The sequence below is a fragment of the Pseudomonas sp. Cab53 genome, assembly GCF_018325965.1.
GTDB classification, from domain to species: domain Bacteria; phylum Pseudomonadota; class Gammaproteobacteria; order Pseudomonadales; family Pseudomonadaceae; genus Aquipseudomonas; species Aquipseudomonas chlororaphis_E.
This window is the reverse complement of the sequence record NZ_AP021902.1, coordinates 3757835-3988520: the sequence shown is the minus strand read 5'-3', so window position 1 is coordinate 3988520 and position 230686 is coordinate 3757835. Positions and strand designations below refer to the sequence as shown.

The 230686-nt window shown below is 59.5% G+C and carries 203 protein-coding genes, 1 tRNA gene, 7 pseudogenes and 2 riboswitches (2 of these 213 cut by a window edge); of the genes and pseudogenes, 91 read left to right on the top strand and 120 right to left on the bottom strand.

Annotated elements, in window-relative coordinates:
* A protein-coding gene (locus tag KI241_RS17315; RefSeq protein ID WP_042731050.1) for an MFS transporter crosses the window boundary here: on the bottom strand, positions 1-792 show its 5' portion. 555 nt of this gene lie to the left of the window's left edge; the window shows 792 of its 1347 coding nt (coding positions 1-792); it begins with the start codon at positions 790-792; the stop codon falls past the left edge of the window.
* A 338-nt stretch (positions 793-1130) separates the two neighbouring features.
* On the opposite strand from KI241_RS17315, the gene KI241_RS17310 reads away from it, so the two are divergent.
* Positions 1131-1841: a FadR/GntR family transcriptional regulator gene (locus KI241_RS17310; protein ID WP_042731049.1), complete on the top strand. Its 711-nt coding sequence runs from the start codon at positions 1131-1133 to the stop codon at positions 1839-1841.
* Between the two features lie 336 nt (positions 1842-2177).
* Here the strand turns inward: KI241_RS17310 and KI241_RS17305 are convergent, their stop codons facing one another.
* From KI241_RS17305 to KI241_RS17295, 3 genes are read right to left on the bottom strand one after another with little or no spacing between them, the layout of a single operon-like run.
* Positions 2178-3359 (bottom strand): acetyl-CoA C-acetyltransferase, encoded by a 1182-nt coding sequence (locus tag KI241_RS17305; protein ID WP_212802792.1) that lies wholly within the window; start codon positions 3357-3359, stop codon positions 2178-2180.
* Between the two features lie 11 nt (positions 3360-3370).
* A complete protein-coding gene (locus KI241_RS17300) occupies positions 3371-4036 on the bottom strand; it encodes a CoA transferase subunit B (protein ID WP_003180355.1) in 666 nt (221 codons plus the stop codon).
* A gap of 36 nt (positions 4037-4072) precedes the next feature.
* A complete protein-coding gene (locus KI241_RS17295; RefSeq protein ID WP_042731046.1) occupies positions 4073-4771 on the bottom strand; it encodes a CoA transferase subunit A in 699 nt (232 codons plus the stop codon).
* Between the two features lie 168 nt (positions 4772-4939).
* Here KI241_RS17295 and KI241_RS17290 point away from each other — a divergent pair, with 168 nt between their 5' ends.
* Positions 4940-5887: a LysR family transcriptional regulator gene (locus tag KI241_RS17290; protein WP_234407923.1), complete on the top strand. Its 948-nt coding sequence runs from the start codon at positions 4940-4942 to the stop codon at positions 5885-5887.
* A 45-nt stretch (positions 5888-5932) separates the two neighbouring features.
* On the opposite strand, the gene KI241_RS17285 is transcribed toward KI241_RS17290, so the two are convergent.
* Entirely contained in the window at positions 5933-6772 is an 840-nt protein-coding gene (locus KI241_RS17285) for an NAD-dependent protein deacetylase (protein WP_212802791.1), read from the bottom strand.
* Between the two features lie 191 nt (positions 6773-6963).
* Here KI241_RS17285 and KI241_RS17280 point away from each other — a divergent pair, with 191 nt between their 5' ends.
* From KI241_RS17280 to KI241_RS17255, 7 genes and pseudogenes are all read left to right on the top strand, one after another.
* Positions 6964-7473 (top strand): ferritin-like domain-containing protein, encoded by a 510-nt coding sequence (locus KI241_RS17280; RefSeq protein ID WP_042731044.1) that lies wholly within the window; start codon positions 6964-6966, stop codon positions 7471-7473.
* Positions 7474-7531: 58 nt separating this feature from the next.
* The gene (locus KI241_RS17275) at positions 7532-7804 is read left to right on the top strand and encodes a hypothetical protein (RefSeq protein ID WP_042731043.1); all 273 of its coding nucleotides are present in this window, start codon (positions 7532-7534) and stop codon (positions 7802-7804) included.
* A gap of 496 nt (positions 7805-8300) precedes the next feature.
* Positions 8301-8354: pseudogene (locus tag KI241_RS28050) on the top strand (hypothetical protein); the annotation flags it as partial.
* Positions 8338-8577, top strand: a pseudogene (locus KI241_RS17270) (general stress protein); the annotation flags it as partial. The pseudogenes KI241_RS28050 and KI241_RS17270, both read left to right, overlap by 17 nt.
* 253 nt (positions 8578-8830) lie before the next feature.
* On the top strand, positions 8831-9712 hold the full coding sequence (locus KI241_RS17265) for a manganese catalase family protein (RefSeq protein ID WP_042731041.1): 882 nt from the start codon (positions 8831-8833) through the stop codon (positions 9710-9712).
* Between the two features lie 109 nt (positions 9713-9821).
* Positions 9822-10751, top strand: coding sequence for a ZIP family metal transporter (locus KI241_RS17260; protein WP_042731040.1), 930 nt, complete (start codon positions 9822-9824; stop codon positions 10749-10751).
* A 773-nt stretch (positions 10752-11524) separates the two neighbouring features.
* Positions 11525-12544, top strand: coding sequence for a hypothetical protein (locus KI241_RS17255; protein WP_080964374.1), 1020 nt, complete (start codon positions 11525-11527; stop codon positions 12542-12544).
* Between the two features lie 9 nt (positions 12545-12553).
* On the opposite strand, the gene KI241_RS17250 is transcribed toward KI241_RS17255, so the two are convergent.
* A complete protein-coding gene (locus tag KI241_RS17250) occupies positions 12554-12748 on the bottom strand; it encodes a hypothetical protein (RefSeq protein WP_042732093.1) in 195 nt (64 codons plus the stop codon).
* Between the two features lie 141 nt (positions 12749-12889).
* Here KI241_RS17250 and glsB point away from each other — a divergent pair, with 141 nt between their 5' ends.
* Positions 12890-13798, top strand: coding sequence for a glutaminase B (gene glsB / locus KI241_RS17245; protein ID WP_042732094.1), 909 nt, complete (start codon positions 12890-12892; stop codon positions 13796-13798).
* Positions 13799-13856: 58 nt separating this feature from the next.
* Here the strand turns inward: glsB and KI241_RS17240 are convergent, their stop codons facing one another.
* Together KI241_RS17240 and KI241_RS17235 are read right to left on the bottom strand one after the other, a co-directional pair.
* On the bottom strand, positions 13857-14186 hold the full coding sequence (locus KI241_RS17240) for a hypothetical protein (protein WP_042732095.1): 330 nt from the start codon (positions 14184-14186) through the stop codon (positions 13857-13859).
* 573 nt (positions 14187-14759) lie between these two features.
* Positions 14760-16685 (bottom strand): DNA topoisomerase III, encoded by a 1926-nt coding sequence (locus KI241_RS17235; RefSeq protein WP_212802790.1) that lies wholly within the window; start codon positions 16683-16685, stop codon positions 14760-14762.
* A 243-nt stretch (positions 16686-16928) separates the two neighbouring features.
* Here KI241_RS17235 and KI241_RS17230 point away from each other — a divergent pair, with 243 nt between their 5' ends.
* Positions 16929-17336 carry a response regulator gene (locus tag KI241_RS17230; protein WP_042732097.1) on the top strand — a complete coding sequence of 136 codons (408 nt, stop codon included), beginning with the start codon at positions 16929-16931 and terminating at the stop codon, positions 17334-17336.
* Between the two features lie 155 nt (positions 17337-17491).
* Here the strand turns inward: KI241_RS17230 and KI241_RS17225 are convergent, their stop codons facing one another.
* On the bottom strand, positions 17492-19114 hold the full coding sequence (locus tag KI241_RS17225) for an MFS transporter (protein WP_212802789.1): 1623 nt from the start codon (positions 19112-19114) through the stop codon (positions 17492-17494).
* Positions 19115-19303: 189 nt separating this feature from the next.
* Positions 19304-20947: a GMC family oxidoreductase N-terminal domain-containing protein gene (locus KI241_RS17220; protein ID WP_212802788.1), complete on the bottom strand. Its 1644-nt coding sequence runs from the start codon at positions 20945-20947 to the stop codon at positions 19304-19306.
* A gap of 117 nt (positions 20948-21064) precedes the next feature.
* Between KI241_RS17220 and KI241_RS17215 the strand changes: the two genes are divergently transcribed.
* From KI241_RS17215 to KI241_RS17200, 4 genes are all read left to right on the top strand, one after another.
* Positions 21065-21949, top strand: coding sequence for a LysR family transcriptional regulator (locus tag KI241_RS17215; protein WP_042732153.1), 885 nt, complete (start codon positions 21065-21067; stop codon positions 21947-21949).
* A gap of 172 nt (positions 21950-22121) precedes the next feature.
* Positions 22122-22493 carry a c-type cytochrome gene (locus KI241_RS17210; protein ID WP_212802787.1) on the top strand — a complete coding sequence of 124 codons (372 nt, stop codon included), beginning with the start codon at positions 22122-22124 and terminating at the stop codon, positions 22491-22493.
* A 115-nt stretch (positions 22494-22608) separates the two neighbouring features.
* Entirely contained in the window at positions 22609-23907 is a 1299-nt protein-coding gene (locus tag KI241_RS17205; protein ID WP_185057706.1) for a D-arabinono-1,4-lactone oxidase, read from the top strand.
* On the top strand, positions 23907-25190 hold the full coding sequence (locus KI241_RS17200; RefSeq protein ID WP_212802786.1) for a DSD1 family PLP-dependent enzyme: 1284 nt from the start codon (positions 23907-23909) through the stop codon (positions 25188-25190). Before KI241_RS17205 ends, KI241_RS17200 begins: the two co-directional genes overlap by 1 nt.
* 204 nt (positions 25191-25394) lie before the next feature.
* Here KI241_RS17200 and KI241_RS17195 read toward each other — a convergent pair whose 3' ends face one another.
* Positions 25395-26333: a transporter gene (locus KI241_RS17195; RefSeq protein ID WP_053149981.1), complete on the bottom strand. Its 939-nt coding sequence runs from the start codon at positions 26331-26333 to the stop codon at positions 25395-25397.
* Positions 26334-26537: 204 nt separating this feature from the next.
* On the opposite strand from KI241_RS17195, the gene KI241_RS17190 reads away from it, so the two are divergent.
* From KI241_RS17190 to KI241_RS17120, 15 genes are all read left to right on the top strand, one after another.
* The gene (locus KI241_RS17190) at positions 26538-27581 is read left to right on the top strand and encodes an AraC family transcriptional regulator (protein ID WP_042731406.1); all 1044 of its coding nucleotides are present in this window, start codon (positions 26538-26540) and stop codon (positions 27579-27581) included.
* Between the two features lie 84 nt (positions 27582-27665).
* Complete coding sequence (locus KI241_RS17185; RefSeq protein ID WP_042731407.1) at positions 27666-28418, top strand: GntR family transcriptional regulator; 753 nt, start codon at positions 27666-27668, stop codon at positions 28416-28418.
* Positions 28415-30160 (top strand): fumarate reductase/succinate dehydrogenase flavoprotein subunit, encoded by a 1746-nt coding sequence (locus KI241_RS17180; protein ID WP_162489259.1) that lies wholly within the window; start codon positions 28415-28417, stop codon positions 30158-30160. Before KI241_RS17185 ends, KI241_RS17180 begins: the two co-directional genes overlap by 4 nt.
* Before the next feature lie 24 nt (positions 30161-30184).
* The gene (locus KI241_RS17175) at positions 30185-30430 is read left to right on the top strand and encodes a ferredoxin family protein (RefSeq protein WP_003180418.1); all 246 of its coding nucleotides are present in this window, start codon (positions 30185-30187) and stop codon (positions 30428-30430) included.
* Positions 30431-30665: 235 nt separating this feature from the next.
* Positions 30666-32069, top strand: coding sequence for an ABC transporter substrate-binding protein (locus tag KI241_RS17170; RefSeq protein ID WP_212802785.1), 1404 nt, complete (start codon positions 30666-30668; stop codon positions 32067-32069).
* Between the two features lie 136 nt (positions 32070-32205).
* Positions 32206-32988, top strand: a complete 783-nt coding sequence (locus KI241_RS17165) for an ABC transporter permease (protein WP_123579839.1) — start codon at positions 32206-32208, stop codon at positions 32986-32988.
* On the top strand, positions 32988-33836 hold the full coding sequence (locus KI241_RS17160) for an ABC transporter ATP-binding protein (protein ID WP_042731411.1): 849 nt from the start codon (positions 32988-32990) through the stop codon (positions 33834-33836). The genes KI241_RS17165 and KI241_RS17160 overlap by 1 nt, the downstream gene beginning before the upstream one ends.
* Positions 33833-34795: a HEAT repeat domain-containing protein gene (locus KI241_RS17155; RefSeq protein ID WP_042731412.1), complete on the top strand. Its 963-nt coding sequence runs from the start codon at positions 33833-33835 to the stop codon at positions 34793-34795. The genes KI241_RS17160 and KI241_RS17155 overlap by 4 nt, the downstream gene beginning before the upstream one ends.
* Entirely contained in the window at positions 34792-35070 is a 279-nt protein-coding gene (locus tag KI241_RS17150; protein ID WP_042731413.1) for a DUF971 domain-containing protein, read from the top strand. Before KI241_RS17155 ends, KI241_RS17150 begins: the two co-directional genes overlap by 4 nt.
* 153 nt (positions 35071-35223) lie before the next feature.
* Positions 35224-35841 carry a transcriptional repressor LexA gene (lexA, locus tag KI241_RS17145; RefSeq protein ID WP_042731414.1) on the top strand — a complete coding sequence of 206 codons (618 nt, stop codon included), beginning with the start codon at positions 35224-35226 and terminating at the stop codon, positions 35839-35841.
* The gene (gene imuA / locus KI241_RS17140) at positions 35841-36464 is read left to right on the top strand and encodes a translesion DNA synthesis-associated protein ImuA (protein ID WP_042731415.1); all 624 of its coding nucleotides are present in this window, start codon (positions 35841-35843) and stop codon (positions 36462-36464) included. The genes lexA and imuA overlap by 1 nt, the downstream gene beginning before the upstream one ends.
* Positions 36465-36471: 7 nt before the next feature.
* Complete coding sequence (locus KI241_RS17135; protein WP_123579840.1) at positions 36472-37890, top strand: DNA polymerase Y family protein; 1419 nt, start codon at positions 36472-36474, stop codon at positions 37888-37890.
* Positions 37866-40964 (top strand): error-prone DNA polymerase, encoded by a 3099-nt coding sequence (locus KI241_RS17130; RefSeq protein ID WP_212802784.1) that lies wholly within the window; start codon positions 37866-37868, stop codon positions 40962-40964. Before KI241_RS17135 ends, KI241_RS17130 begins: the two co-directional genes overlap by 25 nt.
* 276 nt (positions 40965-41240) lie before the next feature.
* Entirely contained in the window at positions 41241-43352 is a 2112-nt protein-coding gene (locus tag KI241_RS17125) for an ATP-binding protein (protein ID WP_047739121.1), read from the top strand.
* Between the two features lie 93 nt (positions 43353-43445).
* Entirely contained in the window at positions 43446-43712 is a 267-nt protein-coding gene (locus KI241_RS17120) for a hypothetical protein (RefSeq protein WP_212802783.1), read from the top strand.
* Positions 43713-44001: 289 nt separating this feature from the next.
* Here the strand turns inward: KI241_RS17120 and KI241_RS17115 are convergent, their stop codons facing one another.
* Positions 44002-45162, bottom strand: a complete 1161-nt coding sequence (locus tag KI241_RS17115; RefSeq protein ID WP_042728933.1) for a hypothetical protein — start codon at positions 45160-45162, stop codon at positions 44002-44004.
* Between the two features lie 445 nt (positions 45163-45607).
* Between KI241_RS17115 and KI241_RS17110 the strand changes: the two genes are divergently transcribed.
* Positions 45608-46531 carry a hypothetical protein gene (locus KI241_RS17110; RefSeq protein WP_212802782.1) on the top strand — a complete coding sequence of 308 codons (924 nt, stop codon included), beginning with the start codon at positions 45608-45610 and terminating at the stop codon, positions 46529-46531.
* Between the two features lie 198 nt (positions 46532-46729).
* Here the strand turns inward: KI241_RS17110 and KI241_RS17105 are convergent, their stop codons facing one another.
* Complete coding sequence (locus tag KI241_RS17105; RefSeq protein ID WP_042728931.1) at positions 46730-47251, bottom strand: DUF4142 domain-containing protein; 522 nt, start codon at positions 47249-47251, stop codon at positions 46730-46732.
* Positions 47252-47470: 219 nt separating this feature from the next.
* On the opposite strand from KI241_RS17105, the gene KI241_RS17100 reads away from it, so the two are divergent.
* A complete protein-coding gene (locus tag KI241_RS17100) occupies positions 47471-47710 on the top strand; it encodes a DUF465 domain-containing protein (protein ID WP_042728930.1) in 240 nt (79 codons plus the stop codon).
* A 123-nt stretch (positions 47711-47833) separates the two neighbouring features.
* Here the strand turns inward: KI241_RS17100 and KI241_RS17095 are convergent, their stop codons facing one another.
* From KI241_RS17095 to KI241_RS17080, 4 genes are all read right to left on the bottom strand, one after another.
* Positions 47834-48697: a LysR family transcriptional regulator gene (locus KI241_RS17095; protein ID WP_047739116.1), complete on the bottom strand. Its 864-nt coding sequence runs from the start codon at positions 48695-48697 to the stop codon at positions 47834-47836.
* A 63-nt stretch (positions 48698-48760) separates the two neighbouring features.
* Entirely contained in the window at positions 48761-50479 is a 1719-nt protein-coding gene (locus KI241_RS17090; protein WP_042728928.1) for a hydrogenase maturation protein, read from the bottom strand.
* Between the two features lie 217 nt (positions 50480-50696).
* Positions 50697-51011, bottom strand: a complete 315-nt coding sequence (locus KI241_RS17085) for an SCP2 sterol-binding domain-containing protein (RefSeq protein WP_042728927.1) — start codon at positions 51009-51011, stop codon at positions 50697-50699.
* A 51-nt stretch (positions 51012-51062) separates the two neighbouring features.
* Positions 51063-51773, bottom strand: a complete 711-nt coding sequence (locus KI241_RS17080; RefSeq protein ID WP_123579844.1) for a histidine phosphatase family protein — start codon at positions 51771-51773, stop codon at positions 51063-51065.
* A 226-nt stretch (positions 51774-51999) separates the two neighbouring features.
* Here KI241_RS17080 and sohB point away from each other — a divergent pair, with 226 nt between their 5' ends.
* Positions 52000-53031 (top strand): protease SohB, encoded by a 1032-nt coding sequence (sohB, locus tag KI241_RS17075; protein ID WP_042728925.1) that lies wholly within the window; start codon positions 52000-52002, stop codon positions 53029-53031.
* Between the two features lie 207 nt (positions 53032-53238).
* Here the strand turns inward: sohB and KI241_RS17070 are convergent, their stop codons facing one another.
* From KI241_RS17070 to metH, 4 genes are all read right to left on the bottom strand, one after another.
* Positions 53239-53733: a DUF934 domain-containing protein gene (locus KI241_RS17070; protein ID WP_042728924.1), complete on the bottom strand. Its 495-nt coding sequence runs from the start codon at positions 53731-53733 to the stop codon at positions 53239-53241.
* Positions 53717-55375, bottom strand: coding sequence for a nitrite/sulfite reductase (locus KI241_RS17065; RefSeq protein WP_123579845.1), 1659 nt, complete (start codon positions 55373-55375; stop codon positions 53717-53719). Before KI241_RS17065 ends, KI241_RS17070 begins: the two co-directional genes overlap by 17 nt.
* Positions 55376-55922: 547 nt before the next feature.
* The gene (locus KI241_RS17060) at positions 55923-56141 is read right to left on the bottom strand and encodes a DUF2970 domain-containing protein (protein ID WP_024781254.1); all 219 of its coding nucleotides are present in this window, start codon (positions 56139-56141) and stop codon (positions 55923-55925) included.
* A gap of 88 nt (positions 56142-56229) precedes the next feature.
* Positions 56230-59940 (bottom strand): methionine synthase, encoded by a 3711-nt coding sequence (metH, locus tag KI241_RS17055; protein WP_212802781.1) that lies wholly within the window; start codon positions 59938-59940, stop codon positions 56230-56232.
* 154 nt (positions 59941-60094) lie between these two features.
* On the opposite strand from metH, the gene KI241_RS17050 reads away from it, so the two are divergent.
* Together KI241_RS17050 and nfuA are read left to right on the top strand one after the other, a co-directional pair.
* A complete protein-coding gene (locus KI241_RS17050; RefSeq protein WP_123579847.1) occupies positions 60095-62386 on the top strand; it encodes a fatty acid cis/trans isomerase in 2292 nt (763 codons plus the stop codon).
* Positions 62387-62501: 115 nt separating this feature from the next.
* On the top strand, positions 62502-63086 hold the full coding sequence (gene nfuA / locus KI241_RS17045) for a Fe-S biogenesis protein NfuA (RefSeq protein ID WP_024781251.1): 585 nt from the start codon (positions 62502-62504) through the stop codon (positions 63084-63086).
* A 180-nt stretch (positions 63087-63266) separates the two neighbouring features.
* Here nfuA and cobM read toward each other — a convergent pair whose 3' ends face one another.
* The 4 genes from cobM to KI241_RS17025 all read right to left on the bottom strand — a co-directional run bounded on the left by cobM (position 63267) and on the right by KI241_RS17025 (position 65400).
* Complete coding sequence (gene cobM, locus KI241_RS17040; protein WP_212802780.1) at positions 63267-64013, bottom strand: precorrin-4 C(11)-methyltransferase; 747 nt, start codon at positions 64011-64013, stop codon at positions 63267-63269.
* Positions 64014-64088: 75 nt separating this feature from the next.
* On the bottom strand, positions 64089-64508 hold the full coding sequence (locus KI241_RS17035; RefSeq protein WP_042728919.1) for a cobalamin biosynthesis protein: 420 nt from the start codon (positions 64506-64508) through the stop codon (positions 64089-64091).
* A complete protein-coding gene (locus tag KI241_RS17030; protein ID WP_212802779.1) occupies positions 64505-65200 on the bottom strand; it encodes a CbtA family protein in 696 nt (231 codons plus the stop codon). The genes KI241_RS17035 and KI241_RS17030 overlap by 4 nt, the downstream gene beginning before the upstream one ends.
* An 11-nt stretch (positions 65201-65211) precedes the next feature.
* Positions 65212-65400: a CbtB-domain containing protein gene (locus KI241_RS17025; RefSeq protein WP_047739106.1), complete on the bottom strand. Its 189-nt coding sequence runs from the start codon at positions 65398-65400 to the stop codon at positions 65212-65214.
* Between the two features lie 104 nt (positions 65401-65504).
* Positions 65505-65726, bottom strand: a riboswitch (cobalamin riboswitch).
* A 197-nt stretch (positions 65727-65923) separates the two neighbouring features.
* Positions 65924-66139: riboswitch (cobalamin riboswitch) on the top strand.
* 97 nt (positions 66140-66236) lie between these two features.
* On the opposite strand from KI241_RS17025, the gene cobW reads away from it, so the two are divergent.
* From cobW to KI241_RS16955, 14 genes are all read left to right on the top strand, one after another.
* Positions 66237-67301: a cobalamin biosynthesis protein CobW gene (cobW, locus tag KI241_RS17020; protein ID WP_042732902.1), complete on the top strand. Its 1065-nt coding sequence runs from the start codon at positions 66237-66239 to the stop codon at positions 67299-67301.
* A gap of 3 nt (positions 67302-67304) precedes the next feature.
* Entirely contained in the window at positions 67305-71066 is a 3762-nt protein-coding gene (cobN, locus tag KI241_RS17015) for a cobaltochelatase subunit CobN (RefSeq protein WP_212802778.1), read from the top strand.
* 171 nt (positions 71067-71237) lie between these two features.
* Positions 71238-72242, top strand: a complete 1005-nt coding sequence (locus KI241_RS17010) for an AAA family ATPase (RefSeq protein WP_042732887.1) — start codon at positions 71238-71240, stop codon at positions 72240-72242.
* 20 nt (positions 72243-72262) lie between these two features.
* Positions 72263-72898 (top strand): VWA domain-containing protein, encoded by a 636-nt coding sequence (locus KI241_RS17005; protein WP_202595593.1) that lies wholly within the window; start codon positions 72263-72265, stop codon positions 72896-72898.
* A 169-nt stretch (positions 72899-73067) separates the two neighbouring features.
* Complete coding sequence (locus KI241_RS17000) at positions 73068-74714, top strand: phospholipase D-like domain-containing protein (RefSeq protein WP_212802777.1); 1647 nt, start codon at positions 73068-73070, stop codon at positions 74712-74714.
* A 196-nt stretch (positions 74715-74910) separates the two neighbouring features.
* Complete coding sequence (locus KI241_RS16995) at positions 74911-75252, top strand: hypothetical protein (RefSeq protein ID WP_042731862.1); 342 nt, start codon at positions 74911-74913, stop codon at positions 75250-75252.
* A gap of 351 nt (positions 75253-75603) precedes the next feature.
* The gene (locus KI241_RS16990) at positions 75604-76452 is read left to right on the top strand and encodes a transporter substrate-binding domain-containing protein (RefSeq protein WP_042731863.1); all 849 of its coding nucleotides are present in this window, start codon (positions 75604-75606) and stop codon (positions 76450-76452) included.
* A 54-nt stretch (positions 76453-76506) separates the two neighbouring features.
* Positions 76507-77169 (top strand): amino acid ABC transporter permease, encoded by a 663-nt coding sequence (locus KI241_RS16985; protein WP_212802776.1) that lies wholly within the window; start codon positions 76507-76509, stop codon positions 77167-77169.
* 9 nt (positions 77170-77178) lie between these two features.
* The gene (locus KI241_RS16980; RefSeq protein ID WP_212802775.1) at positions 77179-77841 is read left to right on the top strand and encodes an amino acid ABC transporter permease; all 663 of its coding nucleotides are present in this window, start codon (positions 77179-77181) and stop codon (positions 77839-77841) included.
* Entirely contained in the window at positions 77838-78629 is a 792-nt protein-coding gene (locus KI241_RS16975) for an amino acid ABC transporter ATP-binding protein (RefSeq protein ID WP_053150056.1), read from the top strand. Before KI241_RS16980 ends, KI241_RS16975 begins: the two co-directional genes overlap by 4 nt.
* Before the next feature lie 25 nt (positions 78630-78654).
* Entirely contained in the window at positions 78655-79041 is a 387-nt protein-coding gene (locus KI241_RS16970) for a RidA family protein (RefSeq protein WP_042731866.1), read from the top strand.
* Positions 79042-79103: 62 nt separating this feature from the next.
* Positions 79104-79868, top strand: coding sequence for an IclR family transcriptional regulator (locus tag KI241_RS16965; RefSeq protein WP_053150059.1), 765 nt, complete (start codon positions 79104-79106; stop codon positions 79866-79868).
* 39 nt (positions 79869-79907) lie between these two features.
* Complete coding sequence (locus KI241_RS16960; RefSeq protein WP_047739094.1) at positions 79908-81125, top strand: amino acid deaminase; 1218 nt, start codon at positions 79908-79910, stop codon at positions 81123-81125.
* A 152-nt stretch (positions 81126-81277) separates the two neighbouring features.
* On the top strand, positions 81278-82195 hold the full coding sequence (locus KI241_RS16955; protein ID WP_042731869.1) for a sugar kinase: 918 nt from the start codon (positions 81278-81280) through the stop codon (positions 82193-82195).
* Between the two features lie 121 nt (positions 82196-82316).
* On the opposite strand, the gene KI241_RS16950 is transcribed toward KI241_RS16955, so the two are convergent.
* Together KI241_RS16950 and KI241_RS16945 are read right to left on the bottom strand one after the other, a co-directional pair.
* Positions 82317-82592 carry a peptidylprolyl isomerase gene (locus tag KI241_RS16950; protein ID WP_019690952.1) on the bottom strand — a complete coding sequence of 92 codons (276 nt, stop codon included), beginning with the start codon at positions 82590-82592 and terminating at the stop codon, positions 82317-82319.
* Positions 82593-82637: 45 nt separating this feature from the next.
* Positions 82638-85175: a PAS domain-containing protein gene (locus tag KI241_RS16945; protein ID WP_212802774.1), complete on the bottom strand. Its 2538-nt coding sequence runs from the start codon at positions 85173-85175 to the stop codon at positions 82638-82640.
* Positions 85176-85307: 132 nt separating this feature from the next.
* Between KI241_RS16945 and KI241_RS16940 the strand changes: the two genes are divergently transcribed.
* Positions 85308-86423: a PilT/PilU family type 4a pilus ATPase gene (locus tag KI241_RS16940; protein ID WP_042732331.1), complete on the top strand. Its 1116-nt coding sequence runs from the start codon at positions 85308-85310 to the stop codon at positions 86421-86423.
* A 176-nt stretch (positions 86424-86599) separates the two neighbouring features.
* Here the strand turns inward: KI241_RS16940 and KI241_RS16935 are convergent, their stop codons facing one another.
* From KI241_RS16935 to KI241_RS16920, 4 genes are all read right to left on the bottom strand, one after another.
* Positions 86600-88555 carry an acetoacetate--CoA ligase gene (locus tag KI241_RS16935; RefSeq protein ID WP_212802773.1) on the bottom strand — a complete coding sequence of 652 codons (1956 nt, stop codon included), beginning with the start codon at positions 88553-88555 and terminating at the stop codon, positions 86600-86602.
* Between the two features lie 209 nt (positions 88556-88764).
* The gene (locus tag KI241_RS16930; RefSeq protein WP_212802772.1) at positions 88765-89541 is read right to left on the bottom strand and encodes a 3-hydroxybutyrate dehydrogenase; all 777 of its coding nucleotides are present in this window, start codon (positions 89539-89541) and stop codon (positions 88765-88767) included.
* A 7-nt stretch (positions 89542-89548) separates the two neighbouring features.
* Positions 89549-90940, bottom strand: coding sequence for a GntP family permease (locus KI241_RS16925; RefSeq protein ID WP_042732360.1), 1392 nt, complete (start codon positions 90938-90940; stop codon positions 89549-89551).
* Positions 90941-91233: 293 nt separating this feature from the next.
* Positions 91234-92649: a sigma 54-interacting transcriptional regulator gene (locus KI241_RS16920; protein ID WP_053143910.1), complete on the bottom strand. Its 1416-nt coding sequence runs from the start codon at positions 92647-92649 to the stop codon at positions 91234-91236.
* A 151-nt stretch (positions 92650-92800) separates the two neighbouring features.
* Between KI241_RS16920 and KI241_RS16915 the strand changes: the two genes are divergently transcribed.
* Together KI241_RS16915 and KI241_RS28020 are read left to right on the top strand one after the other, a co-directional pair.
* Entirely contained in the window at positions 92801-93016 is a 216-nt protein-coding gene (locus KI241_RS16915; RefSeq protein ID WP_053143908.1) for a TIGR02450 family Trp-rich protein, read from the top strand.
* Between the two features lie 168 nt (positions 93017-93184).
* Positions 93185-94519 (top strand): PAS domain-containing methyl-accepting chemotaxis protein, encoded by a 1335-nt coding sequence (locus KI241_RS28020; protein WP_212802771.1) that lies wholly within the window; start codon positions 93185-93187, stop codon positions 94517-94519.
* Positions 94520-94528: 9 nt separating this feature from the next.
* Here KI241_RS28020 and KI241_RS16905 read toward each other — a convergent pair whose 3' ends face one another.
* The 6 genes from KI241_RS16905 to KI241_RS16880 all read right to left on the bottom strand — a co-directional run bounded on the left by KI241_RS16905 (position 94529) and on the right by KI241_RS16880 (position 101490).
* The gene (locus tag KI241_RS16905) at positions 94529-96103 is read right to left on the bottom strand and encodes an ABC transporter ATP-binding protein (protein ID WP_212802770.1); all 1575 of its coding nucleotides are present in this window, start codon (positions 96101-96103) and stop codon (positions 94529-94531) included.
* Between the two features lie 7 nt (positions 96104-96110).
* On the bottom strand, positions 96111-97133 hold the full coding sequence (locus KI241_RS16900) for an ABC transporter permease (protein WP_042731338.1): 1023 nt from the start codon (positions 97131-97133) through the stop codon (positions 96111-96113).
* Positions 97133-98191 carry a microcin C ABC transporter permease YejB gene (locus tag KI241_RS16895; protein ID WP_042731337.1) on the bottom strand — a complete coding sequence of 353 codons (1059 nt, stop codon included), beginning with the start codon at positions 98189-98191 and terminating at the stop codon, positions 97133-97135. Before KI241_RS16895 ends, KI241_RS16900 begins: the two co-directional genes overlap by 1 nt.
* Complete coding sequence (locus KI241_RS16890) at positions 98191-100059, bottom strand: extracellular solute-binding protein (RefSeq protein WP_212802769.1); 1869 nt, start codon at positions 100057-100059, stop codon at positions 98191-98193. The genes KI241_RS16895 and KI241_RS16890 overlap by 1 nt, the downstream gene beginning before the upstream one ends.
* A gap of 178 nt (positions 100060-100237) precedes the next feature.
* A complete protein-coding gene (locus tag KI241_RS16885; protein ID WP_042731335.1) occupies positions 100238-100519 on the bottom strand; it encodes a peptidylprolyl isomerase in 282 nt (93 codons plus the stop codon).
* Positions 100520-100614: 95 nt separating this feature from the next.
* Positions 100615-101490, bottom strand: coding sequence for a triacylglycerol lipase (locus KI241_RS16880; protein ID WP_042731334.1), 876 nt, complete (start codon positions 101488-101490; stop codon positions 100615-100617).
* Between the two features lie 327 nt (positions 101491-101817).
* Here KI241_RS16880 and KI241_RS16875 point away from each other — a divergent pair, with 327 nt between their 5' ends.
* Positions 101818-102876: a hypothetical protein gene (locus KI241_RS16875; RefSeq protein ID WP_244868230.1), complete on the top strand. Its 1059-nt coding sequence runs from the start codon at positions 101818-101820 to the stop codon at positions 102874-102876.
* 107 nt (positions 102877-102983) lie between these two features.
* Here the strand turns inward: KI241_RS16875 and KI241_RS16870 are convergent, their stop codons facing one another.
* The gene (locus KI241_RS16870; protein WP_212802768.1) at positions 102984-104054 is read right to left on the bottom strand and encodes a 3-deoxy-7-phosphoheptulonate synthase; all 1071 of its coding nucleotides are present in this window, start codon (positions 104052-104054) and stop codon (positions 102984-102986) included.
* 627 nt (positions 104055-104681) lie between these two features.
* On the opposite strand from KI241_RS16870, the gene KI241_RS16865 reads away from it, so the two are divergent.
* The 8 genes from KI241_RS16865 to KI241_RS16830 all read left to right on the top strand — a co-directional run bounded on the left by KI241_RS16865 (position 104682) and on the right by KI241_RS16830 (position 115111).
* Positions 104682-105116, top strand: a complete 435-nt coding sequence (locus KI241_RS16865) for a GNAT family N-acetyltransferase (protein ID WP_042731332.1) — start codon at positions 104682-104684, stop codon at positions 105114-105116.
* A gap of 125 nt (positions 105117-105241) precedes the next feature.
* On the top strand, positions 105242-105883 hold the full coding sequence (gene uvrY, locus KI241_RS16860; RefSeq protein WP_003200277.1) for a UvrY/SirA/GacA family response regulator transcription factor: 642 nt from the start codon (positions 105242-105244) through the stop codon (positions 105881-105883).
* A 2-nt stretch (positions 105884-105885) separates the two neighbouring features.
* Positions 105886-107709 (top strand): excinuclease ABC subunit UvrC, encoded by a 1824-nt coding sequence (gene uvrC / locus KI241_RS16855; RefSeq protein WP_123579857.1) that lies wholly within the window; start codon positions 105886-105888, stop codon positions 107707-107709.
* A gap of 32 nt (positions 107710-107741) precedes the next feature.
* Positions 107742-108302, top strand: a complete 561-nt coding sequence (gene pgsA / locus KI241_RS16850) for a CDP-diacylglycerol--glycerol-3-phosphate 3-phosphatidyltransferase (RefSeq protein ID WP_042727903.1) — start codon at positions 107742-107744, stop codon at positions 108300-108302.
* A gap of 62 nt (positions 108303-108364) precedes the next feature.
* Positions 108365-108440: transfer RNA gene (locus tag KI241_RS16845), tRNA-Gly, on the top strand.
* 222 nt (positions 108441-108662) lie between these two features.
* Positions 108663-110504: an integrase arm-type DNA-binding domain-containing protein gene (locus KI241_RS16840; RefSeq protein WP_212802767.1), complete on the top strand. Its 1842-nt coding sequence runs from the start codon at positions 108663-108665 to the stop codon at positions 110502-110504.
* 1339 nt (positions 110505-111843) lie between these two features.
* Entirely contained in the window at positions 111844-112644 is an 801-nt protein-coding gene (locus tag KI241_RS16835) for a hypothetical protein (RefSeq protein ID WP_048392770.1), read from the top strand.
* 1 nt (position 112645) lies between these two features.
* Complete coding sequence (locus tag KI241_RS16830) at positions 112646-115111, top strand: DEAD/DEAH box helicase (RefSeq protein ID WP_212802766.1); 2466 nt, start codon at positions 112646-112648, stop codon at positions 115109-115111.
* A 145-nt stretch (positions 115112-115256) separates the two neighbouring features.
* Here the strand turns inward: KI241_RS16830 and KI241_RS16825 are convergent, their stop codons facing one another.
* The 3 genes from KI241_RS16825 to KI241_RS16815 form a co-directional block, all read right to left on the bottom strand.
* Entirely contained in the window at positions 115257-116561 is a 1305-nt protein-coding gene (locus tag KI241_RS16825) for an FRG domain-containing protein (protein WP_212802765.1), read from the bottom strand.
* Positions 116562-116672: 111 nt separating this feature from the next.
* Entirely contained in the window at positions 116673-117956 is a 1284-nt protein-coding gene (locus tag KI241_RS16820; RefSeq protein WP_048392776.1) for a nucleotidyltransferase, read from the bottom strand.
* Positions 117949-118575, bottom strand: a complete 627-nt coding sequence (locus KI241_RS16815) for an SLATT domain-containing protein (RefSeq protein ID WP_244868229.1) — start codon at positions 118573-118575, stop codon at positions 117949-117951. The genes KI241_RS16820 and KI241_RS16815 overlap by 8 nt, the downstream gene beginning before the upstream one ends.
* Positions 118576-118786: 211 nt before the next feature.
* On the opposite strand from KI241_RS16815, the gene KI241_RS16810 reads away from it, so the two are divergent.
* Complete coding sequence (locus KI241_RS16810) at positions 118787-119407, top strand: hypothetical protein (protein WP_212802764.1); 621 nt, start codon at positions 118787-118789, stop codon at positions 119405-119407.
* 496 nt (positions 119408-119903) lie between these two features.
* Here the strand turns inward: KI241_RS16810 and mobH are convergent, their stop codons facing one another.
* Positions 119904-121625, bottom strand: coding sequence for a MobH family relaxase (mobH, locus tag KI241_RS16805; RefSeq protein WP_212803884.1), 1722 nt, complete (start codon positions 121623-121625; stop codon positions 119904-119906).
* 234 nt (positions 121626-121859) lie between these two features.
* Between mobH and KI241_RS16800 the strand changes: the two genes are divergently transcribed.
* Positions 121860-122054, top strand: coding sequence for a hypothetical protein (locus KI241_RS16800; RefSeq protein WP_212803883.1), 195 nt, complete (start codon positions 121860-121862; stop codon positions 122052-122054).
* A gap of 134 nt (positions 122055-122188) precedes the next feature.
* Here the strand turns inward: KI241_RS16800 and KI241_RS16795 are convergent.
* Both KI241_RS16795 and KI241_RS16790 read right to left on the bottom strand, forming a co-directional pair.
* Positions 122189-123150, bottom strand: a pseudogene (locus KI241_RS16795) (zincin-like metallopeptidase domain-containing protein).
* A gap of 130 nt (positions 123151-123280) precedes the next feature.
* Entirely contained in the window at positions 123281-123610 is a 330-nt protein-coding gene (locus KI241_RS16790) for a hypothetical protein (protein ID WP_212802763.1), read from the bottom strand.
* A 450-nt stretch (positions 123611-124060) separates the two neighbouring features.
* Here KI241_RS16790 and KI241_RS16785 point away from each other — a divergent pair, with 450 nt between their 5' ends.
* On the top strand, positions 124061-124444 hold the full coding sequence (locus KI241_RS16785) for a DUF3742 family protein (RefSeq protein WP_212802762.1): 384 nt from the start codon (positions 124061-124063) through the stop codon (positions 124442-124444).
* Between the two features lie 16 nt (positions 124445-124460).
* Here KI241_RS16785 and KI241_RS16780 read toward each other — a convergent pair whose 3' ends face one another.
* The 5 genes from KI241_RS16780 to KI241_RS16760 all read right to left on the bottom strand — a co-directional run bounded on the left by KI241_RS16780 (position 124461) and on the right by KI241_RS16760 (position 129028).
* On the bottom strand, positions 124461-125999 hold the full coding sequence (locus tag KI241_RS16780) for a conjugal transfer protein TraG N-terminal domain-containing protein (RefSeq protein ID WP_212802761.1): 1539 nt from the start codon (positions 125997-125999) through the stop codon (positions 124461-124463).
* Positions 126000-126009: 10 nt separating this feature from the next.
* A complete protein-coding gene (locus KI241_RS16775; protein WP_041020966.1) occupies positions 126010-126318 on the bottom strand; it encodes a hypothetical protein in 309 nt (102 codons plus the stop codon).
* 3 nt (positions 126319-126321) lie between these two features.
* A complete protein-coding gene (locus KI241_RS16770) occupies positions 126322-127704 on the bottom strand; it encodes an integrating conjugative element protein (RefSeq protein WP_212802760.1) in 1383 nt (460 codons plus the stop codon).
* Positions 127701-128657 carry a TIGR03756 family integrating conjugative element protein gene (locus tag KI241_RS16765; protein WP_212802759.1) on the bottom strand — a complete coding sequence of 319 codons (957 nt, stop codon included), beginning with the start codon at positions 128655-128657 and terminating at the stop codon, positions 127701-127703. The genes KI241_RS16770 and KI241_RS16765 overlap by 4 nt, the downstream gene beginning before the upstream one ends.
* Before the next feature lie 116 nt (positions 128658-128773).
* Positions 128774-129028, bottom strand: coding sequence for a helix-turn-helix transcriptional regulator (locus KI241_RS16760; RefSeq protein WP_027603217.1), 255 nt, complete (start codon positions 129026-129028; stop codon positions 128774-128776).
* A 158-nt stretch (positions 129029-129186) separates the two neighbouring features.
* Here KI241_RS16760 and KI241_RS16755 point away from each other — a divergent pair, with 158 nt between their 5' ends.
* The 3 genes from KI241_RS16755 (at position 129187) to KI241_RS16745 (ending at position 130621) form a co-directional block, all read left to right on the top strand.
* Positions 129187-129444, top strand: a complete 258-nt coding sequence (locus tag KI241_RS16755) for a LasR-specific antiactivator QslA (protein WP_082339956.1) — start codon at positions 129187-129189, stop codon at positions 129442-129444.
* A 185-nt stretch (positions 129445-129629) separates the two neighbouring features.
* Positions 129630-129878 carry a hypothetical protein gene (locus KI241_RS16750; protein WP_017529804.1) on the top strand — a complete coding sequence of 83 codons (249 nt, stop codon included), beginning with the start codon at positions 129630-129632 and terminating at the stop codon, positions 129876-129878.
* Positions 129875-130621 carry a zeta toxin family protein gene (locus KI241_RS16745; RefSeq protein ID WP_212802758.1) on the top strand — a complete coding sequence of 249 codons (747 nt, stop codon included), beginning with the start codon at positions 129875-129877 and terminating at the stop codon, positions 130619-130621. The genes KI241_RS16750 and KI241_RS16745 overlap by 4 nt, the downstream gene beginning before the upstream one ends.
* Before the next feature lie 24 nt (positions 130622-130645).
* On the opposite strand, the gene KI241_RS16740 is transcribed toward KI241_RS16745, so the two are convergent.
* From KI241_RS16740 to KI241_RS16635, 22 genes are all read right to left on the bottom strand, one after another.
* Positions 130646-133393: a conjugative transfer ATPase gene (locus tag KI241_RS16740; RefSeq protein ID WP_212802757.1), complete on the bottom strand. Its 2748-nt coding sequence runs from the start codon at positions 133391-133393 to the stop codon at positions 130646-130648.
* Positions 133393-133809 carry a TIGR03751 family conjugal transfer lipoprotein gene (locus tag KI241_RS16735; protein ID WP_212802756.1) on the bottom strand — a complete coding sequence of 139 codons (417 nt, stop codon included), beginning with the start codon at positions 133807-133809 and terminating at the stop codon, positions 133393-133395. Before KI241_RS16735 ends, KI241_RS16740 begins: the two co-directional genes overlap by 1 nt.
* Positions 133772-135292 carry a TIGR03752 family integrating conjugative element protein gene (locus KI241_RS16730; protein WP_212802755.1) on the bottom strand — a complete coding sequence of 507 codons (1521 nt, stop codon included), beginning with the start codon at positions 135290-135292 and terminating at the stop codon, positions 133772-133774. Before KI241_RS16730 ends, KI241_RS16735 begins: the two co-directional genes overlap by 38 nt.
* Complete coding sequence (locus KI241_RS16725; protein WP_212802754.1) at positions 135282-136094, bottom strand: TIGR03749 family integrating conjugative element protein; 813 nt, start codon at positions 136092-136094, stop codon at positions 135282-135284. Before KI241_RS16725 ends, KI241_RS16730 begins: the two co-directional genes overlap by 11 nt.
* Positions 136091-136732, bottom strand: coding sequence for a PFL_4703 family integrating conjugative element protein (locus KI241_RS16720; protein ID WP_212802753.1), 642 nt, complete (start codon positions 136730-136732; stop codon positions 136091-136093). The genes KI241_RS16725 and KI241_RS16720 overlap by 4 nt, the downstream gene beginning before the upstream one ends.
* Complete coding sequence (locus KI241_RS16715) at positions 136729-137142, bottom strand: TIGR03750 family conjugal transfer protein (RefSeq protein WP_212802752.1); 414 nt, start codon at positions 137140-137142, stop codon at positions 136729-136731. Before KI241_RS16715 ends, KI241_RS16720 begins: the two co-directional genes overlap by 4 nt.
* Before the next feature lie 7 nt (positions 137143-137149).
* Complete coding sequence (locus KI241_RS16710; RefSeq protein ID WP_095973829.1) at positions 137150-137521, bottom strand: TIGR03745 family integrating conjugative element membrane protein; 372 nt, start codon at positions 137519-137521, stop codon at positions 137150-137152.
* A 17-nt stretch (positions 137522-137538) separates the two neighbouring features.
* On the bottom strand, positions 137539-137778 hold the full coding sequence (locus KI241_RS16705; RefSeq protein WP_212802751.1) for a TIGR03758 family integrating conjugative element protein: 240 nt from the start codon (positions 137776-137778) through the stop codon (positions 137539-137541).
* The gene (locus KI241_RS16700) at positions 137775-138110 is read right to left on the bottom strand and encodes an RAQPRD family integrative conjugative element protein (protein ID WP_212802750.1); all 336 of its coding nucleotides are present in this window, start codon (positions 138108-138110) and stop codon (positions 137775-137777) included. The genes KI241_RS16705 and KI241_RS16700 overlap by 4 nt, the downstream gene beginning before the upstream one ends.
* Positions 138111-138620: 510 nt before the next feature.
* The gene (locus KI241_RS16695; protein ID WP_095973832.1) at positions 138621-139901 is read right to left on the bottom strand and encodes a hypothetical protein; all 1281 of its coding nucleotides are present in this window, start codon (positions 139899-139901) and stop codon (positions 138621-138623) included.
* 109 nt (positions 139902-140010) lie between these two features.
* On the bottom strand, positions 140011-140742 hold the full coding sequence (locus KI241_RS16690; RefSeq protein WP_212802749.1) for a TIGR03747 family integrating conjugative element membrane protein: 732 nt from the start codon (positions 140740-140742) through the stop codon (positions 140011-140013).
* A gap of 87 nt (positions 140743-140829) precedes the next feature.
* Positions 140830-142935: a type IV conjugative transfer system coupling protein TraD gene (traD, locus tag KI241_RS16685; protein ID WP_212802748.1), complete on the bottom strand. Its 2106-nt coding sequence runs from the start codon at positions 142933-142935 to the stop codon at positions 140830-140832.
* Positions 142936-142944: 9 nt separating this feature from the next.
* Positions 142945-143460, bottom strand: coding sequence for an integrating conjugative element protein (locus KI241_RS16680; protein WP_212802747.1), 516 nt, complete (start codon positions 143458-143460; stop codon positions 142945-142947).
* Positions 143457-144005, bottom strand: coding sequence for a lytic transglycosylase (locus tag KI241_RS16675; RefSeq protein WP_212802746.1), 549 nt, complete (start codon positions 144003-144005; stop codon positions 143457-143459). The genes KI241_RS16680 and KI241_RS16675 overlap by 4 nt, the downstream gene beginning before the upstream one ends.
* Positions 143987-144706, bottom strand: a complete 720-nt coding sequence (locus KI241_RS16670; protein WP_212802745.1) for a TIGR03759 family integrating conjugative element protein — start codon at positions 144704-144706, stop codon at positions 143987-143989. The genes KI241_RS16675 and KI241_RS16670 overlap by 19 nt, the downstream gene beginning before the upstream one ends.
* A 9-nt stretch (positions 144707-144715) precedes the next feature.
* Complete coding sequence (locus tag KI241_RS16665) at positions 144716-145387, bottom strand: chemotaxis protein (RefSeq protein ID WP_212802744.1); 672 nt, start codon at positions 145385-145387, stop codon at positions 144716-144718.
* Complete coding sequence (locus KI241_RS16660) at positions 145384-145926, bottom strand: PilL N-terminal domain-containing protein (RefSeq protein ID WP_212802743.1); 543 nt, start codon at positions 145924-145926, stop codon at positions 145384-145386. Before KI241_RS16660 ends, KI241_RS16665 begins: the two co-directional genes overlap by 4 nt.
* A gap of 89 nt (positions 145927-146015) precedes the next feature.
* Positions 146016-146780 (bottom strand): ABC transporter substrate-binding protein, encoded by a 765-nt coding sequence (locus tag KI241_RS16655; RefSeq protein ID WP_212802742.1) that lies wholly within the window; start codon positions 146778-146780, stop codon positions 146016-146018.
* 55 nt (positions 146781-146835) lie between these two features.
* Positions 146836-147330 (bottom strand): DNA repair protein RadC, encoded by a 495-nt coding sequence (radC, locus tag KI241_RS16650; protein WP_212802741.1) that lies wholly within the window; start codon positions 147328-147330, stop codon positions 146836-146838.
* 99 nt (positions 147331-147429) lie between these two features.
* Positions 147430-147687 carry a hypothetical protein gene (locus KI241_RS16645; protein WP_212802740.1) on the bottom strand — a complete coding sequence of 86 codons (258 nt, stop codon included), beginning with the start codon at positions 147685-147687 and terminating at the stop codon, positions 147430-147432.
* A 71-nt stretch (positions 147688-147758) separates the two neighbouring features.
* Positions 147759-148340 carry an STY4534 family ICE replication protein gene (locus tag KI241_RS16640; RefSeq protein ID WP_212802739.1) on the bottom strand — a complete coding sequence of 194 codons (582 nt, stop codon included), beginning with the start codon at positions 148338-148340 and terminating at the stop codon, positions 147759-147761.
* A gap of 906 nt (positions 148341-149246) precedes the next feature.
* Positions 149247-149588, bottom strand: a complete 342-nt coding sequence (locus KI241_RS16635; protein WP_212796463.1) for a helix-turn-helix transcriptional regulator — start codon at positions 149586-149588, stop codon at positions 149247-149249.
* A 208-nt stretch (positions 149589-149796) separates the two neighbouring features.
* On the opposite strand from KI241_RS16635, the gene KI241_RS16630 reads away from it, so the two are divergent.
* Positions 149797-150054, top strand: coding sequence for a hypothetical protein (locus KI241_RS16630; protein ID WP_048392840.1), 258 nt, complete (start codon positions 149797-149799; stop codon positions 150052-150054).
* 43 nt (positions 150055-150097) lie between these two features.
* Here KI241_RS16630 and KI241_RS16625 read toward each other — a convergent pair whose 3' ends face one another.
* The 16 genes and pseudogenes from KI241_RS16625 to KI241_RS16550 all read right to left on the bottom strand — a co-directional run bounded on the left by KI241_RS16625 (position 150098) and on the right by KI241_RS16550 (position 166606).
* Positions 150098-152065, bottom strand: coding sequence for a DNA topoisomerase III (locus KI241_RS16625; RefSeq protein WP_212802738.1), 1968 nt, complete (start codon positions 152063-152065; stop codon positions 150098-150100).
* A 152-nt stretch (positions 152066-152217) separates the two neighbouring features.
* Positions 152218-153228 carry a hypothetical protein gene (locus KI241_RS16620; RefSeq protein WP_212802737.1) on the bottom strand — a complete coding sequence of 337 codons (1011 nt, stop codon included), beginning with the start codon at positions 153226-153228 and terminating at the stop codon, positions 152218-152220.
* A 207-nt stretch (positions 153229-153435) separates the two neighbouring features.
* Positions 153436-153903, bottom strand: a complete 468-nt coding sequence (locus KI241_RS16615) for a single-stranded DNA-binding protein (protein ID WP_212796460.1) — start codon at positions 153901-153903, stop codon at positions 153436-153438.
* Positions 153900-154418 (bottom strand): DUF3158 family protein, encoded by a 519-nt coding sequence (locus tag KI241_RS16610; protein ID WP_212796459.1) that lies wholly within the window; start codon positions 154416-154418, stop codon positions 153900-153902. The genes KI241_RS16615 and KI241_RS16610 overlap by 4 nt, the downstream gene beginning before the upstream one ends.
* Positions 154415-155170 (bottom strand): PFL_4669 family integrating conjugative element protein, encoded by a 756-nt coding sequence (locus tag KI241_RS16605; RefSeq protein WP_212802736.1) that lies wholly within the window; start codon positions 155168-155170, stop codon positions 154415-154417. The genes KI241_RS16610 and KI241_RS16605 overlap by 4 nt, the downstream gene beginning before the upstream one ends.
* Positions 155171-155314: 144 nt before the next feature.
* Positions 155315-156502, bottom strand: a complete 1188-nt coding sequence (locus KI241_RS16600; RefSeq protein ID WP_212802735.1) for an STY4528 family pathogenicity island replication protein — start codon at positions 156500-156502, stop codon at positions 155315-155317.
* Positions 156499-157047: a DUF2857 domain-containing protein gene (locus KI241_RS16595; RefSeq protein ID WP_048392851.1), complete on the bottom strand. Its 549-nt coding sequence runs from the start codon at positions 157045-157047 to the stop codon at positions 156499-156501. The genes KI241_RS16600 and KI241_RS16595 overlap by 4 nt, the downstream gene beginning before the upstream one ends.
* Positions 157044-158614 (bottom strand): annotated as a pseudogene (locus tag KI241_RS16590) (ParB family protein). The gene KI241_RS16595 and the pseudogene KI241_RS16590 overlap by 4 nt, the downstream one beginning before the upstream one ends.
* Positions 158615-158924: 310 nt before the next feature.
* On the bottom strand, positions 158925-159767 hold the full coding sequence (locus KI241_RS16585) for a ParA family protein (RefSeq protein ID WP_212802734.1): 843 nt from the start codon (positions 159765-159767) through the stop codon (positions 158925-158927).
* 4 nt (positions 159768-159771) lie between these two features.
* Positions 159772-160002 carry an AlpA family transcriptional regulator gene (locus KI241_RS16580; protein ID WP_212796455.1) on the bottom strand — a complete coding sequence of 77 codons (231 nt, stop codon included), beginning with the start codon at positions 160000-160002 and terminating at the stop codon, positions 159772-159774.
* A 110-nt stretch (positions 160003-160112) separates the two neighbouring features.
* Positions 160113-160862, bottom strand: coding sequence for a hypothetical protein (locus tag KI241_RS16575; protein WP_212802733.1), 750 nt, complete (start codon positions 160860-160862; stop codon positions 160113-160115).
* A gap of 922 nt (positions 160863-161784) precedes the next feature.
* Positions 161785-162465, bottom strand: coding sequence for a class I SAM-dependent methyltransferase (locus KI241_RS16570; protein ID WP_212802225.1), 681 nt, complete (start codon positions 162463-162465; stop codon positions 161785-161787).
* 713 nt (positions 162466-163178) lie between these two features.
* The gene (locus KI241_RS16565) at positions 163179-163469 is read right to left on the bottom strand and encodes a hypothetical protein (protein ID WP_212796453.1); all 291 of its coding nucleotides are present in this window, start codon (positions 163467-163469) and stop codon (positions 163179-163181) included.
* A gap of 68 nt (positions 163470-163537) precedes the next feature.
* On the bottom strand, positions 163538-164839 hold the full coding sequence (locus KI241_RS16560) for an FAD-dependent oxidoreductase (protein WP_201007364.1): 1302 nt from the start codon (positions 164837-164839) through the stop codon (positions 163538-163540).
* Between the two features lie 11 nt (positions 164840-164850).
* Entirely contained in the window at positions 164851-165594 is a 744-nt protein-coding gene (locus KI241_RS16555; protein WP_201007362.1) for an HAD-IA family hydrolase, read from the bottom strand.
* Between the two features lie 148 nt (positions 165595-165742).
* Positions 165743-166606: a glycine betaine ABC transporter substrate-binding protein gene (locus KI241_RS16550; RefSeq protein ID WP_212802226.1), complete on the bottom strand. Its 864-nt coding sequence runs from the start codon at positions 166604-166606 to the stop codon at positions 165743-165745.
* A gap of 168 nt (positions 166607-166774) precedes the next feature.
* Between KI241_RS16550 and KI241_RS16545 the strand changes: the two genes are divergently transcribed.
* Positions 166775-167692, top strand: a complete 918-nt coding sequence (locus tag KI241_RS16545; protein WP_201007359.1) for a LysR substrate-binding domain-containing protein — start codon at positions 166775-166777, stop codon at positions 167690-167692.
* A 502-nt stretch (positions 167693-168194) separates the two neighbouring features.
* Here KI241_RS16545 and KI241_RS16540 read toward each other — a convergent pair.
* From KI241_RS16540 to KI241_RS16525, 4 genes and pseudogenes are all read right to left on the bottom strand, one after another.
* A pseudogene (locus tag KI241_RS16540) lies at positions 168195-168358 on the bottom strand (sugar ABC transporter permease); the annotation flags it as partial.
* A 33-nt stretch (positions 168359-168391) separates the two neighbouring features.
* A pseudogene (locus KI241_RS16535) lies at positions 168392-168990 on the bottom strand (hypothetical protein); the annotation flags it as partial.
* Positions 168991-169007: 17 nt separating this feature from the next.
* Positions 169008-169757, bottom strand: a complete 750-nt coding sequence (locus KI241_RS16530; RefSeq protein WP_236124391.1) for an outer membrane protein OmpK — start codon at positions 169755-169757, stop codon at positions 169008-169010.
* A 202-nt stretch (positions 169758-169959) separates the two neighbouring features.
* A complete protein-coding gene (locus tag KI241_RS16525) occupies positions 169960-170304 on the bottom strand; it encodes a hypothetical protein (protein ID WP_201007352.1) in 345 nt (114 codons plus the stop codon).
* Positions 170305-171443: 1139 nt separating this feature from the next.
* Here KI241_RS16525 and KI241_RS16520 point away from each other — a divergent pair.
* Genes KI241_RS16520 through KI241_RS16510 form a run of 3 tightly spaced genes read left to right on the top strand, consistent with a single transcriptional unit; the run spans position 171444 to position 174794 of the window.
* A complete protein-coding gene (locus KI241_RS16520; protein WP_201007350.1) occupies positions 171444-172346 on the top strand; it encodes an aromatic ring-hydroxylating dioxygenase subunit alpha in 903 nt (300 codons plus the stop codon).
* A 23-nt stretch (positions 172347-172369) separates the two neighbouring features.
* Positions 172370-174136 (top strand): Rieske 2Fe-2S domain-containing protein, encoded by a 1767-nt coding sequence (locus KI241_RS16515; protein ID WP_201007348.1) that lies wholly within the window; start codon positions 172370-172372, stop codon positions 174134-174136.
* 10 nt (positions 174137-174146) lie between these two features.
* Positions 174147-174794 carry a glutathione S-transferase gene (locus KI241_RS16510; protein WP_201007344.1) on the top strand — a complete coding sequence of 216 codons (648 nt, stop codon included), beginning with the start codon at positions 174147-174149 and terminating at the stop codon, positions 174792-174794.
* 283 nt (positions 174795-175077) lie between these two features.
* Here the strand turns inward: KI241_RS16510 and KI241_RS16505 are convergent, their stop codons facing one another.
* The 7 genes from KI241_RS16505 to KI241_RS16475 all read right to left on the bottom strand — a co-directional run bounded on the left by KI241_RS16505 (position 175078) and on the right by KI241_RS16475 (position 182629).
* Positions 175078-175869 (bottom strand): AraC family transcriptional regulator, encoded by a 792-nt coding sequence (locus tag KI241_RS16505; RefSeq protein ID WP_201007342.1) that lies wholly within the window; start codon positions 175867-175869, stop codon positions 175078-175080.
* Between the two features lie 180 nt (positions 175870-176049).
* On the bottom strand, positions 176050-176979 hold the full coding sequence (locus KI241_RS16500; RefSeq protein ID WP_201007340.1) for an ABC transporter permease: 930 nt from the start codon (positions 176977-176979) through the stop codon (positions 176050-176052).
* Positions 176979-177992 carry an ABC transporter permease gene (locus tag KI241_RS16495; RefSeq protein WP_201007338.1) on the bottom strand — a complete coding sequence of 338 codons (1014 nt, stop codon included), beginning with the start codon at positions 177990-177992 and terminating at the stop codon, positions 176979-176981. Before KI241_RS16495 ends, KI241_RS16500 begins: the two co-directional genes overlap by 1 nt.
* Before the next feature lie 44 nt (positions 177993-178036).
* Positions 178037-179575 (bottom strand): ABC transporter ATP-binding protein, encoded by a 1539-nt coding sequence (locus KI241_RS16490; RefSeq protein WP_201007337.1) that lies wholly within the window; start codon positions 179573-179575, stop codon positions 178037-178039.
* 6 nt (positions 179576-179581) lie between these two features.
* A complete protein-coding gene (locus KI241_RS16485) occupies positions 179582-180607 on the bottom strand; it encodes a BMP family protein (RefSeq protein ID WP_201007336.1) in 1026 nt (341 codons plus the stop codon).
* 18 nt (positions 180608-180625) lie between these two features.
* On the bottom strand, positions 180626-181573 hold the full coding sequence (locus KI241_RS16480; RefSeq protein WP_201007335.1) for a PDR/VanB family oxidoreductase: 948 nt from the start codon (positions 181571-181573) through the stop codon (positions 180626-180628).
* A gap of 3 nt (positions 181574-181576) precedes the next feature.
* A complete protein-coding gene (locus KI241_RS16475; protein WP_201007334.1) occupies positions 181577-182629 on the bottom strand; it encodes an aromatic ring-hydroxylating dioxygenase subunit alpha in 1053 nt (350 codons plus the stop codon).
* 124 nt (positions 182630-182753) lie between these two features.
* Between KI241_RS16475 and KI241_RS16470 the strand changes: the two genes are divergently transcribed.
* Positions 182754-183590: an AraC family transcriptional regulator gene (locus KI241_RS16470; RefSeq protein WP_201007332.1), complete on the top strand. Its 837-nt coding sequence runs from the start codon at positions 182754-182756 to the stop codon at positions 183588-183590.
* A 154-nt stretch (positions 183591-183744) separates the two neighbouring features.
* Here KI241_RS16470 and KI241_RS16465 read toward each other — a convergent pair whose 3' ends face one another.
* Entirely contained in the window at positions 183745-184659 is a 915-nt protein-coding gene (locus tag KI241_RS16465; protein ID WP_212800649.1) for a carbohydrate kinase, read from the bottom strand.
* Between the two features lie 61 nt (positions 184660-184720).
* Entirely contained in the window at positions 184721-185671 is a 951-nt protein-coding gene (locus KI241_RS16460; protein ID WP_212802231.1) for an AraC family transcriptional regulator, read from the bottom strand.
* A gap of 292 nt (positions 185672-185963) precedes the next feature.
* On the opposite strand from KI241_RS16460, the gene KI241_RS16455 reads away from it, so the two are divergent.
* Genes KI241_RS16455 through KI241_RS16435 form a run of 5 tightly spaced genes read left to right on the top strand, consistent with a single transcriptional unit; the run spans position 185964 to position 191090 of the window.
* Entirely contained in the window at positions 185964-187274 is a 1311-nt protein-coding gene (locus tag KI241_RS16455) for a sugar ABC transporter substrate-binding protein (protein WP_212802732.1), read from the top strand.
* Positions 187275-187333: 59 nt separating this feature from the next.
* Complete coding sequence (locus KI241_RS16450) at positions 187334-188260, top strand: sugar ABC transporter permease (protein WP_013692785.1); 927 nt, start codon at positions 187334-187336, stop codon at positions 188258-188260.
* Between the two features lie 10 nt (positions 188261-188270).
* Positions 188271-189104 carry a carbohydrate ABC transporter permease gene (locus KI241_RS16445; protein WP_013692786.1) on the top strand — a complete coding sequence of 278 codons (834 nt, stop codon included), beginning with the start codon at positions 188271-188273 and terminating at the stop codon, positions 189102-189104.
* A 57-nt stretch (positions 189105-189161) separates the two neighbouring features.
* Entirely contained in the window at positions 189162-190259 is a 1098-nt protein-coding gene (ugpC, locus tag KI241_RS16440; protein WP_013692787.1) for a sn-glycerol-3-phosphate ABC transporter ATP-binding protein UgpC, read from the top strand.
* A gap of 57 nt (positions 190260-190316) precedes the next feature.
* Positions 190317-191090 carry an L-iditol 2-dehydrogenase gene (locus KI241_RS16435; protein WP_013692788.1) on the top strand — a complete coding sequence of 258 codons (774 nt, stop codon included), beginning with the start codon at positions 190317-190319 and terminating at the stop codon, positions 191088-191090.
* Positions 191091-191277: 187 nt separating this feature from the next.
* Here KI241_RS16435 and KI241_RS16430 read toward each other — a convergent pair whose 3' ends face one another.
* The 4 genes from KI241_RS16430 to KI241_RS16415 are packed head-to-tail and all read right to left on the bottom strand — an operon-like array spanning position 191278 to position 195387.
* Positions 191278-191994: an NADPH-dependent F420 reductase gene (locus KI241_RS16430; protein ID WP_236124252.1), complete on the bottom strand. Its 717-nt coding sequence runs from the start codon at positions 191992-191994 to the stop codon at positions 191278-191280.
* On the bottom strand, positions 191991-193307 hold the full coding sequence (locus tag KI241_RS16425; protein ID WP_095058133.1) for an MFS transporter: 1317 nt from the start codon (positions 193305-193307) through the stop codon (positions 191991-191993). Before KI241_RS16425 ends, KI241_RS16430 begins: the two co-directional genes overlap by 4 nt.
* Before the next feature lie 3 nt (positions 193308-193310).
* Positions 193311-194474 carry an MBL fold metallo-hydrolase gene (locus tag KI241_RS16420; RefSeq protein ID WP_244868227.1) on the bottom strand — a complete coding sequence of 388 codons (1164 nt, stop codon included), beginning with the start codon at positions 194472-194474 and terminating at the stop codon, positions 193311-193313.
* Positions 194475-194496: 22 nt separating this feature from the next.
* The gene (locus KI241_RS16415; protein ID WP_201005425.1) at positions 194497-195387 is read right to left on the bottom strand and encodes an SDR family NAD(P)-dependent oxidoreductase; all 891 of its coding nucleotides are present in this window, start codon (positions 195385-195387) and stop codon (positions 194497-194499) included.
* Positions 195388-195575: 188 nt separating this feature from the next.
* On the opposite strand from KI241_RS16415, the gene KI241_RS16410 reads away from it, so the two are divergent.
* The 7 genes and pseudogenes from KI241_RS16410 to adeC all read left to right on the top strand — a co-directional run bounded on the left by KI241_RS16410 (position 195576) and on the right by adeC (position 205373).
* On the top strand, positions 195576-196463 hold the full coding sequence (locus tag KI241_RS16410) for a LysR family transcriptional regulator (RefSeq protein WP_212802731.1): 888 nt from the start codon (positions 195576-195578) through the stop codon (positions 196461-196463).
* Between the two features lie 160 nt (positions 196464-196623).
* Positions 196624-196977: a cyclophilin-like fold protein gene (locus KI241_RS16405; RefSeq protein ID WP_079302510.1), complete on the top strand. Its 354-nt coding sequence runs from the start codon at positions 196624-196626 to the stop codon at positions 196975-196977.
* Between the two features lie 102 nt (positions 196978-197079).
* Positions 197080-197985, top strand: a complete 906-nt coding sequence (locus KI241_RS16400; protein ID WP_013692795.1) for a LysR family transcriptional regulator — start codon at positions 197080-197082, stop codon at positions 197983-197985.
* Between the two features lie 51 nt (positions 197986-198036).
* A pseudogene (locus tag KI241_RS16395) lies at positions 198037-199214 on the top strand (XdhC family protein).
* Positions 199215-199644: 430 nt separating this feature from the next.
* On the top strand, positions 199645-200793 hold the full coding sequence (locus KI241_RS16390; protein WP_212800646.1) for an efflux RND transporter periplasmic adaptor subunit: 1149 nt from the start codon (positions 199645-199647) through the stop codon (positions 200791-200793).
* A gap of 3 nt (positions 200794-200796) precedes the next feature.
* On the top strand, positions 200797-203952 hold the full coding sequence (locus KI241_RS16385; protein ID WP_212796449.1) for an efflux RND transporter permease subunit: 3156 nt from the start codon (positions 200797-200799) through the stop codon (positions 203950-203952).
* The gene (gene adeC / locus KI241_RS16380) at positions 203949-205373 is read left to right on the top strand and encodes an AdeC/AdeK/OprM family multidrug efflux complex outer membrane factor (protein ID WP_212796448.1); all 1425 of its coding nucleotides are present in this window, start codon (positions 203949-203951) and stop codon (positions 205371-205373) included. The genes KI241_RS16385 and adeC overlap by 4 nt, the downstream gene beginning before the upstream one ends.
* A gap of 119 nt (positions 205374-205492) precedes the next feature.
* On the opposite strand, the gene KI241_RS16375 is transcribed toward adeC, so the two are convergent.
* From KI241_RS16375 to KI241_RS16320, 12 genes are all read right to left on the bottom strand, one after another.
* Positions 205493-205888, bottom strand: a complete 396-nt coding sequence (locus tag KI241_RS16375) for a hypothetical protein (RefSeq protein ID WP_212796447.1) — start codon at positions 205886-205888, stop codon at positions 205493-205495.
* Between the two features lie 394 nt (positions 205889-206282).
* Positions 206283-207452: a pyrroloquinoline quinone biosynthesis protein PqqE gene (pqqE, locus tag KI241_RS16370; protein ID WP_212802730.1), complete on the bottom strand. Its 1170-nt coding sequence runs from the start codon at positions 207450-207452 to the stop codon at positions 206283-206285.
* Positions 207424-207699 (bottom strand): pyrroloquinoline quinone biosynthesis peptide chaperone PqqD, encoded by a 276-nt coding sequence (gene pqqD / locus KI241_RS16365; protein WP_212796445.1) that lies wholly within the window; start codon positions 207697-207699, stop codon positions 207424-207426. Before pqqD ends, pqqE begins: the two co-directional genes overlap by 29 nt.
* Positions 207696-208448, bottom strand: coding sequence for a pyrroloquinoline-quinone synthase PqqC (gene pqqC, locus KI241_RS16360; protein WP_212796444.1), 753 nt, complete (start codon positions 208446-208448; stop codon positions 207696-207698). The genes pqqD and pqqC overlap by 4 nt, the downstream gene beginning before the upstream one ends.
* 11 nt (positions 208449-208459) lie before the next feature.
* Positions 208460-209371, bottom strand: coding sequence for a pyrroloquinoline quinone biosynthesis protein PqqB (gene pqqB / locus KI241_RS16355; RefSeq protein WP_212796443.1), 912 nt, complete (start codon positions 209369-209371; stop codon positions 208460-208462).
* 72 nt (positions 209372-209443) lie between these two features.
* Positions 209444-209518 (bottom strand): pyrroloquinoline quinone precursor peptide PqqA, encoded by a 75-nt coding sequence (gene pqqA / locus KI241_RS16350; protein ID WP_020295432.1) that lies wholly within the window; start codon positions 209516-209518, stop codon positions 209444-209446.
* Between the two features lie 332 nt (positions 209519-209850).
* Positions 209851-211179 carry a carbohydrate porin gene (locus tag KI241_RS16345; protein ID WP_212796442.1) on the bottom strand — a complete coding sequence of 443 codons (1329 nt, stop codon included), beginning with the start codon at positions 211177-211179 and terminating at the stop codon, positions 209851-209853.
* A 325-nt stretch (positions 211180-211504) separates the two neighbouring features.
* Positions 211505-212662, bottom strand: a complete 1158-nt coding sequence (gene tcuB / locus KI241_RS16340) for a tricarballylate utilization 4Fe-4S protein TcuB (RefSeq protein WP_201005392.1) — start codon at positions 212660-212662, stop codon at positions 211505-211507.
* Positions 212649-214103 (bottom strand): FAD-dependent tricarballylate dehydrogenase TcuA, encoded by a 1455-nt coding sequence (gene tcuA, locus KI241_RS16335; protein ID WP_201005385.1) that lies wholly within the window; start codon positions 214101-214103, stop codon positions 212649-212651. Before tcuA ends, tcuB begins: the two co-directional genes overlap by 14 nt.
* A gap of 322 nt (positions 214104-214425) precedes the next feature.
* Positions 214426-216861: a pyrroloquinoline quinone-dependent dehydrogenase gene (locus KI241_RS16330; protein WP_212802239.1), complete on the bottom strand. Its 2436-nt coding sequence runs from the start codon at positions 216859-216861 to the stop codon at positions 214426-214428.
* Between the two features lie 58 nt (positions 216862-216919).
* Positions 216920-218164 carry an SMP-30/gluconolactonase/LRE family protein gene (locus KI241_RS16325; protein WP_212802729.1) on the bottom strand — a complete coding sequence of 415 codons (1245 nt, stop codon included), beginning with the start codon at positions 218162-218164 and terminating at the stop codon, positions 216920-216922.
* Positions 218165-218308: 144 nt separating this feature from the next.
* Positions 218309-218866 (bottom strand): hypothetical protein, encoded by a 558-nt coding sequence (locus KI241_RS16320; protein ID WP_013692809.1) that lies wholly within the window; start codon positions 218864-218866, stop codon positions 218309-218311.
* Positions 218867-219421: 555 nt separating this feature from the next.
* On the opposite strand from KI241_RS16320, the gene KI241_RS16315 reads away from it, so the two are divergent.
* The 6 genes from KI241_RS16315 to KI241_RS16290 all read left to right on the top strand — a co-directional run bounded on the left by KI241_RS16315 (position 219422) and on the right by KI241_RS16290 (position 226224).
* A complete protein-coding gene (locus tag KI241_RS16315; RefSeq protein ID WP_212803881.1) occupies positions 219422-221536 on the top strand; it encodes an acetate--CoA ligase family protein in 2115 nt (704 codons plus the stop codon).
* A 68-nt stretch (positions 221537-221604) separates the two neighbouring features.
* Positions 221605-222645: a CDP-6-deoxy-delta-3,4-glucoseen reductase gene (locus KI241_RS16310; RefSeq protein ID WP_212796438.1), complete on the top strand. Its 1041-nt coding sequence runs from the start codon at positions 221605-221607 to the stop codon at positions 222643-222645.
* A 55-nt stretch (positions 222646-222700) separates the two neighbouring features.
* Positions 222701-223432, top strand: a complete 732-nt coding sequence (locus KI241_RS16305) for an enoyl-CoA hydratase/isomerase family protein (protein ID WP_201005377.1) — start codon at positions 222701-222703, stop codon at positions 223430-223432.
* 63 nt (positions 223433-223495) lie between these two features.
* A complete protein-coding gene (locus KI241_RS16300) occupies positions 223496-224290 on the top strand; it encodes an enoyl-CoA hydratase-related protein (protein ID WP_201005441.1) in 795 nt (264 codons plus the stop codon).
* 55 nt (positions 224291-224345) lie between these two features.
* Positions 224346-225278, top strand: a complete 933-nt coding sequence (locus tag KI241_RS16295; RefSeq protein ID WP_013692814.1) for a LysR family transcriptional regulator — start codon at positions 224346-224348, stop codon at positions 225276-225278.
* Between the two features lie 202 nt (positions 225279-225480).
* Complete coding sequence (locus KI241_RS16290) at positions 225481-226224, top strand: IclR family transcriptional regulator (protein ID WP_197679439.1); 744 nt, start codon at positions 225481-225483, stop codon at positions 226222-226224.
* Positions 226225-226345: 121 nt separating this feature from the next.
* Here the strand turns inward: KI241_RS16290 and KI241_RS16285 are convergent, their stop codons facing one another.
* The 4 genes from KI241_RS16285 to KI241_RS16270 form a co-directional block, all read right to left on the bottom strand.
* On the bottom strand, positions 226346-228298 hold the full coding sequence (locus KI241_RS16285) for a methyl-accepting chemotaxis protein (RefSeq protein WP_201005375.1): 1953 nt from the start codon (positions 228296-228298) through the stop codon (positions 226346-226348).
* 173 nt (positions 228299-228471) lie between these two features.
* Entirely contained in the window at positions 228472-229842 is a 1371-nt protein-coding gene (locus KI241_RS16280) for an MFS transporter (RefSeq protein WP_013692817.1), read from the bottom strand.
* A 423-nt stretch (positions 229843-230265) separates the two neighbouring features.
* Positions 230266-230406, bottom strand: a complete 141-nt coding sequence (locus KI241_RS16275) for a hypothetical protein (protein ID WP_212802728.1) — start codon at positions 230404-230406, stop codon at positions 230266-230268.
* Positions 230400-230686 carry the 3' end of an NAD(P)-dependent oxidoreductase gene (locus KI241_RS16270; RefSeq protein ID WP_212802727.1) on the bottom strand. It continues 913 nt past the right edge of the window, so only the last 287 of its 1200 coding nucleotides appear in the window; its start codon lies beyond the right edge, outside the window; it ends in the stop codon at positions 230400-230402. Before KI241_RS16270 ends, KI241_RS16275 begins: the two co-directional genes overlap by 7 nt.

Below are 230686 nucleotides of genomic sequence, written 5' to 3'. Positions count from 1 at the left end.
GATGAAGAAGTAGATCAGGCAGAACAGGAGGATCTGGCGGTCCTTGAGCAGTTGGCCGATGGACAGTTTGATCGGCGTGGCGGCCTCGCGGGCCCGTTGCTCATCGTCGATGGCGTTTACCAGTGCGTCCTGCTCTTCGCGCTTGAGCCATTTGGCGTCGTGGGGCTTGGAGTCGAGCCAGAACCAGACGAAGGCGCACAGGCCGACCGAGAACATCCCTTCGATGAAGTACATCCACTGCCAGCCGTGCATGCCCAGGCCGTTGATTTGCAGCAGCAGCCCCGACAGTGGGCCGGAGATCAACGACGCAATGGCCGAGCCGCTGAGGAAGATGGCGATGGCCTTGCCGCGTTCGGCGCCTGGCAGCCAGCGGGTGAAGTAGTAGATCACCCCCGGGAAAAAGCCGGCTTCGGCCACGCCGAGCAGAAAACGCAGGATGTAGAAGTGGGTTTCGTTCTGGATGAACGCCATGCCGGCGGCCACCAGGCCCCAGGTGAGCATGATGCGGGTCAGCCAGATGCGGGCGCCGATGCGTTGCAGCAGGATGTTGGAAGGTACTTCGAACAGTGCATAGCCGATGAAGAACAGGCCGGCACCAAAGCCGTAGGCCGCGGCGCCGATGCCTAGGTCGTGCTCCATGTGGGCGCGCACGAAACCGATGTTCACCCGGTCGATGTAATTGACGATAAACATGATGACGAACAGCGGCAGGATGTGGCGCTTGACCTTGGCGATGGCCGAAAGCAGCACGGGATCCGCACCGGCGTTGGCCTGGGGGATGGATGTGTTCACTGGTTTTTCTCCCACTCGTTATTTTTATGCGGGGCATCGTGCAGGTGCCGATGTTGCTAGACATCATACAACTCGATTTTTTTCGCTGACAAGCGCTTTTTGATGATGATTGGCTCGGGTGGGATGGGTTCTTATGCCGTATTTGTTAGGTTTTTTTGGATGGTTACATTGGCGGAGGCGAGTGGGGGAGCGGCAAGAGCAGCGAATTTTAAAGGCGAGGTTTACAGTATTTCGTAGGTTTTCAGTATGTTGTCATACAAGTTGGGCATTGCATTGCCGATTACTCCCCTTACCACTGGTGGTAGGATCATTCAGCCTGTCTTCGAGGAACCCCGGCGATGCAAGACACCGAAGCGCCCCTGCGCAAGCGTACCCATAACCTGGCCCACGACCTGGTCGCGAAGCTGAGCCAGAGCATTCTGCTGGGGCAGTTGAAGCCAGGAGAGAAGTTGCCGTCCGAAGGGGCGATCGTGCGTGAGCATGGCGTCAGCCGCACGGTGGTGCGCGAGGCGATCTCCAAGTTGCAGGCCTCGGGGCTGGTGGAGACCCGTCACGGCATCGGGACGTTTGTGCTCGAGCCCACCGGCGAGCCAGGGTTGCGGCTCAACGTCGACACGGCGGCGGGGGTGCGTGGCATCCTTGAGTTGCGCCTGGGCCTGGAAACCCAGGCCGCCGCCTTGGCCGCCCAGCGGCGCAGCGAAGACCACCTGCAGCAGATGCGCCAGGCGCTGGATGACTACCAGCGGTTGTCCAGCAACAACGACAGCTGCGTCGAAGCCGACCGGCGCTTTCACCTGCTGATTGCCGAAGCCACGGACAACGCCTGTTTTGTCGAGATCATGCAGCACCTGGGCAGTGCGATGATCCCCAGGACCCGGGTGAACGTGATCGAGCGAGGCCAGGCGGACCTGGGCAAGCTGGCGCAATTGGCGAACCTGGAGCACGAGGCGATCTTCAACGCCATCAAGCGCCAAGACCCGGACGCCGCCCGCGCAGCCATGTGGTTGCACCTGACCAACAGCCGCGACCGGTTTGGCGCCAGGTCCTGAGATCCCCTTGCGGGAGACTGGAGAGGTGTGCCCACCCCAGATCCCCTTGTGGGAGCGGGCTTGCTCGCGAAAGCGATGGTCCATCCAGCACCGGAACAAACTGACCTACCGCCTTCGCGGGCAAGCCCGCTCTCACAGTGTTGTTTTGTGGACTGGAGAGGTGTGTCCGCCACAGATTCCCTTGTGGGAGCGAGCTTGCTCGCGATGGGGCCGGCAAGTATCCCGCTAAACACACGGGCAAAAAAAAACCGGCGCAACCGAGGTTGTGCCGGTGGTGTTGCCGGTCGCGGCGCGGATATTCGTGGGTCCGCGCAGCCACCGTTGAATCGGGTGTGACTAGGCTCGCTCAAGCGCCAGGGCAACGCCCTGGCCGCCGCCGATGCACAGGGTCGCGAGGCCTTTCTTGGCGTCGCGCTTGATCATTTCATGCAGCAGCGACACCAGCACCCGGCACCCGGATGCACCGATAGGGTGGCCCAGGGCAATGGCGCCGCCGTTGACGTTGACCTTGGCCAGGTCCCATTCCAGTTCCCGGGTCACGGCCAGCGACTGGGCGGCGAAGGCCTCATTGGCTTCGATCAGGTCCAGTTGCTCCAGCGACCAGCCGGCCTTGTCCAGGCAGCGGCGGGTGGCCGAGACCGGGCCGATGCCCATGATGGCCGGGTCGACGCCCGCATTGGCATAGGCACTGATTTTCGCCAGCACCGGCAGTCCCAGCGCCTTGGCTTTTTCAGCGCTCATCAACACGACTGCGGCGGCGCCGTCATTGAGCGACGAGGCGTTGCCGGCGGTGACGCTGCCGTCCTTCTTGAAAGCCGGCTTGAGCTTGCCCAGGGATTCGGCGGTCGTGCCGGCACGCGGTTGTTCATCGGTGGCGAAGGCCACCGGGTCGCCTTTGCGCTGGGGAATCAGGATCGGCGTGATCTCATCGGCAAACCGACCGGCCTCGATGGCCGCGACGGCTTTCTGTTGGGACGCGGCGGCAAAGGCGTCCTGCTCCTGGCGACTGATGCCGTATTTGTCCACCAGGTTTTCGGCGGTGATGCCCATGTGGTAGTCGTTGAAGGCATCCCACAAGCCATCGGTGATCATGCTGTCGATCATTTTCGCGTGGCCCATGCGCAGGCCGGTGCGGGCGGCCGGGAGCACGTAGGGCGCCAGGCTCATGTTCTCCATGCCGCCGGCGATGATCACCTCGGCGTCGCCACAGCGTATCGCCTGGGCACCGAGGTGCAGGGCCTTGAGCCCCGAGCCGCAGACTTTATTCAGGGTCAGCGCCGGCACCGCGTGGGGCAGGCCGGCGAGGATCGACGCCTGGCGGGCCGGGTTTTGTCCGGAGCCTGCGGTCAGCACCTGGCCGAGGATGACTTCGTCCACCTGCTCGCCGGACAGGCCGGTCTGCTCCAGCAGGCGCCGGATCACCGCGGCGCCGAGTTCCGGCGCATGAATGGAGGCCAGGGAACCCTGGAAGCTGCCGATGGCGGTACGGGTAGCGGCGACAATCACGACTTCTTGCATCGAATCTCTCCTCACTGGGCAGCGAACTGCATTTCAGGGACGTGGTCCGGCACGATCAGTTTGCCGGCGGTCTTGGCGACGATTTCCTCGACGCTGACGCCCGGGGCGCGTTCTTTCAGGATGAAGGCGCCGTCCTGGATTTCCAGGTAGGCCAGGTCGGTCAGCACGCGCTTGATGCAGCCGGCACCGGTCAGCGGCAGGCTGCAACGGGGCAGCAGTTTAGACTCGCCGTCCTTGGACGCATGGGTCATGGTCACGATGATGTTCTCGGCACCGGCCACCAGGTCCATCGCACCGCCCATGCCCTTGACCAGCTTGCCGGGGATCATCCACGAGGCAATGTTGCCTTCGACGTCCACCTCGAACGCACCGAGCACGGTCAGGTCGATGTGGCCGCCGCGGATCATCGCAAACGATTCGGCCGAAGAGAAGATCGAGGCGCCGATGCGCGCGGTGACGGTCTGCTTGCCGGCGTTGATCATGTCGGCGTCGACTTCGGCTTCGGTGGGAAACGCGCCCATGCCGAGCAAGCCGTTTTCCGATTGCAGCATGACTTCCATGCCTTCGGGGATGTAGTTGGCGACCAGGGTGGGAATGCCGATGCCCAGGTTCACGTAGTAGCCGTCCTGCATTTCGCGGGCGACGCGTTGAGCCATTTGTTCGCGGGAAAGTGCCATGTTGTTATTCCTTCATTCGGGCCGCAGGGCTAGGGATTATTTGCGTACGGTGCGCTGTTCGATGCGCTTTTCGAACGTGCCGCAAATGATCCGGTCGACGTAGATGCCGGGGGTATGGATCTGCGTCGGGTCCAGCTCGCCGGGCTCGACGATTTCCTCGACTTCCACCACGGTGATCTTGCCGGCCGTGGCCGCCAGCGGGTTGAAGTTCTGCGCCGTGTGGCGGTAGACCACGTTACCGAAATGGTCGGCTTTCCAGCCCTTGACGATGGCGAAGTCGCCCGTGATGGACTCTTCCATCAGGTATTGGCGGCCATGGAATTCGCGTACTTCCTTGCCTTCGGCCACTGGCGTGCCGACGCCGGTGGCGGTGAAGAAGGCCGGGATGCCTGCGCCGCCGGCGCGCATTTTTTCCGCGAGGGTACCTTGGGGGGTGAGCTGGACTTCGATTTCGCCACTGAGCAGTTGCTGCTCGAAAAGGGCGTTTTCGCCCACGTAGGAGGCGATCACCTTGCGGATCTGCCGGTCTTCCAACAGCACGCCCAGGCCGAAACCATCGACGCCGCAGTTGTTGGAGACGACGGTGAGGTCGCGGATGCCCTTGCGTTTGATCTCGGCGATCAGGTTTTCCGGGATGCCGCAGAGGCCGAAGCCGCCGGCGATGACGGTCATGCCGTCCTTCAGGCCTTCCAGGGCTTGCTCATAGGAGCTCACGCGTTTGTCGAAACCTGCCATAGACACCTCTTTTATTCTTGATGGGGTCGCAATGAAGTGCAGTGTTGCGCCAAGTCATATATTTGTTAAGTTGATTTTTAGGTTGGATTAATTGATAAATCTCAATAGTCGCCGCCGTCCACTTGCGGCTCGAAACTTACGGCTTGCCGCTGGAGCGAAGCGATCCCCATGACCCTCAAGCAGATCCGCGCCTTCCTCGCCGTGGCCCAGAGCCTGAGCTTTGCCGTGGCGGGCGAGCGTTTGCACCTGTCCCAGTCGGCCTTGAGCCTGACCATCAAGGCCTTGGAAGAAGGCCTGGGCGGGCGCCTGTTCAGCCGCAATACTCGTAACGTCGCGCTGACGCCCGAAGGTGAATCCCTGTTACCACTGGCGCGCCGGCTGGTGGCGGACTGGGACAACGCCGAGGATGAAATGCGCCAGCGCTTCACCTTGCAGCGGGGCCGGGTAACACTGGCGGCGATGCCCTCGTTCGCCGGCAACCTGTTGCCACCGATCCTCAAGACCTTCCGCGCCCGCTATCCGAATGTCAATGTCACGGTCAACGACGTGATCAACGAGCAGGTGCTGGAAATGGTCCGCGATCGGCATGTCGAACTGGGCGTGGCGTTCGAGCCGCTGCAAGGTTCGTCGCTGGCGTTCACGCCGTTGTACCTCGATCGTTTCGTCGCGGTGGTGCCGCAGGATTCAGCGCTCGCCCAGCGCCGTGACGTCGATTGGAAGACCTTGCTCGAACAGCCGTTCATCACCCTGCAACGGCCGTCCACCGTCCGTGTGATGCTGGAAGAGCACTTGCAGGCGCGGGGCATGAAGCTGCCGGTGGAGTTCGAGAGCCATCAACTGGCGACGGTCGGACGGATGGTCGCCAGTGGCCTGGGGGTGAGCGCGGTGCCGGCGCTGTGTGTCGGCCAGATGCACGAGCTGGGTGCCCGTTGCATCATCTTGAGCGATCCGGTGGTGGAGCGGGCCATCGGTGTGCTGACCAAGCCTGGGCATGAACTGTCGGCGGCGGCCCAGGCGCTGTTCGATACCTTCAAGGACCAGGAGTTGGCCACTCAGCCCTGTGGGAGCGGGCTTGCTCGCGAAGACGCTGGCGCATTCAACATCGATGTCGGCTGACAGTCCGCCTTCGCGAGCAAGCTCGCTCCCACAGGGTTTGGGTGATCAGGTGAGCGTGCGGGCCAGCATCGGCAACAGCGCCTCGCACGGCTCCTCCAGTTTCAGATCGAGCAATTCGTCGGCGCGGGTCTTGCCCCGGTTGATCGCCAGCAGGGGCTTGCCCTGATCCTTGATGCTGCGGCACAGACGAAACGCCGAGTAGGCCATCAGTGACGAGCCCACCACCAGCAGGCCGTCCGCGGCCTCCACGGCCTGACTGGCGCGTGCGGCGGTTTGCGGGGCGACGTTCTCGCCAAAGAACACGACGTCGGGTTTCAACCGGTTGCCGTTGCAATGGGGGCAATAGGGCACCTGGAAGCGCGCCTCGAAGGCCGGGTCCAGCAGCGTGTCGCCATCGGGCGCCTGGACCGCATCGACGCCGGCCAGGTAGGGGTTTTGCGCTTCCATCAATTGCTGGATCTGCTGTCGCTCGCTGCGTTGGTTGCAATCCAGGCACAACACCCGGTGCAGGCTGCCGTGGAGTTCGATGACGTCGTGGCTACCGGCCTGGTCATGCAGCGTGTCGACATTCTGCGTGATCAGCCCGGTGATGCGCTGTTGAGCCTGCAATTGGGCCAGGGCCTCGTGGGCTGCGTTCGGCCTGGCCTGGCGCACCCGTGGCCAGCCGAGCATCGCCCGCGCCCAATAGCGCCGACGGGCGTCGGCCTGGGCGAGGAACTCCTGGTACATCATCGGCTGTCGCCCCCGTCGCACACCTTCGCTGTCGCGGTAGTCGGGGATGCCGGACGGCGTGCTGATGCCCGCACCGGTGAGCACCAGGAAACGGCGTCCGCTCATGTGCGCCAGCAATCGATCGAGCGGTTCGAGGTGAAGGTCGTCGGGCATGGGAGGTCTCCGTTGGCCTGGAGCGGTTGAGGTTAGCATTCCAACGCGTGGGAGCGCTTGCGGCGCCTTTCGTCGCCCTGTCTCGCGGTCTTTTCAAACTTTCCCCGACGCCGCGCTATCCATTTTTATGTGCGGTACTTCAGAACCGTCGCGCTGCGCGGCAGTGTCGACCACGGCTAAAGGAGAAAGAAATGGCAACGCCAAAAGAGAACCTGTTGGATTGGCTCAAGGACGCCCATGCCATGGAGCAGCAGGCGGAAAAGATGCTCAAGGCCCAGGCCGAACGTCTCGAACATTATCCGGTGCTGAAGGCGCGAATCGAGGAGCATCTGCAAGAAACCCTGGGTCAGCAGAAGCTGGTGGAGCAATGCATCGAGCGCCTGGGCGGCAGCACATCGACGCTCAAGGATCTGGCTGGCAAGCTCATGGCCTTCGGCCAGGCGGTGGGCGGCATGACCATGAGCGACGAAGTGGTCAAGGGCGCCATGAGCGGTTACGTCTTTGAGAACCTCGAAATCGCTTCCTATACCGTGCTGATCGAGGCCGCGAAAGTGGCCGGCGATGTGGAAACGCAGCGAGCTTGCGAGCAGATCCTGCCGCAGGAAATCGCCATGGCCGAGTGGCTGCGTGACCATTTGCCACAGATCACGCAGGCGTTTCTGGAACGTTCGGACAATCCCCACACCGAAGCCAAGCGCTGAGGTAAGCAGCGACCGGCCGGTGTCGGTCGCTGTTGAAGCTGCCGAGAAGGGCAAACGTATGAAGCAGACCACAGGTGAAGTACGGGCCATCAATCGACAGAGCGCAATGGTCGGTGTGTACGTGGCGCAGGAGGACGGTCACACCGTGCTCGAACTGCGTTCTGCCAGTGATATCGACATTGGCGACATCCTGGAATGGGACAGCGGCACGGCCTTGGGCACCCAGGCCTATCACAACCTGACCAAGGGCTGGACCGCCGACGTGTACGTCGCCAACCACGGTGTGGCGGCAGCGAACCTGGAGGTCCAGTTGTTGGTGGGGTCTTCCTGAGGGCACCGCCGTTCCATTGTTTAACCGTGACTATCTCTAAATCCGGATATCGGCGACAGGGTATCCGGACGCCGCAAGCCGGTCAGTGCGGTGGTGCAGGATAACGCCGGCAGCCCGCGAGTTTTGGCTTCCTGGAACGGCGCGAGGCCAGGGTGACGAGACCGGTGCAGTGGGGTGCCGGCGTCATCCGGCCTTTGGCGGACAGCGTGGAAAGACACGCACTGTTTTTTGTGGACGATCAATAGCGGGTGTACCGCTGCGCAGGCGGCGTTGAAGTTATTTATCATCCGCCGCTTGTTTGATAGTTCGTTGTTATATGAATGACGCTGCGTAATTAAAACAAACGGTCAATTGACCGTTCGTCGCCGCTGGCGGTTTTTGTTCAAACCTTCGAGGCGTCGGATTTTCCGAATAAGACGAGCCATCGAAGGTTCGTTACATCAACTAACGAGGTGAATGAAATGGCTAACACAGGAAATAAAAACCCTGGCAATTTCGCTAACGATCGTGAGAAGGCATCGGAAGCCGGGAAGAAAGGTGGACAGGCCTCCGGCGGCAATTTCGCCAATGATCCGGGCCGTGCGTCTGAGGCCGGGCGCAAGGGCGGACGGGCCTCTGGCGGCAACTTCGCCAATGACCCCAAACGTGCAGCCGAGGCGGGCCGCAAGGGCGGGCAAGCCTCCGGTGGCAACTTTGCCAATGACCGGGAGAAAGCCTCCGAGGCCGGTCGCAAAGGCGGTGAAAACAGCCGCGGTGGTGGACGCACCTCGTAACTTCCATGGTTTCGCCGGCCCTGTGCCGAGGTACGGGGGCTGGGCCGTTCATGTCCAGTGCTTCAGCGTGGCATTCAGTCGGATGTTTCATTGATTTAATCACCTGCCGCCTCTCAGCAGGGGTGATGGGCCATTCGTCTTGTTTGTCGGATAAAAAACAAATTTTATTCATTTAACTTTTTCAGAAACTTGAGGGCATTGCTTTTCTGGCAGTGCTCTCGCGTTTGTGTGCCTTGATCGAGGAGTTTCAATCATGTTTCTACATAATAAGCGGCTGCAATACACCGTACGTGTGGCTGAACCCAATCCAGGACTTGCCAACCTGTTGCTCGAACAATTCGGCGGTGCCCAGGGTGAACTGGCGGCCGCCTCGCGGTATTTCACCCAGGCGTTGTCCGAAGATGATCCGGGCCGCAAGGATCTGCTCATGGACATCGCCACCGAAGAGCTCAGCCACCTGGAGATCATCGGTTCGATCATCGTGATGCTGAACAAGGGCGCCAAAGGCCAGATGGCCGAAGGCGTGGAAAAGGAAGGGCAGTTGTACCGGGATATCAACGGTGCCGGCAACGACTCCCATATCACCAGCCTTTTGTATGGTGCCGGTTCACCCCTGACCAACTCGGCGGGTGTGCCCTGGACCGCAGCCTACATCGACACCATTGGCGAGCCGACCGCGGACATGCGCTCCAACATCGCCGCCGAGGCCCGGGCGAAAATCGTCTATGAACGGCTGATGAACGTCACCGACGATCCAGGCGTAAAAGAGGCGCTGGGTTTCCTGATGACTCGGGAAATCGCTCACCAGATGTCTTTTGAAAAAGCCTTGCATTCCATCCAGCCCAATTTCCCTCAGGGTAAATTGCCGGGCATGCCGGAGTTCACCAACGTGTACTTCAACATGTCCCAGGGCGAGCCGGCTGTACGCGGCCCATGGAACCAGGGCGACGACTGGGAGTTCGTCGAAGACCCCACGCCGGCCGTGGATGGCGGCGATGGCCTGGCCAGCGTACAGCTGAGTAAAAAAGACGAAGCCTTGCTGATGGATATGAAGGCGCGGACGATGTCCAACCCTGAAAGCGATCCCACCACTGGTGCAGACTTGGGTTCGGGGATGCAAGGTGACAAACTGTAAAAACTTGGCGAGGGGGCAGGGCTCCCTCGCCTGGACATCACGCCTGATCGCTCCCACCGTTTGGAGAAGCGATCAGGCATTGCCTGGCCAGAGCCAGTAAGGACATTCGATGGACCAGCCCACCTCCCGGATCCGCTCCCCCTGGCGCACTTGGCTGGACCCGGTGCAAAACAATCTGGTGCTGGGGGTAAGCTTCTGGCTAGGGCTGGCCGTGATCACCGCGCTGTTGCTCTACAGCGGCTACAACGCATTGGTCGGTGCTGACCGACACAACCTGGGCTACGCGGTATTGGGCGGAACGTCCGGCTTTGCCGCCACCGCCCTGGGCGCGGTGATGGCCGTGGTGCTGCGGGACATCTCGTCGCGCACCCAGGACATCATGCTGGGTTTCGCCGCGGGCATGATGCTCGCCGCCAGTTCTTTCTCGTTGATCCTGCCGGGGATCGAAGCCGCCCAGGTCATCTGTGGCAATCGATTGCTGGCGGCGTTTGTCGTGGTGGTCGGCCTCGGGCTGGGGGTGGCGCTGATGATCGGCCTGGACCGCTTCGTGCCCCACGAACACGAATTGAGCGGCCGACGCGGCCCTCAGGCCGAGCGCATCAATCGCGTCTGGTTGTTCGTGCTCGCGATCACGCTGCACAACTTGCCCGAGGGCATGGCCATCGGCGTCAGTTTCGCCGACGGTGATTTCAAGGTCGGCCTGCCGCTGACTACCGCCATCGCCCTCCAGGACATCCCCGAAGGCCTGGCCATTGCCATGGCCTTGCGGGTCACCGGTATCAGCACCCTGCGGGCTGCGCTGATTGCGGTCGGGTCGGGGCTGATGGAGCCGTTGGGCTCGGTGATTGGCCTGGGCATGTCGTCCGGCGTGGCAGTCGCGTATCCCATCAGCCTCGGGCTGGCAGCGGGGGCGATGATTTTCGTGGTGTCCCATGAAGTGATTCCCGAGACCCACCGCAACGGTCACGAAACCCCGGCCACCCTCGGGTTGATGATGGGGTTTGCGGTGATGATGTTCCTCGATACGGCGCTGGGTTGACGGCCTGCCGAACGGTGGGGATGGCTGGATGCTGTGGATGTTCACGATCCCGTGTGGGAGCGGGCTTGCTCGCGAAGGCGTCGGCACTTTCTACATCACCGGTACAGGCAGACCGCTTTCGCGAGCAAGCTCGCTCCCACAGGTTAGGTGGGACGGCTGGATGCTGTGGATGTTCACGATCCCGTGTGGGAGCGAGCTTGCTCGCGAAGGCGTCGGCACTTTCTACATCACCGTTATAGGCAGACCGCTTTCGCGAGCAAGCCCGCTCCCACAGGTTAGGTGGGGTGGCTGGATGCTGTGGGTGTTCACGATCCCGTGTGGGAGCGGGCTTGCTCGCGAAGGCGTCGGCACTTTCTACATCACCGTTATAGGCAGACCGCTTTCGCGAGCAAGCCCGCTCCCACAGGTTAGGTGGGATGGCTGGATGCTGTGGATGTTCACGATCCCGTGTGGGAGCGAGCTTGCTCGCGAAGGCGTCGGCACTTCCAGTATCACTGTTGCAGGCAGACCGCTTTCGCGAGCAAGCCCGCTCCCACAGGTTAGGTGGGACGGCTGGATGCTGTGGATGTTCACGATCCCGTGTGGGAGCGGGCTTGCCCGCGAAGGCGTCGGCACTTTCTATATCACCGGTACAGGCAGACCGCTTTCGCGAGCAAGCCCGCTCCCACAGGGTGTTGGCGGTGCCCGCAGATTCGAAGGCTGGCAGAGATGGCCTTGGGCTGCGAGGCCTATACTCATCTCGTGGGGTGACCTGAAACCGGGGTGGCGCGACTGTGTGGCGTTCGCTGATGGTGGCCGTTTTGCTCGTTCTGGCGGGGTGCGCCACGCCGCAGCGCGGACAACAGGCCGTTACTGTGGCTATTTCCCAGGAAACCTGGCGGCAGGTTGACCGGCAGATCATCGCCGCGTCGAAAAGCGCCATCGAACAGGCTGGCCTCTATGCCCGCGGTTCGATGGAGCATTGGCGGGTGCTGGTGTACGAGCGCACCGAGGCCGAGTTCATCCCCTGGTTCAGCAGCTACTGGACCCAGGAATGGCTGGCGGTGAAGGTCAGCTGGTACTCGGCCAGTGCCCAAGGCGAGGACGATGCCTCTGCCAGGCGCCTGGCGCTTTATCTGCAAGAGCAGTATCGCGAGCGGGTCCTGGCACCGGTGGCGGTGGACATCGATCCCGAGGCGATCAGGGCCAGCGCGACCGACTACTATCTGCGCCTGCTCAATCAGCAGGTCCAGGTGATCGCGCTGCGCAATCAAGTCCCGAATGAGCTGATGAATCGACGCCTGCATGGCATTCCCGCCATCAACCTGGGGCCGCCGGCGGCGCGCAATGCGTCGTTGTACGAGATGGTCCACGCCCAACCGCTGAACACCTTGCCGGCCTATGCCGCGCTGATCGATCACGTCAACAAGGCCGCCGCCACCGGTTCGGGCCCGTCGGACGCCGTCATTGCCACGGTGGCGCAACGCACCAGTGAAAAAATCCAGGCACAATTCGCCACGCGAGGGGCGACCAGCGCGGCGGCGGCCGTGGCCGGGAAGGCGGCGGGGGCGCTGATTTCCGTGGGCGTGGCCGGTATTCGCGCGATCATTCATGAAGGCGAGCGGCCGGGAATGGAAGCACAGATCCGCAAGAGCCTGAGCGCGGCGTTCGACGAGGCCTGGTTCAAGTCGCTCAAGCATCCCCTCAGCGGGGTGATGGCGCCGGTGTACTACCTGGACGAGGAAATCGAAGGCAATCTGGTGGAAACGGACCTGGCCAACCGGGCGGTGGTCCTGCCGCCGCTCACGCCATGAGCGGGCGGCTCATTGCACGTCGAGGGTGACGCGACACCCCTTGCGATGGCGGATCTCTTCGTCCGAGGGCCGCTCCTTGACGAATTCGAAGCGCGGCTCGCCTTCGCTGTAGATCACCAGCCATCCCCATTCCAGCTCGCTTTCATCCTGCCCCGGTTGGGGCGGCGAGGCCCACCAGGGTTCTTTGTGCATGATCTGGCGCATCGGTCACCTCCGTTCGGTTGAGCCTTTGAACTATAGACCGCTCGATTTGCGGCCCGCACATCGATGTGCTTCGGTCCCGTCGATCAGCGTCTAGCGTCTGTATCCCCGCACTCGAACGGGGAATGACTGGACCCCGCGTTTATGCAAGCACTGTTGAACGAGATCCTCGATGCGGTTCGCCCCCTGATCGGTCAGGGCAAGGTTGCCGACTACATTCCGGCCCTGGGGACCGTGGCGCCCAATCAGTTGGGTATTGCCGTGTATAGCAATGACGGCGAGATGTACTGCGCAGGCGACGCCGAAACGCCGTTTTCGGTGCAGAGTATTTCCAAGGTCTTCAGCCTGGTGCAGGCCATCGAGCATTCTGGCGAGGCGATCTGGGAACGGCTCGGCCATGAGCCGTCCGGCCAGCCCTTCAATTCGCTGGTGCAACTGGAGTTCGAACGGGGCCGGCCGCGCAACCCGTTCATCAACGCCGGTGCCCTGGTGATCTGCGACATCAATCAGTCGCGCTTCGCCGCTCCGGCGCTGTCGATGCGCGATTTCGTCCGGCGCCTGTCGGGCAACCCGCTGGTGATGGTGGATGGCAAGGTCGCCGATTCGGAATACCAGCACCGCGCACGCAACGCAGCGATGGCCTATCTGATGCAGTCTTTCGGCAACTTCCACAACGACGTGGAAGCGGTGCTGCGCAGTTACTTCAGCCACTGCGCCTTGCGCATGAACTGCATCGACCTGGCCCGGGCCTTTTGCTTTTTGGCCAACGACGGGTTCTGCAAGCACAGCGGCGAACAGATCCTGAGCGCGCGGCAGACCCAGCAGGTCAACTCGATCATGGCCACCAGCGGGCTCTACGACGAGGCCGGCAACTTTGCCTATCGCGTGGGCCTGCCGGGCAAGAGCGGCGTGGGAGGCGGGATCGTCGCCGTGGTGCCGGGGCAGTTTTCGGTGTGCGTGTGGTCACCTGAACTCAACACCGCCGGCAACTCCCTGGCCGGCATGGCGGCGCTGGAATTGCTCAGCCAGCGGATCGGCTGGTCGGTGTTCTAGGGTCGACGAAAAAGGGCCCGTTCCGGGTGACGGAACGGGCCCTTTCATTCAGGCGCAATCAGCAGAGGCGATCGATGACCTGTACCTGCGAGGTGTTGTGCATCGACTGCCAGGCCTGGGTCAGCGTCTGCAGCACGCGACCGATGAAGTCTTTGTCGGCGGCAGCCTTCTTGCCAACGTAGCCCTGGCCACGGCGGTACATCTTCAAGCGGGCACACAGCTCCTGCTTGTTCCTCTCGAACTCGCCTTCCTCGGTGAAGGGCGACAGGCAGTCCATGTGCACCTGGCCTGTCTTGCTGATCCACAGGATATGGCTGTCCAGGGTGTCTTTGTGTGCTGCGAACATGCGAGCCAGTTCATCAATAGTTGGTTGATCATTCAGATTCATGTGTAAGCCCCTTGACCATTTGGTTGATCTGTCTGGTGGTTCGCAAAACTTCGCTATCGGTAAGTGCCTGCCTGGTACCGAAACCAGGTCGTCAGCATTCGTCCGTCAGACGTCGACGGGGTCATGCAGTGGTTATGTAGTGTTATCGAAGGGCTGCTACGCAAATGCGCTACAACGAAGAGAAACAGCGAAGAATCTTCAGTCAGTGTCAACCTTGCAGGGTCGACCACGTGCGTCATGAGGATCTTCACCGACGTTTCTCGTCCTTGTTACCGGACGGTCAGGCCAGGTCAGCACCTTCAATCTGCCTTGTGGGCAGTCCCTTATCCAAAAAACAGCTCGGCGGTCAGACGAGCTTGCTCCAACGGTTGCCTGTACTCCCGATCGGGGAGACGTCTGCATCATGCAAGGGCAAATCGTAGGCGTCAACGGTTTTGTAGTGATTATTTTTGGTCACTACATATTGTCGGACAAAATGGTTTGGGTATGAAAAATCTTGAGGAGTGCACTGGGGCAGGGCAGGTTTTGGACTTACCTGTGGCGAGGGGATGAATCCCCTCGCCACAGGTACTGTCAGGTCGCCTTGGCTTTGGCGGCCTTGCGCTTGCCCGGCTTGCGTTTGTTCTTCCACGGGGTGGCGCCACGGCCGGCCGGGCTGGCGGGGCCGCTGATGGTCAGGTTCATGCCCTGGCAGCGGGCGACGTGCTTGCTCATCCAGGCGGCCTGGCGGGTGACGAATTCTTCCAGGCTCATCTCACCGCTTTGCACCATGTCCAGGGCCTGTTCCCAGATGGCGGTGGTGCCTGGGTCGGCGATGGCCCGAGGCACGGCATCGATCAGGCTGAAGGCCGCCGGGGTGGCGGACAGGGCCTTGCCGTTCTTCACCAGGTAACCGCGATCAAGCAGGCCCTGGATGATCGACGCCCGGGTCGCTTCGGTGCCGATGCCGGTGGTGTCCTTGAGTTTTTGCTTGAGCAGCGGATCCTCCACCAGTTTGGCGACGTTCTTCATGGCCTTGATCAGGTCGCCTTCGGTGAATGGCTTCGGGGGCTGGGTCCACAGGTCCTTGAGCCGGACCTCGTCCACCGCGCAGTCAAGCCCTTCGACCAGTGCGGGAAGCGTTTGCGGCGCGGGCGCTTCGCGGCCCTTGGCCGGCGCCAGGGCCTCGGGCAGGGCGCGCTTCCAGCCAGGCTCGATGATTTGCTTGCCCACGGCACGCAGGGCCTGGCCGGCACAGTCGAAGTCGGCCTGGGTCCGGTCGTATTCGTGGTTGGGCAGGAACTGTGCCAGGTAACGTGCGCGAATCAGCGTATAGACGGCCCGCTGCTTGCTGGCGAGTTTGTCGAGGTTTTTTGCCGCCGCGGTGGGGATGATGCCGTGGTGGGCGCTGACCTTGGCGTCGTTCCAGGCCCGGGATTTGCGCTGCGGTTGCAGGTGTTCGCGCAAGGGCGCAAGGCTCGGGTCGGCCTGGGCGAGAGCGGCCAGGATGGCCGGCGCCTCGCTGTGTTGGCTCAGGGGCAGGAAACCGCAGTCGCTGCGCGGGTAGGTGATGAGTTTGTAGGTTTCGTAAAGCGATTGGGCAATGTCCAGGGTTTCCTGGGCACCCAGGCCGAGCTTCTTCGAACAGACTTCCTGCAACGTGCCGAGGTCGAACGGCAGCGGTGGCGCTTCGCGCAGACGCTCGGTACGCACCTTCAGGGTCCGGGCGGTGGCGGCGTCGCCCATGGCCTGGACGGCATCCCGGGCCAGGCTCGGGTTCAGGCAACGTTCCTGGTCGTCGCAGGCCTGCGGGTCGGCGCGCCACTGGGCGGTGAAGGCGATGCCTTGGTGGCTGAGCTGCACGTCGATGGCCCAATAGGCAACCGGCACGAAGTCGGCAATGCTGCGGTCGCGGTCCACCACCAGGCGCAGCGTCGGTGTCTGCACGCGGCCCACCGGCAACACACCCTGATAACCGGACTGGCGCCCCAGCAGCGTGAACAGGCGGCTCATGTTCATGCCGATCAACCAGTCGGCGCGGGAACGACCGAGGGCCGAGTGATACAGGTTGAAGGTATCGGCCCCCGGTCGCAGGGCGGCGAGGGCCTTGCGGATCGACGCTTCGTCCAGGGCCGACAGCCACAGGCGGCGGATCGGCCCGCGGTAGCGGCAATGCTCCACCAGCTCCCGGGCGATCATTTCGCCTTCGCGGTCGGCGTCGGTGGCAATCACCAGTTCCCGGGCTTCCCCCAGCAAGCGCTTGACCGCCTTGTACTGGCTGGCGGTTTTCGGCTTGACGGTCATTTTCCACTGCGCGGGCACGATCGGCAGGTCGGCCAGTACCCAGCGCTTGTAGCGCGCGTCGTAGGCATCGGGCGCAGCGGTTTCGAGCAGATGGCCGATGCACCAGGTGACCGTGACGCCCGCGCCCAACCAGCAACCGTCGCCACGGCGCTTGGCACCGAGCACGGCCGCGATGTCCTTGGCTTGGGAGGGCTTCTCACACAGGTACAACTGCATAGCGACCGTTTCCTCTGGCGGGTCTGATGGGTGCTAAGCATGGTCATGGATGAGCGTCGCGGCAAGTTTTATCTGTATGGATATACAGATAAAACGTTGCGTTGCGTTGCCCCAGGGCCTCTGGCGTGACGTTCGGCGGGATCTGGGCAGGCAAAAATGAATTTCTCGAAGAGGCATCGCTCATAACCTTCAGAGCGGGTGCAACCGCAAAGAAAGCTATGAAGTCTAGGAGAGTCACTGATCATGAATTCGATGCCGAAGGGCGACGGGCAGACGACCACACGTTTGATTCTCGTCGTTGAGGATGACCCGACGATCCTGGAGTTCCTGTGTGAAATCCTTGAGGAAGAAGGGTTCGTCGTGGAGCCCCGGGAAAGCGCTGACGAAGCGCTGACGTTTCTCGAAGAAAACTCCGACTATGTCGACCTGTTGCTCACCGACATCACCATGCCGGGGACACTGGACGGTGCGGACCTGGCCAACCTCACCGGGGAGCGCTGGCCGCAGATACCGCTGCTGATCATGTCGGGCTTCGAGACGCCGGAAAGCGCGGGGATCAAGCACCATGCCTCGTTCATCGCCAAGCCCTGGGCACTGGGGCAGATGTTGGACCTGGTGGAGAGCACAGTGAAGAATCATTCGGTGCATTGACAAGCAATGATGGATCTGTGGCGAGGGGATTTATCCCCGTTGGGGCGCGAAGCGCCCCTTTGTGTAATGCGTGAGCATTTATCGATTGAACCGTTTGGGGCTGCTGCGCAACCCAGCGGGAGCAAGCTCCCTCGCCACGGGATGAGCGCAGGTCCTCAGTTTTTGTCGAGATCCACATTCCGCATTTCCCGCAGGCAGATCATGCCCACCACCAGGCTCACGCCAGTGATTACCACCGGGTACCACAGCCCGTAGAAGATATCCCCGGTATAGACCACCAGCGCGAACGAGACAGTGGGCAGGAAGCCACCGAACCAGCCGTTGCCGATGTGGTAGGGCAGGGACATGGAGGTGTAGCGGATCCGGGTCGGGAACAGTTCCACCATCAACGCCGCCAGTGGGCCGTAGCACATCGCTGAAATGATGATCAGCGCCACGATCAGGGCGACGATCATCGGCCGGTTGATCTGCTGGGCGTCAGCCTGTTGCGGGTAGCCGGCCAAGGTCACCGCGCCGCGCAGGGCGGCTTCGTCGTAACCGTCGATCTTCACGTCGCCGATGTTGACCTGCACCGGGCTGCCGGCCGGCGCGGCGACGCTGGTGTAGGGCAGGCCTTGCTTGACCAGGAAGGTCTTGACCTTGTCGCAGGGGCTGTCGAAGCGCGCCTTGCCCACCGGGTCGAACTGGAAGGTGCAGGTGGCCGGGTCGGCGATCACGCTGATCGGCGCCTGGCGACTCGCCTGGTCGATGGCCGGGTTGGCGTAGTGGGCCAGGGTCTTGAAGATCGGGAAGTACAGCGCTGTCGCCAGCAGCAGACCGATCATCAGCACCGGTTTGCGCCCGACCTTGTCCGAGAGCCAGCCAAAGAAAATGAAGAACGGCGCGCCGATGACCACGCTGACGATCAGCAGGCTGTTGGCCAGGGCCGGGTCCATTTTCAGGAACTGGGTGAGGAAGAACAGCACGTAGAATTGCGCGGCGTAGAAAGTCACCGCTTGCCCGGCGTTGATGCTGAACAGCGCGATCAGCACCACCTTGAGGTTTTCCCACTGGCCGAACGATTCGCGGATCGGCGCCTTGCAGCATTTGCCTTCCTCTTTCATTTTCAGGAAGGCTGGCGACTCGTGCAGGCTCAGGCGAATCCAGGTGGAGATGCCCAGCAGCAGGATCGACAGCAAAAACGGAATGCGCCAGCCCCAGACTTCGAACTGGTCGCCCGTGAAGTAGCGGCAGCCCAGCACCACCAGCAGCGAGAGCAACAACCCGAGGGTGGCCGTGGACTGGATCCAGCTGGTGTGGAAGCCGCGCTTGCCGATGGGCGCGTGCTCGGCGACATAGGTCGCGGCCCCGCCATATTCGCCGCCCAGGGCCAGGCCCTGGAGCATGCGCAGCACCACCAGGATGATCGGCGCGGCGATGCCGATGCTGGCGTAGGTGGGCAGCAGGCCGACGCAGAAGGTCGCCAGGCCCATGAGCACGATGGTTGCCAGGAACGTGTATTTACGCCCGATCATGTCACCCAGCCGGCCGAACACCAGCGCGCCGAAGGGGCGCACGATGAAGCCGGCGGCGAAGGCCATCAGGGCGAAGATGAACGCCGTGGTGTCGTTGACCCCGGCGAAGAACTGCTTGCTGATCACCGCCGCCAGGGCGCCATAGAGGAAAAAGTCGTACCACTCGAACACCGTCCCCAGGGACGAGGCGAAGATGACCTTCTGGGTTTCCCGGCTGGTGCCGGCGCTGCGCGTGGCTTCCAGGGATTGAACATGTTCCGACATAGCGATATCCCTCACAGTGATTGTTTTTGTTGTTCCACTGTCGACGCCGGTGGGCGTTTGTAGCGTGCTGCGTTCCTTGGATCGGTACATTTCCCCTGTGGGAGCGGGCTTGCTCGCGAAAAACGGTGTGTCAGCCGACATCATCGCTCACTGATACGCCGCCTCTCCCACAGGGGATAGTGTGGTTCTTTAGACTGAGGCGGTTTCCTTCTGGAGGGTGGCGCTCCAAGCCTGCGGCTCGAGCATCATCTGCGCCGCCTTCTCGGCGATCATCAGCGTCGGCGAGCAGGTGTTGCCCGAGGTGATGCGCGGCATGATCGAGGCGTCGGCGATGCGCAGGCCGCGGATGCCGTGCACGCGCAACTGGGCGTCCACCACGGCGTCTCGGTCCTGGCCCATTCGGCAGGTGCCGACGGGGTGGAAGATCGTCGTGCCGATACGGGCAGCGGCCTGGTGCAGTTCTTCTTCGGTTTGCAGGCTGGGCCCTGGCAGGTATTCCACCGGCTTGAAGGCGCCCAGGGCCGGTGCCGCGACGATGCGTCGGGTCAGGCGGATGGCGTCGGCGGCCACCCGCAGGTCTTCCGGATGGCTCAGGTAGTTGGGCTGGATCAGCGGCGCCTGATGGGGCTCGGCCGAGCGAATGTCGACCCGGCCACGGCTTTGCGGGCGCAGGTCGCAGACCGATGCGGTGAACGCGGCAAAGCTGTGCAGCGGCTCGCCGAATCGCTCCAGGGATAACGGTTGCACGTGGTACTCAAGGTTGGCCGACGTCTGCTCGGGCCCGGAGCGGGCGAACGCGCCGAGTTGGCTGGGCGCCATCGACAGCGGTCCGCTGCGGTCGTACAGATAGCGCAGGCCCATGCCCATCTTGCCCCACAGGGTGCCGGCGATCTGGTTCAGGGTCCGGGCATTTTCCAACTGATAGATCAGCCGCAGTTGCAGGTGGTCCTGCAGGTTGCCGCCGACGCCGGGCAGTTCATGGGTCACGCCGATCCCCAGGCGTTGCAGCAGGGCGCGGGGGCCGATCCCCGAGCGTTGCAGGATTCCCGGCGACCCCACGGCCCCGGCGCACAGCACGATTTCCCTGCGGGCCTTGAAGGTCATGCCCTTGCCTTGCCAGCGGGCGCGCACGGCATGGGCACGGTCGTCGCGCAACAACACGCGATCGACTTCGACCTGGGTCAGCACGGTGAGGTTGGGGCGCTGGCGGATCGGCTTGAGGAAAGCCTTGGCCGCGTTCCAGCGCACCCCGGCCTTCTGGTTGACCTGGAAGTAGCCGCAGCCTTCGTTGTCGCCGCCGTTGAAGTCGTCGACGTTGGGGATGCCGCTCTGTTCGGCGGCGCGGCGGAATGCATCGAGAATGGGCCATGACAGGCGCTGGCGTTCGACCCGCCATTCGCCGCTGGCGCCATGCAGCTCTGACGCGCCGGCGAAGTGGTTCTCGCTCTGCCGGAACAGCGGCAGCACATCGTTCCAGGTCCAGCCTGGATTGCCCTCGGCGGCCCAGCCGTCGTAGTCCGCGGCCTGGCCGCGCATGTAGATCATGCCGTTGATGGACGAGCAGCCGCCCAGGACCTTGCCGCGTGGGTAGCTCAGGGCGCGCCCTTGCAGGCCCGGTTGTGCTTCGGTCTTGAAGCACCAGTCGGTGCGCGGGTTGCCGATGCAGAACAGGTAGCCGACCGGGATGTGAATCCACGGGTAGTTGTCGCGCCCACCGGCTTCGAGCAACAGCACCCGGTGTTGCGGGTTGGCTGAAAGTCGGTTCGCCAGTAGGCATCCGGCAGGGCCGGCGCCCACGATCACGTAATCGTATTCATCGACGACAGGTTGCATCCGCGACCTCTTTATTGTTGTTGTGGGATTCATCCTAGTTGTTAGTTTTCGTTTAAAGAATGTTAGTTTTTGCGCAGCCGCTGTGCGTTTATGAACAGCGATGTGCAAGGAGCGACCATGTTTGACTGGAATGACCTGCGGTACTTCCTGGAGCTGCAACGCAGTGGCCGCTTGCTGACGGCCGCGCGGCGGCTCAACACCACCCACGCGACCGTCGCCCGGCACATCGAGGCCATCGAGAAGAGCCTGGGCACGGCGCTGTTCGTCCAGCATGCCCAGGGCTATGAATTGACCCCCGCCGGCGAGACGCTGCTCAAGCATGCCGAGGCCATGGAAAACGTGGCGTTGCTGGCCCAGGAGGACATCACCCAGTCCAGCGCGCCGCTGGGCAAGATTCGCCTCGGGGTGACCGAAGGGTTGGGCATCATGTTCCTGGCCAGCCGCATGGATGGGCTGTTCCAGCGTTATCCGGGGTTGGAAGTGGAGCTGGTGGCGGTGCCGCGGTTCGTCAGCATTCTCAACCGCGAGGCGGAAATCAGCATCCACCTCGAACGCCCGGCGGCGGACCTGCTGGTGACGCGCAAACTCACCGACTACAGCCTGGCGCTGTACGCCAGCCAGGCCTACCTGGACCGTTCGCCACCGTTGCGCACCCGTGAAGACCTGGCCCGCCATGCCTGGATCGGCTACGTCGACGACCTGCTGTTCAGCCAGGAGTTGATGTTCCTCAACGGCTTCTGCCGCCACCCTCGGGTGGTGTTCCACAGCACCAGTGTCATCGCTCAGCAGCAGGCCGCACGGTCCGGCCTGGGCATTGCCGTGCTGCCTTGCTACATGGCCAGCGGCGATCCGACGCTGGTGCCGCTGCTGCCGGATGAAACCCTGCGCCGCAGCTACTGGATCAGCACCCGCCGCGAACTGCACAAGTCGGTGCGCTTGCGGGTGTTGTGGGATTACGTGGTGCAGTTGTGCGAGCGGGAGCAGGGGCTGTTACTTCCTTAGCCGCGCAGCCTTTCTTGTGGCCAGTCCAATCGGCGGTGCGACAAGCACTGGCCGCCCAAGTCCCCTTTTATGGCCCCCAATGACCTCAGCCGGCACGCCGGCGTGCCTTAACGTGGGAACTGCCTGACCCACAACAAGAAAGGCGCAGCCATGCGCCGCGAAGAGGGGCCCTATGCCGGCAACCACACCACCGATATTGCTTCATACCGCCGCCGTCATGCTGCTCGGCGCGCTGCTCGCCGGCTGTGGCGAGGAACCCAAGCCACCCGCACCCACGGTGTTCACGGCCATGCCCGCCGATACGGCGTTGGCCCAGATCTACGACAGCAGTTGCAAGCTCTGCCACGCCAACCCCGGTGCCGGGGCGCCGCTGACCGGCGATACCCATGCCTGGGCGCCGCGCGTGGCCCAGGGCGCCGACACCCTGCTGGACCACGCGATCAATGGCTACAACGGCATGCCGCCGATGGGTTTGTGCATGCACTGTTCCGAAGAACAGTTCCTGGCCCTGATCGCCTTCATGTCCGGCCAATCTCTCCAATAACAAACAAGGGTACGACGGCATGACGATGGATTTTTCACGGCGCCGGTTGCTGCAAGGGGCCGGCGTGGTCGCGGCGTTCACCGCGCTCGGCAGCCAGGGCGCCCTGGCCGAGCTGATGCGCGCGCCGCGCCTGATTCCCTGGCGCAACTGGTCGGGGGCGCAAAGTTGCCTGCCGCTGGCGCGCCTGGCACCCAAGGACCTGGATGAACTGGTGCAGGTGGTGACCCGCGCCGAAGGTCGCATTCGGCCGGTGGGCTCGGGGCATTCCTTCAGCGCGCTGGTGCCCACGGACGGGACCTTGCTGTCGCTGAGCTTTTTCAGCGGATTGCTCAATCACGACGCCGCCAGCCTGCAAGCGGAGTTCGGCGGCGGTACGCCCATGTCGCGCATGGGCCCGGCACTCAAGGCCGTCGGCCAGGCATTGCTGAACATGGCCGACGTGGATTACCAGACGCTGGCCGGCGCCATCGCCACCTCGACCCATGGCACCGGCAAGGCGTTCGGCTCCTACGCGTCCCAGGTCGTTGGCCTGCAACTGGTGACCGCCAGTGGCGAGGTTATCGATTGCGATGCCCATCGCCACCCCGAGGTGTTCAAGGCCGGGCGGGTTTCCCTGGGGGCGCTGGGGTTGGTGACCCGGGTGCGCTTGCAGAATCGCCCGGCCTATCGGCTGCGCGAGCGTCAGTGGGTGGCAAAAACCGAAGAATTGCTCGAAGACATCGACGCCCACACCCGCGACAACCAGCACTGGGAAATGCAGGTCGTCACCCATTCCGACTATGCGTTGGCCATCGCGCTGAACGAAACCAGCGACCCGGCCACGCCGCCCATCAGCCCGGAAGAAGAGGGCGGCAACGAGTTCGTCACCCTGATCGAAAAACTCGACAAGTACGGCAGCGATTTTCCCGCGGCCCGACGAATGCTGCTGAACAACCTGCGCCTGCTGGCCAGTTTCGACGATCGCGTTGGCGACTCCCATGACATCTACGCCAATGCCCGCACCGTGCGCTTCAACGAGATGGAATACTCAGTGCCGGCCGAACACGGCCCGGCGTGCCTGCGGGAGATTCTTGCGCTGATCCGCGACAAGGATCTGCGCACCTGGTTTCCCATCGAGTACCGCTACGTCAAGGCCGACGACATCACCTTGAGCATGTTCGAGGGGCGCGACAGCTGCTCGATCTCCGTGCACCAGCATTACCAGATGGACCATCACAATTTCTTTGCCGCCATCGAGCCGATCTTCTGGAAGTACCAGGGCCGTCCGCATTGGGGCAAGTTGCACTCGCTCAACGCCAGGGCGCTCCAGGCGCTGTACCCGCGTTGGCAGGAATTCTCCGAGGTGCGCCAGGCCCTGGACCCCGCCGGCAAGTTTCTCAACGGGCATCTGTCCACGATCCTGGGGGTGAGCTGATGGTCTTCAATCGTCGAGAGTTTCTCAAGGGAACGTTGGGCGCGGGGGTGCTGCTCGCCGGGGCCGCCGTGCTGTTACGCCCGCAGGACAAGGGCGGGCCGTACAGTGATTACTTCCGCCAGTTGAACCGCGAGCTCAAGGCCAACGGCCCGATGCGCCCGGTGCTGCTGGTGGACCTCGATCGGCTGGACCACAACGTCGATGTGGTCAAGGCGTCGGTCCGGCGCACCGGCAAGCAACTGCGGTTGGTGGAAAAATCATTGCCGTCGCCCGGGTTGCTGGCCTACATCGGCCAGCGGGCCGAGACGCGGCGGTTGATGTCGTTCCACCAGCCGTTTCTCAATCACGATGCGATGCAGTTTCCCGACGCCGATATCCTGCTGGGCAAGCCGCTGCCGGTGCGCTCCGCCGAGCTGTTCTACCACTTGCACAAGGGACCGTTCGACCCCGCGCAGCAGTTGCAGTGGTTGCTGGACACCCCGCAACGGCTCGAACAGTACCGCGCCCTGGCCCAAGGCCTGGGCACGCGTTTACGGGTCAATATCGAACTGGACGTTGGCCTGCACCGGGGGGGTGTGACCGACGAAGCAAGCCTGGACGCCATGCTCAAGCTGATCCGGGCCCATCCGGCGCAACTGGAGTTCGCCGGGTTGATGGGTTATGACCCGTTCGTGGGCATGGGTGTGCCCGAAGTGTTGGCGAGCCCGCAGACGCTGTTGGACCGGGTCATGGCGATCTACACCGCGCGAGTGGATTTCGTTCGCTTGCGCTACCCGGACCTGTGGCACCCGAGCCTGACCTTCAACACCGCCGGCAGTCCCAGTTATCGGCTGCATGAGCAGGAAAACCTCAGCACCGAAGTGTCGGTGGGCACGGCCATGCTCAAGCCCAGCCATTACGACCTGCCATCCCTGAGCGAGCACGTGCCGGCGGCCTACATCGCCACGCCGGTGTTGAAGCGCACCGGCGCGGTGAACATCCCGGCGCTGGACGATCAGTCACGGGTCTTTTCCTGGTGGGATGTGAACCAGCGGGCGACGTTTTTCATCTACGGCGGCAACTGGATGGCCGACTTCGAATCGCCCCCCGGCCTGAAGAGCAACAGCCTCTATGGCCGCAGCTCCAACCAGGAAATGGTCAACGGTTCCGAAGCGGTGGGGCTGGAGCTGGAAGACCAGGTGTTCCTGCGGCCCACCCAGACAGAGTCGGTGTTGCTGCAGTTCGGTGACTTGCTGGCGGTGCGCGGTGGACGGATTGTCGAGCGGTGGCCGGTCTATAGCTGAGCAGGGGTTGCCAAACACAACGCTATTGGGAAAAACACTACCTGTGGCGAGGGGATTTATCCCCGTTGGGCTGCACAGCAGCCCTAAAACCATCCAGCCCGGTGTGTCAGGTAGATTGAGACCACAGCAATGGGGCTGCTGCGCAGCCCAGCGGGGATAAATCCCCTCGCCACAATTCAATCATCTCCAGACGTGCGATGAGCCCTAGAACGCAAACGGAATACTCACCTTCGCCCACAGCATTTCCCCTTCCGGGCGGTTCTCCACGTCGAACTCCTTGGCCCAGCGAATTTCCGCGCTGGCGTACTTGAGGAAGGTCAGGTGCACCGCCGGGCCGATGGCGAAGACCTGGCCGCGCACGCCGTCGTCGACGTCCTGCCCGGCGAATTGCACCGTGCGGCCGTACTGTTTGTCGTCGGTGGTCTGCTTGAGGTAATAGCCGTTGAGCCCGAGCCGCAGGTTGTCGGTGACCCGGTAGCTGGCCGAATAATCGAAGTGGAAGATCTGCCCCGAGCGGTAGTCGGTGTCCTTGTTCTCGCGGTTGAAGCTGTAGGTGGTCTTCATCGACACCTCGGTGGCCTCGGTGGGCAACCAGGTGAAGGAGAACAGCGGTTTGTAGGTGTAGAAATTGTTGCTGGTGTTGGCCAGTCGATCGGTGCTGTATTCGCCGGTCGGCACGGTGATTTCCACCGCCGCGGCCAAGGTCAGGTTCTTGCCCATGTCCCAGAGCACGATCGGTGAAATGGTCGTGTCGCCCATGCCCTCGCGGGTGTCGTGCAACCCGAACACCGACACTTCCTGCTTGAGCCACGGCTGGGCGACGTAGATGCCCAGCCGTCCGCCGGCCACCCGCAATGGGCTCAGGTAGTCGATCCGCGGGACCACCGCCGTGGATTCGATTTCAACCTTCGGCACGTCGCCGCCCAATGAGCTGATGTTGAATTTTCGTGCCTTGTAATGGTTGTAGTAGAGGTTGAACGCGACCATGTTGTCGGGAAGGCTGTCGACCTCCAGCGGCAACACGAAGAAACCGTCGGTGCCGGGGCCGATGTTGTCGACGCCGGATTCCGTCGCCAGGGCGGGCAGCGTAACGGTCAGGCCGAAGGCCAGGGGCAAGGCAAAGCGCGTGCGGATCGGGTTCATAGGGGGGCTCATTATTATTGTTGGTGATGCACCGAAAGTCCGAGCCATAGAAATAAGCCGTTAGTGGCGGCCAGGGCAGGGTATTGGCGGCCACGCAGGGGACTTGGGCGGCCAGATTTTGTGTCCCCCATTGCGCCGGCGCATGCTAACGTTCATGAAACAACCGGTTACAAAAACGCCACCTAACGTGCTCCGGAACCCGCCATGCAGATGAAAGTCATCGACCCCACCTATGAACTGGCGCTGGTCTCGCCCTTCCTGTTGCAAACCTTGGCCGAGGTGGTGGCGGACAAAGGCTTCGATGCGGCCAGCCTGTGTCGCGGCCTGGGCTTTGGCCTCGACGATTTGCAGGACCCCGCCCAGCGGATTTCCTATCGCCAGGCCGTGATCATGATCCAGCGTGCGCTCAAGCTGCTGCCCGACCAAGGCCTGGGCCTGTGGGTCGGCGACCGGAACGTGCTGGGCACCCTGGGCCTGCTGGGTCATGTCCTGTCGCTGTGCGAAACCCTGCGCGATGCCTTCGCCCTGGGCGTGCGTTACCAACACACCACGGGTGGCATCGCGGTGACCAGTGTCGAGGAAGCCGCCGAGCAGATCAGGGTCGAGGCGACCTGCCGCCTGCCGTTCGCCGAGATCCAGGTGTTTGCGGTCGAGGAGTTCTTTGCCAGCCTGATGGTCTACGGCCGAGCGCTGGCCGGCCCGGATTTCAAGCCAGAGGCCGTGGAGTTCATGCACGCGGCGCCGTCCTATGCCCGGGAATACCAGCGCATATTGGGGCCGGAGGTGCGCTTCGGTTGCCGGCACAATCGCATGTTGATCAACGTTCGCTGGCTGGACATGCGCCTGCCCAATCATCATCCGCTGGCCTTGCGCCAGGCCTTGGCCCTGCTGGAGCAGGAGGCCGCCCAGGTTCACCAGAAGATCGACTTGATCCAGGCCGTGGAACGGGCGATTGCCCGGGACCTGACCCGGGGCAGCCACATCGAGAAAATCGCCAGCGACCTCAACATGAGCAGCCGGACCCTGCGCCGGCGCCTGACGGAGCACAGCCTGACCTTCGAGGCCTTGCTCGAACAGGTCCGGCGCGGTCGGACCCTGAACCTGCTGGCGAACCCCGACCTGTCCATCGAGCGTATTACCGAAGAGGTGGGCTACAGCGATGTGCGCAGTTTTCGTCGGGCGTTTCGGCGCTGGACCGGCATGAGTCCCAGCGCGTTTCGTAGCGAGGGCGCCGAGGCGCGGCTCTAAGGTTATGTCCAAACGGTATTTCTCAAGCCACGGGCGGTTTCCCTAAGATCACGTCATAACTCGTTATGACAAGTGATGGGGTCCATGTCCAACAACGTTCTTTCCCTCGACAGCGTGCCGCTGCACACCCAACTGCGGGACGTGCTGCGCGCGCGGATTCTCGACGGCGAATACCCCCAGGGCAGCCAGATGCCCTCGGAAAGCGAACTCGGCGCGCTGTTTCGCGTCAGTCGCATCACCGTGCGCCAGGCCTTGGGTGATCTGCAAAAGGAAGGGCTGATTTTCAAGATCCATGGCAAAGGCACCTTCGTCGCCAAGCCCAAGACCTTCCAGAACGTCAGCACCCTCCAGGGCCTGGCCGAGTCCATGACCGGGCGCGGCTTCGAGGTGATCAACCGGCTGCACAGCTTACGCTTCGTTGCCGCGGACAAACGCGTGGCCGAGCGCCTGGGCCTTGCCGAAGGCGACACGGTGGCGCAGGTCAAGCGGGTGCGGTTGATCAACCGCGAGCCCGTTTCCCTGGAGATCACCTACCTGCCCAAGGCCCTCGGCGAACGTCTGGAAAAGGCCGACCTGGTCACCCGCGACATCTTCCTGATCCTGGAAAACGACTGCGGCCTGACCCTCGGCCATGCCGACCTGGCCATCGACGCGGTGCTGGCCGACACCGAGTTGACCCAGGCACTGGAGGTCGAGCCGGGCTCGCCGATCATGCGCATCGAACGCCTGACCCATGACGCCAGCGGCCAGCCGCTGGACTTCGAATACCTCTATTACCGCGGCGATGCTTTCCAGTACCGCCTGCGGATCGACCGGCAAAAAGGGACGCAAGCATGACCCACAGCGCTGTGACTGGAAGCACCCTGGAACAGGAATACGACATCGTCGTGATCGGCGGCGGCACGGCCGGGCCCATGGCGGCGATCAAGGCCAAGGAGCGCAACCGTGACTTGCGCGTGTTGTTGGTGGACAAGGCCAACGTCAAGCGCAGCGGCGCCATCAGCATGGGGATGGACGGGTTGAACAACGCGATCATCCCCGGGCACTCGACACCCGAGCAGTACACCAAGGAAATCACCATCGCCAACGACGGCATCGTCAACCAGGCGGCGGTGTACGCCTATGCGACGCACAGCTTCGAAACCATCGAGCAGCTGGACCGTTGGGGCGTGAAGTTCGAGAAGGACGAAACCGGCGACTACGCGGTAAAGAAGGTCCACCACATGGGCGCTTATGTGTTGCCGATGCCCGAAGGGCACGACATCAAGAAAGTGCTCTACCGCCAGTTGAAACGGGCGCGGGTGAGCATCACCAATCGGCTGGTCTGCACTCGCTTGCTGACGGATGAAGAGGGCGCGGTGAACGGCGTCATGGGGTTCGATTGCCGCACCGCCGACTTCCATGTGATCAAGGCCAAGGCGGTCATCCTCTGCTGCGGCGCGGCGGGGCGCCTGGGGTTGCCGTCCTCCGGTTACCTGATGGGCACCTATGAAAACCCCACCAACGCCGGGGATGGCTATGCCATGGCGTACCACGCCGGGGCCGAGCTGGCGAACCTGGAGTGCTTCCAGATCAACCCGTTGATCAAGGACTACAACGGCCCGGCCTGTGCCTATGTCACCGGGCCACTGGGTGGCTACACCGCCAACAACAAGGGCGAGCGCTTCATCGAGTGCGACTACTGGAGCGGGCAGATGATGTGGGAGTTCCACCAGGAACTCGAGGGCGGCAATGGCCCGGTTTTCCTCAAGCTCGATCACCTGGCCGAGGAAACCATCCAGAACATCGAGGAAATCCTGCACAGCAACGAGCGGCCCAGTCGCGGGCAGTTCCATGCCAATCGCGGCACCGACTACCGTACGCAGATGGTGGAAATGCACATCTCCGAAATCGGCTTTTGCAGCGGCCATTCGGCCTCGGGCGTGTGGGTCAACGAGCGGGCCGAAACCTCGGTCAAGGGCCTGTACGCAGCGGGCGACATGGCGGCGGTGCCGCACAATTACATGCTCGGGGCGTTCACCTACGGCTGGTTTGCCGGCCATAACGCCGCGGACTTCGTGGCCGGGAAGGATTTCTCGACGCCGGATGCCGGCCAGGTCGAACGGGAAAAGGCCCGCGTCTACGCACCCCTGACGCGCGCTCACGGTTTGCCGCCGGCCCAGGTGGAATACAAGCTGCGGCGCTTCGTCAACGATTACCTGCAACCGCCCAAGGTCACCCGCAAGATGGAGATCGGCCTGCAACGCTTCAGCGATATCCAGCGCGACCTGGACCAGATCAAGGCCCACGACGCCCATGAATTGATGCGCGCCATGGAGGTCAGCGTGATCCGCGACTGCGCCGAGATGGCCGCTCGCGCCTCGCTGTTTCGCGCCGAAAGCCGCTGGGGCCTGTACCACTATCGGGTCGATCACCCGCAGCGCAACGACAGCGACTGGTTCTGCCATTGCCACCTGAAGAAAGGCGACGACGGCGCGATGACCTCCTTCAAGAAAGCGGTCGAGCCTTACATCATCGCCCTCGATGCCCAAGAGCTGCAGGCCTACGACCGGCTGCGGGTCGACGCCAGCGCGGCGTGAACCTTCCACCCAGAGAGAACGCCCATGGCCTATCAACCCCAGGAAATCTTCTTCCGCTCCAATGCCCCCGTCACCGTGGACGAGGACAAATGCATCGCCCACAAAGGCTGCACCGTGTGCGTCGATGTCTGCCCCATGGACCTGCTGGCGATCAACCCGGCCACCCAGAAGGCCTACATGGCGTTCGATGAATGCTGGTACTGCATGCCGTGTGAAAAGGACTGCCCGACCGGCGCGGTGAAAGTCGAGATCCCGTACCTACTGCGTTGACTGGGAGGATGCCATCGCGAGCAAGCTCGCTCCCACAGTGGATCAAGTCTAGTCGCGGTTGTTGTGTGCACCCATAAACCTGTGGGAGCGGGCTTGCCCGCGATGAGGCCAGCCCTGACACCCAAGAAGCCATCCGGCCACCCCCGGACGCCTGATTCAAAAACACCCCTCGTTTCCCACCGCGCCCTGATCGTGGCGGAGACGAACCTCCTATAAATGATTCGAGGGAACCCCCATGTTGCGTGCAGCACTCGCCGGTCTGGTACTGGCTTCATTGACCCTGTCTGCCCAGGCAGAAACCATCCGAATCGCCATCGGCACCCAGGACACCACCATCAACTGCGCCGCCGGCGGGTTGCTGATCCGTGAACTGGGCCTGCTGGACAAGTACCTGCCCCATGACGGCGCCTACAAAGACGCCAAATACGACATCCAGTGGAAGAACTTCACCAGTGGCGCGCCGCTGACCAACGAGATGGTCGCCGGCAAACTCGACTTCGGCGCCATGGCTGATTTCCCGGGGGCGTTCAACGGCGTGGCGTTCGAGACCGCCGGCAAGCACAGCCTGTTCATCAGCGTGTTGTCGGGCAGTACCCGGGGCAGCGGCAACGGCATCGTCGTGCCGAGTGCCTCGGGCGTGCAGGCCTTGGCCGAGCTCAAAGGCAAGACGATCTCCGTGCCGTTTGCGTCCACCGCCCACGGCATGTTGCTGCGCGCCGTGGCGGCCCAGGGCTGGGACCCGCTCAAGGACGTGAACATCATCGCCCAGCCGCCGGAAGTGGCCGGCTCGGCGTTGCAGGCGGGCAAGATCGACGCCCACGCCGACTTCGTGCCATTCGCCGAGCTGTTCCCCAGCCGCGGGTTCGCCCGCAAGATCTACGACGGCGCCCAGGCCGGTGCGCCGACGTTCCATGGCGCGCTGGTGGACCAGGCCTATGCCCGGCGCTACCCGGAAATCGTGGTCGCTTACCTGCGTGCGTCCCTGGAGGCCAATCAACTGCTGGCCGCGGAACCTGAGAAGTACAGCGAATTGATCGCCCAGGTCACCGGCGTGGATGCCGAGGTCAATTACCTGTTCCATGGGCCGCTGGGCGTACAGACCCGCGACCTGAGCTGGAAGCCGGAATACCGGCAAGCCGTCGGCACCGCCATCGACACCCTCAAGCTGCTGAAGAAGGCCGATCGTGGCCTGGACCTCAATACCTTCATCGATGACCAGTACATCCGTGCCGCCTTCAAGGCCTCGAACCTGGATTACGCCGCGCAACTGGCCAACTACGCCCAGACGCCACTGACCACGCCCGACGCCGCGACGGGCCAGGCGATCAGCGACTTCAGCCGCGTCGCCGAGATCTGGGTGCGGGGCGAACCGAAAGTGCGCCACTACGCCTCGGCGCAGTCGGCCTTCGCCGCGCTGGCGAGCCTCAAGCAGCAAGGCAAGGGCATCCGTGCCGTGTATGCCCAGGCCAGCGACAGCGGGATCAAACTGTTGGCCGAGCAGGCGTGGTTCGCCCGCGATGCCCAGGGGCAACTCAGTGCGTTCCTGCTCAAGGGCCAGGCCGAGCAGTTTGCCGCGCAGCAGGGCGGCAAGGCCCTGGACTTTACCGAAGCTACGGCACAGTCGGTTGCTGCGCGCTGATCGTCAGAATACTCAGTGAACTGTGGGAGCGGGCTTGCTCGCGAATGCGGTCTGACATTCAACATTGATGTCGACTGAACCACCGCTTTCGCGAGCAAGCCCGCTCCCACAGGGATCTCGGTTGAGAGGAAGAGTTGTGTCCCGATCTTATTTTCGCTGGCTCCTGCGAGCCGCTTCCCTGGTGCTCTGCCTGCTGTTCTGGCAACTCGCCGCCACCCACCACTGGGACCTTGGCCTGGTGACCTTCGCCAACGTGCCGCCCCCGCTGGCCGTGATCCAGGCTGCGCTTGGCCTGGAGGCTTCAGGCAGCCTGGGCCGGCACTTGGGCGCCAGCCTGGGCCGGGTGTTTGCCGGGTATGGCGCGGCGGTGTTGACCGGCGTGGCCCTGGGCCTGGCCATCGGTCGCTCGAAATGGGCCGAAGACCTGCTGTTGCCACCGCTGGAAGTCCTGCGGCCGATCCCGGCGGTGGCCTGGATTCCCCTGGCGATCCTGATGTTTCCCTCCTCGGAGCTGTCGATGGTATTCATCACCTTCACCGGGGCGCTGTTCCCGATCCTGCTCAACACCGTGCACGGCGTCGAGGCGGTGGACCGGCGGCTGATCGCCTCGGCGAAAAGCCTGGGGGCCGGGCGCTGCGCGATCCTGTTGGAAGTGATTCTGCCGGGCGCCGCGCCGAGCATCATCACGGGGCTGGCCATCGGCATGGGCACGTCCTGGTTCTGCCTGGTGACGGCGGAAATGATCGCCGGCCAGTACGGCATCGGTTACTACACCTGGTCCTCCTACACCGTGCAGAACTACGCCGACATTGTCGTCGGCATGCTGTTGATCGGTGTGCTGGGCATGGGCAGCAGTGTGTTGATCAAGCGCCTGGGCGGGCTATTGACGCCTTGGCACCGACCGCGAGGTAAAGCCTGATGAGTGTGATGCAAACGCCTGAGGGACGGATCGATATCCGTCAGTTGTCCATTGTCCTGGGCCAGGGAGCCCAGGCGTTCGAGGCCGTCCAGGGCCTTGATTGCCAGATCGAGGCGGGCCAGTTCGTCTGCGTCTTGGGGCCGTCCGGTTGCGGTAAATCCACCTTGCTCGGTGCCTTGGCCGGGCACCTGCAACCGCGCGCCGGCACCTTGCATGTCGACGGCTTGCCGGTGGCCGGACCTTCGCCCCAGCGCGGGATGGTGTTCCAGCAGCACACGCTGTTCCCGTGGCGCAGCGTGCGCGACAACGTGGCCTTCGGCCTGAAGATGCGGGGCCTGGGCAAAGCCGAACGGCAGCGGGCGGCGGATGAAATCCTCGCCCTGGTGGGCCTGGACGGATTCGCCGGGCACTGGCCGGACCAACTGTCCGGGGGCATGCAGCAGCGGGTGGAGATCGCCCGGGTGCTAGTCAATCGGCCACGACTGCTGTTGATGGACGAACCCTTCGGTGCCCTGGACGCCTTGACCCGGTTGAACATGCAGCAGTTGCTGCTGGAGATCTGGACCCGCATCCGCACCACCGTGGTGTTCGTCACCCACGACATCGACGAGGCACTGTTCCTGGCCGATCGACTGCTGGTGATGAGCCCGCGCCCGGGTCGGATCATCGAGGACTTGCGCCTGGATTTTCCCCGGCCACGCACCACCGAACTGGTCACCCGTCCCGAGTTTTCCCTGTTGAAGCGCCACTGCCTCGAGTTGTTGCGCCATGAGGACGGCCAGCCGTTACCGCGCCTCAATCCCCTCGGGCTTCCCCTTGAAACCTCCTTGCCGCGATTTGCCTTATGACCTCTTTATTTGAAGACACCGACAACGATGACATCCTCGCCCTGCAACCGCGCCTGGTGGACGAGGACCCCGGTGTGCGCCGCATCGCCCTGATTGAACTGGCCGACCTCGAGGAACCCGAAGGCCTGCTGTGGCTGGTGGATCGTCTGGCCCACGATGCCAGTTCCGAGGTCCGCGCCGAGGCCGCGCGACTGCTCGAAGCCTGGGAAGACGCGCCGGTGGTCGCCGCGTTGTGCCAGGCCCTCACCGATCCGTCCCCGACGGTGCAGGGCGCCGCCGCCCAGAGTCTGAGCCTGCTCAAGAGCGAGGCTGCGGGGAGGGTGATCCTGCCCTGGGCCGCCCATGAGACCGTTAGCGTGCGCGTCGCCGCGTTCAGGGCCTTGCGCGAATTGCGCCTGGCCGACGCGGCACCGGTCGCGCTCATTGCCCTGGCCGACACCGATGCCAGCGTCCGCCGTGAGGCAGTTGGCGTGCTCGGCTGGCTCAAGCACCTCGACGCGTTGCCGGCGCTGGCGCGGTTGGCCAGCGCCGACCCGGACACCGAGGTGCGCCGGGCGGCCACCGGTGCCCTCGGCCTGGGCTCTGACGCACACGTCTTGTCGGCCTTGCGCCAGGCACTGCGGGACCCTGCCTGGGCGGTGCGCGAAGAAGCCGCCACCACCCTGGGCAAGGTCGGCCACGCCGATGCCGGCCCAGCGCTGGTCGAGGCCCTGGGGGATGATTATTGGCAAGTGCGCCTGCGCGCCACCCGTAGCCTCGGCCGCTTGCGCTATGCCCCGGCGTTGTCGGGGTTGATCGAGACCCTGGGCCATCGCATCAGCAACCTGCGCAAGGAAGCCGCCCTGGCCTTGGGCGAGTTGAACGACCCCGCTGCGATCCCGGCATTGCAGGCTGCCCAGGACGATGGCGACCCTGAAGTCCGCAAGGCCGTGCGCATCGCCCTGGCGCAAGTGCAATGAGCCCGCTGGCGATGGGCAACAGCCCTGACAAAGGCCAGTTGAGGTTGAACTGGCCCGATGGCCGCGAACAACGCCTGGACCACACTGAACTGCGCCGCCAGTGTCCTTGTTCCCAGTGCCGGGCGTTTCGCTTGCAAGGGTTGGCGGTGCAGGTCGATCCACGGGTTCGGGTGGTGGAGGTCAATGCCCAGGGGTATGGGGTCCAGTTGGTCTTCAGCGATGGCCATGGGCGCGGGATTTATCCATGGGCTTACCTGGCAGGGCTTGGACATTGACTGTGGGAGCGGGCTTGTTCGCGAAGACGCCGGCGCATTCAACACTTTCTTTGACTGGCACACCGCTTTCGCGAGCAAGCCCGCTCCCACAGGGAGGTGCATGGCTGTGAGCTGACTGACGGCGCTTGTCAGAAAAAACCGACAGGAGTACAAATGTACTCCATGACGACTCTCACTCCCCGCCGCACCGCCATCCTGACCTTCATCCGCGAACGCATCGCCGATCAGGGCCAGTCTCCCAGCCTCGCCGAGATCAGCGAGGCGTTCGGCTTTGCCTCGCGCAGTGTCGCCCGCAAGCATGTGCTGGCGCTGACCGAAGCCGGTTTCATCGAGGTCAATCCACACCAGGCCCGAGGCATCCGGTTGTTGAACCAGCCACCGCGGCCCGAACTGCTGGACGTGCCGGTGCTGGGGCGGGTGGCGGCCGGCTTGCCGATTGGCGCCGACGCCGACGTCCACAGCCGCCTGATGCTGGACCCGGCGATGTTCACCAAGGCGCCGGATTACCTGCTGCGGGTGCAGGGCGACTCGATGATCGGGGATGGCATCCTCGACGGTGACCTGGTGGGTGTACAACGCACCCCCCAGGCCGCCAATGGCCAGATTGTCGTGGCGCGGCTCGACGGTGAGGTCACCATCAAGCGTTTCGAGCGGATCGGCGAGCGCGTGCGCCTGCTGCCGCGCAACCCGGCTTATCAGCCGATCATTGTCGAAGCCGATCAGGACCTGGCCATCGAAGGCGTGTTCTGCGGCCTGTTGAGGCAAGGCTGATGGGCGCTGTCGTCGCGCTGGACACGCTGTTCAATGCGGGCCAGGTCTGGAAGGGCCGGCCCGCGCCTCCAGCCGCCAGCCCGCAACCTACCGGGCATGCTGCGCTGGATGCGGCCTTGCCGAGTGGCGGCTGGCCGGAAGCGGCGTTGACGGAATTGCTCATCGCCGCCCCGGGCGTGGGCGAGTTGCAAGTGGTGTGGCCGACCCTCGCCCGATTGTCGAGCGCGGGGGAGCGCATCGTGCTGGTGGCGCCTCCGTTCGTGCCTTATCCCCAGGCCTGGCAGAACGCCGGTGTGGACCTGCGCCAGTTGTCGGTGATTCAGGCCGATGAGCGCGATGCCTTGTGGGCCGCCGAACAATGCCTGCGCTCGGGCAGTTGCGGCGCGGTGTTGTGCTGGCCTCGTCAGGCAGACGACCGGGCTCTGCGCCGGCTGCAAGTGGCGGCCGAAACCGGCCAGACCCTGGCGTTCGCCTGGCGCTCGATGCAGGAAGCCATCAACCCGTCGCCGGCGGCCTTGCGCATCGCCATCGACGCCCGACCCGCGCAGTTGCGCGTGCTCAAGTGTCGAGGCGGGCTGGCCCGTTCGGCGCCGATTGCCTTTGCCGCGTCCACAAGGCACTGAGGTTGCGATGCGCTGGGTTTGTATTCTCTTTCCGCAATTGGCGCTGGATGCCGCGCTGCGTCAGCGACCCGATCCCGACGAGCCGCTGGCGCTGCTGACCGGCCCGGCTCAGCGGCGGGTGCTGCAAGCGGTGAATGCGTCGGCGCGAGCTCTGGGCTTGCGTCCGGGCCAGACCATGACCGCTGCCCAAGCCTTGAGCAAAGGCTTTGCCACCGCCGAGTACGACGCCGCGCAGATCGAACACTGGCAGCAATTTCTGGCTGCCTGGGCCTACCGTTTCAGCGCCCAGGTCAGCGTGCATTACCCGCGCACGGTGCTGTTCGAGATCGAGTCGAGCCTCGGCCTGTTCGGTCCCTGGCCGGTGTTCGAGGCGCGGTTGCGGGCTGAGTTGACGGCGCTGGGGTTCCGCCATCGCATCGTCGCCGCGCCGAACCCGGTGGCGGCGCGGGTGTTGGCCAATGCCTACGACGCCCTGGTGGTGCCCGATGACGAGGCCCTGCAAGCGTGCCTGGGGCAGATGCCGGTGGAACGGATCGGCCTGCAAGCCGAAGTCGCCACGGCGTTGTCACGCATGGGCTTGCGTCGTTTGAGCCAGGTTCAGGCCTTGCCCCGACATACCCTGGCGCGGCGCTTTGAAGCCCAGGTGCTCAAGCACCTCGATGCGCTCACCGGCAGCCGCACCCTGGCGCTGTCGTTCTACCTGCCACCGGACCGTTTCGATGTGCGCATCGAGCTCAACTACGACGTCCAGTCCCACCAGGCGCTGTTGTTCCCGTTGCGCCGCTTGACCGGTGACCTGTCGGCGTTCCTGTGCGGGCGTGACAGTGGCGTACAGCGCTTTGACCTGCACCTGGAACACGCCGGACTGCCGGACACGGTGATCAAGGTCGGCCTGCTCAGCGCCGAGCGGGAGCCTTCGATGCTGTTCGAACTGGCCCGTGGTCGCCTGGAACAGGTTCAGGTCGAAGCCCCGGTGCGCGGCTTTCGCTTGTGCGCCGAAGACCTGCCGAGCTTCGTGCCCCAACGCCTGGAGCTGTTCGATGAGCGCCCGCAACAGTCCTTGCCCTGGGAGCAATTGCGCGAGCGCCTGCGGGCCCGGCTGGGGGACGAAGCGGTGCAGGGCCTGGGGTTTCGCGATGATCACCGCCCCGAATGTGCCTGGCAGATGAGCGCCCAGCCTCGGCCACAGGCTTGCCGGGTGCAAGACGTGCAACGCCCCGGCTGGTTGCTCAGTGAACCCCAGGCCTTGTCGCCCAGCCAGGCGCAGATCCTCATGGGCCCGGAACGCATCGAGACGGGCTGGTGGGACGGCGCCGATGTGCGTCGCGATTACTACCTGGTCGAGACCCGCAGCGGGCAACGGGGCTGGGCCTATCGGCCGGTGGGCGAGGGTGGGCCGCTGTGGTTGCAGGGGTGGTTCGCATGAGCATTGGGTATGCCGAGCTGCATTGTCTGTCGAACTTCAGCTTCCAGCGGGGTGCCTCCAGTGCCCTGGAGTTGTGCAGGCGCGCCAGCGAGCAAGGCTACCAGGCCCTGGCGATCACCGACGAATGCACATTGGCCGGGATCGTCCGGGCCTGGCAAGCGGCCAGGGAACTGCAATTACCGCTGATCGTCGGCAGCGAGATCCAGGTCGAAAACGGTCCGAAACTGGTGCTGCTGGTGGAAAACCTCGAGGGCTATCAGGCCTTGTGCCGGTTGATCACCCGCGCTCGCCGGCGCAGCGAGAAGGGCCACTATCGCGTCGTTCGCGAAGATTTCGACGAGCCCTGGCCGGGCCTATTGGCGCTATGGGTGCCAGACGGCAAAGACGACGAAGCACAGGGTCGCTGGCTTCAGTCGATCTTCGCCGAGCGGTTGTGGCTGGCGGTCCAGTTGCATTGCGGGCAGGACGACCGGCGTCGACTGGCGGATTGGCTGGCGCTGGCCGATCGCATGTGTCTTCGCGCCGTCGCCACGGGCGATGTGCACATGCACGTGCGTGGCCGTCGGGCCTTGCAGGACACCATGACCGCCATCCGCCACCACGTGACGGTCGCCGAGGCCGGCCAGCGCCTGCACCCCAACGGCGAGCGGCACTTGCGCAGCCTCCAGGCCCTGGCCGATCTCTACCCCCGTGCGTTGCTCGATGAAACCCTGGTGATCGCCCGGCGTTGCACCTTCGACCTGGGTCAGTTGCGCTATCAATACCCGCGTGAGTTGGTGCCCGAGGGCCATGATCCGGCGTCGTGGTTGCGGGAATTGACCGAGCGCGGCATGTGCACGCGTTGGCCTGACGGGGTCAGTGACAAGGTTCGACGACAGATCGACTGGGAGCTGGCATTGATTGCCGAGCTGGGCTACGACAGCTATTTCCTCACCGTGCAGGACATCGTCAGCTTCGCCCGGCAGCAGCGCATCCTCTGCCAGGGACGTGGCTCGGCGGCCAACTCGGCGGTGTGTTACGCCTTGGGCATCACCGAGATCGACCCGAGCCAGAGCAACCTGTTGTTCGAGCGGTTCCTGTCTCGCGAGCGCAACGAACCGCCGGACATCGACGTGGATTTCGAACACGAGCGGCGTGAAGAAGTGCTGCAATACGTCTTCCGGCGCTACGGTCGCCATCGCGCGGCGTTGACGGCGGTGGTCAGCAGCTACCACGGCGCCGGGGCGGTGCGGGATGTCGCCAAGGCCCTGGGCCTGCCGCCGGACCAGGTCAACGCGCTGGCCGACTGCTGCGGTCGTTGGAGCGATGAGGCGCCGCCCGTGGATCGCCTGCGTGAGGGCGGCTTCGACCCGGACAGCCCGATCTTGCGCCGGGTGCTCGGCCTGACCCGGCAACTGATCGGCTTCCCCCGTCACCTGTCCCAGCACCCCGGCGGCTTCGTGATTTCCGAGCAACCCCTGGACACCCTGGTGCCGGTGGAAAACGCCGCCATGGCCGAGCGCACCATCATCCAGTGGGACAAGGACGACCTGGACGCGGTCGGGCTGCTCAAGGTGGATGTCCTGGCCTTGGGCATGCTCAGTGCGATCCGGCGATGCTTCGACCTGATCGAACACTACCGGGGTCAGCACCATACGTTGTCATCGCTGCCCAAGGACGATCCGGCGACCTACGCGATGATCAGCCGCGCGGACACCATCGGTGTGTTCCAGATCGAATCACGGGCGCAGATGGCGATGCTGCCCCGGCTCAAGCCACGGAAATATTACGACCTGGTGATCGAAGTGGCGATTGTGCGACCGGGGCCGATCCAGGGCGGCATGGTGCACCCGTACCTGAAGCGGCGAAATGGCGAGGAAGCCGTCACGTACCCCTCGCCCGAGCTGGAGACGGTGCTGGGGCGGACCCTGGGCATTCCGTTGTTCCAGGAGCAGGTCATGCAGATTGCCGTGGTCGCGGCCGACTACACCCCCGGCGAGGCCGACCAGTTGCGTCGTTCCATGGCCGCCTGGAAGCGCCACGGCGGGCTTGAGCCGCATCGGGTTCGCCTGGCCCGGGGGATGGAAAAAAATGGCTATTCCCCTGAGTTCGCCGCGCAGATCTTCGAGCAGATCAAGGGGTTCGGCAACTACGGCTTTCCTGAATCCCACGCGGCCAGTTTCGCCTTGCTGACCTACGTCAGCAGTTGGCTCAAATGCCACGAGCCGGCGGCATTCGCCTGCGCCCTGATCAACAGCTGGCCCATGGGGTTCTACAGCCCGGACCAGATTCTGCAGGACGCCCGCCGACATCAATTGCAGATCCGCCCGGTGGATGTGCGCGCCAGCGATTGGGATTGCAGCCTCGAACCCATGGAAGGCCGGCAACCGGCGATTCGCATGGGGTTGCGCCTGGTCAAGGGGTTTCGCGAGGAGGACGCCCGGCGCATCGAAACGGCTCGCCGGCATCGGCCTTTCAGTGACGTGGCCGACTTGGGCGAACGGGCGCAACTCGATGCCCGGGCCCAGGCGCAACTGGCCGATGCCGGCGCCTTGCACGGCTTGGCGGGCGACCGGCATCGCGCCCGCTGGGCCGTCGCCGGCGTGCAGAAACAATTGGGCCTGTTCGCCGGTTTGCCCAGCCAGGAAGAACCCCCCGTGAGCTTGCCGAAACCCACCCTGGGGGAAAACCTGTTTGCCGACTACACCACGCTTGGCACCACCTTGGGGCCGCATCCGCTGGCCTTGTTGCGCACCGAGCTGCGTGCCCGACGGTGCCGCAGCTCACGGGAATTGCAGGACGTCGAACATGGCCGCAACGTCAGCGTCGCCGGGCTGGTCACCGGCCGCCAACGCCCGGGCACGGCCAGCGGCGTGACCTTCGTCACCCTGGAAGATGAGTTCGGCAACCTCAACGTGGTGGTCTGGCGTGACCTGGCGGAACGTCAACGTAAGACCCTGGTGGGCTCGCAACTGCTGCGGGTCGATGGGCGCTGGGAAAGCGTGGGCGAAGTCCGCCACCTGATCGCCGGACGCCTGAGCGACCTGACCGAATTGCTGGCCGGCATCCAGGTGCAAAGCCGTGATTTTCGCTGACGCGGTTGTCATCTCCAACCGTTGCCGCTGCTGTGGCGAGGGAGTTTGCACCCGCTCGGCGGTGCAGCCGTCGTCAACAGCCTGGCGCGGTCTGCCTGAAGGATCGCCGATTTTAGGGCTGCTACGCAGCCCAGCGGGAGCGAGGTCCCTCGCAACGGTGAGCGTCTGAATCGGCGAGTATGAAACCAAACGCAGCCGCCGCGCTCGAAGCACTGAGCACAAGGGACTCGTGGTATGCCGATTCCCAGCAAGCCTGTTGAGGTTCACAGTCTTCTCATGGAGTTTTTATCCCACAATCACGGATGCCTCGGTTGGGGCGGTGAAATGGCCGGGCGCATCCGGGCGTTCGATTGGCGCCAGACCGAGTTGGGCGTTATCGAGCACTGGTCCGCGAGCCTGCGCAACGCGGTCCAGATGCTGCTCGCGTCACCCCTGCCGATGGTGATGTTGTGGGGGCGCCAGGGTTTCATGATCTACAACGATGCCTATGCCGAGTTTGCCGGCGGCCGCCACCCGTACCTGCTGGGTTGCCCGGTGGAGCTGGGCTGGCCGGAAGTGGCCGATTTCAACCGCCATGTGCTGGACGTTTGCCTGGCCGGCGGCACCTTGTCCTATCGCAGCAAAGAACTGGTGCTGCTGCGCGATGGCAAGCCCGAAGACGTCTGGATGGACCTCTATTACAGCCCCGTGCCCGGTGAGGACCAGGCGCCGGCAGGGGTCTTGGCGGTCGTGGTGGAAACCACCGAGCATGTGTTGACCGAGCGGGCCCGGCAAGAAGCCGAGCGCAGTTACCGCGCCGTCAACGAGCGGATCCAGTTGGCGTTGTCGGCCGGCCCGCTGCTGGGGTCGTTCGTCTGGGACATCCAGGCCGACAGGCTCTCCGGTGACGAGCGCTTCGCCCGCAGCTTCAACTATCCGCCGGATTGTCCACTGGACGCGCTGCCCATCGAGATCGCCCGCCAGAGCATCCACCCCGACGACCTCGAGGAAGTGAACCAGCGGGTCGAACTGACCGTGCGCACCGGCATCCCGTATAGCGCCGAATATCGAATCCGCCGCCTGAGCGGTGACTACCTCTGGGTGCTCGCCAGCGGTCGGTGCGAGTTCGACGAGCTGGGCACGCCCTTGCGTTTTCCCGGTGTGCTGATCGACATCAACGAGCGCAAGACCGCCGAAGCGTCGCTGCTCAAGTTCACCCGCGACCTGGAGCGGCGCGTCGCTGACGAAGTGCAGGCGCGATTGAACGCCGAAGAGCAGTTGCGCCAGTCGCAGAAGCTCGAATCCATTGGTGGCCTCACCGGCGGCGTGGCCCATGACTTCAACAACTTGCTGCAAGTGATCGCCGGCAACCTGCACCTGCTGGCTCGCCATGAAGCGGACAACGTCAACGTGCAACGACGGGTCGGCGCCTGCATCGAAGCCGTGGAGCGCGGCGCCAAGCTGTCCACGCAATTGCTGGCCTTCGCCCGGCGCCAGCCGTTGTCACCGGCGGTCTACAACCCACGGCGCATCTACGACGGCCTGGTCGAACTCTTGCAACGGGCCCTGGGCGAAACCATCCTGATCGAAGTGACCTTGCCCGAGACCCCATGGTGCATCCACGTCGACCGCAACCAGCTGGAAAATGCCCTGTTGAACCTGGCGATCAACGCGCGCGATGCCATGGGCGGGGAGGGAACCATTCGCATGGTCGGCGAGAACATCGTGCTCGACGAAGCCTCCTGCGCCGGCAAGGGCATTGCGCCGGGCGAGTATGTGCGACTGTCGGTGATCGACCGCGGCGCGGGCATGCCGCCCGACATCCTGAACCAGGTGTTCGAGCCGTTCTTCACCACCAAGACCGAAGGCCAGGGAACGGGGTTGGGGCTGAGCATGGTGTTCGGTTTCGTCAAACAGAGTGGCGGCCATATCGAAATTGCCAGCGACCTGGGCAAAGGTACGCGAGCGCACATGTACTTCCCCCGCAGTTGCCAACCGGAAACCGACGAGCAACGCCCACGCGAACCGCTTCAGGCCGGCGAGCAGGAGACGATCCTGGTGGTGGAGGACAACGACGAGGTGCGTAGCGCCTCGGTGGAACTGCTGGAACAGTCCGGCTATCGCACGCTGACCGCCGCCAACGCCGACGTGGCCATGAAACTGCTGCTGGACGGCGCCTCGGTGGACCTGATCTTCAGCGACGTGGTCATGCCCGGCCTGATCAAGAGTTCAGACCTGGCGGCCTGGGCGAAAATGCAGGTGCCGCCGGTGCCGGTGTTGTTCACCTCGGGCCACACCCGCGACATCATTTCCCAGAACCACCAATTGAGTCCCGACACTCATTTGTTGAGCAAACCCTATGGTCCCGAAGCGCTGACCGCCATGGTCAGGTCGGTGCTGGGCCAATGAACGTCCCGGCAAACAAATGGAACCGAAGCCTTCGCCACACCTTCGAATAATCAAGGTCGGTCACCAACCGGCCCTGTCATGAATGAGGTGGCTATGAACGACGATCCTGCAAACACCCAGCAACAAGGCCAACCGCGCAACGACCCGGCCATCGACCCCCAGGTCCAGCCGACACCCCCGGGCACCCAACCTGCCAGCCCTGCCGGCACGGACCAGGCCCAAAGCGCGGCGACTGAAGTCGACCAGAAGAACCATCACCAGGACAACGACAACACCTTCAGCCCCGGTTTCAAGCCAGACCCGGACCGGCCTGAACCCGGCGAAAGCACGGATGCCGATATTGATACGGATGGTGGTTAGTTTTTTCGCACAAGAGCGTTCTCACGCTTTGCGTGGGAATGCCTTCGAACAAGGCCCGCCGCGCCGTCACGGACCAGGTCCAGGGCGCGACGAGTGACGTCGACCAGAAGAACCAACACCAGACAACGACAACACCTTCAGCCTCGGTTTCAGGCCAAGCCCGAACCGGCCCGAACTCGGTGAAGCACGGATGCCTGTATTGATACGGATGGTGGCTAGCCAACAAAAAGTCCCGTTTCTTAAACGGCACTTTTGAACCCCGTAAGTCGCCCTCCAGTGGAGTGGAGTTTTATGGAATGGATGACGGTGTCGACAATTCCATTCTATAGCCCGCGCCCGGTGCACCTTCATGTAACGCTGCTTGGATTTTTTCATACAACGCATTGGCCTCGGCGGTCGTGATCGATCGCGAGCAGTCACGTAACACAACCCTCAGTAGAATATTCTCCTGGTCGGGTAACAGCCCGAGTCTTTCAATGGCTTGTGACGGCAACTCGGACGAAATCCATCGGCCCTTGACCTGCATCTCTTCGATCCATCCCGAGCAGTCGCCGGCTGCCTGTAGCATCTTTTCAGTCAATACCTCCTCACTTAACCCTGGCGTCACTGCCACAGATATATCTCGGCTGATCGAAGGTAGACGTGACACTGCATTCCATGGTCGTAAATCATGCATCTGGGCCTGGACCCGTTCATTAGGGTCGCGCAGCAGGCGAATATCCGGGATTCCCTTGCGCAACATGGCCAATCGGTCCAACCCCATTCCCAGCGCCAGACCTCCGTGGCGCTGAGGATCGATCCCCAGTCGTTGCAGCAATGAAGTAGCGATAAGCCCACACTCCAGCACTTCGACAGCAGAGCCATCGTTCATCACATTCACCTCGATACCTCCTTCGGTATAGTGATGCGGGCTGTCGCTATAGATCCAGGGCTTGTCCGGAGTCGCCGCATTGAGAACATCGCCGACCAGGCGCAGAAGATGTTCACGGGATGAGAGTTCCGGCTCTCCCAGCACCCATATATCCATCTGGTGCGGCTCGGCGCAGTGCCAACGATCACGACTGTCGCGACGGAAAGTGATCCCCGGAGCCGCCAGCAATATCAATGCTCCAGGCTTGCGGCTCTGAGCGGCATGCTTCAGCGCAATCGGAATCTGACTGGTGGTTTGCGTACGCAACAGCGAATGCTCATCCACCCAACGCGTGTGCGCGCTGCCTAAAGTTACTTCCGACGGGTCATATCCGAGCAAGCCATAGTTTTCTTCGGCAGATACGACCCTTGGACCACTCTGTATCTGGGCTTGTGGCCAACCGGCGCGGGCCAACCCTTCGAGTACCTCGTTCATGATCAACCGGACCGCATGGGCGGTGGAGTGGGTTTCGGTCAGATCTGCAATGGACAAGGCCTGCTGAAGTGCGGCATCAGTCAGGTATTTTTTACTATCGCTCATTAGTAATGTCCTCCTTTCGAATTGTTTGATTAAGCTTGGGTAGCCAGTAAAAAAACTATCAACCTTAGCTCAGTCAAACAATAAAAGAAGGTAATTTTTTGAATTTTCAGAAGATGATTACAGATGGTTCCTACATAAATATCTGTTTATGTCTTTCGTTCAGTAAAATTAGAATTATTGATTCTAAAAAGATTTGGGAAAGGCATTCCAAAAACAAAATAAATTTGAATTAATGAATTACTCCTTTGCGCTGCAGGGGAGCCCAATAAAAAAGAGGATTAAATATGAAAAAGCAGAAAATTAATCAGGAAAAATTGAACAGGATTACTTCGGGTCCTGAAAATTTTGGATGGGCACCGCTGGCTTGGGCCTATATAGATGATTGATTGCTACTGACTGAGAGGGTGGCATGGACAGGCCACCCTTTTATAAAAGGAAGTTTTTTATGTCAACCACAATAAGTATTCCTAGTCTTTTTGGCGATGAAGAGTTCTGGGTTCTCGCAGATTCAATACCTTTTCTTGATGAATGCTCGCAGCGAGGGCTGAACGCTGCGGATATAAACGAAGTGAAGCAGCTTCCTCTCAATAGTGTGATTTTCTCCTTTAGTAATAGCGCCGCTAAGCTTACGTTGGCACTTGCCCAGTCTACGCAGAAAAAGAGAAGCGTTTTCTGCGCCACTCAGGTCTTCGAACCCTCGTTGCACTGCGCAAATTACAGTTTGAGTTTGCTTCTGAATAGTGATTTTCAGGAAGCTTTAAAAAGGCAGCGGGTGGTTTTGAATATGCTTAATTCCAATTATTTGTTTTTGTTGACCGGCGACGGCTCCACTGGACAGATGGCTCTATCTCCTAAAGCGGAGCCGTACGCATTGATCGCGGAAGATGTCTCAGGTTATTTTATCCATTCTGTTGCGGAATTTTTCGAGGTTCATTATGCCCATATGAATCCTGAGGAGGCTTGCCCATTCTCTTTTAATGGAGTGTTGGAGGTTTCGGGGGTTTTGACTGTGCTGAGAAAACCTAATCCGATACTACCCAAAGATATCGGGATGAGGCTTGGATTGCTATCCGATAAGATTTTTGAGAAGGGAGGTTTATTGGTTGTTGTTGATAACGAAGTTAAATCTTTGCGAGTTGATAATAGGGAGTACATGGAATTATTGACGGTTGCTGCTGGTGCTCGGGGTCTTCGATTGACCGAATTTGCAATTGGCGTAAATAGTGAAATAAAGCCACTCATCGATTACAAAATGAACTCGCAGTTGAACGAAGGTATAGACGGTGTGCACTTGGCTATCGGAGATGGGTCAAGCGGCTATCATATCGACTTTCTCAGCCCTGCTGTCAACGTCACACCTATTGTTTGATGAAGTAATAACGCGAACGCAGGTATCAGCTAGAGTGGAGTAATGTTCAAGCGATAAGATGAGGGGATATTAGAGGCGCCAACCCTATTCAGAATGTTCGCGCAAAGCCGGCTTTCATAAGTGAACCAATCACTAAGCCTTGCAGGCATAGGCCTGCAAGGCTTAGCGGTCATTGCTGAGAGCAAGCCCGGCTTTGTATTACTTACTAGGATGCGCCGCCTGGAGCTTCTTGGCGGCATCCAGATGGTGTTGCAGGTCCGGCAGCATTTTCTGCGCAAATGCCTTGAGTTCGGTGTTGCCGGCCTTTTTGTCGTCCGTCACGGTCTCGGCTTCTTTCTTGAACAGGGCGATGGTTTCTTCGTGGGCTTTCACCTGGTTGTTGGCGTAGGCCGCGTCGAAGGATTCATCACGCATGTCGAGGATCTTGGCCTTGGCCTTTTTCACCAGCGTGGTTTCATCCGGCACTTCAATGTCGTGTTTTTTCGCCAGGGCCATCAATTCCTGGTTGGCCTTGGTGTGATCGGTGATCATCTTGTTGGCGAATTCTTTCACGTCCGCCGAGGCGCTTTTTTCAAGGGCCAGTTTGCTGGTTTCGATTTCCGCGATACCACCGGCCGCCGCGTTGTCGACGAAGTCGTTGGAAGTGGCAGCCCAGGCAGTGCCCATGCTGGTGCTCAAGGCAATGGCCAGGCCGAGTTGACGCAGGGTAAATCCGTCCATAGGTAAGTCTCCGTTGAGGGTGATAGGACGATTGTTTCGTCTCTGTTCAATGGAGGTCTGGGCGCGAATAAAGGTTTGCCTGGAAAGCGTAGCGGCACGACGAACGGTCACCGCTGGTCGGATAGGCGGTCGACAGAACCCCGTCGAGGAGGCCATCCTGATAATCGACGGGCGCCGCAAAAAGCGTCTGCCACCGACCCACCAAAAAGGAGGTGTTCCATGCCGGTGTCTCACGATTTGTGCCAGGATCTCAACTGCACAAAAGACCACATCCAGCAAAAGCGCAGCGAGAACCCAAGGCTCGACTCGTTACTTCACAAATACTCCCAACTTGATGCCGAGGTGGTCGACGCCGAAAAGCCGTCTTCCCCAGCCCTGTCCGATGACGCCCTGGAGACGCTCAAGAAAAAGCGCTTGTTGATCAAGGACGAGATCGTCGAGCACTTGCAGATGCAGTGACGGATGGCCCCGAAGGCTCCTGCGTTTGCAGGGGCCCTCCTATTGGACCGGTCTGCCGTCCGAACCGTCGTGGCGAGGGAGCTTGCTCCCGCTGGACTGCGGAGCGGCCCCCACACAACCCCTTCAGCTCAGCGGATCCCAACGCTGCGACCAATCGCTGCCGGCCCTGACAATTTCTCGCAGCACCTCGAACGCTTGTTGCAACGCGGCTGAATCCCTGTCCCGGGAATAGACGAGGTAAGTCGGGTAATTGAATTCAGGCGCCTTGGGCACCCGTTCCAGGATGCCGCTGTCCAGGTAACTCTGCACGACCCGGGTGCGGAAGTAAGCGCTGCCACCATGCTCCAGGATGTACTGCAAGGCCAGGGGGCCGAGGTTGAAGGTCACGGCAGCCTTGGCTTTGTCGGGGAGCGCTGTGTCGTGCTGGCGGCGGAAGTCGGCGCACCAATCGATGTAGACATAGGGCTCGGGGCGTGCCGCCAAACGCACCATGATCAGTTTTTCTTCCAGCAGTTGCTCCACCTGCAGCCGGGGCCAGTATTCGGGCTGGTACACCACCGCCGCGTCCAACAGGCCCAGCTCCAGCTGTTGCAGCAGCTTCTCGCCATCGCGGATGTCCATGCGCAGGGCATGTCCGGGGATCTTCTGGCGCAGTGCACCGGCCCAGGCGAGCATCAACGGGTTGCACAGGCTGACCTCGCCACCCAGGTGCAGGACGTTGCGATAGCCTTCGGGCAAGGGCAGGTCTCGCCGGGCCGCCTCCCAGGTTTGCACGAGCTGGTTGGCGTAGACCACGAACGCTTCGCCGTCGGCGGTCAGCCGCGCGCCGGCGCGATTGCGCACGAACAGCGCGCAACCGAGCTGGCTTTCGAGTTTCTGCACCCGGGCGGTGATTGCCGTCTGGGTGACGTGCAGTTTCTCAGCCGCGGCAGCGAGGCTGCCGTGGCGGACAATTTCCAGGAAAGTGCGGGCGAGGTCGATGTCCATGTTCAGGCCGGTACAGGGGAAGCGGGCATTGTAAGAGCTGCCACGCTTGTCCGATACCGCGAATCATTGGACGGGTTGGACCCGTTCGGCTCGCGCCCATGGCGCCACCAGGCGTTGCGGCGTGCGGCAGGCGCGGTGCTTGAACACAAAGCGATGGCACTTCTCGGCAAAGCCGTGGCGGTTGTCCACCATGTCGCGACGCATCTGTGCCAGTTCGCCGTCGCGGCAGGCCTGGATCGCCGACAGGCTTCGCTCGGCCTTGCGGACCCGCAGGCTTTCGTAGGCCGGATCGAGCAGGGCGCTGTTGGCCCGTTGCAGCAGCCATAGGCCGAACTCGTCGGGACAGCGCGGGCCGATCTCCTGGACCATGCCGTAGCGCAAGGCCTGGGTGGCACTGACGGGCAGGCAGTCCTGGGTGAGTGCGTAGGCCCTGTCCGGGCCAACGGCCCGAGGCAGGCTGTAGGTCCAGTATTCGGAGCCGTACAGGCCCATGGTCGCGTAGTGGGGGTTGAGCACGATGTCGCGCCGCGCCAGCACGATATCCGCCGCCAGGGCCAGCATCACGCCGCCGGCCCCGGCATTGCCGGTCAAACCGCTGACCACCAGTTGCCGGGCGCTGAACAGTTCAAGGCAGACGTCGTCGATGGCCTGGATGTTGGCCCAGGCTTCCAGGCCGGGGTCGGCGGCGGCTTGAATCACGTTCAGGTGCACACCGTTGCAGAAGCTGCCGCGGCCACCGCGAATCAGCAACACCTCGGTATCCCGCGTCTTGGCCCAGCGCAGCGCCGCCACAAGGCGCTGGCATTGCTCGGTGCTCATCGCACCGTTGTAGCACTCGAATGTCAGTTCGCCCACGTGGCCGCATTCACGGTAACGGATGGGTTGGTAAGGCTCGTCGCTGAACGGCTGCCGGGCCAGTGAGTCGTCGAGTACCGGAACGCCCGCGAGCCGTTGGGCCAGCACATGGCGCGCTGGCCGTTTGAACGTCTGTTCGCCGGACTGCGGCTTGAGGCGCAGGGATCCGATCCACAGGCTGGCATCGCCTGTCGCCACCAGCACCGCGTCGTCACGCACGGCCAACAGGTTTCCGGGCACGCCGCGGCGTACATCCAGGTGCGCGTCGTACACATAAAACTGGCCGCCGGCCAGGCTTGCCAGCACGCCCGGCTGGCCGTCGGCGGCGTCGATGCAACGCTTGATGAACGCGCTGTTGTCGTGCCAGCTGAAGGTGCGATCGTCCTGGGTCATATTCGGTTGCAGGCGTCCGACAACTTCACGGCGGCTGTAGTCCAATGGCACCGGGGTGAAACCGTTGAGGTATTTCTGCACGACCTCGCGGACACACTGGATCGCGGCATCGCTGACCGGGCCGTTATACAGCTCGGATTTGCGCAGGCCTTCGGGCAGGTGGAATTCGCACGTGGCCCAGACCGGTCCGGCGTCCATCTCCTCGACGGCCTGCAGCGCCGTGACGCCCCAGCGCTCGGGTTGGCGCATGAGGGCCCAGTCCAGGGCACTGGCGCCGCGGTCACCGACAATGCCGGGGTGAATGATCACCACCGGCCGCCGCGGATTGCGCCACAGTCGTTGGGGAACGCGGTCCTTGAGAAACGGGCAGATCACCAGGTCGGCGCCGCTGTCTTCGATTTGCTGGCAGACCGAGTCCGGGTCGGTGAACAGTACGACGCTGGGGCGATAGCCGGCTTCGCGCAGGTCCAGCCAGACGCGCTGGGTCAGGCCATTGAACGCGGTCGACAGCAGAATGATCTTCAGTGCAGACATGAAATTCCCTTCCTTGAGAGATGCAGGCACAGGCTCCCGATGAGCCGTCCCTGGCTGATGGAGGCGCTACGTTAGCGGTTGAAGGAGGGGGCGAAGCTGACAGGGGTCAAGGTTGCGTGCGCCGAGAGGCGTTGAGGGGCGCGCAGAAACACGAATCCCGCCACGGGGGCGGGATTCGTTTGCAGGCAGCAGGCGCGTGTTGCGCGCGGGCCTGGTCTTAGCCTGGGAACAGCTCGGACAGTTTCATCGCCAGCATCATGTCGCCTTCGGCGCGCAGCTTGCCGGCCATGAACGCTTGCATGCCATCGGTGCTGCCGTCGACGATGCCTTCCAGGGTTTCGCCGTCCATCACCAGGGTCACCTGGGCGTCCGGGTTCTCACCTTCCTGCAGCTCGCAGGTGCTGTCCTTGACGATCAGCGAGAAGTGCTTGTCATCGTCAATGCGGAAACCGAAGACCAGGTCCAGGCCGGCAGCGGCGGCTGGGTTGAACTTGGCTTTCATGGCTTGTACGGCGTCGGCTACGGAGGTCATGGTGTCGATCCTTATTTGGGTTGTACAGCAAGGGTCTTGGGTAATTCGGCCTCAGCGGAAGGTGATGAGGTCCGGGGCCTTCAGCAGTTGCAGGTGGGCGTGACTGTTGAAGGACGCCAGGGCCACCTCGCGGCCCCTGAATTTAAGCTGGTTGAGCGAGGTGTTGACGATTTGCCAATTCAGTTCGAAGGCCTGTCGGGCCGGAATCCGGGTGATCAGGTGGAGCAGGGCGGTGATGGTGCCGCCGGACGTGAACACGGCGATTTTCTGGCGGTTGTCGGCCTGTTCGAGGATCCGCTGCAGGCCGCCCTGGACCCGCTCGACGAAACCCAGCCAGCTTTCCAGGCCGGGCGGGTCATATCGCCCTTCGAGCCAGCGTTCGATGATCAGCGCGAAGATGCGTTGGAACTCGGCACGGTTCTGCGCGGCGTTGCGCAGGACATCCAGCGCCTCGGGCTCCTGTGTGAGCATGTCCGGCAACAGCGCGCGGATGACCGCATCGGCGTCGAATTCGTTGAAGGCTGCGTCGATTTCCAGCACGGGAACCGGCAGCCCGGCGGCGCTCATCTGGCCCAGGGCACCGGAGGCGGTGTCCTGCTGGCGACGCAGGTCTCCCGAGAGGCAGCGATCGAACACGACACCCAGTTCTGCCAGGTGATTACCCAGCACTTGGGCTTGGCGCACACCGTTGGGCGAAAGGACATCGTAGTCATCCGCACCGAAGGAGGCCTGGCCATGTCGAATCAGATAGATGCTGCCCACGTCCGCGTCATCCCGGTACGTTGAAGGTTTGGCGAGGTTATGAGGATGACGGTGAGCTGTCAATGAAAAAACATACGCTTGTTTGAAATGTCCGTTGGAGCCTTGTCCGGCCTCGCTCGGACGAAGGTAACCATAGGTTTCTTGGCTGGCCGCGGCGCAGGCGCATGGGTATGCTGGAGGCGTTACGCGCCTGCGTTCAGTGGCGCATTGCATTTAAGGAGTCGCTGTGGAGTTTTTCATCGAGTACGCCGGGTTCCTGGCCAAGACCGTGACGCTGGTGATCGCCATCCTGGTGGTGCTGGCCAGTTTCGCGGCGCTGCGCAGCAAGGGGCGGCGCAAGTCGGTTGGCCAGTTGCAGGTGAGCAAGCTCAACGATTTCTACAAGGGGCTGCGCGAGCGCCTGGAACAAACGCTGCTGGACAAGGACCAGCTCAAGGCCCTGCGCAAGACCGAAGGCAAGACTGAAAAGGCGCAGAAAAAGCAGAAGGCCAAGCCGGCGCCCAAGTCCCGAGTGTTCGTGCTGGATTTCGACGGCGACATCAAGGCGTCGGCCACCGAGAGCCTGCGCCATGAAATCACCGCGCTGCTGACCCTGGCCACGCCGAAGGACGAAGTGGTGCTGCGGCTGGAAAGCGGCGGTGGCATGGTCCACAGCTACGGCCTGGCCTCGTCGCAACTGGCGCGGATCCGTCAGGCCGGCGTGCCGTTGACAGTCTGCATCGATAAGGTGGCGGCCAGCGGCGGCTACATGATGGCCTGCATCGGCGAGAAGATCATCAGCGCGCCTTTCGCCATCCTGGGGTCCATCGGCGTCGTCGCCCAGTTGCCCAACGTCAACCGCCTGCTGAAGAAACATGACATCGATTTCGAGGTGCTGACCGCTGGCGAATACAAGCGCACCTTGACGGTGTTCGGCGAAAACACCGAGAAGGGTCGGGAGAAGTTCCAGGAAGACCTGGACATCACCCATGAGCTGTTCAAGAACTTCGTCTCCAACTACCGTCCGCAACTGGCCATCGACGAAGTGGCGACCGGCGAAGTCTGGCTGGGCGTCGCGGCCCTGGGCAAAGGCCTGGTGGACGAGCTGAAGACCAGCGACGAATACCTCGCCGAACGGGCCAAGGGCGCCGAGCTTTACCACCTGCACTACGCCGAGCGCAAAAGCCTGCAGGAACGCATCGGCATGGCGGCCAGCGGGTCGGTGGACCGGGTGCTGTTGAGCTGGTGGAGTCGTTTGACCCAGCAGCGGTTCTGGTAATCCACCAAGCCTGCTCTCGCCACTACCATGTGGGAGCGGGCTTGCCCGCGAAAGCGGTGGGTCAGTCGACATCCATTTTGCTTGTGCTGACAGCATTCGCGAGCAAGCCCGCTCCCACAGGGAGCGAGGTGGTTTGAAGAGCCTCGTCCACCCATGAAAAAGCCCTGGACCAGTCACCCGGTCCAGGGCTTTTTTATTGCTTGAGGCTCAGCGACGACGAAACAGCGGCAGCGGTTCGTCAGTGGCGGCCTGGTAGGTCACCGAGAAGTCCTTGAGGCTTTCAAGGGCTTCGTACGGGTCCTTGTCGGCGCGCAGGGCGAAGGCGTCGAAGCCGCAGCGGCGCATGTAGAACAACTGGTCGCGCAGCACGTCGCCAATCGCCCGCAGCTCGCCCTTGAAACCATAGCGGTCACGCAGCAGGCGGGCGTTGGAGTAGCTACGGCCGTCGGTGAACGCCGGGAAGTTCAGCGCAATGACTTGCAACTGATTGGCGTCATCACCGATCTCTTCCGCTTCTTCGTCGGCATCCAGCCAGACACCAAGGCCGCCGTCGCGGGCCTTGAGGGCATGCGCATGGTCGCGCCACAGGGCCAGGGGCACGATCAGGTCGTCGCAGTTGGAGATACCGTCGAGGGTCGCATCCTTGGGCAGCAGGTGCCAGGTCTCGTCGATGACCTCGTTGTTCTTAATGATTCGCTGCATAGACGCGTTCCTTGAAGAGGTCGATACCAATACGTTGGTAAGTGTCGATGAAGCGCTCGTCTTCGGTCCGTTGTTCAACGTACACGTCGATCAGCTTCTCGATCACGTCAGGCATGTCGTCCTGGGCAAAGGACGGGCCGAGGATCTTGCCCAGGCTGGCGTCGCGGCTACCGCTGCCGCCCAGGGAGACCTGGTAGAACTCTTCGCCTTTCTTGTCCACGCCGAGGATGCCGATGTGGCCGACGTGGTGGTGACCGCACGCGTTCATGCAACCGGAAATGTTCAGGTCCAGCTCGCCGATGTCGAACAGGTAGTCCAGGTCATCGAAACGACGCTGGATCGATTCGGCGATCGGGATCGACTTGGCGTTGGCCAGCGAGCAGAAGTCGCCGCCCGGGCAGCAGATGATGTCGGTCAGCAGGCCGATGTTCGGCGTGGCGAAACCTTGTTCGCGCAGCTCGCCCCAGAGGGTGAACAGTTGAGTCTGTTCAACGTCCGCCAGGATGATGTTCTGCTCGTGGGAGGTGCGCAGTTGACCGAAGCTGTAGCGCTCGGCCAGGTCGGCCACGGCATCGAGCTGCTTGTCGGTGATGTCGCCCGGCGCGACGCCGGTCGGTTTCAGCGACAGCGTCACGGCGACGTAACCTGGCTTCTTGTGGGCCAGGGTGTTGCGGCTGCGCCAGCGGGCGAATCCTGGGTGCTCCTTGTCGAGGGCGGCGAACTCGGCATCCTGGTTGTCCAGGGCCTTGTACTGCGGATCGACGAAGTGCTTGGCGACGCGATGGACTTCGGCTTCGGTCAGGGTGGTCTGGCCGCCGCGCAGGTGCGCCATCTCGGCTTCGACCTTCTCGGCGAATACTTCAGGCGTGAGGGCCTTGACCAGTATCTTGATCCGCGCCTTGTACTTGTTGTCCCGACGACCGTAGCGGTTGTACACCCGCAGGATGGCGTCCAGGTAGCTCAACAGGTCCTGCCACGGCAGGAACTCGTTGATGAACGCACCGACCACCGGCGTACGCCCGAGGCCACCGCCCACCAGCACCCGGAAGCCCAGTTCGCCGGCGGCGTTGTAGACCGTTTCCAGGCCGATGTCGTGGACTTCGATGGCGGCGCGGTCCGAGGACGAGCCATTGATGGCAATCTTGAACTTGCGCGGCAGGTAGGCGAATTCCGGGTGGAAGGTGGTCCACTGGCGGACGATTTCGCACCACGGGCGCGGGTCGATCAGCTCATCGGCGGCGACGCCGGCGAACTGGTCGGTGGTGACGTTGCGCAGGCAGTTGCCGCTGGTCTGGATCGCGTGCATCTGCACGGTCGCCAGTTCGGCCAGGATCTCAGGCACGTCTTCCAGGGCTGGCCAGTTGTACTGGACATTCTGCCGGGTACTGATATGGGCATAGCCCTTGTCGTAGTCGCGGGCGATCTGGGCCAGCTTGCGCACCTGACGCGAGGTCAGTTGGCCATAAGGCACGGCCACACGCAGCATCGGGGCGAACCGCTGGATATACAGGCCATTCTGCAGGCGCAGAGGGCGGAATTCTTCTTCGCTCAGCTCGCCTGCCAGATAGCGTCGGGTCTGATCACGGAACTGCTTGACGCGGTCCTCGATGATCCGCTGATCGTACTCGTCATATACGTACATATAAGTCTCGGTCTCAGGCTTGGGCCGATCAGAAACAGCTGCGTGTTGGCTCGCTGGAATCGGGTTCTGCCTCGGCAATTCTGCGCGCACGGCCGCGCACTCCTAAAGGAGCCGGTGCAAGATACCTGTTTTGAGTTATGCGCAAAAGTGATGTTTGAGTATATGTAAAGAACCAAATGGCCTAATGAGATCTATCGGCGCGTAACCCACATTTGTCGTATGGGCAATCATCGTCTTAACTGTGGTCGAGTCTTTCTGCAATCACCTAAAAAACCGACAAGAGGCGATGCAATGAGCAATCCGACCAAAGCAAGGAAAAGCGACAGTACTGTCGATGCCTGGGCCATTCTGTTCCTGATTATCCTGGTGGTGGGCACCGCGGTTTTCTGGGTCAGCCATCAGTAATCGATCGTCCACGCAATGAAAAACCTGTGGGAGCGGGCTTGCTCGCGAAATGCGGTATGTCAGCCAACATTCATATTGACTGAATCACCGCATTCGCGAGCAAGCCCGCTCCCACAGAAGGGTGTGGTGGCTGGGAGATTTGCTACAACCCCGCCAGGTGCACCACCAGCTTGACGATTCCGAACAGCGTCAGGGCGAAGATCACCGTGAAGGCGATGCCCAGTATCACGAAGTGACTCGGTTTGCCGTGGGTGAAATCACGGGCGCGGTTCTTGCCGCTTTGCACGCCGAAAGCGGCGGCCAGCACGCTGTGCATCATCTGCAGCAGGGTCGGCGGCTTGTTGTCGACTGGATCGTCCATAAATCTCTCGTCTGCCATGGGTCTGGGACAAGCATAGACAACCCGTGAAAAAAAGGATCACGGCCGTTGCCGACCGTGATCCCTTCACTCAGTTGTCATAGCCCAGGTTCGGCGCCAGCCAGCGCTCGGTCACGCTCAGGTCCTGGCCCTTGCGGCCGGTGTAGCTCTGGACCTGGTCCTTGTCGATCTTGCCCACGGCGAAGTATTGCGCCTGCGGATGGGCGAAGTACCAGCCGCTGACGGCCGCCGCCGGGAACATGGCGTAGTGTTCGGTGAGGAACACGCCGCTACGTCCAGCCTTGAGTTCGCTGGCCTCGGGGTCGAGCAGGCGGAACAGAGTGGCTTTCTCGGTGTGGTCCGGGCAGGCCGGGTAGCCGGGAGCAGGGCGGATACCGCTGTACTGCTCCTTGATCAGTGCCTCGTTGTCCAGGCTTTCGTCCTTGGCATAACCCCAGTGTTCCTTGCGCACCTGCTGGTGCAGCCATTCGGCGCAGGCCTCGGCCAGGCGGTCGGCCAAAGCCTTGACCATGATCGAGTTGTAGTCATCGCCGGCATCCTGGTAGGCCTTGGCCACTTCCTCGGCGCCGATGCCGGCGGTGGTGATGAAGCCGCCCACGTAGTCGGTCACGCCGCTGTCCTTGGGGGCGACGAAGTCGGCCAGGGAGAAGTTCGGCTTGCCGTCGGTCTTGATGATCTGCTGGCGCAGGTGATGCAGGCGAGCCAGTGGCTTGCCGTCATCGCCGTAGACTTCCAGGTCGTCGTCATGCACCTGGTTGGCCGGCCAGAAGCCGAACACGGCGCGGGCGCTGATGAGCTTTTCGTCGATCAGCTTGCACAACATGGCCTTGGCATCGGCGTACAGCGCGGTGGCAGCTTCCCCGACCACTTCGTCGGTGAGGATGCGCGGGAATTTGCCGGCCAGGTCCCAGGAGATGAAAAACGGCGTCCAGTCGATGTATTCGGCCAGGACGTTCAGGTCGATGTTGTCCAGCACCTTGGCGCCCGTGAACGTCGGCTTGACCGGTTGGTAGCTGCTCCAGTCGAACTGCGGCTTCTTGGCGATGGCGGCGCTGTAGCTCAGGCGCTCGGTGCGGGCGCTGCGGTTGGCGGTGCGTTCGCGCACGTCCATGTAGTCCTGGCGGGTCTTCTCGACGAACCCCGCCTTCAGCTCCTTGGACAACAACTGCGTGGCAACGCCCACGGCGCGGGAGGCGTCGGTGACGTAGATCACCGCATCGTTGCTGTACTTGGGCTCGATCTTCACCGCGGTGTGGGCCTTGGAGGTGGTGGCGCCACCGATCATCAACGGCAGGTGGAAATCCTGGCGCTGCATCTCGCGGGCCACGTGCACCATTTCATCCAGCGATGGGGTGATCAGGCCGGACAGGCCGATGATGTCGCACTTCTCGTCCTTGGCCACCTGCAGGATCTTTTCCGCCGGCACCATCACGCCCAGGTCGACGATGTCGTAGCCGTTGCAACCGAGGACCACGCCGACGATGTTCTTGCCGATGTCATGGACGTCGCCCTTGACCGTGGCCATCAGGATCTTGCCCTTGGCTTCCGGCTTGTCGCCTTTTTCCGCTTCGATGAACGGGATCAGGTGGGCCACGGCCTGTTTCATCACCCGCGCCGACTTGACCACCTGGGGCAGGAACATCTTGCCGGCGCCGAACAGGTCGCCAACGATGTTCATGCCAGCCATCAGCGGGCCTTCGATGACTTCGATCGGGCGGGCGAAGGACAGTCGCGATTCTTCGGTGTCTTCGACGATGTGGGTGGTGATGCCCTTGACCAGCGCATGTTCCAGGCGCTTGTTGACCTCCCAGCCGCGCCACTCTTCGGTTTCCGCTTCCTTGACGCTGCCATCGCCCTTGTATTTGTCGGCGATGGCGAGCAGGGCGTCGGTGCCCTCGGGCGTGCGGTTGAGGATCACGTCTTCGACGGCGTCGCGCAGCTCCACCGGGATCTGGTCGTAGATCTCCAGCTGGCCGGCGTTGACGATGCCCATGGTCAGGCCCGCGCGGATCGCATACAGCAGGAACACCGAGTGAATCGCCTCGCGCACCGGGTTGTTGCCGCGGAACGAGAAGGACACGTTGGACACGCCGCCGGAGGTCAGCGCGTAGGGCAACTCGTCGCGAATGTAGGCGCAGGCGTTGATGAAATCCACGGCATAGTTGTTGTGCTCTTCGATGCCGGTGGCCACGGCGAAGATGTTCGGGTCGAAGATGATGTCTTCCGGTGGGAAGCCCACTTCATTGACCAGGATGTCGTAGGAACGCTTGCAGATTTCCTTCTTGCGCGCCTCGGTGTCGGCCTGGCCGGCTTCGTCGAAGGCCATTACCACCACGGCGGCGCCGTAGCGCTTGCACAGCTTGGCGTGGTGGATGAACTGCTCGACGCCTTCCTTCATGCTGATGGAGTTGACGATGCCCTTGCCCTGGATGCACTTGAGGCCGGCTTCGATCACGTCCCACTTCGAGGAGTCGATCATGATCGGCACGCGGGAGATGTCCGGTTCGCCGGCGATCAGGTTGAGGAAGGTCACCATGGCCTTCTTCGAGTCGAGCATGCCCTCGTCCATGTTGATGTCGATCACCTGGGCGCCGGCCTCGACCTGTTGCAGGGCCACTTCGAGGGCTTCGGTGTAGTTGTCTTCGCGGATCAGCCGGGCGAACTTGGCGGAGCCGGTGATGTTGGTCCGCTCGCCCACGTTGACGAACAGCGAGTTGCGGTCGATGGTGAACGGTTCCAGGCCCGACAGGCGGCAGGCCCGTGGAATCTCCGGAATCTGTCGCGGGGCATAACCGGCCACGGCCTTGGCGATGGCTTCGATGTGCGCCGGCGTGGTGCCGCAGCAGCCGCCGACGATGTTCAGGAAGCCGCTCTGGGCGAACTCCTCGATGACCTTGGCGGTTTCGGCCGGCAGTTCGTCGTATTCGCCGAATTCGTTGGGCAGGCCGGCGTTCGGGTGCGCCGAGACATGGGTGTTGGCCTTGTTCGACAGCTCTTCGAGGTAAGGCCGCAGCTCGCGGGCACCAAGGGCGCAGTTCAGGCCCACGGAGATCGGCTTGGCGTGGGCCACGGAGTTCCAGAAGGCTTCGGTGGTCTGGCCGGAGAGGGTGCGGCCGGAGGCGTCGGTGATGGTGCCGGAGATCATGATCGGCAGCTCGACGCCCAGCTCTTCATAAACCCCTTGTACGGCGAAAATCGCCGCCTTGGCGTTCAATGTGTCGAAGATGGTTTCGATCAGGATCAGGTCGGCGCCGCCTTCGATCAGGCCCCGGGTGGCCTCGGTGTAGTTTTCCACCAGTTCATCGAAGGTCACGTTGCGGTAGCCGGGGTTGTTCACGTCTGGTGAGAGCGAGCAGGTACGGCTGGTCGGGCCGAGCACGCCGGCGACGAAGCGTGGCTTGTCCGGGGTTTCCAGGGTCTTGGCGTCGGCCACCTGACGGGCCAGGCGCGCGCCTTCGACGTTCAGCTCATAGGCCAGGCCCTGCATGCCGTAGTCGGCCTGGGACACCTGGGTGGCGTTGAAGGTGTTGGTCTCCAGGATGTCGGCACCGGCATCCAGGTAGGCTTTTTCGATGGCGCCGATCACGTCGGGGCGACTCAGCACCAGCAGGTCGTTGTTGCCCTTGACGTCGCTCGGCCAGTCGGCGAAACGCTTGCCGCGATAGTCCTGCTCTTCCAGCTTGTAGCTCTGGATCATCGTGCCCATGCCACCGTCGAGGATCAGGATGCGTTCCTTGAGGGCTTGCTGGAGAAGATAAAGGCGAGCGCTGCGATCAGACATAGGACTACCTGGAAAAATGACGATGACGAAAGCCGGGATGATAGCAAACCTGTGCGGTATTTGATCGCAGGTGCCTTTTGCATGAATCTCGCTCATGTTTGCAAGGGAGTGCTGGCCCGGTAGAATCGCCGGACTTTCTTTCAGGATCCGCGACATGCCGTACCGGGTTTTCGTCGGCAGTCTGCTGCTGCTGTGGTCTTTCATTGCAGTGGCCGGGGATCCCGCCCCGGCACTTTCCTACACGCGCGACATCCAGCCGATCTTCACGGAGAAATGCGTGGCCTGCCACGCCTGCTACGACTCCGCCTGCCAGTTGAACCTGGGCAGCGGCGAAGGCGTGGCCCGGGGCGCGAGCAAACTGTCGGTGTATGACGGTGAGCGGCGAGTGGCGGCAGAGCCGACCCGGTTGTTCTATGACGCGTCCGGCCAACGGGCCTGGCAGCGCAAGGGGTTCTATTCGGTGCTCGATGCCCAGGGCAGCCAGGCGGCGTTGATGGCACGGATGCTGGAACTGGGCCACCGCACGCCGCTGACGCCCAACGCCAAGCTGCCCGAAGACATCGTGCTCGGGCTCAACCGCGACAACAGTTGCGCGGTGCCGGGGCAATTCGACGAGTATGCCGCCGCACATCCGCGCGAAGGCATGCCCCTGGCCGTCACCGGTCTGACCGACCAGCAGTACCAGACGTTGCAGCGCTGGCTGGCGGCCGGTGCGCCCATCGACCAGCAGGCCCTGGCCCCGAGCGCTGCCGAGGCCTTGCAGGTGGTGCAGTGGGAGAACCTGCTCAATGCGCCTGGCGCCCGGGAAAGCCTGGTGGGGCGCTGGTTGTTCGAGCACTGGTTTCTGGCGCACATCTATTTCAAGGACGGCGAGCCGGGGCATTTCTTCCAGTGGGTGCGTTCACGCACGCCCACCGGCCAGCCCATCGACCTGATCAACACCCGCCGCCCGAACGACGATCCCGGCACCCGCATCTATTACCGGCTGTGGCCGGTGCAGGGGGTGATCGTGCACAAGACCCACATCACCTATGGCTTGAGCCCGGCCAAGATGGCGCGGATCAAGAGCCTGTTCTACAGCGGCAAGTGGCAGGTCAGCGCGTTGCCGGGCTATGGGCCGGAGCGTCGGGCCAATCCGTTCTCCACCTTCGAGGCGATCCCGGCCCAGGCGCGCTACCAGTTCATGCTCGATAACGCCGAGTACTTCGTGCGCACCTTCATCCGTGGGCCGGTGTGCCGGGGTCAGATCGCCACCGACGTGATCCGCGACAATTTCTGGGCGCTGTTCCAGGCCCCCGAGCATGACCTGTACATCACCGACCCGAACTATCGTGGCCAGGCCACGCCGTTGCTGGCGATGCCGGGACAGAATGACGACGTCGGCAGCGTCCTGAGCCTGTGGCGCGACTACCGCGACAAGCGCAACGCGTACGAAGCGTTGCGCCGCGACAACTACGCCGAGCTGCCGCCGCCGAGTTGGTCGACGCTGTGGGCCGGTAATGACAATGCGCTGTTGAGCATCTTCCGGCATTTCGACAGCGCCTCGGTGACCAAGGGATTGATCGGCGACGTGCCGCAGACGATGTGGCTTTTCGATTTCCCGCTGCTGGAGCGCACCTATTACCAGTTGGCGGTGAACTTCGATGTGTTCGGCAATGTGTCCCACCAGGCCCAGACCCGGCTGTACTTCGACCTGATCCGCAACGGCGCCGAGCAGAACTTCCTGCGCCTGATGCCGGCCGATTCCCGCGAAGCCTATCTTGACGACTGGTACCAGTCCGGGGGCAAGTTCAAGATGTGGCTCGATTACGAGGCCATCGACGATGACAAGCCGACCGCGCTCAAGCTCGATGAACACGACCCGATGCGCGATTTCACCCGCCAATTGCTGGCCCGTTATGGCGAGCTGAACGCGCGGCCCGACCCGATCAACCGCTGCGAGGGCGCCTATTGCTCGCGGCCGAACATCGATCCGGCCCTGCAGAACGCCGAGCAGGCCCTCAGCCGCCTGGTGTCACGCCCGGCGGCGGGGCTCAGCGTCATCAATCAACTGCCCGAAGCGACCCTGCTGCGGGTCGAAACCCCTGGCGGCCACCGTGAGGTCTACAGCCTGATGCGCAACCGGGCCCACAGCAACGTGGCGTTCCTGCTGGGCGAGGAACTGCGTTACCAACCCGGCCTGGACACCTTGACGGTGTACCCCGGGGTGCTCAGCAGCTACCCCAACTTCATCTTCAACATTCCGGCCGGGCAGGTGCCGGCGTTCGTTGATGCCATGGAAAGCGCCCAGGACGAGCCGGCGTTCGAGCGGATTGTCGAGCGCTGGGGGATTCGCCGCAGTCACCCACAGTTCTGGTTCTACTTCCACGACCTGAGCCAGTACATCCATGAGACGGAGCCGTTGGAAGCCGGTGTGCTGGACATGAACCGCTACCAGAACCTCTGAGGGGAACGGCCGGCTTCGCGGATCGTGTCGCCGGCTGCTTTCCTGACAAAAATACTGGGACTTTGTCCGGCGCGATGATTGGCGTAAACTGCCGGCAAGCCTGCGAGGAGTTTCCATGACCGCCATAACCATTACCGATGCCGCCCACGATTACCTGGCCGACCTGCTGTCCAAGCAGAACACCCCGGGGATCGGGATCCGTATCTTCATCACCCAGCCCGGCACTCAGTACGCTGAAACCTGCATTGCCTACTGCAAGCCTGGGGAAGAGAAACCCGAAGACACCGCGCTGGGGCTCAAGAGCTTCACCGCCTACATCGATTCGTTCAGCGAAGCGTTTCTCGATGATGCCGTGGTCGACTACGCCACCGACCGCATGGGCGGCCAGCTGACTATCAAGGCGCCTAACGCCAAGGTGCCGATGGTCAATGCCGACAGCCCGATCAACGAGCGCATCAACTACTACCTGCAAACCGAAATCAACCCGGGGCTGGCCAGCCACGGCGGCCAGGTGTCGCTGATCGACGTGGTGGAAGACGGCATCGCCGTGCTCCAGTTCGGCGGCGGCTGCCAAGGCTGCGGCCAGGCCGACGTGACCCTGAAGGAAGGCATCGAGCGCACCCTGCTCGAACGCATCCCTGAGCTCAAGGGCGTGCGTGACGTGACCGACCACACTCAGAAAGAGAACGCCTACTACTGATTGGCGCAGGCTGGGCTACCGCTTCGCGAGCAAGCTCGCTCCCACAAGGATTGCGGTGAGTCCTGTGGGAGCGAGCTTGCTCGCGAAGGCGGCGGTACATACAGCACGTCAGCCACCTGATACACCGTTTTCGCGAGCAAGCCCGCTCCCACAGGGATTCGGGTCGATCCGGCTGACGGCTCAGGGCCTGTAGAGGTGCGCATGCCCGGCGCGGTACAGCGATGACTCGCTGAACACATCATTGCCCAGCACTCGTCCCACCAGGATCAGTGCGGTGCGGCGAAAGCCCTTGGCCTGGACCTTTGCAGCGATGTCCGCCAGCGTACCCACGGCCCAATCCTGATCCGGCCAGGTGGCCCGGTGGATCACGGCGACCGGGCAATCCGCGCCGTAGTGGGGCAGCAGTTCAGCCACGATTTTTTCCAGATGATTGACCCCCAGGTGAACCGCCAGGGTTGCGCCGTGTTGCGCCAGGCTGCCCAGTTCCTCCCCGGCGGGCATGGCGGTCTTGTCGGCGTAACGGGTCAGGATGACGCTCTGGGACACGTCCGGCAGGGTCAGCTCGGCGCCCAGCAGGGCGGCGCAGGCGGACGTTGCGGTAACGCCCGGAATGATCTCGAACGGAATCTCCAACGCCCGCAGGCAGCGAATCTGCTCACCGATGGCGCCGTACAGGCTCGGGTCCCCGGAGTGCACCCGGGCGACGTCCTGGCCCTTGAGGTGGGCCGCCCTGATCAATTCGATGATCTGTTCGAGGTGCAGTTCGGCGCTGTTGATCACCTGCTCGGCGCGGTGGCCTTCCAGCACGGCGGCCGGCACCAGGGAGCCGGCGTAGATGATCACGGCGCAGCCGCGGATCAGCCGCTGGCCCTTGACGGTGATGAGTTCCGGGTCGCCGGGGCCGGCGCCGATGAAGTAAACGGTCATGACCGGCTCCTGCAGGGTAGGTGAGTGGCGCTTGGATGAAGATCGCTCATGATCCTGGGCGTGGATTATCGGGATTTACGCCACGACCGCCAAGGCCAGCGTGCTCTTGAGGCCTCGCTGGCGGGTAATCAGCAGCGTGGCCGGTGCCGTGCCCCAGCGGTCGGCCAGGGCCAGGGCGGCGCTTTCGGCGATGCCGTAGCAGCCGGTCCGTTCGAAGGCGATGTCGGAGCGGTGGCTGAGACGGTCCTGATAACCGGCCAACTGCTCGGCACTGAAGCACACCAGCGGCAGCGCCAGATGCTCGGCCAGCTCCAGCAGGCCCGCTTCGTTCTGCTTGAGGTCGATACTGGCCAGGGCCTGCACGTGATCAAGGTCGATGCCGTGGGCTTGCAGGGTTTGCTCCAGCAAGGCGCGCAACGCGCTGGCCGGACAACCACGCTGGCAGCCCAGGCCGATCACCAGGGTCGGCGCAGCCTGGGAAGAGCGGCTGTTCATGCCTCGTGGTGGGCTTGGCCGTCACGGCGGAACAGCCAGGCGCTGATCAGGCCCAGGGCCAGCCAGAACGCCACGTTGGTCAGCTGCGAGGCGATCTTGAACTGGGTTTCAAGGGCTTCGGGTGCCAGCATCGAATGGACCTCCGGTTGCGGTGCGCCAATGACGTGGGGCACCAGCAGGGTTGCCACGCCCAGCAGCTTGAGCAGCCAGTGCCGGCCGAAGGCGATCAGGGCGATGCCCACCGCGGTGGACGCGGCGGTGCCAATCCACCACATCTGCCGCTGGGCCAGGTCAGCCGCCGCCGTGCCGGGCAACTCCGGCGGCAAGCCGAGTGTCGGTGCCAGGACGAACGTGGCGTAGCCGGCCAGCCCCCAGAGCAGGCCCTGGGCGGTGCGGGTCGGTGCGCGCAAGGTGTACAAGCCGGCCAGCATCAGCGCAAAGCCCACCGCAACCACCAGGTTGCCGCCCGTGGTGGACAGCACGCGCTGCCAGCCGTCTTCCGGCTCCCAGGCTTCGGTGTCATGGGTATGGGCGACCCCGGCCGCGTGCTCGTGGACTTCGGCCGCGGGGGCTTTTTCATAGGTCTCGGCCTGGAGAATCAGCGGCGATACCCAGAAACTTTGCAGGAGGGTCAGCAGCAGGGCGGCCAGCAATCCACTGAAACCGGCGGTCTGGGCGATACGCTTGATCATGTCGTCAGGTCTCAATGGCACGGAAAGGCGGCGCTGTGGCGGGTGTCGTGGGCAGCGTTGTGCACCGCTTCGATGTGAGAGAACCCGGCGAAATAGACCAGCCCGGCACCCAGGATCGAGGCGAGGATCGCCGCGCTCAGGCGCTGGCTCAGGGTGGTGGTGCTGCTGGCGGTACGAACGGTGCTGCTGATGGTCGACATGGCGCTTCCCTCTGTTCTTGTCTCGTCCAGTGGGTAAATCGAGCGCAATGAAAACCCGGGCGCAGGTCGCCAGGGTTCGAACAGCGCCCGCCCACCGCGGGTTTGTTGATGCTTGAGTCATGGGCCGGTCTCCGGGCTCGCGAGGGGCAGGGCTGGGCCTTGCCGGCAAGCGTCACCTTCCCATGCCATGGGCACAGTGGTTAAGACGCTTCGCTCGCTTACCGTTGCGGGGGCAGCACCGGACTGACGTGGCCTTGAAGTAAAGCACACGATTCACCGGTTTCCCGTTTCACCCTGTGAAGGGCACCCGTAACTAGGCGCACAGGAGAGCATGGGCGGGGGCGGGCGTCAATGTACAAGGGCAGACGAGCGGGCTGTTGTGGCGAGGGAGCCTGCTCCCGCTGGGCAGCGCAGCGGCCCCCGGCTCTTTTCGGTCGCTGCGCAACCGAGCGGGAGCAAGCTCCCTCGCCACAACAGCATCCTGCATCTTGCTCTCGGAGATTGACCCGCCTGCACACCCTGCGTAGCCTTGCGCCTTCGAGGTTCTTCGGTTCGCGCCGAAGCTAAGAAGGGAACGCGGTCCAAGCCGCGGCTGCCCCCGCAACTGTGAACGGTGACGTTCCTGCCGGGCCACTGTGCATGTGCACGGGAAGGCGCAGGAATTGCCTGCCCAGGCTTTGTCAAAGCCGGGCCGGCCCCGCCGTCAGCCAGGAGACCTGCCTCGAGACAGATTCTCACTACAACCGGGCGGGGTGATCCGGTGGCGAAATCTTCCGCGCACCCCTGTGCCTGCGGTTGTCGTCCCGTTTGCCCGCCACCTTGCCAAAGGGCATCCGATGAAAACACTGGCCAAACTTCCCGTCACCATCGTCACCGGTTTCCTCGGCTCGGGTAAAACCACGTTGCTGCGGCACATGCTCGACAATGCCCAGGGCCGCCGCATCGCGGTGATCGTCAATGAATTCGGCGAACTGGGCATCGACGGTGAGATCCTCAAGCAGTGCTCCATCGGTTGCACCGAAGAAGAAGCCAACGGCCGCGTCTACGAGCTGGCCAACGGCTGCCTGTGCTGCACGGTGCAGGAAGAGTTCTTCCCGGTGATGCGTGAGTTGGTGGCCCGGCGTGGCGACCTCGACCACATCCTCATCGAAACCTCCGGCCTGGCCTTGCCCAAGCCGTTGGTCCAGGCTTTCCAGTGGCCGGAAATCCGCAGCGCCTGCACCGTCGACGCGGTCATCACCGTGGTCGACAGCCCTGCCGTGGCGGCCGGCACTTTCGCTGCGTTCCCCGACCAGGTGGACGCCATGCGCAAACTCGATCCGAACCTGGACCACGAATCGCCGCTGCACGAACTGTTCGCCGATCAACTGGCGAGCGCCGACCTGGTGATCCTCAACAAGGCCGACCTGATCAGCCCCGAAGACCTGGCGAAAGTCCGTCTGGAAGTGGCCGAGGAGTTGCCGCCGGCGGTCAAGGTCATCGAAGCCAGCAGCGGCCGCCTGCCACTGGACGTGTTGATCGGCCTGGGCGCCGGCTCCGAAGAACACATCGACGCTCGCCACAGCCATCACGACCATCACCATGATGGCGACGAAGATGACCATGATCACGACGCTTTCGACTCCATCTCCATCGAACTGCCCCAGGCTGACGAGAGCCTGTTGCTGGACGCGCTCACTCAACTGGTGGTGCAACATGGCGTGCTGCGGGTCAAGGGTTTCGCGGCCATCCCGAACAAGCCGATGCGCTTGCTGGTCCAGGGTGTCGGCACGCGTTTCGACAAGCATTTCGATCGCCAATGGGGCGCCGATGAAGCGCGGGTCACCCGCCTGGTGCTGATCGGCCAGGCGCTGGACGCCGGTCTGCTCGAAGTGCAGCTGCGCGCCGCCCTCAGCGTCTAAGCCATGCACCTGCTCAGGACCCAGCCGGGCGGCTTTGTAGCGGACGACAACATTGCCGACCTGGGGCAAACCCCCGCCGAGCTGGTGATCCTGTGCAGCGGCGACTCCAGCCTGGCGCTGCTGGCCGAAGCGGCGCGGCAGTTGCCGGACGACTACCCGCCGTTTCGCCTTGCCAACCCGATGCAGGTGCAGAACCACGCCTCGGTAGACCTGTATTTCGACGACGTGCTGCGCCACGCCAAGGTCATCCTGCTGTCGCTGCACGGCGGCATCGGCTATTGGCGCTACGGCATTGAACGGCTGATGGAATTGGCTGGGCGCGGGGTGACGTTGATCCTGGTGCCGGGTGACGATCGGCCTGACCCGGAGCTGAGTGACCTCAGCAACGTGCCCTTCGAGGGGCGCGACCGGCTCTGGCAGTTCTTGCGTCAGGGTGGCCTGGGCAATGCCCTGAATCTGTTCTACAACCTGGCCAGCCAATGGTTCGGTCGCGATTACCGGTGGGGCGAGCCGCAGGCCCTGCCGCGCACGGCGATCTATCATCCGCAAAAGACCAACGCCAGCCTTGGCGATTGGCAAGCCGATTGGCAGGCCGGCCAGCCGGTAGCGGCCCTGCTGTTTTATCGCTCGCACCTGCAAGCGGCGAACACCGCCTTCATCGACGTATTCTGCCAGCGCCTGCAAGCCGCGGGGCTCAACCCGTTGCCCATGGCCGTCGCAAGCCTCAAGGAGCCGGCCTGCCTGGCGCAGGTCGAGGATTGGCTGGATGAGGTCGAGGCGGGGGTGATCCTCAACACCACCGGATTCGCCCAATCCAGTCCGGAAGCGCCTCACTTGCGGCCGTTTCGCCGCGACATTCCGGTGATCCAGGCGATCTGCGCCCAGGACAACGAACCCGGCTGGCGTGCCAGCGAGCAAGGCCTGGGGCCGCGGGACCTGGCGATGCACATTGCCTTGCCGGAGCTGGACGGGCGAATCATCAGCCGGCCCATCAGTTTCAAGGACCTGGCCTGGCGCAGCGAGCGCAGCCAGAGCGATGTGGTCTGCTACCGAGCCGTGCCCGAGCGCATGGACTTCGTTGCGCAACTGGCCCGGCGCTGGACCGCCCTGGCGCGGTTGCCCAACGGGGAGAAACGGGTGGCGCTGATCCTGGCCAACTACCCGACCCGGGACGGCCGCATCGGCAACGGCGTGGGCCTGGACACCCCGGCCGCCGCGTTGAATATCCTGCGGGCCCTGCACACCGAGGGTTATCCGCTGCCGGCCGAACTGCCGGCGAGCGGCACTGCGCTGATTCAGCAGTTGCTCGGTGGGGTCAGCAACGACCTGGACAGCCTCGACCTGCGGCCGTGTCACCAGAGCCTGGCCGTCGAGGCCTACCAGGCGCTGTTCGACGCACTGCCTGATGCCAATCGCCAGGCGGTGCTGGCGCGCTGGGGGGCGCCCGAGCAGGACCCGATGTTCCGCGACGGCCGCCTGATGATCGCCGGCCTGCGCCTGGGCCTGACGTTCGTCGGCATCCAGCCGGCGCGGGGCTATCAGGTCGACCCGAGTGCGGTCTACCACGACCCGGACCTGGTGCCGCCCCACGGCTACCTGGCGTTCTATTTCTGGTTGCGCCACACCTACGGCGCCCACGCGGTGATCCATGTCGGCAAGCACGGCAACCTCGAATGGCTGCCAGGCAAGGGTGTCGGTTTGTCGGAAAGCTGCTGGCCGGACGCGCTGTTGGGCCCGCTGCCGAATATCTATCCGTTCATCGTCAACGACCCGGGCGAGGGCGCCCAGGCCAAGCGCCGGACCCAGGCGGTGATCATCGACCACCTGATGCCGCCGCTGACCCGCGCCGAAACCTACGGGCCGCTGCGCGACCTCGAACGGCTGGCCGACGAGTACTACGAGGCGCAACTGCTCGATCCGCGCCGCGCCCGAGAATTGCAGCGGGACATCCTGAACCTGGTGCGCGAAACCCACATCGACCGCGAACTGCAACTGGATGCTGACGCCGACGCGGCGGTCTGGCTGCCGCGCCTGGACACCTACCTGTGCGACCTGAAGGAGTCGCAGATCCGCGATGGCCTGCACATCTTCGGCGAGTCGCCTAGCGGACGGCTGCGCATCGACACGTTGCTGGCGTTGCTGCGCATTCCCCGCGGCGACGGCAAGGGTGCACAGTCGAGCCTGCTGCGGGCGCTGTCGAACGCCTTTGAACTGGGCTTCGATCCGCTGGATTGCGCCTTGGCCGACCCCTGGGCCGGCCCTTGTCCCGAGGCGTTGCAGCAGGTCAGTGCCGAACCCTGGCGCACCGCCGGCGATACGCGCGAGCGCCTGGAGCTGTTCGCGGCGCGCTTGATCGAGCAAGCGCTGGCAGGCGACGTCCTGTGGCTGGAGGCACCGGGCTGGGAAACGGTGCGCAGCATCGTCGAAAACCTGCGCAGCGTCGTCGCCCCGCGTCTGGACGCCTGCGGCCCGGCGGAAATGCGCGGCCTGCTCGATGCCTTGGGCGGGCGCTTCGTGCCGGCCGGCCCCAGCGGTGCGCCGAGTCGCGGCCGCCTGGACGTGCTGCCCACCGGGCGTAACTTTTTCTCGGTAGACGTGCGCAACCTGCCCACCACCACGGCGTGGCGCATCGGGTTCCAATCGGCCAACCTGATGCTCGAACGGCACTTGCAGGATCACGGCGACCACCTGCGCCAGCTCGGCCTGTCGGTGTGGGGCACCGCGACCATGCGCACCGGCGGCGATGACATCGCCCAGGCCATGGCGTTGATGGGTGTGCGCCCGGTCTGGGCCACCGGCAGCCAGCGGGTGGACGATTTCGAGATCTTGCCGCTGAGTCTGCTGGACCGGCCTCGGGTCGATGTGACGCTGCGAGTCTCCGGATTCTTCCGCGATGCCTTCGCCAACCTGATTCGCCTGTTCGATGCGGCGGTGCAAGCGGTCGCGGACCTCGATGAACCGGCCGACATGAACCCCCTGGCCGCCAAGGTGCGCAGCGAGCGTGACAGCTTGCTGGCGTCGGGCCTGACGGCAGAGGCGGCGGCCCGGCAGGCCGGCTGGCGGATCTTCGGCGCCAAGCCGGGTGCCTATGGCGCGGGCGTGCAGGGCGCCATCGACGGGCGCCTGTGGCAGAGCCGCGAGGACCTGGCCGAGGTGTACCTGAATTGGGGTGGCTACGCTTACGGTGCCCACGACGAAGGCACTGCCGCCCGGGAGCCGTTTTCCCGGCGCTTGAGCCAGGCGCAGGCGGTGTTGCAGAACCAGGACAACCGCGAACACGACGTGCTCGATTCCAACGATTACTACCAGTTCCAGGGCGGCATGCTGGCCGCGGTGGAGACCTTGAGCGGGCAAAAGGCGGCCAGTTACCACGGCGATCACAGCCAGCCTGACCTGCCGCGGATCCGCACCCTGAAGGAAGAACTCAACCGCGTCATCCGCTCCCGGGCGGCCAACCCGAAGTGGATCGACGGGGTCAAGCGTCACGGCTACAAGGGCGCGTTCGAGCTGGCGGCGACGGTGGACAATCTGTTCGCCTTCGACGCCACCACGCAACTGATCGACGACCATCAGTACGCGTTGCTGGCCGACGCCTACCTGCTCGACCCGGACACCCGGGCGTTTGTCCGCCAGCACAACCCCGATGCCCTGCGCGACATGACCGAACGCATGCTCGAAGCGCAACAGCGGGGCATGTGGCAGGCGCCGGGCGACTACCGCGAGGCGTTGGAGAATTTGCTGTTGGACATTGAAGAAGATGGCTGAGGTGCACTTGTGGCGAGGGAGCTTGCTCCCGCTCGGCTGCGCAGCAGTCGTAATCCAGGCAACGCGACACTTCAGGTGCACCGCGTTGGCCGGTTTGGGGCCGCTTCGCGCCCCAGCGGGAGCAAGCTCCCTCGCCACAGCGGACTATCGAACATTTATGAGATCCTCCACATGATCGACACCCCTCATTTCCCACTCTCCGCCGTGGTCGGCGCCGATGATCTGAAACTGGCGCTGTGCCTGGCCGCCATCGACCCGAAGATCGGCGGTGTACTGATCGAGGGGCCGCGTGGCATGGCCAAGTCCACCCTGGCCCGGGGCCTCGCCGACCTGTTGGCCAGCGGTCAGTTCGTCACTTTGCCCTTGGGCGCCACCGAGGAACGCCTGGTGGGCACCCTTGATCTGGACGCGGCGCTGGGGGAAGGGCGCGCGCAGTTTTCTCCCGGTGTGCTGGCCAAGGCCGATGGCGGCGTGTTGTACGTCGATGAAGTGAACCTGCTGCCTGATCATCTGGTGGACCTGCTGTTGGACGTGGCGGCCAGCGGCACCAACCTGATCGAGCGCGACGGCATCTCCCATCGGCACCCGGCGCGGTTTGTGCTGATCGGCACCATGAACCCGGAAGAGGGCGAGCTGCGCCCACAATTGCTCGACCGGTTTGGTCTGAACGTGGCCCTCGACGGGCACACCCCTGCGGCTGAACGCGGGCAGATCATTCGTCGGCGGTTGGATTTCGACACTGACCCGGCCGCCTTCTGCGCGCACTGGGAAAGCGCCCAGCAGGCCCTGCGTGAACGCTGCCAGCAGGCCCGCGACCGCCTGACCGGGATCGCCCTGGATGACGTGACGCTCGCCCAGATCACCGAGCGCTGTTTTGCCGCTGGGGTCGATGGCCTGCGTGCCGACCTGGTCTGGTTGCGGGCGGCCCGGGCCCACGCGGCCTGGCGTGGGGCACAGGCCATCGCTGATGAAGATATCGACGCCGTCGCCGAGTTCGCCTTGCGCCATCGGCGGCGCGGGCACTCGAGCCCGGCCCCTGCGCCGTCCCAGGCACCCTCGACGGGCGATCGCGCGGCCCAGCCCAACGAAGGCCAGGGCCAGTGGGGCGACTTGCCGGCCCAGGCCTTGCCCACCGGTGCACGGCGTGACGTGCCGAGCTGGCCAAAAAAGCCTTAGGCATTCGCCCCCGTTCGGCCGTGGGGGCGGATGCCAGGCCCCGGGCGGGGCGGTTGGACGATGGACGCCAGGGGCGCAGCAAAGTCGCCTCCAGTGGCGCGGTGAACTGGCCGGGCACTTTGCTCAAGGGCCGTCCCCAACGCTATGACGACCTGCGCTTTCACCGCCGTCATCGCTCGCCCCATGAACTGTGGCTGGTCATCGTCGATGCCTCGGCCTCGACCCGTCGTCATCGTGCCTTGAGCGATGGCAAGGGCCTGCTGGTGCAACTGTTCGATGACGCCTACCGGCAGCGCGCGCGACTGGCCTTGCTGACCGTCAGTGGCAGTGTTCCGCACTGGCAAGTGCAAGGGCTCAAGGCCTCGACTGGGCTGCGACACTGGCTCGATGCACTCGGCGCCGGCGGCGGCACGCCGTTGCTGGCCGCGTTGCAAGAGGCCGGGCGTTGGCTGCGAGCCCGGCGCAAGCGCTACCCGGCAGAGCAACAGCGGGTGCTGGTGATGACGGATGGACGGCTGAAGGAGGGGCTGGCGCCGTCGCCTCTCGACTGCCCGAGCCTGTTGATCGACATCGAGCGCGGCCCGATCCGCCTGGGCCGTGCCCGGCAATTGGCGGGGCAGTTGGGGGCCGAGTATCGGCATATCGACCAGGTTTGATGCGCTTGTTTCCGAGGTGTCTGGGCGGACGCCTTCGCGGGCAAGCTCCCACACTTGATCGGCGGCCTGTCGCAGTCCCTGTGGGAGCGGGCTTGCCCGCGAAGGCATCACCTCGGAATCGGATTTGCCCACTCTGTTCTATGCTGAGGCGACTTCACAGGAGTGAACCATGCGCGTACTCGTCACCAATCCCCAGGATGATTTTCGGGTCAAGGCCTACGCTGGCACCAACGGCGTGCTGCTCGCCATGGACCTGGCCGAATCCCGTCGCAAGGGGCTGCTGGGTTTTGCCATCGAGAAACAGCAGGGTGACAAGCCCTGGTTGTTCCTGTTCAACAGCCTGACCTTCCCTGGCAAGGCCCACACGTTCCCCCAGTTTTACGCCACACCCAGCGACCAGGCGCCGTTGCAGAAATTTCGCTGGGCCGACTACGCCGTCAACCCCGGCGTGACGATGAACTACCGCGTGCACCTGGCCTATGGCAGCCCCGACGCGCCACAGTTGGGCGAGTCCCTGGACATCAGCGTCACCAGCGATAACGGGCAGCCGGTCAACCAGCGCGTGATCTTCAACCGAGCCGTGGCCGCCAGCCAGGCGTTCCAGCGCAAGTTTCCCGAGCTGGATGCGTTGATCAGCGCCAATCGCAACCTGTCCATCGATGACTGGCCCGACGCGCCGCGTCGCTGGTTGGAAAACGGCCTGCTGGGACGCCTGATCGGCTTCATCGACCGGGCCCTCGATGCCACCTGGGCCCTGGACGTAGCCATCTACGAATACGAACTACCGGTGATCGTCGATGCGGTGAACGCCGCTTTCGCCCGAGGCGCGCAGGTGCGGGTGCTGTACCACGCCGAGCCGGGCGACGACACCACGCAGCGCAACGAGGCCAGCCTCGAAAAACTGCCGGCGGCCAACAAGCGCGGGCGGGTCACCCACAACATCTTCCACGACAAATTCATCGTCCTGAGCCGGGTGGACGGCGCCGGTTCGCGGCAACCGGAAGCGGTCCTGTGCGGCAGCACCAACTTCACCGCCAACGGTGTCTATCGCCAGGCCAATGTCGTGCACGTGCTGGATGAGCCGCGGGTGAGCGACAGCTATCGCCAGGTGTTCGAGCAGATCTGGGCCGCACCGCAGGACGTCGACGCCACCCGCCAGTGGCTGACCCTGAACAACCCGATGGCGCCGCAAGAGCCACTGTTCGCCGGTTTCTCACCGCGCACGGGCGAAGGCGACCTCGACCGTTTCGTCGACATCATCCACGGCGCCCGCAAGGACCTGTTGTTCGTCACCGCGTTCGTCCTGCCCGAGCGGATCCTCGATGCCTTGCTCGGCCAGCCGAACGATGACGTACTGCGCTACGGTCTGCAGAACACCGCCAGCCGCATCACCGGTTTCCATGCCGACCGCACCGCCCAATTCGCCGCCACCGCGCTGCTCAACACCGGGTTGGAAGGCTGGCTCAGGGAAAACATGAAGGGCCAGAAAGGCAACCTGCTGGTTCACACCAAGGCCATCGTCACCGACTTCACCAGCGACACACCGACCATCATCAGCGGCAGCCACAACCTGAGCGCCGCCGCCAGCAACGGCAATGACGAGAACTACCTCATCATCCAGGGCGACACCGACTTGGCCGACCGTTACGGGCTGGAGTTGCTGCGTTTCTATGAGCATTACCGCTTTCGGTACTTCGCCAAGAAACTGGCCCTCAAGCAGGTCAAGCCACTGGCGGTGGATGACAGCTGGAGTGACGACTATTACCGCGAAGGGGACCTGCGGGCATTGTCGAGGGTGAGGTTCTGCGGACGCTAGGCTCTGTCTGAAAAGCCTTGATACTCGTTCATGCTGCGTTGAAAACCGGCTCGGAATGCTCATTTACTTCAGTAAACTCCGCTTCCTCGCCGGTTTTCGCCTTGCCTGACCTTCGTCTCAAGACTTTTCAAACAGAGCCTAGGTGTGGCTGGGATGAGGTGCTAGCATAGGGCCATCTATCAGCCAGGACGCTGCCATGAACCGCTGTCACGGAATGTCGAGTCTGCTTCGCGCCGGTGTCGCGATTGTATTGTTGATGGTCTGTGCTTCGGCCATCGCCGCCAATACTCCCTGTTCCGGGCGCAAGGGCGGGATCGCCGGCTGTGACGGTGACACGTTCCTGTGCAACGACGGGTCCATCAGCGCTTCGAAAAAATCCTGTTCCGCTGTGTTGGGGATTCGCAATGAAACCCGACCCTCGTCATTACTCAAGCAGGCCGACGGTTGCCAATGCGGCAGCGGCAGTTACTGCGTTGGCCCGCGGGGCGGCGTCTATTGCCTCACGCCCGGCGGCAGCAAGAGTTACAAACGCAAGTAGCGCAATACCGCCGACCTCCTCCTGTGGGAGCGGGCTTGCCCGCGAAGACGGTGTGACAATCGACAACAATGTTGGATGTGCCGGCCTCTTCGCGAGCGAGCCCGCTCCCCACAGGGGGCGAGGCACCGTTCTGGGGCCTTGTTACCCGCATGTCGTAGCCAACGGTAGCAATCCCTGGAATGACGTCCGACGTCGTCACGCACGGCTGATTTTCCCATCTATCTGATTCCATTCACTTTCCATTTTCCTGGCCCGAAGTCCGTTTGGCTGTGGCACACTTTCTGCTGTCTATTCCGTTGTTACAAACCATGTTCCGGTATAGCGGAATAAACTCATCCTGGAGTGCTAGCCATGCAACGCCGACCTTCCTTGTTCAAAGCGTGTGTTTTTCTCTTCGCCGCCTCGATGGCGGTCGTGGGTGTCGCCCAGGCGGCGGACAGCAAGCTGGACAGCGTGCTGCAACGCGGGAAATTGATCGTGGGCACGGGCAGCACCAATGCCCCGTGGCACTTCCAGGGAGCGGATGGCAAGTTGCAGGGGTTCGATATCGACATTGCGCGGATGGTCGCCAAGGGCCTGTTCAATGACCCGGAGAAAGTCGAGTTCGTGGTGCAGTCTTCCGATGCGCGGATCCCCAACCTGCTGACCGACAAGGTCGACATGAGCTGCCAGTTCATCACCGTCACCGCCAGCCGTGCCCAGCAGGTGGCGTTCACCTTGCCGTACTACCGCGAAGGGGTCGGCCTGTTGTTGCCGGCCAACAGCAAGTACAAGGAGATCGAAGACCTCAAGGCCGCCGGCGACGGTGTCACCGTGGCGGTGCTGCAGAACGTCTACGCCGAAGAGCTGGTGCACCAGGCACTGCCCAAGGCCAAGGTCGACCAGTACGACAGCGTCGACCTGATGTACCAGGCGGTGAACTCCGGCCGTGCCGATGCCGCCGCCACGGACCAGTCCTCTGTGAAGTACCTGATGGTGCAGAACCCCGGCCGTTATCGCAGCCCGGCCTACGCCTGGAGCCCGCAAACCTATGCCTGTGCGGTCAAGCGCGGCGACCAGGACTGGCTGAACTTCGTCAACACCACCTTGCATGAAGCCATGACCGGCGTGGAATTCCCCACCTACGCGGCGTCGTTCAAGCAATGGTTCGGCGTGGACCTGCCGTCGCCGGCCATCGGTTTCCCCGTTGAATACAAATGACCCTGTGAGCCCGGGATGCCCGTCGCGGGCGTCCCGCCGAAGGTACTGTCGACCATGAACTATCAGTTGAACTTTGCCGCCGTCTGGCGCGATTTCGACACCTTGCTGGCGGGGCTCGGGCTGGGGCTTTCCCTGGCGCTGGTGTCGATCGCCATCGGTTGCATGATCGGTCTGGCGATGGCATTCGCGCTGCTGAGCAAGCACCGCCTCCTGCGTGTGCTGGCCTCGGTGTATGTGACGGTGATCCGCAATACGCCGATCCTGGTGCTGATCCTGTTGATCTACTTCGCCTTGCCGAGCCTGGGCATTCGCCTGGACAAGCTGCCGTCGTTCGTCATCACCCTGTCGCTATACGCCGGGGCCTACCTGACCGAGGTGTTCCGCGGCGGCTTGATGAGCATTCACAAGGGTCAGCGTGAAGCGGGCCTGGCGATCGGCCTGGGGGAGTGGCAGGTGAAGGCCTACATCACCGTGCCGGTGATGCTGCGCAACGTGCTGCCGGCCTTGTCGAACAACTTCATCTCGCTGTTCAAGGACACTTCCCTGGCCGCGGCGATTGCCGTGCCGGAGCTGACCTACTACGCCCGCAAGATCAACGTGGAGAGCTACCGGGTGATCGAAACCTGGCTGGTTACCACGGCCCTGTATGTCGCGGCCTGTTACCTCATTGCCATGCTGCTGCGGTACTTCGAGCAGCGCCTGGCGATCCGCCGTTAGGAGCTTCCCATGTACGAATCCCCCAGTTGGTTGCATGAGTTGTGGGTTGCGCGGGACACCTTGTGGGCGGGCTTTGTGACCAGCGTGCAGTGTTCGGTACTGGCGATTTTGCTGGGCACCTTGATCGGCCTGGTCGCCGGGCTGGTATTGACCTATGGCCGAATCTGGATGCGCGCGCCGTTTCGCTTCTATGTCGACCTGATTCGTGGCACGCCGGTGTTCGTGCTGGTGCTGGCCTGCTTTTACATGGCCCCGGCGCTGGGCTGGCAGATCGGCGCGTTCCAGGCCGGTGTCCTGGGCCTGACGCTGTTTTGCGGCTCCCACGTGGCCGAGATCGTGCGCGGTGCCTTGCAGGCGTTACCCCGCGGGCAGATGGAAGCCAGCCAGGCCATCGGCCTGACGTTCTACCAGGCCCTGAGCTATGTGTTGTTGCCCCAGGCGTTGCGGCAGATCATGCCGACCTGGGTCAATTCCTCCACCGAGATCGTCAAGGCCTCGACGCTGTTGTCGGTGATCGGGGTGGCCGAACTGTTGCTCAGCACCCAGCAGGTCATTGCCCGAACCTTCATGACGCTGGAGTTCTACTTGTTCGCCGGTTTTCTCTTTTTCATCATCAATTACGCCATCGAGTTACTCGGCCGGCACATTGAAAAACGGGTGGCCTTGCCATGACTGATGTTTCGACTTCCTCCAACGCCCAGCCGCTGCTGGACATTCGTGGCCTGCGCAAACAATACGGCCCGCTCGAAGTGCTCAAGGGCGTGGACCTGAGCCTGCAGCGCGGCAATGTGGTCACGCTGATCGGCTCCAGCGGCTCGGGCAAGACCACGCTGTTGCGCTGCGTGAACATGCTGGAAGAGTTCCAGGGCGGGCGGATCATGCTCGACGGCGAGGCCATCGGCTACGACGAGATCGACGGCAAGCGCGTGCGCCACCCCGAGAAGGTCATTGCCCGGCATCGGGCCATGACCGGCATGGCCTTCCAGCAATTCAACCTGTTCCCCCACCTGACTGCTTTGCAGAACGTCACCCTGGGCCTGCTCAAGGTGAAAAAACTGCCCAAGGACGAAGCGGTGGCCCTGGCCGAGAAGTGGTTGGCGCGGGTCGGCCTGCTGGAACGTCGCAATCACTTTCCCGGTCAGTTGTCCGGCGGTCAGCAGCAGCGCGTCGCGATTGCCCGTGCAATTGCCATGAACCCCAGCCTGATGCTGTTCGACGAGGTGACCTCGGCCCTCGACCCCGAACTGGTGGGTGAAGTGCTGAACGTGATCAAGGGCCTGGCCGAAGACGGCATGACCATGCTGCTGGTGACCCACGAAATGCGCTTTGCCTTCGAGGTCTCCGACAAGATCGTGTTCATGAACCAGGGCCGCATCGAAGAGCAGGGCCCGCCGAAGGAATTGTTCGAACGCCCGCAATCGCCACGGTTGGCGGAATTTCTCAAGAACACCCGTTTTTAACTGCATTGCATAAGGAGAAACACCCATGAGCATTACCCGTTACGGCACTGGCAGCAGCGCAGGCGGCGGACAGCCTCGGCCCTTCGCCCGGGCCGTGGAGGCCGATGGCTGGCTGCACGTGTCCGGCCAGGTGCCGGCGGTGGACGGTGAGATCATCGTTGGCGGGATCGTCGAGCAGACGCACCAGACGATGAAGAACCTGATCGCCATTCTCGAAGAGGCCGGCTATGGCCTGGAAGACGTGGTGCGCTGTGGCGTGTGGCTGGACGACCCGCGGGATTTCTGGAGCTTCAACAAGGTGTTCGGCGAATACTTCAGCCCGGAACACGCCCCGGCCCGGGCTTGTGTGCAGGCCAGCATGATGGTTGATTGCAAGGTCGAGATCGATTGCGTGGCCTACAAGAAAAAGTGATCACCTGTGGGTGGCGCAGTAGTCTGATTACACTCGTGGCCAACTGAATGGAAACCCAAGACATGACCGAAGACACCATCAAACGCCGGGCCCGGGGACTGGATCGGGCGTTCGATATCCTCGATTTCCTCAAGGAAATCGGCCAGCCGCTGCGTCCGAACGACATCGCCAGCGGCATCGGCAGCCCCAAGTCCACGGTCTATGAGCTGGTGGCGTCGCTGCTGGAGCGACGCATCCTCGAACCGGTGGGCAAGGACGGCCATGTTTACCTGGGCCGCCAGTTGTACTTTCTCGGCCAGGCGCACCTGCGTCATTTCGACCTGAGCCGCGAGGCCGACCAGGCCTTGCAGGACATCGTGCGCCAGACCCGGGAAACCGCGCAGATGTGCCTGCTCAACGGGCGCAAATACACCGTGGCGCTGATGAAGGAGGGCGAACGGCATTTCCGTATTTCATCGGACATCGGCGAAAACGCGCCCATCCCCTGGACAGCCTCCGGTCGCCTGTTGCTGGCGCATCTGAGCGACCAGCAGATCGTCGACCTGATCGACCCCGATGACTTCATCCTGCCAGACGGCGAGCGCCTGCCTCTGGAGCAGTTCCTGAGGGAAATCCGCCAGGCCGGCGACGAGGGGTTCTTCTCGTTCGACAGCGTGGCCGACACCTTCACCCACTGCTTCGCCGCACCGGTCAAAGACCCGAACGGTGTCGCCATCGCCACCCTGTGCATCGTCGCCCCACGGGCCGACGCCAAGAACAATTACGCCGACTATCGCCGGGTGCTGATCGAAAGCGCCAACCACCTGGCCCGGCGCATCAATGAATAGACAATAGCGGTCACCCGCGACCGCGATAGGAGTTCGACCATGTCTTCTGCCATTCAGGACGCAGCCGTAGAGAAGGGCGCCGCCACCGTGGGTGCTCACCTGTTGCGCGACGTCAGCCTGCCGGCGTTGGTGCTGCATCGCCAGGCCCTGGAGCACAACATCCGCTGGATGCAAGCGTTCGTCAGCAATAGCGGTGCCGAACTGGCGCCCCACGGCAAGACCAGCATGACCCCGGCCCTGTTCCGTCGTCAGCTCGACGCCGGCGCCTGGGGCCTGACCCTCGCCACCGCCGTGCAGACCCGTGCCGCGTACGCCCATGGCGTGCGCCGGGTGTTGATGGCCAACCAGCTGGTGGGCACGCCGAACATGGCCCTGGTCGCCGATCTGCTCGCCGATCCGGCGTTCGACTTCCATTGCATGGTCGATCACCCAGACAACGTGGCCGACCTGGGCGCGTTCTTTGCCGCTCGCGGTGTGACATTGAACGTGATGATCGAGTACGGCGTGGTCGGTGGGCGTTGTGGTTGCCGGACAGAGGCCGAGGTGCTGGCCCTGGCCGAGGCGATCCGGGCGCAACCGGCGCTGGCACTGACCGGTATCGAGGGTTACGAGGGGGTGATCCACGGTGACCACGCCATCAGCGGCATCCGCGCGTTCGCCGCGTCCCTGGTCAGTTTGGCGGTGCAGTTGCAAGACAGCGGCGCGTTTGCCATCGATCGACCGATCATCACCGCCTCGGGGTCGGCCTGGTACGACTTGATCGCCGAGTCGTTCGAGGCCCAGAACGCCCATGGGCGCTTCCTCAGTGTGCTGCGCCCCGGCAGTTACGTGGCCCACGACCATGGGATCTACAAAGAGGCCCAGTGCTGCGTGCTGGAGCGTCGCAATGACCTGCACGAAGGCTTGCGCCCGGCCCTGGAAGTCTGGGCCCACGTGCAATCGCTGCCGGAGCCGGGTTTCGCGGTGATCGCCCTGGGCAAGCGCGACGTGGCCTATGACGCCGGCTTGCCGGTGCCGCTCAAGCGCTACACGCCGGGTTCGGATTCGGTGGCGGGCGACGACGTGAGCGGTTGCCAGGTGACGGCGGTGATGGACCAGCATGCGTTCATGACCGTGGCGCCGGGGGTGGCGTTGCGGGTCGGCGATATCGTTTCGTTCGGCACCTCGCATCCGTGCCTGACCTTTGATAAGTGGCGGGTCGGGTGCCTGGTGGATGAGCAGTTGCGGGTGGTCGAGAGCATGGAGACGTGTTTCTAGTCTTTGAACCGAGTTGCGGCTATCGCGAGCAAGCTCGCTCCCACACTGGATTGTTGTGAATACAAAATTTGTGATCGCCATGATCCCCTTGTGGGAGCGAGCTTGCTCGCGATAGCGGCCTGCCAGACACCGCTGAATTATCAGGATCATCCATGAGCAACCCCAAACCCCGCATCGCCCTGATCGGCGAGTGCATGATCGAACTGCAACAACGCGCCGACGGCAGCCTGCACCAGAGTTTCGGCGGCGATACCCTGAACACCGCGGTGTACCTGGCCCGTGCCTTGGGCGACAGGGGCGCGGTGGATTACGTCACGGCCTTGGGCGATGACAGTTTCAGCGACGCCATGTGCCAGGGCTGGGCGGCGGAAAACATCGGCTTGGAACGGGTCCAGCGCTTGCCCGGGCGCCTGCCGGGCTTGTATTGCATCCAGACCGACGCGGCCGGCGAGCGGCGGTTTCTGTACTGGCGCAACGAGGCGGCGGTGCGTGATTGCTTCACCACCCCGGCCGCCGCGCCGATCCTGGCGGCGCTGCCGGGCTATGACGTGCTGTATTTCAGCGGCATCACCCTGGCGGTGCTGGGGGAGCAGGGGCGCGTCAAGCTCATCGAAACCTTGGTCGAGGCGCGCCGGCGCGGGGCCCAGGTGGTGTTCGATAACAATTTCCGGCCCAGGCTCTGGGCCTCGATTGACGCGGCTCGGGCGGCGTATCGCAGCGTCCTGCCCCATGTGACGCTGGCGTTGCTGACGGTGGACGACGAGCAGGCGCTATTCGGTCATCAGGACAGCGACGCGGTGTTCGCTGCCTATGCGCCATTGGGCACGCCTGAGGTGGTGCTCAAGCGCGGCGCCGAGGCCTGTTTGATCCGCTACGAGGGGCAGTCTTACGAGGTGCCGGCCCAACGCGTCGAGCGCGTGGTGGACACCACGGCGGCCGGGGATTCGTTCAGCGCCGCCTACCTGGCGAGCCGCTTGCTGGGCGGCAGCCCGGTGGACGCCGCCGAGGCCGGGCATTTGTTGGCGAGCCGGGTGATCCAGGTGCCGGGAGCGCTGATCCCTCGCCCATGAATCACCACAGAACCTCATGTGGGAGCGGGCTTGCTCGCGAAGGCGGTGGGTCAGTCACATTGATACAACCTGACACACCGCCTTCGCGAGCAAGCCCGCTCCCACAGTGGCGGTTTCCAGGCTAATCCCGGTAAAACACCTGCACCAGGTGATAGCCGAACTTGCTCTTGATCGGCCCGTGCACCACCCGCAACGGCTTCTTGAAAATCACCGCGTCGATTGCGCCGACCATCTGCCCCGGCCGGACCTCACCCAGGTCGCCGCCGCGCTTGCCGGAAGGGCAGGTGGAATACTTCTTCGCCAGTACGTCGAAGGCTTCGCCCTTGGCGATGCGCTGCTTGAGCTGTTCGGCTTCTTCGGCGGTTTTCACCAGGATATGGCGGGCTTGGGCTTTCATGGTGGCGCGGACCTGAACGTAACGGGGCGGCGATTATGCCTCAACTCAGCTGTCATGGTTGATCATCGCCCGAATCTTGGTCGCCAGCAGGTCGAGGGTAAACGGCTTGGCCACCATGTCCATGCCCTGGTCGAGAAACCCCTGGCGCTCGGCGGCTTTCTGCGCGTAACCGGTCATGAACAGCACCTTCAGGTCAGGCCGGTGCTGGCGGGCGATTTCCGCCAGTTGCCGGCCATTCATGCCCGGCAGGCCGACGTCCGTCACCAGCAGGTCGATGCGTTGTCCTGACTCCAGCAACGGCAGTGCGGTCCTCGCGTCGCGGGCTTCAAGGGCGGTGTAGCCCAGCGCCTCCAGCAGGTCGAGCACCAGCATCCGCACCGCGGGCTCGTCCTCCACCAGCAACACGGTTTCCCCGGCGATCGCCGCTGGCACCTCCACCGTCCCGGCTGTCGCAGGCTGTTCGGCGGGCGTCATGCGCAGGCGTGGCAGGTACAACTGCACCCGAGTGCCCAGGCCTGGCACGCTGTCCAGGTTGAGGTGCCCACCGGACTGCTGGGCAAAGCCGTAGATCATCGACAAGCCCAGGCCGGTGCCCTGGCCGATGGGCTTGGTGGTGAAGAACGGATCGAAGGCCTTGGCCAGCACCGAAGGCGTCATGCCGCTGCCGTTGTCGCTGACGGCGATCATCACGTAGTCGCCGGCCTTGACCGGTTCCAGGGTGTCGATGTCATTGCCGTCGAGGTAGACATTGGCGGTTTCGATGACCAGCTCGCCGCCGTCGGGCATGGCGTCCCGGGCGTTGATCACCAGGTTGAGCAGGGCGTTTTCCAGCTGGCTGGCGTCGGTGCTGACCGGCCACAGCTCGTGGCCCAGTTGCAGGCGCAGCACGATGTGCTCGCCGGTGGTGCGCCGGAGCAGGTCCTCCAGCGAGTGCACCAGGTCATTGGGGTCCAGCGGCTTGCGGTCCAGGGACTGGCGACGGGAAAACGCCAGGAGCCGATGGGTCAGCGCGGCGGCGCGGTTGGCCGAGGACACGGCCGCTTCGGTGAAGCGTCCGATTTCCGCCACCCGGCCATTGGCGATGTAGCGCTGCATCAGGTCAAGGCTGCCCAGGATCCCGGTGAGCATGTTGTTGAAGTCATGGGCGATGCCGCCCGTGAGCTGGCCGACCGCTTCCATCTTCTGGGCGTGGCGCAACGCTTCTTCGGCGCGCTCGCGTTCGAACATTTCTTCTTGCAGGCGTTGGTTGGCCTCGGCCAGTTGGCGGGTGCGGGCGATCACCCGGTCTTCCAGGGTCTCGTTGAGGTTGCGCAAGGCTTCTTCGGTCTTCTTGCGCTCGGTTTCGTCGATCACGAAGATGTAGAAGCCGTTCACCGCGCCGTCCGCTCCACGGCGCGGGAGGTAGTTGGTCAGGGCATGGCGCGGCCGGCCATCGCGGTGGGCCGACTCGATGGCGAAACTGCACGGGTGGCCCGCCAGGGCCTCGGTGATGTGCGCGGCGCGCAAGGCATAGGCTTCTTCACCGAGCACTTCGCGGATGGTCTTGCCGTAGAGTTCTTGTGGGGTCAGGCCGTACCAGTCCAGGTAGGCGCTGTTGTTCAGCCGGAAACGCTCGTCGCGGTCCACGTAACTGATGAGGATCGGCATGGCGTTGATGATCAGTTGCAGCTCGTTCTGGCTCTGGCGCAGCGCCTGCTCGGCGTGCTTGCGCTCGGTGAGGTCCAGGGCCGCGCCGAGGAAACGCTTCGGCCGACCGTGGCGATCCTTGTAGCAGCGGCCCCGGACGAACACCCAGCGCATTTCGCCCGTGGGCTGCACCAGGCGGTATTCCTCGGCGTATTCGGTGCCGTGGCTGATGCAGTGCCTGATGCTGCGGGCAACCATGGCCCGGTCTTCGGGGTGCACGCCTTCAAGGTAGGCGCTGATGGGGAGCTGGCGCGACAGGTTCGGGTCGACGCCATGCAGGCGGGCGAAATGCGCGTCGGCCACGAAGCGGTCCTCGCGGATGTCCCAGTCCCAGGTGCCCAGCGCATCGGCAGCGGCCAGGGCCAGTTGCAGGCGTTCTTCGCTTTCATGCTGGGCCTTGAGGCTGGCTTCGGAGCGGCGCTCGAACTCCTGGGTCAGGCGTCGGCGTTCGCTGGTCTCGATGGCCGTGACCAGGAGGCCGGCGACGTGACCGCCTTCGTCATGCACCGGGCTGTAGGTCAGGTCCAGCCACACGTCGCACAGGCGGCCGGCGAAGGGCACGCGCCATTGCTGGTCGCGGCAGGCATGGCCATGGCCTTGCAATACCCGTTCATAAATCGTCTCGGTCGCGGCCTTGAGCTCGGGCCAGGCGAGGTGGGTCGGCTGGCCGAACGTGCGCGGGTGCTTGTCGCCGATGAGTCGGGCAAAGGCGTCGTTGTACAACTGGCACAGCTGCGGGCCCCACAGCAGGGCCATCGGCATCGGCGAATGGAGCATGATGTCCACGGCGGTGCGCAGGCTCTGGGGCCAGGTGTGGGCAGCGCCCAGCGGGCTCGAGGCCCAGTCCAGGCGGGCAATCAGGCCCTGGGTGTCGCTGCCGACAGGTGTTGCGTTCATCACGGAATCCCTGGAAATCATGTCTGTGTGGCGGTGTCTACTATCCTTCGAGGACGGTAAGCGCGGGTTGATCTGAAGAGGTGCATGCTCGGGTCAGCTTGTTTCATTGATGTCTCGCGGAAGTTTCAGTCCATGGAAATCGATCCCTTGTTGCGAATCCTGGCGAGCCAGGATGGCTCCGACCTTTATCTGTCCACCGGTGCACCGCCGTGCGCGAAATTCGAGGGGGTGCTCAAGCCTCTGGGTTCCCAGGCGTTCAAGGTTGGCGACATTGCCGGGCTCGCCGAGTCTTTGATGGACGCCGAACAGCGCCTTGAGTTCGATCGAGAGCTGGAAATGAACCTGGCAATTTCCCTCGCCGGCGTCGGGCGGTTCCGGGTCAACGTCTTCAAGCAGCGTAACGACGTGTCCATGGTGATCCGCAACGTCAAGCTGGACATCCCGCGCTTCGAAGACCTGAAGCTGCCTCCGGTGCTGCTGGAGAGCGTGATGCGCAAACAGGGGCTGATCCTGTTCGTCGGCGCCACGGGGTCCGGCAAGTCGACGTCCCTGGCGGCGTTGATCGATTACCGCAATCGCCACAGCAGTGGCCACATCATCACCATCGAGGACCCGGTGGAGTATATCCATCGGCACAAAAAATCGATCATCAACCAGCGTGAGGTCGGTGTCGACACCCGCAGCTTTCACGCCGCCCTGAAAAATACCCTGCGCCAGGCGCCGGATGTGGTGCTGATCGGTGAAATCCGCGACCGGGAAACCATGGAACACGCCCTGGCCTTCGCCGACACCGGGCACCTGGTGATTTCCACGTTGCATGCCCATAACGCCAACCAGGCCCTGGACCGGGTGATCAATTTCTTTCCCGAAGAGCGCCGGCCGCAACTGCTCAGCGACCTGGCCAACAACCTCCAGGCCTTCATCTCCCAGCGCCTGGTGCGCACCGTGAGCGGCCAGCGCCGCGCGGCGGTGGAGGTGATGCTGGGCTCGCCCACGGTGGCCGACCTGATCCGGCGCAACGAACTGAGCGAGCTCAAGGGCATCATGGAAAAATCGGAAGAGCTGGGCATGCAAACCTTCGATCAGGCCCTGTTCAACCTGGTGGTGGAAGGCGCCATCGACGAGGAGCAGGCGCTGAAGAATGCCGACTCGGCGAACAACCTGCGCTTGCGCCTGAAGCTGCATGCCGAGTCGGGCGCCGCGCCGCCGGCTGATCCGGCGGCGGGGGAGTGGGGGTTGGTGGATTGACGGGAAAAAACCGACTCCTTGTGGCGAGGGGATTTATCCCCGCTGGGCTGCGAAGCAGCCCCCATGAGGCCAACCCCTTCTGTCTGATGCACCGAGTTGACAGGTTTGAGGGTTGCTGCGCAACCCAACGGGGATAAATCCCCTCGCCACAGATAATCCCTTCACCACAAGGGCGCCTAACTGGCCAGTTCCGGCCGCTCCCGAAACTGCTCCAGCGCCTCGGGATTGGCCAGGGCGTCGGTGTTCTTCACTGCCTCGCCATGCACCACGTTGCGCACCGCCAGCTCCACCACCTTGCCGCTGATGGTTCGTGGAATGTCGGTGACCGGCAGGATCTTCGCCGGAACATGGCGCGGCGTGGTGTTGGCGCGGATGACCTGACGGATCCGCTGGGCCAGGTCCTCATCGAACGCCATCCCGTCGCGCAACCGCACGAACAGCACCACCCGCACGTCGCCCTGCCATTGCTGGCCGATGGCAACGCTGTCGAGCACCTGCTCGATCTTTTCTACCTGCCGATAGATTTCCGCCGTGCCGATGCGCACGCCGCCGGGGTTGAGCACCGCGTCGGAGCGCCCGTGGATCAGCAGGCCGCCGTGGGGCAGTTCCTCGGCATAATCGCCTTGGGCCCACACGCCGGGAAACTGGGCGAAATAGGACGCGCGCAGCTTTTCCCCCTGGGGGTCGTTCCACAGGCCAATGGGCATCGCCGGGAAATGCCGGGTGCACACCAGTTCGCCTTTCTCGCCGATGACCGCTTTGCCGGCGTCGTTCCAGACCTGCACGGCCATGCCCAGGCTCTTGCCCTGCATTTCGCCCCGGCGCACCGCTGACAGCGGGTTGCCATTGACGAAACACGAGACGATGTCGGTGCCGCCGGACATTGAGGCGAGACAGACGTCTGGCTTGACGTCACGGTACACATAATCGTAGCTGTGGGGCGCCAGCGCCGAGCCGGTGGACAGCAGGGTTTTCAGGCTGCCCAGGTCATGGCTGTGCCGCGGCTTCAGGCCCTGGCTCTCCAGGGCGGCGAGAAATTTCGGGCTGGTGCCGAACACGCTGATGCGCTGCTGGTCGATCAGGTCCAGCAGGCGCTCGGGGCCTGGATGGAACGGCGAGCCGTCGTAGAGCACCACGGCGCTGCCCACCGCAAGGGCCGACACCAGCCAGTTCCACATCATCCAGCCGCAGGTGGTGTAATAGAACAGCCGGTCCTGGGGGCCGAGATCGACGTGCAGGCCGTGTTCCTTGACGTGCTGCAGCAACACACCGCCGGTGCCGTGGACGATGCACTTGGGCACGCCGGTGGTGCCGCTGGAATAGAGAATGTACAGCGGGTGGTCGAAGGGCACGCCGGTGAACTCCGGTTCGCCGCCGCTGTGGTAGAAGTCTGCCCACAAGGCGACGCGGGCCGGGGTCTTGAAGTCGTCCGGGCGTGCTTGCGGCTGGGCGTAGGGCAGCACGATCAGTTGCTGCAGCGACGGCAGCCGCTGGAGGATTTCGTTGACCTTGGCCCGCTGGTCGATGACCTTGCCGGCGTAGCGGTAACCGGCGCAGGTGATCAGTACCTTGGGTTCGATCTGGCCGAACCGATCGATGACGCCTTGGGTGCCGAAGTCCGGTGACGAACAAGACCAGATCGCCCCCAGGCTGGTGGTGGCGAGCATGCCCACCAGTGTCTGCCAGGTGTTGGGCATGCAGGCGGCCACGCGATCGCCCTGGGTGACGCCGGCGGCCCGCAGGCTTCGTTGCAGGCCGGCGACCTGGGCGGCGAGTTCGGCCCAGGTCAGTTGTTCCTGGCCGCCGTCTTCATCGATGGCCACCACCGCGACGGCCTCGTCGCGACGGCGCAACAGATGTTCGGCAAAGTTCAGGGTGGCGCCGGGGAACCACCGGGCACTGGGCATTTGCGGGCCTTCCACCAAAACCTCGCGGGGCGCCTGGTGAAAGTGAATCTCGAAGAAATCGACGATGGCCTGCCAGAAGGCTTCGCGCTGGTCGATGCTCCAGGCGTGCAGGGCCGGGTAGTCGTCGAGTTGCAGAGCGTGTCGGGCGTTGACGAACCGGCGAAAGGCGTCCATTCGCGACTGGGCGATGCGTTCGGGGGTGGGTTGCCAGAGGGTGTCGGACATGGCGTGCCTCTTATTCTTTTATAGGGGCTTACAAACATTGCAGCACAAGGTGCTATTTGTGGCGAGGGAGCTTGCTGTGAGAAGTGCTTCTGTGGCGAGGGAGCTTGCTCCCGCTCGGCTGCGAAGCGGCCGCCAATCGGGGGCGCTACGCACCCCAGCGGGAGCAAGCTCCCTCGCCACAAAGGCGTTCTCGCCTTGGAGATTGGAGGTTACTGAGCCAACCACCCACCGTCGATATTCCACGCCGCGCCACGCACCTGGCTGCCGGCTTCGCTGCACAGGAACAACACCAGTTCGCCCAACTGCGGCGGGGTGACGAATTCCAGGGACGGCTGCTTCTCGGCCAGCAAGTCATGCTGGGCCTGCTGCGGGTCGACGCCGCTGGCGATGCGGTCGTCGATCTGTTTCTGCACCAGCGGCGTCAGCACCCAGCCGGGGCAGATGGCGTTGCACGTCACGTTGCTGGTGGCGGTTTCCAGGCCGACCACCTTGGTCAGGCCGATCACCCCGTGCTTGGCCGCGACATAGGCGGCCTTGCCCACCGAGCCGACCTGGCCGTGCACCGACGCAATGTTGATGATCCGGCCCCAGCCTTTGGCGCGCATGCCCGGCAGGCTCAGGCGAGTGGCGTGGAACACCGAGGACAGGTTGATGGCGATGATCGAGTCCCAGCGCTCCACCGGAAAGTCTTCCATGGCGGCCACGTGCTGGATCCCGGCGTTGTTCACCAGGATGTCGACGCCGCCGAACTCGCGCTCGGCGTAGGCGAGCATGTCGGCGATCTGCGCCGGGTCGCTGACGTCGGCCGGGTGATGGCCGACCCGGCCGGTGAACTGTTGCACCTCGGCGATCACCGCCGAGGCATCGCCAAAGCCATTGAGGATCAGGTTGGCGCCGGCCTTGGCCAGGCCCAGGGCGATGCCCAGGCCGATGCCGCTGGTAGAACCGGTGACCAGGGCAGTCTTGCCCGAAAGGGTTGTCGTCATGGGAACCTCACACAATGCCAGTGGCGTAGAACACGCCGATCACGACGAAGACCGCGAGGGTCTTGATCAGCGTAATGCAGAAAATGTCTTTGTAGGCTTCACGGTGGGTCAGGCCGGTGACCGCCAGCAGGGTGATCACCGCGCCGTTGTGCGGCAGGGTATCCATGCCGCCACTGGCCATGGCGGCCACGCGGTGCAGCACTTCCAGGGGAATGTTGGCGGCGTGGGCAGCGCTGATGAAACTCTCGGACATGGCCGCCAGGGCGATGCTCATGCCGCCCGAGGCGGAACCGGTGATGCCCGCCAGCAGTGTGACGGTCACAGCTTCATTGACCAGCGGGTTGGGGATGCTCTTGAGCCAGTCGGCCAGGACCAGGAACCCTGGCAATGAGGCGATCACCGCGCCGAAGCCGTATTCCGATGCGGTGTTCATCGCCGCCAGCAGGGCACCGCCCACCGCGCTTTTGCTGCCTTCGGCCAACTTGCTGCGAATGGCCCGGAAGCCAAACGCCAGGACCATGAGAATGCCCACCAGCAAGGCCGCCTGCACGGCCCAGATCGCGGTGAGCTTGGCGATGTCGCTGGTGACCGGGGCAGCCATGCCCGGCAGCGCCAGGCTGTGGCTCTTGCCGTACCACTGGGGAATCCATTGGGTGAACAGCAGGTTCATGATGCCCACTGCCAGCAGCGGCGAAACGGCGATCCACGGGTTGGGCAGTTGGATGTCTTCGGCGGTTTCCGGCTCGTTGCGCAACTGTGTGCCATAGCCTTCGCCCAGGCGTTGGGCCTTGTTGCGCTGGCGCTGGAGGAACAGCATGCCGACGCTGAACACGAAGAGCGTGCCGATCACGCCCAGCCAGGGCGCGGCCCAGGCCGTGGTGTTGAAAAAGGTGCTGGGGATGATGTTCTGGATCTGCGGTGTGCCGGGCAGCGCGTCCATGGTGAAGGAGAACGCACCAAGGGCGATGGTGGCCGGGATCAGCCGCTTGGGAATGTCGCTCTGGCGGAACATCTCGGCGGCGAACGGGTACACCGCGAACACCACCACGAACAGCGACACCCCGCCATAGGTCAGCAGCGCGCAGACCAGCACGATCACCAGCATCGCCTGGCGAGTGCCCAGCAAGCGGATGGCCGCCGCGACGATGGAGCGGGAGAACCCCGACAACTCGATCAGCTTGCCGAACACCGCGCCGAGCAGGAACACCGGAAAGTACAGTTTGATGAAACCGACCATTTTCTCCATGAACACCCCGGTGAATGCAGGGGCCACGGCGGCAGGGTCGGTGAGCAGGACGGCGCCGAGGGCGGCGATGGGGGCAAAGAGGATAACGCTGTAGCCACGGTAGGCGGCGACCATCAGCAGCGCGAGGGCTGCCAGGGCAATGATCACACTCATGGTGTGTCTCCTGGGATTGTTATTGTTGTGGTGAAGCGGTGACGGAGGCTTTAGCGAGTTCTGTGCCAGGTAGGTAACTTGCTGAAATTTAAGGAATTATTTTGTGAGCAGTGTGAGCTGGAAAGGAATTGTCTCTTTTTTGAGATTTTCAGGGGGGGTACTGGCCTCTTCGCGGGCAAGCCCGCTCCCACATTAGACCGTGGTGTCTTGTTAAAATGTGTGAAAGGGCTTGCCCGCGAAGAGCGCGGAGCGCTCAACAAAGGCGTGATCTAAAAAAAGAGACAAGTGTCTCGTTATTGAGACTCGGCAATCCCCAGCGCCACCATCTTCTTGTACAGCGTCGACCGCCCCAGTCCCAATCGCTGCGCCGCGTCGACCACCTTGCCGCCGCATTGCGCGAGGGTGGTTTCGATCAACTGCCGGTCGAATCGCGCCCGGGCCTGACTGAAGGTTTCCTGGGGCAGCGGTTCCAGTACCGGGCTGGCGCTGCGGGTCACGGGGGTGAAAGTACCGATGGCCGCGCGGATGTCGGTGGCGGTGAGCAGCAGGTTGTCGCTGAGCAACGCGGCCCGTTCCAGCACGTTGCGCAGTTCGCGGATGTTCCCCGGCCAGGCGTGCTGCCCCAGCAGGTGGAGGGCGTCGGGGTTCAGTTCGTGCTGGCTGCGCAGGTCTTCGAGGATCGCTTCGCTCAGGGCGGGCAAGTCGTCGAGGCGCTCGCGCAGGGGCGGAACCTGGATCGGCAGCACATTGAGACGGTAATACAGGTCGGCGCGGAACTCGCCGCGCTTGATGGCCGCTTCCAGGTCCATGGACGTGGCGGCGATCACCCGCACATCGCTTTGCAGCACTGCGTTGGAACCCACCGGCTCGTACTCTTTTTCCTGGAGCACCCGCAGCAGCTTGCTTTGCAACGGCAGCGGCATGTCGCCGATCTCATCGAGGAACAAGGTGCCGCCCTGGGCAATCTGCAGTTTGCCGGCGCGGCCCTTGCGGTCGGCCCCGGTAAAGGCGCCGGGCGCGGTGCCGAAGAACTCGGCCTCCAGCAGCGCCTCGGGGATCGCCGCGCTGTTGATGCTGACAAAGGCTTTGTGCGCCCGGGGCGAGGCACTGTGGATCGCCTGGGCCAGCAGTTCCTTGCCGGTGCCGGTTTCGCCCAGCAGCAGCACTGGCGAATCGGTGCTGGCGCTGCGCCGGGCACGACGCTTGACCTCCAGGCCGGCGCTGCTGGTGCCGATGAAATGGGCGAAGTTGTACTTGGTCTGCCGCGCCCGCAGCAGCGAGCGGGTGGAGGCCAGTTCTTCCTGCATGCTCAAGTAACGCTTGAGCATCGGCGACAGGCGATGCAGTTCCCCGAACAAGGCAAAGCCGATGGCGCCGATGACCGCCCCGGCGCTGTCATGGATCGGCAGGCGCATCACCACCAGCGGCTCCTTGGGCATCTCCTGCATGTCGAGCAATATCGGCTGCCCGGTACGCACCACCTCCCGCAGCAGGCTACCGGGGATTACGCTCTCGCAGGCTCGGCCGATCGCTTCCTGTGCCGAGTTCAGGCCGAAGCGCCGGGCGTAGCGTTCGTTCATCCAGACGATATTCGCGTCCCGGTCGACGATGACCGTGCCTTCGCTGGATTGCTCGATGATTTCGAACAACGAACGGATCGCCAGGGTGCGTACGCGCTGGTAGTCCTTGAGATTTTCGGTCGGGCGCATCGGGCGTTTCCAGAAAGAGGTGGGGGTGGTGTCCTCTGGCGAGTCTGTTGCAGCGGCATTATGCCGTAGAACCCTTTGATTGAGATCCGTGGTTTGCGCGGCGGGAAAATTGTACAGTTATTTTTGATTTGTACATTTTTGGAGGCCCTCTATGAATCCGTTCAATCCTCGTAAACTCGCGCTTTCGAAATGGACGGCCAGCGCGCCGGTTAATAAGGAAAAACATTTCCTGGTCACCCAACTGATCTGTGACGAGGCCGGCGTGCCGCTTCAGGTCGAATTGCAAGCGGTCTACAGTGGCCGTACCGAGCGGCTGGACTGGCGCGAGTTGCGCGATGACAAGCGTTGGCGCATGGGCTGGAAATGAAAGGGGCTTGGTGATTGAAGGCGCCCCAAGAGGGGCTTTAAGTTGTACATAAATAAAAACTTGTACAATTATTGTTGCAGTCATGGCTTAATGGCATCTCTCCAACCAAAAGGCACCTGAGCCTTCAGGTCGCTCGACCCACGCATCCAACGTTCCAGAGTGGCGCCCATGTTCATTCGTACCCGCAAGCATCAGCAGGTCTTGCATGAAATCCAGGCCAGGGAGGCTTATCTTCAAGCGCAGCACCTGGCGCTGCATGCCTGCATGGCCGTGCTCGAGCTCGCGCCGACCGGTGAGGTACTGGGCGCCAGTCCCCTGTTCCTGCAAATGACCGGGCACTCGCTCGACGAGATCCTGGGCAAGCACCACCAGACCTTTTGCCCGCCGGTCTACGCCCGCAGCCCGCAGTACGCAGCGCTGTGGCAGCGCTTGGTGCGAGGTGAAAGTGCCAGCGACCGGTTTCTGCAATTGACCCGTGATGGACGCTGGACATGGGTGGAGGCGGACTATGTCCCGGTACGAGAGGCGGGGACGGGTGTGCAGCGCATCATCAGCATCGTTCGCGACGTCAACGATGAGGTCCTTCGCTCCCAGGCCGAGTCCAGCTTCACGCAGGCGATCGACCGCTCGATGGCGGTCATCGAGTTTGACCTGAACGGGCAGGTGGTCAATGCCAATACGAATTTCCTGAAGGTGGTGGGCTACGGCCTGGAAGAGGTGCGCGGCCAGCACCACCGTTTGTTCTGCAAACCCAGCGAGGCGCAGAGCGAAGCCTATCGCAGCTTCTGGGCCGCACTGAACCGGGGCGAATACATGGGAGGGCTTTTCGAGCGGGTCGACAAGCGCGGGGCGACCCTCTGGCTGCAGGCCACCTACAACCCGCTCTATGATGCCCAGGGTCATTTGTATGGTGTGGTCAAGTTCGCCACCGATTGCACCGCTGAGATCGAACAGCGTCAGCGCGAATCGAGGGCGGCGCAGTTGGCCTTCGAGACGTCGCGGCAGACCGATGAACACACCCGGCTCGGCACCGCCGTTGTGCAGGAAACCGTGACCGTTGTGCAGAGCATCGCCGATGAACTCCAGGCAGTGGCCACGGGCATCGGGGCCCTGAGCGCGCAGTCCGAGGAAATCGGCACCATCGTCGATGCCATCCGGGGCATTGCCGAACAGACCAATCTGTTGGCCCTCAATGCCGCCATCGAAGCGGCCCGCGCGGGGGAGCAAGGGCGCGGCTTCGCAGTCGTGGCCGATGAGGTGCGCAACCTGGCACGGCGTACGAGCCAGGCCACCGTTGCCATCACTGAGGTGGTCGGCAAGAACCGCGAGCTCGCCAGGCAAGCGGTCACCAGCATGCAGTCGAGTACCCTCAAGGCAGAGCAGGGGGTCACATTGGCGAACGAGGCGGGTGCGGTCATCCAGGATATTCACCGGGGCGCGCAGCAGGTCGTGACGGTGATGGGCGATTTCGCCAACACCCTGGACCAGCGACGGGGCGCCTGAGCGGCGGGCTTAGCCGGGATGCGCTGCCGCCAAAAGCTCCTTGGTGTAGGCATGGCGGGGCGCGTCGAAGACGTCATGGCTGGCGCCGCATTCAACCACCTTGCCGTCCTTGATGACGATCACGTCGTGGGCCAGGGCGCGCACCACCGCCAGGTCATGGCTGATGAACAGGTAGGTCAACCCGTGCTTTTCCTGGAGCTGGCGGAGCAGGGCGACCACTTGCTTTTGCACGGTCCGGTCCAGGGCCGAGGTCGGTTCGTCCAGCAGTATCAGCGCCGGCTTGAGCACCAGCGCCCGGGCAATGGCGATGCGCTGGCGCTGGCCACCGGAAAACTCATGGGGGTAGCGATGCCGGCTCTGCGGGTCCAGGCCGACTTCCTTGAGAGCCTGGATCACCCGTGCCTCGCACTCCTCGGCGCTGGACGGGCTATGGACCTCAAGGCCTTCGCTGATAATCTGCTGCACCGACATCCGTGGGCTGAGGCTGCCGAATGGGTCCTGGAACACCACCTGCATCTGCTTGCGCCAGGGGCGCAGGGCCTTCTGTGATAGATGATCGAGGGCTTCGCCCTGGAAACGGATGCTGCCCTCGGACTCGATCAACCGCAGGATCGCCTGGCCGAGCGTGGACTTGCCGGAGCCGGACTCGCCGACGATGCCCAGGGTCTTGCCGCGCTGGATATTCAGGCTGATGCCGTCCACGGCGCGCAGGTATTGCTTGCGCTGAAACAGCCCGCCGCCAAGGGCGAAACTCACGCGCAGGTCCTGGACCTGGAGCACGTCCTCGCGATCATCCCGGGGCAGCGCCTCGCCTTCCGGTTCGGCGTGCAGCAGCTCGCAGCTGTAGGGGTGTTTCGGTGCGCTGAACAGGGTTTCGCACGGCGCTTGCTCGACGATCTCGCCGGCCTTCATCACGCACACCCGTTGGGCGATGCTGCGCACCAGGTTCAAGTCGTGGCTGATCAACAGCAGCGACATACCGAGCCGCTGCTGGAGGGACTTGAGCAGCAACAGGATCTTGCGCTGCACGGTCACGTCCAGGGCGGTGGTCGGCTCGTCGGCGATCAACAGTTCCGGCTCGCAGGCCAGGGCCATGGCAATCATCACCCGTTGTCGCTGACCGCCCGACAGTTGATGCGGATAGGCCTTGAGCCGTTCGGTGGGGTTCTGGATACCCACCAGGGCGAGCAGTTCCAGGATGCGCGCGCGCGCCGCCTTGCCGCCTAGCCCACGGTGCAGCATCAGGGTTTCACCGATCTGTTTTTCGACACTGTGCAACGGGTTCAGGGACGTCATCGGTTCCTGGAAGATCATTGCGATCCGGTTGCCGCGCAACTCGCGCAAGGTCTTGGCGTCGGCGCCCACCAGTTCCTGGCCGCGATAGCGAATGCTGCCGGTGGTGCGGGTGCCGGTGTCGGGCAACAGTTGCAGGATCGAATGGGCCGTCACCGACTTGCCGGAGCCTGATTCGCCCACCAGCGCCAGGCACTCGCCGGGGCGGATGTCCAGGCACAGGCTGCGCACCACGGTGTGGTCGTTGAAGGCCACGCTCAGGTCGCGGATTTCGATCAGGTTGTCGCTCATTCCCGGATCAGGATCGTGGATCGAACGCATCGCGCAGGGCCTCCCCAATGAACACCAGCAGCGAAAGGATCAGCGCCAGGGTGAAGAACGCCGTCAGCCCCAGCCACGGTGCTTGCAGGTTTTGCTTGCCCTGGCCAATCAGCTCGCCCAGCGAAGCGCTGCCGGCTGGCATGCCGAAGCCGAGGAAATCCAGGGCGGTGAGGGTGGAAATCGCGCCGGTGAGAATGAAGGGCAGGTAGCTCAGGGTGGCATTCATCGCGTTGGGCAGGATGTGCCGCACGATCACCTTTCGATCGGACAGGCCCAGGGCCCGGGCGGCTTTCACGTATTCGAGATTGCGCCCGCGCAGGAACTCGGCCCGCACCACGTCCACCAGGGCCAGCCAGGAAAACAGCGCCATGATCCCCAGCAACCACCAGAAATTCGGCTCGACGAAACCGGACAGGATGATCAACAGGTAAAGCACCGGCAGCCCGGACCAGACTTCCAATAGGCGTTGCCCCAGCAGGTCGACCCAGCCGCCGTAGTAGCCCTGCAGCGCACCGGCGGCGATGCCGATCAGCGCGCTGATGGCGGTCAATGCCAGGGCGAACAGGATCGACACCCGGGCGCCGAAGATCACCCGGGCCAACACGTCCCGGGACTGATCATCGGTGCCCAGCCAGTTCACCGAGGTGGGTGGGCTCGGCGCCGGTTGGGTGAGGTCGTAGTTGGGGGTGTCGTCGCTGAACGGGATCGGCGGGAACAGTAGCCAGCCGCCGTCCTTGTGGATCAGGTTCTGCACGTAGCTGCTGCGGTAGTCGGCCTGGAACGGCAGTTGCCCGCCGAACGCCTGCTCGGTGTAGCGCTTGAACACCGGGAAGTACAGCGAACCCTGGTAGCTCACCACCAGCGGCTTGTCGTTGGCGATCAGCTCGCCGCCCAGGGTGAGGGTGAACAGGCCAATGAACAGCCACAGCGACCACCAGCCCCGACGGTTTTTCTTGAAGCGCTCGAAGCGCCGGCGGCCCAAGGGCGAAAGTCTGAACATCAGGCGTTCCTCGCGGCGAAGTCGATGCGCGGGTCCACCAGGGTGTAGCAGAGGTCGCCGATCAGTTTGATCAGCAGGCCGAACAGCGTGAAGATGAACAGCGAGCCGAACACCACCGGATAATCCCGGGACACCGCCGCTTCGTAGCTCATGCGTCCCAGGCCATCGAGGGAAAAGATCACCTCGATCAGCAACGACCCGGCAAAGAACACGCTGATGAACGCCTGGGGAATCCCCGAGACCACCAGGAGCATGGCATTGCGGAACACATGCCCGTACAGCACCCGGCGTTCGCTCATGCCCTTGGCACGGGCGGTGACCACGTACTGGCGGGTGATTTCATTGAGGAACGAGTTCTTGGTCAGGATCGTCAGCGTGGCGAAGCCGCCGATCACCAGCGAGCTCACCGGCAGCACCAGGTGCCAGAAGTAGTCGGCGACCTTGCCCAGTGTCGACAGCGACTCGAAGTTATCCGACACCAGCCCGCGCACCGGAAACCAGTTCAGCGATGTGCCGCCGGCGAACATCACGATCAGGAACATCGCGAACAGGAACGCCGGCATGGCATAGCCAATGATGATCGCCGTGCTGCTCCACACATCGAAGGCAGAGCCGTGGCGGACCGCCTTGCGAATGCCCAGGGGGATCGACACCAGGTAGGTGATCAGCGTTGCCCAGAGCCCAAGGGAAATGGTCACCGGCATTTTCTCCAGGATCAGGTCGGTGACCGTGGCGCCGCGGAAAAAACTCTTGCCGAAATCCAGTCGGGCATAACTGCTGAGCATCAGCCACAGGCGTTCATGGGCCGGCTTGTCGAAGCCGTACTGTTTCTCGATGTCCTTGATCAGTTGCGGGTCCAGGCCCCGGCTGGCGCGGGAGCTGCCGGTCATGGCGTTGCCCGAGCTGCCGACGCTGGCGCCGCCGATGCCTTGCAGGTGGGCGATGGCTTGCTCCACCGGCCCGCCGGGCGCGGCCTGGATGATGACGAAGTTCACCAGCAGGATGATCACCAGGGTCGGAATGATCAGCAGCAGCCGACGTGCGATGTAAGCCCACATCAATGCCGTCCTCCAGGTGCGCCACGCTTGATGCGCTCGGCGGTCATCTGCTCGTTGGTCAGCGGCGTGGTGCTGATCTCCCACCAGCTTTCGATGGCTTCGTCATTGCTGGCCTGCACCTTCGGAATGCCGAAGCGGTTCCACCACACGGTCGAGCTGCCCGGCGGGTAGTAGTTGGGGATCCAGTAGTAGTTCCACTGCAGCACCCGGTCGAGGGCGTGGGCATGGCGCAGCATGTCGCCCTGGGTGGTGGCCTTGACCAGTCCGTCGATCAGGCTGTCCACCGCCGGGTTCTTCAAGACCATGTAATTGTTGGCGCCCGGATCGTTGGCCGCCGCCGAACCAAAGTAGTTGTAGAGTTCAATGCCCGGCGACGTACTGACCGGGTAGCCGGTGACGATCATGTCGTAGTCGCGGCTCATCAGGCGATTGACGTACTGGGATGGGTCGATGCGGCGGATGCTCATGTCGATGCCGATCTGCGCCAGGTTGCGCTTGTACGGCAGCAGCAGGCGGTCCATGCCGTTCTGGGTGTTCAGGAACGTGAAGCTCAGCGGTTCGCCCTCGGCATTCACCAGGCGATCACCTTCGGGCTTCCAGCCGGCCTGTTCCAGCAGGGCCAGGGCTTGCAGCTGTTTGTCGCGGATCACGCCGCTGCCATCGGTTTTCGGTGCCTCGAACACCTGGTCGAAGACTTCGTCGGGAACTTGCCCGCGCAAGGGTTCGAGGATCGCCCGTTCGGCGGCATCAGGCAGTTGCCGGGCGGCCAGGTCGGTGTTGGAGAAGAAACTTTGCTGACGCACATAGACGTTGCGCATCATCTGGCGGTTGCTCCATTCGAAATCCCAGAGCATCGCCAGGGCCTGGCGAACCCGGCGGTCCTGGAACTGCGGGCGTTGCAGGTTGAAGACAAACCCCTGGGCCGTCTGCGGTGCCTCGGTGGCAAGGTGGGCCTTTTGCAGGCGACCGTCGCGCAGGGCCGGGCTGTCATAGCCGATGGAAAAACCGGTGGCGGAAAATTCCCGGTTGTAGTCGTAAGCGCCGCCGCGCAGCACTTGCCGGGCGACATCGGTGTCGCCGAAATACTCGATGCTGAAATGGTCGAAATTGTACAGTCCGCGGCTGACCGGCAGGTCCTTGCCCCACCAGTCGGCGTTGCGTTCGAACGTGATGCTGCGGCCGGAATCGACCTTGCCCACGCGATACGGGCCACTGCCCAGCGGTGCTTCGTAGCCGCCTCCGCTGGCGAAGTCGCGGCTCTTCCACCAATGTTCGGGCAAGACCGGCAAGGTGGCGATATCCAGGGGCAGGGTGCGGCTTTCATTGTTCTTGAAGTCGAAGCGCACGGTGCGCTCGTCTTCGATGACCACGTCTTTGACGGCGGCGAACTGGGCGCGATAGCGCAGGCTGCCCTGGCTCATCAGCAGCTCGAAACTGTAGCGCACGTCCTGGGCGGTGATCGGCTTGCCATCGGCGAAGCGGGCCTTGGGGTTCAGGTAGAACCGCAGGAACAGGCCGTCGTCCGAACGCTCCATTTTCTCGGCCACCAGGCCATAGACGGTGTAGGGTTCATCCAGCGAACGCTGGGCCAGCGGCGAATACAGCAAGCCGTCGATCTGGCTGACGCCGATGCCTTTGTCGATGTAGGGCAGGACGTGGTCGAACTGGCCGATCTCGACGGCCGAGCGGCGCAAGGTGCCGCCCTTGGGCGCCTGGGGGTTGGCGTAGGCAAAGTGGCCGAAGCCTTCGGAATATTTGGCCGGTTCGCCATAGACGGTCAGCGCGTGTTGCGGTGCGGCAGCCACACCGACGGCGCCTGTCAGCACGGCCACGGCGGTCAACAGCAATGAAGGAAACGCCAGTCGCATTGTCAGCCTTAAAGCCGGGTGATCGATAAGCACGATTTGTACGCGAGCGACGCGCTGATCGCCAGCCCTGTGGCGAGGGAGTTGTAGCCATTGGGCGATCGTGGCGAGGGGGCATGCTCGCGCTGGGCTGCGCTGTCAGCCTCTCAAATGCAAGCATGCCCCCTCGCCACAGTCTTCATCAGTCCTGGCGGCTGGTGACTTCCAGCAGGTGGTAGCCGAACTGGGTCTTGACCGGACCCTGGACCACATTGAGCGGGGCACTGAATACCACGGTGTCGAATTCCTTGACCATCTGGCCCGGACCGAACGAGCCCAGGTCGCCGCCCTGGCGGCTGGACGGGCACGAGGAGTTGGCCTTGGCGACTTCGGCGAAATCAGCGCCACCTTCGATCTGGGCTTTCAGTTCGTTGCACTTCTCTTCGCTGGAAACCAGGATGTGGCGGGCAGTGGCTTTGGCCATGGGAAAATCTCCTTCGCTGTTTTCAAAGGTGTTGAGCCTACCGGATTCGTCGAGTGGTTGTTGTCAAAATTGCGTCAAAACCTTGGACCTGACGATCAAAGGCCGGCTTTGCGCAGGCGTTCGGCGTGCCGCAGGTAGAGCGCGATCGGGTCGGCGCCGCCGCGTGGCCTGCCCGCCTGGTGGATGACGTCCAGGTGATCCATGGGATAGTCGGAGCGGATGACCTTGCCCAGGTGCGAGCTGAAGCGCCCGACCATGCCGTCGTTCTGCCCGGCCTCGGTGATGAAATACTCGGAAAAGGCCCGGCAGAAGGCATGCAGGGGCGACGTCGCGTCGCGTTCTTCGTGCTGGCCGGCGGGCAGTGTGCCGCTCCATGAGTAGTAGCGCACGCCATTGACCTTTTCCGGGCCGTTCTCGCCCCAATGGCTGGGCAGGCCCTGAGGGTATTTGTCGTTGAAAGCGCCGACGCCCTCGGTGGTCAACGCGCCCAGGCTGGCAATGGCCGCCGAAGGCAGTTGCGCCTGGCCGCCCAGCAACGAAAGGAAGTCGGCAAACAGCGTGGCAATGTGGCTCGCCACGTGCCCCGGCAGTCGCCCCGGCGTGAGCGCCTTGCGCAGGAAGTCGGCCAGTTCGGAGCCTTGGTTAGGGCCGCTGACCGAGGTCACCGACGCCACCCGTTCCGGTTGCAGCGCAGCGGCATAGCGTGCGGCGAGCGCGCCTTGGCAGTGGCCGATCAGGTTGACCTTGGCCGCGCCGGTCCCGTTGAGGATCCGGTCCATCTGGGCCAGCAATTGTTCGCCGCGTGCCTCGTTGGAATGGGTGGCCGACAAGCAGGGGATGAACACCCGGGCGCCGGCAATCCGCAACGCCTGCTTGATGCCGTGGAAAAGTTCGAAGCCGCCGATCCTGTCAAACCCGAACAACCCATGGACCAGCAGGATGGGAAATTGGGTGGTTGCATTCCGTTGCATGTTCGTACCTTTTTCGAAGAGGTTCACGTTGAATTTGCGTCCTCACTCTAATCCAGGCGTTTGTTGGGTGGTGTAGGAAGAACCCGCAGTAAGTTAAGGAAAGCGGATTAAAAAAAGCAGGAAGAGTCGAGCCCGGAGTCAGTGGAGCCGAAGGTGTCCGGATGCTTCCGATAGGCTGCGGTGTTTGCAGCTACAGCCTTGGGCGTAGGAGACGACGTGAGCCGTCGTTTTTGTCTGACTGAGGGTTGGCGCCGATCGGGTTCTAATGGCGGTATCGGGCTGCGTTATCCGGCAACGCTGCCGCTTTCCAAGGACTGGAGCAACTGCATGACCACCACCTACCGATCTCCCCAGCGAGCCCTGCCGGGCTCGTCCGCGAAACTTCCGGCGCCTTGCGTGGCCGCGGTCAAGGGCGGGGTGATCAACCCGGCCTGGCGCAAGGTTGTCATCACCCTGAAGGCCTATCCACTGATGGCGTGCGGGGACGAGGTGTTGCTGTGCTGGCACGGCCTCAATGGCGACGCCGAGCCCTATCGACATGAAGTGCGAGGGTTCGTGACCGAACGGCATGTTGGCCGCGGCCTCGTGTTCGTCGTGCGCGAGCCGCACATTGCCGAACTGGACGGCGGTTCGCTGGAAATCTTCTACCAAGTGACGGGGCGGCAGTTGCCGACCGCCTGGGTCTCGGAGCCGCTGCAACTGGAGATCGGCGACGCCTCACCGCAGCTATTGGCGGCCGTCGCCAGCGATGCCGTGGGCGGCGCCCTGGACCCCGGCCGCGTGCCGGAAGGCACCCGCGTGAGCATTCGGCCCTATTCCCGAATGGCCGTCGGCGACCGGTTGATCCTGATCGCCAGCCGGGATGAACAGCCACTCTGGCGGGACGTGCTGGAGATCGAGGCCCACGCCGTTGGCCGAGAAGTCTCGTTCTGGCTGGACCCTTCGCAATTCGCGGCCCATGTCGGTCATGACCTGGCGTTGGCCTATGTGGTCAGGCGCGGCCATTCGGTGCGTCGCGCCGAGGTGTTGTCACTGCACATCGGTCCGTTGGTGCGCCCGGCGCTGGCGTTGCCGCGGATCCAGGCGTTGCAGGATGGGTGGTTGGACATCGACGATTACCCGGATGGCGTCACCGTCGCTATCTATGGTGCCGGGCTCGAAGCGGGTGAGCTGGTGTGGCTGCAATGCAATGGGCATAACGCGCATGTCGAAGAGCGGGAAATCACCGAAGCCACGGCAGGCCAACCGGTGACCTTCGTTGTTCCTGCGGCGTTCTGGCAGGACCAGCGGGGGCGATCGGTGCAGGTGTTCTATCAGATCGAACGGCTGGATGACGTCAGCCAGCGTTCAGGGGAGCTGACGGTCCAGGTTGGTGCCCCGGCATAGGCGCCGAGGATTGACCCGGCCGAGGAATCTTGGGGGGGGTCGAAGATGCTTGTCGTGGCGAGGGAGCTTGCTCCCTCGCCACTGCTGTAGAAAGCGTTCGCGGGATTTCAGACGGCTGATTGCAGTTGGCGATGAGCCTCGCGCAGCAGTCGCTCGGTGGCGTCCCAGCCCAGGCAGCCATCGGTGACCGAGACGCCGTAGCGCATCGCCGGGCCTAGCGGTTGGCAACCTTCGAACAGATGGCTCTCCAGCATCATGCCGATGAGCGCGCGGTTTCCTTGCAGCCGTTGTTCCAGCACATCGTTGAACACCTGCGGTTGGCGCAACGGGTCCTTGCCGCTGTTGGCATGGCTGCAATCGACCATGATCCGGGCGGGAATCTTCAACCGGGTCAGGTCGCCGTGTATCTGCGCGACGCTGTCGCGGTCGTAGTTGGGGCCGCGATGGCCGCCGCGCAGCACCAGGTGGGTGTCGGGGTTGCCCTGAGTCTGGATGATTGCCGGATGGCCCTGGCTGTCGACGCCGAAATGCCGATGGGCATGGGCTGCGGAGCGCATGGCATCGCAGGCGATCCCAACGCCGCCGTCCGTGCCGTTCTTGAAGCCGACCGGCATGCCCAGGCCGCTGGCCATCTCACGGTGGATCTGCGACTCGGTGGTGCGTGCGCCGATGGCGACCCAACTGAGCAGGTCGTCGAAGTAGCTGGCGGCCATGGGCTGCAACAGTTCGGTGGCGACCGGCAGGCCAAGTTGCAGCATTTCACGCATCAGCTCCCGGGAAAGGGTCAGGCCGGCGGCCATGTCGTCGCTGCCATCCAGGCCGGGATCGTAGGCCAGGCCTTTCCAACCCACGGTAGTGCGGGGCTTTTCCACGTAGGCGCGCATCACCAGCAGCATGCTGTCGCTTACCTCATGGGTCACGCGTGCCAGGTTGGCGGCGTATTCGACGGCTGATTTCGGGTCGTGGAGGGAACAGGGGCCGACGATGACCAGCAAGCGGCGGTCATGGCCGTCGAGGATGGCGCGGACGGCGCGGCGGTGGGCGTCGACTTGTTGGCTCAGCGCATGGGTGAGCGGCAACTGGTGCTTGAGCTGCAACGAGCTGGGCAGACGCAGGGTCAGGGCTTCATTGGCAGGGTTGAGCGTGGACAGCGGCAAAGCGGAAACGGACAAATTCATGATCTGGCTTCCTGGGCGGGCAGCGGGTTCTTTTCCCGCGCCGGCCCTACTGGGGTGTTCGACAGTTGGCCGTACTGGCCTTGAGTGTTTGCATGCCACCGGTAGGTGACCGATCGGAGGCGGCAGGCTGTCCCGAGCGGAGGTTGGTAAATCGCCAGGCGCAAAAGTCGTAACGGTAATAAGTGGCGTAGTTCATGGCTCAATCCTCAAGGTGTCTGGTGATGCGAGTGTGTGGAGCTGAAAAAACAAAACCCCCGGTCGGGAGGCCGACCGGGGGTTTGGAAAACTCTGGAAGGCGACCCGTTTGAAGTGGGCGCCGGTGGGGTATCAGGCGCGCCAGTGGCTAAACCAATACCCAAAATAAAAGCAGGCCGGAGCCTGGACGCCATTCGCCCATGCAGCCGCAACCGAGCGCGATGCGCGGGTGGCCTGAAGGGGTGAAGGGGCGTTGAACATGGTCGGTCTCCGTTTCAATGGTCCCGAGCTTACTAGAGGGCGGTGCGCCGGTTCAATCAGAAAATGCTATGGGCGCGATGCAATCGTCCCTCCTGGCTTGAGTCCGGTGGGGTTTATGACAAACTTCGGGTTTGACGGGCTTGCCGGTGGCAGGGTTTTGACGAGGTGCTCATGAGTTTCCAATGGCGCGCGGCGACGGCCGGGGACATCGGCTTTGCCCGGCGGCTGACCTGCATCAACATGCTTGGCTATTACCTGAAACATGATCTGCTCTGGCAGGACGACGCCTTCGACCTGGCCTGGATTATCCGCCAGAACTGGATCATCCAGCGCGACGGCCAGGACGTGGGGTTTGTCAGCCTCAGCCGGGATGCGCGGGCCTTGTATATTCGTGAGTTACAGATTGGCGAGGCCTTTCGCGGCCAGGGCGCCGGGGCCTGGGCGATCAAGCAGGCCTGGGACCTGGTGGGCCAGGAGCGACGTCCGGCGCTGCGCCTGACGGTGTTCAAGGACAATCCGGCCAGGGCGTTGTACGAACGCATGGGGCTGCGGGTCGTCGGCGAGGATGAGTGTTTCCTGAGGATGGAGCGAGAAGTCGGCGCTTGACGCTTCGGCTCGTCTGTCTATAAGACTTGTTGTAATTTTTATATGCCCCTTTGCGCTAGGTCTGCCGGATGCTTTTTGCTAAGGTGTGGATCAACCCAAATAAGACCAAATCGTGAGGTGTCTGCTTGATTAGGGTGTTAGTGGTCGATGACCATGATCTCGTCCGTACGGGCATTACACGAATGCTGGCTGATATCGACGGTCTGCAGGTGGTTGGCCAGGCTGAATCCGGGGAAGAGTCCCTGATCAAGGCGCGTGAACTCAAGCCCGACGTGGTGCTGATGGACGTCAAGATGCCCGGCATCGGCGGTCTTGAGGCCACGCGCAAGCTGTTGCGCAGCCACCCGGACATCAAGGTGGTCGCGGTGACCGTCTGCGAGGAAGACCCGTTCCCCACCCGTTTGTTGCAGGCGGGCGCGGCGGGGTACCTCACCAAGGGCGCCGGGTTGAACGAGATGGTCCAGGCCATTCGTCTGGTTTTTGCCGGGCAACGCTACATCAGCCCGCAGATCGCCCAGCAGTTGGCGATCAAGTCATTCCAGCCGACCAACGATTCGCCCTTCGATGCGCTGTCCGAGCGGGAAATCCAGATAGCTCTGATGATTGTCGGTTGCCAGAAGGTGCAGATCATCTCCGACAAGCTGTGCCTGTCGCCCAAGACCGTCAACACCTACCGTTACCGGATCTTCGAGAAGCTTTCGATCAGCAGTGATGTCGAGTTGACGCTGCTTGCGGTGCGCCACGGCATGGTCGATGCCAGCGCCTGACAATGACCGAACTGTTTGATCCAAGTGCTTTCCTGTCCACCTGCAGCGGCCGCCCAGGCGTGTATCGCATGTTCGACAGCGAGGCGCGCCTGCTCTACGTCGGCAAGGCCAAGAACCTCAAGAAACGCCTGGCGAGTTACTTTCGCAAAACCGGCCTGGCGCCGAAGACCGCCGCCTTGGTGGGGCGTATCGCGCAAGTCGAAACCACCATCACCGCCAATGAAACCGAAGCGCTGCTGCTTGAACAGACGCTGATCAAGGAATGGCGGCCGCCGTATAACATCCTGCTGCGCGACGATAAATCCTACCCGTACGTGTTCCTGTCCGACGGGGCGTTTCCGCGCCTGAGCATTCATCGTGGGGCGAAGAAGGCCAAAGGCCGCTACTTCGGGCCTTACCCCAGCGCCGGGGCGATTCGTGAAAGCCTGAGCCTTTTGCAGAAGACGTTTTTCGTTCGCCAGTGTGAAGACAGCTACTACAAGAACCGCACCCGACCGTGCCTGCAGTACCAGATCAAGCGCTGCAAGGCGCCCTGCGTCGGGCTGGTCGAGCCCCAGGTCTACGCCGACGACGTGCGTCACTCGGTGATGTTCCTGGAGGGGCGCAGCAACGCGTTGACCGATGAGCTTTCGGCGGCGATGGAAGAGGCGGCGATCAACCTCGAATTCGAACGGGCCGCTGAGCTGCGCGACCAGATCGGACTGCTGCGCCGGGTACAGGACCAGCAAAGCATGGAAGGCGGCAGTGGCGACGTCGACGTGATCGCCGCGTTCACCAACCCGGGTGGCGCGTGCGTTCACTTGATCAGTGTGCGCGGTGGCCGGGTGCTCGGCAGCAAGAATTTCTTCCCCCAGGTGGGTATCGAGGAAGACGTGGCTGAGGTCATGGCCGCTTTTCTGGGGCAGTACTACGTCAGCAGCCCGGAACGCGACTTGCCTGCCGAATTGATCGTCAACGTGGTCCATGAAGACTTCGCGGCCTTGACCGAAGCCATCCAGACCCTGCGCGGTCGGGAACTGACTATCAGCCACCGCGTTCGCGGCACGCGCGCGCGCTGGCAGCAACTGGCCGTGACCAACGCCGAACAGGCCCTGGGCGCGCGCCTGGCTAACCGCCAGCACGTTGCCGCGCGCTTCGATGCCCTGGCCGAGGTCCTCAACCTGGAAGAGCCGCCGCAGCGGCTGGAGTGCTATGACATCAGCCATTCCAGCGGCGAAGCGACCGTGGCGTCCTGCGTGGTGTTCGGCCCGGAAGGCCCGATCAAATCCGATTACCGTCGCTACAACATCGAAGGCGTAACGCCGGGCGATGACTATGCGGCGATGCATCAGGCATTGATGCGGCGCTTCGGCAAGTTGAAGGACGGGGAGGGCAAGCTGCCGGACATCCTGTTGGTGGACGGTGGCAAGGGCCAGTTATCCATGGCCCGCGACGTGCTCAATGAATTGATGGTTCCCGACCTGATCCTGCTGGGTGTTGCCAAGGGCGCGACGCGCAAGGCCGGTTTCGAGACCTTGTACCTGAACGATGCGGCCCATGAATTCACCTTGAAAGGCGATTCACCGGCCCTGCACCTGATCCAGCAGATCCGTGACGAAGCCCACCGTTTCGCCATTACCGGTCACCGCGCCCGCCGTGGCAAGACCCGCCGTACCTCGACGCTGGAAGGCGTGGCGGGGGTCGGCCCGACACGGCGTCGCGACCTGTTGAAACATTTTGGTGGATTGCAGGAGCTGTCTCGTGCAAGCATCGAAGAGATAGCCAAAGCACCCGGTATCAGTAAAAAGCTCGCTGAGTCGATTTATGCAAACCTGCACAGCGAGTAGAATGCCCGTCAACCTCGCAGCCAGTTGTGCCGATGAATATCCCAAATCTGATTACCGTTCTCCGTGTCCTGCTGATCCCGATCTTCATATTGCTGTTCTATCTGCCGTATCACTGGAGCTACGCGGCCTCGGCCTCGGTCTTCGCCTTCGCCGCCGCAACGGACTGGCTTGACGGCTACCTGGCGCGACGCCTGGAGCAGAGCACGCCTTTCGGTGCTTTCCTCGATCCGGTGGCCGACAAGCTGATGGTCGCCGTGGCCCTGGTGCTGTTGGTGCAGGAACACGGCAACCTCTGGCTGACCTTGCCGGCGGCGGTGATCATCGGTCGCGAAATCGTCGTCTCGGCACTGCGCGAATGGATGGCCGAACTGGGCGCCCGCGCCCAAGTGGCCGTGTCGAACCTGGGCAAATGGAAAACCGCCGCGCAGATGCTGGCGCTGGTGATCCTGCTGGCCAACCCGTCGGACTTCAGTTTCTGGGTGCTGTTGGGCTACGCGCTGTTGCTGGTTTCGGCGGGGCTCACACTGTGGTCGATGGTCCAATACCTGCGCGCCGCGTGGCCGCATCTGCGGACCGACGTAGACCCCAAATAAACTTTTTTGAATCAAAGGGTTGACGGCGTAATCTGAATCTATAGAATGCGCCACACCAAGACGCGGGAATAGCTCAGTTGGTAGAGCACGACCTTGCCAAGGTCGGGGTCGCGAGTTCGAGTCTCGTTTCCCGCTCCAAATATTGCGCTGCAGAGTTCCACTGAATTCTGTAAGTGATTGAAATAAGGGTCTTTAGGCCCTTTTTTCGTTCCAGTGGGAACCACTGAAATCCAGCACTATCCGGTGCGTTTAAGTCCAGAATTGAGTCCAGGATTCTGACGAGCACTGAATCGGTTTAATGCTGGAGCAGATTGTGTAGCGAGATGAGCATCTGGCCCTGACTCTGTTCAGGAGCTCGCGATGGCACTCTCAGAAATGACAGTTCGGCACGCCCGAATCACCGGTAATGACTACACCCTCGGTGACAGTGATGGTCTCACGCTCAATGTGACGGCCAGAGGCGGAAAAGTCTGGCTCTTCCGTTATTACTGGGCGGGTAAGCAGAAGCGCATGTCCCTCGGTAGTTATCCCCAAATTGGGCTTAAAGAAGCCCGTACCCGTCGTGATGAAGCCCGTACCTTGGTTGCCCAAGGCATCAATCCCTATGAGCATCGCAAACAACAGCGGCTTGCTGTTCATGCTGCGAAGGAGCACACCTTCGAGGCTGTGTTCAATCAGTGGGTGGAGTTCCGCAGGCTGAGCCTGAAGGAAGGGCGTCAAAGCACGCTCTCGCAGATATTGAGAATCTTCAATAAAGACGTCCTGCCCAGCCTGGGCGGGCGGTCTATCTACGATATCAATCGTCACGATCTGCTAGATTTACTGAGCAGGATCGAACAGCGCAAGGCCTTAACGACCGCCGAAAAATGCCGGACCTGGTTCAACCAATTGTTCCGCTATGCGCTGGTGAAAATCGAGGGACTGGAACACAACCCGGCTTCAGACCTTGATGTGGTCGCACTTCCCAAACCTCCTGTTACGCACAATCCATTTCTCCGAATGGACGAGCTCCCAGGATTGATGGTTGCTCTTCGAAATTACGGTGGCGCCAGCCAAACGCGGCTTGGCCTTCGGTTGTTGCTGCTGACCGGTGTTCGCACGGGCGAGTTGCGGTTGGCGGCACCAGACCAGTTCGATCTGGAGAAGCGCTTGTGGGTCATACCGGCGGAAGTGGTGAAACAACTCCAGCTAGCGATGCGGAAGCCAGGTAAGCAGATTCAAAATGTGCCGCCGTACATTGTCCCGCTGTCGGTTCAGGCGCTGGAGATCGTGCGTCACTTGCTGGACCAGGTTGTCCCCGCACAGCGCTACTTGTTTGCGCATCGAAGCGACCTGAGCAAGCGCATCAGCGAAAACACGCTGAACGGCGCGTTACGCCGGATGGGGTACGCCGATCAACTCACGGGTCATGGGATGAGGGCGACGATCTCGACGGCGCTGAACGAGATCGGCTACCCGAAGGTGTGGGTGGATGCTCAGCTTTCTCATGCTGATCCGGATAAGGTGAGTGCGGCTTACAACCACGCGGAGTACGTCGAGCAGCGCCGGACCATGATGCAGGATTGGGCGAACCGTCTGGATCTATGGGGGCAGGGCCAGCTAAAAGCGGCAAGTTCTCCGCTGACTATTCGTTTAGAGGGGGCAGCTTCGTTACCTTCGTTGGAAAACGCGAACGCAAACGCCGTTCTGTACAACAGCGGCTCCCCCGCGACGACCGTCCCAGTCTCCACAATGTCCATCAGCAACGAACCGGTCCTTAATGCGGCTCAGCATCCACCTGTCCTACCTGTTCCAACGCAGACTGGACAGCTGCGCGAACCCCAGGTATCAGACATACAACGTCAGCGCGCCGAGATGCTCGCCACTTATGAAGCTTCGAGTAGTCTGCCGCTGCTTGTCTTCGCCAAGCTGGCAGGCAAATCCCGAGATCAGATCAACCGCGATATCAAGGCTCGGCACCTGCTGTCTCTGAGCCTTGGGAATCGCGGTCAGCGCATTCCTGATTGGCAGCTTGATCCACTGCGGCACAAGTTGGTACTTGCTGCGTTAGCGCGGTTTCCGGATGTTGATGGGTGGAGGCTTTATGGCGCCCTTTGTAAACCTCATGAGCGATTAAAAGGTCGCGCGCCAATCGATGTGCTTACTAAGGAGAATTTCGATGTAACCGCGCGGATCGTTTGCAGTGCCCTAGGCTCAAGCTGAGGTGCTGTCTCGTGCGGTGATAACGAATGTGGCTGCTTCCTTGGGGTCATCTAGCGCTACTCCTGAATGCGTGGACTATACACGTCGCCTGATGTTTCGGAGTTGGTCGGCTAGAGGATTCTATTGCGCAGGAAGACACCATTTGGCAATATCCCGTTCCCGCGTTCTCTTATCAGCTCTCCATCCCTCTCATTTGGGGGCTGTGTTTTTGAGAGGCGGGTAATCACCCGGCTTCGTGCCGGGTTTTTTATGCGTTCGGCAGATACGGCCGGCGGATAAACATGGAATTAATCTACCCCTCGTATGGGGTGCTAGGGGGCGAGTGTTCGAATCACTCCGTCCCGACCATTTAATTCAATGACTTAGCCGAACTCTAATCAGTTCGGCTTTTTCATATCTGAAAACTACTCCCACATTTACTCCCACGGATATCGTGGATCTCGGTATGCCGTCTCAGATGGCGTTCGAGAGTCTGAAGATGCGAAGACATTCATCAGTGGGTTGCCTATCTGGACATTCCGCAAGGCAAGCTTCGGGTTACGGCTGTAGGGAGCGCGGAGCTTTCTATTGCTGGTGAGGTGATCCGGACAGTCGCTCAGACTCCGGTAGAGTCATCGGATAGCACATGCTTCCCACGGCGGAGGTTCTTTTCGATGGGGGCTATCAACTTCCTGGTGATGGAAGCTCGGGCCGCGATCACACGCATTAACCTAATTGCTAGAGCTATGGATGCCGTCCTTACGTGATTGAGGTTGATGCTGAGCCCGTCGGAAAGCTTGATGAATCCCAAGCCTGTAAATACAGTCAAGGTCGTTATATCCGAAAAACATTTTGACTTGGCTCTAGGAAGGTATTTTCAGGCGGAAAAAATTCAAATGTGCCCCCAATTTTGCCCCAGTGCATCAGATTCGCGAGTGGCGATTTCCGACAGAGCCAGATGGATTCAGATGGCTTTCAGTAGTTCATAAGTGCGGGGGAGTGGCTCACGCTGCCTACCTCTCAGTCGGGAATGACCAGCGGCGTTGGATGGGGCTGTCTACAGTGCTGCGTATCTTTCAGTCCGACGCTGATTGACCTACGAACAATTGGATATTTATACAGCTGTTACGCAAACTCCGACGATTTGCACCAAAAATAGTCTCCGATCTTGTTTACCGGTCCCGTCAATCACGCTAACTTGCGGTAAAGCTGGCACAGTGCCGCTATCGGTCATCCCTGACTAGATCTCACTCGCGCGCACGGCTGCTCAGCTGGTGCCTACCCTTATTCAGGGCGGGATCATTGATCGCGCGCAGCAACCGCAAGAGGATTCTGCGGTTTAGTGTTTGTAGGAAGTGTTATGGATGGCGTGAGCTTCAAGCAGGTAGACCAGTATGCGCTGTGTTGTGTCGAGAATTTTTCTGATGAGCTTAAGCTCGCGCTGAGGGAAAACCTCACCCGTATCTGCCATGGTGCTGATCAGGCCAGCAAGGACAGGGCGATCTACAAATACTCTGCGACGATTAAGCACTTCTGGAACGAGCGCTATTCCAAGAAAACTTGGGAAACCCGGATTGGTATGCTGGGTGAGCTCCTGTCTCACGTCATCATTCTGAAGCTCTTCCCCAACTTCGATGTGGTCTCCCCGTTCTTCAATATGGAAGAGAAGAGTATCCGGAAGGGCTTCGATCTCCTCCTATACGAGACCTCAACCAACAACGTCTGGATCACCGAGGTCAAGTCGGGCGGCAGAGGGGCGGACAAGACTTCTTGCTCGGCCACAAGTGCGCAATTGCGTTTGGCTCGGGATGACCTCAAGAGGCGTTTGGCTGAGCCGGAGCTCAATCACTGGCTTAACGCGATCAATGCCGCGAAAAATGCGATCCACAACAAAGCTAATTACCGGGACTCGGTTATTGAGATCTTGGAGATGGAAGGTGATTTGGCTGAAGAAGACGGGGCGAGTGCTTCGGACAACAATGTGTTTCTGGTCTCTGCCCTGTTCAGCGAAGTGTCCCAGGCTATCGCCGAAAATACCGTGTCAAATTTCACCACCAAGCTGGTAGCTGAAGCTGTGTTCAAAACGGTGTGGGTGCTGTCCCTCCACAAAGGCACCATGGAAAAGCTGGAAGAGTTTTTGAGGCAGGAGGCGGAGCAGTAGCATGGAAGAACTGACTATCAGGAAACTGGGCAACACCAAGTTCAAGGAACTGTATTTCCAACTCCTCAAGGGAGACGAACTGGGTAACACAGAGATTGTGAAACTTTTGGCGATCGCCGTGCTGCTCCTTAACCACAAGACCCTCGAAATTCGGCGTCTCGGCTACCGCATTATCCTGTTTTACGGTAACGCTTCGGGTCAGTACCAGGCGCTGTACGATGTTGCACTCAACAGTGGTCTGCACCCTGTCTCAGCAGTAATCAGCAGCTACTTTTCCGAGGATGATCACCGCAGCGAGTCGTTCATCCGAAACATCGTGGGCAGCTACATCGATACCTTCCGTGATCAAGGCATCGTGCTGACTGAGCAACAGGATGCCCTGCGGACATTTGTTCAGTCGGAGTACCGTAAGTCGTCAGTCGTGGTTGCTCCGACCAGTTACGGTAAATCTGAGCTCATCATCCAATCGGTGAGGGAAAATCCAGGGCAGCGGATCCTGATCCTCGTGCCTTCTAAGGCTCTGCTGGCCCAGACGAAAAAACGGTTGATCTACGCGGACATTGAGGGGCTGGGCAAGGTGGTGACCCACCCCGAGATGTATTCGGTTGAGCGGAAGAACAGGGCATTTGTCCTGACCCAGGAGCGGCTCAACAGGCTCTTGAACGAGAACGCCGGGCTGAGCTTCGATATGGTCTTCGTCGACGAGGCCCACAACCTGCTGCAGAGCGACCGCAGAAGTGAGTTACTGGCTGCCATGCTGTGCATCCTGGGGGCTCGTAATCCGGAAACATCATTCAAGTTCCTGACTCCCTTCCTATGCGATGAACTCAATGTCCGTGTGCGCTTCTTGGACATGATCCCGAGCGGATTCAAGATCGACGAGTACATCAAGTCTGAGCGCTTCTACATTAAGGATTTTAGGGCAGGGAGGGGCCAGACGAAGCTCAAGCTCTACGACCATTTTCTGAATGACTGGATGGAATTCGATCGGAGGTATGCCAACTGCTTCGAGCTCATCAAAGGCGAAGCACTGTCCAAAAACATCGTTTACGGCAACAGGAAAAAAAGCATTGAGTCATTTGCGGTTGAACTGGCAGCCGTGCTGCCGCTCGTAGATTGTCCGCTGATCCAGACCGCCTGTGCCGAGCTAGAAGAGCTTTTTGACCGACGCTACAAACTGATCGGCTGCCTGCGCAAAGGGGTTATGTACCACCATGGTTCGATCCCTGACACCATCCGTCTTTACTTGGAGAACCTGTTCAGCAGCTCCAAGCAGATGAGGTTTTTGGTCTGCAACTCCACGCTTCTGGAAGGGGTGAATCTGCCGATCGAACGACTCTTCGTCTTTGATTTTTTCAAAGGGAAGCAAAAGCTGACGCCATCTCAATTCAAGAACCTGGTCGGACGCGTCAACCGGTTCAGTGAGGTCTTCGCGCCTGGAGCTAAGGCTGCGTTGAGAAAGCTGGAGTCCAGCATCTACCTGTTGGGCGTAAATGGCTACACCCGCGACAATGCAGCGCTTGAGACTTTCTACGATAAATCCGTCAACGTTTCAAAGGTGGTCAAGGACACTGTCAGCAACGTTCTGCTTGAAGCCACCAAGATTATCGATGGGAAGGTGTCGGTTCTCTACGACGACGCCGTGGCTCGTCTTGAGAATCTGCATCCTGGCGTGGTTAAAGATCGAGAGTGTCGGTACGTTACCACTCAGGTGGGCAAGCTCTTAATCGCGAACAGTGTCAGTGAAATTGACGTGTTCTCAGAGGAGGAGGCTATTGAACGGAAGATCAGGCGAGGCATCGAGGCGAACGGCGTCATCAACACCGTTGACCGGCTGATGCTTGCGATCTCCAAATCGTTCGTCGATCACTTCGACAACAGCCGAGAGTACAGCGACCTGGTGCGTCTCAAGCAAGAGCCTGCCCGGAATTTCTACGCCATGATCCTGGATTGGAAGCTGAAGAAACTCAGCGTCAAGCAGACGATCCGACAGACGCTCGCGTACTGGAAAAAGCTGGTCGAGACTAGCCATAGCGATCACGTGTTCGTGGGTAAATGGGGGGATACCAAATATCGCGACAGCAAGTACGAGAACTGGGTAAGGATCTCCCAGAAGGATGACGGCGAGCGTATTAACCTGGCAATCGTCCGTCTCAAGGACGAGGACGATTTCTTCGACAACAAGATCTTCAAGTTCGTCGAGGTGCTGAATGGGGTAGGCGCCCTGGATCCAGGGTTCTACAAACTCATCAAATACGGCACTGCGGATGACACCAAGATCAAGCTCATCCGCGATGGTTACAGCCATGGCCTGGCGGATCTGATGCTCGAACGGTATCCCGAAACTGTGCGTGCGACGCTCGGCGGCGAGATCGAAGTGAGCCCTCGCCTAGTCAACATGATGATCACCAACGAGGAAAGCGATCTGCTGATTTTTGAAGCCAAGATGAACCTCAAACCCATCTGATTGAAGATTTTGGAAGCGCCTGCGAGTTTGATCAGGATAGCGTAGTGAGTCGGGTACAGCGATGAGTCGAGATTCATCCCGACATTGGTCGAGGCTAGCCGTCAGTGCTCCTTAGTGATCGGCACGGCTGAGTGCACGAGCTTCGTCAATTGAAGCCTTTGGGATCTCTCAGGAACTCTTCGGCGATGTGCAGTGCGCTGATGTGCTGTGCATGGACGATGGGATTGCCGCATGAGCAATCTGTGGTCTGCGCTTCCCGTGTCCACACTCCGCTTGCCTGCCTCCGATATGTCCAGCCCGTGATGAAGCCGGCGCCGCTCAGTCGGAGCCCTGGGTGATTGACGGTGAGTTCACAAACCTCAAATAGGTCGGGCCCGCGAGGTATGACGCCGACGCCCTTCTGGTAGAGCGTCAGGTGATCTAGGGTTGGATGCTTGATCAACGTGTCTGCTTCGAATGCTACCGTGCCATTCTCGTTGATTAGCTTCTCGATTTCAGGGAAGCGAAGGGGCTTGCTCGGGTCGGCTGAGCCATAGAGCACCATGTCCGGGATTTCGACGAAGATTCCACTGTGAGGGTTACCATCAATCGAATCCTGGGTATCCAGAATCCTTGCACCACGATAGAACGCCGTTTTCGCACCTGCGATTTTCACTAAGCTTGGATGGTACTCCGGAAGCTCCAGTGCTCGCTTGAACGCAGGCAGATTTTTGAGGCTTGCTTCAAACTTGATCTCCTCCCACGGCAAGCCCAGCAGTGATCTTAAGATCGGATCGTCTGCGGGAGAGGGGAAGAGCGTGTTCGTGTCGGTTAAGCCACGGGCAGCGGCATACGCCTGCAGAACGTCGCTCGGGACAGTGATTTGTGCGAGATAGCAATTCTGTGGAATCGGATTGTGCAGAGGGCCAAGAAGCCAAGCTGACTGAGCCACGGTGCGCGGCCTGTAGCCCTCAACCGTCAACGTAGCCAAGTTGACTAGGCCTACATGATTGGCGGCCTGCTTACTGAGCACATACAGATGGCCAGTGCCGATCACAGGTGCATAGCGGGCCATGCGCTTTCTGACCATCACCGCCACCTCGTCACAGTCCTCGCACAGCTCCAGCGTGGTTGCTTCACTGTATTTGTGGCTGGCGAACCATGCAGCCACGGCTGCACTTGAAGTGCAATCGACGTAAAACGAACGCCACCCGTAGTGCTGAAGGAGGGCCTGCTGGTAGGCAAAGTCTGATCGGTGCTGGGCGATGTAGGCATCCAACACGCCTTGGGAGTAGCGACACCACTTGAGCATTTCGCTCGGTATGCACCCCTTCCTGTCGAAGGACGTTCCTATGGAGGGGGCTCCCACCTCACCGTAATGGGAGATCTGGCCACGAAACAAAATATCCTCACCGAAGGTCCCAAGGAGCTGGTTTAACTCGTCGACGCTATTCGCTGCATATTGCTTCAAAGCTGCCTCCCTCACCGATAGCGTATGGCATTGTTTTTTACCAGTGCTTTGTAGTTTCGTCGCAAAAAGTTGCGTAAGTGCGGACTGTCTCCTGAAACACTTCGACAGTACTCATATCGGCACGATGATTCGGCTGCGGGCAACGCACACGTTGTCTTTCACCGCATAGCATTCCACGTAATGGTCGCCTTGGAAGGTTGAGTGCTCGGTGATTTGATGGTGGCCGCTGTCGATACGGATTTCCCCGCGAATCATGTTCCGCTCGATGGCCTCCGGGCCGAGATTCTTCACCTTCCAGTAGATTTTATAAGGTGGCGGCACATCGATCTCGGCTACCCAAAATGTCAGCTCACGCTGTTTCGGGATCCGGTAGGTCATAACGCGTGACATGAGGTTGCGAAGTCGGTCACCCTCATTTTTGACCGAGCAATCGATACGAAGGGTGTACTGGATGTCGAGGCTGAATTTTCGGCCAATGAACTGCTCGCCATTTTTGACGCGATTTTCCGCTATCGCCTGCTTCTTTTCCTGCTCGACATACTCTGGGAAATGTTCGCCAAAGACAGTGCTCCACCGCTCATGGGCAACCTCAGCATCGTCCAGAGCCTCCTGTAAACGCCTCAGGGCCTTCTTGGCTTTGGGGTGGAAGTTACCTGACTTCGTGACGATCGAGCCGCTTCCAGGCGCACGCCATTGCTCCTTGTCCTCGTCGATATCCACCAGGTATGCGAAGAAATCCCGAGTCATTTCGCCGTAGGCGGAATAGGAGTTGGCGTCGTAGTCTGCGGTGTTCTTGAGGAACTGGTAGCAGAGAGTGTCGATCATCATCCCTTTAAGCGGCACGCCGTGGTCGTTCTTCCAGGCCCGCACCATTTTGCATAGGCGCTTGAGGTTATGGTTTTTGGCCTGGTTCAGCGCGTTAATCTCATCGATTTCAGCGACCGGGTTGCAGGTTTCCCAGTTGCCCCCGTCATTCGCATCCGGATAAGTGTAGCTATCATCCTCATGCTCGAACGCAGGTAGCACCTCGACCACGTAATCCGTGAAGTTGATCGACACTACCTGCTGCTGAGCCCTGACCTCATGATTAGGAAAGCGCTCCTTCAGGGCTAGGCGTATCTCTCCGAGTAACGCCGACTGTTTGTTATTTTCGTAACGCTGGAAGCGATCGTAGACCGACCATGGCAGCACGAACGCCATGTCCAGATCGCTTACGCCGTGGACGGCGGTATGGCGACCGTACGAGCCGACCTGGCGGCAGTGGAGGATGTCTGAGGCACTGTCGTAGTATTTTCCGTTCAGTTTCTCGGTGATCTGCCGGTAGCTTTTGGAGATCTCGTCGGCGTTCTTGACGGCCAGGTTTCTTCGAAATTGCTCAAAAAGCTCTTTACTCATGGGTGCAAGCGTCCTTTAGGGAGAGCAGAAGATCTGGATGCGCGGCAAGCCATGACCCGCCGGCATAAGCGATCAGAACCACCACAATTAGCGCGTAAACGGAAAACGGGATCTTGTCCCTGAAAAACGAAAACTCACGGTGCTCAGCGATCCAGTCGACCTGTTGATCCCAGAAGAATTTCTTGTGAGCAAGCCAGCCTGAGAACAGGATGTGCTTTCTCTGACAGGCTGAGCGGAAATCGGTGGTGATTTGATCCAGTTCGGCTTGATCGGCGGAGGTGAACTGGTGATTGGATTTGCACCGGGCAGACATGATCTTCAGCTGATCCAGCAACTGCGTCAGCTTGTTCCCAGCCTGGAAATACTGCTCTTTGGTATCGCCGTAATAGGTGATGTAGAGGCTGCAGATGCCGATCACCGTAATGAGCGCCGAGATGTGTTTTGCCGCCAAGAAATCGATGTAGAGCGCTAGCACGCCAATCACCAGGGAGATCAGGCCGATCCAGCCTGGAGCTTTCTCCACAATGTCGTAGGTGGAGAAGTGAAGTTTGGCGGAGTACCCGACGTCATAGGCCTTCTCGGCGATCAACTTCAGCGCAACCTGCTCATCCATATCCATATAGCTTACCTGCAGAGAGTCTCATCAGTCGCCTGCTACCGCTGAGAGAGGTATATAGATGGCCCTGACGTCGCATGTTGCGCTGGGCGTGGTAATTCGGCGTTCCAGCGCAAGGCGATCCGTCAGATGCCGGGGTGGATTTTAGTCATGTTATGTCATGTAATGGCCACTATATTTATCTTCGAGCACCAAATCTGAGAAGGAGCTTGCTTTGGTCGATGCTACGGTTGTTGAGCGCGTTCTCTGTGTAGTAGATAGATGCCTGAAGGCCCAGTTTCCCGATGACTACTACAAACGATGTTTGTATGCATCTTTTGGTGTGCACAGTCTCTTGCAGTCGCTGGGACATAGCCCTGAGGTGCTGGGGGGTACATTTTCAGCCTTTGTGGTTTCGCAGGATCAGCGAAGGGGCTTCGTTCACGGGTATGCATCTGAGTCCGGCGAGCATTCTCATTATTGGGTGGAACTCGATGGCTCGATTATCGACTTGGGTACGTACTACCTACCTGCGGGTGCAGGTTTCTTAGCGTGCGAAATGCCGGCAGTATTTTGGGATACAGCGTACGCTTTTCCGAAAGGACTGACCTATGCACCCGAAGCCAGCTATGCATCGTCGGAGGTAGCCCAGCTCGCACCGCATATCATCGAAAAGATGGAGCCGTTCCTTGCGGCCTGTCACGCCCGAATGGGGAGGCCTTTGGTTAAGCCGAAAATTGGGAAGTGGCTCGTGATCTCGCCTTCATCCATCCGGAGGGCCGCTCGCAAAGGCGATCTATGGGCACGAGGTGTGATTCGGTATGAATCTCTGCCAGAAGAACGCCTATCCATCTGAGACTTGTTTTTTCCACCCAGCTCGGTTGATGGTGAGAGCAAAACAGGAGACTCAATGGATCGCTAAAGGTGAGCTCTTCTGTAGCCATACCGTCATCAAATACAAAGTCATTTGTGTTTGACAATTCCTTCGGTGCGAATGCGCGCTTTTGGCTGTGAGCTTGGCACGAGCCTAGCTCACCAATGATTTTCCGTGGGAAGCCAGCATCGAACCAGGCGTTGCGAGACTTCAGGACTGCGTGGACAAACATCCTTACTAGTGATCATCTGCGGGTTCAGGGATGAGATAGAAAGGGGGCGAAGAGAGACGGAGCCCCCCTGGCCGACCCTGTGTCAAACCGGGGCACGCTGTCATAATTTCACCGCGTCGGTGTAGGCTGTAGTGTGCGGTCTCTCAAACTGCAACGGCGTCACAGTATTGTGGCCGGCCATGAGTTCGGCAGTCCTAATACTCGCGGTGCAGAATGTCGTAGGATCCAATAGATTTCTATGGAAATCTAAGCATTTACGATTTTAAGAAAAGGATTATCGGCCGGCACAATATTGAACAACAACGCCGGGGTCTCGAGCAAATAACCTTTAAGATTTGCTTTCTTCCGAGGACCTTCGACATGACAGATCCAGATGTTCAAGCCATCGTCTCGTTTCCTGTGGACCTTCAGTTTTTCGAACTGCTTCTGCACCCAACGCCATTCTTCAATCTCTTGATCGAAATCCTGTGAGATACCAGGAAACTCCTGCACATAGCGTTGGAAGAGACCTGGTGTGACCAATAGCACGCTGCCGCTCACCGTGTGGATTTTAGCCTTGCTGTCGTTGATGATCAGCTTGTGGCTCTGGATGCCTTCCTTGACCCATTTCAGGAATGCCCGACCGGGGTTGTCCGAAGGGGAGCTTCGGATTTCAAGAGCTCTTTCGGGTGGTGATTCAGGAGTCTCGGGTTCTGCCAATTCGAACATATTCAGCAACGTTCCGAGGTAATCGGCATCCATCGCTAGTGAATCTTCCAGCGATTGGTTTTGATGTGATCCTGTTCCGCCTGCCTTGGGCACTGGTGGTGATACCGGAGCGTCAGTCGGGTGGTCATCGACTACCATGGTCACTGTTCCGCTGAAAATTTTGGGCCGGTCTTCGTTTCCCCAAATCAGTGCGGGTTGAAGGCGCAGAAAGGTGAAACTCTGCTGCCAGGTTCCCTGTGTCACAAGCGCAGTCCAGATGGCTTTGCCTTCCGGCGTGGACTCAACCAATCCATGTGACTGCAGCTCGTCAAACACCGCGAGGTTGGACGAGGGAATGCCCTCAATCGATTGCGACAGCAAATAGGCTCGCAGCTTGTCTGTGACTGTCTTACTGACCAGCCAAAGTGCGTCTTGGGTCAACCATCCTGCGGCACCTGGCTGGTTGAGTTTCAGCTCGTGCTGAACCAGATGACGCAGTCCGCTGATCAAGTGATGTTGCAGCGAATGAATCGGTGCTTGCAGTGCCTTGCTCGGGTTACCACCGATGTTCTGTGCGGTGGAAACACGGTCTGCCTGCATCACCAACTCACCGATCACGCCGGCACGTTCATACTGGCCCGCTAGGACGTACAGGAGGTTGGCCCAGAGCGATGGAAATCCACTGAGCCAATCGAGGATTGAGCAGTCGAGAATCTGGGTGTAGAGCAAGCCTGCGGCCGCGCCATGCAGGTGGTAATCGCGACCCTTGGGGTAGCGGAAACGATAAGGCTGATCCAGGGATCCCTGCCAAGGATGCCAGACACGGCCATCCTGGCGTTCGACCAGCAGATCCACGGCGATCTTGCCGATGTCATGCAGCAACGCGCCATAGGCGATGCCAGCGGACCACGCGTCGGTCTGGGCGGCTTGGTCTTCGGGTGCGGCGCCGGTGGGAAGCAGATACGACTGACGCAATTTCAAACTACAAGCGACCAGCTCCAACCCATGGTCGAGCATGCCGCCAAGATAGGCATGGTGGTGCGTCTCGCTGGCTGGAAGCTGCTGGACCAGCTCGGCGTAGCGATGGATCGGATTTAAATAGAGCTGGCTGAATTGCGGATGGGAGAGGGCGGTGTACTGCCAAATGCGATCAAGCAACTGGCGGCGATGCTCGGCTGCTAACAAGCTCTGGGACGATTCGATGGGCTGGTACCCATCGGCGACGTTTACGATTGGTGGTGGAGGAGGCTTTTGCCTTTTGTGCCGAAACAGACTGAACATCATGGTCCTCCCGGGAACTGGCAGAGTCAGTGGCCTTTTAGCCTTTTCGGATAGGGCTCTTACCCTTGAATCCCCATTCCCCTTCCAACCCTTGCCTATCCTTTTGGCGCGCTTCCGTTTGTGCGGCAATAGGAATATCGATTAATGCTGGTGCCGTTTTTTGCTGAGTACGCGTGCTGGCGCGAAAAAGGAAAGTGTCGGTACACTGCGGTGCGAATTTTATTGGGTCTTGCCATGAACCTCACTGACGCCACGCTCATACTGCTGCTCGCGGCACGTATCCATGGAACAGACAAAGCCGTCAGGGCCTCGGCGAAGAGCGTGGTCAAGAAGCTTCCGCGCAGCAAACGCGATCTGATCTACAAGGTGATCGATAGCCGAAATTCGCTCGATCTGGTGGATTATCTGGCGGAAAATCTGGATACATAACGGCGTACTGTGGTTAGGGAGTTATCTCCCGTTCTTTGCGTCACCCCCCACGCTGTGGGGATTTTTTTGGGCACAGAAAAAAGGGCCCAACTCGTGTTGGACCCTGTGAAGCGTTTGCAGCAGTGAGGTAACAATCAAGCACTATTGTTCATGCATCGCGTGCGATCCATTCCCGACTGCTTCCGTTGCTGCTCCAGGTTGAGCACATACTCCGAAGCGCATCGGGCCTGGCCACTGGCGCGGAAGATCGCGCGGTTGTCGGACTTCAGCAGGCCGAGCCAGGAGTCGATGTAGCCTTCGTGCCGAAGCTCTCCCTGTATACCGGCGTAGGCACATAAAAAAGCGGCACTCATTTCGGCGATCAACTCTTCAAATGCATAGTCTGGCGAGCCGAATGGGCAAGGTGTGGTCACACCTTCACGCTGCAAGCGAGTGTGGTGTCCGGTCCAGTGCGTCAGCTCGTGAAGCGCGGTTGCGTAGTACCCACCCTGATCGTGAAATTGCGCTTTTGTCGGCAGTTGGATGAGATCCCTGAGCGGGTGGTAAAAGGCTTCGTCGGCAAATCGATGAATGATATTTGCGCCCGAACTTAGCAGCAGATTTTCTGCAGCGCTGTTGGGGAAGAAGGGATCGCTCGGTTCCGTCGCAAGCACTGTTTCGTTGAGCGTTTCGAGTCCTTCCGTTTGCTCGATGTTGAACAGAAAATGCGTTCTGAGAATGCCAAAGTGAGCGACCTTGGGCTGACCGTTCTCATCAAGTACGGGTTGGCCTGACTCGGTCTGTTCCTCGCGCTCCATCGGTTTGTAGAGCACTGCCAGGGTGCTGTGCTCACCCTTACGGATGTGCCCCCGGCTTTTTTGGCTTGGTTGAAGGTTAGCCAACGATCTTGAGTGAACCCCTGCAATCGGGCCTCGGCCCAGAGCAACGGTAAATTGATGCCCGAATAGGGGCGCTGCGTGATGGCGTTGATGGGATAGGGCTGGTGATGAGCGGCGTCAGTTGAGCCATTTGAGGACCAGGGTTTGATCCAGGGCGCTACGCCTTGGTCTAACGCGGTAACGATCTTGTCTGTCACGTCTTGGTAGATATTGCGCATGGCATTTCCCTCGAAAAACCGGAGGAACGCCTTGCCCGTCGGGGAGGGTTCCCCGGTGGGTGTTGATTGGATTGGTGCAGGACTGCGTATAGCCTGAGTTGGATCAGTGGCCGGGTATGGCCGTTTGCGTTTAGCGTTGCTGCTCTTCCGCAAGCGCTATCAGTAAGGCGTTAGGTTGGTCTGATGCCTGAAGTAGGCTGAGGCTCAGTCGCAGCAATGGTTTATGTTCTGCATCACTCACTGAGCCGAACTTAGCTATCTCGAACACCACGTAGGGTGCGTTTGGATCGGCTAGGTGAGCTTTGAAGGCTGCGCGTACCACGTTGCTCAGCCTATCGAGCTGCAGCTTTTCAGGATGACTTGAACCATCGAGCAATACTGCGTGTTGCCATGCGTCTGGAGTGAACACAACGGGCAAGCGCAGAGTGTTCAGTGCTTCGCTTGTGAGTGAGTCGGACATGGTGTGCCTCCGTTGATAGCGCGAAGAAACCTGTCCCATAGGAGAAAGAATTCCTCGCGGTGGGTTGAAGAAAAACAAGATTGGGTAGGACGAGCCGCGCTCGAAAGACGCTCGGGAGAGCAGTAGACGTTCATCACCGTGTAGCGTGACCGTGCGAGCCACCGAACGCTAATCGCACTTGGGAGGAACCATCACCGGAGTGACGTAGCTTTGAAGGCTCTGGCTACCTGGGAAGGTGCTGTCGATAACAGCGATCCGTACCCTCTATGTAGCTGGATGATATGGATGGGTCAACGGCCATAGAGGCGCTGGTGCACGAGCTGCGTCTTCTGTCTTCCAGTGAAGAGTTTTCGGCTAGGTAAACTGATAAACGGTCAGGCATGGGCGGTTTTCGGTAGTAGGCTATTACTCCTCTCTCAACCATGAAAACGCTCAGAAGAGGGCGAGACCATGCCGACTCAAAACCGTGTTGAGGTTTCCCGCGTCCACCACTGGGCATATACCTGTGGCATATCGATAAAACGCGGGTATCGCAAGTTGAAAGCATTTGAGTCCCGCACGGCTGAGCGTGCGGTGACGGCAGGTATGCCCGCAGGCAAGCTGCTTGTTCGCGGGAGTTTTTTAATCTTCAAGTTGGCAGTTGCTGCAGGACTGCTTCTAGTTAGCTTATGGCTCACAGTGTCGGTGATAATCCTTATCGCCTTGTGTTGGGCCATCGCGAATGGAACACCTATCAAACCTAAGGATGCTCTCCGTTACAAAGCATATGGCGATCCATATGGTGAGTATGAGTATGGTCGCGCACCCGGTCAGCCTGATTTAAAAGACCTTTAGTCGAGCTCTTCACTCCCTACTTTAAGGCCTTTCCAGCAGACATCAGAGCTCCAGTGCCCCTTGCACCAGCGTCCTGCGCTTGAGCTGCTCCTTTGCTAAGCATGCCGTCGGCGATTGAGCCAACGCTATATCCTGCCCAGCTCATTGCAGCCAAAAACAACATCGGAAGCACGACGAACATTGCCCCCATCACATACTCAATCACCTGTGCCGTGACGGTCCCATCCATGAAGCCAGATGTGGGCAGCGACAAGAGCACCTGATTGGAGGCCGACACTTGGTTGTACAAAGTGTCGAGCATGCTGGAGTCGACCCAGCGGGCCAACTCCCACCAGAACGTCAGCATATGCAGCGTGAACAGCGCGAACGTCACCGTCATGACGGTCTTTAGCTGGTAGGTACTGACCAGCAGGATCAGCGGCAAGCTGATGATGACGCCCATGATTAGGAAAGCCTGCACCATCGGCAGAGCGGCGCGTAGCGCGTTCATCGCCGGGAAGTTGCTGAAGGAACCGAGGGCTAGCCCAGTGTTGGTGGCCAGGTTATTAAGCCCCTGATTGATCGACCCACCGCGAGCACTGGAGCCGTAGTCCTGGTACACCTGTCCGGGCGACATGGACATCGATTGTTGGCGTGGGCTGACCAGTTCGCGCAGGGTGGCATCCTCGATCTCGTTGCTTGAGCGACCAGTCAACCAGCCTTTCAGCTGAGTCAGCAGCCAAGGATCGACTTGCTCGATCAAGCGCTCTCGCAACCCGACTCCGCTGTCCCCCCACCACTGTTTGCAAGTGGGGTAGCCCGCGCCATTTTCCAGCCGTGGCAAGGAAATATCGCGGGTTTCATCGTAGGGCCAACTGACTCGCGGTGTCCTCGAGCGATCGGTGTCGTAGTAGCCTGGTGTGTCGAGAAAATAGCGTGAGCCGATCCAGGACGCATCATGACTTTGTGCCTTGTCCAACTGAGGACGGTTGGTGAACAGCCGAGAACGGGAATAGCCGTAGCAGTCGCGAGTGAAGTCGGCGACCTCCTGTAGCAGTACCTGATTATCGATGCGAGAACTGTCGATCTCCATGCGTATCTGCCGGATATCCGGTGCGCAGGGGATGGAGGCGATGGCCGCAGCGGTCACTCCTTTGCTCAAGGCGTGCACCAGGAACCACCAGATTGGCACGTTGGCAGAGCGTTCGCCGATGGTGTTGAAGGTGGTGCCCCAAGCGGTTTCCGCTGGCTTGGCCACACTGATGCCGCAGCGCTGGCTCGCTGCATCATCGAACGCCATTGAAGAGAGGTTTAACGGAAAGACCGGCGCGCAGCCGAACAATACGATGATGTAGGCCAACCAAAGCCGGTTCTCGATCCTCGGTACCGAGAGCAATCCCTTGTTGCCTTCATCCGCGCCTTGCTGGCGGGCAGACAACCACTCTTGCAAGATGATCGCGCCGAAGGGTGCGGCGAACAATCCAGTATCGGATAGGATGTTCCAGATACCGTTGTTGATGATCCAGGCCAGCAGGGAAAGGTAAAACTCCAGGTAGCTGTTAGTGCTCATGAGCATGGTGGTGACCTCACAATCGAGTGAGCTCGACGCAGGTAAAGATCAAGAACCCTAATGTCCCGGCGCGTTTCACGCGCAGTCGGTCCTGTGGTCGATGTCGGTGGCGCCTCAGCAGGTCCCACCAGAGTGCAAAGAGAACGCCGTAAAGCAGGACACGCCACCACCGCAAATAAGGCCGTATCGATTCCAAGGCTTGCTGCCAGCCCCCGAAACTACCCAGCGCAGTGCAGCCGATCCAGGCGATCAGTGCGGCGGTCAGAATCATCCCTGCGGCGATCCCTAGACTTGAAAGCAAAGTGAATAGCGGTGAGCGTTTCATGGCTCACTTGTTCCTGGCGTCAGCATCATTGAGTCGGCCAGGCTCGGGGTCGCCTTGTTCGACGGTACGCGAAGCATCGGCACCTCCGGCATGTCGATCAAGTACCAGGCTGGCGGTATTGGTAGCCAACATTTGCCGGACCTGCAGCTCAGTCTGCAGCAGGCGTATTTCACGCTCCAGAGTGTCGATGTTTTTCGTCAAGGCCGTTTGGGCCGGCTCGGCAGAAGCGATGTTCGGTTCGTGGCTGCCTGCCAGCAGCGTGCGCAATAGCAGGAGCGCTTTGTCGAGCACGTTGGACAGGGCCGTCTCACTGGCCAGGCGCCGCGCCAGGAGTTCCTGATCAGGATCGTCGCGCAGGGCTTCGATCACACCTCGGGTCACCGGCAGCATCGGGCTGGAGGCTTTGCTCAGATTGTCAGGGGTAGGCGGCAATGAGCCGGACAACAGCCCTTGCAGGGTCTTGAGGTGTTTACTGTAGGCCTCCTGGATCAGCGGCGTCAGTCCGCTGCCAGCGGTAGCCCGCAGTGTCTCGCAGGTGTCGCAGGTCGCGACTTCGGTCTCGCCCAACACTCGAACAGCCCATTCGGATTCCTCTTGGGGTGAGGTCCACGCCTGGCAAATAGCGCCGCCCAGGCAATCACTGCTACTGATCGAGGCGCTGTCATCCACCGACCGGTTATGCAGCAGGTTGTAGCCCGCGCGCACCACATCGGAGGTTGCCCGGATGGGTGTTTGTCCGCTACCTCCAGCCTTCTGCCCGCCGACCCAAGACACCCCATTGTTGCCGTTGCGGGCCTCGGTGTTTTTCACCGCAGCCACCGCATCACCGCCGGTTTGTTCGAGGTTGCCCTGCATTTCCTGGTTCTTGGCCAATGCGCCCCAGCCGGCTTGACCGACCTTGTCCGCCATCTTCTCAGCCATGGCCTGGCAGGTCAGTTTGGAGCGGTCGAAGTCGATACGCCCCTGCATCACGCCGTTACTGAGCAACTCATAGAGACCGGGATTGGCGCGCTGGATGATCAACGCCGGCAGCGACATCACCGCTGGGGTCGCGTTATGCACAATGCTGCCCATGATCTGCTGGAACCCTTCGGTGACGCCGTTCAACTGGTTTTGCAAGGTGTTGGTGAGGCTCATGTTTCCGCACATCATGTTCGCCTGCCAGGATCCGCCGACACCGAGCCCGTTGGGGCGATAGAGCGAGCTCGGCGAGCCCGCTGCCGAGCCACCACCTATGGTGTACATCACCCTGTCGTCGAGCACTTCACCTTGAGTGCCTAGACGGTAATCGTCCTCGGCGGCGTCGGCATGCGTGGCCACGGCGAGCAGTCCGCAGAGCAACAAACCCATCGGGCCCAACCAGGGCTTTGCAATATGCCTACTCATGAAGCACCACCTTCGAAGTCGATGCTGAACAAGAAGGTCTGTCCCTCACGCTTGCAGCAGCTATAAGGACGCCACAGCGACCAGGCGTAGCCGTCATCCGCGCTCTGCACCGGATCGCTGGGGAAGATGGCACATGTGGGTTGAACCAGGGGGGAGAGCAATTGCCATTTGTGGGTCGAAGCGTCGTTTTCAACGATTGGACCAGGCGGCCAATAACCATCGCGTGGTACGGGTGTGAGCGGGACATACACATGCGGTTGCCAGTTGCGGGTAATGACATCACCCGCCCGCTGCGCCATCACCGCAGCGGCTTTGAAGTCGTCGGGTTGCACCAAAAATCCTTGCCGGGGATAGACGTTGCCCCACATGTTTCCCGCGAGCTGACGACCGATTTCACGGATCCCGGGCGCGAGCGACTCGGGGTAAAAGCTTTCCGGGATGCCATGACGCCAGGCCAGTGAGTCTAAAGTGCTCAGGTAGTAGGGCATGAACGCAGTGGCGCCGCTGGCGCAGGCGTAGCCGGATTGCGAGGCCAGTTGCGTGGCGGCCCAGCCTCCGGGGTGGCCGATGCCATCAACATTTTTGAAACGAGGCAGGTTATCGCGTTGGGTGTTCGGCGTGATCAGGTTACCGCCACCTTCTGCACCGCTGATGGGATAGGAGAGTGCGGCCATCTCGGTCCAAGGATTGGCACCGGTGGTGGCATAGCTCGAGACCACCAGCTCAGGAATGAAGTGACGAACCTTGGTTGAGGTTTTCACAGTGCAGCCGAAGGGGGTGCAGAGCAACCAGAAGCAGATGCCGACGACCTTGTATTCGAGACAGTCCGGAGTGAGCACGGAGGCGGCAATGCTGCCGGTATCCAACGCTACGCTTGGCCCGGATGCCAGCAGAATGCTCAGCACCAAAGGATGCAGCTTCTGGGGCGAAATGTGCGGGCAGGCAGCAGACATGATCCAGGCTCTGGGTGTATGGCCTGGACAGGTTCAATGATCGAGAGAGGGGTGTCAGTGAGAAAGCCGAACGCAGGATAGTCGGTTTACAGCGTCCTTCTAGATTCAGCAGCGGGTCATTCAGCGCTCAGCGTACGAGCAAGCGCGTCAGACTCGATGAGCAACTGATCCGTTTTGATCTCGAAAATGTTGGCGAGTTTGCAGAGGACCAATAACGACGGGTTGCCTACCCCTCGTTCGATTTGACTCACGTAGGTACGATCCACCTCGGCCATGAGCGCCAATTGCTCCTGGGTAAGGTTCTTCACGCGTCGCATCGAGCGGATATTTTCCGCGAGTTGCAGACGGAGCTGTTCGAAGTCTTGAGTCATGCGCGCAAACTGCGCCTTGAGGGACTCTCAATCCACGGGATATAGTCTACATTGGCTCTGATTCGGGCTTTTTTGATGCTTAAGCCGAGTGTCAATTTTGTTTCTATGCTGCTTAGAACAGACCGAGCATTAATAAATAATCGAAAGCTAAGGTGTCTATGGACGAAAATTACGTTTCAATTCCGGCGGCGGACGGCTGCCCGAGCCTTTTGACACCGTGGGGCAGCGAATTTGCGCCTATGATCGAACGTGGCGTGCAATGCGCCCAGGCCTGGCTTAATACACCCGGTGACGTACCGCTGTGGTGGGAACTGGCGCAGGCACGGAAGACTTGTCCGGCAGGAGAATCTCAGGATGCTTTCGAAGCAGGATTTTTATTGAGAATTCAGCAACGGCTTCAAGGCGTTTCACCGTAGCCGTGCGGCTCCAACCCTGACGATATGACCTACACGGGAAAATTTATTGGAAGGTATGGTTCCAGGCTCCATTCCTCTAGAATGGAGATCTGACAGAAATGGCGTTGGTCTGTGATAAACAGATTTACGTAGCTAGGATTCTGATAAGTGCAGATTCTGCACGCTCTGAGAACGTGGAGCGCGATATGAAAGCCGACCAAGTGTTGAGTGACGATCTGGTGAGCCGACTGGAGGGTAAAATCCCAGCCATGGCTGAAGGTGCGATCAATACGGCCTATATCAACGCGCTGGCGGCCGGACGCAGCGTGATGGAAGTCATGGACGGCAAGCTCGTTGAGACGACTGCCGACGGTAAGCACAAGGTTATTCGAGTGGCCAAGCCCAAGCATAAAGTGACCTTGGGCGGGATTATCAAGGTGCACCGCTGCTCATGACCGTCCCTCGGCTGAGGGTGTTTGCCGGCCCTAATGGTTCCGGTAAAAGCACAATGAAAAGTGCCGTCCCTTCCCACCTGATCGGGATCTACATCAACCCTGATGAAATCGAAAAGGCTGCCAAAGAGGGCGGACGCCTGGAGTTCAGCGATTTTCAACTGGAAGTCGAAGGTGGCGAGGTTCTCGGCTTTATCAAGGCGCACCGACTGATTCGGTCGACCCAGCTCGTTGAAGAGGCAGCCAAAATAGGCTTCAGCAATAACGGCCTGAATTTCCAGTCCGTCGCGATGAACTCCTATTTTGCTTCCGTGCTCTCTGATTTCATGCGGCACAAGCTCCTTGAAGCCCAGTTGTCTTTCACCTTCGAAACGGTGATGTCTAGCGAGGACAAAGTCGCTTTTATGCTTAAGGCAAAAGCGTCGGGATATCGAACCTACCTCTACTTTGTCGCCACTGAAGATCCTGACATCAATATCAATAGGGTCAAGAACCGTGTCGCGGCAGGTGGGCACCCAGTCCCCACGGAAAAAATTGTGCAGCGCTACGGTCGTTGCTTGAACCTATTGCCAGCAGCCATCGCAGCCTCGAACCGGGCTTATATCTTTGATAACTCCGGCGCTGATCTGGTGCTGCTCGCTGAAGTAACAGACGGGACTGACCTTGAATTCAGGGCTGATGAGATCCCTGACTGGTTCATGCAAGCCTACGTGGAGAAGGTGTTCAAGGATTTGCTGCCGGGTTGATTGAAACCTAGGATCAGCTCCGTTTCACTTAATTCCTCGCATCCTATCGATCCGTTCAGCTACCCGGAAAGCCGCCTCCAATTCCGAGCAGCCGGTGCTCTGCATCAGTGTCCAGCGTTCGGCTTTTTCCTCGGGCTCCGTCATGGCTAGGGCGAGATAGAGGCTGGGTGGCACGGCCCGAAACAGCGTTTCGAGTTTTTTCGACAGCACGACCCCCTCGGTGTATTTGCCCGGCTCCTTGCTGGCGGAGAGCAACAAGGCTTTCTGTGCTGGCGTGAGTTTCTTGAACCGTGCGATTTCTTCAATTTCCGCCGGCGGCATGTTCAAGCAAATCCACCATTCGATCATGTTGAGCATGGTCTGCGCCGCAGTGGGGAAGTCGGCAAGGTTTTGTGTGGCCAGCCAGAACCACGCGCCGAGCTTGCGCCACATCTTCGTCCCCTTGACCACGAATGGCGCCAGCAGCGGGTTTTTGGTGATGATATGGCCCTCGTCGGTGACCATAATGATTGGCCTCCCCAGGTACTGGTCGCGTTCGGCGAGGTTGTTCACGGTGTTCATCAGGCTGATGTAGCTGATGGACATCTGTGCCTCGTAGCCTTCGCGAGCGTAAGTGGCCAAGTCGACAATAGTCACATCGCTCTCGGGCCAAGGCGTGCCCTCGCGATCGAACAGTTCACCCTCGAAACCCTGGCAAAACAGATCGATAGACTCGCCCATTTCCTGGGCCCGTTCACGACGCTTTTCCGGTAGGTGCGGGTCGGCGGCGACGTGCAGTAAGGCGTCACGCACGTCGCGGGCTAGCACCTGGCGATCCGCCGCGACACAGGTCTGTGCCGCATCGAGAATGCACTCGCGGATCAAGCTGCGATCGGCTCGACTCAGGCGCGCCTCTTCCTTGGCCTCGCCGCCGGTGATCATCAGGCGGGCGGTGATTTCCAGTTCGCCGAGAACATCGCGCTGGTCTTCGCGACTGGCTACCGCCTCATCGTCCAGCTCATCGATCGACAGGCTCACCACCTGATCCGGCTGCTCGACCAGGCGCCAGGCATCGGCGAACGGGGCGAGACTGATCGCGGTACCAGGTTTTAATTGGACCTTGTTGACTGACAGGTCTTGCGTTGCGAAGTATTCGCCCTGCAAGCCGAATGAGTTGCCGGCCTCAACGATAAACAGGCGAGGGCGGTACACCGCCATGACCTGCATCAGCAGGGTGACCAGGGTGACCGACTTACCGGCGCCGGTCGGACCGAACAGCAGCAGATGGCCGTTCATAGCCCGGTCTAGTCGTGACAACGGATCAAAGCTCAACGGCGAGCCACCACGATTGAACAGGGTGATACCCGGGTGACCGGTGCCGGTGCTGCGGCCCCACACCGGAACCAGGTTTGCCAGGTGCTGGGCGAACATCAGGCGTGTGTACCAGTTGCGTGTGTCGCGGGCCGGGTTGTAAGCCATCGGTAACCAACGCAGGTAGCTGTTGCAGGCGGCGACTTCATCACTCTCACGTACTGGTTGCAGCCCCGTACCCAACAGCGCGTTGGCCAGGCTGATCGAGCGCTGGTGCAGTTGTTGCTCATCGTGACCGCGCACGTAGAAGGCCAGGGTTCCCCGGTACAGTTTGTGCTGGCGGCCGATGATCGCGCGAGCCTCTTCAACATCCTGGCGGGTCTGGGTCGAGGCCAGGTTTTCGCCGATGGCTTTGCGCGCCAGACGGTTCAACTGCTCCTCGAGCACATCTTGGGGTTTGACCACCAGGGTCAGACTCATCACCGTGCCTTCGGGTAACTGGTCGAACAGCGCATTCACCGCGTCGCCCTTGCGGGTTTCACCAGTGAGTTGACCAATCAAGGGAGGCCGCCGCAGTTTGTCCACCACCATGACCCGATGGGGTTGTCCATCGAAGTACCAAAGTCCCTGTTGCACATCCGAACGCGGTTCGTTGAAAAACAGCCGCTCGGCGAAGTCGTGATCGAAGGGCAACTCCAGCGACTCGCCATCACCTGACTCCGGATAGGCCACGCATTGGTAGAAATCCTCGGGCGTTTCATCCGTGAGCCGGGGCGCCGGATTGAACCAGGGCAATAGCCATGCATATAGACCGCGGCCATCGACTCGCGTCGATTTCACCCCACACGCTTGCAACGAAGCAGCGATACGTTCGCAAGCCTGTTGCAGGGATTGCACCGGGGTAAGTCCTGCTTCCTCAGTACCAGCCTCAAGCCAGCGATAGATCACCAGGCGCACCCGTCGATTATTGCCGCGCCAGGGTAAGCGCGTGACGGCCTTGTCCTCGAACAGACCTCCCGGCTTGGCGATGGTCTTCAAATGGCGACGACTGAGTTCCAAAAACGTCTCGGTGAAGACCGTGCCTCGCGCGCTGTCTTGAATATAATCGGTGAGCCGCGTCAGGTAGGGGGCGAAGTCGTTGTCGTCCTGGCAGAAAAACTGCGCCACCCAAGGCGCTTGATCCAGTTCATCAAAGCTATCCTGCAGGGCGTCTTCGAGGGCATCGCGGGCGGCCATCAGCCAATAGGGTTCGCGCCCTTCGGTGCCGATGGGCAGCAACTCGAACACCGCACCCACTGAGCGATTGTCGTCCAGTAGAAAGCATTGTTCAGTATCGAGGTATTCGACCCAAGGCAAGTGGTCGGTGAAGCTGGGGTTGTGCGCATAGAGTGCAGCTTCATCGGCCAAGGTGGCGTGCGGGCGCAATGGGTGGCGCCAGGCTTTCCAACCAGAAGTGCGGTTGCCCGCATCGCCGGTACGCACTACAAGTCTTCCTGACGTTCACCCGGCAATGCGTACTGCACACGTTGGTAGAACGGAAAGACGGTCGAGTAACCCGGGACCGGTGCCTGCTCAGTACCACTCAAATGCGGATACACGTACAGCACCAGATCGGGATTGGGCAAGCGAGGGAACAGGTTACGGATCTCGTTGGCCGCTGTGCGCGTGTACGGTTCCTGGAGAGCAACGGAGAAATCTGCTTGAGCCAGCGGACGGCGTAGTTGCTGCCGAGCATCCAGCAGTTGCTGCTGAGTACCTTGCGAACCGGCGCCGTTCCAGATGTCCAGCATGGTTTGCTCGCCATGGGGCATCAACGTGTCCTTGTCGGTGGAACACCCCGTCAGGACCCAGCAGAACACGCTAATCGAGGTCAGGCAGAGAAACTTGGTCTTTTTCATGGCGAACGCTCCGGCCCTTGGGCTCGTAGTCGATGGTGATCTCATGGTCGAGGTGCAGGGCGACTTGGGCGGCCGGTCGCACGTACACGGCAGCAAAGGCCTCGCCATACAGCTTGTTGACCCACTCGCGGATGTCGCTGACCCCACCACTGAGAATTGAATTCAGCGCGCTATTGCCGCTGCTGTTGGTGACCCCGAGCGTACTGCCACCCGAACTGATCACGCTGCTGTTGTTCTGCTCATCCCCAAGCAAGGCGGCGACACCGGCACCGGCGGCGGTGATCAAGCTCTGGCTGCCGAGGTACTGTTGAGCATTTGAGCGGCGCTCACCGGCAATGCAAGGAATGCCATACGAATCGGACAGGTAACCAAGTCCGCCACGGATCTTGTCGGTGTTCGAACTCTGGGTGGTGGAGGCGCTGCGGCTGGCTACTGCCTTTGGCTGAGGCACTGTGCGGATGGTGCCATCGGTAAACACAAAGGTGATCGACTCGACCTGTCCGCGTACACAGGACAGGGTCCAATCACCGGACGCCGTGCCGCTCATCACGGCACCCGCAACGTCTGGCAGGTCGATCCCGTTGGCGGTCAGGTTCTCCGGGCCGACTAAGACTTTGAAGGGATAGGGATCATTCACGGTGCCGTCCACCGGGATTCGGCCGATCAGCGCGGTCATCGCGACCGAGCCCATCAGCGTCGCGTTTTCGGGAATGGTGTAGACCGGCTTCGCGCCTTCGGTACGATCAGCGGAGCTTGTCAGGTCACGTTCACCCTTGGTGACCTCGCGTAACTGCTTCTGGCTGCGGTCGATGGCATTGTCCTTCAAACCCTCCAGTGAGTTGAAGGCGGTAGGCAGACTCAGGGCGGACGAGGTCTTGGTTTTGCCCTGGGGGGCGGTGGACAGAGCATCCGAGGGCTCAATCCACTGCAGCGCATCATTGGCAGAATGCTGCCCTTCGAACTTAGCACCGTCGCCTGGCTCAAGCCCCAATCCGATCGGCATGTCCTTGTCCTTGTCTTTGCCGGTCAGCCCCGAGAGCTGTTCCTGCAATTGTGTCAGCAGGCCACGGGCCTGGCGACTGTCTTGTTCCGCTTTGAGTCGGGCCTCGTTGGCTTGTCGGCGGCCTTCGTCGACTTGCTGGGTCACACTGCCTAGCGCCGTCTGGATACGCGAATCAACACTGTTTTCCCGCTCGCGCAGGCGGATGTTCTCCGTTTGCAACGAATCATTGTGTTTTTTTAGGCCGAGCATGTCGCTGCGCATGGCCTTCACCTGGCCGATCAGGGTGGCGACGGTATCGCGTGGGGTGTCCCCCGCAATACCGAGCGACTTGGCTTGCTCGGCGGATAACTGAATATTGCCCTGATCAACTGGGTGCTCTGGAGAGGAGGTGCTACCCGCGACCCAGGTTTTCAGGATGATGAAAGCCACGCCCAGCAGCACAGCTGGTACTAGCCATTTAAGTAAGGCGTTAGCTTTCATCGTCGGCACCTTTCGGAACAGACAGGAGCAGCACGGCGTGTTCAAGACCGGCACCGCGGGTGACGAGGTAGGCAACCGTAGTGTCTTCGGCGCTGCCGACAGGTCCGAGGAAGGTGTGCTGGAGTGCCGCGGCGAATAGCTTGGCCTGTAGCCGACGCGGATCGAGTTGCACCGTCGCTGAGCCACGATTGCGTAACTTCACTGCTGTAACCCAGTAGTCTCCGAGTTGCCAGGCGGCGATGGGTGTGCTGGACACGTTTTCGGTCGGCAGCAGGGTTGGCAGTTCGGTGCGCAGCTTGAGCGGGACGCGGCGTACGCCGGGCAGGGACTCCACGGTGCGTAGCGGCGCGTACAGGCTTTGCGCGGCGTAGCGTGTCAAAGCGACCGGGATTTGCGTACGTTCTGGAACAGGGACGGTGCTAGATTCAGCCTCGGTAGGCTGCCGTTGAGCATTCTTGAGAATACGCACGGGTTCCAGCGGTTGATCGCCAGGCGTGGCTGCAATGTCCAAGAGGATGATCTCGCCCGTCGCGACCGATTGCAGTTGTAGTCGGGTCGGAGCAATGGCTTCCGACGCGCGCAGGTACAGCGCGCCACCGGATGATTGCACGCGCAGTTTGCCTGTCAGAGTTGAGGGCAGGCCGACTCGAACAGCCTCATCGACAAAGACCACCCGTTCCTGATTGATCACCAGCGGGACCGCGAGAGGGAGGCGTTCCCAGCGCATCAACTCGACGGCCTGCGCTGCTGCTCCCCATAGCATCAGTGCGATGGTGAGCCCCGGGGTAAAAATCCGCTTCATGGCTCACCTCCAGGCAGAGCGATTTTTTGCGGCGTGCCCTGATAACAATCCAATGCCAGCCCCCACTTGTTGCGTTCGGGGTCCAGATCAAAACGCACCACGCGCAATGGATAACGCACCACCACCCGTTTCACCGGTTCGGCGGCGTAATACTCATCGGCGTTGAGGTCGAGCGTGACCAGCCAGCTGTCGTGGTCGAGTTGCTTGACCCTGAGCTCTGGATCTTCGCTGTAGCCTCGGCCCAGAATTTCGTAGACGCCACGCACCCGCTGGCGGAGTTCGCCAGCGGCCTTGCGGTATTCGTAGTCGCCGTCGAGGAAGGTTTTACAGGAGGGTGTCAGGTAGGACTGCAAGCTATAGATGGCGCGGCGATAATCCTGCTCGCCATCGGAGGGCCAGCGGTTAAGTTGGCCGAAGATGTACAGGGCAAATGCATAGACATTCTCTGAGGGGATATCCCACCACTTGCGCGTGCTACCCGAACGCAGGTCCGGGGGCACATGCACGGTCAGATCAGTCGGTGCCGAGCGCCAGCCATACCAAAGTCCAGCACATACCAGAGCGAGGATTACTACAGCCAGGCGCAGGCTGAGGATATGAGCCTGTTGGGCATCGACTTTGTTCCGAAATCGGCTCATGGCTGCCACCGGGCCAGGGCAGGGCGCAATCGACGCGAGCGGCGAATCGTCCAGACGCCGGAGTGGAGGATCAAACTTCCACGGCCCAGGCGCCAACGGCTGGCCAATATCCATTCGAGCTTGCGGTACAACCAGGTCTCGGGGCGAGCCCGTTTGGCCCGACGCAGTAACGTGCCACCGGCAAATAACACCAGCGCCATGCCAGCGATCATGCCGGTTGGCGCCACGGCAATGGAGGCAGTGGCGATCGCCAGAGGAACACCCATCAGCAGGCCAGTGACGGCGCCGGTGCCGAGCGCCACCCACATCTCATCGTTGGTCAATCCGCGCAAAACGGTAGGATCGCGATTGAGTCGTTCCGGGAGAAAAACCAAAGTACCGTCGGCAAGGCGTTCGATAGCGTCGTTCATGCCAACCTCACAGAATCGCGGCAGCCTTGGTCAAAAACCAGATAATGATCACCACCAGCAGGGCACCGATGCCCACCACAGCACCCAAATCCTTCCAGGTCTTGCGCTGATTCTGTACGTCGGCATAGACGGTCAACGAGTGCCAAGCCACGCCAAGAAAGGCGAGCAAGGCGATCAGTAGACCGAGCAGGATGCCGCCGTCGTAGGCGTAGTTTTTGATCGTCTCGATCAACCCGGAACCTTCACCACGTGAAGGGGCTTCCATGGTCGGGAGTTCAGCAAAAGCCAAACTTGGACCGAGAACTAGCAGCAGACCGATCAAGCGCTGACTGGCACGATCACGCAGGTTGTTTTTCAGGGGGATAAGGCACTTGAGCATGACGGTGATCTCCGGTGTTAGGACAGGGTGAAGAACATCAGAACCAACAACGCGAGCAGCACGCGTGCAGTGCTGCCACCGAAGGCGCTGAAGCGCACATTGCCTGTCGCCCATCCCCGGTAAGCCGTCCACATCACCCAGGCACACCACAGCAAAGCCAGGACGAGAACCAGGGACAACCAGAGCGTGGAACTGCTCTGCGGTGAGAAACCGGCGGCGTTTTGGAAGGCCGCGGTCTGGGAATCGGTCATGCTCATGGCGACGACTCGGCAGGCGGAGTGTCGAGGCGGTAATCACCGACCAGCTCACTGGGGTCACGGGGTTGAGCGCGAGAGGGGGACAGATAGTCCAGCAGGCCTTGGCGAATACGTTGGATGTCCTGAGACAGGCGGGGATAGTCGAAGCGATAGCGATCGTCGGGTTGAGGCATGCTGACTGCCTTAGCTTTCGTTGCAACGCGTTCGATTATGTCGAGTTGCTGCTGGACTTGGCTGAGCTGATCCTGCTCATGACCAGATGTGGCATAGCTGCTGTCATCGACGATAGCCAACGAGAGTAGTAAGCAGCGAAAGACGGTAGTAGTTGGCATGATGCTGCCCCATATGGATCTGAGGGCAGAATCAAGTCTGAGATCGATTTATTCAGCAGGAAATATGAGGTGTGATTGATCGCTTTTTGAAGGGACGTACTGAGGATGTTTACTTGCAGTATCTATCCCTGCAGCTTTGGTGGAAAGCGCTGGAGGGCTAGGAGATTTCACTTCCAATGCGCTTCGGTGTGTTGCTCGCCGAGCATGATGCGAAAGCGAATGCAGCAATTCTGTAATCAAGGCAGAAGTAGTAAATCCCCCTGGGTTTGTTGACCTCCGATGATCGGGGAAAAATTTAACGGCACGGCGGGGCTCGTCAAACGCGTAAGCGTCGCAGAGCTTTTTTGTTCATGATAGCCCGAGTGGCTACAAGCATCATTGATTCGGCCGTGGGCGTATAGACCTGCAATTTGAACGTGATCGATTATCGCAACCAACATTACCCCCAGGTCACATCCGAGCAGTGCACTCTGACAGGCTGCTCGGATATGCAGAGGAAGCACCTGGGTGTTAGAAAATAGTCCTATAGATACAATGCGCGGAATCTCCTATCGGCAACGGAATCCTGGTAGGTACACGTGCCGCCAGTAGACAAAATGGCTCTGGAAGTGGGCGTGTTGCTACCGGCGTGCGCTTCGCGGCTGCTTTCACCTTTGCATCTGACACTGCGATGCAACGATCGGAAAAAGCGTCAAGGAGCTTGAGTGAAAGTCCGGCGTAACGTCCCGGACATAGAAGTAGAACGTCGCCAAAACGGAATTGGCGAAAGGCGCTCACGCTGTAGAGACCCTCTGTGCCCTCGAACGACTGACGCTCCCAGGGCGCGGACTCAAATAGGGCTTTAGGATAGTCCTTTGCATCCAACACATAGCCGAGAGGTCGGTTGTCACGAAGTTTAAGCAGGTTGGCGGCTGAATATACCCAGATATCGAAAATCGCGGGCATTAGCATGGCATTGAGAAAAATAGCCCCTAACATCGCAAGAGATGCTTTGCCTGCGCGTTGTACCAGACTCCCCTTAAACGAGTAGAACAAAATTACTGGGACTAGATAGATCATCATTACGAGTAGACAGGCTCCAATGGCTGCTCGCGCCTCCCAGCCATTTTCAGCTCCTCGCCAAGCCAGAAGCGCGATTTGCGCAGGTAGAACTCCGCTCATTGCAGTAAACGCAAGCAGGAAGCCCAATAGCGTCATTCGTAGGTATCGGTGAGCTTTATGGTGGACCGGCTTTTTTTGACCTTGAGGTACCTCAAATGCCGCGTCGGCGAGCTCCTTGTGTGTAGACAGCAATACCTTCGCCGCCAACATTGATATGACCGTCACCAGCGCGAACGTCAACCATGGTGTCAGCTCAAGATCAAACGTGGAGGCCAGAAGATTCAACGCCATTATTCCGAAGCCCAATGCGATCACCCAGCTCAAGCGTTTGGCAAGCACCGGTTCTAAGTCGCGTCCAGGTTCAACCAAGCCCATGCAAAGCATGAATGACAGCGACGGTACTGAGAAGGTTACTAGCAGTAATAGAAAACCAAGTACCGTAAAGATCAGCCAAACTAGCAGATTCGAGGGGCTTCCAATGGAGCTCAGAATCAATTCTGGATGACCGATGACCCATAAATACTTCGACAGAAGTAAGATCGAAATTAGGCTAGCCATGGGAGCCAACCACCACTTGCCATCATTCAGAATTCCCAAGAAAACCTGAATGTAACCTATCGAACTTTGATTTTGTGCTTCAGTGTTTTGTGCCCTGATCGCTTCTTCTGAAGCGTTTGACTGTGCGTTCATCTACTGCCCTGCTTCCGTTGGTTTTTGAGTCGTCCGCTGTAAATATAATTTGTTTCGGCAGCTTGAGTTGAAAGCGTAGGGCTAATGGGAAAATAGCTTCGCTAAGCGTCTAGAGATATTTTTTGAACGTCGTCGCAGTGATCGCTACTGCCGTTCCAAGTACTACCGCGCAAGGCAAAAGAATAGCGATGGGGTTGAGCGAAAAGGGCAGAGATAGGTAAATGATCCAGGGCACGATCAACAGTGGTAACACTGCTCGTTTAGCGCGGTGATAAACAAAGCTGCTTTCTCGTCCCGCGCCAAATTTACGCAAATCACGGCGCATCAAACCATCGACAAAACCAGTGAATGTGGCCAGCAAGAACAGCGGCATGGCCAGGAACAGGATGGTCAGGCGCACCACGAAGGTAAAGGTCACATACACCGCTGCCAGCACGAAATCTTCAATACTTACGTAGAGGTGGGTGATCCAACTCCAAAACCCGTTGCCCTGGCTCGACACCCTCGCTTGCCGGGCAAAATCCGCAAAGCCAGTCTTGACTAGCAGCCACTGATTGAGGAGATCCAACCACTGGACAATCGTTGGCCCGGGTTGTTGGAGGATGAGTGAGGCTTTGAAGTGCTCGGTGAGCCATCCCAACTCGCTATTCAACATGGCTTGGCTGTGTCGCCAACCCTGGTCGCTCCAGAATAGCAGTAGACCAACGAACTCAATGAGGATCGAGAATAGCAACGAGGCGATCAGCAAACCGATGATGCGTAGAACCAAGCCAATCGCCGAGACGATTAATCCTGGGTGCTGGATCGGTTGTGGTGGCGTGTTTGGTGCGGAAGTCGTCATCGTTCACTCCAATGCGTTGCAGAGCAGATGTCGCCACGATGTCTTCTGGATCGTTTTCTGCTGAATCAAAACCTGCAGCGGGGCGGGCTACCCCACCTGATCTAGATCGAAGTTGGTTGTTGGGCCGCCACCGCTCGCACTCCACCATTGGCCCGCCTGTTCGTTGTAAGTGGCCCGCATCCGTTGGGTAAGCTCCTGCAGGTCCTTGGGCATGACATCATCGTTGGAGGGCTTAGGCAAAGGCATGCGGACTTTCCAGAGCTGCCCACCGGCCTGGAAGGAGAACATTTGCCCCTTGGGCAAGCTGACGATGTGAGCGGGCTCGATCAACGGCACGCTGGTGCTGCTGACGCGATCCTGCGAAGACGAAGTGAAGTCTGTGTTGGCGTCGGGATCGGAGGTGTCGGTGGCACCGGACACCAGCGTTTTCGTCAGTACATTCACCATAGGCAACTGTTTGGTGAGTAACTCCGCGGTAGCGGTTTCACGCACGCGTAGCATCTGCAGGGTGTTGAAATTGCCGATCACCTGGCCGGCCTTGGCCCGGTTACCGATTCGCGCTTCGATGTCGCTGAGGGTCTGGGTGTAGGCCGTCACCTGAATGCCGGCACCGCCACCCTTGTTGATCAGCGGAATGAACTCATCGCCCATCAACTCGTTGAACTCATCGGCGTGTAGGTTGATTGGCAGCTTGTCACTGCTCCTACCCGACTGAGGCAGGCCGTGGTCAATGCCATGTTTGTAGATGTGGCCCGCGACCGAGACCAAGTCGGCGAACATGGAATTGCCCACGGCGGCAGCCACCTCGGCGTCGGTCAGTGCATCCAGGCCGACGTAGACGATGCCGCGTTTTCGGATAATCTGCATCCAGTCGAAGATTGGCCGCGGGTCATCTAGGTCGGTGTAGTTAGGGGCCAGCAGTTGGGCCGTCTTGCCGGTGGTGAGTTTCTCCAGCAGCGGCAGTAGTGAGGCAACGATTTTGTCGAAATAAGTACGGTCATATCGTACCGCTGAACGCAGTCCGTCCATTACCGGATCAAACACCCGTTTCGTCGCCAGGTATTGTTCGATGGCCACCACGCGCTTTTCGCGCCCGATCATATGCCGGGGAGTGTTCTTTTCGGTGAGTTTGCCTTCAAGCTGGACGATCAATTCCCACGCTTTCGGATCGGTTCTGGCGAAAAACTGCTGGGCGTATTCGACGAACAGCGCGTCAATGTTGACCACATGTCGCTGGATCTGCAGGTAGTCCGGACGCCGACCCAACTCGATCAAGGCGCGGGCGATGATATTGACGAAACGCCAGGCGAACTCACGAAAGGCTGCGGAGTTGCCTTCACCACTGAGTTGCCCGGCGATGCGTGACGCCACTTCCGAGATGCGTCCGAAACGTCCTACGGCGTTGTAGCGGGCAGAGATCTCTGGCCAACCCAGATGGAACACATAAAACTCTTTCTCCCGACCGGCGCGTTTGGCTTCGACGTACATGCGCTTGAGCAGGTCGGCATCACCCTTCGGATCGAAGACGATGACCACCTCATGTTCGATGCGATGAATGTCTTGAGTGATGTAAACCTCGGCGAGCCGGGTCTTGCCAACGCGGGTAGTGCCCAGCACCAGGGTATGTCCGACCCGTTCACCTAATGGCAGACTGACTTCTGTTTCGTCGGGCTCGACCCCATGCAACAGCGGCGAGCCACCGACTGGGGGCAAAGGGCGCAATGGATTGAAAGCGCTGTCCCAAACCGTGACACGGGCCAATGCTGAGAGCGGAAACGGTACATGCTCCAGACGTTGTTCGAGTCCACGTGCCAGGCGGTATCGGGTCGGTTGCTCGATATATTGAGCGACCGCCGGATCTTGCGCCTCGACCAAGCGCTGAGTGTGCAGGCGGGTCCAGCGAAAGCCGCGGCCCATGAACAGACGTTTGCGGCTCACCGGAATCTGCCGGCTGGTCAGCTCGTAGCGAGGCAGCCGGCGGATATTGCGCCGATAGCGCAACACCTCCCAGGCTTGTCGGAGGCGGATCAAACCGAACAGGGCATATGCCAGAGCCGCAATCAGACCGATCTCGGGTGATAGGGCCACGGCCCAGGGCGAATACACGCATAACACCGCCGCGGCGACGCAGATCGCCACGGTATACAGCTCGACTGCGGGCCGGAGTTTGGACTCCATCGCATGCTCGGCCATGACCCAGACTCACTGTTCCAGTGAGGTGGCTGTGATTAAGAAAGGGTAGTGCTCAATTTTCAGGCGAGAGGCGATGTCGTTGCCATTGACCGGCAGGATGGTGATGTCCGGAGCGGCTGCTCGAATTCGGGCCAAAGCTTCGGTATCGGTTACTTCAACCGCTAGACCGGCCGCGCCCATTTCCTGCAGTTCAGTCGCGCGTTGACGCAACCAAGCCAGTGACTGGGGATCCTCACCTACCAGGAAAAATGGCCGTAAGCCCGGCATGTTCAGGGCGCGAGACGTGATTTGACCGGGGCTCAAGTGAGAGCTGCGGACGGGTAGTATCCAGGCTTCATCGGCAAACGTGGACAGGTCCGCCTGCATGGCCCGATCAGGCTGGATTTTGTTGTTTATTGGCGGCCTGGCGACCTGAAAATGGAGGCATGTGAAGTCGCTAGGCTGATCCCCGGCTACGGTCAGTTCCGGCTGGGCGAAAGGAGCCAAGAGCAGGATGAAATAGCAGATAAGGGGTATTCGCTTCATTGTGGTGTGCCCTGTTTGGAGGAAACCTGCAATCGTTCGAGTTGTCGGGAAAAGCCGGCGCGGTAACGCGCGGCCGGCGTTCCTCCTGCCGGGCGGTGATATCGGCCGGCAGCTGACACCCAATCACCGGTAGCGGCGTGATGCTCCTGCAACAGCGCGGCAGTCACGGCGAGATTTCGGTAGGGATCGAGGGCTTCGCAAGGGCTGGGGAAACGTTGTCCGTGGTAACCCAGGTTGGTTTGTGCAAGACCGACATCAACTCGCTTGGCGTCATGCCGGGCGAGTGCTTGAAGCAAGGCGTGACAGGCGGCCGTTCGGGTGGTGAATCGGTAAGGTATTCCTGCGATGTTCAGGGTCCAGGGCCAGGGCAGCAGTTGATCACGGATGCGGATACCACTCTCCTGCAGCGCAATCGCGAATAGCACCGTTGAAGGGATGCCGGCGTCATGCGCCGCTAGTTGATAGGCAGGCGGCGGAAGTTCGTCAGCCTGGGCTGCGAGCATCGTCAGCATGAGTGCAAGTCCACTCAGTCTAAGCGTTGCCATTGTCCGTTCACCTGTTGAAATGTGGCGGGCAATGGCCCCGCAGCACCCAGGCTGAACCAGCGACCTCGGTCATGGTTCAGGGTAATTTGCCGGCGCTGAACCTTGGCCGGATCGATGTCCGCTTGCCGAGCCCAGCGACGGACGCGTTCATCCTCGCCCTGGCTGCCCACCATGTAAATATCAAACGCCGTATCACTGCTTTGCAGACGCTGCGCTTCAGCGGTGCACGCTGGGCAATGGTCCTCGACAAACAGAGCTTGGCGCGGCTCTACCGATGAGCTGGCAGGGGACGGGGATGCCATACCCTGGATCGGCAACAGCCCCGGAAACAGCTTGGCCCAGGCCGCGGTGTAAGCATTTTGGTAGGCCAACTCGCGCTCGGCACGTTTGGCTTCCAGCGCTACCTGCAATTCGGCATAGCGCTGACGCTCCTGGTCGTTCTCTGCTTCGACGCCGAGTGCAGTCAGCGGATCGAGATTCGGGCTCCAGTAACCACGCGGGCCGGCTTGGATCTGTTTGAAGCGTGTCCACTCCTGCTCCGTTAGACCCCAGCTTGCCGCCTGTTCTGAGTGCGAACGCTCCAGCGGAGCAGGCTGCGTGTCCTGGGTCCGTGACGGTGTCGTGACAGGGTTACCCATCGCAGCGCTGGTGCTAAGCAATGAAACGAGACAGACGACAGGGGACAGTAGCGCTCGGTTCATGATCGTTTCTCAAGGGAGTTGCACGGTCTGGTCTGGCTGAGTGGGCACCGTGAAGATGGCCGCGTTCGGCTCCAGCGCCTTCAGCTGCCATGTGCCGAGCTGCTCGCCGTTGTGCAGCAACTGGATATCCTTGAGCGAACGGCTATCAGGAGGAGCGACGGCCAGAAAGCGCTCGCCACCGCGAGATTCGACACCCAACACGGAGAATGGCGGCGAGAGCGGAGCAGGGTTTGGACGAGAGGCTTTTTTCGGCTTGGCCGAGGAGGGCGTTGGTGGTGGGAGTGGTGGCTGGGTCTTGATGTCCAGGAGTTGCTGCTCGACGTGCTCAAGTCGTGCGCGTAGCGTGATCATGTCGGCTTCGGTGGCGCGGTCTGCCAGACCGTCGCGTAGCTCCTGTATCTCTTGCGCCCATTGATCCAACATCGGATCGAGGGTATTGGCCTGTTGCTCACCGGTATCGACCATTTGCTTCAGGTCTTTCAGTGCGTACTGCAGCTTTTCCTGTGCATCCATGAGAGTGCTTGAATCACGTTGCAGGGTGTTCAGGGCCTGTAGGCGTTGGGTGTCCGCATATTCCAGCTCGGCCACGCGTTGATACTGGTTATACAAACCACCACTCAGCCCGGAGACCGCCAGGCAAAGTGAGCCGACAATGAGGGTTTGAAACGTCGAGGCTTTCATGGGCGTGCCTCCGGCTGATGGGGCACGCTGGGTGCGACCCGCACGACGGCAGCATCATTTTTTTGCCGTTCGAAGCAGACCGAACGGCTGACCTCATCGATCGTGAGTTGCCAGGCGGGGCCAGCCAGTACTTGTAGAGCGTTGCTTAATGAAATCGGGCCGAGCCGGTAATGGGCGGCGGGCAGAGGCCGGGTAAACAGGATCTTTACTGGTTCAGCAGTAGAGCAGAGCGAATAGCCTGAGCGCTGCAGCACGTAGTGCATCGCCTCCTGTACCGAGGGATTTAGGTTGGACGGAATGCTCACGTCAATGATTTGAGCCAGAAGATCACGTTGCTCTGTCGTGGGCTCGGTGCTAACCAGCGTATAGCGGCCATAGCGGAGTTCTGCCCGAGGACTTTCTTCAACTGCGTCCTTCGAGCGCTGGACCCGATTGGAGCCACTGTCGACCTCCGGATGGGTCGGCAATGTATTAGGGATCTGCGCCGTGCAGGCGCTCAACAAACCCAGCAGGCAGACAGGCGTGAGAAAACGCTCCATGGAAAAAACCTCATGTCAGATTCAGTGCAGAACTTGACATGAGGTGAAGGAGCGATTCAGTGAGTAAGTTGATTCAAGACGGGTCGTGTTTAAGTTGAACGCGTTGCTATTTCGTCATAAATGGCTAGCCCATCCAAAACGCTAGCGTCGGGGTCAAAGATCAACAATCGCACATCCGCCAATGCCGCCAGATACAGCACGTTGACCAAGGCCTCCGGCGTACCGGCGTCGAGCTGATCTTGCCTAAGCGACGAGTAAGGAGCGCCCTCGATCTGCACCAAGTTATCGTCGGTCCAGGGCGTGCCGATCAGCTTACACCCGACGCCATTGCAGTCTGGCAGGGCAAAAGGTTCAAACAGCAGTCCGGTTGGCTTGAAGACGGCATTGCCAACCCGGCTTTCCAAGTAGCGCAGTGCTTCGTCAGTGAGGTGTGCGGTACTGATCTCCCAGGCTCGACTGTAGTGGCCCGTTTCGAAGCTCAAACGATGGATCGTGGCTTGGGCTTCTTCCAGGGAGTACAGGTCACCGACGTGATGTCGCTCGTTGAGCATCTCGCCCGTCACGGCATAGATCACTTGCCGCACCAGCCCGGTTGACTGGAAGCGTTCATCCAATTCATCCGGAATGGGCTGACCCTCGCTGATCAGAGCGAAGTCATCATTGAACACGCAGGGAAACTGTTCTAACGCATCGTCGGGCAGATGGGATTGTGCGTCGTCTACGGAGCGAAAGCAGGGAGGGCAGTCATTTGCGTAGGTGATCTGTAGCAGTCGTTCGATATGCAAGTTGTCGTAGCCGCGAGCAAATGGGTTTGAGATTTCCAGCAGAGCTGGGAGTTGGGGTGAAGGGTTCATGAATTGGGTTCTCCAGAAGGAAATGAACAAGGCGTCCGAAGACGCCTATTGAGGGTTAAAGCCAGCCATGCTCGGCAAGGGAGAGAGGGCGACCTTCACCGACGATGAAATGATCCAGTACGCGGACTTCGACCAAGGTCAAGGCCTCCTTCAGTCTTGCGGTCAAGGCATGATCCGCCAGGCTGGGTTCCGTGCAACCGGAGGGATGGTTGTGAACAAAAATCGCGGCTGCTGCGTTATGCGCTAGGGAGCGCTTGACGACTTGGCGGGGGTAAACGCTGGCGCCATCGATGCTCCCGTGAAAGAGGATCTCGAATGCCAGAACGCGATGGCGAGCATCGAGAAAAATCACACCGAAAACCTCATGCTCTTGGGGTGCGATATGCAGTTTTAAGTATGAGGCCACGGCGTCAGGTGACGTCAGGTTGGGGCCGCGGGTGAACAGCCGACGATCCAGAATGTGCAGCGCTTCGTCGATCAGCTGGTTTTCTTGGGCAATGCGATCAGCCTCGACATCCGAGGTTTCAATCAGCGTGAGTTGGGTGCTCATGGGGTACCTCCGAAGGGAACAATCCGGGGTACACACCCAAGGGGAGTGGTGTCCCCGAGGTGGATATAGAGTCACGGGCATTGCCCGATGACGCGCTGTTTAAAGCCGAGTGAATCGGTGGCGTTGTCCGGGCAGGTGTGAATCACCACCGTCGCAGGGCAATGAGGAGAAGGTTCTTATCCCCCGGCCGGTTTCGGGATCGAAGTCGGCACTGATGGGCATTAATCGAACCAGTTCCTGATGGAGACCGGCGATTCGTTTCTCGATCTCATCCGTCGTGTAGTAGAGCGATAACGTGCTGTAGTCCTCGTAAGCCGCAGCGAACAGGCAGTCGTCGCAAAGCCAGAAGGATTCCATGTTGGTTCTCCTGTGCTGACTGAAGAAAAGGCGCTCGATTGAGCGCCTTGATGTAAAACATCGTGAATTGTTCAGGCGGACTGAACAGTACGTGTGGCGACACGGCGGGCCGTGCTGGGAGTGGGTGGAGATTCAGGTTCAGTCCTGGACTCTGTTGGGTTTTCGGTCTCCTCAGCTTCGGCATCAGCCGACGTTGGGGATGGCTCACCGTTTGGCGCTTGCTCAGCAGGTGCTGTTGCCTCCTGCCTGGCGGGCGCTTTGTACTCGAACGTGCCGTTGACCTTGATCCAGTCGATGTACAGCAGACGACCTTTCAGGCTGGCGCCCGGTTGGCCTTGTTTATTGCCTTTCTCATAGAGAAATGGGTCGATCCACAGATCGCCGATACGGAACGACAGCAAGACCTTTTTCTCGGCTTTGACGGCGTCCATATAGAGACGAATCAAGCGTTCAGCTTCGCCCCCAGCGACTTTGCAGTCGAAGCGGGTGTACTCCACCGCATCGGTGGCACCATGCAGCGCTGCGATATCGCACGCCATGAATGGCTGCCCGCGGCGGACTTGTACTTCACGAACACGGTTGAGGTAGCCGATACCGACGGTGTGCAGATTGAAGTAAGTGGTTGCTTCTTGGGATTGGTTGGCGTGGGCCATGGTGTGGTTCTCCTTTCAAGGAAAAACGGCGACGCACAGTTCCCTGACGGGGAAGTGAGTCCCCGTCAGGGTGGGTAAGGTGAAGGTGAGCGATGAACGACTCGACACCGGCAAGCCGATGACAATCAGAACGATGCGCCTGGGGAATAGCGATGCAGCAGAAGAGGATCCGCAGTAGTGGTCTGCGGATCTGGGGATAGTGGGCATTCATCACCGCTGAAGCGGCAATCGTGCGAGCCTCCGAACGCTGATCGCACTTGGGTAAACCACCACAAGCGTGGCGTAGCCTTGAAGGTTCAAGCTACCTGGGCTGGGCTGTCAACGACAGCGAACCACACCCTTTGTATAAGCCTGTCATAGGGGAGCGTCAAGACGCCGCAAGCCGGTTTTTTATGGCCGGAATACAGTGGAAATTACTGGACTGAAGAAAGTGAAGAGTGAGCCTGGCTGGGGGCCAGGCGAGGAATAGAAAAGCCACCTTAGGCGGTCTGACGCAGTCGAAAAGCTCCTCGCAAAACTTGATTTACCTGCGCCATGACCCGCCAACCGACCCTTGTCGTGGCCTGGGTCGGCACACGCTGGCACGCATCCGCGCACAAAGGGTGCCCAGTGATTCCCCGGCGGGCTCCGGGACTGAATATGATCGCCGAAGCGGATGACCACTGTTGCCTTGGAGGCAACAGTGGTCATCCGCCACCACGATCAGGCCGAGCACAAAACGGGAATGAAAAATCCCGCAGAAGAGAAGGCTCCGAACTCAAGGAGTTCGACCGAGCTACCCGGAGCGAATCGGTCTTGGGTCGCCGTTGGCGATGATCCTGAGGCACTACAGCAGAGAGGGGGAGATGACGTCAAGGCAGAGAGCCTCCCCTCAAAGGCCCGGATATCGAATACCAGCGCATAAGCTCATTTGTTGGCGAGATGAGCAGCCAGTTGTTCGACAGTAGCCAGGATAAAGGCACGGTCGCTTTCTGTCAGTCCACGCAGCAAACCCGCGATCATCTGGCCTTGGTCATTGGGGCGATTGCTCGACTCCGTCAGCAGTTCATCCATCCGGCAGTCGAAAATATCTGCTAACTGCATCAGCTTGACCACGGAGAGCTCCACCACGCCTCGCTCCAGGCGCGAGATGGCTTCACTGCCAATCCCCAGGCGTTCAGCCACCTCTTCCTGGGTCAGATTACGCTGGGTTCGGTGCTTAGCGATCATGCGCCCAATTTGGGCTTGGGTCGGATGTTTATGTGCCAAGTGATGAGTTCTCCAGTTCAACCCGAATGGTTGAGCAAAGACCCGTTGACATGAACATCCTTTAGGGTTGTGTATCGACTTATCAGGTTGCTATATTGGCTGAAATAGCTGTGTAATGCGACGAGGGTTCTGTTCCTCCAGGGGCAGACTCCAAGATGGCCATTGAGAATGAACGGTCTGATAAGGACAAGCTGAGGATTGGTTGAGCATGGAAGAGGAGAGCAAGGATGTTATGGATCGGATCTGGGAGCGAACACTGGAGCTGTTCATCAAGATTCATGATTGCCCTGAGAATTCCGAGCATTTCGACAGCCTTGTCCATTGGCTCAACGAAGATCCTGCTCACCTGGAAGCGTTCAACGAATTGGGGCAGATATGGATTGCGACAGGTCTCGCCTTGGCCCGTGAAATTGGACAACCACTAAGTGAGTTGGAGAGGGATCAGCCGCCGTTAATGATGCACTGACCCTTACATCGCCCCAACACTCATATTGATCTCCAATGGCGCGTCACGGGCGACGCGTATCTTTTCTGATGGGCACAGTGCCCTTACAGTCCGGATAGTGCGAGCATGACCAGAACGGCCCTGATTTTCCTTTACGCCTGAGCATTGAGGCATCGCAAATGGGGCAGACCGGACCGGCTTCGATAGGCATGGCTAAAGTAAGTGAGCCGCAGCTTGCGACCAGCTGCGCTATCCAATTCACTTGCTTGGCGACGAATGCATCCAGGCTCAGACGTCCCGCTTCGATTTCGTCCAGAGCCTGCTCCCAGATCGCGGTCATACCCGGATCAGTGACTGCAACGGGTACCGACTCGATCAGGGTATGGGCCGCCGCCGAGGCTATTAAGGCGCGTTTTTTCTTTAGCAAATAACCACGATCAATCAATCCCTTGATGATGCCGGCTCGTGTGGCTTCGGTACCGATACCGGTGGTTTCCCGAAGTTTCTGTTTCAGGCGTGGATCGTTGACCAACTTGGCCACATTTTTCATGGCCTTGATCAGATCGCCCTCGGTCAGCGCTTTGGGAGCGGCGGTGCGCATGGACTTGAGTTCGACGTCGTCCACGGCGCAATGAGTACCCTGTTGCAAGACTGGTAAAGCTTGGGCCTTTTGATTGGGCTCATCCTCCTCGGTGTTTTCGTAGAGCAAACCTTTCCAACCCTGAACCAGGATCTGTTTGCCAACGGCGGTCAGTCGCTCTTCACCACACTCCAGTTCTACGTGGGTCCGATCAAACTCATGATGTGGAAGAAACTGCACAAGGTAGTGGCTGCGAATCAGTTCGTAGACTTGGCGTTCTTGTTCGGACATCCGCGCAAGGTTCGCCGGCTCGCTGGTGGGGATAATGGCGTGGTGCGCGGTGACCTTGGCATCGTTCCAAACGCGGGAGTGCAATGATTGATCGAGGCTTCCGAGCGCAGGCCGTAGTGCGGGATCCGTTTTGAGCAGGGCATCGAAAACTGTGGGTACCTCGTTAAACATACTCTCTGGCAAATAGCGGCAATCGCTGCGCGGATAGCTGGTGGCTTTGTGCGTTTCATATAGGGCTTGGGCTATGTTCAGGGTTTCTTGAACGCCAAGCCCCAGCTTGCGTGAACAGACTTCTTGCAGTGTGCTCAGGTCGAAGGGTAGGGGTGGCGCTTCGCGGAAATGCTCAGTCTGCAGCGAGAGTACTGTGGCGGTTTTACTGCTGAAGATCGCTTCGACGGTCTGACTGGCAAGCGCCTGCTCTAGGCAACGGCCGGCCTCGTCACTCCCTGAGCTGGGTGGTAACCACGACGCGATGAATGGTTGTCCCATTGAGGCCAGGTGCACATTCACTTCCCAGTAGGGCTCCGAGACGAAGCTGGCAATTGCACGATCTCGATCGACCACCAGACGCAATGTGGGGGTCTGTACGCGTCCAACGGTCAATACGCCCTCGTAGCCCGCTCGCCGTCCGAGAAGGGTGAACAAACGACTGAGGTTCATGCCGATCAGCCAGTCAGCCCGGCTGCGGGCGAGGGCTGAGTGGTAGAGTGGAAAAGTCTCCTGACCAGACTTGAGCGAGGACAATGCCTTGCGAATCGACGCCTCATTGAGTGCCGACAACCAGAGGCGTTGAACGGGGCCTCGGTAATTGCAGAGTTCCAGTAGCTCGCGGGCAATCATTTCGCCTTCTCGATCGGCATCGGTGGCGATGACAACGGTGCGAGCTTCGCTGAGCAGACGTTTGATGACGTTGAACTGTGCCGCTGTCTTGGGCTTGACCTCGACCTGCCATTGCTTGGGAATGATCGGGAGGTGGTCCAGTGACCAGGATTTGAGATGCTTGCCATAGGCTTCGGGTGGGGCGGCCTCAAGCAGGTGGCCGACACACCAGGTAACGGTTATTTCGGGTCCGATCAGGCAGCCATCACTGCGCCGGTTGGCTCCGAGAACCTTGGCGATGTCACGACCTTGGGAAGGTTTCTCGCAAAGAAAGAGGCGCATAGAACTGCTCCGGATTGAGTTCGGAGCAGCGTTGTTGGAAACAGTAATGGCGAGATATGGGAAACCGGATTGCTAAGTTACCCATATTAATTTTGACGGGAAGCCAAGAACCGGAAAACTGCCAGGTCAGCAGTCATCAATAAGTACAGATTTTACCAATGGCACCCTTTAAGGTTTTCGCGCAGGATCTCAAGCAATGCGGAGTCGTCGTCAGGCTCTCCTGTGATAAGAAATGCGGCTCCTGGGAGCGGAAGCATTTCAAGTTTCGGGTGAGTCTCCCAAGACCAGAACCTTCTGGGTAAAAGACCGGTAGGTCGGGCAATGGCGAGAAACGCCACGTGATCAGCCAATTCAAACCTGTGGTCCAGTTCAGAATAGGATTGCGCAATACCACAGTGTGGGCAGCATGAGACGTGCTCTTTGACTCCTCTTTTTTTGAAGTGAATCAGCTTGATCCTGCACATATCTTGAATGTGCGTGGTCTTGCGATGGATCGTGGAGACGATTTTCGGCATCTGCCGTACTAGATCCTCAGTAAATTCCGGGTCTAGTAAACAGATGTGAATTTTGCAGCTCCAGCACCGCTTTCGATGGATTCTGATGTGGTGAAGGGAGGTATTCACTTCGTGCTCAATGAATCTGAGTTTTCCCGTGAGTGCTCCTTGAATAAATTCAGGGAAGTCGATGTCTTGCTTTTCGATGGATACGAGGTAGGTGCCAGTACTGTCGGGAGACTCACGCTTGCACTCAAATCGAGGAAGTGCTTTGGTTGGCTTGCTGATGTGATGACGATACGCTTTCTTGGAAATGTCGATCCAGATACAGCGAATACCTGCTTCCACGTAGACTCTCTGACGCTCCTCGTAGTCGACATCACGCTGTGTTGATCGTTGTATTTCGACAGCCACCTTGGTCTTGCCATTCGGATGAGTACAAAGAACGTCAGCCCGATAGAATTTGCCGGAAGCTGTTACCCCTGACTGCTCAGGAAGTGCAGACCAACCCGCGGCTGTGGCAGCAAAAAGCGTTTTAATTTTAAGCATGACATGATCATCGCTTTCGCCGCCTGTTTGACTGAGTTTGCGCTCACCTGGCTTGTGGGAAAAGAAACGATGCCCAAGCCGTGAGACCTTGAGCACCGCTCGGCTTTTGGTCTCGGGCATGAAGAGATCCGGGGATTTGTTCAGTGCTTCGGTTTTCCATTCTTCGTCCGTTAGGAATACCGAGACAACGGGTGTCCCATCCAACCTATAGGCAAGCAGTCCCACAGTGCGTATCCATTGCATGATGTCGATGGGGCAATGGTACCTCGTACTGTTGTATCGCGCAGGGGCGCAATTACATACCTAGTTACATCATTTATTGACCAATTACTCTTTACGTTTTCTGGGTTTTGAGGTCGCTGACGAACTCTGATTGTTGGTCCGCTCTGCACTTTGCTCGACCTGTTTTGCAGCCGTCGTCTGTTCACTGGATCGTTCCCGCATGACCACGTTCTGCACGCGATGAGGCAGGATGCCGACTCGACGGGCTTCGATTTTGAAGGTCACCCGGGCGTTATCTTCGGCGTCCTCCCACTCATCGCGCACTGTCCGGCCTTCGACCAACACACGCATACCTTTCTGGTACAGCGTACTCCAGTGTTCAGCCTCGCGGTGCCAGAGCTCAACTGGCGCCCAATAGCCGCCTCGATCTTCATAGCTACCCTCGCGTGGCACGGGGTTGTCAAAGTACACATTCAGCCGTAGCAAACGCCGTGGCTCGTCATTGCCTGATGAAAATTCCTGGAACTCTGGCGCACTGCCAATGTTGCCTTCGCCGACAAAAAAAGTACTCATCCTGATACCTCCACTGCGGTTGTGAGTTGGCTTAGCAGCCGTTCGGCACTGGCCATTTTGATCGCGCAGGTCGATGCCTGGCGGTAGAGCGAATGCACCACGCTCATCTGCAAGTTCAGCGCAATGCGCTCGCATTCGAAACGGTACAATCCCTCGCGTATGGCTTGCAGCAAGGCTTTGTTGGAGACTTGGCGTTCCCAGACCGCAACCCCCATACGAGTGAAGTCACGGGTACGCCAACGCAAAAATGTGCTGCCTGCACTGGTGTTCTGCAGCACCAATCGAATATTCAGCAGTGAGTAAGGAGGTTGTGCGGCTTGCTGCACCACGGCCTCCATCAGGTGACATAACTGCGCCTCGATTTCCCTCGCCATCTGTGCCAGGTGTTCCAGCTCCCCCTTACCCTTAAAAGGTTTTAAAAGGCCTTTTAGGGAGGCAGCGTGTTCGAGTTGTCGATAGGCATCCGGTGTCAATGCTTCGCGGGGCAATGGTTGAACGGGTGTCATGGGACTCATGCTTCGTCCTCCGGCCCATTCACTGCCGCAGATGAGGCTACCGCGTCCTCCATCAACGCATCAGCGTCATCCACTGGCACAGCGCCACGACGAATGATCGGTGGCGCGAACTGGGAACGGCGATGTCCCTCAAGGATGTCCATGGGGGGCAATCCAAACTTTTTCATGGCTGCCAGTGCGCGGGCATTGTTTGCGGCCATGTCATCGCGTGTGACACCTGCAAGTCGATAACGCTGCGCCTGGCCGAACAGGCTGCGCAGCAGATGAGCACCGTCGTCTATCCAGGCTTCCATGTCTCTGCGACCAATCAAGGCGGTGTGATGAGCAAGCAGTGTGTGGCGCACCAGCGTGTCGTAGTCAGTCAGCAGGTAGACGGCGAGGAACCCCAGTTGGCTGCCGATGTACAAGGGCAAGGTGACGGGGTGGATATTGAGGTTATCGCTCATGTCGATCTGCGTCGGCAGATCCTGTCTGATCCGATCCAATTGTTGGGTCAGTTCCAGCATCCCGGCTTTGGCCTGCGTCAATTTTTCTTCGAGTTGCACGATGGCCCAATCGGCATAGGGGTCGTCCTGGGCCGCAGTTTGTTTCATCAGGTTGGTGACACTGATGTAGCCGGCCATGCCCATGATCGAATGGACGCCTTCACGTGCGGTTCGTCCTTGCCAGATACGGGCGGCGTGGTGGGTGTGCAGTGTCAGGGTGATGCTGCTGCGCAATGAGCCCAGGTTAAGCTGATAGTGATCGGCCACGGTGTTGTCCTCGCATCTGCTTGGACGGGAACGTTGCGACAGATAAAGGTCAAGGACAGCCAAAAAGCTGAATGCGGTCTGTTCGGTTTGGTTCGAGACGGCTAATTTCTAAGACGCTCGGCACTGATGCCAGTGGCATCAAATCTACTGACGTCCAGGGCGTTTGCCACGCAGCTGGCGCAACTCATTCAGGCATGCTTGGGCAAGGGCAGAGGCGGGTTCGCCCCGTTTTCTAAGTGGGCGTGACGGGACGGGTGGCGGTTCAGCAATAGGTAGCGATTCAGCCTGACCGGCCCAAGGACGAAACTCGCCTTTCAGCGCTCGCTGGATCAGGCTCATCAGATAGGCCGCTGGTTTGCGGATACCACCGGCGGCACATCGCGCGCCCGCTTCGTTGAGCACTGCCTGTCGATCCGCTGGTTTAAGTTTGCCCAGCGCCACGGTGACCGCCTGACGTTCGCTTGGGCTCAGCTGCAGAGGATCGGGCCAGTGCAGGTTATCCACCGCTGGGGTTGCGCGCGGTACAGTACAAATACTTTCTTTTAATACAGTACAGGCGGCGTTCGGATTCCGAACGGTGCCGGAAACAGCGGCGTTCAGACCCCGTTCGGAATCCGGACTAGGTTTCACTCGATTCCGAACGCGGTGATCACCTGCCAGTTCGGAATCGTGTAGCGCTTCATCGGTTCCTTGATCCAATCCTTGATGTGTCCAATGTTCGCTCCAACTGTCGAGCCGGGTGGGGAGTCGACCCAGGTCGATATCCGTGTCTTGGTGGATGTCTTTCACAATGTGCTGCGCGACAATACGTACAGCTTTGCTCGCATGATCGAGGGCATTTCCGACCAGCTCTAGATAATCCTGATCCAGCTCCATGGCTTCGGCGGGAGTTAACGGTTCATCGTGCAGGACATACAGAGAACCTTGTAGGCGCCCGCTGAGCTGATCGCGGCCACGACTCACCAAGCTAAGCCAGCGCGTCAACCTAAGCATCGTAAGGACGCGAGCGATGGTTTCGCGGGAGGCTGATACACCATAGGGAACGCTCGACAGGTAAGGTTGCAGATCTTCATAACGCGGGGTGACCACTCCCTGGCCCTGCAGCATGAGTCGAAATACTTGCCATGCATTACGTTCCAGCGGAGTCAGCCGACAATCCAGCAGCAGGCGACGCGGCACGACTTCGTGTGATTGGCCGCTGAAAAGAAAGCCAGCCTGAAGGGCCTGGTTGGAGGGTGGTTCCGTGGTCGGGCGTGCGGGCCAGTGTTCACTCAACTGTTGGGTGCATTGCTGCAGAACACGCTGCCAGCGACTGGACGGGGTGGTATTCATGTTCCGTTGCTGTAATGGTCGATCTGCTGCCAAACGATGGCCAAGCTGATCTGTTGCTCCTCCGCCAACATCATCATGGCGTCGAGCTGATCCTCAGCACCGTCCTGAGCGCGTAGCTGGCACCAACGCTGCCAGAGCGCATGTTCCTGCGCTTCGCTCAAGTTCTGAGGGCGGCCCTTACGGGTTTCTATCTTGAGCAGACGTCGGCGCAGGGCGGTTTCCGAATGCGCCAAGCCAAAGCATTGATACATGATAGTACTGCTGGCACCGAGCTTGAGCGCTCGGTTGATCAGGCGCTCGTTCTGTTCGTCGCGTTCGGCCTGGTCGATCAAGCGATGTAGCACCGACGAATCAATCTTGATCTCAACCCAGGGGACGGTGGCATGGGCCAGGCGTGACAGTGTGGTGGGCGGTAAGGATTGCAACAGGTAAATGTCCTCTTCACCCAGCCCGAGTGCTTTGCAGCGTTGCAGGTTACCCAGGCGCAACTCGTGAAGGACCTGAGTCAGCATGGCCTGGTTGAGCACATTGAAGGACAGGTTCATAGCTCCTCCTTTGGTGAGCCGCCTTCAGCGGTAAGCGTCAAGTCGATCAAGCGTCGAGCTAAGCGAATGAGGCGATACAGTTTGATTAAGAGACCGTCGGGCAGACGCTCCAGTCCTACGTCCACGGCGGGACGATCTGTCAGCGGGAGTTCATAGACCCCCAATAGCAGTTGCCCGAACAAGGCTGAGGGCAATTGCTTGCGATCCTCCCAGTTCACGTCGTCTTGGGCACGCAGCAGGGCCAGGAGCAATAGGTGAACGCCGGTTGCACGAGGTGCTGCAAGATCAAGTTGCTCGATATTCAGGGCGAAGCCCAAGCCATACTTCTGATCGATGATGCTCTCGGGATGTCCTGCATAGGCCGCCATTTCCCGAGCCAGTCCGGCAATGGCTAAACGTAGTTGTTCGGGGGTATCCAGTATTGGTGCGATGATCCAGATGTCGTCGATCGTGCAGGTTGCGACGTTCGGTGTTGGTTCGGTGGCAGTGTCGCGATCAATCTGTTCGCGAATTTTTTGGACACGTGACGGAGGGCTGACTGCTGATGCGACATTCGTTTCGGGCAGCGTGAGCTGCTCGTCTCGCGCTGTTTCGGTCCGGGTTCTAGTTTCAACTGATGGGGGGCGGGACTCGGAGGGGGAGGTCCTGCCGCGGCTTCATCAACGCTCGGTAGGTGGCTGTTCTCTGAAGGCGTGATGACAATGCCAGGCCGTTGTGTGGCGCTCAGCTCCAAGGTCAACATGCGGTAGGACTGTCCGAGCAAGCGGCTCATACGTTCGAGCAGCTCATCCTGGATTTGCTCAAGATCGAAAGACTCGGGATCGGCATCAAATTGGCTCAAGGTTTCGAGCCAAAACTCGGGGAACGCAATGATGTCGGTTGGATAACGATTCCAGGTTCGTTCAGCCTGGCTACGCAGACCGATCAAACGTTCAATTTTGGGTTTACCCAATCCGGCATACAGGGTTTGTGGAATGGCGGGCAGGAGGTGTTCGAGGGTGTCGAGCATCCGGCTGATGTGCGGCTGTGAAATGGGGTAGCCCCCAGCGGCAAGACGGCTCGCCAGCTCTCGTTGCGAGAGTGTCGCTCCATCTAGTTCGAACATGGTTTTGAGTTTGGCTACCGCCAAAGCACGCTCAATGAAGGTGAGTTGGCCGTGCAGATCGCTTTCAGCCAGATGGCCGAGCAGGGCGGTGATTTCATTGTTCCAGGGGCGGAACAGGCAATGAATGCGGAAGAAGCGTTCATCGCGGGTTTCCTGCCACAACTCGCCGAGAATCGCCAAGCGCGTATTACCGCCGTTGCGGATGATGAAATGGGTTTCTCCCGGGCGGCGGGTAATCGGCGGAGGTTGATCCAATCCGCGTTCACGGATGGACGCCTTGATATCGTCGTACAGCGGATTACGAATGAAGCGCGGGTTGTGTTCGTAGGGGCGTAGCTGCTCCAGCGTGACCAGCATAGGCGTGTCGATGAGTGGATCGGAAAGCCGCTCCAGTTCTGGACTCCGAGGGAAGTGGTCTTGATGCAGTTTGTCGGTGATCTGCTCCTGATTTAGCTTTTTCATTTGAGCAACCTCAGTCAACGCTGGTTGTACAAATTGTCGTCGACCTCGAACTTGACGATCTCGGCAGTGCCCGAACCTTCGAAATGGTGAGAAAGCTCTGCGAGGAGCCATCCTATGGCCGAGCGCCCACCCTGCAGGCGAAAAACTACGGTGCAGTACTCCTCGCAAGGTGGGTGGTTTAGTCTAAGAGGTGGTTGAACGATGATGGGAAGGTGATCCAGCATAAAGAGACTCCTTGCCAAACACCGTTGGCCTCAAGGTCAATCAAACTAAAATGACTTGGCGAGAGATACCGGCTTGGCGACTCATTTTATTGAGCCTCCTCGTACCTGCTTACTGTAGAGATTGCTGTGCTCCACTCCGGAAATAACTCGATGGCCAGCGCTTGCATAGTTTCCAGTGCCGAGGCTGAGCGTCGTTTACCTGACCGGCGCGTCTCAATTCGGTGTACGGGCAGACCGAGAGAGGCTGCATTGAGATACGCCACTCGGTCTGGAACTACGGTGTCTAGAACGAAGATGTTGGTAGCCCCAGCGAAGGTCTTCCGCAGACCGCAGATGATCATTCGAGTGTCCATCCGAAGGGCGTTCACTTGGTTCAGTAGCAATCGCAAGGGGGGTGGTGAAATGCCCAAGTGGCGGAACGGTTCGAGTTCGCTGAGCAACTTCAAGGTGCCACGACGTAGCTCGCGCGCTGCGAGCATTTCCGGTGTGATGGGAGAAAGGGCGAGATCGGATGCCAGGACGGCCATCTCCAGTAGCACGCTATGTGCGCCTTGGGTGTCGATCAACAGCAGGTCATAACGGGTACGGAAATGGTCGAGCAAATTGTGCAGCCGTAATCGCCCGTCCGGGGCGTGAAGTAGCAAGGTACTCAGTCGGCCTTGGTCATCGTTCGAGAGGATCAGATCGAGACCGACGACCTCGGTCATGGAGATTATCTGCTCAGGATCTGTTTGATTGAGTGCAATGAGTTCGTACGCACCGGCGGGGGCCTCGTGGTTCAAAGCGTAATAGCTCGAGAGAGTGGGTTGACTATCCAGATCGAGCAGCAGGACGCGTAGGCCAGCATCCGCTAGCAGACCGCCAAGATTGGCAGCCACTGTTGTTTTTCCCACTCCACCTTTGGTGGATACTACTGACACCACACGCATGACATCAGGCCTGCTGCGCCAAACGTTCAGTGATCCACTGTTCGATCTCCAGTGAGTCCCAGCCTACGGCACGCAGTCCAATGCGTTTGGCTTGAGGGAAGTTACCTTCTTTCATCAAGTTATAAATGTGCGCCCGTTTAAACCCGGTTTTCCGCTCCACCTCTTCACGCCGCATGATGTGACGTTCGTTAATGGATTGAGGCGCTTCAGCTATGGGGAAAGGTTGGCTGGGCATAGTGGTCACTCCTGGCGCGGGTTGGCGCATAGTGGGAAGTGACCTGAATTGAATAGCACTGATGGGAGAGTGTCATTGCATTGCAATAGATAAGATTGCAATGCAATGCTTCAATTCCGAGAAAGGCTACGTCTTGCCGCAGCAAATTTTTTATCCAGGGAGCGCTTGCTCAATCCTGGAACACCTTCAAAGTGCGCAGTGATTGAGTCAACTATAGCGGCTTGCGACTTGAACACCGAGTTAGGTACTCCTCCTGGTGAGGATCCAAGAAGGGTTTCGAGTAAAGCGCCGATGACGCACAGATATCCAGCCTCGCTACGGTCATTTAGCTCGCCTCGTGTCTCAACTAGAGAGTGTAAGCGTTCTCTTTCTAAGCCTATCGCCTTGAGTTCCTCCAGAAGGGCCTCATGAGCGATCTCTATCGCCCTAAGCTTGACTTCGAGAGCATCTCGATCAGCTCGCAGCGTCAAGTAGGTATCAATACTTATTTTTGAATCATCAGGCGGCTTTCTTCCAAATAGAAAAGCGGGGCGTTGGTCTGGATAATAGTGAATCATCCAATATTTGAGATCCGTATGCCTGACAGTTACGAGCCTGTAGTCGACGGGGCTACCTGGCCGAGTCGTTACACCGAAATAACCATAAGGGATCTCGTTGTTTCGTATGGCATCGAGAATTTTCCCCATGTTGATATGCAGACATGGCCATTGGGGAAATTGCTTCGACAGCAAGCCTGGACAATCCCAGGCGCTGTCTAGAATTCGAGCCTCGTGATCCATTAGCCCACACCAGCGTATGGCAGCATCAATCGGCCGGTAAAACGATTTTTCCCATGGATTGAAACTGTGAGCTGTGTACATGCTAGCGGCCTCATCCGGGATGCAACCGCTAGGTACCTTTTTAGACGCCTGTACTGGCCTTTGCTTCCTTGCGGTGCCTGTCTCTTGGTTCAGATCGATCCCTTGATAACCTCCGTCCTGGTGTTGGTCTGGGCCGGGGAGATCTAACGAAGAGCTTTAGCTATAATTAACTTATATTTGTTGGATAGCTCTATGATCCAGAACCGTCGTGTTATTTTCAGATGTGGAAGAATGTGGCTGAGAAGCCTAATTGCGTGGCTCCTATGTAACGTTCTCACATTCTGAATGCGTCCAGACGAGTCTTTTGGATCATTAGTTGATGGTGAATAAGTGCTGCGCAACCTGGCTTCATGGTTGTTGTGGCTTCGCGCGGAGATAATAGCTGGGCGGGATTACTCTTAAAAGTTCGTAGGGCAGAATACTGCTATGCACGAAAAAGATAAATTGCCAATGTGTGGGCCGTAGATCCTCGTAGCAATAATACGAACTACGTGTTGCGCAGACCTACGTGCAGACATGTGGTGCGCCCCCTAACCTACTATCGCTTTAAGCCACCGTTTGCCCAGGCGCTGACGAATACGTTCGTTGTCCCTGCACGCAAGTGGAGAGTGGCAGGCACCTGCCATCTCCACCTCTACCGTTGGGCCTGAGAAGCAGACTCCCCGAGGCCTCTATGCGCTGTCCGGTAATCCAGCCGTTACCTTCCCAGGTCTTTCGACCTATGATGAAACCGTCTTCGCCCACGCTGGCGGCAATTCGCTCGTAATGGTTGCTAATCGTTCGCTCACTGTCTCCGTTGGGGAGAAATGTCCATCGGAAAGACACGAGGCGCCCATCCACGGAGCTGATCATGTGGCCTATGATTCGAGGGGGCTTAAACTATAAACACCATCAAGTGAATAAGCGGCCGATAGCCATCCTATTATTTTTTGCGCAAAACATACACTCGCCACATGGCGTAGAACGGTATGAAGTCCAGGGATTTCTGAACACGGAAGCCGGCCTGTTCAAACTCTGACTCGACAGTATTAGCCGGTAATACGAACCGATTTTGGTAGCCGTCCTGTTCTCCTTTGTTGCGACGACGCACTTCGGTACGCTTGCGTTTCCACGCTTTGAAGTTGCCGTCCACCCATAGTGAGATAATTACGCTGTCGCGGGTAACGCGCTGAAACTCACGGAGTATTGCTAGTCTGTGCTCGGGGGCGCCGATGTGGTGCATCAAGCGCATGCAGAATATGTTGTCAACCGCGTTGTCCGGTAAATCGATAGCAAAGGCAGAGGTCTGCAACGGGCGAACCCGTTTCACCACCTCCGCCGGTTGGGCGATGGTTGCGACCTTCAACATCGACTCAGAATTGTCTGCGCCGATGATCACGCGACCAGGCTTTTGCGCCAGTAACGGCCAGAAACGCCCGGCCCCACACGGCAAGTCCAGCACCAAGCCAGGCTCGCCAGCGGCGACCAACGCACTACGCGCCAATTGCTCGTCGCGTTTGTGGGATAAACGGCGGGCCAGATTGTCCTGATGCTTGAGTAAATAACTCTGCGCGTGCTTATCGTCGTACTTTTCGGAAAATTCAAGCTTGATCGGATCGGGCATCAATGGGGCTCCATTTGTTGCAGCGAATAATTCCAGAGGGTATGAACTGTAATCCTCGTTCTGACCTGGTGCGGTCATGGCTGTGGCCGGGGGCTGCGTGACTATGGGAGCTTTCAGGTCATTCAAAAAATCTTATGGCTTCTATCAGAATGGGCGTGGAGCCTATTGACGATGAGGCAGGGGGCTGCGTAACCGTGGCGTGATTTTACGGCAGGGGTGACGAAGAGCTAGCTGCGTGATCGCATATAACCATGAGCTGTATTGATGGCTGGGCGTCAATAACATCATCGCGTTGCCGGTGAGATTGGTAGGTCTCATTCATGGCTTCAATCGCTGCGATGTACTTCAGTTTTAACGTCAGCGGATACCTGCTTGCTGAGAATCAATTTTGGCGATGTCAGCTTTTAAAGAATGGCGGCTTTTGACGTCGACAGACGGAGTAAGCAAAGAGATCTGACGGATAGCGGTTTGGCAGTTGGGGGCCGGTACACTGCTTTTAACCTTCGGGTTTTTCCCGCACGGAACAGTCCTGGCCTTGGTCCTGACCGACCGAATGCCTTACGTTCCCCCACTTAATCAACTTGAGCATTACACGACGCTACGACGTGGCGTGACCAGAGAGCACATGCTCACTGGGCTCTTTGAGAAAATCTTAAGCGCCAAAGGACTTTTGCCAAGTCCTAGAGCGGTCAATGGCGAGATTATCTATGTATTCATTTGTCTGACTTCGCTTTAAAACTCTGGCTCGCGACACCGTCCGCAGGACGACGTTGATTCGCGCAGGGCAGCAACCCGCGGTGCTCCCAGAGCTTCAATATGGCGTCCATGCAGGCGCTACTTGCTCGCGCCAGCTGGCTCGGATCTTCAGCTTCCAATAATTCGCACATTAACCTGCGAATGTAACTGGCCAGCCACATGGCGAGAGGGTCATCCCGGCACTTCGATAGTTTGGTCGATAATTCCCGGCCTAGTTTCAAGCATTGAATTTCATTCTCCAACAGCATGGCAGTATCACTCCTTCCGGACCGAGGCTGTGTAGCGGCCTGGGACTGTCATTTCTTTCGGGATACGTTCAGCGTCCGATGGCGTCCAAAAACTGATACCAACCGGCGACCATTCGAACCACGGGTACTCGCAGCGAATAAAAAGGTATACGGCGTACTTTGTCCGCCCACATCAACCCCAATTCTGGCTTCCGCCCAACGATGACATCTGCGACATGCTTACCGATGTATGAGGACATGGCCACTCCCGTGCCGTTGTAACCCATGGCATAGACCACGCGGTCATCAATCCGTCCGACGTGCGGCACACTGTCAATTGTGAGCGCCACCAGCCCCGACCAACGATGGGTGATGGTCGCGCGGGCGAGTAGGGGAAACTGCTTGACCATCGCTTCGTGCAAGGCATTGAAAGCCGCCTCGGAGTCATCCGTGCCGAACGCACCGCGACCGCCGTACAACAGACGGTCCTCGACCATCCGAAACCAGCGCATCATCCGCCGCGTTTCGGTGTAGCTGCGGCCGTGGCGCAACAACTCCAGCTGCGGGCCGGTGAGAGGCTCGGTGGCCAGCATCGCCGAACGAAAAGGCACAACCGATTTGCGCACAGGCGCAGTAGCTGGCGTTAGGCTCGAGTAACCGTTAGTAGCCAACACGACTTGCTTGGCACGGACAGTGCCAGTAGGTGTCTCCACCCTGACGCCCGTCCCCATCCGCCGAATGCCCATGACGGGCGCGCCCTCATGAATACTGACTCCCGCCGCGCTCACACCGTCGGCCAACCCCCGGACGAAGTTCAATGGGTGTAACAAGCCTCCACCTCTGTCGAGGACGCCGCCGACAAAATCGCCAGAGCCGGTTTCCTCCTGCATCTGACCGGCGCAGAGCACTTCGAAGGAGCTATCCCCCAAATACTCATGCAACCACTGCGCCTCCCGCACACAGTAGTCCAGCGTGGCCTCGTTGTGCGCACAATGCAGGCTGCCGCTGCGCCGATATTGCGCCGCTTCCAGCGAATAAACCGCCACCAGCTCCTCAAGGTGTTCCACCGACTCAAGGGATAGACGACGCATAGTCTGAGCCATCTCCAGTCCGTATCGCGCCGCCACCTTGCTCAGCGAGATACGATACTTGGCCGACACCACGCCACCATTTCGACCGCTCGCCCCCCAGCCGATGCGACTGGCTTCCAGCACCACTGTTGCCAGCCCTTTTTTCGCCAAATAATGCGCCGTGGACAACCCGGTATAGCCTCCCCCCACCACGACCACGTCATAGCTTCGATCACCTTCCAGCGCTGGAAATGACGGAGCGTCAACGGCCGTGGATTGCCACAGTGAAGCAATATCGGCTGCAAAAGGACTGACGGCCATGGTTCGCTTCCTCAGGAATATTTCACGGCTGGGTTGCTCAACTCGGCTTCCACTGCGTCAGCCAGCTCTTTCATTGAGTGGAAGTGGAAGTCGGGTTGAGTGACCTTTTCAGGCACGGGCGTGGCGCCATAGCCCGGGATGTCGTGACGACGTTCGATCCAGCAAGTGGTATAGCCCGCCTCGTGCGCCACACCGATGTCGTGATACTGGCTCTGAGCGACATGCAAAATGTCACATTTCTGGAAACCTGAAGCTGACTGACGTCCTTGGTTGTAAGCGAAATACAGTGGGTCGGGCTTATGTACGCCGGTTTCTTCGCTGGTGAGCGAGTCATGGAACGGATAGCCCAAGGTGAATTGGTAAGCGGAGAAGGAAGTGCGATCGACGTTGGTCATGGCGACTAGACGGAAATGCTTGCGCAGGCGAGCCAGGGCATCCACGGAATCGGCAAAGGCTGGCCAGGAGACCACTGAAGCCTGAAAGCGATCGCCGGCGGCCTTATCGCTGATCAGTCCCAATTCGGCTGCGAACTTTTGATAAATATCGCTCATGGTGTACATGAATCGATTGGGAGCACGCATGTCGCCGCGGTACACGTCATCTGCGGTTTTGTAAGCGTCGAAAATGGCGTCGTCAGAAACGTTATAGGTTTCAGGTCCGCCGATACTGCGTACGGCCGCCAAGATGCCGGCTTCGAAATTGATCAGGGTGCCTACTACGTCAAAGGTCAGGACTTTGAAATCAGTCAGTTTCATTGCGGTTCTCCAGGGTGTTTTATTAGTTAAATGGCAATTCAGCAAATGACGGGCACACATCTGCGCACAGGCGGGTTGCCGCATGCGGTGGATCAGGTTCAGGTAGTGGGATAAAACGCAGCGTTTGAAACTGGACGCAAATGTCAGGTCACTGGAACATGGCAGCGAAGCGTGCGCGGTTCTTCAAGTAGTAAGCGTTCACTACTTCATCGACCGAACTATCCTTGGCTTGCATCTGCATGGTTTCCAGATCGTTCAAAGGCAACGTGTAATGCTCGAGGAAGGTGGCGATCTTCGGCTCGTCCGCCTTGAAGCCCAGGCGGGAAACCACATGGATATGCTCAGTGCCGCCGAAGATGTTCTTCGAGTCGACGAGATAGCGCAATTTCCATTTAGCAAACATCCAGTGCGGGTTCCAGGCGTTGATGATCGACCATTTGTCACGGGACTGATCCCGCGCTAATTCCGAGAGCATGCCTGCTTCGGAGGAAGCAACCAGCTTGTAGTCTTTGAGGCCATATTCGGCGATGGCTTTTTCGGACAGTTTGTATTGCCCATTTCCCGCTCCTGCCGACAGGATTCGATTGCCGAATTTCGCCGCAATGCCCGGCTTGTTCAGGTCTTCAATACGGGACACCTCACTGGCCGGAATGCTGTCTGGAATCGCCCAGCCAATCTTGCCGTCGTACACGGTCCCCAAGTCTTCAACTTGAGAGCTGTACTTGTCCCAGAAGGTTTTGTGCGCCCCTGGCAGCCAGACCATTGGAATGAAGTCGACGCTCTTGTTGGCTAATGCCTGGAATTGGATGCCCAGGTCGGCCATGACGAGTTTGACCGGATGGCCAGTCACGTCTTCGATCGCCTTGGCGGCCAGTTTTGCAGTGATTTCTGCATCTGCCCAGTTGATCCAGCCGATACGGATCGGTGCCTGCTCGGCGGAGACCGGCAGTACCTGCAAAAGGGAAAGCGCCAAGCCTCCCATCAGAACCTTGAATGTGTGCACCAAGCGCATTTGCGTCTCTCCTGAAATTACGATAAAGCTTAGGTAATGGAATAGAGGCAGATCAATACTGGTTATCGCAGACATGGACGGTCGTATACGCCGGCCTGGTTGCCATATGGCCATGATTCTGCGGGCAGAACAAACAACTAATTCACGACCTTTGGATAACTTTTTGTAATGGAAAAGCTTCGGCGGCGCCTTCCTCCTCTCAACGGTCTTGTGGTGTTCGAAGCCGCCGCGCGGCTGCTGAGTTTTACTGCGGCGGCCCATGAAATATGTATTACTCAGGCGGCCGTCAGCCGGCAAATTCGGCTCGTAGAAGAGTTTCTCGGTCACGAGCTATTCGTGCGTGAACACCGTCGGGTCAGCCTTACCCCTTCTGGGAGGCGTCTGTATGCAGCGGTGGATCAAGGAATGGAGCGCATTGCCCAGGCAGCCAGTGATATCCGCAGCGGCACGCAGGAGGCATTGACGATCACGGCCACCATTGGCTTATCGACCTATTGGCTGATGCCCCACTTGGAGGCTTTTCAGGCCGAGCACCCTGAGGTGGCGATCCGGTTGCTGGCGCTGGACCGGGAGGTGGATTTACGCGAGGAACAAATTGACGTGGCCTTCACCTGCGGCGATGAGGGACAGTCGCAGCATATTCGCATGACCCGCCTATTCGATGAAAATATGGTGCCGCTGTGTAGCCCTGGCTACCTCGCTGGGCGCCAGATCAAAAACTTGCAGCAACTGGTGGGGGAGCGTTTGTTGCACTTGGACCACGAACACTGGCGCGGCTTCAACTGGCCAGTGGTGGACTGGTCCACCTGGCTCAACCAGATGGGCTATGAAGGCCCGTTGCCGCCCTCGCGCATGGCCTACAATAACTACGCGCAGCAGATTCAGGCGACCCTGGATGGACGCGGCATAGGGCTGGCATGCATCGGTATGCTCAAGACGTATCTGAACAGTGGTCAATTGGTGCAGCCGCTGGCATTGGAACACAGAACCGCGCGTGGTTATTACATGGCGGTTAATCAAGCCAGCACTAACGAGGCGGCTTTGCAGGTATTTCTGGAGTGGTGGGAGCGCTCAGTGGTGATCTGAACAAGCATTGGGCGAAACAGGTGGCCGCTTTGACAAGATGGCGGTACCCCAATGCGAACTTTAGCGCTGATGTTGCATGCGGTTTGGCAGTAAATCCTCCACCTCTTCACGACCAGGTGTGTAAGCCCCCTGCATGTGAGCAAGACACCAACGCACAAGCCGCAAAGAACTCCAATCCTGCACGTGGCGCTTGGGACCGCCTACGGCCGTGGGTTTCGGTGAATAGATCGGCAACCACAGTCCAGCCTCATCCGATAGTTCATTGTCACGGTCAAACCTGCGGAGGTGGCTCTTCAAGGCTATCGACGACAGCTTCCGCTCGTTCAACACATCAAGCTTGCTTCTATTCCAGATGCGGATGACCTGATTGTTTAGACCTATAAGTTAATAGCCGATGGTCAAGCATCTGATCAAATTCGCCCGCGTCCTGTATTCCGGCAAACACAGTATCCAGCTTCCAATTTTGACGATATTCCTCGCCTGTTGGAAAGCTAATTCGAGCGTACCGGATCACCGAAAAATAACGTTCATGGCCCGCGGTACGATCATCCAGAGCAACAAAAGTACAACCGATGGCGACACCAGAAACCATCCTGGATTGATCAAACGGCGTGCGCGTGATGGCGCCGAAGCCGCAAACTGGGCTCGAATAATGGACGTGTTCATGATTATTTACCTGTGCGGCTGTGACCGCCGGCACTAAGCCGGCGGAGGTAAGGGGCTATTTTTTTTGAGATAGCCTCCACGCTTCATCTCGCGCTCGGTTGTGGACTGGGTAGAAGCCAGCGCTTGCTCAACCGACATTTGTCCTGTCAATGCTGCGGAGAAAAGCTTGCCTATCGATGTATCGATCGACTGAAACTCGGGGGGCACCACGTATTGAATGCCCAGGTACGGAACAGGTTTGGCGGAAGACTGCGACGGGTCGGCGTGCTTCATCATTTGCAATGTCATTTGGGCAAACGGTGCGGCCTTGAGGTAAGCGTCACTGTAGGTCGAGATGCGTGTACCGGGTGGCACGTTCGTGATGCCATCCTTATCGGTCACTAGCTGGATGTACTCCTTGGAGGTGGTCCAGGTGACGAACGATTTGGCGGCCTCTTTGTGCTTGGAGCTGGCAGGAGTTACCAATGACCAGGCGTACAACCACGAGACTGCCATTTCTCATCGAACCAGCGCGCGCGAAAGGCGGTGGCCATCGTGGTGATCAAGGCCGTGTTTTCGCCCCTGCCGGCTTTGCCACGCAAGCACATGCCATATGGCTCCTTGGAAGGATTATTGAACTTCGCAGAGAACTCAATATTACCGCTTGAAATTAGAAATAGTATTTCATAATCAGGCTTGTTACGCTTTCATCGGTATTGTATTCCGAGGTGCTTTCGATAGCGTATTTGTTTGACCAGTAGTCGTATTCGACCCCAGCATAGAAGTGCTTCTCTCCATAGCCGAGGTGTTTTCCTATGTCATACTTTACTTGCGGATTGAACAATAAATTACGATGAGAGTCTCCTTTGTTGTTGACCACCCAGTCCATATAGCCATCGATTACCAAATCGGAACGTCCTACTGGGATGGTATATGACCAGCTTGGTGTAATCTGCCATTGGCCAGCAGGCGCAATGCCTCCGTCAGGTTTACGATAGTAAAAATTTATCTGGAAATAATCAAAACCTGGAAGCGCAAGGTCGAATCCAGGACCTAACAGATAATTGACCTGGTCGTGTTCACCATTTCGATCGTTCTTATCCCATTCAATGGTCGTCGCAATCAAGATATCCTTGACAGGGCCGTAGGAAAGAGTGCGATTAAACATCTTTCCAAGTGATAACCGCGGCGCCGCCTCAGTGTAGATAGAGTGATGACCGTCATTGTATGTTACTCCTCCTGGATACCAGTTGTTATCCATGAAAAAATAGATATCGCCCCACGTCCAATCACTAACGTGCTCATAGGTTATAGTCTGGACGATCTGAGCGTCCACTTTGAATTCTTTGCCATATTGATAAGTAAGGCTTTCACTATGCCAATTCATGTCTGCAAATGCTGGCGTAGGGATACAGGCCATACTTAGGAGGCCGGCGCCCCCTGTCGCAGTTACTAATTTTTGAAGTTTCATTATATTCCTCACCCCAACGTACTAAAGCTGATCGGTCGACGAGATTTTCATTTTTCAACGTGTCGAGCCAGACAAACACCTTATTGTGCGAAACCTATTAGCAGTATCCCCTTCAAAAGTGATTTTCTCCGCTCGGAAACATAAAGCTAAATTAGGGGTGGATCGGTATCACTCGCCCATGGCTGGGTTTTCGTGCAGTGGTCATCGGCCGCCAAAGTGCAGCCCTTGCATCGGAGATATCAGGTGTGATCCAACCCTGGCTGAGCCGGGTGCCATGGCGCGGGTACAGATCCCTGGCCACGGATACACCTTCATCCGTCCGGAGCACGACCAAATCGACATCGAGCAGGTGCGCCCGGATAGGCTTGTCCAGAGCTTCGTTGGAATAGACGATCGAGTTCCAAAATCCGGCTAGTATGTACCAGTCATTTTTGTTGAAAGTGCAGCCGCTCGGAATCTCGGATGCGTGTTTCTGGCTGTTTTGTGGCGAAAACATCGCGGGTTCCCTCGATATGATGGAGTTCACATGTGGATAATGTCCTGCATCTGACGATGATCAGAAATGCCCCAATTGACGTATAAGTTGACTGAAATTACGATTTTTAACCGAGGGTCGCCCCTTGAGCATTTAATCCTTTAGCGTTTTCGTCGATGTCCGTGGTAGCCGCATGGTCCGGCGGAGGCGATGGTAATCTGGGTTTTGGCCGACCTCCTTACATAGGATTTGTTCTGCGGTGTCGATCTGTCTTTTGCTAAGGATGCTCCGATCAACTTGCCGCGCGGTGGCGGCGAGCCGGGAATTCCCTGACGTGAAACGCTACATACGGAAAAGCGCCCTGTACTCAGCTGATTGGCGGGCTTTGCGCCCAGTTCTCCGGATCAGGCGCGCAACTCGTCCATACCATCAGCTGTTTTGGAGCCATCCGCAGGTTTGATAGGGCGAACAGCGTGGTCAGTTGACCGGAGTATCCTTAAACGCTTGAAGGAAACGCCCTCCGCCAATGTTGATCTTGTATCGAGCCTATCCAAGGAAAAGGGCCGGAGCGCATATCTGGTGTTACGATTTACATATCGGTATTCAATCAATTTAAGCATTCAATTAGAAAGCGCGTTTCGCCAGGCAGGCTGTTGTTGATTAGTGTCTAATCTTGTGTTTTTAATGTTTCCAACAGAGTTAGATTTCTGGAGAAGGGTTATCCAAAGAAGTAGGTCCGTCCTTTGTGGCGATTGAGTTATTTTGAATGACTTGCATTGTCGATTGAGTGCGCGAGTTCGTGCACGCCTGCATTTTACGCTCTACAAAAGGAATCTGGTGGTGAAGGAAAGAGTCGACGTGATCACGCTCCTCGCCCAATCGGTCGATGAGGAACATTACATCGCGCGTTCTTTCCTCTGTTATTGAAGGAAGGCATCCACGAAGCGTCGATCCGCAGTTCCAGGCAATTGATGTTCGCTTACAACAGCTGATCCTCTTGGAAAGCGTCTGCCGCTCGACCCACACGCCGACTCCCGATACACGGCGATGCCGTGTCCATCCACTATCGGCGCTGGCTGCAGGATCCCGATTTGAAATACGGCGTAATCCGGCACAGACCTAACTAATCAAAACACTCGTCCATTCACGGAAGCAAAGAAATGAAACCGACCAAATGCAAGGATCAGGTGATCCTCGACCTTTGGCATCCGCTTGCAGCGCTCGCAGAGATACCGGCGGGAGTGGTGCAGAAGACGGTGCTGCTCGAAGAAAATCTCAGCTATGCCTTTGACGGCAAGGGCATAGCTGCAGCCTGGCTTACGCGGCCGGAATTGTCCGCGGGAAGCTCTGTCGAACCCGGCGGGCTGGTGGGAACGCTGCCGGTCAAGATCGCCTATGGCTATGTCTGGACCTCGCTCGGCTCAGCGGCCGAACTGTTCCCGATCCCGGAGTTTGGCGAAGCAGACCGCCGCAACCTCAATGCCGCCACTGTCGGCGTTAACGTTTCGGCGCCGCGCGCCATTGAGAACTTCCTAGACATGGGTCATTTCCCTTACGTCCATACGGATATTCTTGGCGCCGAGCCGCATACGGAGGTGCAAGAGTACGACGTCGAGATATCGACCGACCGCGACGAGATCGTCGCCACCTGCTGTCGCTTCTTTCAGCCGATGGCCTCTGTCGCGTCGACCGGCGGCGCTGACGTCGACTACGTCTATCGGGTGCCGCATCCTTATTGTTCGGTTCTCTACAAGTCGAGCCCCGTCGACCCGAGCCGCCTCGACGTAATTGCCGTTTTCCTACAACCGATCGACCAAGAGCATATCCGCGCGCACATGATGGTGTGTGTCCTCGACGAGGAGAACGAAGACAAGGTGATCAAGCGATTCCAGCAGACGATCTTCGGACAGGATAAGCCGATTCTGGAGAACCAGTTTCCGAAGCGCCTGCCGCTCGATCCGCGCGCCGAAACCCCGATCCGCGCTGACAAGTCGGCGATCGCCTACCGTCGTTGGCTCAGTCAGAAGGGCGTGACTTACGGGGTCATCCCGGCCGCTACCTGACCTGACAAACTTTGGAGAGAACCATGCTCGATACCACTAAGACTAGATGGCATCCCATTGCCGCGACTTGCGACTTGCCGTTTCGCCACGTCTTTCACGCCCAATTACTTGGCCGAGAGTTCGCCGTCTGGCGCGCGGATGATGGCTACGTCAACATTTGGGAAAATCGCTGTCTGCACCGCGGCGTCCGTCTATCGATTGGCATCAATGATGGTCGCGAGTTGAAATGCCAGTACCACGGCTGGCGCTATTCGAACCGTACCGCCGGGTGCACCTATATACCGGCGCACCCGGCGGACGCGCCTGCTCGCACCATCACCAACCGCACCTTTTCAAGTGTTGAACGCTATGGACTGGTATGGTCGGCGGAGGAGCCGCAGGAAGACATGCCGGACCTTGCCTGCCTTACCGAAGGCGAACTACTCACCCTTCGCGGCATTCCGCTTAACGCTCCGGCGGACATTGTTGTTTCGGCGCTGAAAGCCTATCGCTTCCAGCCGAACGGACGGCTACAAGGAACTGCGGCGGCGGTGTCGATCGAGGCGAACGATGCTTTTTCAGTGGTGCTCAAGGCCCGCGAAGAGGACGCCGAGACGCTCGCGGTTTTCTTCGTCCAACCGGTCGATTCCCACCGTTCGGTCATCCGCGGCCTACTTGATGGCTCGCCGCTCGGCGTTGAACGACTCGCCGTCCTTCGTCATCACAACGAACAACTTTCGATGCTTCGCGACATCGTTGAGCGCGAGGCGACGGCCGCACCGCAGCCGGCGCCGCTCGAGCCGGTGATCGAGCGGGTTTCGCCGGAACTTGCGCAAATGCCGGAAATCGACGCCCACGGTCGTAAGGCGATGGTCCGTGTCACTGTTGCGCGAATTTGGATGACGGCCGATGGGGTAGCGGCTTTCGAGCTCCGCCCTATCAGGGGACTTTTGCCGACCTTTCAGCCCGGTGCCCATATCGACGTGCATATGCCGAACGGCCTAATCCGGCAATATTCGATTACCAATGGCCCCGGCGAAAGTGATAGCTACGTGATCGGCGTCAAGTTGAAGCATGATTCAAAGGGCGGATCGCTCTACATGCACAAGACTATCCGAGAGGGTGATGTTCTTGCGATCTCGGAGCCGCGCAATAACTTTCCGCTTCGCCGTGATGCGGTTCGCACCATTTTTATCGCGGGCGGCATCGGCCTCACACCGCTCATCTCCATGGCGCAGGTGCTCAAGAATCAGAGCCTGGACTTCGCGTTCCACTATTTTGCCCAGAACCAGGAGCAACTCGCCTTCCCGGAAAAGACCGGGCTTCTAGGAGAGGCCTTGCAGGCGCACCTTGGACTCGATCCGGCAGGAACGACTGCGAAGCTGAGAGATATCCTTTCCGGATATCGGAGAAAAATGCAGGTCTATCTTTGCGGTCCGGGCCCAATGCTGGAGGCGGCGCGGCGGATCGCCGCCGAACTCGGCTGGCCGGAGGGCGCAGTGCATTTCGAATACTTCAAGAACGTTAATACGATTGAGGACAGTTCGAGCTTCGAGGTGGCCTTGGCGCGCTCCTGCTTGACACTTACCGTTCCGCCCGGGAGAACCCTTCTGGAAGTGATACGTGAAGCTGGAGTCGATATGCCGTCGTCTTGCGAGCAGGGAGCCTGCGGCACCTGTCTTGCACCGGTGATCGAGGGTGAGCCCGATCACCAGGATGTCTACTTGAACGATGCCGAGCGTAAGTCCGGCAACAAGATCATAACGTGTGTGTCGCGTGCAAAGTCGACTCGCCTTGTCCTCGATCTCTAGGAGATGCTCGATGATCACTCTCTACGACTATGAACTCTCGGGTAATTGTTACAAACTTCGGCTTCTAATGAACATACTCGGGATCGAGTACAGAAAGGTTCCAGTCGATTTCTACCCCGGTCGCGAGCACAAGTCAGATTGGTTCCTGACGCTCAACCCGCTCGGACAACTGCCGGTGATCGACGATGACGGGCTGGTGCTGCGCGACGCACAAGCTATCCTCGTCTATCTGGCCTCCCGATACGATCCGTCCGAGACATGGAATCCGCGCGACAATCCAGTGCTACTCGGCGAGATCGCTCAATGGCTCGCCTTTGCCGACGGTATTACCCTCACGGCTTCGGCAGCGCGTCTCCACGACGCCTTGTTCTACGACCTCGACGTAGAGGCCGCCCGCGCCCGCGCCCACGGACTGTTCCGCATTCTCGATGAGCATCTCTGGTTCGTCGAAGAGGAAGGGCGCGACTGGATCTGCTCGGCGCCGCACCCCACGATCGCGGATATTGCCTGCTTTCCTTATATTATGTTGTCAGAGGAGGGGGGCATTTCCAGGCAGGATTACCCGGCAATCCGCCGCTGGTGCGATCGCGTGAAGCGTATCAAGGGGTTCACGGTCATGTCGGGGATCTTTGCCGCCGGCCCGACGCGTCCGGCCTGAAATTACTCGAAACGCGAGGCGCCTAAGCCTCGCCCATTATCTTGAGTGAGAAAATGAAAACGCGTGCCGCAGTGGCAATCGCTCCCGGAAATCGATGCAAATCATGACCGCGCGTTTGGATGGTCAGTATGTCGAAGTGCTTGCCGAGGGCAGGACCACCGGCATCTGCCACGCCGACGAGTTCACCCTCTCCGGTATACCGAAAATCACCTACGGGTAATGCCCTTTTATAGCCATCAATATTTCGTCCAGTGGTTGCTGCTTCCAGGCTAGGCCCGCAACTTCAGCGGGTATCACTCCCTTTTACGGAGTCACTGCCAGAGAGGTACGTGTCGTAGGCTATATTCCCGGCGTTTTCTGATATGTCGCTCGGAACGTGGTAGCCCTTTTTGACGCGAACCTCGCGCGGCGACATCCCGTACTTCTCGGAAATGTGCCGTGAGAAGTGGAACTGGTTTTTGTAACCGCATTGATTCGCAATGTCCGAGATCGCCAACCCAGTCTGCAGCAGCAGAAAGTACCCGCGAGTCGCGCGAACTTGCCATAGATAGCGCACCGGTGTGATGCCGATATGCTTGCGAAATGATGATACGAGATGCGCAGGCGTCACTCCCACCAAGACGGCAAGCCGTCCGACAGTAATTTCCTTCTCGTAGTTCTTGTCGATATAGAAACGAGCCCTCAGGACCGTGTGCGGTATTAACCGCTCCTGCTCAGAGATCTGTGCCTCATGGAAATAGGCGAGAAAGATCGACTCCCCCAGTGAATTGCGTAGCATGTTCAGGCAGGAACTGGAGTTGACGCCGAGTTCAATGCCCAGGCGTTGTATCGTTTTTATTCGTTGCGAAAGCGGTATGCGTGGCGGCAGCGATCTCAACCGCATTGCTACTGGTTCGGAAAGTTCGCCCGCGTGGCTTTCACACCAACTGACGCGGGTGGCCGCGTGGCTATCGCCATACTCGATGAGGAGACGGTGCTCGTTGCGGAAGAAACCGCAACTGCCCGGTCCTAGAACGGTCTCATCGTCATCGCAAGATACGAGAGCACTGCCCTCGTGAACAATGAGCAGAGTCACGTAGCTATCCTTTAGCGGACCATACACCCCGTCTGCAGGATATATCGCCTCGCCGAATGAGAAGCCGCGACTGCTGTCGATAAATACGTGCATAGCTTATTTACCGCTGGAATGCGCCAAGTACAGAGAGAAAGAACCTTGCCCTCGGTGCATTTAATCCCAGATATGGTAGGACTCCGGTCAGGGGCGTTTGAGGGGAATGCCGAGCTGCGCGGGCTGGCCGGAACGGACCCGGACGACGGCGAGCAGAGCGATGGAGGCGAGATAGGGCAGGGCGAGAAAGACCTGATAGGGCACCGGCAGTGCCAGGATCTGTGCGTGGCTGGCAATCGCGTCGAGGAAGGCGAATACGACGACGGCGAGAATTGTGCCCCAGACATTCCAGTTTCCGGCGACGAGTGCCACCACCACTAGCCATCCACGCCCGGCACTGATATCGGCGATGAAGCGGTCGGAGAGGCCAAGCACGAGGAAGGCTCCACCCAGGCCAGTCAGGGCACTGCCGGCAAGTGTTGCAAGATAAAGACGCGGGATGACCGGCAGCCCCTTTGTTTCGAGCGCCTTCGGATTTTCGCCTAGAGCGCGCAGTTCCAGCCCATATCGGGTCTTATAGAGAAACAGCCATACAAGCGGGGCGAGCAGAAAGGCGACGTAGGTCAGTCCGCGTTGGTTGAAGAAAACGGGGCCGAGATACGGAATATCGGAAAGAATGGGAAGCGCAATGCTCTCGAACCCCTTGAGGCCAGGCGCGACCGACGCGCCGGTGAAGCTGCGGAACAAAAACAGCGTCACGCCACTCGCTACCAGATTGATCGCCAGGCCGGTGACGAACTGATTGAGCCGCAGGGTCGCGGTCATGAAGGCGATAAGCAGGCCGACGATGGAGCCAGCGACAACTCCCGCCAGCGTCGCCAGCGTGAGCGATCTAGTGGTGATCATTACGACATAGGCGGCAAAGGCAGCCGTCAGCATTGTGCCATCGATACCAAGATTCCAGATGCCAGCGCGCTGGGTAATCAGCTCCCCCATGGCTGACAGGACGAGCGGCGTCGCGATCCGCAGACAGGCAGCGAATACGCTGATCAGCATACCGCTTTCAATTAGCTCCATTATGAACGCTCCCGCACGAGTTCGAATTGCGCCGCAATTCCGGCCATTAGGAAGAACAACAGGATCAGTCCCTGCAAGGCGGTAATGAGGGCCGCTGGAACGCCTGTCATGACATTCATGAACAGGGCGCCGCTGTGCAGTGCCCCGAAGAAGAGTGCGGAAAGGAGCGTACCGAGCGGCGAGAGGTTGCCGATCATGCCTATGATGATGCCGTCGAAGCCGATACCTGTCAGATTCGATGTGGTTAGCCTGTGCGAGACGCCGAAGATCTCGCCGACGCCGGCAAGCGCCGAAAGGCCACCGCTGATCAGCATCACGACGAGGGTCGTGCGGATGGTATCGGTACCGCGCTGGCGCAGTGCGACCGGATTTATGCCCATGGCACGCACTTCGTAGCCGAGCGCGGTCCGGTTCATGAGGATGTGCAGACAGATCGTGGCGATGATGGCGACAATTATGCCGGGGTGCAGTTTGCCAACAACGCCAAGTGCAGGAAGCCAGACACCTTCCGGCAGGATCGGTGTCTGCTGGTAACTAACGCCGCCACCGGAGCTCGACCAGATGGCTGTCAGCAGGTAGGAAAGCAGGTAGCCAGCTAGATAGTTGAGCATAACCGTCGAGACGATCTCGCTGATGGCGAAGCGGGATTTGAGAAAGCTTGCAAGCCCACCAAGGGCTGCGCCGCCCGCAACGCCCGCCAAGATGCAGCCGGGTATCGCCAGCACCGGAGGCATCCCCGAAAGCCACAGGCTGGCCTGGTAGGCCGTCATGCCGCCCGCCAGCACCTGTCCCTCCTGTCCCACTGTCCAAACCCCGGCCCGATAGGCAATGACGGTCGCGAGACCTGTTAACAGCAGCGGAGTGGCTGCAACGAGCGAGGAGACAAGCGCAGACCGGCTCCCGATGGCACCCATCGCCAGCGCGCTGAAGGATGAGCCAAGCGGAGCGCCGCTCACGAGGATGAGACCGGACGTGGCTGCCAATCCCGCCAGGATGGCGACGGCATAGACCATGATTGTCCAACCGGTTCGGGGAGATGTGCGACGGCGCAAACGCATCAATTTGCACCCCGCTGGCCGGCCATCAGCGCACCGACCTGTTCGATCGTCACCGTCAAAGGATCGACGATGTCGACGATTCGGCCGTCACACATGACCGCCAGCCTGTCGGATAGTGCAAAGAGATCGTCCAGGTCCTCCGATGCCAGCACGATGGCACAGCCCTCGTCACGCTTCTGCCTCAGTCTGTCATGCACGATGGACACGACGCCGATATCGAGTCCACGTGTTGGCTGATTGGCGAGAAGAAGCACGGTCGCTTGGGCGAGTTCGCGCGCCAGAATGACTTTCTGCGCATTGCCACCGGAGAGCGAAGCAACCGGTGTGTCGATATCGGGTGAAGCGATTGCATACTCCGCCCGTGCATGTTCGGCGCGTGTGCGCACCTTTTGCAGGTCGATGAACAATCCCGATCGCACCGACGGACTGCGCTGGCTTCCCAGGATGATGTTTTCGGCAATGCTGAAGGTGCCGACCAGCCCCTCGACAAACCGGTCCTCCGGAATGATCCCGACCCCTGCCGCCATGTAGGCCTCCGGACCCTCTCCTTCGAGCTGGCGGTCGCCCACAAGTATGCTGCCTGCCTCGGGCAGGCGGATCCCGGACAGCAACTCAAGCAACGCCTTCTGGCCATTGCCGGCAACACCAGCAATACCCAAGATCTCGCTCGACCGCACGGTGAAAGAGACATTGTCGAGGACTGTTTCTCCCCGCGCGCCTCTTGCCCGGAGGCCGGCGGTTTGAACCACGACGCGCCCCGGCCTGCTCGCGCGTTTTGCGGCTGGCGATGGCGTTGCCGACCCAATCATGAGTTCCGTCAGCTTTTGTGCCGTAACATTTGCTGTTTCGACGGTGGTGATCTTCCGACCACGGCGAAGCACAGTGACGCGATCGGTCTGCATTACCTCTGCCATCTTGTGAGTGATGATGATGATTGACATGCCACGGGCCTGCATCTGCCGGATGACCGAAAAAAGTCTTTTCGATTCCTGTGGTGTCAACACCGCGGTCGGCTCGTCCAGAATGAGGATCCGGGCGTCGAGATAGAGAGCCTTGAGGATTTCAACCCATTGCTGCTCGCCAACCGATAGTTCGCGCACGAAAGCGTCCGGATTGATCGAGAGGCCGAATGCGACCGACAATTCTGCAAGCTTGTCACGCGCCGTCTGCAAGTCGAGCCTCCAGCCGGACTTGTGTGTGCCGAGGACGATGTTCTCCAGTACCGTCATCGCCTCCACGAGCACGAAATGCTGATGTACCATTCCGATGCCGCACGCGATCGCTTCTGCCGGGGATCGAAACCGGACTTCCTTTGCGCCTACGAAGATGCGACCTGTATCCGGGGTCAGGCTGCCGTAGAGACAGGCTGAAAGAGTTGATTTTCCGGCGCCGTTTTCGCCGAACAGGCCATGAAGCTCGCCTTTGCGGATATCGAGATCGACGCCGTCATTGGCAAGCACTTTGCCGAAATGTTTGCTGAGTTGTTCGACTCGGAGCGCCTCGACCATTTCCACTCTCTCTTTTTTGGCGGGTTGCATGCAGGATTAGTTCGAAGAAGGAAGCGAGGTGTCGAGCGGCACTGTCAGCGTGCCGGCATCGAGTTTCGCCTTAGCTTCATTGAATGCTGCGATCGCAGCGGCAGGTACAAGTGCTTCGCGCCCGTTGAAAGCGGCAACAGACGATCCGCCTTCCTTCATCGTAAGCCACTTGATCTGCTTGTTGCCGTCAAAGACTGTGCCGTCCTTTTTGTGGCTGAACCAAGTATCGACGATGCTCGAGATATCGGCCTCCCATAGCGCTAGGGGGGCGGATATCATGCGCGGCGAGCGGGCGCTGTCGTCGCGGAGATTACCGATGCATACGATCTTTTTTTCATCGCATGGCGCAAAGTTGTCGGCCAGCGTGAAGATGATGTCCGCCTTGGCAGCGATCTGCGCATTCATGTATTCGGCAGCCTTGGCGGGGTCGTACCAAGACTCAATGTAGGCGACTTTGGAGACGATGGCAGGGTTGACCGACTTCGCACCGGCAAAAAAGGCGTTAATCTCGTCATTTACGTCATCTGCGGGAAACGTACCGACGACCCCGAGAACGTTGCTCGCAGTCGCCTTGCCAGCCAGCACTCCGAGCAGATAGGCGGGTTCATGAACCCTTTTGTAGATCCAGTAAAGGTTCTCACCCAGGCCTTCGTTGCCAGATCCGGATGTGACGAACATCACATCTGGAAACTCCTTCATGATTGCCTTGACCTGATCGCTGTAGCTGGAATGGGCCCAGATGATATCGAACTGGCCGGATTGCGCATAAAGCCGCATCGCGTTTTCTGCGTCGTTTCCCCAGAGTGGATCGGACACCTTGGTGGTGATCGCTAGGCCATGCGGCATCTGGGTCTTGACCCTTTCGAATGCCTTTAGGAAGGTTCCATCCCAGGCTGAATCCGGCCCGGCGGCGACAACGACCGCAATACGCAACTCCGTCGGTGGCACGGCCATCACGGGCGAAGCGAAAAGGGCAAGAAGTGGGGTCATGAGAAGCGCCCTGATGAATTTCGGTATCGGGTATTCGAACATGGGTGTTTCCTTGAGCTGCTACAGGTCGAGAACCAACCGTTCCGTTATCGAACGGGAACAGCAGGGGGTGATGAAGGCGTTTGATTGCTGGTCGGCAACCGAAAGGCAGAGATCGCGATGATCCGGGAGGCCGTCGAGCACCTTCGTCCGGCAAGTTCCGCAGATTCCTTGTTCGCAAGAAGTCGGGATGGCGTAGCCGGCATTGGTAAGCACTTGCGCGATGGTCTTGCCGGCCGGAACTAGATGCCAGGCGCCGTCGCTCGCGGTCTGGACGCTGAAGGCCAAATCTCCCTCGACAGGTGCAGTTGGGGTAAAGGATTCGCTGTGCACCGTTTCAATGGGCCAATCTTTTGCCGCTTGCCGCGCAGCGTCGACGAATCCCTGCGGGCCGCAAATATAGAGATGGACTCCAGGCTCATGAACTCCAATCCTTGAGGCAAAGTCGAAATCGGATCGACCCTCGCCTGCGTGCAGGCAGACACGCTCGGGGGCAATCCCATCCGCGAGAGCCTCTATGATCGCCACCCGCGCGCGATTGACGCGGAAATGTAGGTCGAAATGTGCGTTGAGCGTACGCAGACGGTGCGCCATCGCCATCAGCGGCGTGATCCCGATCCCGGCAGCCATCAGCACGCTGCGGCGGGCATTCTCGATTAGCGGAAATGCGTTTTGCGGCGTGCTGATTGTCAGCCTGCTTCCGACGGCAAGGGTGTGTGCCGAAATCGATCCGCCGCGTCCGTTCTCCATACGTCGGATTGCGAGGCGGTACCGGTGGCGCTCGGCCGGGTCGTTGCAAAGACTGTACGGACGGACAAGGCTTCCCGGCAGATGAAGGTTTATATGCGCACCGGCAGTAAATGCGGGCAACATCTCGCCTGCTGCGTTTTCAAGCTCGAGCACGAGAATATTCTCGCAGACGAGCTGCCGACGCGTGACGGTCACGATTAGTGTCTGGGTGCAGGTCATGGATCAGCTCACGATCGGGGCGCCGAGCCCGAAATGCTTGACCAGTCCACGGCGATATTCAAGCGACATGCGGTCGGCGGGAATGTGCATCTCCGCCGTTAGGTCCAGCGGCAGGTCTTCCGGGCGTTGCTCCTCGACCATCGGCCTGTCCTCGGCATTGATGATCTCGGAATCCTTTAGCCAATAGTCGCGATCCGGGTTTCCGCTGGTATCGGTCAGCACTTGGAAGATTTTGGAGACATGGGCCGACACTGGGCAGACTGTATCGGCGAAGTAGAAGCGTAAGGCAGAGTCGATCGGCGCGATGATGATCAGTGTCGAGAACGGATAGGTCAGTTCATAAGTGTAGACCACATCCCGGCTGTCACCGCCGATACCGTCGTTGAATCGGTTGAAGCCTTCGCGGTAGGGAAACGCAAAGGTGAGCCCGAAGGGTGTTGTCGTCACGTCGTAGTTTGGAATCTGCGCATTGCGATCGCCGCCGAAACTCTTCGTGTGGACCCAGGGGAAATGGGCGACGTCGTTGAAGTTCTCGACATGGCGGCTTGCACTGGCGCTCCATATGTCGTTCGGCACCCAGACTTTCGTTAGCGTGCCGTCGGCTATGCCTGCCCATTCCGGCAGCGGCCAGATAGCCTCGGGCTTCAGACATGCCCATACGATGCCGTATTTCTCTGTGACGTGGCAGGACTGAAGGCGCAGTTTGGATGGGATGCGCTGCGCCTCGCCCATGGCTGGAATTTTCGTGCAGTGGCCATCGGCGGCAAAGTGCAGCCCGTGCATCGGACAGATCAGCTGATTGTCGCTGATCCAACCCTGGCTGAGCCGCGTGCCACGATGCGGGCACAGATCCCTGGCCACGGAGACACCTTCATCCGTCCGGAACACGACCAAGTCGACATCGAGCAGACGCGCCCGGATAGGCTTGTCCAGAACTTCGTTGGAATAGACGATCGGGTGCCAAAAGCTGGCAAGTATGTGCCAGTCATTTTCGTTGAAAGTGCAGCCGCTCGGAAGCTCAGATGCGTGTTTCTGGCTGTTTTGTGGCGAAAACATCGCGGGTTCCCTTGATATGGTGGAATTCACATGGGAATAATGTCCTGCATTTGACGATGATCAGAAATGCCCTGGTTGACGTATAAGTTGACTGAAATTACGATTTTTAACCGAGGGTTGCCTCTTGAGCATTGAATCCTTGATTGACGTGCAGAAGGGGTTTGTCTTCGGCGACTGGCACTATTCCGATGGCGGCACCTACGGCCCCCTGAATGGTGCCTATGTAACGCTTCTGATGATTCACCGCGGTGCGGCACGGGTTTTTTTCGACGGAGCTGAGCGGACACTGGTGACAGGGGAGTGCGCGGTGATCGTCAACCGGGCATCTCTTCACATTCACTATCAGAAACATATCCGCACCCATGTAAGTTGGTGCGAGGCGCGACCGGCCGACATATCACGCCGTGCGACGGCGGAAGCGCCGTTGGCCAGAAAGCTGGAAATATCGGAGCGCCTTCTGAAGCTTCAGACAATGGGGATTGACCTCGGGCTGGAATCGGCAAGCACTCGCAACGGATTTCGAAACGCGCTAGGCCTCGCCGTCTTTGGCGCCTATGCCTTCGAAAGCAAGTTGGTCGAGGAGCAGCAGCGGATCCCAAACGGCATTCTTAAGGTTCGCACCTATATCGACGAAAATTTCGCAAGCGAATGCACAGTGACGCAACTGGCTAACATCGGTGCGCTGACGCCTACCTATCTCGTGGCGTCGTTTGCGCACCATTTCGGCATTACGCCGATCCGTCATCTCTGGATGGTGCGGGCCGCTCATGCTCGCCGGCTACTGCTGCACACCAATCTCACTGCGTATGACATTTCATTCCGGTGCGGCTACAAGAGTCCCTATCATTTCTCGCGCCATATCAAGCGGGTCTATGGCCTATCTCCGAAAGCCCTCCGTGAAAGTAAGGCCTACAGGCCACCGAGCAACGCGCTCGAGGATGTGCAAGAAGTCGTGTTCTAATTTTCTATGGCTGGACTCGCGCTGCCGGAAAGAAGCACGACATCACCGTGAATTTCTCGACGCACTTGACGCGATTACGCCAGCGCCTGATGGCGGGTATTACCGCTCCGCGGGCCGTGTCACCCTCACAAGATGGCGGTATTCAACGAGAACTTCAGCGCTGATGTTGCATGCGTTTAGATAGCAAATCCTCCACCTCTTCACGACTAGGCGCGTAAGCCCCGGCATGCGAGCAAGACACCGACGCACAAGCAGCGGAGAACTCCAATCGTGCATGGGGCTCTTGGATGCCTAACAACGTCGAGGCCAGCCATCCGGCCATACTCGAATCGCCGGCACCCACCGTATCAGCGACCTCAACGGCGATCGCGGGCTGTTCAAACTTCACGTCGGCAGCATACAACGCCATACCTTTCGCTCCACGGGTGAAAAGAATCTGCGCACTAGCATTCATCGTCCGCAACGTTTGAAGCGCCTGTTCTTCGTTCAATCCAGGGTATATCTGGCGAAGATCCTCATCCGAGAGCTTGATGATGTCTGCAAGCTCCACCATGGCCGGGAAAGTTAGCTCGCGGTAGCGGGTGTCCATCAGGTTGCGCCAGTTCGGGTCATAGCTAATCAGCTTGTCTTCTTCCTTCACCCTCCTGGCCACCTCAACAAGCCTGTCCCCCAATGGCTGACGGGCAAGGCTGATACAGCTGAAGTGACAGAGTCGAACCGCATCCAACCAACCTGCCGGGAGTTGGTCCACATCAAAAAGTAGATCGGCCTCGCCCGCAAAGAAATACCGGGGAGGGTGGCTGGAGGGCACGATCGCTACCAGAGGGTCAGCGTCGACTCTCTGGAGGAATCTCATGTCCAGACCGGCAGCCTTCGATTGCTGGGCGAGCTCATCGCCCAATGAGTCGGTACTGATCGAGCCGGCGAATGCAGTGGGCACGCCGAGGCGGCTCATTGCGCGGGCCACGTTCCAGGGCGCGCCACCTGGATAGCCCTGCCACCGTCCGGGCGAGTGTTGAACCACGTCGGTCAGTGCTTCACCAAACACAACAACGCTCGGCAATTGCATATTCATTCTCTCTTGTATCGGGCTGGGGACACTATCGTGCGTCACATCGACAGGCGCGGTCTCACCGCACCTGCGTGATCGGTAGCGATGGGTGAAGACTGTCTCGGTTGAAGAGCTTCACGGCAGTGGTACGCCGGTAGTCGCTCGGGGTCTGATGCATTTCATGACGGAAGTGGCGATTGAAATTGGAGACGTTTTCGTAGCCAACCTCGAAGCAGATTTCGGCGACCGAGAGCTGTGTCTGGACGAGTAGCCGACATGCACGCTGGATGCGCAGCTTGCGCATCAGGTCCATGAATCCGTGGCCAGTGATTCGTTTGAAAAAGCGTGAAAAACCGGCCTCGCTCATCCCAACTCGCTCGGCGATGACAGATAGCCGGACGTCAGACGTGAGCTCATTGATCAAGTAGTCGAATGCCTGATTAATTCGCTCCGAGCTGCGCTCGTTCAACGAAGGCGAGTAGCAGGCGCTGGCCAATACCCGAATTTCGCGCTTTGGCGCCCTTGCGAGGGTGCCTATCAATTGCAGGAACATGATCAGGCGCTGAAGCCCCGTCGCCTCGCCGATTCTCTCAAGCAGCAAAGCGGCCTCGACGGCCGTCCCCCCAGTAAACTCGATCCCACGTTGTGCCAGCTCAAACAGCGTTTTCAGCTCCGATAGCTCAGGCAATGAGCCTCGGAGGTCGAGCAGGGCAGCGCCATCAAACTGCAGAACTACGTCGCGGCCTACGAGCTGTTCTCCCGGCGCAATATCTCCCATCCAATCATGGGGAAGACCTGGGCCAATAAGTGCGACATGTCCTGCGGTGAAGGGCCCGATGTAATCCCCAGCCAAAAGCTTGCCACTTCCTTGTCGAATCAGGTGGATTTCATATTCCGGATGGTGGTTCCAGCGGGCGAGGGCGTATGGATAGTCGTGCTCGTACCATCGAAAGCTCTGATCGGGTTCAGGAAGGATGACTTCAAGGTCGGCTGGTCGGTGCTCGAACAAAGCAGCGCGGTTATCAGGCATCTCGTGCCCCTTTTTATAGTTATGGGATGGATCGAATGCGCCAACCATACGCCGAATTCGTCCGGCACTGCTAGCCCAACTATTGCAGCTTGTTGATACTTTTTTAACCCTTGTGGCTGCCGGTTATCGCGATCAAAAAAGTATCGATTCGGCGTCCGCGATTCGTTTGAGGGCGGGGCGGGTAGGTGATCTAATCAATTCGCCCACCACTGCAATGCGGTCTTGTTTTGCTCACAAGTGGTGAACAACAACAATAATAGCTCCGGTCATCTGGCTTGGAGTGGAGAGCCCCATGAAGATTACGAATGCGCTAATTCTTTCTACTGGTCTGTCATTCGCCCTTGCCAGCCATGCCGCTGAGACGTTGACCATCGCGACGGTCAACAACGGTGACATGATCCGAATGCAACGGCTATCCAAGGTCTTCGAGCACCAGCATCCCGACATCAAACTGAACTGGGTCGTGCTCGAAGAGAACGTTCTGCGTCAGCGCCTGACCACTGACATTGCCACTCAAGGTGGTCAGTTCGACGTGTTGACGATTGGCACCTACGAGACCCCGATGTGGGGTGCCAAGAACTGGCTAGAGCCGATGAAGGACCTCCCGGCCGGTTACGACGTCGACGATATCTTTCCTGCCGTGCGTCAGGGCCTTTCTGTTAACGATACGCTCTACGCACTGCCGTTCTACGGCGAAAGCACCATCACGTATTACCGCACCGATCTGTTCAAGGCTGCAGGGCTGACGATGCCGGGGCAGCCGACCTGGTCGCAACTGGGCGAGTTCGCTGCCAAGCTCAATGATCCTTCGAAGGATCAATATGGCATGTGCTTGCGTGGCAAAGCTGGCTGGGGCGAAAACATGGCCTTGCTTACCACGATGGCCAACGCCTTTGGCGCGCGCTGGTTCGATGAGAAATGGCAGCCTGAACTCAATGGTCCTGAGTGGAAGGCAGCAGCGACGTTTTATGTTGATACCCTGAAGAAATATGGCCCTCCCGGAGTATCCAGTAACGGGTTCAACGAAACACTGGCCCTTTTCAACAGTGGAAAATGCGCGATTTGGGTTGATGCAAGCGTGGCTGGATCTTTCACCACCGATAAGGAGCAGAGCCGGGTGGTGGACAGCGTAGGTTTCGCGCCTGCGCCTACTGAGGTTACCGACAAGGGGTCCTCGTGGTTGTATGCCTGGTCATTGGCAATTCCTGCCACCTCCAAGCACAAAGACGCCGCCAAATCGTTCGTCACCTGGGCCACCTCCAAAGAGTACATCCAGCTAGTGACCGATAAGGATGGCATCACGAACGTGCCACCCGGTACACGCATCTCGACCTACAGTGACGCTTACCTCAAGGCCGCGCCGTTTGCTCAGGTAACGTTGCAAATGATGAAGCACGCTGACCCGTCGCAGCCTTCAGCCAAACCTGTTCCGTACGTGGGTATTCAATACGTGGTGATCCCCGAGTTTCAGTCGATCGGTACATCTGTAGGCAAGCTTTTCTCCGCAGCATTGACAGGACAAATGTCGGTTGAGCAAGCGCTGGCTTCTGCCCAGTCCACAACCGAGCGCGAGATGAAGCGTGCGGGCTATCCAAAAAAATAAATAGCCCCTTACCTCCGCCGGCTTAGCGCCGGCGGTCACAGCCGCACAGGTAAATAATCATGAACACGTCCATTATTCGAGCCCAGCTTGCGGCCTCGGCGCCATCACGCGCACGCCGTTTGATCAATCCAGGATGGTTTCTGGTGTCGCCATCGGTTGCACTTTTGTTGCTCTGGATGATCGTGCCGCTGGCCATGACCGTTTATTTTTCGGTGATCCGGTACAACCTGCTAAATCCAGGGGAAAACGAGTTCGTTGGCCTGGAGAACTTTGCTTATTTCGTGACAGATTCGGGTTTTCTTCCCGGAGCGCTTAACACGTTGATATTGGTGGGCAGCGTGCTGCTGATCAGCGTGATTTTTGGTGTCTTGATTGCAGCCTTGCTTGAGGCAAGCGAGTTCTTTGGACGCGGCATAGTCAGGGTGCTACTCATTTCGCCGTTTTTTATCATGCCGACCGTGGGTTCGCTGATCTTCAAGAACCTGATCTTCCACCCTGTCTCCGGGATCCTCGCGGCGGTATGGAAGTTCTTCGGGGCACAGCCCGTCGATTGGCTAGCTCATTACCCACTCTTCTCGATCATCGTCATCGTTTCCTGGCAGTGGCTGCCTTTTGCGATCTTGTTGCTGATGACAGCCATGCAGTCGCTCGATCAAGAGCAGAAAGAGGCCGCTCGATTGGATGGGGCGGGTGCCCTGGCCATCTTCTGGCATTTGACCCTGCCACATTTGGCCAGGCCCATCGCGGTGGTGGTGATGATCGAGACGATTTTCCTGCTGTCGGTATTTGCAGAAATCTTCACCACGACAAATGGCGGACCTGGGTTCGCTTCGACCAACCTCGCCTATCTGATCTACAACCAGGCACTGGTGCAGTTCGATGTGGGCATGGCCTCGGCCGGTGGTCTGATTGCGGTGGTGATCGCCAACATCGCGGCGATTGTGCTGGTGCGCATGATTGGCAAGAACCTGACCGACAAAGCCTGAGGACAACGCCATGATGACGCTTAAACAATCCCGGTCTCTGCAAAGCGTATTGCTCGGCACCTTGGCCTGGGTCACCGCTTTGCTGTTGTTCTTTCCGATCTTTTGGATGGTGCTTACCAGTTTCAAAACCGAGATCGACGCCTTCGCTACGCCGCCACAGTTCATCTTCATGCCTACGCTGGAGAATTACTTGCACATCCAGGAGCGCAGTGACTACTTCCACTTCGCGTGGAACTCGGTGCTGATTTCCTTCTCCGCTACAGCGTTGTGCATGCTGATCGCGGTGCCGGCGGCCTATTCGATGGCGTTCTATGAGACCAAGCGCACTAAGCAGACGCTGCTTTGGATGCTATCGACCAAGATGCTTCCTCCAGTTGGGGTGCTCATGCCTATCTACCTTCTGGCGAAGGGGGCGGGGTTGCTGGACACCCGGATCGCGCTGATCGTGATCTACACCCTGATCAACCTGCCCATCGTGGTGTGGATGATTTACACGTACTTCAAAGACATCCCCCGGGAGATTCTGGAAGCGGCCAGGCTGGACGGCGCGACCCTGGGGCAGGAGATGCTGCGAGTGCTGCTACCCATCAGCAAGGGTGGGCTGGCCTCGACCATGCTGCTGTCGATGATCCTGTGCTGGAACGAGGCCTTCTGGTCGCTCAACCTGACGAGCTCCAGCGCCGCACCTCTGACCGCGCTGATCGCTTCCTACTCGAGCCCTGAGGGTCTGTTCTGGGCGAAGCTTTCCGCGGTTTCCACATTGGCCTGCGCACCTATCTTGATCTTCGGCTGGATCAGCCAGAAGCAATTGGTTCGTGGGCTGTCCTTTGGCGCCGTCAAATGACGACGTCGAGAATTCAATGATTTCGCGAAGGCTCCAATTTCATACAGGACTTTACGCATGGCCACTTTGAAAATAGAAAATCTCAAGAAAGGTTTCGAGGGACTGTCCATCATCAAGGGCATCGATCTCGAGGTTAAGGACAAGGAATTTGTGGTGTTCGTAGGGCCGTCGGGGTGTGGCAAGTCGACCCTGTTGCGCCTGATTGCAGGTTTGGAAGACGTCACGAGCGGCACGATCGAGCTCGACGGCCGAGACATCACTGAGGTGACTCCTGCCAAACGAGACCTGGCCATGGTATTCCAGACCTATGCTCTGTATCCGCACATGACGGTACGCAAGAATTTGTCATTTGCCTTGGATCTGGCCGGTGAGAAGAAGCCGGATGTGGAAAGGAAGGTCGCCGAGGCCGCAAGGATTCTCGAACTTGGTTCTCTGCTCGACCGCAAGCCTAAGCAGTTGTCAGGTGGTCAGCGCCAACGAGTCGCTATTGGGCGTGCGATTGTCCGAAACCCGAAAATTTTCCTTTTCGATGAGCCACTGTCGAACCTTGATGCTGCGCTGCGTGTACAGACGCGCTTGGAGCTGTCCCGACTGCATAAGGAGCTGCAGGCGACCATGATCTATGTGACCCATGACCAGGTCGAAGCCATGACGCTCGCCACCAAGGTCGTTGTGCTTAACGCTGGGCGGATCGAGCAGATTGGTTCGCCGCTCGAGCTCTACCATCACCCTGCCAACCTGTTCGTTGCCGGCTTCCTTGGGACACCAAAAATGGGATTCTTGCAGGCGACTGTGCATGCCGTGCATGCATCGGGGGTGGAGGTTAGATTCGCCTCTGGAACCACTTTGCTCATTCCACGCGACAGCAGTGCGTTGTCGGTTGGGCAATCCGTGACGATCGGGATACGGCCGGAGCATTTGACCCTGGGCGCTGAAGGCCAAGTGCCGGTCACGACGGATGTCACCGAGCGCCTGGGCAGCGATACCTTCTGCCACGTGAATGTCGATTCAGGAGAAAGCCTGACGGTACGTGTCCAGGGGGATTGCGAAGTGCCGTACGCCGCCCGGCGTTATCTCACCCTCGATGTCGCTCATTGCCATCTATTTGATGAGAGCGGTCTTTCGGTAAGCCCTGCGGCATCACGCGCGGCCTGACTTCCATCACGCGCGCTCTTTCGATGAAGCGCGCCACGAACCACAAAGGTAGATTCAATGAAACGTCTCGAAGGTAAAAGCGCTTTGATCACTGGTTCCGCGCGCGGTATTGGACGCTCGTTTGCCCAGGCCTATATCGGTGAAGGCGCTACGGTCGCTATCGCCGACATCAATTTGGAAAGAGCTCAAGCGACGGCCTCCGAGCTTGGGCCGCAAGCTTACGCGGTGGAGATGGACGTTACCCGCCAGGCGTCCATTGATGCAGCGATCGCCGAGGTCGTTGCCCACGCAGGAAAGCTGGACATCCTTGTGAACAATGCGGCGTTGTTCGATCTTGCACCGATCACCGAGATCACTCGGGAAAGCTACGACAAGCTTTTTGCAATCAATGTCAGCGGGACGCTGTTCACGCTTCAGGCAGCGGCGAAGCAGATGATCAGTCAGGGGCATGGCGGTAAGATCATCAACATGGCCAGCCAGGCGGGTCGCCGCGGTGAGGCGTTGGTAGGCGTCTACTGCGCCACCAAGGCGGCCGTCATCAGCCTTACACAGTCTGCTGGCCTTAACCTCATCAAGCACAAAATCAATGTCAATGCGATTGCCCCGGGGGTTGTCGATGGCGAACACTGGGACGGTGTCGACGCGCTCTTTGCCAAACACGAGAACCGACCCCTGGGTGAGAAGAAGCGGCTCGTCGGCCTTGAGGTTCCGTATGGAAGAATGGGGACGGCAGAGGATCTGGTAGGAATGGCAATTTTCCTGGCGGGCTCGGAGAGCGATTACATCGTTGCACAAACGTACAACGTTGATGGCGGGAACTGGATGAGCTGAGTGCAGTAGGGGGGCGGGTGACAGGAGAGCGGCACATTTTCCGATCACCCGGCGGTTCGATTCAGCTTCCTCGCGATCACACTGCCCGACTCATGAGAGCCTGGCAGTTTGATCCACAGGCCGATTGTTGAGGTGGGAGCTAGCAGCAAGGTTTCTTGCTTATCTGCGCGGCCACCAGAACTCTGCACTACAGGCCGAGGAGGCGGCGCAGTTCCGGTGCGGTCAGATGGGCGCGGAAACCCGGCCTGCCCGGCTGGAACGAGGCGGAGGCAGCCAGGTTGCCCACGACGACTGGGTCGCAACCAGCATCGCGTACCAGGTCGGCGGCGACCCGCAAGGCCTCGGCGTCATCTCCGGCGATGGGCATGCCAATGCGCCCGCCCGCTCGTGAGGCAGACGTTGCCACCACGGTGGCATCGACGGCACTGAATGCGCGCACCAGTCGCGCGCCGATCATGTACTTCGCGACGGTTTGAGCAACGCCCAGGTTGTGCGCTTCGCGGTATACATCGCTGCTGCTTGTGCCCCAAGGATTGGTGGAGTCCAGAACGATCTTGCCGCGGTAGGCACTGTGCAGGTCTCGCCCGACCTGGGGCAGCGCTTCAAACGGAATAGCCAACAGAAGCACGGTGCCGAATTCCGCTGCCGCCATCGGCAGGCCGACCGAAGCGCGTGGCCCTAACTCCTCAACCATGTCTTGCAATTGCTCTGGATGGCGGGAAGAGAACATGACCTCATGTCCAGCCTCGACCCACAGCCGACCTACCGTGCCGCCCAGCGATCCGCTACCGATCACGCCGATGCGTGTTGGCGCGACCGCAAAGGCGCGACTCGCGGGGATGAGCCACGGCAGAGCGGCCAATACGCCAAGGGATTTCACTATGGAGCGGCGGGTAGACTTCATGTCCTGTCCTCAATCAATGATGGTGAGACCGTAGCATCGCGCTGTTCCTGCTTCAGGTGGGTTCGTCCCAACCAGACACTCAAGCCCAGCCAGATAGCTGAGAGGGGGACCGAGATCATGGGAATCTGCGCCAGGGTCAGGCCAAGGCCCATCAGGCTTGCGTATCCCCAACTGGCGATTTGGTCACCGCCACGATAAACGACCGTGTCGATGAAGTTCTTGGCTTTGTAGCGATCTTCACGTGTGCTGGAGGTAAACAGGATTTCCCTGGCGGGTCTGGCCAGTGCGAAGTTCGCTACCCGGCGGGCGACCTGCGCGGCCACGATGACTGCGACGCTAGGGCTGGCGGCCAAGGCAGCGAAGCCGAACAGGCTGACCAGCGGCAGGACACACAGCGTTGCCACGATGCCCGCGGTGGCGATCATCCTGCCGGTGATGAACAGCTGGAATACCAGTGTGATCGCATTGACGATCAGGTCGATATTGGCAAAGAACGCCGTGCGGGCCGCACGATCAGGGAACGAGGACTCGGCGATGCTGGCCTGCTGAAAATACAAGAAAGTCGACGTGACCGAGTACAGCAGAATGAATAGTGCCAACCCGACCAAGTAGGGCGAACGCAACGTGTGGACCATGCCGGTAAAGATGCCGCCACCCAAGGGCTGGTCCGGGTTTTCCTTGAGCGTGGTGTGGCTGAACATCGGAGCAAGGCGAGATAAACGGCGTGATGCAAGTACCGCCACTTCCAGAAACAGGATGGCAATCACCATCAGCCAGGAGCGGTCCAACTGTTGGATCAGGCTGGAAGTGATAGCCGAGCCCAATAGGCCGCCAATCGTTGCTCCTGCCGCGAGTAGCCCGAACAGCCGTTTGCCCTGCTCGCTGTCGAAGATATCCACCATGAAGGACCAGAACACCGAGACGACGAACAGGTTAAACACCGAGACCCAGATGAAAAAGGCACGTCCCAGCCACACCTGCCACTGTGGATCGGCGAGATGCAGCAGCAGTGCAAACAACATCAGGTTGGCAGCGAAGAAGCGATAGGCCACGACGATGAACTGCTTGCGTGGCAGTTTGCGCACGGCCAGCGCGAACAGCGGGCTGGCTACCAGCATCGCCAACAACGTACCAGTGAATAGCCAGGGCAAGTTCTGGACTCCGCCGGCCACACCGAGTTCGTCGCGGATCGGCCGCAACAGGTAATACGCCAGAAATAGCGCGATGACGTAGAGCATCGACCACAGGACTGCGGGTGCTTCTTCGGGGCGCACCTTGGCCTGGCGCTGCAACAGCGATAAGGGAGATTGCACGACTTACTCCTCCCTGGCTCCAGCCGCGAGCTGATGCGGAGTCTTCGCTGCGTCGTCTTCCCACCATGCCGTGAACGACTGCGCACGGCCGTCAAGGTAGACCGTGCGGCCGATTTCGGGCGTCCACAGCGCGAAGGTTTGCCCCTGACTGGCGACTTGCATGCGCTTGAACGGATCATCCCAATCGTGAGGGGCGATGGAGAAGCGGCCCACATGCGTCTGCATCAGCACTCGGGCGTGCAGGTCCTTGGCTGCCTGCGCGGCCTGTTCCGGATTCATGTGGACATTTGCCCAGCGCGGATCGTACTGACCGGCATCAATGGCGACATAGTCGAACGGACCCAGCCGCTGGCCGATCTCGGTAAAGTGCGGGCCATAACCCGAGTCGCCACTGAAAAACAACCGCTGCTCAGGAGACACAAGTGCAAAGCCGACCCACAGCGACTGATTGCGGGTAAAGGTGCGTCCAGAGTAGTGTCGAGCTGTGGTGACGTGGACTCTGACGTTCGGTGTCAGCGCGATGACTTCGTTCCAGTCGGCTTCACGTACGACTCCCATGTCGTAGCCCCAGCGCTCGAAATGAGCGCCTACACCCAACCCCACGATAACCTTTCTGACTTTGGAGTGAAGCGCCTGAACGGTTGGATAGTCCAAGTGATCGTAATGATCGTGGCTGATCAACAAAGCGTCGATCTCGGGTATGTCATCGGCCGTGTAGAGGCTGGTGCCCTCGAATGCCTTGTTCACTCCGGGGATCGGCGCGGCGTAAGTACTGAACACCGGATCGATCAGGATGCGTTGTCCGCCCAGTTGCACGAAGTAGGAGGAATGGCCCAGCCAAACGACTATATCCTGTGTAGGGTCGAGTGCTTTGAGGTCGGTCTTGACGGCGGGAATCGGGCTTGGCGGTCGAGGCTGCCCCTCTTGCCCGAAAAGGGTCTGCATCCACATCGCTATCTCGGATTGGTCCGTGGTCTTCATGGGCGTGTCGATCTGGTTGCGGAACACTCCGTCGGCATGATTGGGCGAATGTTCGATGCGCGTCAGCCGCTCGCCGCTGGGCAGGTCGCCGAAGACCGGCTGCTGTAAATAGGCGAAGGCGCCAACGATGCCTAGCAGAGCGATACCGACAACGGCCATTAGAAGACGACCCCAGAATAATTTCATGCAGTAGTTACCGTGGAGGTGGTCACGACAGGTTCGTGCCGCTGGCGCGCGTGAGTTCAGCCAGCAGCAAGTCTTGGAATCGGGAGTCTTGGACCGCGGAATGCGGCTGTTCGCGTTGCTGATGGTGCCAATAGCCGCCGCTGGTGAGTGCCTCAGGATCATTGCTGGTGGCAAGCCATTCCTGGGTCAGGTGTCCCAGGCGCAGATCGTCAGGTGCGTTGGGACCTCCCATCTTCGTTGGGACCCAGCCCGGATCGACCGCATTACTGAGGACGTCGGGGTACAACCGCGCAACGGCTGCTGCGAGTGCGGTTACAAAGAGCTTGCTGTCCGAATAGCTGCCTGTGGGGGTGCTGCCCGACCAGTCCAATCCCGTCAGGCTGGCTCGTCCCCCTCTATGCATGCTGCTACTCAGGTAGATCAGACGCTTGGGGCGCTGAATCAGGGCCGTGAGCATATAGGGGGCGACGACGTTGACGACCAGCAGTTGCGCCCCGCTGAGGATGCCAGCGTTGTGGACAATGGCATCCATCGCGCCGATGGCATTGACCTGACGGGCAAGGTCGCGAATCTGTTCAAGATCGCCCAAGTCGCCGACTGTGGCGATGGCGCCCTGGTCCACCAGTTCTTGCACGGCAGACAACCGGGCAGGGGAGCGCACATGCACGACAACCTCGTGGCCTTGGGCAAGCAGGGTCTTGGCGGTGGCATGGCCCAGTCCATCGGCCGAGCCGGTAATGAATACGCGGGCTTTGCCGCTTGCACTGTTGTCCCGTTGTGCGTTGGACGCGGGAGCCTCCCTTCGGGAATTGGTTGGGGCCTCTGCCCAGGATGCCGTTGCTTCCAGAAGTGAGCCTGCGATCAACGCCGAACCCAGTCCGGCGCCTCTGATGAGAAAGTCTCTACGATCCATGCACGTCCCCTCGGGTCGCTTCGCGCCTCTCGTCCCAAGCGCCATGGCGATCGCTCGCGCTGAATATAACGAAGGGTTGGTTAAAAAGAGGTTGTTAATGTAACCGGCCCCCTTCGGCGCGACTAGCTAATCAGTCCTTAAAGGGGCTATAAGGCCTGCTAATTAATGATTTATGAGAGACTTGGGCGATGGTCAGACGTAACCTCAATGATCTCTTATCGTTCGTAACGATTGCCCGTGAAGGCAGCTTCACGCGGGCAGCTTCCGTACTGGGCGTGACTCAATCTGCCCTCAGCCAGGCAATGAGCGGGTTAGAGGCCAGGCTGGAGATTCGCTTGCTTACACGAACCACCCGTAGCGTATCGCCTACGGCAGCGGGCGAGCGTTTACTAAAAGCCATTGGTCACCGCTTTGACGAAATCGAGGCAGAACTCGACGAACTGACCGAGATGCGCGATAAACCCGCCGGCACCGTGCGCATCACCTGTGGTGAGCACATTCTTCGAGCACATTTGCTTCCCAAGCTCACGCCGCTTTTGCTCGATTATCCGGATATCAAGATAGAGTTCGATATCAATTATGGTTTTCGAGACATCGTCGCCGACCGTTTCGATGCAGGCGTGCGTATGGGCGATACCATCGACAAGGATATGGTTGCGGTACCCATCGGTCCTCAACTGCGCATGGCCGCTGCGGCCTCCCCGATGTATTTCGAAAGGCATCCAACGCCCAAAAAACCACGGGACCTGCTAAAGCACAGTTGTATCAATCAGCGTATGCAAACAGCAGGGGGGCTATACGTTTGGGAGTTTGAGCGTCGTGGCCAACTGTTAAACGTACGAGTGGATGGCCAGCTCGTTTTCAACACCTCTCCCAGCATGGTGGATGCAGCCTTGGCCGGCCTGGGCATCGCCTATCTTCCTGAAGAAGAATTCGCACCGCATCTGGAAAATGGCCGCCTGGTTCGTGTGCTGGAAGATTGGTGTGCCCCCTTCCCGGGGTACCATTTGTATTACCCAAGTCGCAGGCAGCCGTCGCGGGCCTTCACGCTGGTTATGAATGCACTGCGTGTGTAAGGACGATTGATAAATCTCATTCATGACTTCAATCGCTGCGAGGTATTTCAGTTTTTCTGTCAGCTGATACCTTCTGGCGGGAAAGCAATTTGGCTGTCAGATCAATTCGGGTCGGGGGTAGGGCGTGCCCCGCAGCCCATCGGAGCAAAGTGGAGCAACTATGAAAATACGCATCGATGTTTCAGGCGGTCCGGTTACGGCAACGCTCGACAACAACGATTCCTCCATAGATTTCGTTAAACAGCTGCCGATGAAACTGACACTGGACGACTACGCCTCGACCGAGAAGATCAGCGTACTGCCCGAGCCATTATCGACACAGGGCGCGCCAGCTGGGTTCACGCCTTCGGCGGGTGACATTGCCTTCTATGCGCCTTGGGGAAATCTCGCCATTTTTCATAAAGGGTTCAAGTATTCGAGCGACCTTATCAAACTCGGCAGGATTGATTCCGGCCTGGGAATACTCGCGCGTCCTGGGTCCCTTGAAGTAACGATCACCTTGGTCGATGAGTGATACTCCAAAACAGTCAGAACCACGCCGGCAAAAACTGTCTGTGGCGCAGGGGGCGGGAGAGGTCCTTTCGTTCATACGTTTCACACCAATGGCAGAGAACTCATGCAGCTGACTCGTGCCAACTTTGGCGATTTTATCTACTTTTTAGCTGTCGCCCGCCATTCCAGCTTCAGTCGTGCGGGTGTTGAAGTAGGGATAAGTGCATCTGCGCTGAGTCATGCGATCAAGGGGCTGGAGGCGAGATTGGGGGTTCGTTTGCTCAATCGCACGACCCGCAGCGTCACCCTGACGGCAGCCGGTGAGGAACTGCTGGCATTGATAAGCGAACCTGTCGACAAAATCGACCAGGCTATTGAGTTGTTGAATAAGTTCCGTGATGAGCCCACTGGTCGTATACGGCTGAATGTTTTCAGTGACGCGGCGCTCCTTTTGTTGGCACCCGTTTTATCGACATTTGCTCATCGTTATCCCGATATCGAAGTGGAAGTCTCAACCACCAACAGTATGGTGGACATTGTTGAAGGAGGCTTCGACGCTGGGATCAGGTACGGCGCTACCGTACCTGAAGGCATGATTGCCCAAAGCCTTTCCCCCCCTGTTCGATGGGTCGTGGTAGGAACCCCCGATTACCTCGACCGATGTGGCATGCCGCTGCATCCCGAGGATTTGAAACAGCACAGTTGTTTAAGGTTTCGGCTAGGCAACGGCCGGATGTACAACTGGGAGTTTGAGAAAGAGGGGGAAAAATTAGAGATCCCAGTGTCCGGTAATGTGGTGCTGGATGAGACGCGGATGATGCTCGCCATGGTCACCCAGGGCGCCGGGCTGACTTATTGTGCCGAACCCATTGTCGCGCCGCTTATAGCAGAAGGAACGTTACAAGTGGTTTTGGAGGATTGGGTCAGTGTCGGTCCAGGCTTCCATATCTATTACTCAAGCTACCGGCAGGTGCCGATCACGCTACGTTTGCTGATCGACTTGATCAGAGAGTTGCGCCCGCTTGGATAGTTGGCGATCGACAGCGACTTCGCCGGATTCGCTTTGGGAGAGATATCTGATATGTCCAGTTTGAACGCATTGCTCGATGCCATCCAGGCCGAGCAGAACGAGGGTCGAGAGTCTGTACTCGCCACCGTTGTGAAAGTCGAGGGTTCGGCGTATCGCCGTCCGGGGGCGCGCATGCTCGTTTCACAATATGGACGTCCGGAGGGCACTATCAGTGGTGGCTGTTTGGAGGCTGATGTGGTGCGAAAGGCTTGGTGGCTAAGTGAGTCGGGCCCTGTGATTCGTAGCTACAGCACGGCTGAGGCCACAGACGAAGAGGGCGGTGAAGAGTCCCTTGGTTTCGGGCTGGGCTGCAACGGCAAGGTGTATGTGTTGTTTGAGCGAATACCAGTTGCAAAGCAATGCGCTGTGCTTGATGCGTTACGCAAAGTAAGAAACAACCAGAGACCCGTGGCGATCGCAACGGTAATAGCGGGCTCACGCAATAGCCGTGCAGATGTTGGAGACCGTGTGTTCCTGGAATCTGGCGCAGCGCCCTTCGGGGGACTCTACCATCCTGCACTGAACGAGCGAATTACCGCTGATCTGCGTCTCACATTGGACCAGCAAAAATCTACGCGGCAACGCTATACCGAAGGCTACGCAGAGGTAGAGGTTTTTCTAGAATACGTCGCGCCACCACCGCGTCTGATGATCTTTGGGGCGGGCCATGATGCGCAGCCGTTGGTACGGATCGCAAAAATCTTGGGGTGGCATGTCACCGTTGTTGATAGTCGCCCACATTTTGCCCGTCCGGAACGTTTTCCCGAAGCGGATCGGGTGTTGAGCGCCGATATAGGCGGGCCTTTCGAATTTCGAAAGTTCGTGGAGGGGGCGTGTGTGGCGGTAATGTCCCATAGCCTGAGCCAGGATGCGCATTGGTTGAAAGGCGCGTTACAAGGTAATCCCCGTTACATCGGTCAGCTCGGGCCGCGTGATCGGACCGAGCGTCTGCTTGATGAAATAACGCGACAGACAAACAGCCTGCCTGCGCTGGACCGATTGCACTATCCAATGGGATTGGATTTGGGGGGGACACCCCGGAAAGTGTAGCGATGGCGGTGCTTGGGGAGATGCAGGCCGTCCTGAATGGGCGAGCGGGTGGAAGTCTGAAGTTGCGGACGTCAACGATCCACGAAACTGGTCAGCTTGAGCCCAGATGTTCCCGTGAATTATCCATGGCAGAGTCGTAGAAGACTTGAGTTGGAAGCTCCTGCAGGATATGAGCCTCGCCGATGCGCTGCACGCATTAGAGGCCAAAGCTGATCAAAACTCACTAATCGAAATGCTGTCCTGCGTTAATCGCTGGATATAGAGCGTTGTGAGTAATCTGCAAAATTCTGAAACCATTTTATTGCTGAATATCACTCATTGGTGATTTCAGTAAAGTCGGGCTAATCCTCAGGCCCCTCGATTGTTAGCATGCCTACATAACAATCCAATGCGCAGCGCATTGGCTCATCGGGTTTATTAACCCGGTCAATAAGCTTGATCTTCGCACCGCGCTTCTTGCGCGTACTTGCCGAACTCTTTCTCCCATTGCCACCAGCAGCTGTTTCAGCCTGTGCTGCGGCAGTTTGCAAACTCATGCGCGCATTTTTCAGCGCTGTGTTCGAGGACTTTATGCCATTCAAGCCTATCTATCCTGCTTTGGTAACCGCCATTGCTTTTGCCACGATGCTCAGTGGATGTAACAACGAGCAGGCTGCTACTGCGCCGGTGCAAGCCCCCCAAGTCAGCGTGGTGACCCTGAAACCTCAGGCTGTGACCTTGTTTAACGACCTGCCCGGGCGTACCAGTGCCTATCGACTTGCTGAGGTTCGGCCGCAGGTGGATGGCATCGTCCTGAAACGCTTGTTCAAGGAAGGCGCGGATATCAAGGCTGGTCAGCAGCTTTATCAGATCGATCCATCAACTTACGAGGTGACGCTCGCCAGTGCGCAGGCCAGTTTGGAGCAATCTCGCTCGCTGACCACCCGGTATCGGCAACTGATCGATGAGCAGGCGGTGAGCAAGCAGGAGTATGACACTGCTCGATCTCAGCAGATGCAGGCAGAGGCACAAGTCAAGGGCGCCCAGATCAATCTGAGATATACCAAAATGTTCGCGCCCATCAGCGGGCGAATTGGACGTTCGGCTGTGACCGAAGGTGCGCTAGTTTCTAATGGCCAAGCAGCCCCCCTTGCGATTATCCAGCAACTCGACCCCATTTATGTCGATGTCACTCAGCCTTATGGCGAGGTGCTCAAACTGCGTCGGGCTCTTGAAAGCGGGCAGTTGCAGAAAACTGCTGATAAGGCTGCGAAAGTTAGCCTGACACTTCAGGACGGTAGCCAGTATCCGCTGCAGGGTTCGCTGGAGTTTTCAGAAGTCTCGGTCGACGAAGCAACCGGCTCGGTCACCCTGCGCGCCGTGTTCCCCAACCCCGATCACTTGCTGCTGCCCGGGATTTTTGTGCATGCGCGGTTGCAGGAGGGGGTCGCCGAGCAGGCCATTCTTGCTCCACAGATTGGTGTGACCCGGGATCTCAAGGGCACCCCGACCGCCATGGTCGTTACCGCCGATAACAAAGTCGAGCAACGCCAGCTCAAGGTTGGCCGCACCGTCGGTGCGAATGTGCTGGTGGAAAGCGGCTTGCGCGCCGGGGAAAAAATCATCGTCGAAGGGCTTCAGTTCATTAAGCCGGGGATCACCGTGGTCGCTCAGGAAGCGATGACAGATGAGGCGAACAGAGCCCCTGTAGCGCTAAACACCAGCGCTAAGGCGGAGTAGACCATGTCGAAGTATTTTATTGATAGACCGATCTTCGCGTGGGTGCTTGCACTGATCATCATGCTCGTTGGGGCATTGTCGATCCTCAATTTGCCGATCAATCAGTACCCTGACATCGCACCACCCGCTGTCGCGATTCAGGTTTCTTATCCCGGTGCTTCCGCGCAGACAGTGCAAGATACGGTCGTGCAAGTGATCGAACAGCAGATGAACGGCATCGACAACCTTCGCTACATCTCTTCGGAGAGTAACGCCGATGGCAGCATGCGAATCATCGTTACTTTCAACCAGGGCACCAACCCTGATATTGCCCAGGTTCAGGTGCAGAACAAGCTGAACCTAGCCACGCCGCTGTTGCCGCAGGAAGTGCAGCAGCAAGGGCTGCGCGTCACAAAATTCCAACAGAATTTCATGATGTTCATCGGTCTGGTTTCCACCGATGGAAAACACACCAAGGAGGACCTATCCAACTACATCGTCTCAAATATCCAGGACCCGATTTCGAGGACTTCAGGTGTTGGCGACTTTCAGATTTGGGGCACGCAATACGCCATGCGAGTCTGGCTGGACCCGGCCAAACTGAACCAGTTCCAGTTGACGCCAGTCGACGTGACCGAGGCGATTGAGGCGCAGAACGTACAGGTGGCTTCGGGCACGATCGGTGGTCTTCCTGCGCGCAAAGGTACGGTGTTTACCGCAACTATCATCGGCAAGACGCGACTGCAGACCTCCGAGCAATTTGGTGACATTTTGCTTAAGGTCAATAGCGACGGCTCCCAGGTGCGCCTGAGTGATGTGGCTGATATCAGTTTGGGCGGTGAAAACTACAGCATCAACGCCCAAGCCAATGGCAAGCCTGCCTCGGGTATCGCCATCCGCTTGGCCACAGGCGCCAACGCCCTTGATACCGCCAAGGCGATTCGCGCCACGGTCGACCGACTGAAACCATTCTTCCCGGCCGGAATTGAAGCGGTGTACCCGTATGACACGACGCCGGTGGTCACCGAATCCATCAGCGGAGTGATGCATACACTGGGCGAGGCGGTGGTTCTGGTCTTTCTGGTCATGCTGCTTTTTTTGCAAAATCTGCGCGCCACCATCATTACGACGTTGACAGTGCCCGTTGTGTTGTTAGGTACCTTCGGCGTCCTTGCCGCAGCCGGCTTCTCTATCAATACCTTGACCATGTTCGGCATGATCCTGGCGATTGGACTACTCGTCGACGATGCGATTGTGGTGGTTGAAAACGTCGAACGGGTGATGGCGCAGGAGCACCTGTCACCCAGGGAGGCTACGCGCAAATCGATGGGGCAGATCCAGGGAGCGCTGGTGGGTATTGCCTTGGTGCTTTCGGCGGTGCTGTTGCCCATGGCTTTCTTTGGTGGCTCCACTGGCGTGATCTACCGGCAGTTCTCGATCACTATCGTATCGGCCATGGCGCTTTCGGTATTTGTTGCTTTGGTATTCACCCCGGCGCTTTGCGCCACGCTGCTCAAGCCCATCGATCCGACAAAGCACGGTCAGCCCAAGCGCGGTTTTTTTGGATGGTTCAACAGACGGTTCGATGCCTGCGTCAACGGATATGAGCAGGGCGTAGGCCAGATCATCCGGCATAGGGTGCCGGGCTTTATGGTTTACCTGGTAATCGTCGCCGGCACGATCTGGATGTTCGCCCGGATACCGACCTCGTTCCTGCCCGATGAAGACCAGGGTTTGATTTTCACGCAGGTGCAGACGCCGGCCAACAGCTCGGCTGAGAGCACGCAAAAAGTGCTTGATCGCATGACTCAATACCTGCTGGACAAAGAGCACGGAGAAGGTAAAGCCGTTGCTACAGTGTTCACTGTTAACGGCTTCAATTTTGCGGGCCGCGGGCAGAATTCAGGGATCGCGTTCGTCAACCTGAAGCCATGGGATGAACGAGACAGTGACAATACTGTGTTCAAAATTGCCCAGCGTGCCCAGCAAGAGTTCCTGAAGTACCGCGACGCCCTGGTATATGCGGTGGTTCCGCCATCGGTACTGGAGTTGGGTAACGCCACCGGCTTCGATTTCTACCTGCAGGACCAAGATAGCGTGGGTCATCAAAAACTCATGGAGGCACGCGGCAAGTTTCTTGAGCTAGCTGCCCAGAGCCCGGTCCTCGCTGGCGTTCGCCCAAACGGCTTGGCCGACGAGCCACAGTACCACCTGACCATCGACGACGAGCGTGCACGGGCGATGGGCATTTCTCTGGCCGATATCAACACCACGCTGTCAGTGGCATACGGCAGTAGTTATGTGAACGATTTCGTTGATCGCGGCCGAGTTAAGCGGGTTTATGTACAGGGTCAACCTGACTCGCGCAGCACCGCAGAGGATCTGAGTAAATGGTTCGTGCGTAACAACCAAGGTCAGATGGTCCCGTTCTCGGCATTTGCGAGTGCCGAGTGGATCTTCGGCTCACCAAAACTGTCACGCTACAACGGCGTCCCTGCCGAGCAAATTCTTGGGACTCCCGCCCCGGGTTACAGCTCTGGCCAGGCGATGGCGGAAGTCGAGCGAATTGCAGCGCAACTGCCGCCCGGCGTAGGCATCTCTTTTACCGGGTTGTCCTATGAAGAGCGTCTTTCAGGATCACAAGCGCCGGCTCTGTATGCGCTGTCGATTCTCGTCGTGTTTCTATGTCTGGCGGCACTCTATGAAAGCTGGTCGATTCCGATTGCGGTCATCTTGGTCGTGCCTCTTGGGGTAATCGGCGCGCTGATGGCCACGGCATTGCGGGGACTGTCCAACGACGTGTTCTTCCAAGTGGGTCTGTTGGTGACGGTGGGGTTGGCGGCGAAGAATGCGATCCTGATCGTCGAGTTTGCCAAGGAATTGAATGAGAAAGGTCAACCGTTGCTTGAAGCGACGGTCGAGGCTTGTCGTATGCGTCTGCGTCCGATCGTCATGACGTCCTTGGCATTCATTCTCGGTGTGCTGCCTCTGACCATTTCCAGCGGAGCCGGCTCTGGCAGTCAGCACGCCATCGGCACGGGGGTGATCGGCGGCATGATAACGGCCACCGTTCTGGCGATTTTTTGGGTTCCCCTGTTCTTCGTTTCCGTTTCAACCTTGTTTAAAGGCAGCCGCAAGAAGCAGGACGAAACTGCTATGCGTGAGGAGGCAGGCCAATGACTCGCTCTTTAATCGGTCTCGCGATCAGCGCCGCTGTTCTGAGTGGTTGCTCACTGATCCCTGAGTATCAGCGACCGCAGGCTCCAGTTGCGGCGCAATATCCGCAGGGTTCTGCCTATCAGGCAACCAACGCTGCCGACCAGGCCGCTGTGGAGCAGGGGTGGCGCGAGTTTTTCCACGATCCGGCATTGCAGCGATTGATCCAGACCGCCTTGATCAATAATCGTGACCTGAAGGTCGCGGCACTGAACGTTGAGGCGTACCGGGCGCAATACCGAATCCAGAGAGCTGACCTGTTTCCGGCGATTGGCGCCAACGCCAGCGGAACACGGCAGCGACTGCCGAGCGCTCAGACGCAGTCCGGTCAGGCCAGTATTTCCAGTCAATATGACGTCAACCTGGGAATCAGTTCGTACGAGTTGGATCTGTTTGGTCGCATCGCCAGTCTCAGCCAGCAGGCACTGGAAACTTATCTGTCTACCGCCCAGGCCCGACGCTCGACCCAGATCAGCATCGTTGCGAGCGTGGCCAATGCCTATCTCACCTGGCAAGCCGACCGTGAATTGCTCAAGCTCACCGAGAACACGCTAGGCGCCTACGAGGAGAGCTTACGTCTGACCACCCGCAGCAATCAGGTGGGTGTGGCTTCGGCGCTTGATCTCGCACAGGCGCGTACCTCGGTGCAAGGTGCGCGGGCGAGCCTGGCAAACTACCAGCGCCGAGTAGCCGAAGACGAGAATGCTTTGGTGCTTCTTCTCGGTACAGGACTGCCCGCCGATTTGCCGGAGCCACAGTCCTTGGATGGCGACCTGCTGGCCAACGTACCGGCTGGTCTGCCCAGTGATTTACTCAACCGTCGCCCCGATATCCTCGCCGCCGAGCATACGCTCTTGGCCGCTAACGCTAACATCGGCGCGGCGCGGGCGGCGTTTTTCCCTAGCATCAGCCTTACGGCAAATGCCGGCACCTCGAGCGCGAATCTGGATGGGTTGTTCAAGAGCGGCTCAGGCAGTTGGGCGTTTAGCCCTACCATCAGCTTGCCGATTTTCAACGCAGGCGCGTTACGCTCCAGCCTGAATTACTCGGAGATTCAGAAAGATATTGGCGTGGCCAACTATGAGAAAGCTATCCAGACCGCTTTCCAGGAAGTCTCCGACGGATTGACCGCACGTAAAACCTACGTCGATCAGTTGCAGGCACAGAATGACCTCGTCAACGCCAGCCAGGATTACTATCGGCTTGCCGAGCGTCGCTATCGAATCGGCGTGGACAGCCACCTGACCTTTTTGGACGCGCAGCGCTCGCTGTTTAGCAACCAACAAAGGCTGATCAACGATCGTCTTGCGCAGTTGCAGGCTGAAGTGAACTTGTATCGTGCACTGGGTGGTGGATGGGACGAGCGGGGCATGCACAAACTCTGAGGACGACGACTAAACAAAAGCGCCCGGCGATAGGCCGGGCGTTTTTTGTTTCAGCGTGGAGTGAAACTGTCATGATTGCTGTGTACTTACGGGGGCGCTGTTACCTGCTCTGCGGGAAATTACAAGCAGGGCGTCTTGTCAGTTTGAGCCAAGGTATTACCTTTGCTGTCCATAAGTTCAATCTTTACCTCTTTTCCCGCACTACTTTCCATCAAGGTGTAACGTTCATTAGGTAAAAAATTGTCATAGGACAGGGTGGCAATACAGCGGTGTTGGCTTTCCTGGTAGCCCTTGGTAACTACCCCAAGTTCCATCGTATGCGCCCCTGGTGATACTTTGAAATAAGTCAGGTTCTCTGCGCGTTGCGTATCCAAGCGTCTGGCCAGCATTTCATCACCGATCTGCTCGTGAAGATTGACAATGGATTCGCCATCCTTAAGCGTCGGAAGTTCAGTCGCACAGCCAGCCAGGCCGGTGATTAAAATGATAGAAGCTGTAAGTTTTGCAAGGTTCATAAGTGTCCTGAGTTCTTTGGGGGTCCGAGAATAGCGATAAGCTTGCCCTGAACCGTTAAATAGATAAGGTTTTAAATAAGCTGTTTCAGCCTAATAACGCATTGGCTTGGGAGCGTGCAGATGACGCAAGATGATCGAGGACGGCAAGGACTAAGATGCCTACTCGATATCTGGAATGATTTTGTTGTCGGTATGGGGATATTCTACAGGCTATTTTTTAATTGATTAGCCTGTGAGCTATTGATGCAGTGCTGAGCTTTATTCACCAATGATGCGCCATCTGCGACGCCGAGAACTTGAATCCCTCAGGTGTCGCACGTGGTATTTGCTGCGCGTCGGACGTTACCGTTCGAATCGATCGTCGATCAGTCAGTCATTTCTGTCGCTGAGACGATCAGCCCTTAACGATGAGGCGCGAGTTTCGTTCATTGCGAAAGGCCAATTGTTCGATGGTTTGCGTGGCGTGCTCGGCGTCTTCACGCGCCTGCAGAATCACCCCGTGATGTTCGGACTTGCTGCACACCGGGTCGGCATTGCTGGCGTCTCCCGTGAGCATGAACGCCTGGCAGCGACAGCCGCCGAAGTCCTTTTCTTTTTCATCGCAGGAGCGGCATGGCTCGGGCATCCAGTCATAGCCGCGAAAGCGGTTGAAGCCAAACGAGTCGTACCAGATGTGCTGCATGCTGTGGTCGCGCACATTGGGAAATTGCACCGGCAACTGACGGGCGCCGTGACAGGGCAGCGCGGTGCCGTCCGGCGTGACGGTGAGGAAAATGCTGCCCCAGCCGTTCATGCAGCCCTTGGGGCGTTCTTCGTAGTAGTCCGGCGTGACGAAGATCAGCTTGCACGGATTGCCGGCTGCTTCCAGCTTGGCGCGGTATTCGTTGGTGACACGCTCGGCGCGGACCAGTTGTTCCTTGGTCGGCAGCAGACCCACTCGATTAAGTTGCGCCCAGCCGTAAAACTGGCAGGTGGCAAGTTCGACGAAATCCGCCTCAAGAGCGATGCACAACTCGATGATGCGGTCGATCTTGTCGATGTTGTGCCGATGGGTGACGAAGTTCAGCACCATCGGATAGCCGTGGGCTTTGACCGCCCGGGCCATTTCCAGCTTTTGCGCGAAGGCTTTCTTCGAGCCGGCCAAGAGGTTGTTCACCTGCTCGTCGCTGGCCTGGAAGCTGATTTGGATATGGTCCAGGCCAGCCTTTTTGAAGTCGCTGATTTTCTGTTCGGTCAAGCCGATGCCGGAGGTGATCAGGTTGGTATAGAAACCCAGCTTGCGCGCCTCGCCGATCAGCTCGGCCAGATCCTGACGCACCAGCGGCTCGCCGCCGGAAAAGCCCAATTGCGCGGCGCCCATTTCCCGGGCTTCGCGAAACACCTTGAACCACTGCTCGGTGCTCAGCTCCTTGCCTTGCTCGGCAAAGTCCAACGGGTTGGAGCAATACGGGCATTGCAGCGGGCACCGATAGGTCAGCTCCGCCAGCAGCCACAGCGGCAAGCCGACTTCAGGCTTGGGCGGCAGCCCGGTGGGCTCAGGCAAGTTCGATCCAGTGCTGTGCACGGGCGACCTCCATGAATTGCTCGATGTCGTCACCGAGTTCCGGCACGTCGGGAAACTGCTTCGCCAACTCGTCGACGATGGCCGCGACATCCCGTTCGCCGTCGATCAGGCCGCCGATCAGCGACGCGCTGTCGTTGAGCTTGATCATGCCTTCAGGATAGAGCAGCACATGGCCCTTCTGTGCCGGTTCGTACTGGAAGCGATAGCCGGGGCGCCAGCGCGGGGTCTTGCTGCGGTCGAAACTCATAAGGTGATCCCTTTGTGCCACACCCGTTGCCCGGTCACGCTGTGATAGGGCGGACGGTTCAATTCGTAGGCCATGCTCATGGCGTCGAGCATGCTCCAGAGGATGTCCAGTTTGAACTGGAGAATCTCCAGCATGCGCTCCTGCCCTGCGCGGGTGGTGTAGTGCTGCAAGGTAATCGCCAGGCCGTGCTCCACATCACGCCGGGCCTGGCTCAGACGAGTGCGGAAGTATTGGTAGCCGGCCGGGTCGATCCACGGGTAATGCTGCGGCCAGCTGTCCAGGCGCGACTGGTGGATCTGCGGCGCGAAGAGTTCGGTCAGCGAGCTGCTGGCTGCTTCCTGCCAACTGGCCCGGCGGGCAAAGTTGACGTAGGCATCCACCGCAAAACGAACCCCTGGCAGCACCAATTCCTGGGAGCGCAGTTGATCGGGATCCAGGCCCACCGCCTGGCCCAGCCGCAGCCAAGCTTCGATACCGCCGTCCTCGCCGGGAGCACCGTCATGGTCGAGCAGGCGCTGGATCCACTCACGGCGGATCGCCCGATCCGGGCAGTTGGCCAGGATCGCGGCATCCTTGAGCGGGATGTTCACCTGATAGTAAAACCGGTTCGCGACCCAACCCTGGATCTGCTCGCGAGTCGCGCGGCCTTCATACATCGCCACGTGATACGGGTGATGGATGTGGTAATACGCGCCCTTGGCGCGCAAGGCTGCTTCAAATTCTGCCGTGGTCAATGGTGTGTCAGTCATTTCGGGCGCTCCTACAGTTCGATACTCATGCCGTCGTAAGCGACTTCGACATTGCGTCGCACCAACTCGGCCCGCTCGGAGGAGTCTTCATCGAGGATTGGGTTGGTGTTGTTGATGTGGATCAGCACCTTGCGCTGCTTCGGCAAATGCTCCAGCACTTCGAGCATGCCGCCCGGACCATTCTGGGCCAGGTGGCCCATTTCCCGGCCAGTGCGGGTGCCGACACCACGGCGCTGCATTTCATCGTCGTCCCACACCGTTCCGTCCACCAGCAGACAATCGCTGCCGGCCATGATCTGCAACAACGACTCGTCGACCTTGCCCAGGCCAGGGGCATAGAACAGCTTGCCACCCGTGCGCAGGTCTTCGACGATTAGCCCGATGTTGTCGCCCGGGTGCGGGTCGAAGCGATGCGGTGAATAGGGCGGTGCGGCGCTGAGCAGGGGCAGTGGGGTGACGCGCAGGTTCGGGCAGGCGGCGATGGTGAAGCTCTGGTCGAGTTCGATGCGATTCCAACTCAACCCGCCGTTCCAGTGGGTCAGCATGTTGAACAGTGGAAAGCCAGTGCTCAGGTCTTCATGGACCATGTCGGTGCACCAGACTTGATGTGGGCAACCTTCACGCAGGCTGAGTAGGCCGGTGGTGTGGTCGATCTGGCTGTCCATCAGGATGATCGCGCCAATGCCGGTGTCGCGCAGGGCCCGGCCCGGCTGCATCGGGGCAAACGCCTGGAGCTGGGCGCGAATGTCCGGAGAGGCGTTGCACAGCACCCAGTTCACACCGTCATCGGACAGGGCGATGGACGATTGGGTGCGCGCCTGGGCCCGCAGGCTGCCGTCGCGAAAACCTGCGCAGTTGGCACAGTTGCAGTTCCACTGGGGGAAACCGCCACCGGCGGCAGAACCTAGAATCTGGACGAACATGGTTGCTCCATCATTCTGGAACCGAAAATAAAACGCCTCGGCAGGCCGAGGCGCTGTCCATCAGGTACAAACTTAACGGTTTGCGAAGTACATGGTGACTTCAAAACCGATACGCAGGTCGGTGTAAGCAGGTTTGGACCAAGACATGAAAGTACTCCTATCAAGTGATGAGACGTTTGTCAGGTACATATTTCTGAGTTTGGTTGGGATCATTTTGCAGCGTTCCAAGGCGCACCCAACCTACGACGCCGTGTTTCGGTTGTTATACCTCGTCTGGTACTGCCGGACGATCGGGTAGCAGGACGCCTTCAGGGAATTGGTCCAAGTACGAGAACGAGTGACTCGACAATTTAGAGGCGAGGGCCACGACGCACTTCGCGAACAATTGAACTCGATTCTGCAGGCTGCAAAATGTCATTGTCGTACTCTCCCATGTTGGTGCGAACTCAGGCTGAAAAAAACTGCATTGGAAGAGCCCCTTACAGGCTGGTCTCGAATTTCAAACCGGCCACCCACGCATCCCTGACCTCGCTGACTCCGCCAGGATTGCCTACAAATTGCAGGTTGGGGCGCACGGTCAGCCACTTGGTCACGCCAAAGCCATAGTAGATTTCCATGTTGGTTTCTGAGCTTTGGGTCGGTGTGTAGCGAGGGTCGTCGTAATCGCTGACGCCCGCCCGCTCGTTCAGTTGCTGCTGATGATCTGTGAATCGGTTATTCACGTGGAGACTGGCGATGGCGACGCCGATCTCGTCATTCGGGCGAGATTTGAAGGGGGCCGTGTAGTAAGCGCCTACTTGCGCATAGCGATCGATCATATTGGTGGCTTTGTCATGCACCGTGGCATAGGCGAACACCGTCAGCCCACGAGCGGCGAAGTCTGGATCTTTCCAGACCTGTTGTTGCCCGGCAATCCATGCGCCGTGTTTACTGTCGCGGGATTTTGCTATGCCGTTTTCTTCTGTGTTGACGTCGTTTGCGTCACGGCTGCTGTAATACGCCCCTACGCGATATTCCCCTGGCAGCCGTCCGGCTCCCAGCGACGTGGTATGGACCAGCTCGACAGGTACCAAGGTACCCTCATTACCGCTGCCGCTGAGTTTGAAGCCGTTACCTATTTCCAGGTAGGAAGGGTTCTGCTCGTACGCACCGATCTGCGCATAAGTATCATCGCTCAAAGCGACCTTTACGCGGCCCGCCCATTGAGTGATTGGCCAGTTATAAATGATATCGCCGGCCCAGTTACCCGGCTGTGCGCCGCAGAATGCCAAGTTCTGGAATTTGCAGGGGAAGCTGCCGAAGTCCTCGCCAAAGTTCATGCGGCCCAGTTTGATATCCAGCCCGCCGTCAAAGAACTTTTGACGGTACCAGAGTTGTGTAAGCCGCCAGGTCTGGCCGCGCCCGTATACCTCTTGGACCTGACTGATTCCTCCCACCCGAGGATCGGTGAGCACATCGTTGGTGAGATTGCGCCCGTTACGGTCCGATATCGTGAATTGAAAATCAGCGCCTTCCCAGCCGAGTATTTTCTCAAGGTCAAAATTGCTCATCAGCGCAAGTTGATCGGTATACCGCGCCGTGGTGTGAGAATCGTAGCCACCGGCAAGATTCGTTGCGGCGTCGCCCGTGTAGAGCACGTTAAAGGTATAACCTTTTTCAAGCAGTTCTGTGCGTAGGCCGCCCCAGTCTCCCAACATCCAAGGTGACTCAGGACTGAAGGCTTCTTGTGCATGACTGTTGGTCGCTCCGCAAAGCAGCAACAATGCGGCGGAAATATTAAGCGTGTTGCAGTTCAAATGAGTGGTCATGATAATCTCTGCTTTTGTTTTTATTAGTCAGATAATCGAACACATCTTCAGGTTGATCTTCCGCCCGGAAGAGCATTAAAGAATGTCTGCAACGGGTTGAACCCAGCGAAGCACTACTGGATTCTTTTTTGTGGAAGCGTCGAGCTTGACGTGACACACGGTAAGTTGATGAGAAGACGGGATCTAAGTCATGCCACGTCTGTTCTTGCGGAATATCTCGGTAATTTATTTGAACATGGGTAACGCTCTCCTTGTGATTGTCATGAAGGTTGCTTTCAACTTAACGGCGCCGAAGATGCCGTCGGCGCGCTCTTGAAAATACCGGTCATTCGCCGCCCGCACTGATTGGGTTGGGTTGGCGTTTTTCAATGGTGTATTTCAGCAATGCAGCGCTGCGGAATATGCCGTGGGCGAATTTGCTATAGGGCATGGTCAGAAAGAACGCCATGACCAGACCCAGGTGGATGGCAAGCAATAAGCCCAACGCGCTGGTTTCGCGCCCGGCAAGCAATGCAAGACCGCTAGCGCTGACCAGGAACAGAAGCGCGATGAAGCCACGATCCATCGGTTTCTGATTCTCGTCCCCTTGTTGCGGGTTACGCCGCAGATTCATCCAGAGCAAACCTGCTGGGCCGATCAGCAGACCTACGCCACCGAAAATGCCGAGCAGCACTGGCAGGCTCACAACCGGGTAGGGCGCCGACCAATCGAGTAAAAAATGATAAAGAGTGGCAACGCCTGTGGCTGCGAAGCACAGCATGAACCCATAGAAGGTGAGGTGGTGAAAGCGGCGGCGCCATAGGGTGAATGCGTCGTCGGCGTTGTTGCAGCCTTCCCCATGTCCGCCGTCCAGGTACTTGAGTTGTGCGACGTTGGCGCCGGCCTCCAGGGCCGCACTGGCTTTCAACGGCAGAGGTGCCTCGGCGGGTGAGATTTCGCGCCAGAATCGACGCACGCCGATACCCAGGGCCAACACGGCAAAACCGAACACCGCGCTGAACATCAGTGCCAACGTGTTGTGTGGAAAAATCCCGTAGAAGTTACCGCCTGGCATGGCAACGAACAGGTTGCCCATGATCATCAAGGTAAGCGACAGGAACAGCGCCAACCCAGCGCCTGAAGCCAGCCCCAAGGTAAGGCCGTTGCGTTGGTACAATTTACCCAGTGGCTGCGGCCAGGCGTAACTGGTGTAGGTTTCCAGCCGCACCTTGGCCATGGCTTTGGGTACGTTGACTGCAAATTCGTGCGGGGCAGCGTATTGGCAAGCCGACAGGCACGCGCCGCAGTTGTGGCAAAGGTTCGCCAAGTAATGAATGTCGGCCTGACCGAATTCCAGATGCCGGGTCATTGCGGGGAATACGGCACAGAAACCTTCGCAATAGCGGCAGGCATTGCAAATGGTCATCTGCCGTTCGACTTCGGTTTCCTGCAGGTTGAGGGCCGGGATCAGTTGGCTGGATACCTGGGGATCAAACAGCTGCATGTTGAAGCTCCGAGTTCACAGGAGAAAGACCAAACCCCGCACAAAGCGCGGCCTGTACGCCAGCGATTCGTCCGAAGGCAGTACCGATGGCCATGCCAATACCCGCGGTATAACCCTTGCCCAGTACGTTGCCAGCCATCATTTCTCCGGCGACAAACAGGTTCGGGCTGGCCTTGCCATCAAAGTGCACGGCGGCCGTTTCGTCGGTCGCCAGGCCGAGATAGGTAAAGGTGACGCCTGGCTTGAGGGGATAGGCGTAGTAGGGTGGTTTGGTGAGCGGCCTTGCCCAGTGAGTCTTGGCGGGAGTAAGCCCTTCGGTATGGCAGTCGTCGAGCGTGGTGTGGTCGAACGTGCCGACATGGCAAGCGTTGTTGTAGTCTTCGATGGTTTTAACGAACTGCGTTTGCGGCAAGTTCAACAGGCGAGCCAGTTCTGGCAACGTCCGGGCTGTGGTTCCAGGGAACACCGGCGGCATGAAGCGGCCAAGCGCCTGTTGGTCGATAATCGAGTAGGCCTGCTGGTTGGGTTGTCCCGCAACCAGACGGCCCCAAATCGCATAACGCTTGGGCCAGAAATCCTCACCCTCATCGTAAAACCGTTTTCCATCGCGGTTGACAACCACGCCCAGGGACACGCAGTCGATGCGGGTACAGATACCTCCGTCGTAAAGCGGAGCCCGGGCGTCGATGGCAACCATATGTGCCTGGGTTGGGTCGCCGACTGAATCGGCGCCAAGATCGAGCATCCGTCGCAACAACACACCGGTATTGAAGCGGGTGCCGCGAATCAGAAAGTTGTCCGATGGCCATTCACCACGCTCGTTTTGGCCCCAAGCCTCCCGTAACCATTCGCGATTGGATTCAAATCCGCCAGCAGCCAGGACGCAGGCGCGAGCTTCGATACGCTCCGCTGGGAATCGCTGTCCATCTATCACCCGTTCGGCCAGGTGAGCTGCGACGAAAGCACCGTTTTCCAGTTCTATGTCGGTGACCTGAGCGTCATAACGGATCTTCACGCCCAAGCGTTCGGCGCTGCGAAAGTAAGCATTGACCAGTGCCTTTCCGCCGCCCATGAAAAACGCGTTGGTGCGCGCCACGTGCAGAGCACCCGACAAGGGCGGCTGAAAGTGCACACCATGTGAACGCATCCAATCACGGCAAGATGACGAGGCGCGAATGGCGATGCGCGCCAGTTTCTCGTTGGTAAGACCACCGGTGACTTTAAGCAGATCTTGCCAGTATTCTTCTTCGGGATAGGCATCGACCAGCACATCCTGAGGCGCATCGTGCATGCAGCGCAGGTTGCGCGTGTGCTGCGAATTTCCACCGCGCCAGACTTTCGGCGAGCCTTCCAGCAGCATCACGCTGGCGCCTGCCTCTCGTGCCATCAATGCGGCACATAACGCAGCGTTGCCGCCACCTATCACCAGAACGTCGACCATCGTATCTCCTCGATTCACTGGCAGGGCGAAGTGACTGCCGCCAGTGGATTAACCATAGGGATGGGCTCATCGCGGCGAAAGGCGGATTTAGAGGTGAGGGCTTCAGTTTTAGTGAAGGGTGATGTTTCTGTGCAGGGGGATATGTGGCAGGCGTTACCACTCTCCCTGAAATACAAAACGCCCGATGCAAATGCACCGGGCGTTTTGATACTGAAATGGATATAGACCCATTTCAGAGGCAGGCAAATTTGCCCAGTTCAAGACTTTGGAGACAGGTCACGATGGACCGGCTCCTTGTTTGAACAGCTATTGTCAGCCGCCATTACTTGCCATCTGGAATTGCAAAGGCAACCAGCTTCGAACCAGGCTTCGTACGATAATGCGGGCGCCCACCCTCGGCGACCACCACAAATTGCCTTCCGCTGACCGGACTGCGGTAGGTCATGGGCGTGGCATTGGCGCTGGTGGCAAGGCGACTGCTCCACAGCTCCCGGCCGGTGGCAGCATCCAGGGCACGGAACGTATGCTCTGCTGCACCGCCGATAAATACCAGGCCGCCACGGGTCGTCACGGCGCCACCGGCGGTCGGTGTACCGATCGGGATGGAAACCAGGGTAGGCAGACCGAACGGACCAATGTCACGCGGTGAGCCAAATGGCTTGGACCAGATGAGCTTGCCACTGACAAGATCAACAGCGCCAATCAGGCCCCAAGGCGGCGCATTGCAAGGAATGCCAAGCTGCGAAAGGAAGTTGACCCGATAAGCGCCGTATGGCGTGTCAAGCATAGGCTGCTCGGCTTGTCCCCCTGCGTCCAGACCAGGTGCAATCCTGAAATTGCGTTGCGTTGCTTCTTCGCGTGTTACCAATTCGATTCGGTCAGGGACCTGAGTCCAGTTGACGATCATCAGCCCGCGATCAACGTCCAGCGAGATGCCATTCCAGTTCACACCACCCATTGAACCGGGATCGATCAAGACATTCTTGTCGAGCGTGATGGGCGTGAATTGGCCCTCGTAGCGCGATTGTTTGAACATGATCCGGCAAACCATTTGGTCGATCGGCGTCGCACCCCACATGTCTTTTTCGCGCAGTTGAGGCCCCCTGAAAGCAGGGAGCTCGACAGAGGCAGGTTGGGTAGGGGACAGCCATTCGCCTTTGGCAATGTCACGCTGAGGCACAGGCTGTTCTTCCACCGCCTTGATCGGTTCGCCAGTCTCGCGGTCGAGCACGAAAATCTCGCCGCGTTTGGTCGGTTGGATCAGCGCTGGCCGCATGCCCTTTGCGGTAGGCCAATTCAACAGAGTGGGCTGGGAAGCGACGTCATAATCCCAGATGTCGTGGTGCGTGGCCTGGAATTTCCAGCGCAGTCGACCCGTCTCCGCGTCGAGAGCGATCACCGCACTGGAGATATCCTCGTCATAGGGACGGCGCTGCCCACCGTAAGCATCAGGTGTCGCGTTGCCCACTGGCAAATAGACAAGACCGAGCTTCTCATCCGCGCTGATGGGGGCCCAGCTGTTGGGTGTGGAAGGCGTGTAGTACTGCCCTTCAGGTGGCAGGCCGAGACGATTCGGCGCGCCGGCATCAAAGGCCCAGGCGAGTTCGCCTGTTACCGCATCAAACGCCCTGATGACGCCTGACGGACCACCCCAATATTGCCCGTCGGGAATGCCACCACCGACGACAATCTTGCCGCGGATAACTTGCGGTGCCGAGCTGACGTAGAACAAGCCATGTGGGTAAGGTGCGACGCCCTTTGTCAGATCGACCGCGCCGTTGTTACCAAACCCTGGGCAATATTCTCCGGTTTTCGCATCCAGTGCCACCAGCGTGGGGTTGTGGCTGGGGGCGTAGATGCGTTCCGAGCAAAACCCATTGGCGTCAGGCACTTTGTAGTACGCCACACCCCGACAAGGTTTACCCGACTGTGGTACGCCGTTGGAAATGTCGCGGCGCCACAATTCTTTGCCGGTTTCCGCATCGAATGCATGAATACCGTTATTGCCATCACACGCGTACAGGGAACTACCCATCATGATGGGGGTGCCTTCGATGGCGTTGAGATCGCCGTTCACCGGTGCCATGTCGGCTTCCCAGACTTTGACCAGCTTCGAAACGTTGGTTGTGTCAATGTCTGCTAGCGGACTGAAGCGGGTTCCACCCTGGTCGTTGCCGTAGGCTTGCCAGTCGGTACGTTCGTTGTTGGCCATTGGTTCAGGCAGTTTCGCTGGCGCCTGCGATTGCAAGCCGCGTCTCAACATCGGAAAGTCCGGTGCGTCAGGTCCGAAAGCGTGAGTGACGCTCCCCAAGGCGATTGCAGCGGCCAGGCCGCCGGCAAACGATGGCCAGCCGCGTGGAAGCTTCCGGGTGTTCGGCGCAGGCGTGAGTCGGGTGAAATGCGGTAGCAGAAGTACTGCGCCGAGAACGAACGGACCAATCAGTCGGGGCGCCAGTTGCCAACCGTTAAAACCCACCTCCCACAAACTCCAGGCCGTGGTCCAGACCAGCATTGCGGCATAGACCCAAACCCCTCGCGCATCACCGCGCCAGAGAAATACAGCGCTTGTGATGAAGGCCAGCCCGGTGATCAGGTAGTACGCAGAACCTGCGTCCGCAACCAAGATGACACCGCCAATGGAAAGGGCCAAGCCGAGTATCAGTAATACAATGGCAAAGATACGACATACCCATCGCGAAGCTTTTGTCGTATCGCGCTTGGCATTCAAAGAGTCAGGCTCTGCGCCAATAGGGGTCATAAGGGTTTCTCCATGTGATCAATAGGACACACGTGTTGGTGACAAGCATTGAGGCGGCTCATTTGAATGACGCCGGAGGCAAGCCATGGGTGAACACCTTGGCACTGAATATTGTTGCTCCTTGCCCCTTATCCCCATCACTGGTGACGGAGTACAAGGTGTTCGTATTGGGATCAATGGCGAGGCTAGTCGATAGCAGGTTGTGCCCTTGTTCGCGCCCCGGCAGCAGCACCTGACCAATCGGGATACCGATCTGGTTAAAGACCATTACACGACCTTGCCCATAGATCGCCACATAGACATTGCCATCGGCGTCGACCCGCATCGAATCGGGGGAGGGCCCCGTGAAACGGTAGGGGATGGACGAGCTGATGGTGGCGATGGTAGTAGCGTTGGCCAGGTCGATGCGATGCAGAAGATTGCGGCCAAATTCAGTTGCCCACAGCGTTTTTCCGTCTGGACTTAGCGTAACGCCGTTGGCCATCGAGAGATGCGGCAAGACGACAACGGGAGTCGAAAGATCGGGAGAAACGTAATAGATTCCGCCCTTTGGCTCGGTCGAAATACCTTTGAAGTCACTGAAGTAAAAACCACCCTCTTTATTGAACACCAAGTCATTGGGCATGAATCCGGCGTCTTGCGCGATGATGGTTTGCATTCCCGTGCCATCAGGTTTGACTGCGAAAATCGCGCCGAGGTTGCGGTTCAGATCGAGAGCCGCGATGAACAGGCGTCCGTCGGGATGAAATGCCAGTCCACCAGGGGAGAGGTTCTCTATCGTGGCTACGATTGAAAGCTGTTTGGTCGGCGACAGGCGAAGTACGCGTTTACCCGAAACATCACAGAAAAGCAGGTTGCCCTCGCGGTCAAAGATGGCGCCTTCCAGTATCCGTCCTTCGTTGGATGCTTTGAACCAGGTTTGAGCTGTAACCGTTGGAAGGCTTCGTTCCGATACTGGGATGGGCACTGGGCCTTGGGTCTGCTTGTCGTAGGCCAATGATGAAGAGGAGGGGAGTTGCCCGGCGTATGCGCCTGTAGCAACGCTGGCGGCGCCAATGGCCAGACAGGCCAGCAGGCTGCGGAGCTGGAGTTTTTTGAGCGCCCCATGAACACTGGTGCTGTTTCTTCTATCCGAACGTTTCCTACAGGCATGAATGCTTGTCGCGTTTATCACTGTGTGCGGCGCAGGCATGTCGAGTTGTGTCAGCGTGGGTAAAGCGGTCGTAGCGAATAGCCGGCTGGGGGGCGCGCCGGATATCGGCGCGACCAGCCCTTTGAAATTGAACGTTACGCCAATGCTCATAACGAACTCCATTGTGCAAAGCCTTTTACTCCCCATCAGGGGCGTAGACTTGTTTATTGTTTGATAGGGTGAAGCTGTGTTTCTTACGCGCTAACGTTGGGCGCACGACCAGCGAATGTCAGTCCGCCGGAGGGAGCCCCTACTTCAAATCTCTTCCCGGGGGTACTGGAGCACGAGGACCTCGGCACCTTGGTCGCCTGCTTGGATCTCGAACTTTTCCTCAGTTGATTCCACGACGATCATGGACCAGAGAGGAAGCTCTTCTTCGCCATGCAGCACGCTGCCGTTTCCGACGAAAACGTAATAACCCGATGCAATACCAGGGGGCGGACCGTCCACCTTCATGCCAGCGCCCAATCGTAATACCTGAGCGCGCAGGCCATCTGCCTCATCTTCAAAAAGCAGTTCCCAACTCGCTTCTTCGCGGGCCTGCATCACAGGGGCAATGGAGAACTTGATGGGCTCGGACGTCAGGTGCCGGCGTTTGCTGGGACGCAGTTGTTCCCGGTAGCCAGGTTCACTCAAATAGACCGGTTGGGAGTTTCCGGTGTACATCCGCATGGCGACGAAGGACAGCCCTTGCGGACCTGCCACGATCGGCCCGTAAGCTGTGTGATGGTCTTTGAACTGGACGGTGAGCGGTTCCAGCACCTGACCGCGATTACCCAGTGTGCCACTGCCAGCGATGAACAACTGAAACATCGACACCCCGTGGAAATGGGGCACTACTGCTTCGTGTGCTCTGAGTTCAGACATTGTCGCCTGAGGGCCTGGGGCCCGCCCTTGGGAGCTCCGCGGGCCAAAGAAGGTCGTTCCCCAATGCTGGTTTCCGGTACCGGGCGAAACGATAACGCTCCGATTTGCAAGGGCGTCTGCCCCACTGCGCGTGTAAATCATCACCAATGCTCCTATTGAATCTGCATGTATGCAGGACAAATCAACCGTCCATACGAGGCCGTAGCATGCCCTCGCTCGACGCAAAATCATACTAGCATGTGTTTTGATAATTAGCACAAGTTTCAATGGGTGAAACTTTTGAGTGACAGGTGCGTGCTGAGTTAGCGCCGGTGCAAGCTTGTGTAAGATGGTGTTTGTGGTTTCATTCATTGAAACCTATTCCAAAAATAATTGACTTTCGTCTAGCTGCGGACGACAGTGCACCGTGGCAGCTCTGCTTTTGGGGAGAGCAGAGAAACGACTGCATCTCTTTACCTCGTCTCCCGATTTTCGATAGCGATCAAGGGCTTCAGTACCAATATGAATAATTACAAAAACTTGCTTGAACCACGTTCGATTGCGGTTGTAGGCGTGTCGGAGGATGCGGGACGTCCCGGCTCTCAGGCCGTAAGAGCTCTGATGAGCAATGGATACACCGGCGCGATCTATCCGGTGAATCCCAAATACGAAACCTTTGAAGGGTTGAAGTGCTATGGGTCCGTTGCCGATATCGAAGGCGACGTCGACCTCGTAGTGGTTGGCGTTCCTGCGCAGGGCGTTTTAGCCGTGCTGGAATCGAGTGCGCAGAAGAAGGTTCCTTTTGCGGTGGTTCTGAGCGGTGGCTTTCGAGAGAGTGGTCCGGAGGGGATTCTCCGTGAGGAGAAAATGCTCGCGATTGCCCGGGCGGCGGGCATGCGCATTATCGGGCCCAACTGCCTCGGTTTTGCCAACATCCATTCTCGGGTCTACGCCGCATTCGGCAGCATTACGCGTGAACCGAAACTCGAGAAAGGGTCGGTATCGCTGGTGACGCAGAGTGGAGGATTCGGCTACAGCATCGCCCTTGCATGCGCCGAAGCGGGGATTGGTTTCCGGCATGTGATCGCGACGGGCAACGAAAGCGACGTCAACACGGTGCAGCTCATTGAGGCGCTGCTTGATGATGACGAGACACACACCATCGTCGCCTATATCGAGGGAACCAACGACGGTCGTGCGCTGTTGGAAATCGGCCGCAAGGCTACGGCGCGTGGCAAGCCGATTCTGCTCTGGAAGGGCGGCGTCACCGAGCAGGGCGCACTGGCGGCCGCATCGCATACCGCCAGCATGACGGGTGTCTATGATTTCTATCGTGCCCTGTTCAAGCAAACGGGGATCGTCGAGATCAGAGAGATCCATGAAGCAGTGGATTTCCTCAAGGCATTGGAAAGCAAAAAATACCCGGACAATGGGGGTGTCGCGGTGATGGGGGTATCGGGCGGGTCTGCGATCGTATTTGCAGATGCGGGTGAGCCTGAAGGTCTGACCTTGTGTGAACTTGGTAACGATACCCAGCAAAAGCTGCTGGCGGTCGTGCCTAACATCGGGGCCGTCCATAATCCAATCGACCTTACCGCAGGGTATTTTTCGGCGGCCAATGCGCAGAAGTTGGAAGCCGCTGTAAGCGCGACGCTTGAAGACCCCGCCGTAGGATCGCTTTGCATTAACCTGGCAACCACAGGCGCCTCTGGCAGCCTGGCGGCAGCCCAGGTATTGGCCCGAATTGCCGCGTCGGCGTCGAAGCCGATCCTGGTTTTTTCCTCAGCCCCCAGCGTTCAGGTTGCAGAGGCGCTGCGTGTATTCGCTGATGCGGGAATTGCGGTGTTGCCTTCGCCGTCGCGAGCCGCCAAAGCTATCGCAATGCTGATGCGATTCAAGCGGACTCAATCGCGCATTTTGCAGATGCAAGAGGATGAGGGGCTCAAAGTAGAGCGAGCTTCTGTACCGCTTAGCACCGCCGTTGGCAGTCGGGCATCGTTGTCCGAGGTCGAGTCCAAGGAAATGCTGCGTTCAATCGGTATCCCCGTCACAACCGACCTGATCGTGAAGGGTTTTGACGCTGCGCTGTTCGACAAAGTCAAAGCGCCCCTGGTCGTCAAGATTGTCTCTGCGGACATTGCGCACAAAACCGAAATAGGCGGCGTAAAGGTCGGCATTCGGACAGCCCAGGAGCTGGAGTCAGCGATCGAGCAGGTGTTAGCCAACGCGCAACGGCATGTGCCTGCCGCCCACATTGAGGGTGTCCTCGTTTCCGAGATGGTGACAGGTGGTTTCGAACTGATTGCCGGGGTGGTCAAGGATCCTTCATTTGGCCCTGTGGTGGTAGTCGGCGCAGGTGGGATTTATGCGGAAGTACTGAAGGATTCCGCATGTCGAATCGCCCCTTTCGGCCTGCCAACCGCTATGGAAATGCTCGATGAATTGCAATGCAGCGTGATCATGCACGGGGTTCGGGGCGCGCCTCCCCTTGACGTCGATGCTGTTGCCCGTGCGTTGGTGGCGTTATCGCAGTTTGCCTGGGAGCAGCGCAGCGATATAGCCGAAATCGACATCAATCCAATGTTTGTACTGCCCCACGGTGTGATTGCCGCGGACGCCTTGATTGTGCGCGGTTAATGAACCGCCCCCAAGCTTGTCGCGAGAAAGAGCAATGTACAAAACATTCTGTAAAGGGGTGAATCGCTATGAATGACAGCCTGTCCGCCACATTGACGCATCGGGTCAATGTGAAGCCTATCGACCGCACGTTCGAGGTACAGCAAGACGATACGATACTTGCTGCCGCCCTCAAAAGCGGGTGTCAACTGCCCTACAGTTGTCAAAATGGCATCTGCGGAACCTGTCGGGCCAAAGTACTTGACGGGGTGGTCGATCATGCGGAGTCCAGCATGGCGATACTTTCCAACGAGGACCGGCAGCAGGGATACGCGCTCCTGTGCCAGGCAAAGGCTTTAACCGCATTGACGATCGCCTGCGAGGTGGTGGAAGCAACACAAGACATCCCTATTCGACGGCTTGTTTCCCGTGTCGATCGTCTCGAGCGCCTGGCCGAGGATGTGATGAGAATTCGTCTGCGCCTCCCTGCCAAGGAGTCTTTCAGGTTTTTGCCTGGGCAATATATCAACGTCGTGATGCCAGGCGGTATTCGTCGCAGTTTGTCGCTGGCAAATGTGCCCGACGACAACGTGTTGGAATTGCATCTCAGGAATTACGGTGGCCCGTTTAGCCAACACGTTTTCAATGTCATGAAAGAAAACGACCTGGTGCGCCTTGAAGGTCCACTAGGTACTTTTTTTGTGCGTGAAGACAGTAGCAAGCCAATGGTCTTCGTTGCCAGCGGCACAGGGTTCGCACCGATCAAAGCCATGATTGAGCGCGAACTTGAAAAAGCATCGAGTCGTGAAATAACGCTCTATTGGGGCGGGCGAAGGGCTTCGGATCTGTATTTGAGTTCCGTTGCCGAGGCTTGGACGAAAAGTCACAACGTCACGTTCATACCTGTCCTGTCAGAAGCGCACCCCGACGACCTGTGGGAAGGTCGGGTCGGCTTTGTTCACCGTGCAGTCATGGAAGATTACGAGGATCTTTCCCAACATCAGGTCTATGCCTGTGGAGCGCCCGTCGTCGTGCAATCGGCAAGGCAGGATTTTGTGGCATTACGCAACCTCCCCGAGGAAGAGTTTTTCGCGGACATGTTTGTGTCGGGACAAAAGACTCCCCAGTAGAACTCGTGTCGTGTGTCTCGATGAAATAAAAACAAGCACGTAGAGGAAGATGTCCGTGGATGAACTAGCCAGCGAGTTGACGGTTGAGCGACATGAGTCGCTCCTGTGGATCACTCTTAATCGTGTCGCCAAGGCGAATGCGATGACGGTGGATATGATGGAGCGTGTGACGGCTGCACTGCAGGCGGCCACTGATGACCCGCAGATAAACGCGGTGATGTTGACCGGGTCTGGTGAGCGCGTGTTCTGCGCAGGGGTCGATATTCGTGAACAACCGGCGGACGGTGATACGGCACGCCAGCGTGAACGAAGGTCGTTGGCGTTGGCGGCGCTGCAGGACGCCGTGATGGACTGCCCCAAGCCAGTTGTCACAGTGCTCAATGGTACCGCGACGGGAGGTGGCGCGATGCTTGCGCTCTTGGCGGATGCCTGTGTCGCCGTCGATACCGCGAAACTGTCGCTGCCCGAAATTGATTTGGGTATCGCCACCTTCTCGGGTGCGAACATTTTAGAGGTCATCGGCGGACGCGCTTTGGCGCTTGATCTGATTCAGAGCGGCAGGGCGATGAAGGCTACCGAAGCATTGGCGAGAGGGCTGGTCCGCGAGGTAGCCCTGCGAGACGAACTCCATTTGAAAGCTTCGTCGCTGGGGCAGGCGTTGGGGGCAAAGAACCCGCGCACGTTTGCTGAAAACAAGCGGTGGCTCAATCGTTCGCTGAGAGCTGCATTGTTGCAGGCTCGGGACGAGCATGCACGACACCGTGCACTGGCTCAGGCCGAGCAATAGCGCCGCGGGCAACGAGTGTGGTTTTGCGCGGGCGACGTGTCCATATCGAACTGAGGGAATATGATGTCTGATCTAGAAGTCAGTACCGTTGGCCGGGTCATGGTAGCCAAGCTAAACCGGCCCGAAAAAAAGAACGCCTTGAGCGAGAGCATGCTGGATTCACTTCGCACTGCATTGATGGCTGCCGATGAAAATGATGACATCGGTTGTTTCGTCATCACCGGTGCCGGTGACGCATTCTGCTCCGGAGGCGACCTGGGCCGTCGGGCCGCCGAAAGCGCAGAGGGGGATCCAACGCCGCTCGAGCGTAAAATCAGATTGCAAAAAGTCACCCACCAGGTGGCATTGGCGATCGAGAGCTTTGAAAAGCCACTCATTGCGGCGGTAAACGGCGCGGCGGTGGGGGCGGGCATGGATCTTTCGTTGCAGTGCGATATGCGTTTCGCATCAGAGTCGGCTCGATTTGCTGAGGCTTATATTCGTGTTGGCCTGATCCCTGGAAATGGCGGTTGCTATTTGCTGCCGCGCATAGTCGGTACCGCGAAAGCCCTGGAATTATTATGGACGGGCGATTTCGTCAGTGCTGAGGAGGCGTTGGCATTGGGCATCGTCAACCGAGTATTCAGTGATGACGAGCTCATGCAGCAAACGCTGGATTTTGCTACACGCCTGGCGGATGGCCCTCCCATCCAGCAACGCAGCATAAAGAAGCTGCTATACCAATCGCTGCGCACTGATTTGCGGACGAGCTTGGAGTCGGTGGCTGCGCAGATGGCCGTGGTGCAATCCACGGATGATTACAAGGAGGCCATCAAAGCTTACAAGGAAAAAAGGAAACCGCGTTTTATCGGCAAATAGCGTGTCGTGCCTGGACCGACCGGTCCAGGCATCGTTGTGATAGTGGAGGTGTCCGATGGAACTGCGTCAACTGCGCTACTTTGTCCGGGTAGTTGAGTGTGGAAGCATGGGGCGAGCAGCGCTTGAACTCGATGTTGTCACCTCGGCCCTCAGTCAACAAATCAGTCGACTGGAGAATGAACTGTCCGTTCGGTTGCTGCTAAGAAAGAAGAGCGGCGTGCAGCCCACCAGCGCCGGATTGGCATTCTGGCATCGAGCACAATTGGTGTTGCGCAACGCAGAGGATGCGGCCCACGCGGCCAGGACTGGACGGTTCGCCGGGCATGTCACGGTGGGATTGGCTCCATCCACCTCAGGCGTCGTTGCACTGCCGTTCATGGAGGCGATGCGAGAGCGATACCCGGATATTTCCCTTCGTATTGTCGAGGCGTTATCGGGCAACCTGGAGCGGATGCTGAGTGCTAGACAGATCGATCTTGCGATATTGTTTGGCGCTGATCATGGGCGCAGATTCAGCACTCAACCGCTGGTAAATGAACGTCTTTTCGCTATTTCCGCAGCTGACTTTTCCCTGGTCCGCAAGAGTGAATCGCTGTCAATCAGTGAGCTTTCCAACGTTCCCCTTATATTGCCCGGCAGTACGCACGGCCTCAGGGCGCTGATAAACAATGCTTTTGAAAGAGAAGGCTGCACGATGAATGTCATCGCGGAAATCGACGGGCTTGCGATACTCATGGACGCGGTGGGGGCGGGCTTGGGGATGACCGTGCAACCTAGCGCGGCACTTGCAAGGCATGATAAAGACCGTTTCGATACGGTACCCATTTCCGAGTTCAATTTTACCCGCTTGAATCAAGTCGCCAGTTTGTCGGACGATGAGTTGTCGCCGGCGGGTTTGGCAGCACGTGTTGTTTTGGCTGACGTCGTTCGCACGTTGGTTTCGGATAAACGTTGGCTGGGCACGCAACTGGTAACTGTGCCCGACTGAACAAGGCGCGGTCGCCAGCCGTCTCGATGTGCCTCCGTTCTCGAGTTCGGTGGGTGGAACTGAAGTTGGCGAGTGAAATAGCGTCATGCTAGTATGTTATTTTGAGACTGATTCTCGTTTGTTGGCGAATGAAGCATTTCGTGTCGAGGAGGATCGTTACGATCAACGATTTTGATGGGGTTTTTCAAGAATGATGCGCTCTGTGCAACGTATCTTGGCAGTTTTCGAAAGCTTTAGTTCAGACCGCAGCAGCCTTACGCTTCAAGACATTGCAGACCGTATCGAGCTACCGAAGTCGACGACGTTTCGTATTGTCCAGAGTCTTGAAAAGGCTGGCTACCTGGTACGTCTCGAGCAGCAATATTGCTTGTCCTTCCGGTTCACGCGCTTGGCTGGCCTGGTAAAAAGTACCCTGGGTATTCGTGAGATCGCTCGACCCGTATTGCAAGAACTCGCTGAGCAGACTGAAGAAACAGTCTCCATCCATGCGGTGAGTGATCGCAATCGAGTCTGTCTCGACTCGGTCACTACCAGCTCGGCACCGTTGCGCGCGGTGGTCCAGGCGGGTGAACAGATTCCCTTGTTGGTAGGGTCTGCTTCAAAGGTCTTGATGGCCTATATGCCCAAAGCCCAGCTCACCCCGTTAGTCAAAAATGTTGCCAAAGCGACGAAGCGCACCAATGGCGCGGTGCTTGAAGAGTTCGCCATGATCCGGGAGCAGGGTTATGCCGTTTCCCATGGCGAACGGCTGTTAGGCATCTCGGCGATCTCGGTACCCATCAAGGACGTCAATCAAGAAGTGCACTATTGCTTGTCGGTGGGGGCACCGACTGTCCGAATGAACATGAATGAAAAGGAGTTTATCGAGTTGGCAGTCAAAGGTGCCGAAGTCATATCGCGACAATTCGGTGGAGAGGTGGCCTTGCCCGCCCCTACATCCGACTGATGATGTGCGCCTGGCCTCAAGCCTGGATGTCTTGACAACGACTCATCGCGAGAACGAAACGCTCCGCTGGTCACTTCCATGCGAATGGACCAGTTGGGACTTCCAGGCGAACGACGACGGTTCACGATTTGAAGCGCCCCACCAGACCGTTCAGTTCATCTGACAGACTCGACAACTTGCCGGAGTCATCCTGTGCAGAGTTGGCCAAGCTCTCCACCAGCCGAGCCTCGTCATAAATCTGCTGGATATGCCGATTGATCTCTTCGGCCACGCTATGCTGCTCTTCAGCAGCGGCGGATATCTGCAGGTTTTGATCCCTTATTTCATTGACCGATAATTGGATGCCTTCAAAGCTGTCCCGAGTGCTCTCGATGGACGATACGCTGGCGTGCGAGAGCTCCAGGCAACTACCCATTTTGCCCATGACCTCCTGGGTCTTGCTGCCTAGTGCGCCGAGCAGTTGCTCGATTTCGCCGGTCGAATCGGATGTGCGCTTGGCCAGTGCTCTGACTTCATCTGCCACCACTGCAAATCCTCGGCCTTGATCGCCCGCCCTGGCGGCTTCAATGGCTGCGTTCAGGGCCAGCAGATTGGTTTGCTCGGCAATGGCGCGAATGGTGCCAAGGATCTGGTTGATGCTGCGGCTGCCGGCTTCGAGCTCTGTCATGGACTGCGACGACTCGGTCAGACGGCGTCCCAGGCGATTCACATTGTCCGTGGTGATCTCGATCTGCTGCTTGCCCTCCGCCACACGGCGATGTCCGTTCTCGGCGGACTCTGCTGCGCCGCTGCATGAGCGGGCCACCTCATTGGCGGTTGCGACCATCTCGTTGAACGCGGTCGACACCAATTCCACCGCTTCGCGCTGTCTTCCGGCGGCCTCGTTCATGTTGTTGGCAACCTCGCTGTTAACCCTCGAGGCATTTTGCAGATTGCTCGATGCGGCGCCGATGTGTTGGATCAACTGACGTATGGCGCTGAGAAACTTATTGAACCAGCCTGCCAGTTCAGCGGTTTCGTCGTTACCCTGAAACTCTAGTTCGCGACGCAGATCTCCCTCGCCCTGTGCGATCGATTGCAGTCCGGTGCTGACCTGGCTGATGGGTTTGACGATGGACTGGGAAAATGCCACGGCGACCAGGGCAAAAATGACTGTCAACCCGCCCACGATGAGGGTAGTGAGATAGGTCATGCGAGTGGCCGCGCTCATGACTTCACTGCGCTCGATCAAGCCGATATAGCGCCAGCCAAGATCAGGCGACGTCCAGACGTTGGCCATGTAAGGGATCCCATTGAGTTCAACCTCGGTTGATCCCTGCGGGATGGCGGCCAACTTTGCATAGGCCTCGCCCAGGTCCTTGAGCGGCTTGAAGCTATGCGTCGTGTCGCGGGGGTCTACCAGTACGATTCCGTCCTCGATCAACATCACGTAGCCGCTTTCGCCAAGCCTGATGCTTTTGACCAACTCGGTGAGGTTCTTCAAAGACACGTTCACGGCTAATACACCTTTGACGATACCATCGCTCGTGATCATTGCCCTGGCTGTTCCCACCAGTGCAGCATCTTCCTTACCGTAATCATAGGCTGGGTAAAAAGCGGGTGTTCTTACGGTTTTGCCAGGGCTCGCCATCGCCGCTTTATACCAGGGGCGTGAACGTGGATCGTAGTTGGCCAGTTGAGGATCATCTGGCCATTTGGCGTAGGAGCCGTCCTCCAGGCCGATGGAGAGAATCGCCGCTGACGGGTGGGCCGCACCGTAATGCGCAAACCTTTCGATCAGTTGCTGGGCCGCAGGAGGTAATGGCCGGCTGGCGGCATCGCCGCTCTGGTAGTTCTTCAGCGCGCCAACCGATACATAAACTGGATCGGTTGCCATTTGATCGACATTTTGCTGGCTGGCGTCGAAAAACTGGCGAATGTTGCCGTCGATCTGGCGTATTTCCCGCGTACTGCCATCCATAAACTGATCAACTGCCAGCGTTCGTGTGTTAGTCACCGAAATCACTGCGACCAAGCTCACGGGTATAAACGCGACCAATACGAACGTCAGCACAAGCTTGTTTTTTATTTTCATTGCTAAGCCCATAAACAGGGAGGACGGGCAAACGGCCAATTTGGAGTGGTAGTCGCCTTTACACCCGATCCTGTTCGGGTGCGGTATGTTCGGCGGCTCAGCCGATGAGGCGGACTGTTTTCAGTCCGCGCACATCTTGAGCCGCTCAGCGATCAGTTGACTGCAAAAAAGGGTTATGTAGAAAGCTCTTGCCGCATTGCTTTCTGTGGCTGTGGCAATTCACTCGCCTTGTTGCTTGTCTTGTTGCCCACCGAGGTGCGCAGGTTTATTCCACGAGTCTCAGGAACAAACTGAGTTGTGATCAGACAGAGCACGGCAATCAACGTGACGTAAAAGGCCGGCGCCAGCGGGGAGCCAAACGCCTGGGACAGGTACGCAGCGATCAATGGGCACGTTCCGCCGAACATCGCGACACTTGTCTGATAGGAAATGGCGTGTCCGGTTGCACGGAACGATGTCGGGAAAAATTCCGCTGCGGCCACAAAGCTGGCTGCCCCATAAATCCCCAATCCGGCAGCGAGGAGTGTTTGCCCGGCCACAGCGCTAGCGAAGGAACCCGAGGCAGCCAAGTACATGGCCGGATATGCCGAGAGTGCTATCCATGCCGCACCAAATGTCAGTACTCGCTTGCGGCCAAACCGATCGCTCAATAAACCTCCTAACGGAAGTAGGGCTGAAAGTACGATGACGGCGATGGCGTTTGAGATCAAAGCCGAGGTGGAATCCAGCTTCCCGACCTCAATTAGAAAGGTGTACATAAATCCGAGCAATAGGTAAGCCCCTACCGAAAAAACCGGTTGGACCATGAACACGTGCAACATACCCCTCAATCCACCGCAGCGAATGGCCGCTATCAGCGGATTTTTCTTGATTTTGCTGGCTTTACTGGCCTGGCGGGCTTGCTTGTACTCTTCAGGCTCATCGATGTTGCGGCGCAGCCAGAACCCGACAACTCCGATAATGCCTCCAAGAAGGAAAGGGATGCGCCACGCCCAGTCTGAATACGCTTGATCCCCTGCTCCAAGCTGGAGTGCGACGACCAAACCGGCCACGACGGCGTTGGGCAGGTGAGAGAAAATCAGCGTGAAGCCAAGCCAGTATCCTCTGCGGTTCTCCGGTGCTGACTCGACGATGTAGCTGGTCGAGCCGGTCGTTTCGCCACCCAGTGCCAAGCCTTGTGCGATTCGACAGAGCAACAGCAGTAACGGTGCGGCGATCCCGATGGTTGCATAGGTCGGAAGCAGCCCGATGATCGCGGTGCCTAGTGCCATGAGCCAAACGGTCATCGCCATGACCCTGATACGGCCAAGGCGGTCCGCCAGATAGCCAAACATCAAGCCACCCAGGGGGCGGGCTACGAAGGCCACTGCATAGACTGCGAACGTGCTCAGAAGCGCGGCAGTTCGATCTGAGCCGGGAAAAAAATGAACGGATAAAATGGGTATTGAGAACCCGAATACAGCGAAATCGTAGATCTCACCGAAGTTCCCGATAGCGCCAGCGGCTAGCGATCGCCGAGAGCTGGTCGTTTTCGTCTTCGTCATGCGTCTTCTCCTGTGACAGGATGGTTTTTATTAGTTGATGCAAAGCTGATGCATCAAGACTGCAGGATGAAACAGTGTTGCTTCGCCATCAGGCCTTAGAGATGTTCGAGGCGTGGATCAATGTTGCATTTTCGCCAGATGAGTCTTGGTGGTCAGCGAGCGTAATGTTTGTGAAAAGCGTTTCTGCGATGACGCAATCCGCTAACGAAGGTTATGTTAGAAAGACGCGTGTTGCTGGGGTTTAAAAGCAATACGCGTTCACTATTTGTTAATAGGTTGGCGAGGTTTGCCGGACCAGGCAGGTAGCCGAGCGTGGGCTTGTTTCCTGCAGAAGGTGCCGCTGGCTTACCGCCGCATCGGGACAGATTTTGGTTTTCATATAGACCTCGATCGATTCCACGCTCACTATTCGTGAGCCGCCAATCAATTGCAGTTGGAGGAGGGCTTGAACTGAACCGCAGAAATAGAGCTGTAGAACGTGCTCAAGTCTTTTATCGGGACTGGATCGCTGATCTGATGATCCGCTTGCTCGAAGAGGCTTCGTGCAGCATTGGCGATCAACATGGGAGCTCCAAGATCATTGCCGCGCAAACAGGCCGCTTTGAGGATGGTTTTTTCGCTCGTGAGTGCCGTGTTGTCCAGGGGTGACTGGATAACAATTGGGTATAAATAGAGCGAGAGGATTCACTCCATCCCGATGTCTTTTCCAGGACCTGTGCCATGTCTTCCAATGCCAGCCCATATCGCAGGCCTGCCGCCGTGCATTCATAAGTAATCGCGCTGCATAGCAATGCGATCGCACCTGTGACCAACTCGATGGCGTCACCTTCAGGGCACGCTTGAG

Coding starts and splice junctions, on each gene's coding strand:
- KI241_RS17070 (WP_042728924.1), bottom strand. CDS start 53,733: ATGCAGCGAATCATTAAGAACAACGAGGTCATCGACGAGACCTGGCAC.
- KI241_RS17290 (WP_234407923.1), top strand. CDS start 4,940: ATGACCCTCAAGCAGATCCGCGCCTTCCTCGCCGTGGCCCAGAGCCTG.
- KI241_RS16875 (WP_244868230.1), top strand. CDS start 101,818: ATGACCACCACCTACCGATCTCCCCAGCGAGCCCTGCCGGGCTCGTCC.
- KI241_RS17110 (WP_212802782.1), top strand. CDS start 45,608: ATGTCAACCACAATAAGTATTCCTAGTCTTTTTGGCGATGAAGAGTTC.
- KI241_RS16915 (WP_053143908.1), top strand. CDS start 92,801: ATGAATCCGTTCAATCCTCGTAAACTCGCGCTTTCGAAATGGACGGCC.
- KI241_RS16285 (WP_201005375.1), bottom strand. CDS start 228,298: ATGAAAATAAAAAACAAGCTTGTGCTGACGTTCGTATTGGTCGCGTTT.
- KI241_RS16495 (WP_201007338.1), bottom strand. CDS start 177,992: ATGGTCTATGCCGTCGCCATCCTGGCGGGATTGGCAGCCACGTCCGGT.
- KI241_RS17160 (WP_042731411.1), top strand. CDS start 32,988: ATGAGTGTGATGCAAACGCCTGAGGGACGGATCGATATCCGTCAGTTG.
- KI241_RS16465 (WP_212800649.1), bottom strand. CDS start 184,659: ATGCAATTGCCGAGCGTTGTTGTGTTTGGTGAAGCACTGACCGACGTG.
- adeC (WP_212796448.1), top strand. CDS start 203,949: ATGACTCGCTCTTTAATCGGTCTCGCGATCAGCGCCGCTGTTCTGAGT.
- KI241_RS16930 (WP_212802772.1), bottom strand. CDS start 89,541: ATGACGACAACCCTTTCGGGCAAGACTGCCCTGGTCACCGGTTCTACC.
- KI241_RS16625 (WP_212802738.1), bottom strand. CDS start 152,065: ATGCGCCTCTTTCTTTGCGAGAAACCTTCCCAAGGTCGTGACATCGCC.
- KI241_RS16600 (WP_212802735.1), bottom strand. CDS start 156,502: ATGAATACCACCCCGTCCAGTCGCTGGCAGCGTGTTCTGCAGCAATGC.
- KI241_RS17230 (WP_042732097.1), top strand. CDS start 16,929: ATGAATTCGATGCCGAAGGGCGACGGGCAGACGACCACACGTTTGATT.
- ugpC (WP_013692787.1), top strand. CDS start 189,162: ATGGCCACTTTGAAAATAGAAAATCTCAAGAAAGGTTTCGAGGGACTG.
- KI241_RS16730 (WP_212802755.1), bottom strand. CDS start 135,292: ATGAAAGCTAACGCCTTACTTAAATGGCTAGTACCAGCTGTGCTGCTG.
- pgsA (WP_042727903.1), top strand. CDS start 107,742: ATGAATATCCCAAATCTGATTACCGTTCTCCGTGTCCTGCTGATCCCG.
- glsB (WP_042732094.1), top strand. CDS start 12,890: ATGCAAGCACTGTTGAACGAGATCCTCGATGCGGTTCGCCCCCTGATC.
- KI241_RS17265 (WP_042731041.1), top strand. CDS start 8,831: ATGTTTCTACATAATAAGCGGCTGCAATACACCGTACGTGTGGCTGAA.
- KI241_RS16870 (WP_212802768.1), bottom strand. CDS start 104,054: ATGAATTTGTCCGTTTCCGCTTTGCCGCTGTCCACGCTCAACCCTGCC.
- KI241_RS16325 (WP_212802729.1), bottom strand. CDS start 218,164: ATGAGCATTGGCGTAACGTTCAATTTCAAAGGGCTGGTCGCGCCGATA.
- KI241_RS16345 (WP_212796442.1), bottom strand. CDS start 211,179: ATGACCACTCATTTGAACTGCAACACGCTTAATATTTCCGCCGCATTG.
- KI241_RS16830 (WP_212802766.1), top strand. CDS start 112,646: ATGGAAGAACTGACTATCAGGAAACTGGGCAACACCAAGTTCAAGGAA.
- KI241_RS16940 (WP_042732331.1), top strand. CDS start 85,308: ATGGAAATCGATCCCTTGTTGCGAATCCTGGCGAGCCAGGATGGCTCC.
- KI241_RS16755 (WP_082339956.1), top strand. CDS start 129,187: ATGGACGAAAATTACGTTTCAATTCCGGCGGCGGACGGCTGCCCGAGC.
- lexA (WP_042731414.1), top strand. CDS start 35,224: ATGTACTCCATGACGACTCTCACTCCCCGCCGCACCGCCATCCTGACC.
- nfuA (WP_024781251.1), top strand. CDS start 62,502: ATGACCGCCATAACCATTACCGATGCCGCCCACGATTACCTGGCCGAC.
- KI241_RS17225 (WP_212802789.1), bottom strand. CDS start 19,114: ATGTCGGAACATGTTCAATCCCTGGAAGCCACGCGCAGCGCCGGCACC.
- cobM (WP_212802780.1), bottom strand. CDS start 64,013: ATGACCGTTTACTTCATCGGCGCCGGCCCCGGCGACCCGGAACTCATC.
- KI241_RS16660 (WP_212802743.1), bottom strand. CDS start 145,926: ATGGAGCGTTTTCTCACGCCTGTCTGCCTGCTGGGTTTGTTGAGCGCC.
- KI241_RS16815 (WP_244868229.1), bottom strand. CDS start 118,575: ATGGATATGGATGAGCAGGTTGCGCTGAAGTTGATCGCCGAGAAGGCC.
- metH (WP_212802781.1), bottom strand. CDS start 59,940: ATGTCTGATCGCAGCGCTCGCCTTTATCTTCTCCAGCAAGCCCTCAAG.
- KI241_RS16490 (WP_201007337.1), bottom strand. CDS start 179,575: ATGCAACCCGCCAAAAAAGAGAGAGTGGAAATGGTCGAGGCGCTCCGA.
- KI241_RS16330 (WP_212802239.1), bottom strand. CDS start 216,861: ATGACCCCTATTGGCGCAGAGCCTGACTCTTTGAATGCCAAGCGCGAT.
- KI241_RS16560 (WP_201007364.1), bottom strand. CDS start 164,839: ATGGCCGTCAGTCCTTTTGCAGCCGATATTGCTTCACTGTGGCAATCC.
- KI241_RS16315 (WP_212803881.1), top strand. CDS start 219,422: ATGAATAATTACAAAAACTTGCTTGAACCACGTTCGATTGCGGTTGTA.
- KI241_RS16405 (WP_079302510.1), top strand. CDS start 196,624: ATGAAAATACGCATCGATGTTTCAGGCGGTCCGGTTACGGCAACGCTC.
- KI241_RS16295 (WP_013692814.1), top strand. CDS start 224,346: ATGGAACTGCGTCAACTGCGCTACTTTGTCCGGGTAGTTGAGTGTGGA.
- KI241_RS16550 (WP_212802226.1), bottom strand. CDS start 166,606: ATGCGCTTGGTGCACACATTCAAGGTTCTGATGGGAGGCTTGGCGCTT.
- KI241_RS16400 (WP_013692795.1), top strand. CDS start 197,080: ATGCAGCTGACTCGTGCCAACTTTGGCGATTTTATCTACTTTTTAGCT.
- pqqB (WP_212796443.1), bottom strand. CDS start 209,371: ATGTTCGTCCAGATTCTAGGTTCTGCCGCCGGTGGCGGTTTCCCCCAG.
- KI241_RS16645 (WP_212802740.1), bottom strand. CDS start 147,687: ATGGAATCCTTCTGGCTTTGCGACGACTGCCTGTTCGCTGCGGCTTAC.
- KI241_RS17000 (WP_212802777.1), top strand. CDS start 73,068: ATGCGCGTACTCGTCACCAATCCCCAGGATGATTTTCGGGTCAAGGCC.
- KI241_RS16950 (WP_019690952.1), bottom strand. CDS start 82,592: ATGAAAGCCCAAGCCCGCCATATCCTGGTGAAAACCGCCGAAGAAGCC.
- KI241_RS17260 (WP_042731040.1), top strand. CDS start 9,822: ATGGACCAGCCCACCTCCCGGATCCGCTCCCCCTGGCGCACTTGGCTG.
- KI241_RS17180 (WP_162489259.1), top strand. CDS start 28,415: ATGACCCACAGCGCTGTGACTGGAAGCACCCTGGAACAGGAATACGAC.
- KI241_RS16895 (WP_042731337.1), bottom strand. CDS start 98,191: ATGTGGGCTTACATCGCACGTCGGCTGCTGCTGATCATTCCGACCCTG.
- KI241_RS16935 (WP_212802773.1), bottom strand. CDS start 88,555: ATGTCCGACACCCTCTGGCAACCCACCCCCGAACGCATCGCCCAGTCG.
- KI241_RS16890 (WP_212802769.1), bottom strand. CDS start 100,059: ATGCGACTGGCGTTTCCTTCATTGCTGTTGACCGCCGTGGCCGTGCTG.
- KI241_RS16725 (WP_212802754.1), bottom strand. CDS start 136,094: ATGAAGCGGATTTTTACCCCGGGGCTCACCATCGCACTGATGCTATGG.
- KI241_RS16615 (WP_212796460.1), bottom strand. CDS start 153,903: ATGAGTACTTTTTTTGTCGGCGAAGGCAACATTGGCAGTGCGCCAGAG.
- KI241_RS16545 (WP_201007359.1), top strand. CDS start 166,775: ATGGAAAAGCTTCGGCGGCGCCTTCCTCCTCTCAACGGTCTTGTGGTG.
- KI241_RS16620 (WP_212802737.1), bottom strand. CDS start 153,228: ATGCCCGAGACCAAAAGCCGAGCGGTGCTCAAGGTCTCACGGCTTGGG.
- KI241_RS16445 (WP_013692786.1), top strand. CDS start 188,271: ATGATGACGCTTAAACAATCCCGGTCTCTGCAAAGCGTATTGCTCGGC.
- KI241_RS17280 (WP_042731044.1), top strand. CDS start 6,964: ATGGCAACGCCAAAAGAGAACCTGTTGGATTGGCTCAAGGACGCCCAT.
- KI241_RS17135 (WP_123579840.1), top strand. CDS start 36,472: ATGCGCTGGGTTTGTATTCTCTTTCCGCAATTGGCGCTGGATGCCGCG.
- KI241_RS16610 (WP_212796459.1), bottom strand. CDS start 154,418: ATGAGTCCCATGACACCCGTTCAACCATTGCCCCGCGAAGCATTGACA.
- uvrC (WP_123579857.1), top strand. CDS start 105,886: ATGACCGAACTGTTTGATCCAAGTGCTTTCCTGTCCACCTGCAGCGGC.
- KI241_RS17300 (WP_003180355.1), bottom strand. CDS start 4,036: ATGGCACTTTCCCGCGAACAAATGGCTCAACGCGTCGCCCGCGAAATG.
- mobH (WP_212803884.1), bottom strand. CDS start 121,625: ATGTTCAGTCTGTTTCGGCACAAAAGGCAAAAGCCTCCTCCACCACCA.
- KI241_RS16675 (WP_212802746.1), bottom strand. CDS start 144,005: ATGGCAACGCTTAGACTGAGTGGACTTGCACTCATGCTGACGATGCTC.
- KI241_RS17025 (WP_047739106.1), bottom strand. CDS start 65,400: ATGTCGACCATCAGCAGCACCGTTCGTACCGCCAGCAGCACCACCACC.
- KI241_RS16960 (WP_047739094.1), top strand. CDS start 79,908: ATGTCTTCTGCCATTCAGGACGCAGCCGTAGAGAAGGGCGCCGCCACC.
- KI241_RS17100 (WP_042728930.1), top strand. CDS start 47,471: ATGCCGGTGTCTCACGATTTGTGCCAGGATCTCAACTGCACAAAAGAC.
- KI241_RS16790 (WP_212802763.1), bottom strand. CDS start 123,610: ATGTCCGACTCACTCACAAGCGAAGCACTGAACACTCTGCGCTTGCCC.
- KI241_RS16695 (WP_095973832.1), bottom strand. CDS start 139,901: ATGAACGCACAGTCAAACGCTTCAGAAGAAGCGATCAGGGCACAAAAC.
- KI241_RS16780 (WP_212802761.1), bottom strand. CDS start 125,999: ATGCTCATGAGCACTAACAGCTACCTGGAGTTTTACCTTTCCCTGCTG.
- KI241_RS16580 (WP_212796455.1), bottom strand. CDS start 160,002: ATGCCCAGCCAACCTTTCCCCATAGCTGAAGCGCCTCAATCCATTAAC.
- KI241_RS16310 (WP_212796438.1), top strand. CDS start 221,605: ATGAATGACAGCCTGTCCGCCACATTGACGCATCGGGTCAATGTGAAG.
- KI241_RS16990 (WP_042731863.1), top strand. CDS start 75,604: ATGCAACGCCGACCTTCCTTGTTCAAAGCGTGTGTTTTTCTCTTCGCC.
- KI241_RS17195 (WP_053149981.1), bottom strand. CDS start 26,333: ATGAACCCGATCCGCACGCGCTTTGCCTTGCCCCTGGCCTTCGGCCTG.
- pqqC (WP_212796444.1), bottom strand. CDS start 208,448: ATGACTGACACACCATTGACCACGGCAGAATTTGAAGCAGCCTTGCGC.
- KI241_RS16630 (WP_048392840.1), top strand. CDS start 149,797: ATGGAAGAGGAGAGCAAGGATGTTATGGATCGGATCTGGGAGCGAACA.
- KI241_RS16985 (WP_212802776.1), top strand. CDS start 76,507: ATGAACTATCAGTTGAACTTTGCCGCCGTCTGGCGCGATTTCGACACC.
- KI241_RS16885 (WP_042731335.1), bottom strand. CDS start 100,519: ATGGCCAAAGCCACTGCCCGCCACATCCTGGTTTCCAGCGAAGAGAAG.
- KI241_RS16775 (WP_041020966.1), bottom strand. CDS start 126,318: ATGAAACGCTCACCGCTATTCACTTTGCTTTCAAGTCTAGGGATCGCC.
- KI241_RS17200 (WP_212802786.1), top strand. CDS start 23,907: ATGGTCTTCAATCGTCGAGAGTTTCTCAAGGGAACGTTGGGCGCGGGG.
- KI241_RS16900 (WP_042731338.1), bottom strand. CDS start 97,133: ATGTTCAGACTTTCGCCCTTGGGCCGCCGGCGCTTCGAGCGCTTCAAG.
- KI241_RS17085 (WP_042728927.1), bottom strand. CDS start 51,011: ATGACCTCCGTAGCCGACGCCGTACAAGCCATGAAAGCCAAGTTCAAC.
- KI241_RS17125 (WP_047739121.1), top strand. CDS start 41,241: ATGGAGTTTTTATCCCACAATCACGGATGCCTCGGTTGGGGCGGTGAA.
- KI241_RS16385 (WP_212796449.1), top strand. CDS start 200,797: ATGTCGAAGTATTTTATTGATAGACCGATCTTCGCGTGGGTGCTTGCA.
- KI241_RS16770 (WP_212802760.1), bottom strand. CDS start 127,704: ATGAGTAGGCATATTGCAAAGCCCTGGTTGGGCCCGATGGGTTTGTTG.
- KI241_RS16720 (WP_212802753.1), bottom strand. CDS start 136,732: ATGAGCCGATTTCGGAACAAAGTCGATGCCCAACAGGCTCATATCCTC.
- KI241_RS16320 (WP_013692809.1), bottom strand. CDS start 218,866: ATGTTTCAGTTGTTCATCGCTGGCAGTGGCACACTGGGTAATCGCGGT.
- KI241_RS16275 (WP_212802728.1), bottom strand. CDS start 230,406: ATGTTGATCGCCAATGCTGCACGAAGCCTCTTCGAGCAAGCGGATCAT.
- KI241_RS16435 (WP_013692788.1), top strand. CDS start 190,317: ATGAAACGTCTCGAAGGTAAAAGCGCTTTGATCACTGGTTCCGCGCGC.
- radC (WP_212802741.1), bottom strand. CDS start 147,330: ATGAGCACCCAACTCACGCTGATTGAAACCTCGGATGTCGAGGCTGAT.
- traD (WP_212802748.1), bottom strand. CDS start 142,935: ATGGCCGAGCATGCGATGGAGTCCAAACTCCGGCCCGCAGTCGAGCTG.
- KI241_RS16905 (WP_212802770.1), bottom strand. CDS start 96,103: ATGAGCGACAACCTGATCGAAATCCGCGACCTGAGCGTGGCCTTCAAC.
- KI241_RS16430 (WP_236124252.1), bottom strand. CDS start 191,994: ATGAAGTCTACCCGCCGCTCCATAGTGAAATCCCTTGGCGTATTGGCC.
- KI241_RS17010 (WP_042732887.1), top strand. CDS start 71,238: ATGATCGACACCCCTCATTTCCCACTCTCCGCCGTGGTCGGCGCCGAT.
- KI241_RS16785 (WP_212802762.1), top strand. CDS start 124,061: ATGCCGACTCAAAACCGTGTTGAGGTTTCCCGCGTCCACCACTGGGCA.
- KI241_RS16840 (WP_212802767.1), top strand. CDS start 108,663: ATGGCACTCTCAGAAATGACAGTTCGGCACGCCCGAATCACCGGTAAT.
- KI241_RS16865 (WP_042731332.1), top strand. CDS start 104,682: ATGAGTTTCCAATGGCGCGCGGCGACGGCCGGGGACATCGGCTTTGCC.
- KI241_RS16520 (WP_201007350.1), top strand. CDS start 171,444: ATGAAACCGACCAAATGCAAGGATCAGGTGATCCTCGACCTTTGGCAT.
- KI241_RS16485 (WP_201007336.1), bottom strand. CDS start 180,607: ATGTTCGAATACCCGATACCGAAATTCATCAGGGCGCTTCTCATGACC.
- KI241_RS16515 (WP_201007348.1), top strand. CDS start 172,370: ATGCTCGATACCACTAAGACTAGATGGCATCCCATTGCCGCGACTTGC.
- KI241_RS16640 (WP_212802739.1), bottom strand. CDS start 148,340: ATGGCCCACGCCAACCAATCCCAAGAAGCAACCACTTACTTCAATCTG.
- KI241_RS17215 (WP_042732153.1), top strand. CDS start 21,065: ATGTTTGACTGGAATGACCTGCGGTACTTCCTGGAGCTGCAACGCAGT.
- KI241_RS16955 (WP_042731869.1), top strand. CDS start 81,278: ATGAGCAACCCCAAACCCCGCATCGCCCTGATCGGCGAGTGCATGATC.
- KI241_RS17235 (WP_212802790.1), bottom strand. CDS start 16,685: ATGCAGTTGTACCTGTGTGAGAAGCCCTCCCAAGCCAAGGACATCGCG.
- KI241_RS16415 (WP_201005425.1), bottom strand. CDS start 195,387: ATGGATCGTAGAGACTTTCTCATCAGAGGCGCCGGACTGGGTTCGGCG.
- KI241_RS16575 (WP_212802733.1), bottom strand. CDS start 160,862: ATGTACACAGCTCACAGTTTCAATCCATGGGAAAAATCGTTTTACCGG.
- KI241_RS16510 (WP_201007344.1), top strand. CDS start 174,147: ATGATCACTCTCTACGACTATGAACTCTCGGGTAATTGTTACAAACTT.
- KI241_RS16735 (WP_212802756.1), bottom strand. CDS start 133,809: ATGAAAAAGACCAAGTTTCTCTGCCTGACCTCGATTAGCGTGTTCTGC.
- KI241_RS17030 (WP_212802779.1), bottom strand. CDS start 65,200: ATGATCAAGCGTATCGCCCAGACCGCCGGTTTCAGTGGATTGCTGGCC.
- KI241_RS16945 (WP_212802774.1), bottom strand. CDS start 85,175: ATGAACGCAACACCTGTCGGCAGCGACACCCAGGGCCTGATTGCCCGC.
- tcuA (WP_201005385.1), bottom strand. CDS start 214,103: ATGGTCGACGTTCTGGTGATAGGTGGCGGCAACGCTGCGTTATGTGCC.
- KI241_RS17035 (WP_042728919.1), bottom strand. CDS start 64,508: ATGAACAGCCGCTCTTCCCAGGCTGCGCCGACCCTGGTGATCGGCCTG.
- KI241_RS17250 (WP_042732093.1), bottom strand. CDS start 12,748: ATGCGCCAGATCATGCACAAAGAACCCTGGTGGGCCTCGCCGCCCCAA.
- KI241_RS16920 (WP_053143910.1), bottom strand. CDS start 92,649: ATGCGCCCGACCGAAAATCTCAAGGACTACCAGCGCGTACGCACCCTG.
- KI241_RS16460 (WP_212802231.1), bottom strand. CDS start 185,671: ATGCCTGATAACCGCGCTGCTTTGTTCGAGCACCGACCAGCCGACCTT.
- KI241_RS16420 (WP_244868227.1), bottom strand. CDS start 194,474: ATGAAATTATTCTGGGGTCGTCTTCTAATGGCCGTTGTCGGTATCGCT.
- KI241_RS17050 (WP_123579847.1), top strand. CDS start 60,095: ATGCCGTACCGGGTTTTCGTCGGCAGTCTGCTGCTGCTGTGGTCTTTC.
- KI241_RS17175 (WP_003180418.1), top strand. CDS start 30,185: ATGGCCTATCAACCCCAGGAAATCTTCTTCCGCTCCAATGCCCCCGTC.
- KI241_RS16665 (WP_212802744.1), bottom strand. CDS start 145,387: ATGAAAGCCTCGACGTTTCAAACCCTCATTGTCGGCTCACTTTGCCTG.
- KI241_RS17275 (WP_042731043.1), top strand. CDS start 7,532: ATGAAGCAGACCACAGGTGAAGTACGGGCCATCAATCGACAGAGCGCA.
- KI241_RS16705 (WP_212802751.1), bottom strand. CDS start 137,778: ATGAGCATGACCGATTCCCAGACCGCGGCCTTCCAAAACGCCGCCGGT.
- KI241_RS16690 (WP_212802749.1), bottom strand. CDS start 140,742: ATGACGACTTCCGCACCAAACACGCCACCACAACCGATCCAGCACCCA.
- KI241_RS16680 (WP_212802747.1), bottom strand. CDS start 143,460: ATGAAGCGAATACCCCTTATCTGCTATTTCATCCTGCTCTTGGCTCCT.
- KI241_RS17090 (WP_042728928.1), bottom strand. CDS start 50,479: ATGTCTGCACTGAAGATCATTCTGCTGTCGACCGCGTTCAATGGCCTG.
- KI241_RS16715 (WP_212802752.1), bottom strand. CDS start 137,142: ATGAACGACGCTATCGAACGCCTTGCCGACGGTACTTTGGTTTTTCTC.
- KI241_RS16700 (WP_212802750.1), bottom strand. CDS start 138,110: ATGCCAACTACTACCGTCTTTCGCTGCTTACTACTCTCGTTGGCTATC.
- KI241_RS17190 (WP_042731406.1), top strand. CDS start 26,538: ATGCAGATGAAAGTCATCGACCCCACCTATGAACTGGCGCTGGTCTCG.
- KI241_RS16970 (WP_042731866.1), top strand. CDS start 78,655: ATGAGCATTACCCGTTACGGCACTGGCAGCAGCGCAGGCGGCGGACAG.
- KI241_RS17115 (WP_042728933.1), bottom strand. CDS start 45,162: ATGAGCGATAGTAAAAAATACCTGACTGATGCCGCACTTCAGCAGGCC.
- KI241_RS16655 (WP_212802742.1), bottom strand. CDS start 146,780: ATGAACCCTTCACCCCAACTCCCAGCTCTGCTGGAAATCTCAAACCCA.
- KI241_RS17120 (WP_212802783.1), top strand. CDS start 43,446: ATGAACGACGATCCTGCAAACACCCAGCAACAAGGCCAACCGCGCAAC.
- pqqD (WP_212796445.1), bottom strand. CDS start 207,699: ATGAGTTTCGACCGCAGCAAGACCCCGCGCTGGCGCCCCGGCTATCGC.
- KI241_RS16300 (WP_201005441.1), top strand. CDS start 223,496: ATGTCTGATCTAGAAGTCAGTACCGTTGGCCGGGTCATGGTAGCCAAG.
- KI241_RS16565 (WP_212796453.1), bottom strand. CDS start 163,469: ATGCTGTTGGAGAATGAAATTCAATGCTTGAAACTAGGCCGGGAATTA.
- cobW (WP_042732902.1), top strand. CDS start 66,237: ATGAAAACACTGGCCAAACTTCCCGTCACCATCGTCACCGGTTTCCTC.
- imuA (WP_042731415.1), top strand. CDS start 35,841: ATGGGCGCTGTCGTCGCGCTGGACACGCTGTTCAATGCGGGCCAGGTC.
- KI241_RS17155 (WP_042731412.1), top strand. CDS start 33,833: ATGACCTCTTTATTTGAAGACACCGACAACGATGACATCCTCGCCCTG.
- KI241_RS16570 (WP_212802225.1), bottom strand. CDS start 162,465: ATGCCCGATCCGATCAAGCTTGAATTTTCCGAAAAGTACGACGATAAG.
- KI241_RS17285 (WP_212802791.1), bottom strand. CDS start 6,772: ATGCCCGACGACCTTCACCTCGAACCGCTCGATCGATTGCTGGCGCAC.
- KI241_RS17210 (WP_212802787.1), top strand. CDS start 22,122: ATGCCGGCAACCACACCACCGATATTGCTTCATACCGCCGCCGTCATG.
- cobN (WP_212802778.1), top strand. CDS start 67,305: ATGCACCTGCTCAGGACCCAGCCGGGCGGCTTTGTAGCGGACGACAAC.
- KI241_RS17185 (WP_042731407.1), top strand. CDS start 27,666: ATGTCCAACAACGTTCTTTCCCTCGACAGCGTGCCGCTGCACACCCAA.
- KI241_RS17305 (WP_212802792.1), bottom strand. CDS start 3,359: ATGCAAGAAGTCGTGATTGTCGCCGCTACCCGTACCGCCATCGGCAGC.
- KI241_RS17150 (WP_042731413.1), top strand. CDS start 34,792: ATGAGCCCGCTGGCGATGGGCAACAGCCCTGACAAAGGCCAGTTGAGG.
- KI241_RS16800 (WP_212803883.1), top strand. CDS start 121,860: ATGAACCTCACTGACGCCACGCTCATACTGCTGCTCGCGGCACGTATC.
- KI241_RS17310 (WP_042731049.1), top strand. CDS start 1,131: ATGCAAGACACCGAAGCGCCCCTGCGCAAGCGTACCCATAACCTGGCC.
- KI241_RS16750 (WP_017529804.1), top strand. CDS start 129,630: ATGAAAGCCGACCAAGTGTTGAGTGACGATCTGGTGAGCCGACTGGAG.
- KI241_RS16980 (WP_212802775.1), top strand. CDS start 77,179: ATGTACGAATCCCCCAGTTGGTTGCATGAGTTGTGGGTTGCGCGGGAC.
- tcuB (WP_201005392.1), bottom strand. CDS start 212,662: ATGCAGCTGTTTGATCCCCAGGTATCCAGCCAACTGATCCCGGCCCTC.
- KI241_RS16410 (WP_212802731.1), top strand. CDS start 195,576: ATGGTCAGACGTAACCTCAATGATCTCTTATCGTTCGTAACGATTGCC.
- KI241_RS16925 (WP_042732360.1), bottom strand. CDS start 90,940: ATGAGTGTGATCATTGCCCTGGCAGCCCTCGCGCTGCTGATGGTCGCC.
- KI241_RS16835 (WP_048392770.1), top strand. CDS start 111,844: ATGGATGGCGTGAGCTTCAAGCAGGTAGACCAGTATGCGCTGTGTTGT.
- KI241_RS16555 (WP_201007362.1), bottom strand. CDS start 165,594: ATGAAACTGACTGATTTCAAAGTCCTGACCTTTGACGTAGTAGGCACC.
- KI241_RS16375 (WP_212796447.1), bottom strand. CDS start 205,888: ATGAACCTTGCAAAACTTACAGCTTCTATCATTTTAATCACCGGCCTG.
- KI241_RS16670 (WP_212802745.1), bottom strand. CDS start 144,706: ATGAACCGAGCGCTACTGTCCCCTGTCGTCTGTCTCGTTTCATTGCTT.
- KI241_RS17065 (WP_123579845.1), bottom strand. CDS start 55,375: ATGTACGTATATGACGAGTACGATCAGCGGATCATCGAGGACCGCGTC.
- KI241_RS16390 (WP_212800646.1), top strand. CDS start 199,645: ATGCCATTCAAGCCTATCTATCCTGCTTTGGTAACCGCCATTGCTTTT.
- KI241_RS16995 (WP_042731862.1), top strand. CDS start 74,911: ATGAACCGCTGTCACGGAATGTCGAGTCTGCTTCGCGCCGGTGTCGCG.
- KI241_RS16455 (WP_212802732.1), top strand. CDS start 185,964: ATGAAGATTACGAATGCGCTAATTCTTTCTACTGGTCTGTCATTCGCC.
- KI241_RS16710 (WP_095973829.1), bottom strand. CDS start 137,521: ATGCTCAAGTGCCTTATCCCCCTGAAAAACAACCTGCGTGATCGTGCC.
- KI241_RS16500 (WP_201007340.1), bottom strand. CDS start 176,979: ATGGAGCTAATTGAAAGCGGTATGCTGATCAGCGTATTCGCTGCCTGT.
- KI241_RS16450 (WP_013692785.1), top strand. CDS start 187,334: ATGAACACGTCCATTATTCGAGCCCAGCTTGCGGCCTCGGCGCCATCA.
- KI241_RS17205 (WP_185057706.1), top strand. CDS start 22,609: ATGCGCGCGCCGCGCCTGATTCCCTGGCGCAACTGGTCGGGGGCGCAA.
- KI241_RS16480 (WP_201007335.1), bottom strand. CDS start 181,573: ATGACCTGCACCCAGACACTAATCGTGACCGTCACGCGTCGGCAGCTC.
- KI241_RS17240 (WP_042732095.1), bottom strand. CDS start 14,186: ATGAATCTGAATGATCAACCAACTATTGATGAACTGGCTCGCATGTTC.
- KI241_RS16880 (WP_042731334.1), bottom strand. CDS start 101,490: ATGCAACGGAATGCAACCACCCAATTTCCCATCCTGCTGGTCCATGGG.
- KI241_RS16475 (WP_201007334.1), bottom strand. CDS start 182,629: ATGTTTTCGCCACAAAACAGCCAGAAACACGCATCTGAGCTTCCGAGC.
- KI241_RS16280 (WP_013692817.1), bottom strand. CDS start 229,842: ATGACGAAGACGAAAACGACCAGCTCTCGGCGATCGCTAGCCGCTGGC.
- KI241_RS16965 (WP_053150059.1), top strand. CDS start 79,104: ATGACCGAAGACACCATCAAACGCCGGGCCCGGGGACTGGATCGGGCG.
- KI241_RS16745 (WP_212802758.1), top strand. CDS start 129,875: ATGACCGTCCCTCGGCTGAGGGTGTTTGCCGGCCCTAATGGTTCCGGT.
- KI241_RS17220 (WP_212802788.1), bottom strand. CDS start 20,947: ATGCAACCTGTCGTCGATGAATACGATTACGTGATCGTGGGCGCCGGC.
- KI241_RS17295 (WP_042731046.1), bottom strand. CDS start 4,771: ATGGCAGGTTTCGACAAACGCGTGAGCTCCTATGAGCAAGCCCTGGAA.
- KI241_RS16760 (WP_027603217.1), bottom strand. CDS start 129,028: ATGACTCAAGACTTCGAACAGCTCCGTCTGCAACTCGCGGAAAATATC.
- KI241_RS17060 (WP_024781254.1), bottom strand. CDS start 56,141: ATGGACGATCCAGTCGACAACAAGCCGCCGACCCTGCTGCAGATGATG.
- KI241_RS17095 (WP_047739116.1), bottom strand. CDS start 48,697: ATGGACATCGACCTCGCCCGCACTTTCCTGGAAATTGTCCGCCACGGC.
- KI241_RS16595 (WP_048392851.1), bottom strand. CDS start 157,047: ATGAACCTGTCCTTCAATGTGCTCAACCAGGCCATGCTGACTCAGGTC.
- KI241_RS16585 (WP_212802734.1), bottom strand. CDS start 159,767: ATGCGTGTGGTGTCAGTAGTATCCACCAAAGGTGGAGTGGGAAAAACA.
- KI241_RS16820 (WP_048392776.1), bottom strand. CDS start 117,956: ATGAGTAAAGAGCTTTTTGAGCAATTTCGAAGAAACCTGGCCGTCAAG.
- KI241_RS17105 (WP_042728931.1), bottom strand. CDS start 47,251: ATGGACGGATTTACCCTGCGTCAACTCGGCCTGGCCATTGCCTTGAGC.
- KI241_RS16525 (WP_201007352.1), bottom strand. CDS start 170,304: ATGTTTTCGCCACAAAACAGCCAGAAACACGCATCCGAGATTCCGAGC.
- KI241_RS16765 (WP_212802759.1), bottom strand. CDS start 128,657: ATGTCTGCTGCCTGCCCGCACATTTCGCCCCAGAAGCTGCATCCTTTG.
- KI241_RS16530 (WP_236124391.1), bottom strand. CDS start 169,757: ATGGCCTGTATCCCTACGCCAGCATTTGCAGACATGAATTGGCATAGT.
- KI241_RS16975 (WP_053150056.1), top strand. CDS start 77,838: ATGACTGATGTTTCGACTTCCTCCAACGCCCAGCCGCTGCTGGACATT.
- KI241_RS28020 (WP_212802771.1), top strand. CDS start 93,185: ATGTTCATTCGTACCCGCAAGCATCAGCAGGTCTTGCATGAAATCCAG.
- KI241_RS17170 (WP_212802785.1), top strand. CDS start 30,666: ATGTTGCGTGCAGCACTCGCCGGTCTGGTACTGGCTTCATTGACCCTG.